Consider the following 186835-nt stretch of genomic DNA (forward strand, 5'->3'; position numbering starts at 1 on the left):
CCATTCCGAACAGGGCAGTTAAGCCCGCCAGCGCCGATGGTACTGCGTCACAGCGGGAGAGTAGGTCGCCGCCCCCCTTACGCCCCGCGGGATTACCCGCGGGGCTTTTTTATTTTGGTACCCGCCCAGGGTAATCCTTAGCGTCCGAATCCCATCAGTCCCGCATGTTGGCGCGCGTGTCCATACGCGTGCGATAGGTGTATAAAAAAAATTGTGAGCGCGGGCAAAGGAATTTTTACTACATTTACTGAAAGCTACCGGGCAGAGGGGCGTATGCCGCACGCGTTTAAAAACGAGCGGGAGCGAGGGTAATAAAGCGTAAGAAGTAATTATCACGGACTGCAAGTCCGCGCCAGCAATGGGTCCGCGCCAGCAATGGCGAGTGAAATGTTAATGTTACCGCACGGATTGCAAATCCGCGCGAGCGGGGGTATGGTGTAAACAAAGCATTCATTCAAGAATTAAAGGAGAGTATTGTTAAAGCAGAAATTCAAGAACTAATTAATAAAGCAATTAAAGAATATGAACAAGGAAAAACCGAGTAAAGACTTAAAAAGTTGGCAGGAGAATCTTATTGGTTTTTTCGCCTTTTCAGGAATATTATTATTTCTTTGTTTTTTTTATGATAGTATTGTAAATGAAGTATCTGAATCAAGCACAAAAGTTAAATTTTTTAGATCTTTATTAAAATATTTAGATACTAAATTCGGGAAAGAATATGTTTTTGGATTTGTAATAATTATAATGATTATAGCGGGTACTGCTGCTCTGAGAGGTTTTTTGAATAATAGAAAAAAGGAACGCTAGCGCGGATTTGCCTTGTTCGCGCGTCTTCTTTGGATGCGTGCGCCCGGTTTTCCCGCTCCTTTCGCTCGCGTGGCTTTGTAACCGACCGAAGCGAGTTCGGCAAAGCCAACCCGTGCGGTTATTTCAATAAAGCATAGTTGAAATAAACAATAAAGAGTAAGAAGTATTTGTCACGGACTACAAGTCCGCGCCAGCAATGAGGCTGGACAAAAAATTTGTGTACGTGACTGAACAAGGGTATTTTTTACTACATTTACTGAAGGCTACCGGGCGGAGCGGCGTATGCCGCACGCGTTTAAAGACGCGTGCGAACGAATGTAGTGAAAAGTATGCCGTACGCGTTTAAAGACGCGTGCGAACGAATGTAGCGAAAAGTATGCCGTACTCGTTCAGAGGCCGGTGAATGGGGGTTATGGTAAATCCCTTGCCTTAATCAATATTTTTCTAAAGAACGATCTCGATCCTGTTTTCCTTGCTGTTCAACAAACCAAAAAATAAGTTTCTTTCAACTCTTATTCCGCCTTTTCGGTATGGGTTTACCTCATAGGTAAAGGGCGGTTCTACATGGTTTACTTTAAGTGAGCGGGGACTAAATGTTGATTTGGTAATGTGGTAGGTAACACTAAATGGTATGTTACTAAAGCTAAAGTTTACCCTTAAGCCATCAAATTCTTTTGGTAGAACTGGGTCAATAACAACGAACTCATTGCTGAATCGGAATCCGAGTAACCTGCCCAAGATAATACCTATAAAAATTCCAGGTCCACTGGAGTAAACTCGCCATCCACCATGTAATTTAATGTTTCCTTTAATAACTTCGGAGTATAGCTTATCGGCTTCGTACCTGTTTTTAAATAGTACATCAGAGCTGCTGTAATAGCAGTTTGATTGTCGAATATCGCCCTGTTTTACTATGTTTGTGTAACTAATTGGTATTGCTTGCAGTATGGCATAAATAAGTTCTTCGGCTTTGCCAGTTACGGCAAGAGTTTCCGCATATCTAATATGTTCGTGAGTGTACATTAAGCCAATTTCCCTTCCAAAAAATGTACTGCTTTCGGCACGTTGGAAAATTTTTTGTAAACCTCCGCTATACTTAAGGGGCTTATCCATAAGTCGGGCACCATCGGGGCCTAAAAGGTGATTTGTTATTATTTTTTGGTGATTGAAAGCCTGATTTGAATCAAAAATCCCGCTTAGAATACCTCTGTTCATTGGGAGGATGCTATAACTAACTCCTGTTTCACTATCGGAGGGGTGAAGAAGGAGAGTAAAAGTGTTATCGTTTTCTAAATGTCCGTACCCGGCTACAACACCATTGGAAACTAAATATTTATTAAAGTCTGTTTTAATTTTAGTACTTATTTCACCTAATGCTTCGGCCTTATCGGTTAAACCCAATAGCCTATAGACTGTTTCGAACAGCTTAAAGGCCTGGTAATTCATTTCAACCGTCCAGCTCGATACCAAACGTTGTGCTAGTTGGCTGTTAACCGGTTGAAGCGAATCGTTCCAATCGCCACCCCCAAATGGCACTAGTGCAGTGCCAGGAATGAACGATTTAACAATCCTATCAATTAACCGTTCAACATGTTCAATTAGAGGAGTAACCTCCATGCTGTCACCATTATTTTCGGTGTAGTAGGGTAATGGCGAGTTCAGAATATCAACATCTCCGCTATTTATGATGTAATTGGAGAGGGCTATAATACACCAGTAGGCAATATCGCCATGGGCCTCGTGGGCCCTGATGGTTTTATACCTATCAAACATCCACCATTGTGGCCACCACCCATCGGGGTTCTGGTTGGAAAAGATTGTTTGAAGAATTTTTTTTACCTCATAGTACTTACCTAAACTTAACAACATTTCAACAGGACCCTGGGAAACATCGCGTGTACCCCATGCTGCACCTCCAAATTGTTCTAACCCATAGGGAGTGAGGTAATGGATTAGAGCGTTTGACTCAAACCAGGGTATAATCTCGTTAATGATTTCAATTTCATCGGAATTTCCTGAAAGGGTTATTTCTAATCCCGATTTTTCTCTAAATGCCAGAGCATCTTCTAAATCTGCCTGAAACTGTTGGTCGGGGTTGATAATGGTTGACTGGTCAAAAAAGTTTTGAAGCTCACAAATAAAACTTATGCTTAACTGATTAGTTGAATCGGATTTGATAACGACAAACGAATTGGCATAGCTGCTTTCAATATCAATACAATTGCCGTTATCAAATTTTATATTAGCGCAATCCGATTTGTTTATAACCATACGGTATTGGGCTTTAGGGTAATTTTTGGAAAGAAGACTTTCTGGACTAGGGATAAAGGTTAAACCGTTCGGAAAGCCTGACGATTTTACTTGCCAACCGTTCAGCTCATCGAGGTTATTGGTAATGATAATGTTTACTGGATGGCCAGATATTACCTTAAAATCAAAATTTACAATAGGTGTATTAGGTGAAGCCCATGTTGTTACTTGAAAAATATTACTATCGAGCTTATAAATCCATTGAGCATAAATCAATCCCATTTCGTAGGCCGATGGTACACCTAGCTGGTAATACCTATTGTTGATTTCTACAAAAATTCTTTGACCTGTTTCGGGTAAAAGGTTGAATTGACTTGTATTTATCGAAAGTAGTGTATTGAAATTAGTGTTTCCTTGTTTTAGATGAGAATTAAAAACGCCAAACGACCATGTTGTAAGGGAAACAATATTATCATCATGATTTAGATTGATATTGGACTGGAGAATGTGCCCGTGAGGACGATAGGCCAGAATATCTTTTTCTCCAAGTACAACATGCTTGCCCTTGCCATAAAAAAATGAAAGCAATTTGCCGTTATTAAAGTCAGGGAATCGTTTCTCAGGACTAAAAAAATGGTTAATTTCATTTTCACTCAAATCCTGGGATGGGAAAAATTCAGAGCGAATAAAAAGATTATGCTTTCCCTTTTCCCAATTGCTTGTGGTAGGGTATTTGCTTTTGAATTGTTCAAAAAGGTTAGGTAGAATGGCTAAATCGTTTGATGAGGTTGCTGAGGGATGATCGGGCAAAAACCTAAAGACGAAGCTGATTTGATGGTTATTACCACTGCTGAAATCGAATGGTTTTGATTGGATAGCAATAACTGACGATTCAGCAGCACATTCGCCGGGCAATGTATCGAGTTCTAAAGCAAGGGGGATTTTAGTTTTTCGGTATGAGTTGCCGTAAACATAAAGCCCATCGGTAGTGGCCGAGGCTGCACCATTTTTACATGCCGCCATTAACCAAGGGTTCCCGGTAGGTTCTTTCATGTTTTGCCGGCAGCAAACCACAGCACCATACTGAGGATCATCCAGGATTAGCCTTTCAGTGTATTGACTCACGTAGTATTCATTAACTGGGCCAACAGATAGCTGCTTTAAGCCAACATCCTGAATTATTATTATGTCATAATTGGAAGGTGAAGAATTCCCATTAGTTAATTCAATTGACCATAGCCAGCAACTTTCAGTGTTATGAAGCTGAAGGCTGATTAAGTATTCAATACCGTTCCACTTCCCTTTTGCAAAGTAACAGTTATCCTCAAAAGTAAAAACAGAATTACTGCCTGTCCCGAAAAGCATTATGTGTTTCTTGGGGGTATTTCTTTCTCTAAGAAATATACTTGTCCCAAACATTGAGAATGGGTTGGTATCGCGTAAACCTATACGAATACCATTAGATGAAATACGCTTTATTCGGCCATTGCTGTGAAATTCAAATTCTAAATCTGAATTGTTTTTCAGCTTCATTTGTCAAGCATTTTTAGTGTTAACACAATTTCCTTGTTGCTGTGTAAGTAGTTCAATACTATCCGATTGTTATGCCAAATGAGCATAATGGGTTTTTCGGAGATTTCGGCCGACTTAATTTTGGAGATGTTTATCCCTTCAAGAACCATTTCACCAATCAATCCTGGGTCGCCCGTAAGGTGTATAGTAATGATATTATTGTTTGAGTTAATCCCAATAACATCGGAGGTAGTATGAAGTATATTAATGCCTTTACCAATTTCTTTACTAATTGGTGAAATAAAGGCGTAAAGCGGTGGAATCTCAATTTCTCCATCGATTAGTGGGAGTTGAACCCTTTCGTTTGTCTTGGGATGCTTATAGGTAATCTTTCCGCTCTGATTTTCGTTGTAGTAGTTTCCAACAAATAAAAGCGATTCAGAGGTATCATTAAACTTCTGACGTACGGTAATAAAATTGTTAGTGCTCGATGCGTTTGCCAATTGAGCTTTTGAACGCTCTAGTATGGTTGTGTAGGCTTGCAAATGGCCTTCGGTATCAAATCCTAGCCAGGTACCCAGGTGAACTACTTTACCCTTTCCAACATTCTTTTCAAATCCGCAGATACTTCCCCTCAGGGTAAAGGCTATAGGAGTAGCACCATCAATACCCTCTGTTGTATAGGCAATCAGTGGGTTTGAGCATTTAATATCGGTCAAATTATAAAGTTTGATCAAGGGGGAATCAATTATTTCCGGTTGTGATGATTTTATTTTAAAAGTATCCCTGAGTACTGTGCAAGGCTTTTGGTTCATCTCCCTATCGGGTAAGTAGGGGAAAATAACCAAATTACCACCATTAGTCACAAAACTTGCAATGGTTTGCTGATCGGGAGCATTCATCTCATCGGTACTAAAGAGCCAAACCTGCTTATAGGCCAACAAATCGTTCACCGATGAACTGGCTAGGTCAACCATATCGTAGTCAACATTGAGAACCTGGAGGGCTTTGAGCAACCCATCGAAATATGCCGACCGACGGATCCGAGCTGGAACAAATTTTAGTTCTGAAGCTCCGACTTCAGGACGCTCTAGCTCAGTGGCGTAGTATGGTGAGTAGAAAAGGACACATACCTCGGCTTTTCTTTTAGTAGTTAGAATGAGTTCTTCATGGGTTTCAATAAACCTACTCATTTTCTGAACAACAGGGAATGCACTCGATGGTTTAGCTTGGTTATCTAAGGGTGTAAACCAGTAGAAAGTATCACCGGAATATCCCTTTGCGGGTGGGTTTTTACCCTGTGAAAACATGTAGTAATTCCATCCTTTTAGGCCATTGGCAATGCTTGCCTTGTAAAAGAGTTCCATTTCACGCGGATTGGTAACTACATGGTATTCTCTTGATCCACTCTGAAACTCAGCGGCAAACAGAGGTTTTTCGCCCTGCATTGCGCTAACAATGTCGTTGATGATTCTATCGTCGTGGAGGTTCCTATACGAGACAAATTCAGGAATGTGGTCAACTCCAAATATCAACTCACTTTTATCCTCATATAAATCCTCGTACATGGTAATATTGAGGGGGAACTCGTACCCATGACCGTAAATCCATCCGGGAAGGTTATGGTATAAGGGTATTGAAATATTGTGCTTACGAATCCAACTGGATAGTAATCGTAAGTAGTTAGCGTAATACTTTCTCCAGAAACAGTGCCATTCGTAATCGCGGCTACGATCGCCTTTGGATTTATAAGGGGTATTCCCGTCGGGGGGTAACTCAATTTCCTGAAACGAGGTGTAATTACTTTCCCAAAGGGTGTTCAACTCATCAATCGTTGAATACCTTGTTTTGATGAAACTGATAAATTGCTCTTTTACCTGTTCATTGTAATCGGCTTGGTGGGCAAGCCATGAGAATACTCCAATTTCGTTGCAAACCTGCATCATTATTATAGGTCCCCCATTTTGTACCTGTTTTTGGCTAATAATGGGCATAACGTGGTTATACCATTGTTCTACTTTGGAAAGAAATACGGGGTTAAACAGGCTAACGCCATCGCTCAGAACGGCCTCGCCTTTGCTGTTATGCATTTTAATGGTGTCGCCATACTTTTCCAGAAACCAATCGGGCAAACCAGCGCCTCGGTATTCAGCAAGTATAAAAGGACCAGGCTTAACAATACAGGTAAAACCATGTTTTTGGCACAGCTCTATCCATCCTATAAGATCGCGTTCGGGTTGAGTTGTTCCACTAAAGTCAAACTCACCTTCGTTAACCTCGTGCCAAACCCAAGGAACATAGCTGCTAATGGTTTTAAGTCCTGCCTCTTTGGCTTTTTTCAGATGTTCTTCCCATAGCTCGCGTTTAATTCTGAAATAATGAATTTCACCGGAGTTCAGAAATACTTTTTTGCCATTCAAACTAAAATATCCGCCTTCAATTCCAAACTTGTTCATAGTATTTCTATTTTTTAGTGGTTCTGTAGTTTGTTTCGGGTTGTTAATGTTTGCTTTATTTCTTGAAGCCGCTTTTCGGTAAGGTTATATCTAAATATGAATATCAACGAAAGTATACTCATAATAACTGGCAATCCAATTTCAACTACCCTCATCATAAGTAAAGTGAACGGGCTCTGACGTTTTAGGGAAGGAATTTTTTGGGTTATTTCGTCCAACTTACGGATGTTGACGGAATCGATATCATAAATGTTATACTCTTGGAGCACGCAATTTATTTGTGCAATGTCCTTTAGTAACTCTTTATAGTGGTTTCCGTCGCCTTTACCGGCTATTATTGATTCAAAATGGTTCATCAGATCGTAAACATTGTTTTGAGCTTTAATTAAATTAAAGTTCATTTTTTGTTTATTTAATTTTTGTGCAATGATTGATAGGTTGACAGAGTCGGGACTCGATGCATTTAAAACAGAATCCCAATACTTTAGGCTGTCGATAGTAATGCTAAGGTTCTGTCGTAAAGTTACTTTTGCATGAATTTTTAGGCTGTCGGTTTGGGGATTTTCGTGCTGATTTACTCTTTCCAAAAAAGCATCGTATTTAATTGCATTACCAAGTATTTCAGTGTTAATATCTTTTATTTTTTTTATGTAATCGGTGTAGCTCAAAACGTTTTTATCGGTTAGATTTACTTTGATTTCCTTTATGCTACCTTCAAGGTAGTCAACTTTTGTTACCTGGTTCTGGTCGAACTGTGTGAACTCAATAAGGATTCCGGCAACAAAGCTGGCCACGGCAAATCCCATTTTAATAAACCACCAGAAAACCGAGTAAAAGCTTCCTTCCTTTCTATGCCCAGTATTTAAGTCATCCTCATCGCAAATATCACCTACCATTGAGGAGCCAAGGGTGAAGAAGAATAGCATTCCTGCCGAGAGCAGAATAGTAGGAATAATTATCAGGTAAGGATATTCAGGGTTATAGCATACTATTTTTGAAAGCTGTGCGGTGGCCATTAATGCAATGGATAGGATTAATGTATTGCGTTTGCCAAGCTTAGGGCTTATCCAGTTCAACGGAAAAACTGCTAAAAGCCCTGTAATAGCCCATATGGTTCCATTAATGCCAAGCAGATATGCTCCAGCTACCTTATCACCTGAAAAAACGTAAAAAATAGGAATGTATGAGCCCAACAGCGTTACAAAGTTGAAACCGGTTGCAAGGGTAAAAATGGCAAGAGTAAGCCTAATAAAATTCCTGTTTTTTGTGGTATGCTTCATGTCGGTCCAGAAAGGTTTTTTCTCCTGCTTCTGCACTCTAACAAAGCTGGGTTCTCGTAGTTTTGCAGTCCACCAAAAGGAGAGGGGTATAAGCAAAGCTGCAATCATTAATGAAACATAGCGCATTCCATCGGCTTCGTTCCCTCCGGGGCCTTTAAATGTTTCCAGGTTGGCGAGCACAAAGAGCCATGGGGTGCTCATGGCAAAAAGATTTCCCACAAAGCTTTTTGCGCTAAACAGCCGTGTACGCTCATGGGGGTCAACGGTCATTTCCATCCCCAATGCTCCATGAGGGATTTCAAATATTGCGCACGAGGTGTAGAAAAGCAGAAGTGTTACAAGTATGTAGGATAGCTGAAACCACTGATAGCCCGATTCAGAGGGGAACCAAATTCGTATGGTTTCGCCTTTGGGTATCCACCACATGGCCACAAAGAATACTGCTACCAGTATACCTCCTGCCAGTAAAAAGGGTCGTCGGCGGCCCCAGCGAGTGCGAGTATTATCCGAGAGATGCCCAATAATTGGATCGGCTATTGCATCCCAAAGTCGGGGTATAATTAGTATTGTTCCCAACCAAAAAGCGCTTAAGCCTAAACTTATGTTCCCCATGAGTCCAACAAGGATGCCAGCAATATTAAAAAGGGCAATGGGTATTATGCCGCCAGCCCCATAAGCTAATAGCTGTGAAATCTTTATCCTACTATCACTTTTTGTCTGTAAATTATTGTTTTCCATTGTATTGGGATATTAGTAGTAAATTTTTATTTCGCAGGGGATTTCATTAACTCGTATCTCATTTACGTTGTAGGTATTAAGCATAGTACCATTCACTTCTACCCCTTTGGGAAACTTAGAACCATTAAAGTTTCTGATACATATTCCATTGGCTGGAACTCTAATATTTCCGCCAATTTTTATTGTGTAGTGGTCGTTTCCTTTTTTAATAGAGTAAGATAGGTTCCCGTAGTATGTTGGAAGGTTTTGAACCGAAATTCCTTGAGGGCTGTCAATCCAATCCTGTTTAAGAGCTGAGCCAATACATAAGGTGTTGTGGTCAATATCTTCGTAAACAAAAATATTTCTGAAGGCATTAATGAAGTCGCTACCTACCCAGGTGTGAGGCATATCGCCAATGTAAGCCGGGGTTCTATAATCATTCCAAACCACTTCAGCCCAGTGATACCACCCTTGAGGGCGTTGCTGGCTTAGGAAGTAATCAATTAACTCATGGGCTCTTTCGGGCTGATTGAGCATTATGAACGAGCCAATAATTCTGTTCTCATAGGGTGTAAAGTTGACCCAGTTTATTTGGCCCGTTTTTCTCTGGCTAAAGTATGTATAGTACCTTTCAAAGGTATTGTAAATTTCAGGTTTAGGAAGATTTTCGAACTCATTGCATGGAGTAAGTGCAATTGTTGTGGATGTGGCATCAAAATCTCCCAGCTCGGCACATCCTGGTATATAGTTAATATTGTGGTTCTTAATGGTGAGGTTTATCGATTCATATAGATTTTTCCTGAAAGTATCAGTTACTTGCTTAATGCGCGAATATTCCTCATGATTTCCCAAAGCGATTTGAATATCGCAGGCATCCTTAAGCCCTTTAAGGATGAAGAAATTATCCCAGTATGAGTGCATTGGTTTTGCTGAGTATCCCTCGTGGCTAATTGATTCGGGAACTAAACCATAAAAGGCTCTCACACTATCGTTTCCATACCTGAAATAATCAGTGGAGCGTTCGGCTATCAACGATTCGATGTAACCTATTGTTCTGAGGATATAAGGATTCATCTTTCGCAGAAAAGCTGTATCGTGTGTAAAACTGAAGTATTCATGTATTAAGTAGATAAATTGACCGTGACTGTCATGCTCTGCAACAGGATCGGGGCCTCTAAAGTCCACAACACAGGGAACCTTGCCGTTATCATAAAGATTTTGAGCATACCACTCAATAAACTCCTTAACTTCATCAGTAATGCCCGATTTCAGTAATGCCGATGAAGTAAGAGAACCATCGCGCATCCAACTTCTCTCGTACGAACGGGAACCGGGTTGTATGCCATGAATATCGCGGTTAATTAAAATATACATTAGGTTGGCACGGTAGGTTTTTAATAAATGTTCGGCAGTGCTGGGTAAATTGAACTTTACGTATTCGGTTTTGTCGCGCCAGTAGTCCGACACTTTTGCAATTGTATCGACGATATTTTTCGTATTTAATTCTGAGTCATTGATATTTTTTGAATGATATGGCGCAATAGCAAATAGAGTATGGGATTGACCGGCTTTTAGCTTTATGGTGTATTTAACAAATCCACCATTTAAACCTAAATTATCTGTTTCTGCTATAGTTACTTCTTGGAGGTTACTCCGTATCACCTCGGTGGGATTAGCGCTATAGAATGAAGCGGCAAAGAACGACTCAAACTTTTGGGTAAAGTATAGAGAGGTATTATCAACTTCAACCCTATCTTTTGATGCGTTTGTTGATATTTTTTTTATTGTTCCAACACCACCGGCAAGGTTTAAGAACTGGTAGTAGGGGTTAACCTGAAATGGTCGTATAAGTAAGTAAAAATGAATTGTTTGGTTTTTGTTGGTATTGTTTTTTAAGGTGTAACCAATCAGTAGTTTTGATGAACTATTTGCATTTCCGTAGGAGGTAATGCCTACCTGTAAGTCAATATCATCGGTATGCCAATTAACCGTAGGTGTGTAATCATAGGTTTTACCATCAACAAAATAGGTAAGCGATTGAGAGGCTTTTACATTCGACCAATCATAAATTTTATTGCCAACCTTTACAACGGGCTCAATGGAAAAACTTGCTTTTTCAACTTCAACCATGCCATCTTCGTTAATCAGTGCCTCCTTTGAATCGCCACTTACACCTGAAATTGTCCAGTAGGAAGCCTGTTCAAGAAAGTACCGTGGGTAATATCCCTTTGGCGAATTCTTTGCTATGTACCTAAAAAAGTTGTTAAGTGTGTTCGATTCCTCAACCTTTATGATTTCAATATCCTTAATTCCTAAACCCTTGGAATTATTACTTTGGCTTAGTTTTAGTTTTAGGAATCGGGTTTCAAACTCAGGCAGGCGGATGTAGCTTGTGCTGTTAATATTTGAGTTGACATTAAATGGTTTTTCCCAATTTATGGAATCATATGATATCAGTACATCAAATTTTTGGGCTTGTTTGCCTTGCATCCAATTAATTTTTAACCCGCCAATTTCGCGCGGTGCTTTCAAATCAATCAGTATCTCTTGATTATTTTTGTTTTTGGCAACCCAAACGCTTTGGGGCTGCTGGTCAAGTACTTCGGCAATTGGTTTTGATTTTGTACCTGAAATTTCATAGGCAGTTGGAGCAGGGTACTCATTGGAAATTGGGGGTAGGGCTTTAAAGGTTAGACTGTCGATCCATATTTTTCCACTTCCTCCAACGAACGATGCCACGGTAAACTCTATTCTATCAATTCTTCTAAAACGTGTATCGGTGGTTGGCCCCCAAGCAAAACTGATATGACGAGGTTTTACTCTAACCTTTTGCCAGTTTGTAGGGAAATTGTAATTGCGGTTGTTCACCCACCAAACATTGTTACCAGTACTGTCAATAAACTTAATTTCAAAATTATTTGAGGGCGATTCGGCTTTTATGTAAAAGGTTATCTCATAGTTATCTGGCAAATTAATGGGAAAAAGCTTTTGAATACCACAGTAACCTGTACCCTTAGCGAAGTTATATGTTATGCAAATGGATTTGCCGGAAAGACCGTTGTCGGTTTGAACGGTAATATTTACCCCATCCGACTTAATATAGTTCCAGCCTTCAGTTGATTCGAACTGATCGAGAGTTACTGTTTGAGCCTTTACTCCGATGTGAAATGTTAAAACTGATAGCAAAGCAGCAGTAATTGTTGCCTTTAAGTGATGGTTCATACCAAGAGTGTTTTAGTAAGAAAAAAGTTGACGATTCTTAATTTCAGAAAACAATCAATTTAAATTCTGAAAACCAAGTTTCTTTAACCCTGACTGAATTATTGGATCGGGCATTATATAGTCCCAAACCATGCCTGTTCTGAAGTTTTCAATCATAATGAGCATTGGGCCTTGATCAATTCCAATAAAGTCGTTATCAACCCATTTAGCAGTTGGGTTAAATGAGTCGTAAAATCCATATTTACCCCATATTTTATCGCCATAGCGCTGCAACATTGCTTTAGTTGTTGGGAGCACAATTTCAGGAGCAAAAGGTAGCGATGATAGATGCCCATAGGGGGCTATAGTGCCATCATCAAAATAGTTAAGCTCCCTTCCGCTGGCCCCCCTGCCTGCGTATCCGAGAAAAACTTTATTGTCAAAATTATACTTATCGGTTGGCCCATCGCATGCAGTTATTCCCCAGCAAAGTGAATCGTAACCAACCCACCCATGGGGATTATCGATGCAATACTCTCGCTGAGCGTAAGTGGCAATACGGGAGTTAATGAAGTAATCGATTCCTTTTTTGCTCATGTATGAGTCTTGTAAACCACGAAAATCGATAAAAGCATGTGAAAACTGATGGCCAAAAAGTGGCGGGAATGCAACATGAGAAAAATCCTTGTAAGGAGTGTACCAGTTGTAGGATTCAATCCATGAATTGTATGCCTTTTCAATATTTTTCATTCCTGATCCTGCCGCCAGTACATATAGGAATAGCGCTTCGTTATACCCTTTCCAGCCCATATTGTGTAAACCCGATTCCGGATACCATGCCATTGAAATGGTGTAAGCGTATTGCCCTTGAGGTGGCATTTGCATGAAATCCCAGTCAACCCTTTTTATTAAAAAGTCAGCAATTTGGCGAATCTGACGTTCCACGCTATTATTTGCATTATAGTAGTTGCGGGCAAAAATTATCCCCATGAGCAGTAGGCCTGTATCTACCGATGATAACTCACACTTCCATTCCCTTTTTCCAGTTTCCATGTTTAGGAAATGGTAGTAAAAGCCTTTATAGCCCGAAGAAAGAGGGTCAGGACTTTGCTCAGAATTTTTAAAGAATTTAAGGATATTCAGGGTTATTTGGGCTGCCTCATCGCGACTAATCCATTTACGCTCAGCACCTATTGCAAAGCAAGGAATAGCAAAACCTGTTGCGGCAATGCTAATTGGCGACCATTTGGCTGCTCTGTCCTTTACAGCACCCCAATGAGGGTGATGCTCATTCATAAAGTACTGAAAAGTCTTATACTGAATTGAATCGAGCATTTTTTCTTCCTCGGCCGTTAAGGAGTAATTGATTTTGCCCTTTGATGGAAAGCTGATATTATTAGTTTTTGAGCATGAGAGCATTAGGAAGGTAAGCACCATTGATACCTTCCAAAACATTCCAATTTTACCATTGATAGCCATAGCCATGCGTTTTTTAGGTTACCTGCTAGTATTGAAACCAAGACGGGAAAGTCCTTGCTTAACCTCGGGTGCCGACATGAAAAGGTTCCAGCATAAACCGCTACGATAGTTCTCAATCATTACTACTATTGGCCCTTGGTCTATTGCCAAATAGCTTGTACCCCACCAATTTGCAGTTACATTAAATGCATCGTAAAAGCCGTACTCACCCCAAACTTTGTTTCCAAGTTTATAGTAGAGGAAGCGTGCCACTTTTTTCGATTCCTCAGGGGTATAAGGCATGGACGAAAGAGCAGCAGTTGGGCTAATAACTCCAATATCGCGGGTGGGCTCATGCACACCATAGCCTGTATTGTCGTCCGATGCAGTTAGCCCCCAGCAATCAGCGCTATATAAGGGGTATCGTCCAGGATTAACAACACAATGTTGACGGTTAATAAGGGTGTGGTTTACGTTTTGCTGCCAGTAGTTTGCATAGTTATCACTTAAATTTCTGGGGTCAAGGCCCATAAATGAGTAATGGGCAAAGAAAAGGGGCCCCCCGTAGTCAAAACCAACCGGTAGGAATATTCCATAAAAAGTCTTCCCGTTGGTAATAGCTCCATTCCTTGCCCAACCGGAATGGTAAACCGAAGGGTTAATGGGGTAGGTAGTTGAAGAAGCGGCTAATACATAAACGATTAATGCCTCATTGTAGCCTCTAATTTGCATATTTATTGCCCAGCCAACGGTAGGCGACCAGTGCCAGTATAGAACATCCTCGCCACCCTTAGTGTACCATGTCCATTCTACTCCATTAATCAACTCATTTATTTGGTTTATTAAGTTGTTTTCAGAACTCTCATTAGGGTTAAGGTACTGCCGGAGTGTGATAAGCCCCTGAACCAGAAACGCGGTTTCAACCAAATCGCCTCCATTATCGTTTGTGCTAAAAGGATAAACTTTGCCTGTTACACCGTTATACCAATGCCCCCATGCGCCATGAAACCTATCGGCATCTTTAAGGAAATTTACAATGGTTGAGAAACGGCTTATGCCTTCGGCTCTGGTTATGAAACCTCGTTCAATGCCAACAATGATTGCCATTATGCCAAAACCACTACCTCCAATTGTAACTATATCGCCCGATGTATTCCTTTCCCTTGCCAAACCTGAGGTTGGGTGGGCAAAATCCCAAAAGTACTTAAAGGTACGTTGCTGAATTAGCGTTAATAGGCTATCGTCCGAAATTTGCTGAAACTTATCGGTTGAATCGAGCTTAGTGAAAAACTTGGCTGTATACCCATTTATGATATTGCCACCCAAGTTTTTGCCTTGCGATACTGTGAACCGATAAAGGGTGAGCGATTTCAGATCTTGGTTTGGTGTTACACTTAAAACTCTTGAGTCGCCTGAAAATTTATGGGTGTAATTATTGTATGTATCTCCAGAGAAGTAAATATTGTAGGTATCAATCTTAAGGCTATCAACTGGTTTATCAAAGTAAACTTTTATGTTTGGTTTAAAACCAATATGGTTGATTTGACCATTGTCATAAACTTTAATCCCGTCAATGGTAATTGAGTCGACCATTATATTTCCAATGGGTTTTACCGTCTCCTCTTCTTTGCAAAAGGTTACGGTAAGTAAAATTCCAGTTAGTGCGATTATCGAAAAAACGTACTTCATAGGGTTTAATAAAAAATAGGGTGGGGTGTTTCCCCCACCCTAAAAATTCGGTTATTCAGTAATTTGTGATACTTCGGCATCGTACAGAGCCTTAACTTCTGTAGCTGATAGTGCTTTATCGTAAACACGGAGTTCATCCAGGTTGCCCATGAACCAACCCATCCATTCATCAGTGGCTTGAGAATCGGTTTTTGGTCTCCATGCACCAATGTTAAGCACGTCGGCGTTAACAAAGTTCAGATCGCCAAGGGGTTCCTGCTGATCGTTGGCGTAGCGATTTTCAACTGCTTCAGGGAATTCAACTTTTACGCCATCCTTGTAAATCATAAACTTGGAGGTAGTTGCGTCGTACTGGAACACAAGGTGCATCCATTTATTTACCTGGAAAATTGATTTCTTTGCTTCAATCCATTGACCTTCCCAAGGAACACCTACTTTTTTAAAGTGTAGCTTAAAGAATAGTGAATCGGCACCAGGATCAGTAAGCCTCTCAATCATGATTGTGAGGTTTCCCCAGAATAAATCATCGGATTTTCCGATTTCGATAACTTTAGGTACAGGCGTACCATCTACTTTAGGGGATTTAATCCACATGGCAACAGTGTAAGACTTTAGGGTTTTAAGTTTGCTGTTGTCAGGTAGATTGTAGCGTAGATATGCGCCACTGGCACCCTGGTAAGCCTTACCCCTACGACCTACAACGTAAGTAACATTAGGCTGTTGCGATGGGGTAATATTACCAATGGTTTCAAGGGCATTGTCGTCAAATGGCATGTAAGCAACCAGGTTAGCTGTTGCAATGGTACTTGGATCAACCTTCCCATTGTCATTGTCATCATCATCTTTACTGCATGCGGTGAATAGTAATCCACCCATTACTACAGCGCCAAAAAGAAGCGCACCAAAAATTCTGAATTTGTTCTTCATAGGACTTAAATTTAAGTTAGACATAGGTTTAAATTGATTAATTTGATTAATATCCGTTATTCTGAGTTAAATTTGGATTCAGTTGCATTTGGGCAGCCGGTATTGGGTAATGCTCATGCTTTCCCACCACAAATCCCTTCGATGCAAGTGCGGTTGCTGCCTGATTTGTCCGCACCAGATCAAAATACCTGTCCTCCTCCATGGCCAGTTCGGCACGGCGTTCGTCCCAAATGTCCTGTAGAGTAGCTCCGCTGATACTGGGTAAACCAGCTCTGTTTCGAACCATGTTAACAGCATTATCGGCACTTAAGCCACAGGTTAAGGGAACAGTAGCGCCTTGCACCAATGCCTCGGCATACATCAAAAGGATATCGGAATACCTGATCACCCTGATGTTATGGTCAAAACCATACCCATTGTACACCCATCTATTTTGCGATGAGGGTGTATATACCTTTCCGTTGTAAACAGGGTTGGTGCAACTCATTTTAATGCTGTCGCCTTCCGGTGTTTTAGTTCCCCTGTAAAGCAGTGTAGTTGCGGGTCTTATTATTTCACCACGCGCAGAATAAAAATCGATTAGGTTTTGACTTGGTGTACAGAAACCCCAGCCTTGCATATTGGCAGGTGAGTTTCCGCGCGGCCCCTGTACATACCCATACTCAAGATAAGCAGCATCGCCCGATGACTTTCCAAGTGTAGAACTTTGAATTTCAAAAAGCGATTCCTTTGAATTCTCTCCATCCATGCTAAATACTTCGCGGAAGTTATCGAGAAGTCTGAACCTGCCCGATGCAATAATTTTATCGGTTAGGGACGCTACTGAGTCCCATTCCGATTGGTATAGGTGTACCTTAGCCTTTATTGCCATTGCAGTGTATTTGGATATTCGGCCACCCCATTCCTTGGTGTAACCATCGGGTAGAACAGCAATGGCCTCTTCCAGGTCTTTCTCAATGAAAGCGTATAATTCATTTGTACTAGCCTGACTAAGTGAGGCTAACTGTTCAGAGGAAAGAACTGTGTCTACAATAGGTACTCGCCCAAATAAACGGGTCAGGTTAAAGTATGCGTACGCTCTAATGGCTTTAGCCTCGCCTTGGCATTGAATGGCATAATCGCGATCTGGTTTATTCTGTAAGTTTTGAACGAATAGGGGCATTTGATGAATGGCGTAGTTGGCACCGCTAACTATATCGTAGTAACCAGTCCACAAGGAATTTATAAGACCATTGGTAGGCTGAAAGGTCAGGTTGTCAATATCGCGCATTTCAGGGTTATCTTCAGGTGTACTACCCTTATCGGCATTATCCGAGGCAATTTCAAACGCCCCAATGTAGGGGAAAACATGTGCTCCCCAGTTTCTCAACTTGGCGTAGGCAGCGCTTACTGAAAGAAAAATATTTTCGGACTTGGTGTAATCAATTCCGGTTGTGGGTAAGGTTCCCTCCTGCCGAAAGTCGAGAAAATCTTCACAGTTCCAAAGTAACAGAACCGATGCAAGTGTTATTATGATGTATCTTAATGTTTTCATGGCGCTTAGATTTTGAGTTAAAATATCAGCTTAATGCCCAGTGTATAAATGGCTTGCATGGGGTAAACATTGAAGTCGATACCACTACTGATAGGCGATCCTCCAACTTCAGGGGTAAAACCTTTGTATGTAAAGAATGTGTATGGGCGTTGGGCTGTGAAGAATACCCGAAATTTGGGTACGTAAGGAATTTTATCGGTTGTGTAGCCTATTTGCACATTCTGAATCCGAATGTAAAAGCCATTTTCAACAAAGAAATCGTTAGCTTGCTGAATAAATGAAGAGTTATAGGCTTCAGCCGATGGGTAATCGGTCGATTTATTTGAGGTAGTCCATCGGTTATTGTAAAAATCTTCATCGTAGTTTCCATCGGAAAATACATCCCTGTTCATCCTTTTGGCATTCAAAATTTTGTTGCCATACTGTCCGGTAATGGAAAGGCTTACATCAAATTTTTTGTAGTTTAAACCAAAATCAAACCCCGTAATTAGCCAAGGTATTGCACTACCCCGGTAAACTTTATCATTTTCATCCACAATCTTATCGCCGTTTTGATCCTTATACTTGAAATATCCTTTATCCTTAATGGCCTGACTTACTGGGTCGCGTAAAGCTTCAAGTTCACTCTTGTATACACCGTCAATCTCATACCCGTAGAATGAGCCTATGGGGTGCCCTACAGCAGTTCGGGTTGTGTAGTTCCCCCTTACATAACCACTGGGGATGTACTCCCTACCATTAAGTTCAAGAACCTCGTTATGATTGAATGTAGCGTTGAACGAAATGTTATAGTTAAGATCCTTTGATATCTCGTTTTTGTAGTTCAGCGAAAACTCAACACCCGTATTCAACACTTTTCCATTATTACCTAAAAGTTCAGCAATACCACCTCCTGTGGCAATGGGAGCATAAAACACTACATTGTTGGTAACGCGTCGGTAATAATCGAGTTCACCCGATAATTTTTGATTTTTAAGGGTAAAGTCAATCCCCATATCCAGTTCTGTAACAGTTTCCCATTTCAAGTAATTCTGCAAAACAGTTTGAGCACCCATGCCATCCACCAAATTATCGCCAAACACTCCTGAACTTCCAACGCCAGTTTGACCAAGAATCATCGAGGAGTTGGCGGGTATATTATCATTGCCAAGCATCCCCCAGCTTAAGCGTAGCTTCAGGTTGGCAAACTTTTCATTAATTCTACTAAAGTTTTCCTGGGTGATATTCCATGCAATACCCAATGAGGGAAAATAACCCCATTTTTGTTGATATTTTGAACTTGCATCGGCACGGAACGTAAGGGTTACAAGATATTTATCATTGTGGTTCAGAGTACTCCGCGTAAAAAACGAAAGTCCGTTGTACCTTGCTGCAGCGTCGTAAGCATTACGGTCGCGGAATGAGCCATTAATAAGGTATTTCGATTGATCATCATATCCGGGAACGCTATTGGCATAGCCCGAAAGGGTTTCCCATTTCTCCATTCTGACTGAATGCCCTAGGAGTATGGAGTATGATGTTTTTCCAGCACTATTCTTATAGGTTAACAGGTTATCAATAATTTGTTTGGAGGCGCCTCCAAATGTTTTTGTCAAGCTTGATTTGGTTACTCCCTGCGAGCCACCAACATAGAACTGAGGAGTATAGCTGCGTTGGTTCCAGTTATCTTGATCCTGATTGTAGGCTGCACGGTAGGTTAGTTTATCTTTAATAATATCGAGTTCAGCATATATACTGAAAACCTCTTTATGTCCTTTTTCAAAGTTATCGACATAGTAAGCAGCCGCAACAGGATTCCCGTACTGGTTACCAAATCCATATTTTTGCGGAGCACCAAACTTTACAGGGTAGGCATCGCTGTTTGCTGGGTCATAAACTGAGTAAACAGGTGGGTTAACATATGCCCCAAAAAAAGCTCCAGTATTTGGGTTGAACCTGGAGTAATTGGATATAATGGTATTAATGCCAATTTTTAAGTTTTTATTTACTTGCTGGTCAAGTCTTCCCCTGATGTTATAGCGCTGGTAATTGTTCTGGGCATCCATAATACCGTTCTGGTATATATAGTTTCCCCCAATTGAGTATGAAGTCTTATCGGTTGATCCAGAAATGTCCAGGTTATGATTATTCATACCAGCTGGGCGAACAAGTTCCTGATACCAATCGGTGCTGGTAGGGTAATCGGCAGGATTTTTGGGAACATAACCCGGGATATTCTCATTTGCCTCGTTAAGGAGAGTAATATATTGATCCTTTGAGGCCATTTTAAGGATGTTTACTGGAACTTGGAATCCAACGTAGCTATCGTAGCTTACAGTAGGTATACCCGTTTTGCCTTTCCTGGTGGTAACAATAATTACACCGTTTGCGGCTCTAACACCGTAAATAGCAGCGGCCGAGGCATCTTTGAGCACTGTAAGATCTTCCACATCGCTCGAGCTTAAAAAGTCGATGTTGTCAACAAAAACTCCATCTACCACGTAAAGGGGTTTTGCATAATCGCCAATTGAGCCAACTCCCCTTATTTTTACTGTAGCTCCGCTACCTGGTTCACCGCTGTTAATAATTTGAACACCGGAAACTTTGCCTTGCAAGGCATTCATTGGGTTCGATGCAACCTGTTTTGATAGCTCGTTACCTTTAACTGTCACAATTGGGGCAGTAAGGTCCTTGGCTTTCTGGGTTCCATAGCCAACCACAACAACTTCCTGAAGTTGAGTTGACTTCAATTTTAGAGTAACATCTATTACCTTCTGATTTGTAATTTCTACCTCTGTATCCTCAAATCCTACAAATGAGAACACTAAGATCTTATCGCCGGGGAGCACCTCAATTTGGTAGTTTCCTTCCAAATCGGTATTGGTACCCCGGGTTGTGCCTTTAACAGTAACGTTTGCACCGGGAAGTTTTTCGCCTGTATCGCCCGCCTTTACAGTTCCTTTAATTAATTGCTGTGCAAATGATGAACTGAAAAGTAGAACAAGCAAGAAAGTTCCCGCTATGCGTATTAAAGTTTTTGGTTTGGTTTGAGTTAGGCTGTGCATAGCTTTTTGTTTTTTGAACAATTCGTTTAAAACGTTTGCGCAATCAAAATTATATTGTGGGTTAGCTAAAGTCCACTATTTAACATCATCATTAATTACGGGGGTCGAAAATCAACCCAGGATTCCGTTGCTCAATACTACATCACTTCAAATCAAAGGATTTTTAAATAATTGGTAAACAAATAAATACAACAGAATGTTTTGTAAAATTTTTAAAGTATGATTTGAAGAAATTAACCTAATAATTTCACTCAAGTGCCATGATTTAACAAATTAAACAGGACTAATAAAACGGAAAGCCTGAAGCATAAATAGAGGAATGAGTCGGAATAGATGAAATATAATGGGGTAAGAGGAAGTTAGAGGAAAGGGAAACAGATAAATCTAATATATTGTTAGAACAATTGAAAAATTGAAATGAAACAAAGCGGAGCCCTACTAAAACTTAAGTATGAAGTCGTTAAGATTTTCGTTAGTGTCGAGCCCTAATCGTTTTCTTAATCGGTACCTTCGTTCCTCTACCCCACGGATACTAATGTTAAGCAGGGGTGCAATTTCTTTTGACGATAGATTCATGCGAAGGTATGCGCAAAGCCGCAAGTCGCTTGGTGTAAGCGATGGGTAATTCTCTTTTAATCGTCTAAAGAAGTTTTGATGGGCCTGATCGAATAGTTTTTCAAAGATTTCCCAGTCGTGATCGCTTTCAATGTCTTGGGTAATTAACCTGCTTATTTTGCTGTAGTACTTATTTGGGATTCGGTACCCCAGTTCGTTCTTTAGGCCTTCAAGTTCTTGGGCAATATCCTGTAAGAGTTGGTTTTTGCGGACAATTGCCATTGTGCTCAACGCCAATTGCGAGTTTTTATTTTCGATATCGGCTTGCAACTTTTCGTTCTGAAGTTTTATGATAATCTTTTCTTTTTCTTCCTTTTCCTTGTTAATTTTCTCAAGTTCAAGTTTACGTTTCTCTTCGTAATGCTTTTTCACTTTCTTTTTATACCTTGCTCTTGTGTACGCTGTAATTGCAAAACCAAGAAGAATGTAAAAACCAATTGCCTTCCATGATGCGTAAAGGGGAGGTAAAACCTTTATCGTAACGGTGGCGTTTGGGGTAATATGACCCTTTGAATCTAGTGTTCTAACCTTGAACCTGTACGTACCGGGCGAAAGTCGTTTGTAGTCAATTGATGTATTTGGGGTCCACTCGCTCCATTCCCGGTCAACACCATCAAGCATATACTGGTAGAAGTGTTTAACACCAATAATATCCTTTGAAGTAAATGAGAATGAAACGTTATTTTTTCGCCATGGGATTGTGAGTTCGTTATTTCTATTTAAGCGGGGGTGGTTTTTTACATTTTGTTCGCCGTTCCAAATTACAACCTCTGTAATAATTGGAGGGTGAATGTCGATAGGAATTCTATCGAACATTTTTAAGTTAAGAATGGAGAAACCATTATCTAAGCAAATAATTTGAAGGCTATCATTAAGGCTAACAATATTTTCGTATCCATCAACCATTTCAATATTGTAGGCTTGGGGCAATATTCTATACTTAAGTTTAGCTTCACCGTAGCGTATTTCAAATAAACCCCATTCATCATCTTTTATAAACCAGTAATGGTTTGCTGGGAGCGAAATTATTGCTTTACATTTTTCAAAACCCTGCAGCTGGTAATTGATTTCGTTAAAGGGTATGAACTGCTCGGAAATATCGTCCCATCTTAAAATATTTTTTTGGGTTGGTACTACTATTCTGTTTTCAATTTTATATATTCTGTTTGTGTTGATATTCAGATTGTTTTTTATTCCTATGGTATCAATTTTCACAATTTCTGAAAGATCGTTACTGATTTGAGCACGATAAATTCCTGTAACTGTGTGGCCTAGCCACAAGTAGTTTTGAAAATCGATCTGCAAAAAGCGTGTAGGCGATGAGTATGTGGGTATTATTTTATTTACCCTGAGCGAACCATTCTCGTATGAGTAAGTAACTAAATTTCTGTAGGTGCTTTGAATGAATAAACTAGGTTCTATGCCAAATCGTTCAAGATTATAACCGCCTGAAATGTAGCATACTTTGTTCAGATTGCCATTGGAATATGAGTAGGTACCATTATTTAAACCAAAGTAAAGCTTGTTACCAATTTGCTTGGTAAACCAACATTGACCTTGAGTTCCGTCAATCACACCCTGGTTCTCAAATCCGCCCCTTGGGTTGAAAGAGTAGGTATATACTCCTTGGTTTGTTGCAAGGAATAGTTTATTCTGTGAAAGGGCTCCAGAGTAGCACGCAAAGCTTTCCTTTTCATTAACATATGTGCTAATTGGTGAGTTAAAGGCCACGTAGCTTATACCCTTGTCTTTTCCTAACCAAAGATTTCCAATTGAGTCGAATTGCATGGAGAGGATTGTATTGTTATGAATTAGCTTCGAGTCGATGTGATGTAATAGTTTCCCCTTGTTATCAAAAATAAAAACACCTTCAAGTATTGTACCTATGGCAAGTTTACTTCCTTCGCTTAGGGCAATGTTTGGATTTGATTTTATAAGTTGAATATCAATGGAGGTTTTCCATGGAGTGAAAGCGTTTCCATCAAACCTAAAAATTCCCATTGTTGAAGTGAGAAAAAGCGTATCGCTATTAAGCACCACAACCGATTTAACCTCAGTGTTTTTGAAAATTTCACTCCCTTTAATCTGTTTGAGGCCTAGTGTATCAACACGGTAAATTGGTCCGTTAATGGCTTGAGTGAAAATATTTTCACCGGCTTGCATTAGCAGAAGAACTGAGAAATCCAGGGGTATTTTACCAATTCTATCCTTTGACAGGTAAAAAATTGTTCCAAAGCTTTGAAAGAAAATAATATCCTTGATAGCTACAATACGCCAGAACTCCTCATTGTGTATACTAGATCTAAAAGGCTTAGCAAGCGAAAAGTAATTGCCAACACTATTGTTCAATATTTCATAGTAGCCAAAATCCTCAAAGCTTCCCGTGTAAATTCTATTTTTAGCTGTCAAAACAGAGCGTATTGTTGTATTGTTTGGATGAGGTTTAATCTTCCAACTAGCACCATCAAAGCAAAGCAGTCCATTATTGTTACCAAACAGAATATGATTTTGCATGCCAAGGCAGATAGACCAGTTCTGATTTCCTGCCCGATATTCCTTTTTCTCAAAGTTATTTATAAGAAGCGAACTTTGACAGTAAGTATAACTACTTAATGTCAGCAAAATATTTACTATCAGGAAACTAAGCTGACGGTTCAAGGCTTTTACTATTAGGTTGTGGTAATCCTTGAACAAATATATCAAATTTCGTCAAATATTCAACCACTATTCCGCTATTACCCCAGAGCCAATCAGCTCATCGTCAATGTACCATGCTGCAAATTGACCTGCTGTTATTCCTCGTTGAGGGGTATCAAAAATCAGGTAGTAGGCGTTATCGGTGTGGTATAGGGTTGCTTTCTGCAGAGGTTGGCGGTATCGTATTCGAGCCAGAACCTGCAACGATTGCCCTGTGGGCAATGCTAAATCGGGGCGCACCCAATGAACCTCGTTGGGGCTCATGGAAAGTCCTGAGCGGTATAGCCCCGGGTGGCTTTGCCCCATACCAACGTAAACAATGTTATTCTCAATATCAGTAACTATAACAAATAGGGGTTCGGCCTTACCTCCAACATTCAAGCCTTTCCTCTGACCAATAGTAAAAAAGTGAGCGCCCTGATGCTCGCCAACTACCTTACCATCGGAAAGCTTATAGGTGTATGGTTTTGAGAGCGATGCTAAATCGGTACTATTAATACTCGGCAACTGGGTGTAAAACTCGGCAGGTATTTCAACTATTTTCCCCTTTTTAGCTTTAAGCTTTTGTTGCAGGAACACTGGCAAATCAACCTTCCCTACAAAGCATATTCCCTGCGAATCCTTCCGCTCTGCCGTTGCAAGGCCAAGTTCAGCTGCAATTTTCCTAACCTCGGGCTTATGCAAATGACCAATCGGAAAGAGCGCTTTACTCAGCTGTTGCTGGTTTAGCTGGCACAGAAAGTAGCTTTGATCCTTATTGGGATCAACTCCGGCAAGTAAGCGGTAAAGAGTAGTGTTATCTTTTGTGATAGTTTCTTTTCTGCAGTAATGCCCGGTTGCCACATACTTTGCACCAAGTTTTAAGGCTGCTTCCATAAAAGCATCAAACTTTATTTCTCTGTTGCAAAGTACATCGGGGTTTGGTGTGCGACCCTTGGAATACTCGCTGAACATGTAATCTACTACTCGCTGGCGGTACTGGTCGCTGAGGTCAACAAACTCAAAAGGGATATTAAGTTTACGGGCAACCATCTCAGCAAATTGTTTATCATCGTCAAAAGGGCAATCGCCCTTAAGTACACCCGTGGTATCGTGCCAGTTTTTCATGAACATCCCAATAACCTCATAGCCTTGCTGCTTTAATAGGTAAGCAGCAACGCTTGAATCTACACCACCCGAAAGGCCTACTACAACTCTTTCCATTTCCTTAGTTTAGTGCTGCAAATTTAACAATTACTATTTTTTAGTCAGATTTTTATGTAAGTAATAGGAATAAATTCTTCAATTTCATAAATTTAATGGATTAAATTTTAAGCCTATCATTTAATGCGTTTTACAATAGTTTTATCTCTACTCAGCCTGTCGGTTGTGTCGTTTGCACAGCGATACAATATTGAAATCATTGGTCTAAAAACTGGTTTACTGCATTCCTTGGTTACTGGTATTGATCAGGATACCCAGGGGAAAGTATGGTTGTCTACCGGAGGAGGGCTTTGTAACTACAATGGATTTGAGTTTAAATACCTGACTACAAGGGACGGGCTCAACTATACCCGCTTAACCGATGTTACTGTTGATGCCGAAGGCAATATCTGGGCAAGCTCATCGTTGGGATTAAACATGGTTAGGGGTAATAGAATTTTAACAATTCCCAAAGATACAATTGGCGAAGTAGCCTCACTTGGCAAATCAAGTAATGGGGTTTGGGTTTTAAGCAATAGGGGTGTGTTCAGGGTTGCTTTTAGCAAGGAAAAATTTGATATTATTCAGTACTCACTACCGGTCAACTTAAACGTTGCCTTAAGTCCTATCTTTCAGGACAGGCCTTTAACCGATTTTGTTTTTCAATCCACTTTAAGCAATGTATATGTAGGGCATAAGGGAACTCTTTACAAGTTAAGTAACGATTCCTTCAGCCCTTTAACGTTTGAACCCTCGGTTTATGTTAATGCATGTAGTGAAAATGCAAATGGCGATGTTTTTGTAGCTACCAGTGATGGGCTATATAGGCTAGTTGATGATAAACCTGTAAAAGTAAATCACCCGTATGCCAGCAGGATCGATATATTAAAGTTTGTTTGTATTGGCAGTAAGATATGGTGTAACGGAAAGCTTAAAGGGTCTGACGAGGTTTCAATCCATGCTTTTGACCTTGAAGATGAAAGTTTTAACCGAAAGTTAGGTGTTAAGAATGGCCTGCCCGATATCCCCTCAAAGCTATATGTTGACCATGAACATAACATTTGGATTTTAACTAATAATGGCATAGCAATCCTAAAAGGTGAAGCATTTACCTGCCTTACTACCAACGATGGTTTAATTGGCAATAAAATATGGGGGATTTGCAGGGTAAGTGATGGTACTTTATGGGCAGGAACCATCGGTGAGGGTTTATCAGTTATTAGCCCAACCAGGATTTACCAGTATTCCACTAAAAATGGACTTCCTGATAACTATGTTGGTAAGATATTCGAATCGTCCAGCAGGAAAATTTATGTTGGCACAAGCAATGCCGGGTTAAACCTTGCAACTTATGTAAATTCCACTTTAGGCTATTCCTTTAATAGGCTTCCATTGCTTCCAAATGATAGGGTTAGAATTGATGATATAGCCGAGGACCGGCAAAAAAGGATTTGGGTTGCCACATCTAAGGGCTTGTTTTATGCAAATGATGGAATTCATTTCAACCATTTCCCCCTTTTTGATGGCGATACAGGAGGCGTTTTTGTCCAAAAGTTACAGATAGATACTTTAAGAAAGCGAATGTGGGTAGGAACTCGGTTCAACGGTATTTTCTTTATTGAAAACGACAAACCCTTTAAGTTTACTGGTATCGATAAAAACGCTGAAATATCAACAATAACACAAGATTTTAAAGGTGACATATGGTTTGGAACCCGGAATAGCGGGGTTTTTCATTATGATGGTTCAAACATAAAGCAGATTAAGGAGACCGATGGTGTTTCATCAAATCTGATTTATGTACTCTATGCCGAAAGCGATTACCTTTGGATTGGAACCAACCTGGGATTGGATAGGCTTAGCCTCGCTGAGTATAGCAAGGGCAAAATAGATTTGAGGCATTATGGCTCTAGCGAGGGTTTACCCGATTTAGAAATCAACCTAAATGGCGTGTTAGCCGATGGAGATGATGGCTTTTGGATAGCCACAAACGGCGGACTTGCCCATTACCAGAAGAGCCTCGATAAAATTAATAACATTCCCCCAAAGGTGAGCATTACCAATCTACTCCTACGCTCGCAACCCACCCCTTGGGCCGATTATGCCTCTGACATTGATGAGCTCACCGGACTCCCTTCCCAGCTAAAACTTAGTTACTGGCAAAACCATTTAACCTTTGAATTTGCGGGTGTTAGCTTTAAAAACCCACAGGGCGTAAAGTATGCCTGGTTTTTGGAAGGATTGGATAACAGTTGGATTGAGAGCAAGAACCGGCAGGCGGTTTATAGTAACCTACAGCCCGGAAAAACTTATCGTTTACACCTGAAAGCAGCCAATAGCGATGGCATTTGGTCGGGCGAGGTTGTATCGATGCCAATATATATTGCTCCCCCGTTCTGGGCAACATGGTGGTTTAGGCTTTTATCAATCATTGCCATTGGGTTGTTAATTTACTGGTATGTGAATCGTAGGATACAATATTTAAAGGAAAGGCAAGAGGAACTTGAAGCTATGGTTGAACAGCGCACCGTGGAACTCAGGAAACAACTCGATATTGTTGATGATAAGAACAGGCAGATAATGGATAGTATTATGTATGCAAAGTTTTTGCAAACATCAATGTTGCCTAGTGTAGATGATTTTAAGAAATATTTTAACGATGCCTTTATCTTTTACCGTCCTAAGGACTTTGTTAGTGGCGATTTTTACTGGTTTTGCCACCATAAAAACTTATCGGTTTTTGCTGTGGCCGATTGTACAGGGCATGGTGTTCCCGGTGCCATTGTTAGTGTTATTTGCGAGAATGCTCTTAGGAATGCAGTAAGGGAATGTGATTATCAAAATCCTGCACAAATTCTCACCATTACCAACGCTCACGTTGTTGAGTTCTTTACCCAATCTCAAAAAAGCATTCACGATGGTATGGAGATAGCCCTGGCTATTTTCAACCACCAAACTTTTGAGTTAGATTTTTGCGGAGCTAAGCTACCCCTATACTACATAAGCGGAGGGGAAGTGGTAAAGTTAAAACCTGATATCTACCGTATAGGGTGGGATACTGAAAGGGTAGTTTACAATAATCAACGGGTAAAACTTTCAAAGAACGATCTGATTTTTGCATTCACCGATGGTTTTTGCGATCAGTTTGGGGCTGAAACGGGACAAAAATTCTCTTCGGCACGTCTTAAGAGTTTACTGGTTGAGAACAACCAGCAACCGCATACATACATTGAGCAGTTGCTATCCATTACCTTTGATCAATGGCGAGGTTTTAGTGAGCAAACTGACGATGTTTTAGTTATGGGAATCAAGGTTTAATAATGCCTTTTTGAACCATTCAAAAAGATATATTGTTTAATGTAGATAAGTTAATATACATATTGAGATGATCGAAAGGATTATAAGATTTAGTATTAACAGCAAGCTAATTATAATCTTACTAACACTAACCATAGCACTATTTGGTGTTTATGCTTTAACCCAAATCCCTGTTGGTGCGGTTCCAGATATTACCAATAACCAGGTTCAGGTTATAACCACCAGTCGAAACCTATCGACCCAGGACGTTGAACAGTTCATTACATACCCTGTTGAGCTCGAGATGTCAAATCTTCCTGGAGTGAAAGAGATACGATCGGTATCAAAATTTGGCTTATCAGTTGTAACCATTGTGTTCGAGGAGAATCTGGGAACTTACCTGCCCCGGCAGTTAATAGCTGAAAAGCTTAAAGCGGCAGCAGCCAATATTCCCGAAGGTTTTGGTGAACCTGACATGGGGCCTATCTCAACCGGGTTGGGGGAGATATACCAGTATGTGCTCGACGTAAAGCCCGGATATGAGACCAGGTATACCACCACCGACCTAAGAACCATTCAGGATTGGTTTGTAAAACGTCAACTATCCGGCATTCCTGGAGTTGTTGAGGTGAATACCTGGGGTGGATACCTCAAACAGTATGAGGTGGCTGTCGATCCGCAAAAGCTAGCCCAGTATGGAGTGTCTATCATTGATGTTCTTAACGCTTTGGAACAAAACAACGGCGTAGCCGGTGGTGCTTACATTGAGCGCGATAATCAAAGTTTCTTTGTACGCGGCGAGGGGTTGCTGAAGTCACTTGCTGATATTGAGCAAATACCTATTTCCACAATTAATGGTATTTCAGTTCGTATTGCCGATGTGGCTAAGGTGCAGGAGGGGCATGCCAACAGGTTTGGTGCCATTACTGCCAATGGTCAGGGCGAAAAGGTTATGGGGCAAATAATGATGCTTAAAAACGCTAACTCTAATAAAGTGATTGAAGCGGTTAAGCAGCGTGTTGCCGAGGTACAAAAGCATTTACCCGAGGGGGTTTATATTAACCCCATTGTGGAACGCAGCGAGTTAATCTCAAAAACTACTAACACTATACTTGAGAACCTGATATTTGGCTGCTTGATAGTTTTCCTGGTGGTTTTACTGATACTCGGGAATTTAAGGGCCGCACTGGTGATTTCATCGCTTATTCCACTGGCATTGCTATTCACCATATCAGCAATGTATATCTTTGGTATCGATGCCAACCTGATGAGCCTTGGCGCGCTTGACTTTGGAATTATTATAGATGGGGCTGTAATTATTGTTGAATTCATTGTAATGAAACTCACGCTGAGGTCCAATGAAATTACTGGTATTGAAAACACGGAGCGTAAGAAAATTTTTGATACCATCTCGTTCCAGGGCGCATCAAAAATGATGAACTCAGCAATATTTGGGCAAATCATCATACTTATAGTATTTATCCCAATCCTTTCGCTTGCAGGAGTTGAAGGAAAGATGTTCAGGCCAATGGCCTTGTCGTTTAGCTTTGCGTTGCTAGGAGCAATGTTTTTTGGGTTCACATGGTTACCCGTGGCTGCATCGCTTTTTCTACGTCCGCAGAAAAGTAATTGGGCTGTAACCCGATGGGTTATGTGGTTACTGCATTCCTCCTATAAACCTGTAATTGAGTGGGCATATAATCATAAACGATGGGTATTGGGTTTAGCCTTTGCCATGTTACTTTTTTCCGGTTGGGTTTTCACCCGCCTAGGTGCAGAGTTTGTTCCAACACTTGATGAGGGCGATTTTGTTATTCAGCCTGTGCTAAAAACGGGAACCTCATTAACCCGAACCACAGAGCTAACCACCATGATGGAAAAGATTCTGATTGAGAAATTTCCTGAGGTCGATAAGATTGTGAGTAGAATTGGTGCAGCCGAGGTGCCTACTGACCCCATGTCGATGGAAGAAATTGATATGATAATCAAACTTAAACCCAAAAAGTATTGGGTTAGCGCTAAAAGCAAGGAGGAACTTGCTAACCGGTTTAAGGAGGCACTCTCGGTAATCCCAAATGTAGAGTATGAGTTTACCCAGCCCATTGAGATGCGCTTTAATGAGTTAATAACAGGGGTTAGAGCTGACTTGGCTATAAAAATTTTTGGCGAGGATTTGGGAGTGCTCAATGCCAAAGCTATTGAGGTTACAAAACTTATTGATGGTGTACCCGGGGCTGCCGATATCATAATGGATAAAACTGCAGGGTTACCCCAAATTAGCATCAGGTATAATCGCGATAAGCTTTCGGTTTATGGTATATCAGTTGCAGAGCTTAACAGAGTGGTCTCGGCAGCATTTGCAGGGGCAACAGCTGGTAATATTTTTGAGGGCGAAAAGCGTTTTGATTTGGTAGTCCGATTATCCGATAGCTATAGACATGATATTGACAATGTAAAAAATCTTTTGGTATCGGTTCCTGGTGGGGGATTAGTGCCTTTGGGTGAACTGGCTCAAGTTGAATATTCCAAGGGCCCCGCAAAAATTTCTCGCGATAATACTCATCGCAGGGTTGTAGTAAGTGTTAATGTTCGTAATCGCGACCTGGAATCGGTTGTTAAGGACATACAGAAAATTCTCGACAGTAAGCTTAGGTTGCCTGCTGGTTATTATGTTGAGTATGGCGGTCAGTTTGAGAATCTTCGAAATGCTCGCAAGCGATTGTTAGTGGCTGTTCCGGTAGCCTTGGCTTTAATTTTTATTTTCCTTCACTTTGCTTTTCATTCGCTTAAGGATGCTATCTTGGTATATACCGCGGTGCCCCTTTCTGTAATAGGCGGAATATTGATGCTATGGTTTAGGGGAATGCCCTTTAGCATATCGGCAGCGGTTGGTTTTATCGCTCTCTTTGGGGTTGCAGTTCTTAACGGAATAGTGCTAATTGAACATCTTAAGGAGTTAAAAGATGAGGGAGTAGAAAATTTGAGGGAACGCATAATGAGAGCAACCCGCGATAGGTTAAGACCCGTTTTGCTTACCGCTTCGGCTGCTGCTATGGGCTTTTTGCCCATGGCTATATCTACATCGGCTGGTGCCGAGGTGCAACGCCCCCTTGCATCGGTTGTAATAGGTGGGCTTATTACTTCTACTTTACTTACCATGATAGTGCTTCCGTTGCTTTACGCAGTATTTGAACGTTTTAATGGAGTAAAGTTTTGGACTCTTTTTCGCAAGTAACTATGTAAGGTTTAAAAGTTAAATGTTTTTTAAGTTGAGGTATGATGAAGATTAATATTTTATTATTTATAACTTTTGGAGTATTGCTACTGTCATGCTCTGGAAAAAATAATAAAAGCGATGAAAATCAGCCAACCGATAGCTTGGTTGTAATTTCTGTTGAGCAGTTTAAAGCAATGAATATGGCAATTGGTAATCCTACAATGGTAAAATTTGCCAGCGAAATTGCCGTTCAAGGGGTTATTGAACCAAGCCCTAATGCCAAAGCCTACGTTACCTCACCCATTGGTGGATTGATTAAGTCTGTGAAAGTAGTCCCATCGTCAGTAGTAAAGAAGGGTCAAGCACTTTTTGCAATAGACGGACCTGAGATTTTAAATACTCAAACCTTGTTTGTTGAAACCTACAATCAGCATAGAATAGCAAAGGCTAACTTTGAAAGGATATCACAGCTATCAAAGGAGGGAATAGCCTCGCAAAAAGAACTTTTGCAAGCCGAAAGCGAATACCGAATTCTTGATGCCAAGCTACACTACCACCGGATTTTGCTTGGTAAGTTAGGGCTAAATCCCGATGAAATAATTAAAGGAGAATTTTCAAACGAGGCATACCTGGTTTCTCCTATTGAGGGCACAGTTGCTAGGGTAGAAACATCAGTTGGTAAGCCCGTAACAACCTGTGAGCCTTTGGCTGAAGTAATTAATACCCAAAGCTTACTATTAAAGTTTTTTATTTTTCTGAACCAAGTGAACTCAATAAAACCCGGACAAAAAGTTGAAATTAGTTTGCCTGGAGGTGGAAAGGCTTATGGAAGCGTTATTTCTGTTGGGCTCGATGCCAACACTGAAAATAAAGCTGTTGAGTGTTTTGCATCCATAAGTTTACCTGCAAATTTAGTTTTGATAAGTGGCACAAGGGTTTCAGCTAAGGTTTTCACCAATTTTATTGAAGGCTGGGCACTGCCAAGAACAGCATTGCATGAAATTGAGACTGGGCATATGGTTTACACCCTGAATGGGAGCGATTCACTAAGCTACTTTTTTAAAAAAGTTCCTATACAGGTTGGGTTAATTCAGGACTCCATTGTTCAAGTATTTGATTCAACCCTTTCAAATGTGCTTGTAAAAGGCGGTTATGAGCTTACTGTTGAGGAATAGTAATTGAACAAATCGATTTTTGGTAGGTTTTAAGATAAATATATCTATTTAATGAAAAAGGGCAATACAAAACATTCCCTTATTCTTCTGACACTTTTTCTGCTACCTATTGTTTCAAAGATAGGCGATTCACTATTTCATCATCATAACCATGAAAATGAGCACCATAATTCATCAATAAATATTACTCATTACCACGATAAATGTTTAGTTTTTCAGTATGAGTTAATAGCTTTTGACCCTCAAGTTGTTTTACCTAAGGTTGAGATTTATTTAAATATTAGTTCAGAAATATCGGATTTAATAGCTCCCAATGTTGGTATTGATAGTTTTGAATTAATAAAAATACGTGCGCCACCATTTAATATCTTCTAGTAATCTTTCATTTTAACATATTGGGGTTATAATTTAAGCAAGTAATCAATGATTACCTGTATTGGATGTATTATGATATAACATTGATTGTTATGTTGTAATCGCATATGAAGTATTTATATAATCTAATTGATATACCGGTATCATGCCAGTTTAAAAGTTGTTTAGTTTAAAGAAGTAAATAAATAAACTAGTAAAACTATTTTGACATGAGATTAATAAAGTTACTTATTATATTATTATTTGTCCTTGGAAATAATGTTTTGGCGCAAAATATTGTAAGAGGAATAGTATACAATGAGAACAAGGTTCCCCTTGAGGGAGCAAATGTTTTTATTCCGATGTTAGTAAAAGGTACCTCAACAAATTCAAGCGGAGAATTTGAACTTACGGGTTTACCAAACGGGAAGTTTGATATTCAGATTTCGTATATTGGATATGCTAATCAAATTGTACCGGTTATTTTAGGGGGGGCACAATTCGAATTAGATATTGTTCTTACTCCTGCAAGTATTGAGACCGAAGGGGTGGTTGTATCCTCTGGATATAGTACAACACAGCACCAGAATGCAGTTAAGATTGAAGTTCTGAGGTTAAATGAGCATCACTTGATGAAATCGCCGAATTTTATGGAGATGCTTACTACGGTGCCTGGAATTGACATGATAAGTAAAGGGAATGGTGTTACTAAACCAGTTATCAGGGGTTTATCCATGAACGATGTGTTGGTGCTCAACAATGGTGTTCGATTCGAAAATTATCAGTATTCAAACCATCACCCATTAGGAATCGATGAGTTTGGTATTGAGACGGTTGAGGTCATAAAAGGACCAGCCTCACTACTTTTTGGTTCCGATGCCATAGGCGGGGTACTTAACTTTATTAAAGAGAGACCAGCTGCTGTTGGAAAGCTGGAGGGAGACTATAACTTGCAACTATTCTCAAATTCTTTGGGTATGGTCAATAATTTAGGATTCAAAGTTTCTGCTGATCAGTTTCATGGAGGAATACGGGTAGGTCAAAAAACTCATTCCGATTACCTGCAGGGTGGGGGAGAGTTTGTTCCAAACTCCAGATTTTATGAGCATTCGGTTAAACTCAATGGGGGTTTTAATGGCAAAATGTTGTCAACAAACATTTATTATGACTTCAACATGCAAAAGCTAGGACTGGTGGAAGAGGAAGCCATTGATTTAATTGCCAGTCGGGGACGAAAACCCTCAGTTTATTACCAGCAGTTTGGTACCCATCTGGTTTCCCAGCAGTCCAAAATCTTTTTGGGTAAAACAAAGGTCGATTTTAATACTTCGTTGCAATCAACCGAACTTGCCCATATAGGTAACCCAAATGAGTACGAATTACAAATGCGTCTAACGACTTTAATTTACGAGGCTAAGGTATTGTTTCCTTCAAAGCCAGGCAACGATTACATTTTAGGTGCACAGGGTGTGAACCAATGGAATAGAAACATCAATAACCGCGAAACCATACTTCTTCCCAATGCATTTAGTTCAGGATACTCAATCTTTGGATTAGCACAACGTTCATTTACTAGGTTTCGATTTCAAGCCGGATTGAGGTTTGATGCAAAGCAAATTAAATCCAATGAGGTTGGTATTCCAAGTGAACCTGAGTATAGAGCAAGTGTAGATAGAAAGTATAATAATATTACTGGTTCTGTTGGCGCAACCTATAGATTAAATGAATACTTTTTAATACGAGCAAATGGCGCTGCTGCTTACCGAAATCCAAACCTAGCAGAACTTACATCAAACGGTCCCCATGAGGGTCGCTACGAAGTTGGCAACATTTCTCTTAAACCTGAGAAATCTGTTGAGTACGATGTCAGTGCTCATTATCACAATGATAACTTTTTAGTTGATGTTGCTGGTTTTGTTAATACAATAGGAAATTACATTTACATTGCTCCCACTGGTGCATTGAACGGAGGCTTACCAGAGTATCGGTATTCGCAGGATGATGCTTACTTGTATGGAGGTGAATTAGGTCTTCATTTTCACCCCAAATCGGTTCAGTGGCTCCATTTTAAAACTAATTATTCTATGGTGATTGGCAAGAAACGTAATGGAGAATACCTCCCTTTTATTCCAGCTAATAAGCTAACTTTTGAGACTGGTTTTATGGGAAAGAAGTTTGGTTTAGGAAGTAAACCATACTTGCTGATAGCAATGAACTATGCGTTTGCCCAAAATAATATAGATCCAGATGAAACAGTTACGCCAGATTATATACTAGTTAACTTATCAATGGGGAGTAGTTTTAGGTTGGGCAATCAACCTCTTGAAGTAAACTTAACAGTTCAAAATTTACTCGACAAAAAGTATGTTGATCACTTGTCAACATTAAAGGAGGTTGATCTTTATAATCCTGGTCGAAATATTTCATTATCATTGCGAATTCCATTTCGGGCCTCAATTCGTTAAATAATAAAGGCTGCCTAATATTTAGGCAGCCTATTACTTTCTCCCCAAATTTTTTATTTCCCTAGTTCACGGACAAATGCCCCTGAATAGCCTAATCCAGTAATCTTGGCTAGGTCCGAAGAGGCTTCTTCGGGTGTGGAATACTTTCCAACACAGTAACGATACACTCCATCGTGTCCACGGTAAACCATTACATCGGAAAGTTCAGTAAACTGCTTTATGCTTTTAGGCTTCTGTAATGCTAGGAATTGAATGGTATATCCCGGATGTTCCCGATTTATTCTTACCCAAACGTTGCTATAGCCGTGAGCACGAACCTTCTGCTGTAGTTCTTCAATCTCTTTGATATTATCAGTATTTCCTACACTATACCTATAGTAACCATCGGGCGAAATGGTTACGCTAATGCTGTCGAGCTTAAAGTAATTATAGTCCACAGGATATAATGAGGCCATTAGCTGTACAGAGTATGTTGGCTTAGCAAGAGATCGTGTTGCTGAGGTTTTATTGAAGTCCATTCTGGGTGTTGGTGCTGCTGTTGGGGGAGGGGTTGGGGGCAAAGCCTTTGCAGGCTTTGGTTCAGGCTTTGGTTTTTCAACTTCAGGTTTTGGCTCCTTTTTTGGGGTTTGCTTAACAACCGGTTCTTTTTTGGGTTCGGGTTCAACAGCCTTAGGTTTATCGGTAGCTCTAGCCTCAGGTTTTACTTCAGGTTTGGGTTCAGGTTTTACCTCAGGTTTAACTTCGGGCTTAGGTTCTTCCTTGGGGGGTTCAAGCTGGGCAACGGGCTGCTGAACTACTCTCGGGTTTAACATTAGGCTTGCCTGGTATTCCGATTTATCGGGCTTGGCTGGAATGCTAAGTGGGGTTTTAGTTTCCTCAAAGCCTTCGCCCTGTGCAGTTACAGTATAATCGCCGGGTTTTACCTTTAGGCTAAGCTGTGTTTTACCTTTTACTGACTGTTTTTCTACTACCTCACCAGTAGAATTATTTGTAACGTTAACGTTGTAGTATTTATCCAGAGGAGCATTGTCGGCAAGCATGAGGTTAAGCTTAACATCAACCATGGGAATTATTTCAACCTCGGCAATGTCAAGTTTCCCAAAACCATCGGGACTGAATTTTGCAATATAACCCGATGATAAGGTGGTTGGAAAGTAAAAGATTTCGTCGTCGGTAGTATTTAAAGGATACCCTGCATTCTTAACATTAGGACTTCCTTGTAGGTTGGTAAAAAACACATCGAATCCGCCCATGGTATTGTGCCCCTGTGAGCTGAAAAAAAGATACTTTTCATCGGGTGAGAGGAATGGGGTTGCCTCATCGAAAGGGGTGTTAACGTTGGGGCCAAGGTTTATGGGGTCGCTCCATCTGCCGTTATTGATTGTAGAAACCCATATGTCGTATCCACCCTGACCGCCCTTGCGGTCGCTAGTAAAGTAAACGGTATTCCCATCGCGGGTAACGCAAACATGGGTTTCGTTGAACTTTGAGTTAATGGGTTTGGCCGCCTTTACGGGCGATGACCATTTTCGTTTCTGTAAAAAGCTTACAACAATTTCCGAGTTTCTAGGGTCATTCTCTATGAGGTAAAGTTCAGTTCCCTCATACGATAGGTATGATGTGGTCAGGTTTTTACTACCCAGGTTGCGGGTTATGTCAACCGGTTTAGCCCATAAGCCATCCTCTCCTTTTTTGGCAACAAATATTTTGTTACCTGATGAGGTGCGTGTAGTGTAAGCAAGTGTGCTTCCATCGCCCGATACCACAGCATTAAAGTTGTCGTTTTCATTATTAAAATCAGGACCTAACCGGTTGTATTTAATGCCTATTGGGCTTTTTTGAAATTTCTTTGCATTTTCACAGCTTGCTATTGCATGCTCGGCCATGAGTTTAGCTTGTTCATCTTTAGGTTTAATGTAACCCTGATACTCTCTGAACGATTTTAGCGCATTGTCAAAATCATTTTGATACATGTAGGAAAGTCCAAGATGATAGAGAGCTTCAGGGGGTGCGTTGGGCTCCTTTAGCGATTTAGCATCATATTTATCCGAAATTTTCATTACAGCCTCTTCAAGGTAGCTAATGGCTTCCGATTTTCTGTCGGGGGTTTTGAGCAAGCAGTACCCTATTTTAAATTTAAGGTTGGCACTCTCAGGAAATTTTTTTAGGGCTTTTACATAGGTATCGGCTGCCTTAGAAAAGTTTCCCTCAGCCATGTAGAATTCAGCGTCGGTTTCCAATGTGAAAATTGTATTCCAATCCTGGCTGTAACTTACAGCTGAAAAGTAAGTAGCAATAAGCATGTTCAAAAGGAAAAACCTAAAGCTGCGCATAGTTTTAAGGATTAACAATGATTTTAACGTAAATATTGTAAAAATGTTGGTAAAAGTCAACAGTTGAACTAATTATTTACTTGTTATGATAAAATACTGATATTCCAAAAATGGTAAAAGCAGCCTAAACCTTCTATAGGAACTGGAGTTTAACCTCCTTTAAGAACTTATCCTGAAGTATATTGGCAATTCGCTTTACCACAGTCCTTCGTATTTCCAGTTCAACAGGTAAGTTGGGATCTTGATGTGCAACGTTTATACAGGTGCCAATCACAAATTCAATGCTATCGCTTTCCAAAATAAGTTTAACAAGTTCATCGGCAGGGCCTTTGCCAAGGTTTGTGTTCTCGTTATACGATTCAAGAATGGTGTTAACCTTGCTAAGGGTTAAAATACCTTCGGTAACAAGATCGGCTCCCTCCATTTGGCTAATTGGAGGTAAATCAGGATCGGTAAATTCTAAGCTATCCTCAACACTTCGTTTTAGCTCCCTGGCAATGATATCAACGGTGGTAGCTCCGCAAATTGCCTTTTTCCCCTCAAAGGTGTCAAATATCTTGGCAAGCTTGGTGTCGTTCTCCTTTTCGTACGGTGGGCCAGTGCAAATCAGGAGTTTTCTGGGGTTACGGAAGTATATTGTTACACACGAGGTATCATCCTTTGGATGATATCCATCGTTTAGGCTGGCCATATTTACCACCTTGGTGCTTAGCTTCCGGGCCGAAATATCGGGTTCGTTTTTAACCATTCGTTTCACAAATTCGCGCGCCTCATCGCCCCAGCCGAAAGGGTAATCGGCTGAGCCCAGCCCGGATTGAGCAACTCCATCGGTCCAAAGGATTATTCGGTCTTCCTTTTGCGGAACAAACGAGCAGAACTTTAGCTCCTTACCCGCATTTTTTTCGCTGTTAAGGATTATGCATTGCCACTCGGGTTCAAGTTCCTCGGTTCCGCGCATGATCAGGCATTGAGGGTTGTCGTACTCCAGTATGCGAGTTTCGCCGTTGTGGTCAATATCAACAATGGAAAATGTAGAGTAACTCATTTTACGGACTGAGCAAACCGGAAGGGTATTCATAATAATTTCAGCGATGGTGTTAACTTCCTTATGCTCTATGGTGAAGTTAAGTGCCATGGTTGAAGTGAGGGTGGCCAGTACATTTGCCTTAACACCATGCCCCATGCCATCGGATAGCACAATTATGGTGCGCTCCTCATCCTGTAACCTGCGCGAGTAGAAAACGTCGCCACAAATACGCTCCTCGTCGTGATTCTTTTGCTGGCAGTTTACCTCTATGAAAAATTTACTCGACATGGTTTTAGGTTACTATGCTTTATCGTCGTTATTCTTTCCCTCGCGGTAGGTTTTAATGATTGAGTTGAGCATCTTTTCGGTTTCCGACGCCCCTTCGCCCAGCAGGAATCCGATGTTTTGTACCATGGCTAGGTTTTTATCAATAACTTCGGTAATTCGTTTAATAACCTCCTCCTTCTGAACCTCGGGGGCATACATATCGCGGATAACTGCCCCAACAATGCTGTTGGGTTTAATGGTGAATACTGAAAGGTTAAGCAGCTTATCCTTGTACATCACATCGCGATTCAGGATATCAGTGTTATTTTGGAGCACGCTGGTAAAAAGGTTATGGATGTTGTATGGGAGCAGGGTTTTAAGGTCGGCACCAACAAGTCCAGGGATTATCTCATTAATCTCCAAAGCATCGTCGCCCAACAGATCAATAAAACTCTGATTGCTCTGGAGTATTTTCATTTTCTTGTCGATAAGCACTACTGCCGAAGGCAGTTTTTTAAGCATGGCGGTAATGGTTTCAGTAGCTTCCCGGGCTGCCTCTTGCTCGGTTCTAGCTTTCTTTTCTGACTCCCTAAGGGCTTCCTGAGTTTTAGCGAGTTTTTCATTAGTGGCCTGAAGGGTTTTTATGTATTCCTGTCGCTTTTTAAGGGTAAAGTTTAAGCACATATCAGTATGGGCAAGCCCCGATGCTACAGCCGAGGCAAAATCGTAGCACGAGGAGTATCCGCATGCCTCGCACCCCGAATCGCGCCCAACAAACTCTTTATCAATAACCTTTAAAACCTCTTCAAGTTTATGCTCGTTGGGTGTAGGAAGGCGTTGGTCATCAATTGTGAAACCCCTTGAGAAATTCCCAAGACTATTTTTAGCGATATTTTTTTCCCATTTTTCGCGATCAAAGGTTTTTAATCGCTTGTTAGCGTAGTTAACCACCATTGTTCGCCTGATGAACTTTTTCCCACCTCGTGAGGTTCCAGGCCCCATCAAGCAACCTTCACAGTAGAAAAGATTGAAATGTCTATTTATCAGATCGATGCTGGTTTCAAACTGCTCAAGGGCTTGTAAGGTGTTATTTGGACCATTGGTGCTGATTACTGTACCGGTGAGTAGATCCTCGCTAATATCTACAGCTTGCAGTATACCCCGCCCAATTGGGAACAATGAACCCTTATATCCAATTGGCTCGTCAAATTCGGAGTATTCCAAATTGCTCTCCTTGATGTTAAACTCCTCAAAAAGTTCCCTTAGCTCAACAAATGTGAGATTCTCATCAATTCTTCTTTCGTCGTCGTAATGCCTAATTTCTTCTTTGCTTTGGATACATGGGCCAATAAGAACTACTCTAACGTTAGAGCCATACTCTTTCCTGACCGCCATGGCTGTAGCCACAACTGGGGAGATTATGGGGGCAAGGTTTTGAGCAATCTCGGGGTGGTATTTCTCAACCATCGACACCACCACCGGACACATGCTGGTAATAAAGTACTTGCCTTTAAAATCTTCGAAAAGCTTTTTGTATTCCCGCGCAACCAGGTCAACCCCAAAGGTTACCTCGCAAACGTAGGTAAAACCTAGCTGCTTAATCATCTGTACAAACTTACGATAGTCGGTGATATCAGCAAATTCACCCGAAATACTTGGGGAACAAATAGCCGCAACGGGTTCGTCACCTTTTAGCAGTTCCAAAACCTCTTTTTTTGAGGATCTATAGCTTACGGCATTAACCGGACAAATATTTAAACAGCTCCCACATCCTACACATCGGCTATCAATTATTCGAGCGTAGTTTTGGCCTGCCTTCACCTCAATGGCTTTTACAGGACAAACCCTAACGCATGCGTAGCAGTTAATGCAGGTTTGCTCGTCTATTCTAAACAGTTGTGACATAAGTCTCCTTAAAGTAGCTCATTTGTAAGAATATCAATAATTCCATTTTCATCAACCCCGGTATAAATTTTACCGTTAATAGAGATGTTAGGACCTTCGGCGCAATTACCAAAACAATGTCCCCCGTGGAAGTTTACCTTGTCTTTCAAATCGTGATCGTCCAAAAATTTCATTATTGCCTTAAGTGTGGCCTTATTACCCCTTGCAAAGCAGGAACTACCTAAACATATAATTAATTCGGCTCGTTTACTCATCTTAATGTTATTGGTATAACACTATTACAAAAAGCTAAGATAGGGTTTGGTTTACAAATTATGCCTGAAATTTAATCATTTTTTAAATCAAATCACTTATCTGTAATCGTTTTAAATAGATAAAATATTGGTATTAGGCGAACAATTTTTGTAATGTTTTATTAAATTGTTCCGTGATTAACAAGATTTTATTTGTTGTAATGTATTGATTACTAAAAAGATATATCTCTGTTAGTTGTTTAACAGATGGATTAGAATAGTGGGTTAACTATGGTTCTAATTACTACCTTACTTTAAAGCTATGTCAAACGCCGAGAAAATTGAGGAGATTCTAGAACGCTACAGCTACTTAGGTTCCGATAGCCTTATCCCAATTCTACAGGATATTCAAAACGAGTTGGGAAGTCTGAACGAGGAAGCAATTGTTCTGGTAGGGCGAAAGTTAAACATGCCTACTTCCAAAATTTATGGCTTAGCCACATTCTATAACCAGTTTAAGTTTGAAGCTAAGGGGAAAAATCATATCTGCCTTTGTAATGGCACCTCGTGTAGGCTAAAGGGTGCCAAATGGAATATGGTTTACCTTGAGGATAATTTGAAGTTGAAAAATGGCCAAACAACCCGGAATGGGCAGTTTAGCCTTGAGGTGGTAACCTGCATGGGTGCATGTGACCATGGCCCAGTGATTTCCGTTAACGATGAGTATTACCGTGAGGTTGACCCCGAAAAGCTTAAAAATATTTTGAACGATTTAACCCAAGAGTAAACATGGCTCGGTGCGATTCAAAAGCAGAAATATCTTTTATAAAAGATGCTGTTATTCCAAACCTTCACGATGGGATATGGCCTACCGAGGTAAGCGCTAAGCTCAGCGCATTAAGGCATGAACGGGTTAGGCAGCCAATAATATATGTTGGCGTAACTACATCTTCCATTGTTGCAGGAGCGCTAAAAACCAGGTCAGCCATTGAGCAGTACCTAGACGATTACTCTGTTGATGCCGATGTAATATGTGTTGGTAGCCATGGTTTATGCTCCCTTGAGCCCGTTGTTGAAGTTCAGATGCCCGGCAGGACTAGAGTGGCTTTTGCCAATGTAACTCCTGAAAGGGTTAACTCCATACTCGATGGAGCTCTTAATGGTTTTATTCAGCCTGAGAATGTCATTTTCCAATACTTTTCCGAGATTCATGAGCCTTGGCATGGAATTCCTTTTAGAAACGAACTCCCATTTTTTAAAAAGCAAAACCGTGTGTTGCTTAAAAATGCAGGTATCATTTGCCCCGATAGTATTGCCGAGTATATTGCCCATGGCGGATATAGCGCTTTGGCTAAGTCTATCAGGAAATACACCTACGACGATATTTGCCGCATAGTTGAGGAGAGCGGATTACGCGGAAGGGGCGGTGGAGCCTTCCCCACAGGCACCAAGTGGCGCAAAGCGTTACAGGTTGCAACCAGCGATCGATACCTGATTTGCAATGCCGACGAGAGCGACCCTGGGGGATTCATGGACCGACTGCTGATTGAAAGCGATCCGCATAGGATTGTTGAAGGAATTATACTGAGCTCGTATGCCGTGTCGGCAAGTAAAGCAATTATTTACATACGCGATAGGTATAAGATTACCATTCAAAGAATACAGAATGCTATTGAGCAGGCCTATGAGGTGGGTCTACTTGGATATGATATTTTAGGGAGTGGCTATTCACTCGATATTGAGGTGCGTAAAGGCCCCGGGGCTTATGTATGCGGTGAAGAAACTGCCTTGATTAAAAGCCTTGAGGGTAAACGTGGAATGCCCAGCATAAAACCACCTTACCCTGCTGAATTTGGATTAAATGGCAAGCCCACTGTTATCAATAATGTTGAGACTTTAGCCAATATCCCCGAAATTATCAGTAATGGGCCTCAGTGGTTTGCCGCTTTAGGAACTGAGGGGTCAAAGGGAACAAAAATTTTCTCCATTAATGGTCAGGCGTCTCAAACCTGTATGGTTGAGTTAACCTTTGGTGAACCCCTTGCGGCTTTGCTTGACCTTGCAGGAGGGGTAAAGGATGGAAGGACTTTCAAGGCATTGCACCTGGGCGGCCCTTCTGGGGTGAGTGTTACAGCCGATGAACTTGATGCCCCTATTGACTTTGATGAACTTCCGAAACGAGGGATAAGTTTAGGGTCGGGTGGTGTTCAGGTTCTTGACAATACCGTGTGCATGGTTGACCTGGTGAAATACTTCATGCACTTTATCCGTAACGAGAGCTGCGGTAAATGTATTCCTTGCCGTGAGGGATCAAACCGGATGTACCAAATACTCGATAACATATCGAAACGACCAGTTAGTAACGAAGGGCATAATACCCTTGAACGGTTTAAAGGTGTTATTCAGCTCGAAACCCTGGCTGAGGTTATGCGCGACACATCGCTATGCGGATTGGGGCAAACGGCACCCAAACCAATCCTTAAAGCTCTAAAATCGTTCCGCGATGAGTTTGAGGAGCATATATTTGACCGGAAGTGCAGGGCAAGTGTTTGTCGCGATTTAAGGACATTTTACATTGATATTGAGCGTTGTACGGGTTGCACTGCCTGTGCCAAGAAGTGCCCAACACAGGCCATATATGGGACACCTCGTTCACCCTACTTTATTGTGGAGGAGCGTTGTATAGGATGCGGCATATGCCAGGATACATGCAAGTTTGGAGCTGTTTTCTTCAAGTAAAGTTTTTGCTGCTATGAACATTACCATCGAAGTAAATAATAGAACAATACAGGCCCATAAAGGCGATACCATTCTTGAGGCCTTAAACCGTAACGGTATCAGGGTCCCCACTCTTTGCAACATGACCGATTTAACCCCATCAGGGGCATGTAGGCTTTGCGTCGTTGAGGTTGAGGGTCGCGATAACCTTGTTACCTCATGCTCGCATGTGGTGGAGAATGGTATGCGAATTATGACCCATTCACCCCGAGTGGTGCGCGCCCGTAAAACCCTGGTTGAGTTGCTCCTTGCTAACCATCCTGACGACTGCTTATACTGTGAACGGAACGGCTTTTGCGAGCTACAGGACTTAGCAGCAGAGTTACACATTCGTGAGCGTAAGGTTTTACGAAAGTCGTTCACTCAAAAGCTTGATCTTTCCAGCCCAAGTATTGTTCGCGATCCGGCTAAGTGTATTCTTTGTGGAAGATGTATAAGGGTTTGCGATGAGGTTCAATCGGTATCAACCTTTGAGTTTGTCAACAGGGGATGCAACATGTATGTGGGTACCACTTTGTCGCGCGATTTAAACTTCTCAAACTGTATTGGTTGCGGACAGTGTGTATTGGTTTGCCCTACTGGCGCTTTACATGAGCGTCAAAATGTTGCCGAAGTAATGGATGCCCTGAGCAATCCTGATTTAATCCCTGTTGTGCAGATTGCCCCTTCAATTTCGGTTTCGGTAGCTACTGAGTTTGGGCTTAAACCCAGCAAGGATGTTAATGGTTTGCTCTACAATGCATTGCGAAAAATTGGGTTCAGGTATGTTTTCGATACTGCTTTTGCTGCCGATGTCGCTGCAATTGAAATGGCTGCTGAGCTCATTGATCGAAAGGGAAAAGGCAGCAATCTCCCCATGTTCTCATCATGCTGCCCGGCATGGGTTAAGTTTGTTGAGCAGTGGTATCCGGATTATATTCCTGCACTGAGTGCCGTTAAATCGCCTCAGCAGGTAATGGGATCGTTAATCAGGAACTACTTTGCTACCGAAAATGAATTAAATCCATCAAAAATTTTCTCCGTTTCCGTAATGCCTTGTTTGGCCAAAAAGTTTGAAGCTCAAAGGGAGGAGATGACTACCCGTGGCCTATCCGATGTGGATACGGTATTATCAACACGTGAGTTGGTTAGGCTGATTAAGCTTTACGGTATCGATATTCAGGGGATTGAATCGCAACATCCCGATAAACCTTTTAATATTCGTAGTTCGTCCGGAAAGTTATTTGGAATATCAGGAGGTTCAGCCGAGGCGCTTGCCCGGGTGGTTTACCATAAATTAACTTCAAAGGAACTTAATGATAGTAAGATAACCGAGGTTAAAATAGTTTCGGGGGTAAAGGCATTCTCTTTCAATGCCGATGAACAAACATTCACCTTTGCAGTTGTTAATGGGCTAAAAAACATACATTCAATTCTCCCGGTTTTAATGGGAGGCGATGTTAAACTGGACTACATCGAGGTAATGGCTTGCCCCGGTGGTTGTGTAAATGGCGGTGGCCAACCCTATGTTGACGAGGAAAAGTATGTTAAGTTGAGGGCCAAAGCAATTATTGAAATTGATGAGGCGGAAGGAATTAAGTGCGCAACGCGTAACCCTGCCGTACAATCCATATACGATGAGTTTTTAGGGGAAACCGGTAGTGAAAAAGCCAAAAAATTTCTATACACCCGATATTCAAAGCGGGAAGTTTTACTTTAAATGGAACAATTCGGCCATAGCATGGAGATGAATCGGGATAAAAGGAAATTGGTATACACCATTAAGGAGCTTTGCAGGGTGTGTTATACCTGTGTTAGGGAGTGTCCGGCTAAGGCAATTAAAATTGTAAATGGCCAAGCCGATGTAATATCGGAAAGGTGCATTGGTTGCGGCAACTGCGTTAAGGTATGCAGCCAGGATGCAAAAGTGTTTTTACTAACCCGCACCGAGGTAAAAAGCATGCTGCAGAGCGGCGAGAGGGTTGCTGCTCTTGTAGCTCCAAGTTTTCCCGCTGAATTTACTGAGATTGATGATTACCGCTACTTTGTTGGAATGCTTAGGGCCTTGGGGTTTAGTCATGTTTTTGAGGTTGCTTTTGGTGCCGATTTGGTAGCTAGCCGTTACAAATCGTTGCTGGAGGATAGGTCAGGAAAGGGGTATATCTCAAGCGATTGTCCGGCTATTGTTACTTACATCCGTTACTACCATCCCGATTTAGTAGAAAATTTAGCACCCGTGGTGTCGCCTATGGTAGCCATAAGCAGGGTGGTAAGGCAAATTGACAGTAACCTGAAACAGGTTTTTATTGGTCCTTGCATAGCCAAAAAGGATGAATCCATTGAGATTGACGAGGCTATAACCTTTCGGGAGTTGCGGGTTCTTTTTGAGCAGGCCAGTATAACGCCCGAAAGCGTTGAACCATCGGATTTTGATCCACCCCATGCTGGCCGCGGGGCCATATTCCCGGTTAGTAGGGGGTTAATGCAAACCGTTAACATATTTGATGACCTAATTGAAGGCAACATCACAGTAGCCGAAGGACGAATTGGCTTTCAGGAAGCCATAAAGGAATGGGAATCGGGTAACCTGAAGGGACAAAACCTTGAGCTACTTTGCTGTGAGGGTTGCATAATGGGGCCCGGCATGTCGCCCGGAGGCAAACGTTTTGAGCGCAAAACCTATATCAGCTCCTATGCCCGTAATAAGGTAACCCCTGATCAGCTAAAAGAGTGGGAACTTGCCATATCAAAATTTAAAGACCTTGACCTTACACGTAGCTTTAATGCCGATGATAAACGAATAGCTAAGCCTACCGATGATGAGATAAACAAAGTGTTGGCCAAGATGGGTAAGTTTACCCCTCGCGATCACCTGAACTGTGGCGCATGTGGTTACGATACTTGCACTGAGCACGCTATAGCCATTGTTGAAGGCCTTGCCGAGGTTGAAATGTGTTTACCTTACGCTATTGAGGAACTGCATGAATCAATCAACGATCTAGCCATTTCCAATGAGAAACTGGCAAAAATGCAGCAGGCTCTCAAGCATTCCGAAAAACTCGCCCATATGGGGCAGCTTTCGGCCGGTATTGCTCACGAGCTTAACAATCCTTTAGGTGTTGTTTTGATGTACAGCAATATCCTACTCGATGAGTGTAAACCGGACGATCCCCTTCGTAAGGACTTAGAGTTGATATCGTCGCAGGCGGAACGGTGCAAGAAAATTGTTAGCGGTTTGCTAAACTTTGCCCGCAAGAATCAGGTTAAGGTGGAAAAGGTTAATGTTAAAAAGTTGGCGGAGGATAGCATTGCAGGGGTTGTTATCCCAAAGAATGTTACCACCAATGTGGTTTGCCGAACCTCAAACCTGATGGCGAGTCTCGATTATGAGCAAATGATGCAGGTGCTTACAAACCTGAACAAAAATGCCTTTGAAGCCATGCCTAATGGTGGCGACCTTACAATTGTTATCGACGGCGATGACCATCAGTTTTCAATCAGCGTAATCGATACTGGTGAAGGGATACCCGAGGAGAATATGGATAAGCTTTTCACCCCATTTTTCACCACTAAGGGAATTGGCAAGGGAACAGGTTTAGGTCTTGCCACTACCTACGGAATTGTAAAGATGCACAAGGGCAAAATAGATGTTGAGTCCAACACCGACCCCCAAAAGGGACCTACCGGAACAACCTTTAGGATAACCCTGCCCCGTAATGCAGAAAACGAATTAGGAAACGATAATAGTTAACTAAACGCAATAGCCATGGCTAGCTCACGAAAAACCATTCTAATAGTTGACGATGATACCGACTACCTGTTTCAGCTTAAGTTTCATGTCGAAAAAATGGGTTTCGATGTGGTTACCGCTGAAAGTCAGCGTGAGGCTGAGAATATCCTAAAGAATATCAAACCCGATTTAGCCATACTTGACCTAATGATGGAGAACGAGGATAGCGGTTTTATTCTTAGCTACAAGCTAAAACGAATGTATCCCGATGTTCCCGTAATAATAGCCACTGCTGTATCGGCTGAGACAGGCATGTCGTTTGGCATTTCAAGCGAACAGGAACGCCAGTGGATTAAGGCTGATTTATACCTCGAAAAGGGAATTCGCCCCGACCAGTTGCATCGTGAAATTCTCAAATTGCTTAAGGTGTAAAAATGGAAGTTGTTGATATACTTGTTGTTGATGATGAACCTGGAATTCGTTCCGGTATAACACGTATTCTTAGGAACTTCACGGTTAGCTACCCATTCCTTGAGGATGATATAGGCTTTAATGTTATTGAAGCGGCCACAGGGGAGGAGGCTATCGATATTATCAAGCGTTCGAGTCCAGCCATTGTATTACTCGATAATAAACTACCAGGCATTCAGGGGGTTGAGGTTTTGCAGTTCATCAACCAGAATCACCCCGATATACTGGTAATGATGATTACATCGTATGCTTCGCTGGAGTTGGCTGTTAGGGCTACAAACATTGGGGCATACGATTTTGTTCCCAAGCCCTTTACTCCACAGGAGCTTAAGTCGTCCATTGAGAATATCACCAAGCATTATTTCCTGCGGCGTATGACCCGCAAGCTCCATCGTGAGGGCAAGCAGGTTCGTTTTCAGTTCCTTACCGTGCTCTCGCACGAGCTAAAAGCACCCCTTAATGCCGTTGAGGGCTACCTTAAAATGATGCAGGAGAAGCAGGCTGGCGAGAGTATCGACAGCTACATGGATTTTATCGACCGCTCGCTTGCACGAATCCAGTCCATGCGTAATCTAATAATGGATCTACTCGACCTCACGCACATTGAGTCAGGCAAACGGCAGCGAACCCTTCGTGAAATCGACTTAACCCTCGTGGCCCGTTCGGCCATTGAGACCATGACTCCCCTTGCCATTCAGCGCGACGTCAACCTTTGCCTGCAAACCACAGAACCGGTTATCATGCTTGCCGATTCCGACGACATGGAAATTTTGTTCAACAACCTTATTTCCAATGCCGTGAAATACAATAAACCCAGCGGGTGGGTTAAGTGTAGTATCTGCAAAACAGCATCAGAGGTTACGCTAGTTGTATCCGATTCAGGAATTGGCATCGAACCCGAGGATATACCTAAACTTTTTCAGGAGTTTACTCGCATCAAAAATCCGCAGAGCAAAAATGTCACCGGAAGCGGCTTAGGACTTTCAATTGTTAAGCGAGTAGTGGATTTGTATGGCGCTAGAATTGATGTACAAAGCGAGCCTGGTGCAGGATCAACCTTTACCATTACATTCCCTTTACCCGGTTCCGATACCCTTAACGATGGTATATAAATCCACTTTATTTTAAACAGCCGTTTGTTAACTGAAAAAAGTTAAATAGTTTTGTGTTGGAAAATGTAATAGTTGAGCTATGGATAAGGCAAACCTACCCGAAAAAACCATTGAGCGATTAAGCGAATATCGCAGAACCCTTCTGAATTGCTTAACACGAGGGAAAACTCATATCTACTCACATGAGCTCGCCGGTTTGCATAATATCACAGCGGTTCAGGTAAGGCGCGACCTGATGCTTATTGGCTACTCCAGCATGAAAAAGAAAGGGTACGATGCACAGGAACTTATCAAGGTTATTGGCGATATCATCGACCACAAAGTAGGATTAAATGTAGCTGTTGTTGGTATGGGTAACCTAGGACGCGCTATCACTACCTATTTCAATGGCAAGCGCCCTAAACTTAATATAGTTGCCGCTTTTGATGTAGATCCCAACAAGGTTAACAGGGTAATTTCTGGAGTAAATTGCTACCACATGAAGGAGTTGCCCGATGTTATTAAACGTAACGATATTTCCATTGCCATTATCTCATCGCCACCCGATACTGCCAATCAAGTTGCCGAGCAACTTGTTGCAGCTGGTATAAAGGGTATTCTTAACTTCACCACTATTCCTTTAGTTGTACCTGAGAATGTTTACCTTGAGGAGTACGATATGATTACCTCCATGGAGAAAGTGGCTTACTTTGTTAAACAGGGTTATTCCCGGTAAACGATAGTAATGAAAGTACATTATGGCTTTGATGGTATAGAGGAAATAACTAATCCGGTGGTCACCACCGGGTCATTTGATGGGGTTCACTTAGGCCATAAGGTAATTATTAACAGGATAAATGAGATTGCTCAAAGCATAGGCGGCGAGTCGGTTCTTATTACCTTTTACCCTCATCCGCGCAAAGTGCTTTACCCTGAAACTGCTGGCAAAAACCTAATGTTTATCCTGTCGCAGCGCGAAAAAATTGAGCTGCTTAGCAAAACCGGCCTCGATCATCTAATCATAGTAAAATTTACTCTCGAATTTTCAAAAATCTCATCGGTACAATTTATCAGGGATTACTTGATAAGTAAGCTAAACGCTCGATATATCGTAGTTGGTTTCAATCATCATTTTGGACACAACCGCGAAGGCGATTACGAGGAGCTCAAAAAATTGAGTTCGGAGTATAATTTTATGGTTGAGGAGATACCCGAGCAGGATATACAACAGGAAACAGTTAGTTCCACCACTATTCGTAAGGCTTTACTTGAAGGGAAAATACAACGGGCAAATGCTTACCTTGACCATTACTACATGATTATTGGTGCTTTGGGTAAGGGTTCGCACTTTTTTGGCGAGGTGGGCTTCCCAACCCTAACGGTTCAAATTGAGGAGGCAGGCAAGCTCATTCCACCGGAGGGCATTTATGCCGTTTCGCTGGAATGGAACAAATCATCGTATCGTGCCATGGTTATCATTTGGTCAAATGGCGATAATACCGATTTGAACCCAGTTTTGACAAGGAATGTTGAGCTTCATATCCTCAATTTTGATGGTATGCTTCACAGTAGCGATGCCTATATTTACTTTCATAAGCAGATAGCTGATAGAATTGATATCTCCGATAACAGGTTGTTATTCCAACAGCTTACACAGGCAGCCAAACAGGTTGATGAGTTAATTTATTAACAGTAATGATATTTATCATTGTTAACCAATTGTATTTTAACGTATCTTTGGGGCATAGTTAATCGTATAAGTATTTAGGTTTTTTGAAATGTAATTCCTGCATCTGCGGTTGGTAGATGTTTGCCACCAAGGATTCAGAAAATGAGTCTGATCCAAAGGAGATAGTCTGATGGAAAAGAGAATCGGAGCTGCACTAATTCTTGTTGAGAACCGCGAGAGCGCCTCAAGGCTGAACCAGATCCTTTCGGCCCATGCCGATATTATTATTGCCCGTCAGGGCATACCGCTCCAGCAGAGGGGTATTAGCGTAATATCGCTTGTGCTTGAAGGAACAACCGATGAAATTGGAGCCCTTACCGGGCCCATTGGTAAGCTCAGCGGTGTTCAGGTTAAAACCTTAATGCTCAAAGGGGTGTAGTTTTTTAAAAATCTCTTTTCCCTCTGGTATCAGGCTCAGGTAAGTTTGATAGTAAAACTATTTTAAACCGATATAGAGCCATGAAATTTAATCCGGAAAAGTACCGAATTCCCGATGAGCGCATGAAGCCTTTCATCGATGCCGATGAAATATGGGAATACATAAACAACGCAAAGCCCACCAAGGAACGGGTTCGTGAGATAATTGCCAAGTCGCTCGATAAGAATAGGCTAAACCTTGAAGAGGTTGCTACCCTGGTCAACACCACCGACCCTGAACTGGTTGAGGAGATACTACAGGGCGCTCGTACGCTCAAGGAGCGTATTTACGGGAACAGAATTGTGCTGTTTGCCCCGCTTTACATAGGGAATAAGTGTACAAACAACTGCCAGTACTGTGGTTTTAGGGCATCGAACAAGGATGCTATACGTATGACCCTTTCCGATGAAGAGATTGTACAGGAAGTTGAAGCGCTTGAGGATAACGGTCAAAAGCGATTGATACTTGTTTACGGTGAACATCCGGAGTACTCGGCCGAGTACATTGCCCATACCGTTAGGTTGGTTTATGGGATAAAGAAGAACAACGGTGAGATCCGAAGGGTTAACATCAATGCCGCTCCGCTTGACATCGAAGGATTTCGAAAGATAAAGGAGGCTGGTATAGGCACTTACCAGATCTTTCAGGAAACCTATCACCCTGAGGCCTATACCTGGTACCACCCTTCGGGCAAAAAGAAAGATTTTGAGTGGCGATTAACCTCGCTCGACCGCGCCCAGGAAGCTGGTCTGGACGATGTTGGAATTGGGGCACTCTTTGGCCTTTACGATTGGCGCTTTGAAGTTCTTGGCCTGGTTAGGCATACCAATCACCTTGAGGCATGCTATAATGTAGGGCCGCATACCATCTCGTTCCCCCGCATCAAGTCTGCATCCGGTTTAAATATCACCGATAAGTATTTTGTTTCTGATAGCGATTTCGTAAAGCTAGTTGCAATACTCCGCTTGGCTGTGCCCTACACCGGTATGATACTTACAGCGCGTGAACCGGCCGATATTCGTAGGCAGGTTATTCAGTTTGGTGTATCGCAAATTGATGGGGGAACTAAGCTTGAGCTGGGTTCGTACCATGCATCTAAGAATGAACATCAGGACCTTAATAAGGAGCAATTTGAGATTAACGATAACCGCTCGCTTGGTGAAATTATTGATGAGCTTATTGACCATAACTACATCCCTTCGTTTTGTACGGCTTGCTACCGCCTGGGAAGAACCGGTGAACATTTCATGGAGTTCTCAGTGCCTGGCTTTATAAAGCGTTACTGCACCCCAAACGCCCTGTTAACCCTTACTGAGTACCTGGTTGACTATGCCAACCCAGAGGTTCAGCAGAAAGGCTACAAGCTCATTGAGAAAACCCTTGGAGAGCTCGACGGGCATCAGAACACCCTGGAGATTCGTCGAAGAATTGAGCGTATCAAAGCTGGAGAGCGCGATTTATACTTTTAATTTGAGTATTAGCTGTTATTAAAGCCCTGCATAAAAATTAGCAGGGCTTTTACTTTTTACAGAATCTAGCTACCACCTCAGAGGCCTGATTATTGCCTATGTTAACTGCCTTTCTGAGGTCGGCACACCCTTTTACAGTTTCATTATTGATAAGGTAGAGTAATCCACGGTTATACCACGCGCCATGTAAAAGGGGGTTGATGCTGATAGCTTTGGAAAACCATTCAATGGCAAGGTCATTATTTTCAGTATGCATGAACATTACTCCTATGTTGTAAGGAACTATGCCCTCAAAGTCGTTGTCCAATGCTATAGTTTTTAGATCATTACCAGCAGTAATGAAGGGTTTGTTATCAATTGTTTTTTGGGATATATTACTATTCCCGCTTTGTAAGCTTTTATTCTTAACGTTTTCAACAAATTGGGTCATTTTTATTTTTGCCAACACCTCGGCAAGCCTATAAAGAGTGTTTGAACTATCAGCCTTTAAGGTTTCTGAAAATTCTTTCATTGCGGCCGTATAATAGTTGCCTTGCAAATGGGCTATCGCTTTACAAATTCCGGACAATGAATCGGTGGCGATGGTTTCCAATTGTGAATGCTGGTTAATGGTGTCGTACTCAAAGAATAGGCTGTAACCGCGGCAACTATGTGTGGCAAGAATCTGCCTGAGGTTCGAACTTTGCCAGTTCCTAGGCTTTGCATTTTCGATTTTATCTACTTTTAGAGTGATTATAGGGTAAACAATGGTTAGAATTCGGGTTCTGAGCTGTTCCATACTAATTGATGAGGTGATGTCGAGTTCCTCGTCAAGTGATAGCAATCGTTTTAGTTTTCCTGTGGAATCGAATACTGATGCTATATCATTGATTGCCCTATTACTGTATGCTTGTGCTAATCTATTGCCTTGAGCAATGTCAGATTCGGCACCTTTCAAATCGCCTTTTTTGGTTTTAATCTCAGCTCTAAGCCGGTAAGCATTGGCGAACTCTGGAAAAACAGCTATGGCTTTATTAATATTCTCCAGTGCCATTGGCAAATATCCGAGTTCATAACGTATTGAGGCCAGGTAGTAATGAACCAGCACATTGGTAGGAATAATTGATGAAAGTCTGGTTAGGTCATCAATTGCGCTTTCAGGATTGCCCACCTCATAGCTTATAATCGCTCTGTTAAAAAGGGCAAGGGTATTACGGTGTTCAAGCTGCAAAACCTTATTTAAGTCTGATAATGCCTGGCTATAATGTTTTTGGTAGTAGTAAACCAGTGCACGGGTAAAATATGCCTGTGTAAGTGTGCTATCAATCCCAATGGCTTGATTAAGATCTTGCAAGGCAAGTGGGTAGTTTGATTGCTGGGCATAAAGCGCACCCCTCCGTAAGTAAGGGTTTGCATTAAAGGGATTAAGGTTTATGGCTGCAGTATAATCGGTCAACGCTCCGGAACTATCCGAGAGCATTAACCTGGTGGTTCCCCTATTAACCCACGCATCCGGGATACGGTCATCAATTTTAAGCACCTGGTTGAAGGCATAAAGAGCATCGTGGTACTGCTCCTGCTGGAATAGAATAACTCCGTAGGTAAAAAGGTATTGTGCCGATGCTGGTCGCAGCTCGATGGCTTTTTGGATACACTCTATGGATTCAACGCTTTTCCCCAATTGCTGCAAAACCATTGCATTATACTGGTAGGCTTGGGAAAATAAAGGATTAATATTTAGGCACTTACTAAAATCGTTTCCTGCACCAACCAAATCGTTTTGGTAGTAACGGGCTACGCCTCGCAGAAACCATGCCTCGTGTATGGTTGAGTCAACATTTAGCAGGGTGTTCAGGATTGGTATGGCATCAGCATAGTTACCTCTTGAAATTAACTCCTCACCTTTGTAAAAAAAATACGCCTTGTTGAATTGGGCCTTTGAAGGGGTAAAACAAACAAGAAAAGTCACAATTAGCCAAAAGGGGAATAATAATCTTTGCATTTTATAGTATTAGTTAATCGTGTCTATTTCTGTTCCTTTTCATTAATGTCAATTTCACCTAAATTATACATATTCCAAAGAATTTTTCGTTGGTAGCTCACCATATATGCACTTGGTTTTGATGGATTTCGCTTAGCTGGTGCGGGTAGGGTAGTGGCAATCATTGCAGCCTCATGACGGGTAAGGCGCGATGCAGGTTTACCGTAGTATTTCCTTGCTGCGGCTTCCACTCCGTAAATACCCCTCCCCATCTCGGCTACGTTCAGGTAAACTTCCATAATCCTTTCCTTTGACCAGAAAGTTTCAATGAGCAGGGTAAAGTAGGCTTCTAATCCTTTTCGTACCCAGGAACGTTTGGGCCAAAGAAATACATTTTTTGCGGTTTGCTGTGAAATTGTACTGGCTCCGCGCAACTTTTTACCCCTTTGATTATACTTTCGGGCCTTTTTTATCGATTCCCAGTCAAATCCGTTGTGTTCCATGAACCTGTTGTCCTCGGCTGCAATTACAGCAAGCACCATCTGTGGCGATATCTCATCGATGCTTACCCAGCTATGTTCAAAATTGCTACTTCCTCCTTGGGTTTCCGGTAAATGCTTTTTTAGTATCATTAACCATGTGTAATGTGGGTTAACCCATTTGTACACTACAGTCAAACTAATACTAAGGGTAAAGAATAGTACTACCGAGTAGGTTATTACTCTTACTAACAATTTCTTAAAACTTAATTTTGCAATGTTTCCCGCTTCCGTCATCAATTGTTGACTTGTTGTTATACCAATCAATAATTTATTTTATCGATAATGTTTGCTAATATATTAAATTTGCATTGACAAAAAAGATTTGATTTGCATTGAATTGTATATTGAGGTGAAATTCAATAAATTAAATCAAGTAAAAAAAGTGATACCATGAAGAGATTATTTTGGGTTTTAACGAGTGTGATACTGCTAAGCAGCTGTTCCGACGATGGCATAAACTTTTTTACGCTCGAACAGGATATACAATTTGGTAAACAGCTCGATTCCGCAATTTTGGCAAACCCCAATGAATATCCTATTCTTGACAGGACTCAATACGCTGAGGCATATACACATATTGAGAGGGTAATGAATGCCATTTTAAGTTCGGATGATCTGAGGTATACAACTACATTTCCCTGGCAGGTAAGAATCATCCATGACGACAATGTGTTAAACGCTTTTGCGGCACCTGGTGGTTACCTGTATTTTTACACCGGATTAATTAAGTTTCTGGATAACGAAGCTCAGCTAGCCGGCGTTATGGCGCATGAAATAGCCCATGCCGATAGGCGTCACAGCACTCAAATGCTTACCCGTCAGTATGGTTTTAGCATGTTGCTCTCAATTATTATGGGCGATAATCCCTCGCAGCTTGAGCAGATACTATCGCAGTTAGCCCTTGGTGGAACAATGCTCAAATACAGTCGCGATAACGAGTATGAGGCCGATAAGTATGCTGTTACATACCTTTGCGATACCGATTATCACCCACGCGAACTTGCTGGCTTTTTTGAGAAGATGATGGGTTCTACACAAAAAATCCCTGAATTCCTTAGCACTCATCCATCGGATGAGAATCGGATTAAGAATATTGAAGAGGTATGGAAGAGCATGGGGAGTAAAGTGGGCAATATCTACGAAGACCGATATAAAAACTTTAAAAATGCTTTACCATAAGCGTTGTTGTACGATTTATAAAAGGCTGTCAATTTTTTTTGACAGCCTTTTTTGTACATTATTACTTAAGTTGAGGTTAGTCAATCGATTTTCTTATTGAAGTACTTGGCTTATAGTGATTTTTTAAGAAGTTCAACCCAACTTTTTACCCGTTTGGGTGTTTTTTCCGACTCATAATCTTCATCAATGGGAAGACCAATGAACTTGCCATCAATTACAGCTTCGGATTCAGTAAAGTTATAATCGTCTGTTGGCCATTGACCAACAACGTTAGCGCCCATTTCTAATAAATCTTTGGCAAGGATACCCATGGCATCTACAAAATTACGTGTATAAGTAACCGAATCGCCAGTTCCAAAAAAAGCGAATAGTTTACCTTCTATTCTTAGCTTTGAAAGATGAGGTCGGAATGATTCCCAGTCACATTTCGAAGAGTCTCCATTCCATGTTTCGCTACCCAGGGTTGAGCAGCCAAAAATTACAAAGTCGTAGTTATTAATTAGTTTTGGAGTAGCCTCCTTTATAGGGAAAACATCTACATTAGAATTAAATTCTTGAGCAATAAGTTTTGCCACCCTTTCAGTTGAACCACCTGTCGGCCCGTAAAAAATTCCTATCCTTTTTTTCATTTTTTAAAATTTTCTCGTTTTGTGTAAAAATAATAAAAATGGGATTAAAATGCAACTATTTTCCGCTTCCTTTAAGGCTTGCAATGGCAAGGAATATGCCTAAAGCAACGCTTAATAAGGCGGCAAAAAGAACTTGAAAATCGGCAGGTAAAAGGAATGTAATGGTATGAGCCGGTATCCAGAAGTAGGGTATTGTTTTGGCAAAAACAAAACTCCATTGAACCTTCCAGTTAATTGAAGCAAGAATCTCGCCAAAATTAATGGGCTTTACTAGGCACGAAAGGGTTCCTCCGTTGTTTGCTATGTGGGTGTCGGTAACCTTATGAAGTGTCATCATTACCGGAGCGTAAATAATGTTCATAAACAGGCTAATGCTGAAGGCTACTAGTATCTTGGCTAAAGTAAGTTCGCCTTTTAAGGCCTGGGGCGCATTTTCCATGCCCATATATGCAAGAAATTGTGGAACCCCCGATGCAAATAGCACAAAAGCTAATTTTATGGTTAAACCAAGCAAGCCCCAAACAACCGCTCTGGGCAACAATCCAAATCCGGGTTGATTATAATTCCCTGTTCTAATCCTTAACCCAATGGCTTCGCCAAAGGTGGCAAGGAGGGCAAACTTTATGAAACTTGTAACCATTCCATGGTTGGCGTTAAAATCAACATAAACGTTGTAAACCGTTTCCGATATAAAAAAGGGTAGAAGGAACAGAATAGTTCCTACCATTACGTACAAGTCAACTCGTTTCACTTTAATCAACATTTAACGGTTAAAATATCTAGCAAAACCAGCCTTAACCTGATCCCATATATACTCAAAGCGTGTTGCAATAAGTATTACAAGGATAATGGCAAGGCCAATCATCATTTTTTCGTTAGCTGTAAGGCTATTCCATTTCTCCTTAAGGCTCATGGCGCACTATTTTTCAATTCTGATTCGGGCATCTACCGCAACAACCTTATCTTTTGAACCTAGAAGCGGGTTTAGGTCCATCTCAAAGATTTCAGGAGCAACTGTTACGAGTGCCGATAAACGGCTAACAATTTCGGCAAAAATCTGTTCATTAACAGGTTCCTGTCCTCTTGCGCCCTTGATTATTCCATAGCTTTTAAGCCCTTTTATCATGTTTAATGCCTCGTTTGTATCAATAGGTGCAAGGGCAGCTTTTACATCCTTTAGAACCTCAATAAAAATACCTCCAAGTCCGCATAGTACCATGTGACCGAATTTATCCTCGCGTTTTGCCCCAACAAAAAGTTCAACCCCTTTAAGCATTGGCTGAATAAGGATGGCTGTAGTATCCTTAATCTTAATCATACGGTCAAACTCTTTGCGAACCGTTTCGGAATCTTTCACATTAAGTACAACACCCCCAACATCCGATTTGTGGACGGGGCCAACTACTTTCATTACTACCGGATAGCCTAATTTCTCTGCTGCTCTGGCAGCATCATCGGCAGTTGTAACAACCGCTTCGCCAGCACGGGGTATACCGGCAGCATCGAGCAGCTGTTGAACAGCATCGGGTGTCAGGTAACCGTTATTGCTTTTACTAATAATCTCACTTATGGCTTTTTCATTTACCTTTGGTAAAACGGGTGCTTCAGGTGATGGTTTTGGTGTATGGTAAATTTTTGCAAGGGCGTTGCCAAGCGATACCTCATCGGGGAAGAAAATTCGTCCTTTAGCAATAAAGTGTTCAATCTCATTCTTTACGTTCATAACCGAGGGGAGAACAGGGAATATGGGTTTGCGACAAACCTTCATCTTTTCATCAAGCAGGTCGTATACATCGTAAACGGGGAATAGGCCGGGACTTCCAAAAATAACTATCATGGCATCGATATTATGGAAGTCGTTTTCGCAGGCATCAATGATAAATCCAAGCTGCTCGGCTGTTCCTGTTGCCAAAAAGTCAATGGGGTTAGCCACCGATGAGCCCGGAAATAGCTTGGCAAGCAGTTCCTTTGCCTTTGGCCCCTCAATTGGAGGCACTTCAAGTCCGTTGTTCGATAAAGAGTCAGTGAGCATAACAGCAGGGCCACCTGCATGGGTGATTACTGCAATGTTTTTCCCTTGAAGCTCGGGATGCATAAAAATTGATGCCACGGTAGCCAGCTCATCGCGCCCATAGCAGCGAACAATTCCCGCTTTGCGGAACAGCGCTTCAACAGCTACATCGCTACTGGCAAGCGCTCCTGTGTGGCTCGATGCTGCTCGGCTTCCTGCCGATGAACTGCCAGCCTTAATTGCCGCAATCCTGCATCCTTTCCTTATGAGCGACTGGGCATGTTTTAAGAGTTTTTGAGGTTTGTTGATACTTTCAACGTAGAGCAGCTTTACCCTTGAGCTGCTTTGCGGGTCGAATGTATTATCGAGGTATTCAAGTACTTCCTCAACGCCAATTTGGGCGCTATTGCCCACTGAGTATACGCTGTTAAATGTTAAGCCACGCGGAATGCTCGATTCCATGATAAACACCGCAGTGGCTCCTGAACCCGAAATGAAATCAACTCCTTTGGGGTCGAACTTGGGAATTGGGGTGGTAAAAACGCCGGCATAGTTAGTGTTCATTACACCAATGCAGTTTGGGCCAATTAGGCACCCACCGGTACGGTTTATGGTGTCAACTATTTGTTGTTCAAGCTTAGCGCCCTCCTCACTCTCTTCATGAAAACCGGCCGAGAGAATAATGAAAGCTCTGGTTCCTTTTTGTGTGGCCAGAACCTCAACGGTTTGAGGGCAGAACTTAGCTGCAATGGCTAGTATCGCCAAATCCACCTGTGGTAATTCAGCAACATCGCGAACCGATTTCACTCCCTGAACCTCATCGGCTTTTGGGTTTACTACGTAAAGACTCCCTTTAAAATGGTTGTCGATAAGATTTTTTAAAACCTTTCCGCCGGGTTTCTGAATATCGTCAGAACCGCCAACCACCACTATACTTTTGGGATTGATTAACTCGTTGGTAATCATTTTAATGCGTTTTGAGTTTTACAGTTTACAATTTACACAAACGTAAATGAATTATGTAAAAGTAACAAGCCTGTTTAATGTGTTAGAGAGCTACTTTTTTTGACAAAAAAAAGGCCGACAGGATGCTGTCAGCCTTTTCAACTATTATTATTTCATCTTAGTAACTTTTGATATCTACTCCACCGAAAAGCACTAATCCTTTAAGAACAAGCTCTGGGGCATTTTCTGGTAGAGCCTGAGGTATTTTTCGTTTATCGGAAACGCCTCCAAAAATTGAGGTTACCTCAATTTTTACTTTCCATTCGGAAGGAATAATGAGTTTTGAGCCACCAAAAATGCATAGCAAATCAACAACATTTAAACCTGATTCCAGCTTTGCGGTGCTAAGGTCAATGGTTGAGCCTCCAAAAATGTTGGTAATTTTTCCCCCTCTGAATTGCTGCGAAGTAAATTTTTGGTCCGAACCACCAAAAATGGAAACATCATCAATCAAGTCGTCCTTAACTTCACCTGTTTTGTATGGGTGCCACCTGCGTCGCCTGCTACCAAATATTAATGAAAGGCCTATAAAAAGAATAACTGCAGGCCAAAAAAGTTTACTAATTGAAACGGGCAACTCGTAAAACTTTGCAGCCAGGAAAAATGCCCCTATGGCAATTAAGACTGTTCCTGTAGTTCTATTCCCTTTACCGGGCAGAATAATTAATCCTATTACAATTAGTAACGTTTGCCAGGTGAAAATGTATTTGCCCCATTCAACAGGATACAAATCGAAGTTATCGATAAGGAGTAAACCTGCCAACACAATTAGCAAAAACCCAAGTACTAGTCTTGAGTAGTCGGTTTTCGGGCTGTTCTCAATTTTTTCCATTTGATTTGAATTTGGTTTTCAACAATCTAAAAATACGATTTATATGTATCATTTGCTGCATGGTCATAAAATTTATTTAGGGTATTGCTGTTTTTTTGTACATAAACCCATAAAATGGGTTGGCTAAAGAAAAAAGAGCAATCGGATAACGATTGCTCTTTTTTATCACTTTAAGCTTGATGCCTTAGTGACTAGCAGCACCTTCAGGAACAGCTAGCTTATCGCCGGTAGCATCAATCACGTTTTTCTTCCACCAGTCGGGGTATTGTGGATTTTTAACTGGGGCAGGGCAGTAATCGTACTGGTTGTATTTAAGCCCACCCTTTCCATCCTCCTGCTTAACATTTCCATCCATAAATTTCATTAAAAGGAACTGGAATAGTTTTTCCCAGCGAGCAACAACATAGTTTCCGGTATTAACGGTATAATCGGTAAGGAATCGTACAGCATCCTCCTTGTTGGTTTCCAATAGCTTAAGAGCGGTTTGGTCAACTACGGCTGTTTGTGAGATGAAACGGTTTTCCAACTCATCCTGTACCCTTTTGATATCCTGAATCATAAGGTCGTAGCGGAGGTAAGCAAAGTTCGATACCTTATTGAATACCCAGAATGCACAATCGTCGCAGTAGGTGAGCATATCGCCCTTGCCCTCGGCGTAAGCCTCTGGCACAGAGGTAACGCTGCAATATACAGGGAAGTAAACGGTTGAGGCAGCATCGTCAACACTGAACCAGAAAATACCGCCAACAGCATCGGGTAGCCAGCTGCGCATTTGTGCAACAAACGAGAATCCGGTTTGCTGGGTTGCAGTGGCGCGTTCGTTAAAGTACGATTTCCCTTCGTATTTCCAGGTTAGTGGACGCCAACGGTATGGGAGACCATGAGGACCTGCGCCTGGATCCTTACTCATGTCGAGTTCTGTTCCCTCAAGGTGATCGCGCATAAAGTTCATCATATCCCTAACCGAGAGTTTACGCTCAGGCTTGATATATAAAGGCATGCGGTTTTTAAGGTCGTGCCCCTTGGCGTAGTCAAAGTAGTTCCACATATCCTTGTTTACAGCCTTGAAAAACGACCAAACCCTAATCTCACAGAAACGAGCTGCACCAAAATCGAGTGGGGCATATACATCGGAAAAGCTAAATTCCTCATCTTTACCGGTAAAGTAACCTTTTTGACGAGCAAAGCCGATTACATCATGAGCGTAAACAACCTCAACATCGGGTTCAAAAATTTTATCTAAATTTTTTGAGCTGATTGAGGTTTTCATGTTCTCAAGGGGGAAGGTGGTGATACGAGCATGATTAGCATGACCCGATACGTACCCATCGGGAATACGAATGGCTACCCATACTGCTCCCCGATTTGCGTTGTAAGCCTTTTTAGTTTTCTTGTCCACCTTAATATCGGTTCCCTTTCCAATCATTTCAAAAATCCAAACCTCGTTCTTGTCGGCAACCGAGAACGATTCCCCGGAACTGTAGTAGCCATACTTTTCAACCAGTTCAGCCATCACTTTAATGGCCTCACGTGCGCTCTTTGAGCGCTGTAGGGCGATATACATTAATGAACCGTAGTCAATTAACCCAGTACTATCCTGTAGCTCCTCACGTCCGCCATAGGTGGTTTCACCAATTGCTACCTGATATTCGTTCATGTTGCCTACCACGCTATATGTCTGTAAGGCCTGGGGAATTTCGCCAAGGAATTTCCCTGTATCCCATTCGTAAATCTTCATTAGCGTACCAGCCGGATAAACAGCAGCTGGTTTGAAATAAAGTTCGCCAAACAGGTAATGTGAGTCGGCGGCGTAGGTTATCATGGTTGAGCCGTCAACCGATGCACCTTTGGTTACAAGGTAATTGGTGCAAGCATTGCCGGTATTGGCATTAATCAGTAATGCAATAGCAGCAAAAATCTGGATTGTGAGTTTTCTCATAATCGTTTTAGTTTAATTAAAGTTTACAAACCTAATATTTTTTTGATTATAAACCAGGTTGATGGTTTAATGGTTCAGGGTTTTAGCTGTATAGACACCCGGCTATGGAGTTGTTGTTTGCTCCTGTTACTGAGGCTATGGCGCCGGGTTCCTTTAGTAAGTAAAGCACCCCAAGGAATGCAAATATCAGGGCTTCCTTATAATCAATAGTTTTACTATCGGGAATTACAATTTTCAACTCGGTTTTCTGCTTGATTAGTTCCATTAAAAAAGCATTCTTGGCTCCTCCACCGGTTGCCAGCATGGTTGTTTTTTTCAAGCTGTTACAATCGTGGGCTATTCTACCTGAAATATGCTCGTATGCGGTTCTTAACTGACTGGTAAGCGGATATGCATTATACCTGTTGAGTATAGGCATTATATAGCTCTCGAACCACTCCCTACCCAACGATTTTGGCGGTGGCTGAATGTAGTATTCAATATTTTCAAGTTCCTGGAGCATTCCCGGAATAACCTGACCGGTTCTTCCAAGGTCACCATTAAAATCGTATTCATTACCTGTTAACCCTGCTAGGTGGTTAAGCATCATGTTGCAAACACAAATATCGTAAGCCACCCGGTTGCTAAAATTATCATCGTAGCTAATATTTGCTATGCCTCCCAAATTAAGGCAGATGTCAAACTCTTGAAAAAGCATTTTGTCTCCAATTGGAACTAGCGGTGCACCTTGCCCCCCCCGTGAAACATCGCCCGAACGAAAATCGGAAATGCAAGGAATTCCTGAATACGCAGCGATTGCTGCACCTTTGCCAATTTGTAGGGTGTATCCTTGAGTCGGATTATGAAAAACGGTGTGTCCATGCGATGCAATGTAATCGGCCTCAATTCCATGTTCCGATACAAACCGTTTAACCTGTTCACCTAAATACTTCCCGTAGCTAAAGTCTAAAGCGGTAATCTCCTCAGCAGTGTAATTATGGGCTTCCTTTAGCTGATTTATGAGATGTGTTGGATACTTAATGGTTTCGGCAGCTAAAATGTAGTATTGCCACTTGCTATTTATGTTCTGAAAAAAGCAGTAACAAATATCGAGCCCATCGAGCGATGTGCCCGACATTAAGCCTATCATCCTATAACTTGAAGACTTGTTTGGGGAATGCATTACTTACGCGAATACACGCTTATTACTAGTTCCTTCACAGCTTGGTTGACCAGTTTATAAAGGGTTTCGTTTGGTGAGTTTATGTTTGGGTTTACAAAACCGTCAAAATACTTATCGTTCAGCGTTATTACTTTACTTTCAATAGCTTCACCTTTGGTGTTGGCTACTGGTATTATTCCTTTATCGTTATAGATGTTCATTTTAATGGTAATCTTTGGCTTTATCTCATTGGGAGCCAGTTGGATTACCTGTGGTGAGGTGTCGCTGGAGGTTTTGGTTACATATTTCGACATAAACTCAGGGCCAATTTCCACATCAATGCTGATATAAAACTTTGAGTTCCCTTTCCGAAGAGCTCTGTTTATTGTCACATTTGGAAATCCATAGTGGTCGTATGAAAATTTATCGCCGTAGGCATTCAGGGGCAATATAATCATACCAACATCGTTGGTAAGCTGTTGCTTAATAATATCCCAGATATCGGCAGTAAGGTGCCCAATAATTCTATCCTGCTGCGGTTTAACCGGTTCGCGGAAAAGGTGAGCATATTCGCTAAACTTTGCATGGTACCCGGGATCAATATTGACCTTGAAATAAATCAGCCCTACCTCTTTATTTCTGTATTTTTGGGCAAAAACCTGAGTGCTAAAGAAAAATAAAGTTATTGCCAGCAGAACTGAAGTGTATCTTTTCATGGCTTGAAATTTTTTCAAATGTAATAAAACTTATCAAAAAGTGAACCAAATTAGCTCAATTGTGCCTTTTGTGGTCTTTTCCTTTTCCATCGCCTATGCGTCCATAGCCAGTTTTCAGGGTTTTCTCTTATACTTTGTTCAAGCCTGTGCATGTAGGCAGCGGTTAGCTCACCGTCCTGCAGTTCGTTTGGCTTATCGCACAAAACGCTTAGTTCTACAGTATAGTAACCCCTCTTTACCCTTTTAATATCGATGTAAATAACAGGGTAGTTATACATTTTTGCATACTTTTCGGGACCATGAATGCAGGCGGTATCCTGGTTGAAAAAGTTTATCCAGTAGGCTTTTGATAGGTTAGAGGGGCTTTGGTCAGCAACCAGAATGTATATGCAAGGTTTGTGTTTATATTTCTGAAAGGTATCAAAGGTCTGATTGGTTGGAACCAATTCGGTTCCCCTAATCGATCGGTTCCACTTGATGAACCAATCGATTAGCTTGTTGCTTAGTGGTTTGTATATGGCAACCGGGTGATGTTTTAGCTGTATACCAGCCGATAGGGCTCCCCATTCCCAGTTGTTTAGGTGCCCTGCAACTCCAATAATACTCTGTTTCTGATTGTAGTAGTAATCGAGTAGTTCAGGGTTAAGAATTTTATGACGTTCTCTTATGGCTGAGTTGCGCATGGTGAACCCTTTAAGCGCCTCAACAGAAATATCGGCTAGGTTCTGGTACGATTGTTTCTCAATTACTGCTAATTCCGCATCGCTCTTTTCAGGGAATGCCAATCGTAAATTGCTTCGGGTAACCTTTACACGGTATTTTAAAACATTGTGCAGGAGTTTAGCCATAATATTACTATAGCCGTAGATTAAGCCCCATGGAATTATGGCTACAATAACTATTGAGATGAGAAATAGTATGAAGTAAAAAACGGTTATCAAAACTCAATCAGTTTACTATGTCAAAGTTAGCTATTACCAGAAAAACTTGATAGCATATTCCGAATCATTGTTTAACATATCGGTAGCAACAATTTTAAGGCTATGCCATTGACCTTTTTTAATCCTTTGGGGATTAAGATTATGCGAAAGTATACGGGTTTTTGGATCCCACTCAAATAACACCCAGTTACCATCAATATAGCCATTATACTTTTTGATCCTCGTATTGTCAGTTAGCTTAAAGTTTATGTTGTTTTGACTGGTGATTTTTGCATTAGGCATTAAATTCTGGGAGATAATTGACGGAGGAATTGTATCAACCAGAACGGTATATTTCCCAAAGCTATTACAGGTTGCCTTTAGGCTGCCATTAATAAGTTCGCTTCCAACGTATTCAAATCCTTTCCCGTTTATTTTTGCAATGTAGTGTTTACTCAAAATGTTTTCAGGTATTTTGCTGGCTTTGTATTCCAATGTGAACTTTTTGAAGAGCTTTGTTTTTGGATTATGAATAGTGACTGTTGGGTATGGCAGATTATCCGCTTGGTTCTCTTCCATTTGGAATAGTATATCGTGGAATAGGGCATTTTCGGGCAACTTAACCATGTAACTATCGGTTTTGTGTGTGTTTTCAGCATTCCATCTGAAAAGAGGAAGGGAAGGTACGCTTGTAGCGTTTACCTTATTTTCCACGCCTAATATCTTGAATATTAGTTTACTACTGTTTCCTGAATGATCCCAAACCGTAACATCAATAGTGTAAGAACTATCTTTAGCTATATCAATAATACCATGGTTGATAACATGATTGATGCCCGAAAACCTGTTGTTAGGATCGGTCCATAGCCGAATTGCTTTATAGCCATTCCATCCATTATCGGTTATACCATTAAAACCATTTGCATACCGGGTTTCCAGAAAAGAGAATCGGTCAACATGGAAGGTAAATGTTTTATTACCATTTATTCTCACTTCGGCTTTCTTGATACCGGCTCTCAGGCTGTTTGAATTTACAATATCGTAGTAATCGAGTGCTAGGCCAACTTTACCCGATGCTTTAATAGGCAATGGAACAGTAAAATCGCGCCCCTTTTTTACGGCTTCATAGGCTTTATAGGTTAAGCTGTCGAGCAGGTATCTTAAGCTGTCAATTTCAAAAACAAGCAAACGGTTAATGGTTGGTGGATTGCTATCGGTTTGCCTCCATTCATTAAAAAACTCAAACGGATCTAAAATATGCTGCGAGGTGGTTTCACGAATCTCGAAGTGCAGGTGTGGCCCCCCGGAACTACCACTGTTACCCGATAGTCCAATAATATCGCCCTTATTCACATTTAGTTCTCCTGGGTTAGGGAATAGCTCAATCTCGAACGACTGTTTTTGGTATTGGGCATTCTCAACATACTCTGCAATTTTACCCACAAACCTATCGAGGTGAGCATATACCGATGTTTTGCCATTGGGGTGGTCAACGTAAATTACTTTACCAAAACCAACAGGGCTTACCTTGATTCGTGAAACAAAACCTTTTTCAATGGCAAAAACACTATAACCTACCTGTCCCATGGTACGAAGATCGACCCCTGAGTGGAAATGATCCGATCGAACTTCACCAAATGTGCCCGAAAAGGCGGGTGGCATTTCGAGTGGTAACTTAAACGGTTGGGTTTGAGCAATTGTAACACTTGAAAGAAAAAGCAAACCTGCAAAGCGGAAAAGCCTCATTGTTATTATCTTTTTATGCCCAAATATATAAAAGCCTACCTTCATTAGTGCTTAAAATTGAAATGATCTGATAGAAATATTTTAGTTTTGAGCGTAAACATTTCATTATTAGATTTATGGAAAACCCCACTCTGCTGAGTTTAAAAATTGTTTAAAGATTTGTTTTTTGAAGTAGGTTTAATTAACTTTGTAAAACTTTATCTGGGATATGAACGATTCTTCGAGCCATATAATCGACAACATTAAACAAAAGGTTCAAACTCTTGTTTTTATGTATGAAAGAGAAAAACAGGAGAACGAACGTTTAAAGGCTCAGGTTGCTCAGCTTGAAGCTAAACTGAAAGTTAAAGAGCAAGCTTGCGCCGAGCTTGAAGAACGATTTTCCCGGTTAAAGATAGCCAAGGCGCTAAAGGCAAGCGACGCCGATGTGCACGAGGCAAAGATTAAGGTGAACCGGATTGTGCGGGAAATTGACAGGTGTATTGCTCTACTTAATAAATAGAACCTAGCGCTGCCTAATGGACGAAAAGTTATCAATTAACGTGAATGTGGCCGAACGGTTATATCCCCTCAAAATCGACAGAGACGATGAGGAAAAGATACGTAAGGCTGCTAAATTGATAAACGACAAGGTAATGCTGTACAAGCAAAGGTATAGCGACAAGGACGTACAGGATTATTTGGCTATGGCAGCACTACAGTTCGTTATAAAGCTGATAGAGTGCGAGGATAAAACTGATACCTCGGAGTTTATGAGCGAGTTGAAAGATCTGGACGAATGGCTGGGTTCTTTCATTGGTAAGCAAAACATGAGTTCTTTCAAATAGCATTGCCCGCATTATCGCCTTAACGTTTTTGCGAAACTCAACACTACAAAAATTGGAGAAGGACTTTCTCCGCACAAGACAGGCCTGTTTACCGCTTGTTCGGGATCTCCTCCGGGAGACGCTGGTAGTCTGAATCGGATGGCCTCTCCACCCATGTTTAGCTGGGGTTTCTACATAAAATTAAGGCATAATGCGGGTTTTTTATATATATAATTCTTAAAAATTCATTTAGTATGGTGTTAACAATAATAATTGCAGTTTCGGCTTTTTCCCTAGGGGGATTACTGTCGTACTTTACCTGGAATAAGCTTTTGGCCAGCAAGCGCAATAAGATTATTCAGGAGGCCGAAGCCGAGGCCGAAGTTATCCGTAAGGAGAAGATTTTGCAGGCAAAGGAAAAGTTCTTACAGCTTAAAACTGAACACGATAAGGTAATTTCGGAAAAAAACAACCGGATTGCTCAGGCTGAAACCAAAATCAAGCAGCGCGAGCTGCAGCTATCGCAAAAGTTTGAGGAGCTTCAGCGTAAGCAGAAGGAGGTTGATGTTATTCGCGAAAACCTTTCGAGCCAAATGGAACTGGTTGAAAAGCGTGGCGAGGAACTTGAGCGTATGCATAAGGATCAAATTGAGCGCCTTGAATCAATTTCGGGTCTTTCGGCCGAGGAGGCTAAGGCTCAGCTTATTGAGTCGCTTAAAGCCGAGGCTCGCACCCAGGCCATGTCGTACATCAACGAGATTGTTGATGAGGCCAAAATGACTGCCACCAAGGAGGCAAAGCGTATTGTGGTACAAAGCATACAGCGCGTTGCAACAGAAACAGCCATTGAGAACTCAGTTACTGTGTTCAATATCGATTCCGATGAAATCAAGGGTCGCATCATTGGCCGCGAAGGCCGTAACATTAGAGCTCTGGAGGCTGCTACCGGTGTGGAAATCATTGTGGACGATACACCTGAAGCAATCATCCTTTCAGCTTTCGACCCTGTTCGTCGTGAAATTGCCCGACTTGCCCTTCATCAGCTGGTAACCGATGGCCGTATCCACCCTGCGCGTATCGAGGAGGTAGTGCAAAAGGTTCAAAAACAGGTTGAGGAGGAAATTATTGAGGTGGGCAAACGCACCGCTATTGATTTGGGTATCCACGGCTTACATCCTGAGCTCATCCGCCTGGTTGGTAAAATGAAGTATCGCTCATCCTATGGGCAGAACCTGCTCCAGCACTCGCGTGAGGTTGCAAACCTTTGTGCAATTATGGCCTCAGAGCTTGGGCTTAACCCCAAGGTTGCCAAGCGTGCTGGCTTACTGCACGATATAGGCAAGGTGCCCGATGATGAACCCGAACTACCACACGCTATTCTTGGTATGAAACTCGCCGAGAAGTACAAGGAGAAACCCGAGGTTTGTAATGCTATTGGCTCGCACCATGATGAGGTGGAGATGACCACCCTCATTGCTCCTATTGTTCAGGTTTGCGACGCCATTTCAGGTGCACGTCCAGGTGCACGCCGCGAGGTTGTTGAATCGTATATTAAGCGACTTAAGGAGATGGAAGACCTTGCGCTTTCATATCCCGGAGTGCTTAAAACATATGCAATTCAGGCTGGTAGGGAGTTGCGTGTAATTGTTGGTAGCGAAAAGGTTTCGGACGAAGAAGCCAATAAGCTCTCGTTCGAGATTGCCAAAAAGATTCAGGACGAGATGACATATCCAGGTCAGGTTAAAATTACGGTGATTCGCGAAACCCGAGCCATCAGCTACGCAAAGTAGTGTTCAGTGTTTAGTGTATAGTGTATAGTGTATAGTGTATAGTGTATAGTGTATAGTGTTTAGTGTTTAGTGTTTAGTGTTTAGTGTGAACCTTAAACCTTGAACCTTGAACCTTAAACCTTAAACCTTAAACCTTAAACCTTGAACCTTGAACCTTAAACCATAAACCTTGAACCTTGAACCTTAAACCTTGAATCTATGAACATCCAGATGTGCGACCTAAGGGGGCAGTACTTAAAGATAAAAAGTGAGATTGATGCTGCCATTCAGGAGGTAATTGACAGTACTGCTTTTATCAAGGGGAAGGAGGTAGGTCTGTTTCAGGAAGAACTTGCTTCCTATCTGGGCGTTAAGCATGTAATTGGCTGTGCCAACGGAACCGATGCCCTTCAAATAGCACTTATGGCACTCGATTTAAAACCGGGCGATGAAGTTATCACGCCCGACTTTACTTTTATTGCCACGGTTGAGGTTGTAGCCCTTTTGGGGCTCACGCCAATACTTGTCGATGTTGATCCATCAACCTTTACTATCGATGCTAAAAGGTTAGAGGAAGCCATAACCCCAAAAACCAAAGCCATTATTCCTGTTCATCTTTTTGGCCAATGCGCCAACATGGATGAGATTATGCGTTTAGCTCAAAAGTATAACCTGTACGTTATTGAGGACACAGCACAGGCATTGGGTGCCGATTATTTCCATTCCGATGGCCGAGTTTCAAAAGCAGGAACCATAGGAGCCGTTGGCACAACATCGTTTTTCCCTTCAAAAAACTTAGGTTGCTATGGCGACGGAGGTGCTCTTTTTACCAATGATGATAGCTTGGCTAACGAGATACGTTCAATTGCCAACCATGGTATGAAGGTCAGGTATCATCACGATAGGATTGGGGTGAACTCCCGTCTCGATACCATTCAGGCTGCCATTTTAAGGGTTAAGCTGAAGTACCTCGATTTTTATAATAAGGCTCGTATTGAGGCTGCAAATGCCTACGATTCCGCGTTAAAACCTTGTAGCAAGATTATTACGCCGGCACGAGCTAAGTGGAGTAGCCATATCTTTCATCAGTACACATTAAAGCTTAACAATGTTGATCGCGAAAGGCTACAAAAAGATTTGGCTGCCAAAGGTATTCCCACCATGGTTTACTACCCAATACCGTTGCATAAGCAAAAAGCTTTTGAACCCTACAGGGAGTTTAATTATGGGCGTTCGTTTCAGGTTTCCGATTTTCTATCAAGTTCTGTAATCTCGCTTCCCATGCATACCGAGCTATCAGCCGATGTAATAAAATATATCACCGAAACTCTACTGGAGGCATTAAAAGATTAATTTTGATAAATTTTTATTGTCATGGAGAAAACCTACTTCGCCCACGAAACAGCAGTAATTGATGAAGGTTGCACAATAGGCAAGGGTACAAAAATATGGCACTTCAGCCATATAATGTCTGGCTGTGAGATAGGTGAAAGTTGCAATATTGGCCAAAACGTGGTTGTTTCCCCGGGAGTAAAATTAGGCCGAAATGTAAAGGTTCAGAACAATGTTTCCATTTATACGGGTGTAATTTGCGAGGATGATGTTTTTTTAGGCCCATCAATGGTGTTTACCAATGTAATAAACCCGCGTAGCGCCATTAACCGCAAGAGTGAGTATTTAACAACGCTGGTAAAGCGTAGCGCCACCATTGGAGCAAATGCAACCATAGTATGCGGCGTTACCCTTGGCGAGTTTTCCTTTGTTGGTGCCGGAGCAGTGGTGACTAAGGACGTAAAGCCTTACGCTCTGGTAGTTGGTAATCCAGCCCGACAAATAGGTTGGATGAGCGAGTATGGCCATCGTCTTGAGTTTAATAGCGATGGCGTTGCAGTTTGCCCTGAGAGTGGACAAAAGTATAAGCTTGAAAATAATCAGGTTTTTCGAATAGATTAGGCAATGAAGAATTTTGCACTTATTGGAGCAGCCGGATTTATTGCTCCTCGTCACCTTAAAGCAATTAAGGAAACCGGCAATAATTTGCTTGCAGCACTCGATAAGCACGACTGTGTAGGAATTATGGATAGCTACTTCCCTAAGGCTGACTTCTTTGTGGAATATGAACGATTCGATAGGCATATCGATAAGCTTAAGCGACAGGGCGTTAAGGTTGATTACGTTAGCATTTGCACTCCAAACTACCTGCACGATTCGCATATCCGTTTTGCTTTACGACAGGGTGCTAACGCTATTTGCGAGAAACCAATCGTGCTGAATCCTTGGAATATTGAAGCCCTTGCTGAAATTGAAAAAGAAACCGGCAAACGCATTAGCACTATTCTTCAGCTCAGGCTGCATCCCACTATTATTGAGTTGAAGAAACAGATTGACAGTGCTCCAAAGGATAAGGTTTTTGATATCGATTTAACCTACATTACAAGCCGTGGACGTTGGTACTTTATTTCATGGAAGGGCGATACTCAGAAATCGGGTGGGGTTGCCACCAATATTGGTGTGCACTTTTTCGATATGCTTTCATGGATTTTTGGAAGTGTTAAGTCGAGCGTGGTGCATGTTTCCCGCCCCGACAAGGCTGCTGGATACATGGAACTCGAAAAGGCTCGCGTACGCTGGTTTTTAAGTGTTGACTATAACGATATTCCTGATAATATAAAGCAAAAAGGGCAGCGAACCTACCGTTCCATTCGCATTGCCGATAAGGAACTGGAGTTCAGCGAGGGGTTTACCGATTTGCATACTGCAAGCTACCGCGAAATTCTCGCAGGTAATAGCTTTGGCTTAAACGATGCCCGTTCTTCAATTGAAACTGTTTACACCATCCGTAATATGGTACCAGTAGGTTTAACCGGCGATTATCACCCATTTTGTAAAACATTAAACCTTTAAAAAATGTATAGCGAACTTGTTTCCAAAAAGGAAAAACTTGCAGTTATTGGTTTGGGTTACGTGGGGTTACCAATAGCACTGGAATTTGCCCGCAAACTCTCAGTTATTGGGTTCGATATTAAGCCCGATAGGGTTGAACTAATGAAGAAAGGCATCGACCCCAGTCGTGAGCTTGAACCTGAAGCATTTAAAGGTTGCGATATTGAGTTCACCTCAAATATCGACGATTTACGAAAGGCCAAGTTCTATGTGGTTGCAGTTCCAACCCCAATTGATGAGCACAACCTACCCGATTTAAAACCCCTTCTTGCAGCAACCCGATCAGTTGGACAAGTGCTTAAAAAAGGCGATTACGTAGTTTACGAGTCAACCGTTTACCCGGGCTGTACCGAGGAGGATTGCGTACCCTTGCTTGAAGAGCTATCGGGTTTAAAGTACATTCAGGATTTTAAGGTTGGCTTTTCGCCTGAGCGTATTAACCCCGGTGACAAGGAGCATACTTTGACAACCATTAAAAAGATAACTTCTGGTTGCGATGCCGAGTCGGCCGAGGAGATTGCTAAAACCTATGAGCTTATTATAAAGGCAGGTATTCACCGTGCCAGTTCCATTAAGGTTGCTGAGGCCGCAAAGATTATTGAGAACACCCAACGCGATATCAATATTGCCTTTATGAATGAGCTTTCCATCATTTTTAACCGTATGGGTATTAACACCTACGAAGTACTTGAAGCGGCCGGTACAAAATGGAATTTTCTAAAGTTTTTCCCGGGATTGGTGGGTGGTCATTGTATTGGTGTTGACCCCTACTATCTGGTTTACAAGGCTAAAGAGCTTGGCTATCACCCTCAAATTATTACTGCTGGCCGTTTCATTAACGACTCCATGGGTGGTTACGTGGCAAAGCAGACCGTAAAGAAAATTATAGCTGCCGATAAAAACCCAAAAGAGTCGCGCGTGCTCGTTTTGGGTGTTACATTCAAGGAAAATGTAAGCGATATCCGTAACTCAAAGGTGGTTGATATTTACAACGAGCTAAAATCGTTCGGTATTCAGAATATCGATGTGGTTGACCCCTATGCCGACAGCCACGAGGTGAAGGAAGAATACGGTTTCGATATGGCTTCTGCCCCAAATGGTAAGTACGACGCCATAATTGTTGCCGTTAGCCATAACCAGTACATCAACCTTAACGAGGAATGGTTTAAAAACCTTGCAAACCCTGCATGTGTTTTTGTTGATGTTAAGGGCATTTACAGGGGGAAAATACATAATTTAACATACTGGAGCCTCTAAAACTTACTTTTGATTATCAAAAAATTAAGCCCCTAAATGGGGCTTTGTTTATATTTAGTGACTTTTTTTATGATCTTGTTTCCCTTATTTATATTATTTTCGTGGAATAATTCCTGGTAGGTCATCCCCCTTGGGTGTGACTGACTGGGCGAAGCTGTAAAGTCGTTAAACGTGAACCGTTAAAAGTTAAATGCTATAATCCTTTACATCTCTTCACATCATTTTTTTATTCATAAATCATAAATCTTGAATCTTAAATCTTAAATCTTAAATCTTAAATCTTAAATCTTAAATCTTAAATTGTTATCCTTGAACCTTAAACCTTGAACCTTAAACCTTAAACCTTAAGCTATGGTAAAAAACATCTGCTGCATTGGCGCTGGTTATGTGGGCGGTCCCACAATGGCTGTTATAGCCCTGAAGAACCCCAATATTAAAGTTAATGTTGTTGATATCAATGCTGAACGCATAGCAGCATGGAATACCGATGAGTTGCCAGTTTATGAGCCCGGTTTGCTGGAGGTGGTTAAGCAGGCACGCGGTCGTAACCTATTCTTCGATACCGACATCGAGAAAGGCATCCGTGAGGCCGATATGATATTCATTAGCGTTAATACTCCCACCAAAACCTTTGGGGTAGGTAAGGGCAGGGCAGCCGATTTACGATACGTTGAACTCTGCGCCCGCCAGATTGCCGAAGTTGCCACTACCGATAAGATTGTGGTTGAAAAGTCAACCCTTCCGGTTCGTACTGCTCAGGCCATAAAAACCATACTCTCCGAAACAGGGAATAAGGTTAAATTTCAGGTGCTTTCAAACCCTGAGTTTTTAGCAGAAGGGACAGCCATTAAGGATTTGCTTGAACCCGACAGGGTACTAATTGGCGGCGATCAAACCCCAGAGGGGCTTGCAGCCATTGAGGAGTTAACGCAGGTGTACGCCAGTTGGGTGCCCCGTGAACGCATAATACAGACCCGTTTGTGGTCGTCGGAGCTTTCAAAGCTTACAGCTAACGCTTTCCTTGCTCAACGTATCTCATCAATAAACAGCATTTCTGCTCTATGCGAAGCAACAGGGGCCGATGTGGATGAGGTGGCCTACGCCATTGGAACCGATTCCCGTATTGGTCCCAAGTTCCTCAAAGCCTCGGTTGGGTTTGGTGGTTCTTGCTTCCAGAAGGATATTCTAAACCTGGTTTACCTTTGCGAATACTTTGGTTTGCCTGAGGTGGCGCGTTACTGGGAACAGGTTATTTTACTTAACGATTACCAAAAACTCCGCTTTGCGCAGAATATCATTCACACCCTATTTAATACTGTTAGCGGCAAAAAGATTGCCATGCTTGGCTGGGCATTTAAGAAGGACACTAACGATACCCGCGAGAGCGCAGCTATTTATGTAGCTGATCATCTACTCAGCGACATGGCAAATATTTGGGTTTACGATCCCAAAGTGCCCGCAAAGAGCATGTATGCCGATTTGGATTACCTGGGAACCCGGTCACCGGAGGAGAACCGCAAGCACCTAACGGTAGTTAGCGACCCCTACGAAGCCTGCAAGAATGCCCATGCCATTGCCATTATCACCGAGTGGGACGAGTTCAAAACCTACGATTGGCAGCGCATATACGATAACATGATGAAACCCGCCTTTATCTTTGATGGCCGCAATATCCTCGATCATAAAAAGCTTATGGAAATAGGGTTTAAGGTAAAAGCGATAGGAAAGAGTTATTAGTTCAAGGTTCAAAGTTTAAGGTTTTGAACTCACAGAATTATAATGATTAATAATGATGATTGAACAATTTGAAGATTTGGATATATGGAAGGAAGCAAGAGAATTATGCATACACATTAAAGAGATATGTGAGAATAGTAAATTTTCAAAAGATTATACATTAAAAAATCAAATACTTTCATCAAGCGGATCAATAATGGACAACATAGCTGAAGGATTTGAACGAGGAGGAAATAAAGAATTTATTCAGTTCTTGTTTATTGCAAAAGGCTCTTGCGGTGAAACTCGTTCCCAGTTATATCGAGCTAAAGATTTTGGATATGTTTCTGTTGAAAAAAGTGAAGAATTGATAAAAACTACTTCAATTTTAAGTAAAAAGATATCTGCATTAATTAACTACCTAAAAAGATCTAGTTTAAAGGGAGCTAAATTTAAAAATAATAACCTAAAACCCAAACCTTGAACCTTAAACCTTAAACCTTAAACCTTAAACCTTAAACCTTAAACCTTGAACCTTAAACCTTAAACCTTAAACCTTAAACCTTGAACCTTAAACCTTAAACCTTGAACTTTAAACCTTTGAATCATGAAACTCCTCCTCACTGGTACAGCTGGTTTTATTGGTTTTCACCTTGCCAAACGCTTGCTTGAGCGTGGCGACGAAGTGATAGGCCTCGATTGTATTAACGATTACTACGATATTAACCTGAAATACTCAAGGTTAGAAATTACGGGCATCGACCGTAGTAAAATTGAGTATGGCAAATTTGTGCAAAGCACAAAATACCCAAATTACAGGTTTATCCAGCTAAAGCTTGAGGATAGGGAAGCCATACTTAACCTTTTTGCTCAGGAAAAGTTCGATAAGGTTTGCAACCTGGCTGCCCAGGCTGGCGTAAGATATAGCCTACAGAACCCTTTCACCTACATAGACAGTAATATTAACGGCTTTCTGAATATACTGGAGGGATGTCGCTATAATGGAGTAAAACATCTAGCCTATGCCAGTAGTTCAAGTGTTTATGGGCTGAATGAAACCATGCCCTTTTCCGTCCATCACAATGTTGACCACCCCATAAGCCTGTACGCTGCAAGTAAGAAAAGCAACGAGCTTATGGCGCATACCTATAGCTACCTTTATGGCATTCCAACAACTGGTTTACGGTTCTTTACCGTTTACGGCCCATGGGGCCGGCCCGATATGGCGCTATTCCTATTTACCAAAGCCATACTTGAGGACAAGCCCATTGATGTTTACAACAATGGCAACATGCAACGCGACTTTACCTATATCGACGATATAGTTGAGGGAATTGTACGTGTAATAGACAACCCACCCAGGGGTAATCCTGAATGGACTGGCGCCAATCCCGATCCCGGAACCTCAATAGCACCATACAGGGTGTATAACATTGGCAACAGCAGTCCGGTAAGGCTTATGGACTTCATTGAGGCCATTGAGGAGGCCTTAGGCCAGAAGGCTATCAAGAACTTCCTTCCCCTCCAGGCCGGTGATGTCCCAGCCACCTGGGCCGATGTTTCCGACCTAGAGAAAGACCTGGGCTATAAACCCAATACCGATATTCGGTTTGGGGTTAAGAGGTTTGTGGAGTGGTATTTAACTTTTATGTATTAAATTTTTTAAATATTCATAAGAGATGGAAGATGCATGTATTTGCTTATCAAAATTAAGATGTGAATTTCGAAAAAATTAAAATTGACTAAATTTAAATAACATGAAATTTAATATTAGACTTTTCAAACTAGATACAAATTCAATATTTAAAAGTTTTTTTAGTGTATTTATATTTAATTTAATATCTGCATTTTTGGGTTTTATGTTAAATATTATACTTGCAAGATATTTCGATGTAGAAACATATGGTAATATTTCTTATTTTATTGCGTCTTTTCTTGTCTTATATACTATATTTGAGTTCGGTTTTGGAAATACTTTAGTGATTTTAAAAAGTAAATACGAAAATAATTTAAAAAATTATGTAAATGATACAATTAATACACATTTCCTAATATTTTCATTAATATTATTGATTTTCACTGAATTGATAATTCAATTATTTGGGGAACAATTAAAATTACAAATTTATGAATCGAGAATACTAATAACATCTTCATTTATTTTTGCTTTATATAATTATTTAATTTCTATTTATCAAGCTGATGGAAAATGGATGAGGTATAACTATTTTAATTTGTTAAGTAATTTTTTAAAATTTTTTATTTTCATAATAGTAATTTTTTTATATTCAAATATCTTTGATATTAATTTTACTTTCAAATTATTTACTAGAACATATTTAGTTTACACTTTAATATTATTTTTGGTTACACTTTATTTTATATATCCGCATATTCATTTTAAAGGAATAAAATTACATTTCCCATTATATAAAACGTTGATACCCCTTGGAATTACTAACTTAATTGTAATTTTAGCTATGAGAGTTGACAATTTTATTATACTTCATAAGTTAGACAATTATCAACTAGGAATTTATTCTGCAGCAAATTCATTTGCATTATTTTTTCCAATAATTACAGGATCTCTAATGAAAGTTCTATTAAGAGAGTCTGCAAACCAAGGAATAAATTATTTAAAAAAAATAATTGATATCCAAAAAAAATATTTTATCCATTTAATAATATTTATTATTATTATAATTTTTACAAGCAAGTATTTAATTATATTTTTTTTTGGAAGTAAATATTTATATTCAATTCCAATTTTTCAAGTTTTAAGCATAGTTTATATTGGTGGTGTTTTTTTTACACCTCTAGAAAGTTATTTTTTTAGCAATCATCAAACATTAATAATGTTAATAAGAATATTACAATTATTAATAATTATAATTTTTGGCTTCTTATTAATTGACTTGTTTGGATTAATTGGAATGGCAATAGCAATTGTTCTAAGCAGAATAATCGCATGGTTTTACTTTACAATAAAGTCAAAAAAAGTAATATTCAAATTATCAATTAAATGAATTAATAATTGAATTCTTTAATTTGTTTTTGAAAGAATTGAAATAAATACTAAGTTTAGATATTAATATTTATAAACCAAATTAAATTATTTTAGAATGAAAATATTACCAATTTTAAATAGTTATTTTGTAAGATATAAATTACAAAATAATAATAAAGGTGTAGTAATTAAGCACGGATTTAATGCAGAGTTTATTGAAAATATAATTTTTAAAGGGACTTGTTATGTTGGACCAAATGCCTATTGGTCTGCTAAAGGAGGAATAGAAATAGGGAATAATGTAATTTTTGGACCTAGATCAATTATATGGACTTATAACCATAATTATATGTCTAGTGAATTTATACCATACGGTGGAGAAGATATTTTAGGTAAAGTAATTATTGAAGACAATGTATGGATAGGTATAAATTCAATAATACTTCCAAATGTTACTGTTGGAGAGGGTGCAATTATTGGTGCAAATACTGTTGTAACAAAAAACGTTCCTAAATTAGCAATTGTAGGTGGAAACCCTTTTCGAATTATAAAATATAGAGATAAAGATTTATACTATAAATTAAAATCAGAGAAAAAATTTTACCTTAATTATAAATATAATATTTAAATATAATAATATTATTTGAATATTATTGGATTTATGAAACGGAAAAATGAAATTTTACTTTAATATATTTAGGTTATAGTATTCTGTTTTACCATTTTACATAAGTTATTTATGAAATAGATATTATTAAACTATCATTTCTTTTATCATTAATAATCTACCTCCATGAATTGTTAACACCCACTTCCCAATTAACAAAAATTACAGTTGCATTACTCAATATTTAAAACCCTCAAACATCTTAAAAAGTACAACAATTATAAATGAACATTGATACTATTGGTTAACGCAAATATGATATTTGCATTCAATATTTCCATATAAAATAACGATTTTTTGACAACCGAATGATATATATTAACATATATAAAAAATACTTATAGAAAAGTTTATTTACTTTTTTTTATTCTAAAAATTTACAAGAACAAAAATAATTTCAAATAAAATTAAATGGTTTTGCTAATTTTTATCATATTAATTACAACATTAAAATAAAAATAGGTTATGGAATTAATTTTATTAGGATATTATGGTTATAATAACTTCGGTGATGATTTGATGTTAAGTTGTTTAGTTAATGAATTAAAAGAAATATCAAATATTAATATACATGTTTTTGTTAGATTTAAAAAAAATTTTTTCTTGAATGAGAAAAATAACTGTAATGTAAATGTGCATTATTTTTATGAAAATTCAATGTTTAGAAATGTTATTAATTTTATAAAAATTTCATTTAAAAGTAAATTTGTTATTTGGGGAGGAGGTACTTGTTTTTCTGACCAAGATGGTGTTGATATTAGATATTTTTTGCTTTCAAAATTTCTTTTATGTAAAATAGGGTATATTGGTATTGGTGTTGGAAAAGTTACTGGTTTCAGAAAATTTAAAATGTTATTTATTCTTTCACTATCTTCATTAATAACAGTTAGAGATTCATTATCATATAACACATTATATAAATTTAAGTTTCTTCGAAAAAAACTTATAAAAACAGCTGATATATCTTTCTTATATGATTATAATAAACTCAACCCTAAAAATGAATATATTTTAATAAGTCTTCACAATTTATTGAGATACACTACCATTGAAAGAATATATTTAAGAAGATTAAGTTTAATTGATTTTATTTCAAATAACTACAATAATGAAATTATATATATATTACCTTTAGCAGATGTAGACTATGAAGAAAACCTTACTTTCTATAATCATTTGCTTTCAAAGTTTAAAAATGTTTTTTTTCTTAATTTAAAAAATTATGAAGATAAAATTAAATATATTCAAAATGCAAAAATATATTATACAGAAAGACTCCATGGATATATTGTCTCTAAGTTATATAACAATATTTTAACTATACCTTTAAATTATAGTAATAAATTTCAGCATTTTAGAAATGAGACTGGAATTAATTATGAAGGAATTGAATTAAATAATATTCAAAACTTAAGAAATTATGTTTTAAACAATAAAAATATTATTAATAATAATAAGATTAAGGAATTAAAAAATTTAGCTAAACAAAATATAATAGCACTAAAAAATGTCTTTAATAAATAAACAATATAAATACATAATTATTGTAATGATACAATTTTTATGTATGTTTTTTCAATTCAGCACTATTGGAATATTGCTTTTTCTATTAATTTGTTTATATGGCTTTTATGACATAATTGTTAAAAGGAATTTAAGTAATATTTTTTTATTTTTAATTTTAATTAGTTCATATCATTCAAATTTTCCAAATATATATACAGTCAATTTTTTTAATATTTCAATTATATATTTTATGTTTATATTTTTTGCATTAACTACAATAAAAAATATTTTTTCAAGTAAATTTAATATTAATTATATACTACTAATATTACCCTTGTTATTATTATTACCATATCATCTAATTTATGGATTTATAAATAAATTTTCTAATTATGCTTATATTACTGAATCTGTTTCTTTCCTTATATTCTATTTTTTTATCTTATATGCTCTCACTAATAATAAGGAAAAGAATAATGAAATTCTTGATTTAGTTAAGACATACATAATAATTTATTATCCATTATTTGTAATCTTTTCAGGATTATTATTTCCCAGTAATTCTAATTTATTGTTTTATGACGAATTTTCAAAATTTCATGCATTAGCATTTACTCCAATTATTATTTTCTCTAACTATAAATTAAATCATAAAGTTTTACTATTATTATTAAATATTTTATCTTTTTTTATAATTGCAATTACAGGGTATCTAAGTACATTAAATTTGATTTTAATTACAATAAGTTATTTTATAATTTTATTAAAACTAAATTTTAGAATTATAATATTTTCATTAGTTTTTTTTATTTTATTGTTTTTTTCTAGTTATAAACTACTTATTAAATATGGTAATGAAACTACAATTTGGAAAGTTAAACAAGTAGGACTTACAATTACTAATTTTAATTTTCATAATATTAATCAAATTCCCCGTTCTCCAAAAGTAAGAATTTTAGAAATTATGAATTCTTACAATGAATTATCTGATAGTCCATTATTAATTGTTATAGGAAAAGGTTTTGGTTCATATTTTACTGATACGAAATATTCTTTTAAAAACTATGGTGTAGATTTAAGTAAAGGAGATGTTTATTCATTAGATCAAGTAAAACAATCAAAGTATTATATAGGTCATGGTTTTATATCGTATTCTCTTATTAAGTGGGGCTTTTCAGGAATTTTAATTATATCTTTAATATCATTTTTAATATTTTTCATAAAAACTAAAGATTTTTTTTGGTTATCAATTTCTGTTCCACTATATGTATTAACTACTTTTGGTTATGGATTAAAAAATTTCATTATGATTGGTTTTTTTATTGGAATATCATTAATATTAATAATTAAAAAATTATAAACTATTTTTATGAAAATACTTGTTATAGATTTAATTACTCAAAAAGGACATATAAAATTTGTTCGAAATTATTTATCATTACTTAATTATTTAGGTGAGGTAAGATTTATTTCTTCTAAGGATTATATTAGTAAGATTGGATATAATAATTGTTATGTTATTTCTAATTGGTTTTTTAATTATAATAACAAATATGAATATGTAATCAAACAAGTATTATTAATTATATTATTATCTTTTAAAATTAATAAAAACTTTAAAAATTATAAAATTATCGTAACTGGTTTTGAAAATATTTCTTTTTTTATTGCATGGCGATTTATTTCTAATAAAACTTATGTTGTAATACATAATAATCTTACACGAGGTATTTTGAGTATATACTCTTTTAAAAGAATTAAAAGTAATATAACTTTTATTGCACTTGAAAATTATATAAAAGAATTTATTGAGTCAAAATATAAAAAGAAAACTTATTTTATACCACACCCTATAGATATTATCAATATAAAAGAAAATCGAAATCTCTCAGATAATATTATTTTTTGTCCAAGTGGAAGTTCAAACTTTGAAGAAATTGATAAATTTAAAAATACACTAAACAATAATTCTAAACTAATTTTAATTGCGAAATCAAATACTGAAATTATAAATAAAAATATTATTTTTAAGAAATATTTTGATGATTATGATACTATATTTGATAAATCAAAATTCATTTTTATACCATTTAAATATGACTATAGAGTAAGTGGCGTTTTCTATGAGTCTATGAATTATAATAAAATTATTCTTACAACAAAAAATTCTGGACTCTTCATACATCAAATGAAAAAGTTATACCCAAATTCTATTTTTTTTATCGAAAGTTTTGAAGATATTGAAGAAATAAATATTTCTAATGAATTAAAAGAAAAGGAATATAAAAAATTTATATCTTTGCATAATAATTTACAAATTTTTACTGAGTTCAAAAAAATGTTTTTAGAACAAAATGACAAAATTTAAGCTTATTTACATTGATCCTATGTCATATAATAATTTAGGATTATATGATTTAAATTTGTTGCTTAACATTCAAGACCAATCTGAAATATATTTTATATGCTCAAATAAATTTGAATATAAAAACAAAATTTCTAAAGTACATATTATTGATCATTACAATTATCATAATAAACCTATTATAATTAAAGTTTTATCATATATTATTTCGTATTTTAAAACTCTAATAAAAGTTTTTTTAGTTCGACCTGATATTGTACATATTCAGTGGATTAAAATACCAAGTTTAGAAATTTTTGGATATAAATTAATTAAATTATTAAATAAAAAAATATTTTTAATTTACACTGCTCATAATATTATTCCACATGACATAAAAAAAGTAAATATAAACTTATATAAAAAAATGTATTCAATTTTTGACTCTATAATTGTTCATTCGGAAACTACAAAATTAACTTTAAAAAATGAATTTTACATTTCTACAAATAAAATTAGTGTAATCAATCATGGTATTTTTGATCTTAGTCAAACAATTACTGATATTTCAAAATTTAATTTTATATTTAATTCTTATAATATTAAATACAAATCTAATAATGAAATAATTTTTTCAATATTAGGTTCATTAAGTTATTATAAAGGTGTTGATTTAATTGTTGAAGCATGGAAAACCTCTAAATTACTATTCTTAAATAAGAATGTTAAATTAATAATAGCTGGAAAACCAACTTATAAATTTGAAATATTAGATAATACAAATATATATTATGATTTAAATTTTTTATCTAATGAAGAATACTACGCATACTTAAAAATTACTGATATTCTTCTTTTACCATATAGGCAAATTTCTCAAAGCGGAGTACTTGCAGCAGCATTGTTTGAAAATGTACCTGTTATTGTTAGCAATTCAGGAGGCTTAAGAGATCCTTTTAAACTTGGTAATATAGGTTGGATAATTAATGATTTAAATGTTTCATCAGTAAGAGAAACTTTAGAAGAAGTTTTTTTAAATATAAATAAAGTCACTTTTGATTGGTCTAGAATAAATAAAGAATATTCTTGGGAAAAAATAGCTAAAGAAACTCTTAATGTATATAAAAACTTGAAGAATTTGCAAATATAAATTTTAAATTATGAACCAACTTTCAAAATACGTTAGTTTAATTGTTCCTTGCAGAAATGAAGTTAATTATATTCCATTTATTATAAAAAATATATTAGAACAAAATTATCCTAAAGAATTAATTGAGGTTTTTATAATAGATGGTTTAAGTGATGATGGAACTGTTGAATATATTCAAAAATTTGTTCATAAATACAATTTTATTAAATTTTTAAATAATCCATATAAAGTAGTCCCTTATGCTTTAAATATTGGTATTAAAAATGCAAAAGGTGATATTATTATTCGTTTAGATGCGCATGCTGAATACCCTAAAAATTATATTTCTACTTTAGTTAATTATTTAGAAAAACTTAATGCTGATAATGTTGGTGGTGTTTGGGAAACTGTCCCTTCTGTAAATACTCATAAAGCTAAATCTATTGCTATTGCGCTATCTAGTCCCTTTGGTGTAGGTGATGCAACATATAGATTAGCTTCTTCTGATGTTGAATACATTGAAGTTGATACTGTTCCTTTTGGTTGTTACCGCAGGGATGTCTTTGATAGAATTGGACTATTCGATGAGCAATTAACCCGTAATCAGGATAATGAGTTTAATGAGCGGTTAAGGAAAGCTGGCGGTAAAATTTATCTGATACCATCACTAAAAATTAAGTACTACGCACGCGAAAACTATAGTAAGCTATATAAAATGTTTTTTCAGTATGGTTACTTCGGTCCTCTGGTTGACCTTAAACTAAAAAAGCCAACCCGGTTACGGCGCTACATCCCCACAGCATTCGTTCTATCGCTAATAATGCCTTTATTACTTTCACTATTATTTTATCCCTTTTTATATTTATGGGTATTCACTGTTTCCCTTTATCTTATTGCTTCTGTAACATTTGGGACTTACGAATGCAGAAAGAGAGATTCTGTTCAACTTGTTCCTTATGTTATGTGGGCTTACTTTGTTTCTCACGTTAGTTATGGTTTAGGTTACCTTAAAGGTGTATTTGATTTTATGATACTAAAAAAACATTTAAAGAGTAAACTTGACGTAGAATTGAGTAGATAGTTATAAATACTGAAAATGAGCTATAGTAACGAAAAAGATTTAAAAAAGATCATAATAAAAAAAAGAATTTTTGATTTTATTATTTCAATAATTGGTTTTATTATACTATTCCCTTTATTTATAATTTTGTACCTGATAATATTTATTTTTTCAGGATATCCTGTGATTTTTAAGCAAATCAGGTTTGGTCAGTATGGTAAAAAATTTACTATATTTAAATTCCGAACAATGGTAGTAAGTAACGAGAAAAATTTTATTTCTACATCAAATGATAGACGAATTACAAAAGTTGGTGGAATACTTAGGAAACTCAAATTAGATGAAATACCAGAAGTATTAAATATAGTAAAAGGCGAAATGAGTTTAGTTGGTCCTAGGCCTGATATGCCTGAATATATAGAAAAAATTAATGAAAATGACAGAATAATTCTTAACTTAAAACCTGGGCTTACTGGTCCAGCAAGTTTAAAGTATATAAATGAGGAGGAAATATTAGCAAATGTTCCTGATCCCAAATGGTATAACGATAACATAATTTTTCCTGACAAGGTAAGAATAAACAAGTTGTATATAGAACAATGGTCGTTTTTTCTTGACATAAAGATTATACTTCATACTATAATTCGTAAACCTTATAAAGAAAGTAATTATTTCAAATGAACACAAGAATCTGGCTTTCCTCTCCACATATGAGTGGAGGTGAGATTAAATACGTTAACGATGCCTTTGAAACCAATTGGGTTGCTCCGCTTGGCCCTAATGTCAATGCTTTTGAAAAAGAGTTATCGCATTATCTTAGTGTAAAGTACTGTGCTGCATTGGTTTCAGGAACAGCTGCCATACATTTAGCCTTAATAAATCTTGGAGTTGGTCCGGGCGATGAGGTTATTTGCCAATCGTTTACCTTTTCGGCTACTGCAAACCCTATTGTTTATCAGGGTGCCACACCAGTATTTGTTGATAGCGAGGATGAAACCTGGAATATTAATCCTGAACTTCTGGAAAAAGCAATTAGAGATAGGATAAACAAAGGGAAAAGGCCAAAGGCAATAGTAGTTGTTCATCTGTATGGTATGCCTGCAAAGATGGATGAAATTCTATCAATTGCCTCTAAGTACGATATTCCCGTTATTGAAGATGCAGCCGAAGCATTGGGAAGTAGGTATAAGGATAAATGTTGCGGTACATTTGGAGCAATGGGAATCCTTTCGTTTAATGGGAATAAAATAATTACAACTTCTGGCGGGGGTGCCTTGATTTCTAACAACCACGATTTTATTCATAAAGCCCGTTTCCTTGCCACTCAAGCGCGCGATAATGCACCGCATTACCAGCATTCACAAATAGGGTACAATTACAGAATGAGTAATGTTGTTGCTGGCATAGGTCGTGGACAGCTAGAGGTTCTTGATTTAAGGGTTAAACAACGAAGAGAAAATAATAAATTTTATAGAGATTTATTGGGCGAAGTAAAAGGAATAGCATTTCATACCGAATCATCCGATTCCTACTCAAACTACTGGTTAACCTCAATAATAATTGACCCCAAAATAACAGGGGTAACAAGGGAGGATCTGCGAAAAGGCCTAGAGGAAGATAACATTGAATCGCGTCCGTTATGGAAGCCAATGCATCTTCAGCCTGTTTTTTCAGGAGCCCCGGCATATACTAATGGTTTTTCAGAGTACGCATTTGAAAATGGGTTATGCTTGCCGTCTGGTTCAAACATGACCGATGAAGATAGGGATAGGATTGCTAACCAATTAAAAAAGATTTTAAAGTTTTAATCAAATTTGAAATATAAATCTTAAAGAACATAGAAGGTTTAATTCATTTAATTATAAATTTAACCTGCCCTTTCAGGGCGAGGATTTGAAAGATTCTCTTTACATTGGGCGTTGCCCAATGTTAGAGTGATTTAGGCTTTCAGCCCGAGATATCGTTACCGTAATTAACAAAAGCAACGTAATGTTCCGCCCCGCAGGGGCAAGTCAGTCTAACCCAACGCATCGCGTTGGGAAATAGGCAATACCAAAATAATAATGCGCCCTGTAAGGGCAGTTAAATCTAACCCCACGCAACGCGTTGGGTAATGAACACCAAAAAAATATTGACACGCCCCGAAGGGGCAGGTTAGTTTAACCCAACGCAACGCGTTGGGAAATACGCAATACCAAAATAATAATGCGCCCTGTAAGGGCAAGTCAATCAAACCAAACGCACGGTAAGGGATATAGAATAACAGAAAAATAAATCGCCCCGTAAGGGCAGGTTGAGTTAACCCAATGCACCGCGTTGGGTAATGAACAATACCAAAATAATAATGCGCCCTGAAAGGACAAGTCAATCAAACCAAACGCATCGCGTAGGGTATTGAATAACTCAAAAAGGATCACCCCGAAGGGGTAACTCAGTCTAACCCAACGCATCGCGTTGGGTAATAAAGAATAAAAGAAATTAACGCGCCCTGTAAGGGCAGGTAAAAAAGTAACTAAATAGTTGATACAATGTCTCAATCCCTCACTAAAATCTATGTTCACATCGTTTTTCATATAAAATCAACAACGGTTCCAATAAGTTCAAATGATAAACCCCATCTATATTCCTATATCCGAACGGTACTCGCCGATCGAGAATCTATTCCTATTGAAATTAATGGAACATCTGACCATATTCACATACTATGTTTGCTTTCTAAAAATATTGCCATATCAAAGCTTGTTGAAGATATTAAACGTCATAGCAGTCGATGGATTAAAACATTAGATGATAAATATTCGAGGTTTGCTTGGCAAAGAGGGTATGCTGCCTTTTCAGTAAGCCAATCGGTACTTGAAAAAACAATAAATTACATAAAAAATTAGGAGGAACATCACAGGAAACGAAGTTATAAGGAAGAGGTAATGCTTTTCCTGAAAGAGTATGGAATGGAATATAACGAGGATTATTTCTTTTCCGATTAACCTGCCCTTACAGGGCGAGGATTTAAGTGTTTCTCTTTCCATTGGGCGTAGCCCAATGTTAGATTGAGTTGGGCTTTCAGCCCGAAAATTTGTAATTGCAGTTAACAACCAATGAAATATTACGCCCCGTAGGGGCAAGTCTACCTAACCCAATGCAATGCGTTGGGTGGTTAATGGAACCGAAATAATAATGCGCCCTGTAAGGGCAAGTCAATCTAACCCAACGCACAGCGTTGGGAATTAAAAATATCTATATACAACATCTCGCCCTGTAAGGGCAGGTAAATATAACCCAACGCAACGCATATGGAATAGAATAACAGAAAAAATAAAACGCCCCGTAGGGGCAAGTCTACCTAACCCCACGCAACGCGTTGGGTAATGAACACCAAAAAAATATTGACACGCCCCGAAAGGGCAGGTTAGTTTAACCCAACGCAACGCGTTGGGAAATACGCAATACCAAAATAATAATGCGCCCTGTAAGGGCAAGTCAATCAAACCAAACGCACGGTATTGGATATAGAATAACAGAAAAATAAATCGCCCCGTAAGGGCAGGTCTTTTTAACCCAGTGCACCACGTTGGGTTTCGTATAGCGGAACAAAGTAATCGCCCCGCAGGGGCAAGTCAATCTAACCCAACGCACAGCGTTGGGAAGTAAATAACCAAATACAACTTCTCGCCCTGTATGGGCAGGTAAAAAACAAAACAATGTTAAGGAAAATCATCACACACACTTTCACTATAACACTCCTATTATTCCTTATTAGGCTTGCTTTACCCCAATACCTAAAATATCTTCTATTCCCCACTGTTGCCATTTTAGGTATTCTTACCCTTACTGAGTTCATAGTTACTAAACGTTGGCAGCAAATCACCTTAAAGAGTTTCAGAGTATTTATACCATTAATTCTTTCAGTACTTGCCTATTTTATAGCATTTGCTTTAACACCAAATCGCCCCGAAACACTGTTTAAGGACACCTTTAATCTATTGGTTTTATCTGCATTTATTGTTTCTGCAATACTATTTAACTTTAAAACCGAAGAATTACACTATTCCCTGAAGCGTTTTAATATTCTAGCGGTAATCCTCAGTTCCCATTTTGCCCTTGCCGGTATTTTAAAGCTTTACTTTATGCTTAAGGGGAATAAATGGGAATTTTTATCGGTTGAGGGTTTGGGATTCCCCCAGGGCACGTCGCTAAGCGTTGACGATAATTTTTTTACACTAGTTTGTGTTGTTGGGATTCTTATTGCTACCTTTTACCTTTTCAAGGAATTAAAGCGTTGGCAAAGTGTTCTGCTTCAGCTTGCCCTTTGGGTTTTAATAGTAAACATAATGCTGGCAACCTCGCGTCGTGGTTTAATTATTGCATCGATTTATATAATAGTTTTCATATTAACGTGGTTAACCTCGTGGTTTATTAGGAGGAAACCTTTAAAAAATTTTAGAGAGAATTCAATAATTTTCTTGCTAAGTTTTAGTTTATCCACATCATTTCTTGGTTATGCATTATTTGGAGTTAGCACGCTTAAGCGAAATGAGTGGCTGGCAAATTCCTCTTTCGATAATTATCAAACCATTGCGTATGTGAATTGGCTTACTATGTCGGGTAGGTCAATATTTCGGGGAGATATTACTTATGATGATGCTCAAAGGGAAAACTGGAACACCAGTTTCGACTCTCGATATCCCTATACTGGATGGGCAAATAGTAACTATCAATTAGTTGATAACCTCAACGATTTAGGTTTAGCAGCTGTGCCAGCTGATGCTAAGGGCGCCAGGGTAGGGGATTGGGTTCAACCTAGAATTTGGAATGGTAATGCATATTACATTTCAAAACTTTTTGAGGGTAGGGTTGAGCCCGGCAAACGTTACCTGGCATCGGTTTACTGTTACGTTTCGCCCGATTTTGATGGCTCGTGGGTTCGGATGAGCAACAGTGGTAACTTGAAAGGGATAAACCACTGGTACTACAATCTGAGTAGGAAAGGGACCTGGCAAAAACTTCAAACTTCATTTTATGCCGATAGCGGCGATTATAAATCGTATTTATATCTCTGTAAGGAGAATGATTCCACGTTGAATAGCTTGAATGGTTATGTAATTTTTGCCTACCCGTCGGTAGAGCAAACTGAGTTTGACTCTAAAGAACCTATAACATGGGCTAACAGGCCATTTGAATTGGTAAAGGAATTGCCTGGCAAAGGCAGTAACCAACTTCCTGAGGGTACCAAAGCATTCATGCCTGTAAAACCCGACATAAGTTTCAGGGAAAAGGATAGCTTATGGGTTTATGGTGCGGATTTGTTTAGGTATAGGTTTCAAGATTCACTGAGAAACATACCTTCGTTATATGTTTATGCTTCACCCGATTTCAATGGCGATGAGGTTTACTTAAGTACTGGAGGTAAAATTTATGGTTTTACAAAGAACAATTACAATTTGGCTAAAAAGGGTCGTTGGCAAAGGTTATACCTCTCTTTCAATATGTTTGAGGGTGATAGTTGGGTTTACTTTGGATTCAAGAAGAAGGTTAATTCACCAGCAGACTCAATCAAAGGTTATGTTCTTTTTGCCTACCCCGAAGAGCGATTTTTAAAGTTTAACTCCAATGAACCTTTGACTTGGACAGGCTCAAACTTCAAACGCGTATATCCTTTAACCGGTAAAAATGTTGAGATTGTACCAAGGAATAGTGTAGGATTAAGGGTTGACAAGGAAACGCAGCATAGGGAAAGTAAAGATTTGGTTTACAATGTAAATCCTATTGGGAAAGTAAAATTTAAAAACAACCTTTATAGAGTTAAAACATCAATTTATGTTTATGTTTCTAATGATTTTAATGGGGAAAAAGTAAGAGTAGAAGGGGGGGCTAAGAAATTGGGTGGATATAGGGCTTCCTACTATGATTTAGAACGCAAAGAGACATGGCAAAAACTAACCATAAATAACTGGGGTGAAGCGGGTGGGGAGTACTATTCAACAACCTTTTTAGTATTACCCAAGGCAAATGATTTCAAAAAATTAAAAGGATATGTGATTTATGCACATCCTGAGTTTAATACATTCGAACATGACCCAAAGAATCCTGAAACCTATACTTCATCAACATATAGTAAAGAGTTCCCATTGATTGGTAATAATGCTGATATTGTTCCCGAAGGGGTAATTGGGGCAAGATACGATAGGGCTACCGAGGGAAAACAGTGGAGGGACTTACATCATTCCACCACATTATTTTGGGGTGTAGAGGCTGAACCTGGCGATTCGGTATTCGCATCGGTTTACTGCTACGTATCACCAGAATTTAATGGTCAGGAAGCCAGGTTAGAGATAAGGGGGAAGGTATCAGGGCCTACAAACCAAAAGTATAACTTGAATGCTAAAGGCGAGTGGGTATTCCTGCAAGCAAAGGGTATTGTAACCGAAAAGGGCTGGGTATATGGAGCCTACTTTTTTAGCCAGAAAGGGGTAACCGATTTTAATACACTTACCGGGCATATCACCTTTGCCTATCCCCAACTTATTGTCAAATCCAATAAAACATCGTTTATTCAAAGTGAGTACAAGATAAATAGGGCAGGAATTTTGTTTGGCGATGCTTTGGTTAGTATGACTGATAGTACTTCCCATAACTTTGAGTTATCAATGCAAAACAACCGTTTTGCAGGGCCCCGGATTGATCGTTGGCGGTATGCATTTTACCTTTACTTTAACGAATACACGATTACTCAAAAGCTTTTTGGAGCTGGTTTTAACTATACCAAAAAGTTCGCACGAAAATTCCACCCTGATGAAATCAATAGAGATTTTGATTACCCTCATAACCCCTTCCTATCGGTTTTGCTTTACTCAGGTTTACTGGGGTTAATAGTTTATCTATGGTTTTTTACTAAAACTTTATACTTGTACTATATCTATCGAAAGGAATACTGGTTATTTGGGTTGGTTTTCTTGGTAGTATTTTTCTATTCATTTTTTAGTTCAAATTCACCATTTGAGCCCGCTTTCTTTGGTGTTATGGCTTTTCTTCCTTATCTAATTCATTATACTAAAAAATATAGGGAGGAGGTCAAATAGGTTCTTTGCTCATGAATTGTAATGGAACACAGATGACGCAGATGATTTTGTTGTTTGTTGTTCGTTGATAGTTGTTCGTGAATTGGAATGGCATGCTGATTATGCAGATTAGACTGATTTACACAGAGAAACACTGAGTAATCCCTGTGAAACTCTGTGCAAATCTGTGATACTTTTTAGTTGTTAGTTTTGGCAGTTGATGGTTGATAGTATTAAACTTTAAACCTTAAATCCCGCTAGCGCGGGACAGGCTCTTAAACCTTAAACCTTAAACCTTGAACCTTAAACTTTAAACTTTAAACCTCTAATTCTTATGCCCAAAAAAGCTCTAATAACAGGAATAACCGGCCAGGATGGTTCCTACCTTGCAGAACTTTTACTCGAAAAAGGGTATGAGGTTCACGGCATTATACGCCGGGCATCAACATTTAATACCCACAGGATCGATCATCTGTACAAGGACAGGCATAATAAGGATGTTCGTATGTTCCTGCACTATGGCGATATGACCGATTCCAGCAACCTAAATCGTTTGCTCGAGAAGATTGAACCCGATGAGATTTATAATTTGGCTGCCCAAAGCCATGTAAAAGTTTCGTTTGAAGTTCCGGAATACACCGCTGAGGTTGACGCCATTGGAACCCTTCGTTTCCTCGACGCTATTAAGGATACAGGGTTAAAAACTAGATTCTATCAAGCTTCAACCAGCGAACTTTATGGTTTAGTACAGCAGGTGCCTCAAACCGAAAAAACACCCTTTTACCCTCGCAGCCCTTATGGTGTTGCAAAGCTTTACGCTTACTGGATAACCGTAAACTATCGCGAAGCGTACAATATTTTTGCCTGCAACGGAATTCTCTTTAACCATGAATCGCCACGGCGTGGAGAAACCTTTGTTACCCGAAAAATTACTATGGCAGCGGCAAGAATTAAGGCAGGATTGCAGGAAAAACTTTTTCTAGGCAATCTGGATGCACGCCGCGACTGGGGGTACGCCCCTGAGTATGTGGAAGGAATGTGGCGAATGCTTCAGCATTCAAATCCTGAGGATTTTGTACTTGCAACCGGTAAAACGTATACTGTTCGGGAGTTTGCCACGCTTGCTTTTAATGAGTTAGGAATTGAACTTGAATGGAGCGGCAAAGGTGCTGATGAAAAAGGCATTGACAAAGCTACCGGCAAAGTTCTAGTTGAGATTGATCCTAACTATTTCCGTCCAACCGAGGTTGACCTATTGGTTGGCGATGCAACAAAAGCTAGGACTTTGCTGGGCTGGGAACCCCGGGTAGGAATTGAAGAGCTAGTTCGTATTATGGTTAGAGCTGATTGGGAAAGGGTTCAAACAATCTTATAATCTCCAGAATTTTCAGTAGAAAAAGTAATTTGAAAGTGGAAAGGAGTTCGAAAATTTATGTGGCGGGTCATACCGGTTTGGTTGGCACCGCCATTGTTCGTAAATTAAAGGAAAAGGGCTATTCAAATATTGTTACACGAACCCACGCCGAGTTGGAACTACTTGATTATAACGCGGTAATTAATTTTTTTAATTCCGAAAAACCCGATTATGTATTTCTTGCTGCTGCTCGGGTAGGTGGAATAATGGCTAATAATACCTATAGGGCGCAATTTATCTTTGAGAATCTCCAAATCCAGAATAATATTATCCATGCCTCGTATTTGAATGGAGTGAAGAAACTCCTATTTCTAGGGAGTTCCTGTATTTACCCACGCGAGGCCCCTCAGCCTATCAAGGAGGAATATCTCTTAACATCACCACTGGAATATACCAATGAGCCCTATGCTATTGCCAAAATTGCTGGTATAAAAATGTGTGAATCGTATAACTTACAGTATGGCACCAACTTTATTTCGGTTATGCCAACAAACCTGTACGGGCCAAACGATAACTACGATTTAGCAAAAAGCCATGTGTTACCGGCTATTATCCGTAAAATGCATTTAGCTAAATGCCTTGAGCAAAATAATTGGAAAGCTATTCGTAACGATTTATCAGTGCTGCCCATTGATAGAGTGGGGGGTAATGCAAAAGAAGATGAGATACTAGAAGTGCTGGCCAAATATGGGATACAAAAATCAAGCGGTTGCGAGGGAAAGGTAATCGTAACGCTTTGGGGATCGGGCAAGCCCATGAGGGAGTTTCTTCACTCTAGCGATATGGCCGATGCCTGTGTTTTTATTATGGAAAAAGTAAATTTCTCCGATTTATCCCGCGGAATGAGTGAAGTACGAAATACTCATGTAAACATTGGAACTGGTAAAGATATATCGATAGCCGAACTTGCCCAGCTAGTTAGGGGAATAGTAGGTTTTAATGGAGAAATTGTGTGGGATTCAACTAAGCCAGATGGAACTTACAGAAAATTACTGGATGTAAATAAATTACATAATCTTGGTTGGACCCATAAAATTGATCTAAATCAAGGCATAAGAATGGTTTATCAGGGTTATATTAATGCTAGGCTATAGTTGGGTGACATCTAGGTTAATAATTTTTTCGAGAAATCAAATAACAGGTTGGTTATTTTTTTTGACTCAATTTCTTGGAGTTGATTTTTCTTTATCCCAAACAATTAATATTGAGCAATCTCGGCTGCTTTATAGCATTTCGCCTGTTTATGATTTTAAAAGAGGAATTGTTAGTATAACATTCGACGATGGCTACTCCTCACAGTTTGGTTTGGGGCTTCGTGCTCTTAACCGATTTAATTTCCCTGCAACACTTTATTTAGTTTCTGATTTTATTGATAGCGCTAAAGCGATTGAATTGAAAAGAAACTTGCCATTTGAACATGAAATTGGTTCACATTCAAAACATCATTATCACCTAAAATCAATCGAAAATAATTGTTTGATAGAGGAAATATATGGGTCTAGCTATCAGCTGGAAAAACTTTTAGAACGTAGAGTTTTAACCTTTGCATACCCTTGGGGTGAGTTTAATCAAAATATTAAAAGCACAGTTGCCAAATTTTATATAGCCTCACGTTCTGCAAATCTTGGATATTATTGGCTCGATAGGATTGATTATTATGGGTTAAAGGTACAAGCCTTTAATCAAGGTGTGGAAAGTCGTACTGCTGATAAGTGGGTAGATTTTGCTATAAAAAATAGGTGTTGGTTAGTTGAAATGATTCATGGGCTTGAAGGCAATGGCTATTTGCCTCTCGATTCTGCTGACTTTGTTTCACACCTGGAGTACATAAATGAAAAAAAAGACGATTTATGGGTTGCAACAGTGTCGGACGTAATTAAGTATGTGAGTGAAGCCAGCAAAACCAAAGTTTCATGTATTAACTGTTCTGATTCCCTCTATTATTTAACAATCGTAGATGAACTTAACGATTCGATTTATAACCAGGAAATCTCGATAGAGTTTCGTATTCCCGACGATTGGCAGCAGGTCAATGTACTTGGAGCAGAATTATTTAAAATTAAATACTCTGGGGGTAATAGCTTTGCTCTTATTAACGTATTACCCTCTGAGAATCCAATTACTATTGAACCTAAATCATTTAAGGAGTTAGTAAGCCATAATAACATAAGGTGGGTATATCAAGGGCAAAATCCTTTCGTGGATAAGATTAGAGTGGCCATTTACCTTCCCAAAGTTGATGATATCAGCGTCAACCTTATTGCATTTAACGGTGCTGTTTTAGTTCAAGGCTATCAGAGTAATGTAGCTGGCGATGTGGAAATATTTCTGCCTACATCTTCGTTACCCGAGGGTTAATATATCCTCCATATTGATAGCCGAAACTCAGGAAAACTTACAACTAAAATGGTTAAAAGTCATTTGTTTAGAAATGAACCGTAAGATATTGATTATTGGAAAAAATAGTTTTATTGGTAAAGGCTACATAGAGTATAGCCGTTATTCTAGTATTGAAGAGGTGGATATTAAATCACTAGGTATTGAAGGGATAAATTTTGAGGGGGTTGATACTGTGCTTCATTTAGCGGCAATTGTGCATCAAAGTGGTAGAATTAGCAAGCAAGAGTATATACGTATTAATTCGGATTTACCTGTTGAGGTTGCAATTAGGGCTCGCAAGGCAGGGGTTAAACAGTTTGTTTTCATTAGTACAACCAAGGTTTATGGCGATGAACAATTAATGAATATGGTATGTAGTGAACAAACAGAATGTAAGCCCAACGATTCATATGGATTAAGTAAGTTAATGGCCGAAGAGCGATTAATAGCTTTAGATACTCCTAGTTTTACCGTTAGCGTTATTCGTACACCTTTGGTTTATGGTAAAGGAGTAAAAGCAAATATGTTAAGTTTAATGAAACTGGTTAGGTACATACCATTTCTTCCTTTCAAGGGTGTAGATGCGAGCAGAAGTATCACATTTATTGGAAACTTAGCCGCATATATTGATAGAGTTATTGAAATACGGGCTAAGGGTATATTTCTAGCCCAGGATGAAAGGCCTGTCTCGGTGGAGGAGTTGGTTAACCTTATAGCAATTGGTTTAAAACGTAAGGTTGTGATTTTTCCGCCAGGGAAATTTCTGATTTCTTTAATTAAAAAGTTTCTCCCTGCAATTTATTCGCGGTTATATGGGAGTTCAGAAGTTGATAATTCATTAACTATTAATGCATTAGGGCTAAATATTCCTTATTCCACAAGGGAAGGAATTGAAGTTATGACTAATTATTACAGATGTTTTGATGGAAAATAAGGCAATTGCATTTACTGCTTTGATAGCTATTTCAGGAATAGCGTCACTTTTGTTAACTGCATTTATTAAAAAATGGGCAGTAAGGTATAACGTGGTTAGCGAACCTTCAAACAGGGGGCTTCACTCCACTGTTACCCCTCGGGGAGGAGGTCTTGCCTTTGTAATAGTATGGTATCTAGGGATTTTTTCCCTACATCTTCTTGGTGCTCTGGATAGAAATTTATTCTTTGCTTTGGTTTCGGGTGTAATTCTTGGGCTTGTAAGTTTTCTCGACGATATTTTTGCAATCAAACCAATCTTAAGGTTACTGGTCCATTTTATAGTAGCAATAGCAGCATTTTACCTTTTAGGTGGCCTCAGAAAACCAATTTCATTGGGGATTGACATGCTAAGTAGTCCTTACATTACTTATCCTTTGGCCGTAATTGGAATGGTGTGGTTTATCAATCTCTACAATTTCATGGATGGTGCCGATGGCTTTGCATCGCTCGAGGCAATTATTGTGAGTGTTGTACTATTTATTTTTACTAATAGTTACGAGTTACTTTTATTAGTATCGGTTGTATTGGGGTTTCTATACTGGAACTGGCCAAAGGCTAAAATCTTTATGGGCGATGTGGGTAGTACCCAGTTGGGGTTTATTCTTGTTGTTCTGGGAATACACTATCACAATTCCTTAGATTTCTCAATTTTTAACTGGTTAATGATAACGGCACCATTCTGGTTCGATGCAACTCTTACCCTTTACCGCCGTTGGCGTAATAAAGAAAAGTTGAGTCAGCCACACCGTAAGCATGCCTACCAGCGATTTGTTAGGGCCGGATACTCACATCTAACCCTCGATATAGTTCTTGTGGGTATTAATTTAGTTATTTTTTTACTTATTCTTCTTTATCGGGAATGGGATTTTCTTAAGCTTCCGGTATATATCACATCTTTGTTTTTTCTTTACTTTTTAACAAGAAAGGTTGACAGATTAACCCCTTTTAAGGAATAGGAATTGCTAAACAGGTTTATAAATTACTTCAAACGAACTGAGGTGGTTCAACACGCCTCAGTTTTAGTTGTCGGGACAATTATTGCCCAGGCAATTCCAATTCTATTGCAACCATTTCTGCGTAGGTTCTTTACTCCCGAATCGTTTGGGTTATACTCGGTATATAACAGTATTATAGGGATTTTGATGGTTGTTGCTTGTTTTAGGTTCGAGCAGGCAATTGTCCTGCCCAAGCGCGATAGCGATGCTTCGGCCATAGCAATAGCCTCATTATCGTTTAGTTTGATTTTTAGTGCAATATTGTTTCTTGCTATTTTGCTTTTAAGGTCTAAACTGCTTACTCTGATTAACCTGCCAGAGGAAAAGGGCTATATAATTTTTCTGGTTCCAGTAGGCACATTTCTGTTAAGTGCATTTCAGGTATTTAATTATTGGTTAATAAGGAAAAAGGGTTTTGTTCCAATAGCAGCAAATAAGTTTGCACGACGGGTTGTTGAAGGTGTTACTCAATCAGCATTTGCATTGGTAGGATATTCTAAAGGTTTAATTTATGGTGATATTGCAGGGCAAGTAGCTAACTTCACAGTGTCGCTTTGGCAATCGGGTAAAAAAGGTTTCTCAGTTGAAAATATAAATTTTGTTAGGTTAAAGCATCTACTTCTAAAGTATAGTGATTTTCCAAAGTATAATTTAATTCCAAGCCTTTTGAGTGCGGCTAGTTTCTTATTACCAGTTATTTTTATTAATAAGTATTTCACCGCTGAACAGGCAGGCTATTTCGATCTGACAAAGCTAATTCTTTCAGTACCTCTAGCATTAATTGCCGGATCATTTTCAAGTGTTGTTTTAAACAGAGCTTCGGAGGGTTTTAAAGCTAATGAGTTATTCTCTTATGAACTGAAACCCTTACTTTTCATGGCATTAGCAATTGTTTTTTTTGAGATTGTTGTGATAAGCATTTGGGGCGAAACGCTTTTTATTTTTGTATTCGGTAAGGATTGGGCTCAATCGGGGCAAATTGCCAAGATGTTGGTATGGCCTTTTGCATTAAACTTTATTACATCATCGTTTACATCGATATTTATTGCACTAAATAGAATTGTTTGGCAAAGCATTTGGCAAGTGTTCTATTTCATACTTATACTTTCTTTAACATTTTTTTCACATCTCAACTTTGAAAGTTTTATTGCGCTTTACACATTATTTGAAGTGCTGGCTAATATATCGATGTTAATTTTGCTGGTGGTTGTTATAAAAAAATACGAAAAAAAACTTACTTGAAAAAAGTACTTTTCATAGAACCTGTTATTGCACATTACAGGAGAGATACTTTTAATTTGATTTTTTCAAATAAGGATTTTTCCTGTGCTATTTTAGCAGGTAACGAGTTTGAAGGGGTTAATCCCGTAAGTATTGAACATTCAATAATGTGTAACTATTTTTCTTTTACCCTATTTGGGCATCGGTTTTATTACCTTAAAAAAGCTCTAAGAGAGGTAAAATTTTATAGACCTGATGCTATTGTTTGTTCTGGGGTTGACTTTCATCACCTCCATACTATTCTAATTTTTTTATGGGCAAAGATAAATGGAGTAAAATTTATATGGTGGTCGCATGCCACTGAGGGCAAGCAGGGAAGGTTTGGCTTATTGCTTCGTAAATTTTTTTATAAGTACTCCTCAGGAATAATGGCTTATAGTTCAGCTGGTTTAGTAAGAATGCAAAAATTAGGTATCCCTACCAGCAAAGTTACTGTGGTGGGTAATTCAATGAATAATGAAGATTATGGATTAAATATTAATCAAATACACAGCGATACTTTTACCTTACTTTTTTCTGGCAGAATTACACCTGAAAAGAAGTTGGATGTACTAGTTAGAGCGTTGTCTATTATTTCAAATAAAATTCAAGGTCTTAGATGTATTATAGTTGGAGGTGGCGATATTGAATCTTTAGTGAGTTTATCCAAGGAACTTGGTATTGAGAAACATATTGAGTTTGTTGGTCCGGTATATGGTATCAATCTAAAACAATACTTTGCCCAATCAAGATTATTTGTCTACCCGGGTGGGATAGGACTGTCAATGGCACATGCATTATCATACGGTTTACCAGTAATCACCACAGACGCCATGAACGAGCATGGTCCTGAAGTTGAGTTGCTTAAACCTGGAATAAATGGAGCTTTCTTCCATGATGGAGATCCCCAAAACCTTGCCGAGGTTATTACTGAGTGGTATAATATTTTGAATCCCAATTCTAGTGTTATTAGTAAGGCTTGTAGGGATACTCTTACAGAGTTTGGTTATTATCCTGAAATGGTAAGCAGCAAGGTAATTTCATTCCTCACTAATAAAATTAGGTAGCAATGAATAAATTGGTATATAGATACCGATCAATTTTCAGAAGATATCTTCTTAATATCCTTTCTTCTGGGGCAAAGCCTCATGCCGGGATTCATATTCTGAACGGACATTTTTTAAGTGTTAATAACAGTGCTTCGCCTGAGATTTTTCAGAAGCTTTTGAAGAACCTAAATGAAAATGGCGTAAAGTTTATCAATTTTGAGGAAGCAGTTAATAGAATAATAAAAAGTGAATTCCCTAAAAACGAATGCCTTGTGGCATTTACCTGGGACGATGGGTTTGAGGAGTGCTTCAGCAAAATAAAACCTGTACTGGACACTTGGAACCTGAAAGCTGCATTCTTTATTAATCCAAACTTTATTGATGGTGATAGTAATTACAGGGAGAACTTTAAAAAGAATATTGTTTTAACCGATAAGAACCCCATGACCTGGCAAATGATTAAACAGATGTCAGTAGAGGGGCATACCATTGGTGCACATACACTCGATCACTTATCGCTTAAAACAGAGGACAAAGATTTCCTCAAGCATCAGATTGAGGGAAGTAAGAAAATAATTGAGGAGCAACTGAATGTTGAGATAAAACATTTTGCCTTCCCTTTTGGGCAGCTAAAGCATATTAGTAATGTTGGAGTTGAAATAGCCTGCAAAACGTTTCCGTATGTGTATAGCCAGGACAACTATCGCAATTACTTTTCATTCGGAGGAAGGGTTATTAATCGCCGTCATTTTGAATGCGATTGGCCACTTAACCACGTGCTTTACTTTTTAAAATCAAAATCGCTTTGAAAAGGTATGATGTTTTAATTGTTGGCGATTTCCCTCCTGCTACCCATACCGGTATTAGTATGGTTAATGCACTCGTACGTGATATTCTAATTGAACAAGGTAGAGCTGTTCATATTATTGACGAGTCGGCATGGGTTTACAAAGGGATAAAACGGGCCATACATTATCTTTTAGGTTCACACTTCTCCCTGCTCAAATTCTTACTGAGTTCCAGAACCAAGTATGTTTACCTTAACATTCCATTGTCAGTTGCTGGCCAGCTTAGGCTTTTGATTTCCTGTATTATTGTAAAAGTCTTTTCGCCTAGTTCAAACCTTATTGGCCACATCCATAGAGGTGATATTAGTGTTTTGGCTCAAAAGTCAATAAACAGGTGTGTTTTTAAATTAATTCTTGCATTCTTTAGCACAGTGGTTGTTCTTAGTAAAAAATTTGAAGTTGATCTTAAATCTATTTCCCCACGAACAAACTCTTTGGTGATTCCTAATACATCGCTACTTGAAGGCCTAACCCGTAAACCTGATGTTGCAACCCGAAATGACTTTGTATGTGTATCGAATATTATAGAAACTAAAGGATTGGCTGATTTAGTTGAGGCATTTTCTGATTATCGCCTGAAGGATTATAGGCTTAAAATAGTTGGAAATATCTATGACAAATTATTTTATGACAACCTAATAAGAAACAAAAGTTCAAATGTTGAGTTTATAACAGATTCGGATAGGGAAAAAGTAAATGCACTTATTTTAAGTTCACAATGTTTAATACTTCCGTCATGGAATGAGGGACAACCCCTTGTGATTCTTGAGGCCATGTCGGTAGGGCTACCAATAATTGCAACAAATGTTGGTGATATTGAAAATATGCTAGGAACCGATTACCAATTTCTTTATGAGCCACACAATGTTAATATGCTTATTATTAAAGTACTGGAATTTATAAGTTTTGAGGCCAAGGATGAAATATCTTTAAAAATTCGTGAAAATTACCTGAAAAATTATTCCAGAGCTATATTTACTAACAATATTCATAAACTTTTCAAATGAGGGAAAAAGAAATACTTCTGATTTCTCAAGTTTTCTATCCTGACCAGGTGGCAGTTTCAAACCTGTTTACTAAACTTTTTGAACGTATAGCTGATTCAAATATCTTCACAATAAATGTTTGGTGTGCTCAACCTTCTTATTCCACAACTGAGCGGCAACCAAAAACTCGAGTTCATAACGGAATAAGAATCCAGTATTTACCATCAACTAACTTTAAAAAGGATAGACTATTTGGTAGATTTTTAAATGTTACTACCTATTCCCTAAGCGTTCTGTTTAAGTTGATATTTAAACGTTCAACAGGTTTGATAGTTGTACATACTACTCCTCCATTACTTGCAATACTGGTGGTTGGTATTGCAAAGCTTAAGAGGGAGAAAGTAGTATATATTTTAATGGATATTTTTCCTGATGGTTTAATCCGATTAGGCAAAGTTTCTCCTAAGAATCCGTTTATCAGGCTCTGGAAAAATTTACATCGTAAAGCATTGATTGGCAGCCATAGGGTAATAGCTATAGGTCGCGATATGGCCAATTGGGTTAGGGATGAGGCGCCAAATCTACCCAACGAAAGGTTAAAGGTTATTCCTTTGTGGCAGGATGAGAGACTTATATCTCCAGTGGATTTTTTAAACAATCCCTTTGTGCTTAAGCACAACCTTTCAGATTATTTTGTGGTGCAGTTCTCAGGCAACATGGGACTATGGAACGATTTGGATACTGTAGGTCGGGCAGTGGCAAAAGGGGTCGATGGGGTCAAATTCGTTTTTATTGGCGATGGAATAAGGAAAAAGGAGTTGGTAAACGCCATGGGCGAGAAAGTGAACGAATGTTTATTCCTCCCATTCCTGGAGAACGATGATTATGCCTATTCTGTAACTGCGTGCCATTGTGGGTTGGTTACTTTACGATCGGAGGCTGTGGGAATGGGAGTTCCAAGTAAAATATTTGGCATTATGGCAGCAGGAATGCCAGTACTGGCGGTTGCCCCAATGAGCTCAGAGTTGGCTTTAATTGTTAAAGAATCGGATTGTGGGCTAGTTGTGGAACCAGGCGACCACCTTGGTCTGTTACAAAGTATACTTTTCCTTAAAGAAAACGAAGAGATCAGGGTGAAAATGGGGCTTAACGCCCGATTGGCATTCGAAAAAAAATATACTATCAGTAAAGGGGTTGAAAATTACATTAATTTGTTTAACGAGTTACTTTCATGAAAAGCAAATTAGAGTCAATATTATATACTTTATATCCTTACATACTTGTATTACTTTCTTTTTCAATCCCTATAAGCTATAGGATTTCAATTTATGCACTTGGTTTTCTTACTTTAATAGGCATAATATTGATTATTTATAATCATAATTTTTATTATATTACAAGGAATAAAGTTTCTATTGGATTGATAGTATTTTGGTTAATACATCTTTTAAGTTTTTTCTACACAGAAAATTTAAAATATGGCTTATCCGACATATCTCAAAAAATATCGATTTTAGTTATTCCTTTAGTCCTTTTTTCAAGTTTGGTAGATGAAAAACTAATAATTAGAATAAAAAAAGCATTTGTTTTGAGTTTGTTAGCCTCGTCTATTTATTTTATTCTCAGGGCTTTAATTTCATCATTAGTAATAACACCTGTAGGTGTGTTTTTTAGGCCAAATCCGGTAGGCATTCCTTGGGAAAACTATTTCTTCTACGATTTGTTTGTCAGGCCTCACCACCCAACATACTACTCAATGTATTTAGTGTTAGGTATTACGTTTCTACTAGGAGATGTTAGAAAAAAAACTGTTTTTAAAAACAAATGGCTGATCTACCTCATTACTCTGTATTTTATCGGAGTTGTTTTCTTAACTTCATCAAAAGCTGGAATAATTACTACATTTCTTGTTCTATTTACTATTTTATTTTGGTTACTTCGATCAAAAGGTAAATTAATACTATCAGTTGCACTAACCATTTTTTTAGTTTTAGGAATTTTATTTGTAGTTAAAAACAATAGATTCATTGATACGATTAAACACTTACATGAGCTATCGTTTAATGAAAAATTAGTTGAAAACGATTTAGCCCAAAAAGATCTGGTAAGGTTGGAAATATGGAGGTCGGTACCAAGCGCATTTTCTGGTTTGGATTTGATTTATGGTGTTGGAGTTGGTGATACTAAGACTTGTCTGAAAAATGCATACAAATCCAAAAATGCAATATATGCATTTAATGAAGAACTAAATACTCATAACCAATACCTTCAAACACTTGTTGGAATAGGTATTATCGGATTACTTATTTTGGTTTCTATAATAGGTTACTGTTTTTATCTGGCCTTTAAGAAAAGAGATCTTATTCTTTTTTCCTTTATACTAATTATTTCTATTAACTTCATATTTGAAGCCGTTTTGGAAAGGGTATTTGGTGTTTTGTTTTTTACTTTTTTTCTAATACTGCTTACTAATAAAAGCAGTAAAGTGTAGTTTAAAGAATTATATTATTAATAAAAAAAGCCGGTTTAGTTAAAACCGGATTTTTTTTACACATTTATTCTTTTATTAGTTTAAATATGGTTAATCGGTATTGCCAAAGTAATGATGATATGAACCCTAAAATGGCAAAGAATAAACCAATCCTCACAGCATACCTTGAGTAGGGGTTTTCGGCCTTGGATAGCGGGGTAAAATCCTGAACTACTGTAATTGGCTCGCTGTTGATATTAAGGTCTTTTTCTAGTTTAAGTTTTTCCCTTTCTAGGGCTAACTTCTGATCATGGTATAATTTTCTGTCCTTTTCATTAAGTACAACCATTTGATTTGATGAAGCCCTCTGCATTTGTGGTAGTTCAAAATACTCAACTTTTTGCAGGCTATCCAATTTCCGAATTTCATTTTCAATGGTTTCAATAAGTATTTTATTCTGCCTAATACGTTCGGTGTTGTTATCCACAACAAATTTATTCTTGTAAATGTAATTTTTAATACCATCGCGTATCTGTGCAAATACGCCTTCATCGTATACCTCTAGGCGGATTACAAAGTAGTTATCGAGCCTTTTCACTAGGGTATCTTTGGGGTTATATAGCCTTTTATAATCGGTATAATCAGGAATACCGTCTTTATTAATATCGATGGTGTAAAATGCTTCAACCGATTTAATTTGTTGGGCACGAGAAATATCGATGTTAAGGTAGCTAGCTGCAATTGAGTAATTCCTTTGCTTAAACAAATCGTTAAGCAAATTTATGGAGCTAACAACATAGGTGTTGTTGATAGAGTTCGATATGGCTGTCATTTCCGAAGAGTAGTAGCGGCGAGTGTTTGAATAAAGCACATATGCAACAATTAGCCCTATAACTATAAAGGCAAGAATCCAAACTGTTTTACTAAGAATTAGCTTCAGAAAGTCTAATACTAACCGATAAACCCAAAGTATTCCCTTTTTGATACCCTGTCCCATTCGGTTGAAAAGTTCAAGCAGGTCAATTTCATCGGTTGTTTGCTGTCGTGTAATTTGATCGTTGTTCATATTGTGATAATATTCGTTAGTGTTCGTTATATTTTCTACTTACAAAAATATTACTTTTGGGCAAATTTTTTAAGCAATGTCGAAAATTTTAGTTACTGGTGGTGCTGGATATATTGGCTCCCACACTGTGGTTGAACTTATTAATGCCGGTTTTGAGGTAGTTGTAGTTGATAACTTTTCAAACTCTTCACCTAAGGCAATTGATGGAATTGAAAGGATAACAGGAATACGTCCTAGACTTGTTGAGGCCGACTGTTCGGACTTAGCTTCCATACGAAACCTCTTTTCTGCCGAAGGCAATATCGAAGGGATTATCCATTTTGCAGCGCTGAAAGCTGTGGGTGAGAGCGTGGAGAAACCCCTCGATTACTACAGGAATAACCTGCTTTCAACCATCAATATGATGCAGATGTTAAAGGAATTTGGGGGCAAATATATGGTGTTTTCAAGTTCCTGTACAGTTTACGGGCAGCCCGATGTTTTACCGGTAACCGAGCATACCCCACGTAAACCAGCTATGTCGCCTTATGGAAATACCAAAAGGGTGGGCGAGGATATCATTCAGGATACAGTAAACTCAACCAGTGGAGTTTTTGCCATTGCGTTAAGGTATTTCAACCCAATTGGTGCACATCCTTCAGCTGAGATTGGCGAGTTGCCTTTGGGGAAACCCGATAACCTTGTTCCATTCATTACTCAAACTGCTGCCGGAATTCGAGAGAAACTTCAAATTTTTGGAGGTGATTACAATACACCCGATGGCACCGCTATACGCGACTATTTTCATGTAGTGGATTTGGCCAAGGCTCATGTACTGGCCTTGCAGAGGATGATTGACGGAAGAAGTACCAGCCCTTACGAGGTGTTTAATGTTGGTGCGGGTAGGGGTATTACTGTGCTTGAAATAGTTAAAGCTTTTGAGAATGTGACCGGTGTTAAGCTGAACTATGAGATTGTGGGGCGCAGGGCTGGTGATATTGAAAAGGTTTGGGCCGATACCACTTTGGCACAAAAAGAGCTTGGGTGGAAAACCGAAAGCACTCTTGAGTATGCCTTGCTTACTGCCTGGAACTGGGAAAAGAAGGTGAGGGGGATGTGAGGATAAAGGATAAAGGATTAGTTGATAGTTGATGGTTGATAGTTGATTGTTGATAGTGAAAAAAAAGCATTTCACTAAACACTAAAAACCAAACACTACTCTCCATCTTCCCTGCAAACTGCACACTGTACACTGTAAACATTCAAAAGATCCTTCGCTACGCTCAGGATGACAAATGAAGTTGTTCGTGTATAGTTGTTCGTGAAACTATTGTCATGCTGAGCTAGCCGAAGCATCGCTTTACCTTAAACCCTATTTATTCTTATTGTTTTTTTTGGAAATCGCTCTTTGCAGTGCTTTTCTGTTGCGATGCAACGCTTCAGTTTTACTCTTTGGAAAAATTATTGCGTGCATCGCAAAATAATTTGAACACCTCAATACCCTGGGTTAAAACCCAGGGCTAATGTGATTTGCTCTTTCAGGGCGATTTGTGTGCGTCTAAAGACGTGTGCTAGCTAGTGAGTTCTTAAATCTTAAACCGAGATCCCTCGACTACGCTCGGGATGACAATGGAGTTGTAAATGTTACGCCCCTACGGGGCGGGAAAGGTTGTTTGTTGTTCGTGGAATTGACCTCACCCCCGCCCCTCTCCTGACAGGAGAGGGGAAAAGCAATCAGGAAACCTTATTGCAGTGCTAAAGTCTCCCCTCTCAGGGGAGATTTAGAGGGGTCATCTAGGTTGAATGTGGGAAACAACCTCACCCCAGCCCTTATCCCTGAGAGGGAATGGAGCGGAAGAAGCAAGCAGAGGCATAAAAGCCTGACCCTGCAATGGGTCAGGGGTGGAACGTGGCGGTGGGCTTAGTAAGCGATACCACATGAGTCACGCCGTAGGCGTGGCGAATTGTATCGCGTGGCAGTTCCAACCGCGGGGCACCCATCGGGTCGGGCTTTTCAGCCTTGATTTTCTTTGGTTCTTTCTTGTATCAAGACAAGAAAGAACGTGTAAACCGCTCTTTGTAATGCTTTTCTGTTGCGATGCAACGCTTTCCCCTTGCTCTTTGGAAAATGTAATGCGTGCATCGCAAAATAATTTGAACACCTCAATACCCTGGGTTAAAACCCAGGGCTAATGTGATTTGCCTTTTCAGGGCGATTTGTGTGCGTCTAAAGACGTGTGCTAGCTAGTGAGTTCTTAAATCTTAAATCGAGATCCCTCGACTACGCTCGGGATGACAATGGAGTTGTAAATGTTACGCCCCTACGGGGCGGGAAGCGTTGTTAGTTGTTCGTGTATAGTTGTTCGTGAAGCTATTGTCATGTTGAGCAAAGCGAAACGTCTCATGGGGGCGATTTGAGATCCTTCGCTCCCCGCTAGGGCGGGACAGGCCGCTCAGGATGACAGGCATGAATGTTTTTGTTAATTAAACGACATTGATTCAACATTTAAGATTCTCAAGCCAACTATCAACCATTTACCAAATCACATCGTTTGCACGCGTCTCCTTACACGAGTGTTATTCCAATTCACGAACACCTCTAGGATTATTATTTGCTTGTTGTTAAACATTTCCGTACGTCTATTAATGCTTTTTATAATATTTACCTTTGCAGGCGTTGTGTTTTAAATGCTCAACGTAATTAATGTTTAACTATTTAATCAATCAAACTATGCGTAAAAAAATGTTTTTCAGTAACATGGTAAAGCGATTTACCAAATGGTCGCACAAGGGTTACGGAGTATTTGAAAGTTTTAAAACGGTAGTAACCATCGGGGTATTGCCCTTTTCGTATTGTTTACTTGCCATGCCAATGGCAACGTTTGCACAGCCCGATAGTGTTGCGATAACAAAAAATGTCGATATTGAGGAGGTTGTAGTAAATGCCAGCAAGAAAGCGAGCACCTATTCGGAGCTTACTAGGGTAGTAAGGGTTGTTAACCGCGATGAGTTGGGGCAACTTAAGGCCACCGCGCTTGGCGAGTTGCTTGAGCAGGTGGCGGCAATTGATATCAGGCAGCGTGGAACAAATGGTGTTCAGGCCGACATTAATTTCAGGGGCGGTTCGTTCGATCAGGTTATGGTTCTGCTAAACGGAATCAACATTACCGATCCACAAACTGGACATCATAACCTGAACATCCCCATAAACATTGATGCGGTTGATAGGATAGAAATTCTACAAGGCCCCGGAGCACGTGAGTATGGTGCTGGAGCATTTGCCGGAGCTATTAACATAATCACAAAACCCGATGGCAGCGGTAGAGGTGAACTTTCGTTCTTTGCAGGGGAGTATGGCTTAACCAAGGTTTCGGCTTCGCAAAATATAGGCAGCAAAAATCTTCGTTCGTTTATAGCAACCTCATATGACAGGAGCGACGGGTATATTGAAAATACCGATTTCAAAAACCTGAACGTCTACCTTCATACATCCTATTCATTCAACAAATCAGAACTAAATTTCTTTGCGGGATACCAGGATAAAGGATTTGGCGCTAATAGCTTTTATACCCCAAAGTATCCCAATCAGTATGAGGCAACCAGGGCTATTTTAGGCTCGCTTGGTTTTGATAGAACCTGGAACAATTTTACGGTCAAAGCAGCAGGTTATTACCGTAAACATACCGATAGGTTTGAACTTTTCCGAACCAATCCAGCCTCGTGGTATACCGGCCACAACTACCATGCAACCGATGTTTATGGTGGAAAGCTATCGGTAGGCCGGTTTTATCAATGGGGGAAAACTGAAGCAGGATTTGAGCTGAGACGTGAAGAAATATTGAGCAACAAGTTTGGAAGCCCACTGACCGATTCCGTTATGGTTTGGGGAGAGAAGGTTTACTACAAAAAGGGCGATTCCCGCAATCATTTTTTGGCATACGCCACCCAGGGTTTCTTTTTTGAGCAGTTCTCATTCTCGCTTGGTGGGCAGTATAATCATTCAAATAAGTTTGGCGATATTTGGACTTGGGGTGCCGATTTATCGTACAATCTGTTTAAAAATATTAGACCATTTGCTTCGGTGAATCGTTCGTTTAGGCTCCCAACTTTTACCGATTTGTATTACCAAGGACCTACCAATATTGGCAACCCAAACCTGAAGGCTGAATATGCCACCACATATGAATCGGGTTTAAAATTGAATCAGAATATCCTAAGGGTTGAAATTGCTTTATTTTACAGGCAGGGTACCGACATTATCGACTGGGTAAAGCCAGCAAACGAAACGGTTTGGACAACAGTGAACTATACAAAGCTTAACTCGTGGGGTTCAAATATCAACCTGAGTGTGAATACTAAAAACCTTAATATTTTCACCGATAAGATTACACTATCGTATGCATATACCGAAAGTGAAAAGGATAAAAGCGAACTCGATTCATACTATGTGCTCGATTACCTAAGGCATTGTGTAACATTGAATACACGGCATGCCTTTAAAAACTTATACCTGAATTTGACCCTAAGGTATCAGGACAGAAATGGAGAGTATTTAAAATTTATCGATTCAAATACGTCAATCCCTACTTCATATCCCGATGTTTTCCTAATGGATGTAAGGGCTGGATATGTTTTCAAAAAGGTAAATATCTATTTTGATGTTAATAATATCTTTGGTAATCAATATGTTGACATTGCCAATGTGATACAGCCAGGTCGATGGATTGGGCTTGGAGTTAGTTACAGATTTGATTTATAACATGTAAAAGAGTTTGCATTTTTACTCGTAAATAGATTTATTTGCAGATTCAAACCAAAAACAGCTTCTAAAATGAAGAAAATTGTATTGATTGCTTCATCGCTACTTATTGTCAGCAGTTTAGCTTTGACATCTTGCGGTTCCAAGGCGAGCGATGCCACTAACCAAGAAAAAACTGAATGCTGTGGTGGTCACAGCAAGGAAGAGGGAAAGAGTTGCTGCGACTCAACAAAGGTTAATGCACCAGCCGATAGCACCAAGAATGATGGTTGCTGCAGTGGTAAGGAGCATAAAGAGCCCTGCGATAAACCCTGTGAGCACAAGCACTAATCGTATATAGGTTAAAAGCGAAAAGGCCGTTGATTATGATCAACGGCCTTTCTTTTTTGTTGGTTAGGCTAAAACAGACATAATGAGTGAACAAAACCTGTAATCACTTTACCGCTTTCATAGTCCAGTTCCGATCCAAAAAGGCTGTGAGGGATTGAGAAAATAATAATGGTAACCACTGCTGCAAGTAAAACCATTGCAGGCCTGTTGTTTTTGCGATTAGTAATAAATGCAATTAGCCATGCTGCAAAAGCAATAAGGGTTTTATTATCGGTAAGGTCATAGCCAAAAGGGAAACCTGTCCAGTATGCCCCAAATGCATATTTCTGAACAATAGGGCCAAGGATTAAACCACCTAGAAATAGTAAAGCAAGGCTTACGGTGATATTCCGTTTGTACGACGGGATGTTGAATGTAGCCTGTAAACCTGTTAGGTTCGAGAATAACATGGCTAAGAACATGAATAGTATATGTGGGATTAAGACCCAAGCAGGCACCGGGTCTTTATATCTTATGGTAATAGGATTTTCTTTGAACAAAAACTGGGTGTTAGCACCCTCAACTATTTCAATATAGTATTGGAGTTTTGCAGCAGCAGGCATTTTAGGAAGGTATGCTTCCTGCCGGTTTTCATCAACCGCAAGAAATGGAATCGGTGAAAAATCCTCGTTAACCTTGAATCGCTTGTAATGGAGAGTAGCAATGGCATTTATTGGGAGGTGAAGGGTAATTTTAGTGTCCTTATCGCTTTCCCCGCTACGTATCAGTTTGGATTTATACTCTACACTATCAATTAAATAGCTAACTCGTTTAGGATGGGTAGGCCCCGTGAGGCGTTGATAAACAGCGGCTGCCAGGGTTATTGTGAGCGCCAGGGAAAAAATTAAATATTTTTTCATGGTTAATTGATATTTTTATGGTTAAAGTTCAACAGTTAATTCCATTTCTACTTTATCCCTTACAACCTTAACAGTTGCTTTAGTGCCCGGTTCAAGGGTTGAAAGGGCTTCGGTGTAATCGTAAATATTCTTAATACTTTTCTGATTTATGGCAATAATCAAGTCGCCTACTTTAATGCCAGCAATTTCGGCAGGCTTACCCTCGGTAACGCCAATAACCTTGAGTCCATCATCCGATGCACCACTCACATCGGGCATTATTCCCAGCTTAACTTTAATTTTTGGTGAACGCGATGATGAAATGGAGCGGGTGCTTGATTTTGTAAAGGTGAGGGGTTTTTGCATGGTTGCCAGTTCTCGGGCCAAGCGGTATGTGTAATCGGAAACATTCTGCATACCATCAATGTTGAGTAGTGCTACATCATCGTTTGGGGTATGGTAATCTTTATGTAATCCGGTGTGAATAAAGAAAACAGGTATGTTTTTTGAGTAGAATGAGGCATGGTCTGAGGGGCCAAAGCCATCGGGAACCAGTTTTAGGTTGAAAAGGCTATCGGAATTCAGGGCGTTCAGAATGGAATCGGCCTCAAGGGAGGTTTTTGACCCGTGAACCTCAAGTTCACGGTTGCGTAATCGTCCCACCATATCGAGGTTAATCATAGCCTTTATGTTTTCAACTGGAATGAGAGCAGAGTCAACAAACCGCTGCGAGCCAATAAGTCCTTTTTCTTCGGCTCCAAAAGCCACAAACACAATGCTACGCTTAATTTTTTTCTGTTCCGATGCTAACTTTTGAGCAATTTCAAGCATGGCCACAACACCTGAAGCGTTATCGTCGGCTCCATTATGAACGGCAAGCTGGCCGGGGTTTCTGCTACCCCCCATTTCACCCATTCCTAAATGGTCGTAATGTGCACCAATTACAATGTATTCATTAGCGAGCTTGGGGTCGGTGCCACGGAGCATGGCAACCACATTCTGGGTTTCAATGGAGTTATAAAGTTTTGCTACCTTTCCACATACAGTTATTCCTAAGGGTAGCGAGAGAATCCTATTCTCAGCAATTCTCTGAGCAATAGCGGAGGGCTGGCCAATAGGCGCAATAAGTTTTGCTGAAGCATCGGGCGAAAGAATGAAAATAGGGAGGTTCGGAAGGGAACGGAAATCAACATCAACATACTTTGATAATGTGTCGTTACTTACAATAATAATCCCAGCAGCGCCTTGATTTTTAGCAATTTCTATTGGTTTAGTATTCAAGTAAACGTATTTTGAGTCACCTAATGGATAATAAATTACAGCCCATTTCCTTCGAACCTTGACATTTTCATAGCATGCTACACTATCGCCTTTGCCAACAAATATTGCTTCGGCGCAGAGTGAGTCCGACCCGTTTACAGTAGGTGCTGAAAAATCGCGACTGAACTCAAGCCTCTCATCATTTATCATTAAGCTGGTTTTCTTTTCGAATTCAGGGTTAAAATTCTTAAAGGAAAAGAATTGATACCCTTTTTTGCCTAAAAGGGTTAGGCCGTATTCACGAAACTCGTCGCGGATATACTTAGCTGCAATTTTGTCCTGAACAGTACCTGGTTGCCGCCCCTTTAAACTATCGGAAGCCAGAAAGCTTACGTGGTATAAAAGTTCGTTACTAGTGATATAAGCACTTCGTTTAATCTGGGCGAATAGGGTAGAAGAAACGAATAGCAAGACAACAAGTAAAATCCTTTGCATGATGGTAAAAATTTGTATTGTTAACAATAGAATTCAAATATAGCTTAAATCATCAACTAATTTTTTTATTATTGCTGTCAATTTTGGTACCAATTTTTTAAGCAATGGGAAAAATCAGAATATCAGAGCGGAAGCTAATTCTTTTTACTGTTGGTTTGCTTATAGTGGCAGGAATAGTTCGATTGGGATTTTACAAAGTGGGAGTATGGCTATTCTACTTGGCATTTGTACCAATTATTTTGCATAGATTGAGGTTTTATATTAGGAATGTTAAAAATTTACATAAGGTTGACAGGTATAGGCGGTTCACCTTGGGGTTTATCATTGCTACTATTATCCTAAACCTTTTAGGATTTCAGGATGTTGAGTTTGTGTTGCTTTTTGTTCTGGCCATTGATTACTTGATTGTTATACAAAATCCAAGAGTCCCAGGTGAAAGGGAATAGCGTGGCATACAAGCTTAGCCCATTGTGGCAAAGGGCAATTATAGGTGGGAGTATTTGGGGTGCTCTGGAAATCACATTGGGTTCTGTACTTCACAACCTGATCGTTCCTATGGCTGCAGGAACATTGCTTGCATCGCTTGGTGTATTAACCGTTTCTGCTATTTCGGCACCATCAATTCAGAGAGGATTCTTCTGGCGAGCAGCACTGATTTGTGCCTTACTTAAGTCAGTATCGCCTAGCGCGGTAATTCTACCTCCAATGGTGGGAATTGCACTTGAAGGGGTTCTTATGGAGTTAGGATTACTAATATTGGGCACAAATGTACTTGGACTTTTACTGGGTGGAGGTTTGGCTCTGCTCTCAATTCCGCTTTTTAAAGCTATTAGACTATACATGATTTACGGACAAGGCATTGTTGAATTTTTTAATAGCTTGTTAATCCAATTAACTGGAAGCAATAATGTGATTGTAACCAATCATTTGATTTATACCTTACTGATTATTTATTTGTCCCTTGGTATCATATCGGCATTGATTGGATATAGCCTAGGGAAAAATAATTTGCCCATTGCCATTAATCCAATTGAAATTACAGTTTTTACAAGAGTTGGCAATAATCTAAATTTCAGAACTTATTTACTGTTGATAATCCATATAATTGCCCTTGTGTCATATCTTGCTTTTGCCTCAGCAATGCCTACTTGGTTTGCCATTTTGGGCGGTGGGTTATATTCAACTCTTGTTTTAGCCTTTTATGAAAGGCCCCGAAAAATGCTATTAAAGCCAATTTTTATATTGCCCGTTCTGGCATTTGCTTTTATAATTCCATTAATCACAACCAAGTTAGTCCTGGTTCCAATGTATGGCTCATATATTTTTGTTAGAGCAATCTTTGTTGTTGTAACATTAGCTGCAATTGGAACAGAGTTAGCCAAACCTGCCGTTAGTCAGCTTTTTAGTAGAGGATTTCTAAGTCCGGTTTACCATGCATCAAGCATGGCATTTAATGCCTTACCCATATACCTGGAAGCTTTTGAAAAATCGAAATTTACAGCTTCATCAATGCTTAAAAGTATTCAGGGCGTAATCAATAACTCGAGTTGGTGCGGTAATAGACCAATATTTATCGTTACAGGTGGTTTAGGTGAGGGAAAATCAACCTATTTAGAAAATCTGCTGGAAACTTTAGGGAAGGAAAAAGGCTTGAGTTTTAAGGGATTTATTGCCAGGGGTATAGGTGCGCCACCGCTACGCGAGGGATATAATCTTAGGATAATACCCGAGGGAACCGACTTGATGTTGTGCCGTAGGATTGGAGCTTGTGGTTTGCCTAATAAGTCGTTTGAGTTTAACGATGGGGTTATAGTGAGGTTAACCACTGATTTGGCTGCTATTAATGCCGATGATATATTGGTTATTGATGAGGTTGGCCGAATGGAGCTTTATGGTGAGGTGTGGGCAGGGCTAATAGAGCATCATCTTACAAAAACTAAGAATGTTTTGATACTAACAGTGAGGCGGGAAAACCTAATGCATGTTGTGGAAAGGTGGAACCTAACCGATGCCTACGTATTTGATATTAATAAGGTTGGTGTAACCGATGCTGCAAAGAGCATTAAAAATTTAGTTCTCAGTTACCACGCGGCCAGTTCCCGAAAGTAATGAACGTGAATCAATAATTGAGGGACCGTGGATGGCAGGATAAACAATTACTACATTTTTATCGGAGATTATTTGGATAATGAATGTCAGAGTGTTTTGGATATCGCTATTGTAAGCAATAGTTCCTTTGCGCGCCGATATTATAATTCCTAGAGCGTTATTATCAATACCTTTCATGTGGTTAAAGCATTCTCTAAGGTGATGGGGAGCTTTTTAGTCCGATTGTTTACATGCCCAGCAAACTCAATTTGGTATTCAATGTTTGCCGGATTTGCTCCCGGAATCAATACTTTTTCAGTATCGTATGGTTTAAAACTTACAGTCGGAAAGGCTATGGCATGGTTCCCTGCAGCCCTTTCGGTTACCATTGCACTCACAACACACGAGGCAAAAATCACTACTATAGTGGCGATCAACACATTAATATCCACAATGCCAATCTTGTAACCAGCCAGAATAATTGCTATGCTAGCAGCAGCGTGAGCAGTGCTCAAACCAAAAATTAGTTGCCGATCGAGTGTTTTTAGCTTAAATATTTTTTGAGTGAGGTATGCCGCCAGCCATTTTGAGATTATGGCGAATGATATGAGAATTGCAGATAGTTCAAGCGATTCGTATCCGCTTACAAAAGCTTTCAGGTCAATTAGCATTCCAACGTAAAAAAGAAAGATAGGAATAAATAGGGCGTTTCCAATAAACTCGGTAATTCCAAATACTGTAATGGGCTCACTAATTGGGAGATGAAACCCAAAATTTTCCATTTGAAGTAGGATTAAGTTTTGCGTAAAATACTAAAGGTTAACTTAAAAAAAGCCACCCGGAGGGTGGCTTTTAAATCAATCACTCAAATTATTTGTTTTTTTCGCTGAACTCACGCCCTAACCGGAGTGCCTTAAGGTTTAACTGAACCACATCGTCGCCTTTTCTACCAAAAAGCTGGCGTATTCCTTCTTCGATTTTTTCGAAAGGAATATCGAGGAATAGCGAGGCAGCGCCAAGCATTACTATGTTTGAAGCTTTTGTTGAGCCTGCTTCCTTAGCAATGGCATCGGCATCAATAGCAATGTGGTTCTTTACAGCTTTTATTTTAGATAGTATATCGTCGATGTTGGGGTAATCGGGAATGTTGTTAAAGGGGGTAACATTGGTTACCAACCATCCTGTTTGGGCCAAAAAGGGTAAATACCTGAGGCCCTCCATGGGCTCAACAGAAATAATCATATCGGCTTTGCCAGCCGGAATGAGGTCGGAGGCAATTGGCTTATCGGATATTCGAAGGTGCGATTGCACGTCGCCGCCACGTTGGCTCATACCGTGCACCTCGGATTGTTTGATGTAGAGATTGCTGTTTACGGCGGCAAGTCCAATGGCTGCTGCAATGGAAAGTATTCCCTGTCCGCCTACGCCTGCAAGTATTATGTCGTTTTTCATGATTGAAGTCGTTTTATGTTACTCATTAGTCTCTTTCTTCTCAGCCTTTTTGCGTCGGGCAAAGGTCTGGATACATTCACGCTGAGGAATAATAACCGAAACGCCATTGTAAGCCAGCTCTTCCTTAATGATTTTCACGTTCTCTTCGTGATTTTTCTTTAAGGGGGTTACAACCCTTATGTGGTCAGGGTGAACGCCAATTCCTTTACATATTTCAACAATTCGTCCGGTAGCCGAAGAGTGCTGGCCTCCGGTCATTCCGGTTGTTGAGTTGTCAGAAATAATAACTGTGATGGGCGAGTTCTCTACAACAGCGTCCAAAAGGCCAGTCATTCCGCTATGTGTAAATGTTGAATCGCCAATAACAGCAACCGCTGGAACAAGACCTGCATCGGCAGCACCTTTAGCCATGGTAATGGAGGCTCCCATATCAACACAGGAGTTGATAGCATTATATGGAGGCAGCGCACCAAGGGTGTAGCAACCAATATCGGAGAAAACCCTTCCCGTTCCGTATTCCTTTAGTGCCTCATTCAAATCCTCGTAAACATCCCTATGCCCACAACCCTGACAGAGTGATGGGGGACGGTTTTTTACAACCTCGGGCACAGGCTCCCCCTCAGTAACCGTTAGCCCAAGGGCTTTGGCAACAATGTTGGGGTTAAGTTCGCCATCGCGGGGTAATGTTCCATCAAGTCGTCCGTGAATGGTTTTGCCAATGTTTAGGAAACCTTTTATCATTTCCTCAACAAGGGGGTATCCTTCCTCAAGTATCAAAAGCTTACTGCAGCTATTATAGAGTTCAGTAACCTGTTTGCGAGGTATTGGGTATTGGCAAATTTTAAGAACCGGATGTGGACATTTATGGTCAGGGAAATTCTCGATAAGGTAATTGTAAGCTATGCCAGTTGTTATTATACCTAAACTTTTATCGGTTCCCTCAATCATCTGGTTATAGGCCGATTTTTCAGACTCAAGTTCCATTGCAGTTTGGGAAACCAGCAGTTTTTTGTAGTTCTTGCGAGCAATGGAGGGAAGCAAAACAAACTGGCGTGGATCCGATGGCAGTCGGAGTTCATTTTGGGGTCTCGACTCGCGACGCTGAACCCCGGCTCTTGAGTGAGCCATGCGTGTAGTAATACGCATTAATACAGGAACGTTAAGCCTCTCGGATAGTTCAAATCCGAAATATGCCATATCGTAAGCCTCCTGTTGGTTCGATGGTTCCAGAATGGGAATCATTGAGAACTTACCGTAAAAGCGTGAATCCTGCTCATTCTGTGAGGAGTGCATCGATGGGTCATCGGCTGAAACCACAATTAGTCCACCGTTAACCCCGGTAATGGAGGCATTAATAAAAGCATCGGCGGCTACGTTAAGCCCAACATGCTTAAAACAAACCATGGCCCTTTTACCGGCATACGACATACCGATGGCGGCCTCCATGGCAGTTTTCTCGTTAGCTGACCATTGCCTGTGAATATTCAATTCGGCTGCTTGCTTTGAGGCTTGCACGTATTCCATTATTTCGGTTGATGGGGTGCCAGGATAAGCGTATATCCCTGAAAGCCCTCCATCAATTGCGCCTTGCGCTATCGCTTCGTCGCCTAACAGTAGTAACTTGTTGTTATTCATATAGTTAATGTGTTTCTTGTTATTTTGCTTGGTTTGAAAATAGAGTATTAAATCCTTAAGTGATAAATAATAAGTTTATAGACCGCCAAAACGCTTTAAAAAGCCAACATTCAATGCTACATTATGCAGGTAGTAAATAAAACTTACATCCATTAAACTTACAATTTGTAATTGATGCTGGTTAATCAATTTAATGTTGTTAGCAAAAATACAAAAAACAATAATTGCAATAAAGTAAAATGCTGAAAAATATAAAATATTGTAATTGAGTGGTTATTCAATAATTGTTGCAATAATTTTTCGACTCCCGCCGTGTTTTCGGAACTCACAAAGGTATATTCCTTGCCACGTTCCCAGGTTTAATCTTCCGTTAGTTATGGGTATAGATATCGATGTTCCTACAACTGTGGTTTTAATGTGTGCTGGCATATCGTCATCGCCTTCCAGGTCGTGCTTAAAGTATGGCTCCATGGGGTAGTGCCTGTTAAAGAAAGCATTCAGGTCAGTTCTAACGCTGGGGTCTGCATTCTCATTGATGCTCAGCGCCGCTGATGTATGCTTAATGAATAGGTGAAGTAAACCTACCTGTGGTAGTTCAGGTAGTTGGTTTACTATTTCTGCAGTTACCAGATGAAAACCTTGGGGGTAAGGTCTAAGCACTATTTCTATCTGTTTTATCATACTACATCAACCTTTTAATGTGTTGGTGAATGAAATCGAAAGCCCAGTTCTCAATGTCATCTCTTAGGGTATCGTAGGCTTTACGGGTAAGCGAATCGTCACTCTCAGTAGCTTTAGGGCTGTCGAAATGAAATACATATAGGTTTTTATATTGCAGATTACTGCTTGCAGTTTTTGCTACCTTGTTATCTAAAACCAGAACAATGTCGAATTCCTTATCGGTAAGTGAGTTAAGGCTTTTGGGTTGATGCTTGGTTATATCAATTACTGCATCCATCATGCTTTGAGCTGCGTTAAGGTCAAGTTGTGTAGGTTCAATTCCTGCGCTGGTTACATTTGCAGCACCACGAGCATAGTATTTAAACCAACCTTCGGCCATGGCCGAACGGCAGGCGTTGTTTTGCGAAACTATAAGTATTTCCTTCATCCTTTTTCAGTTATGATTTTCCGAGCATAACAAAAAACACAATAAAGGTAAAGATTTTGAGTTTATGGTTTACGATGTTTGGTTCGATTACTACCTTTGGGGTTAAATTTCCAATGGCTAAATGAGCGTAAAACCGCCATATTACATCTTTCTATGTGTTTTGGTGATATTTATCACCGGTTTTGCGTCGCTACATGCTCAGGAGCGAAGGGTGAAGATATCTGGCATTGTTAAGGATACGCTTAATATGCCTATACCCTCGGCAAGCGTTATTATTGTAGGAAGTTCTTTAGGTGTTTCAACCGACGATGAGGGGCGCTTCTCAATCACAGTAACCGATATTGATACAATTTCTATTAGGTTTTCGTGCCTGGGATACCAAACACAGGAAATGAATGTTAAAGCTGAAAGGGGTAAGTTCCTTGAGGTAATTTTAAAACCATCGGAAGAGCATATTGAAGGGGTTTACGTTCGTTCGCAGCAACGGAAGGTGGGAAACATTGAGCGCATTAGAATTGATGGATTAAAAACGTCCCCGAATGTGTCGGGCGGGTTGGAGTCACTGGTAAAGCTTTTGCCCGGGGTTTCATCGTCCAATGAGCTGAGCTCACAGTATAGTGTAAGAGGAGGGAATTTTGATGAAAATTTGGTTTACGTTAACGATGTTGAGGTTTACAGGCCTTTCCTGATTCGCTCAGCTCAGCAGGAGGGTTTAAGTTTCATAAACCCCGATATGGTTGGGGCGGTTGAGTTCTCATCGGGTGGGTTTACGGCTGAATTTGGCGATAAGATGTCGTCGGTGCTTAATGTGCGTTACCGTGAGCCTAAAGCAAATGCGTTAAGGGTCAGTGCCGGTTTGCTGGGTGCCTCGGCAACCCTGGAAGGAGTTGCCATTGGCAACTCGCTTACCTACATGTCAGGGATGCGCTATAAGACATCGCGTTATATACTCAACTCGCTGGAAACCAAAGGCGATTACACCCCTTCGTTCTTCGATTGGCAAGGCATAGCAAACTATAAAATCTCCGAGAGGATTACCATTGGGCTGTTGGGCAATGTGGCCATAAACCGTTTCGACTTTCAGCCAAGGGTGCGTGAAACCCGTTTTGGTGTTTTTAACAACACCCTTCAGCTTAAAATTTACTACGATGGTCAAGAGAAAGACAGGTATTTATCGTCAATGGCTGCCTTAATTACTGCAATTAGGGTAACCTCCAATTTTAATGTCAAGGTAATTGGGTCATCATATTACTCAAACGAACGGGAAACATACGATTTGCTTGGGCAGTATTTCCTGAATGAGCTCGATAACTCCATGGGATCAAAAACCTATGGCGATAGCCTGATAAATGTTGGGATTGGAGGATTTCTGGATCATGCCCGTAACCATATCAACCTTAAAGTTCAAAGCTTAAACCTGCTTGGCGATATGTGGTTCGGTAAAAGCCTAACTAAATTGGGGGTGCAGTTGCAGCGCGAAGCTTTAAGTGATGAGCTCCTGGAGTGGGGATTGGTTGATTCATCGGGATACGCTATACCCTACACAGGCTCACAGGTTGGGCTTGATAGATTTTTTGGGGCAGCATCAACCATTGAGTCGTACCGCGCATTAGGGTTTGCTCAGGCCGATTTACACTTTAACGTTGGAAATTGGCAGTATAGAACTAATGTGGGATTCAGGGTAAGCCACTGGAGCTTTAACAAGGAAATTCTTTTTAGCCCCCGCTTAGCACTCAGCTTTAATCATTCAAACTATAGGAGTTTACAGTATCACCTTTCGTTTGGGTATTACTTTCAACCTCCCTTTTATAGGGAGATTCGTTTGGCTAGCGGTGAGCTAAATAGGAACATCAAAGCGCAACAATCCATTCATGCACTTGCAGGAGCCGAGTATTACTTTACAGCTTGGAGCCGACCATTCCGAATGAGCATAGAGTTCTATAATAAGTGGCTAAACCGTTTAATACCATACTCAGTTGATAACGTTCGTTTGCGTTACTCCGGCGAAAACATGGCAAGGGGATACGCACGAGGAGCCGACCTAAAGATAAATGGTGAGCTGGTTTCCGGAGCCGAATCGTGGCTCAGCCTTTCGATTCTCAAAACAAAGGAGGATAATCTTTACGACTCATATATCGATGAAGGTGGGAATACGGTTTACCCCGGATACTATTTCCGCCCTACCGATCAAACCTTTTCCGTTAGTTTATTTTTGCAGGATTACCTGCCTGGCGATAAAAGCTTTAGGGTTAACCTTACCGGGGTATACGGCAGTGGCTTGCCAATGTTGGATAGCTCCGTTCCTGATCAGAAAAGCTTTAGGATGCCATCGTACAAGAGGATTGATGTTGGATTCACAAAATCCTTTATTGACAATGGGAAACGACTGGTGGGTAATTTAAAAATTGCTAACCTCTCAGTAGGGGTCGATATTTTTAATCTTTTCAACTTTAACAATACGGTTTCCTATTTGTGGGTGCAAACTGTAGCCAACCAGGAGGGTAACTCGTATCGGTTTGCCGTGCCCAACTATCTAACTTCGCGCAGAGTTAATGTTAGGTTTCAAATGAATTTTTAGCATTACCTCTAGAATAAACGGGGGTAATCCTGATCGAATTTGTTTAAAATTTTTGAGATGATTGCCTCACGCAGGAACTTTGATTTGTTCCTTACCTTATACCGCTTGCAGTAGTGGTTAATGGCTTCTAACTCGCTGGTGTTAAACAGTATCTCTTTTCTATGAACCCGTTTTAGTTTTTCGGTATTGAACCCTCTACGTCGGCTATTCATCGGTTAAATGACTTTTTTTGCAAATAAACCAACTTTTTTCCTCGGTTTTCATTATTGGTTCAAACAGTTATCAAAAAGTTTTTAACAACTGCTATATGTAAACCTCTTTAATACTTTAGCTTGTAGCAAATTAGTTCCTTTTTGCCATTTAACTCACATTGTTCTATTTTGATTATTTCCGAAAACGTTTTAAATTTAGGATTTATTAACATAACCTTAGTCATTATAACCATACGTTATGCTGCAGAACCATAACAATAACCTTGGTTTAGGCTATCCTTTTAACATTAGGCATTTTCTGTCGAACCTAAACCGATACTATAAGGCAGGATTTTGGTTTTGGGATTCAAACACCAATAGAATTCATTTGGGGAAAAAGTTTGTTAATGCTTTGGGCTTTAAGGAATCCGATAATGATAACATTCCCCTTGATGATTTTTTCAAATTAGTTCATAAAGATGATAAAAAGGCCCTGGAAAAATCGTTCCAGAGGTTAAGACATAGTTCTGCCTTACACCAGGAGTTGGATTTTAGATTAAAGATTCGTGAGGAGTGGCAGCATAAGAGGATTTTTGCATTTACCGTTAAGGATAACCCCAATGCAAACAGTTACTACATTATTGGTCAGTTCAGAAATGTTGACCCGGGCAAGAGTGATATAAATACCCATGATGTGTCCATTACATTCGAACGTTTTGCCAACCTACTACAAAAGCATCAGCTTGCTTTGCTTGAGATTGATTTGAATGGCACCGTTGTGAACTGGAACAAAAGTACCACAAGGCTTTTTCAGTTCGATTCAGAGAACACACAATCAGTTTCGCTTAAGGAAGGCTTTGCCGATGATACCTGGAAAAAATTTCAGGAGTGGTTGCTGAGTGGTTCAGGGAAGCCTTTTACCTCAGTCTATAGAAATATCAGTGGAAACGAGTTTAATCTAAGCTGGTCAAAACTTGCCGATAATCCTCAAGATAAAAAAAGATTTATAGTAGCAGCACGCGATATTAGTCAGCTTGTTGAGTTTCAAAACCAAATTAAAAGACATGATTTTCAGAATGAGATAATATCATTGTTCTTCTCTCAGATTAAAGGGCAAACAACACCCGATGAGATTTTCCTACTGCTTGGACAAACCATTGAAAAGGCTTTCCCTAAATCAATATCCATCGTTTTTTCCTACAGTGCCGACGATAGCTTTGTTACGCTGGAATCAATTTTTGGGGTAAAGACCAAAGCGTGGGATACTTTTATTGATGAGCTGGGTTGGAACCCGGTTGGCCGTAGGCTTTTTATTGAAAAGGATAAACTTGCCACCTTAATTTCGGCCAACGTACAGGAGAACATTATTCCCTTCAATGAGCTGCTTGATGGCATAGTATCGGCAACAACCTTTAAAATATTTGAGCGAACCTTCAAGATAGGCAAGAGCTACATTTCCTGGATTGTTAAGGACGACAAACTGTTTGGTGGAATAATATTATTTCAAACACCCGATTCTGAACCGATTGATACACAATTCTTGAATAGAATGTCGGTGGTAGCCTCAACGGTTATCGATATGAGTAAAGCGAATATGGATTCCTGCCAAATGGTTGATGGGTTAAAAAAACAGCTTGCCGAGAAGTATGAGCTATTAACATACATCAATCACAGCATAAGAACCCCGCTTAACTCTATAATTGGGTTTAGCAGTATGCTCGATTTTACTGAGCTAGACAAGTCGCTGCAAACCGAATACCTTAGAATTATTCAAAACCAAAGCAAATCGCTGTTGGACCTCACCAATGAATTACAGGATTTTGTCAGAATTAGTACTGGGGCGCTCACAGTTATTAAAACCAAGCAAAATGTAAATGACTTTTTTCATGAACTAAAAGCAAATATCGATTTTCGATTGGGGTTGCTGGAACTATACAACATAAAGGTTAACTATACGATTCCTGAAAATACCGATTTTCTTGAACTCTACATTGATTCCGGGCGTTTAAATCAGGCACTAAGCATCTATTTCATTCAATTCATAAAATTCATTCAAACCGGAAGCCTAAATATTGGATATTCAATTGAGGATGATAAGATTAAGATTTTTATTCATGAAGGGGATTCATCAATTGATTCAAAAATACGAACATTATTTACTGATGACTTAAAAGCCTTACTAAACGGAACCTATAGCCATTCTTCCCATTTCAACATATTGTTGGCCAACAGGCTATTAACCTTACTTGAGGGTGAAGTGGATATAATCAACGACGGCAAGTTAAAGTTTGAGGTGAAATTTGGTTTAATTGCTAACGAGACCCAGCTCCAAGCCGATGAACTAAACGAAGAACAAGCCATAAAGAGAGTTGAATTCAAGAATAGTGTAGTTCTAATTGTTGAAGATGAAGAGGTTAACTATTTAATCCTAAACGAACTTCTGACGGCATGGGGGGTGTCAACCATTTGGGCTAAAAATGGTAGAGAAGCAGTGGATTTAGTAAGCTCGCTTAACCAAGGCATTAACCTCATCCTTATGGATATTAGGATGCCAGTTATGGATGGTTATGCAGCAACTATGGAAATAAAACAAGTTAATTCTGCTATTCCTGTTGTGGCCCAAACAGCCTTTTCGGCGCCACAGGAGCGTTTAAAAGCTCAGGCAGCTGGATGTAATGGTTACATCACAAAACCCATCGACCCCAACATTTTACACCATGTTCTTGAAATGTATTTAGCCTGAATCATTGCAATAAGCTATTTTTGTAACCCATTCCGAGTTTAACATTAAAAAGATATGACTTTAACCATTCAGGAGAGATTAAGTCTACTCCGAAAGCAAATGAAAAAGGCTGATGTAGATGCCTACATTGTCCACCATAGCGATCCACATCTTAGTGAGTATATTCCAGACTACTGGAAGGAACGCGAATGGCTGTCGGGGTTTACAGGTTCTGCTGGTACCTTAGTGGTTACCCTAAAAAACGCTGCCCTGTGGACTGACTCAAGGTATTTTATCCAAGCCGAAATGCAGCTAAGTGGCACTGGCATAGAGCTGTGTAAAATTGGTATGCCCGAAACGCCTGACATTCAATCGTGGTTGGCGCTTAACCTTAAGCAATACTCAACAGTTGCTTGCAATGGACTGCTCATCTCACTCTCCAATCAAAGAGTCCTTAACGAGAACTTAAAAGCAAAAAAGTTCAAAGTAAGGTTCGATATCGATTTAGTGAGTAAAATTTGGGACGATAGGCCTACCATACCTCAGCAAAAAGTTTTTGTTCATACTGCTGAATTCGCCAAGGTTTCCGTACAGGAGAAACTGGGAAGAATAAGGAAAGAGCTACTGGTACGAAACGCTACAGCTTACCTGATGTGCGCACTCGATGAGATATGCTGGACTTTTAATATTAGGGGTGCCGATATTTCGTACAATCCTGTTTTTCTTGCATACGCAATTGTTGACGATGATAAAGCAACGCTATATGTTGATGAAAACAAGCTAACCGATGAGGTTATACAATTCCTTGCCAATGAGCAGGTATCAGTAAAGCCTTACAGTAAAATATTCGACAAGTTAGCAAAGCTTAAAAAGAAGGATGTACTGGTATTAGACCCTGCCAAGGTTAACTTCTCAATTTACTCTGCAATACCAGGTAACACTAAAGTTATTGAAACAACTGGTTTGGCAACCCAAATTAAGGCCCGAAAACAACCTGTTGAGGTTGAGGGTATTAACGATGCAATGGTGCAGGATGGAATTGCCATGGTTGAGTTCCTGTACTGGTTGGAGCAGAATGTTAAATCGGGTAAGGTCACTGAGATTACTGTTGCCGAAAAGTTACTGGAATTTAGGAGCAAACGCAGGAATTTTATCAGTGAGAGTTTTGGAAGTATTGTAGGATACGCCGATCATGGGGCTATAGTGCATTACAGTGCAACTCCTCAAACTAGCTACACCATCAAACCTGAAGGTTTCCTATTGGTTGATTCCGGTGGACAATACCTCAATGGCACTACCGATATTACCCGCACCATTCACCTTGGTAACCCAACCCCTCAGGAGAAGCGTGATTTCACGCTTGTTTTGCAGGGTATGGTAGGGCTTTCTATGGCAAAGTTCCCTAAGGGTACTAGGGGTTCACAGCTCGATACTTATGCCCGAATGGCATTATGGAGTCAGGGGCTAAACTATGGGCACGGAACAGGGCATGGTGTTGGATACTTCTTGAATGTGCATGAGGGGCCGCAACAGATTAGACCGGAAAATCATCTTCCCATTGAGCCCGGTATGGTTATGTCCAATGAACCCGGTTTATACCGACCCAATGCCTATGGCATTAGAATTGAAAACCTGATTGTTTGCGTTGAGGATGAAACAAACGACTTTGGTTCATTCCTACGTTTCGATACCCTTACCCTTTGTCCAATTGATACCAAAGCCATTGACCTTGATATGCTAACCGTTCAGGAGCGAGAGTGGTTAAACCATTACCATCAGTTGGTTTACTTTAAGCTGTCGCCACACCTGGCAGCTGAGCATGAAAAATGGCTAAAAGAAATTACAAAACCCTTATAGGAAAATAAAGAAGGCTGTCATTTACTGACAGCCTTTTAACTATTCACCAATAATCTTAACCAGAACCCTTTTTCGGCGTTTGCCATCGAATTCACCGTAGAAAATTTGTTCCCAGGGACCAAAATCGAGTTTGCCATTGGTAACAGCAACAACCACTTCGCGTCCCATAATGGTTCGTTTTAGGTGTGCATCGGCATTATCTTCAAACCCGTTGTGTTTGTACTGTGAGTAAGGTTTTTCGGGTGCAAGCTTTTCGAGCCATACTTCAAAATCGTGGTGCAAGCCACTTTCATCGTCGTTGATGAATACGCTCGATGTAATGTGCATGGCGTTTACCAGGCATAGTCCTTCCTTAATTCCGCTCTCGGCTAGGCAAACTTCAACATCGCGTGTAATATTGATATACTCACGCCGATTCCGTGTCTCGAACCATAGTTCTTTGCGATACGATTTCATTGCTATTTGAGGTTAAGCTCTGCTACAATAGTTTCAATCTTTTTGTCGAGTTTTGCCAGTGCCATGTCAATATCATCGTTTGCAGCCATAGTGCCTTTAACACCTATGTAGAATTTTATTTTGGGTTCAGTCCCCGATGGGCGAACCGATACTTTGGTACCATCGGCAGTGATGAACTGCATTACATCGGATTTTGGCTGGTTTGTATGCTTTTCCTTTCCGGTATGAACATCTACAAAAACTTGATTTTGGTAGTCGATAATGGAAGTTACCTTTGAACCGCCAATGTTTTGTGGGGGTTTACTACGAAAAGCATCCATCATGGCTTTAATCTCTGTTAAGCCATCTATTCCCTTACGGGTAAGCGAGATCAAATGCTCTTTGTACAGTCCATATTCCCTGTAAATATCGCTCAAAATATCGTACAGGGTTTTGTTCTGGCTTTTAGCCCAAGCCGCAATCTCGGCAAACATGGCGCAGCTGATTACCGCATCTTTATCGCGGACAAAATCGCCATACAGGTAACCGTAACTCTCCTCGCCACCGGCGATGAATTTCTTTACCCCTTCAAATTCGCGAATTTTTTCGGCAATATATTTGAATCCGGTGAGCACCTCGTAGCAATCAACCCCAAATCCATGAGCGATGGAACTAATTAGGTCAGTGGTTACAATTGTTTTAACCACGAACTCATTACCGGTAATGCGGTTATGTTCATGCCACTTTTTGAGAATATAGTAGATAAGAATTGATGCGGCTTGATTACCGTTAAGCAGGGTAAACTCGCCGTTTGGCTTTCTAATCCCAATTCCAACACGGTCGGCATCGGGGTCGGTGGCCATGGCAATCTCAGCATTTGTTTTAATTGCTTTGTCAATTGCCATTTGCATAGTAGCACGTTCCTCGGGGTTTGGCGATGCTACTGTTGGAAAATTACCATCAACCACGCATTGCTCATCAACGGTGATAATATTTTTAAAGCCAAATTTGCGAAGTGCCATGGGTACAAGGTTTACACCTGTTCCGTGAATTGGGGTGTAAACAATAGGCATATCGCGATACTTTTCGATGATATCCGAAAGTGAAAGCGTTGAAAGCGTATTCAGGTAAATTTCATCTAACTCCCTACCAATTTTGACAATTAGGTTATCGTTCCCTTTAAAGTTAACCTGCTCAATGCTTGAAATAGACTTAACTTCACTGATTATTCCCTTGTCGTGGGGTGGAACAATTTGACCACCATCTTCCCAGTAAACCTTATAGCCGTTGTATTCCTTTGGATTGTGCGATGCAGTTACAACAATTCCACACTGGCACTTGAACGTTCTAATTGCGAAGCTAAGTTCTGGTGTTGGTCTAAGGGCGTCGAACAGGTAAACCTTTATGCCATTGGCACTTAGAACCTGTGCTGCCACATTGGCGAATAGGGTGCTGTTGTTCCGGGAGTCGTGTGCAATGGCGGCCCGTATTTCAGGTAGATGTTTAAAGTTGTTTTTCAGGTAGTTACATAAACCCTGGGTGGCCATGCCAACAGTATATATGTTCATTCTATTTGTGCCAACACCCATAATTCCACGTAAACCGCCTGTACCAAACTCCAAATCGCAGTAAAACGATTCGGTTAGCTCCTTGGGGTCTTGCTCAATCATCTGGGCAACCCTTGCCCTGGTTTCCTCATCAAAAGGTGGATTAAGCCATTGCTTGGCTTTTTCCATTATTTCCTTTTCAACCATATTGTAGTATTTTTTAGTGTTTTACCTTAAGTATTCCTGTAAGCATTTTACTAAGCTTTGCCTCCAGTGTGGGATTTCCATTTCCAGCAAGTTAGTAATTTTTTGCTTATTCAACACGCTATACTGAGGTCGAATTGCTTTAGTGGGGTAGTCACTGGTTGTAATGGGGGTTATTTTTGTAGTAAGCCCAGCCTGTTTGATGATTTCGTAAGCAAAATCGTACCAGCTGCAAACTCCCTGGTTGGAAAAATGGAAGATTTCCGGTGTGAATAACCTCTCGGGTGACTCAGCGATTCGTAGAATTGCATATGCAAGATCGTTGGCAAGGGTAGGGGTCCCTGTTTGGTCAAAAACCACTCTAAGCTCAGGGCGTTCCTTTCCGTACTTTAGCATGGTTTTCATGAAGTTGTTACCGTAAGCCGAGTATAACCACGATGTTCTGATTACCATTGTATTGCCAAGTGCCATAGACCTTAGTTCCCCCTCAAGCTTACTTTTTCCGTAAACCGATTGTGGGTTTACCTTATCGGTTTCAACGTAGGGGACATTGGACTTACCATCAAAAACATAGTCGGTTGAAATATGTATCAGCTTAACACCCATTAATTTGCATTGTTCGGCGAGGTTTGCGGGTGCATCGGCATTCAGGGCAAATGCCTTGTCTTCTTCATCCTCGGCCTTATCTACTGCCGTATAGGCTGCACAGTTCACAACAACATTAGGTGCATACTTTTTAAGTGCCAGTTGAACCGATTCCTTGCTACATATATCGGTTTCTTCTATATCGGTATAAAAAATAGCTAAATCTGGAAAAATACTTGATTCCTTTTTAATGACAGTTCCTAGCTGACCGTTTGCTCCGGTTACAAGAATTTTCATGGTAGTTAGTAGGTTGAACCAAAAACAAAGTTTAGCTCGGCATCCTTCATTGCCGGGTGAACATTATCCTTAGCCGATACAATGGCCTGCTCCATAGGAATTTTCCAATCAATCCCAATCTCAGGATCGTTGTACCGAATACCCCTGTCAGCTTCAGGGTTATAGTATTGATCGCACTTGTAGCTAACTATAGCAAAATCGCTTAGAACGGCAAAGCCGTGTGCAAAACCCTTTGGAATCAACAGTTGATATTTATTATCATCGGAGAGTTCAACACCAACATATTGCCCAAATGTGGGGGAATTCTTTCTGATATCAACCGCCACATCAAATATTCTACCGGCAACAACCCTAACCAGTTTGGTTTGTGAGTAAGGCGAAAGCTGATAATGCAGACCCCGGATTACATTTTTTCTTGAGTACGATTCGTTATCCTGAACAAAATTGATTTCAATTCCCATTTTTTTGAAGGCATCTACATTGTGACTTTCGAAAAAATAACCCCTGTGGTCAGTAAAAACCTTAGGTTTAATAATCAGCACATCGGGAATTTGGGTTGGCTCAATAGTCATACTGAAATATTTTAAAGGTAAACTTTTTCGTTTGCAATTCTGTAAAGGTATTGCCCGTACTGGTTGTTTGCCAGGGCTTCGGCAAGTTTTAGCAGTTGTTCCTTTGAGATAAATCCATTTCGGTAAGCAATTTCTTCGAGGCAAGCAACCTTAAGACCCTGTCTGTCCTCAATGGTTTGAATGAAGTTTGATGCCTGAAGCAAGCTTTCATGGGTTCCGGTATCGAGCCAGGCCATACCTCGTCCCATTATTTTAAGGTTTAGCCTACCCTCATTTAGGTAGAGTCTGTTCAGATCGGTAATTTCTAGTTCACCCCTTTTGGAAGGTTTAAGCGATTTTGCCTTTTCTACCACATCGTTGCTGTAGAAGTAAAGCCCCGTAACGGCAAAGTTCGATTTGGGGTTTTCGGGCTTTTCCTCTATGCTTAATACTTTCCCTGTTTCATCAAACTCAGCAACACCATACCGATGCGGATCTTTAACGTAGTAGCCAAAAACTATAGCGCCATCGTTCAGCTTGGCGCTTTCCTTAAGCAGCTCGCTAAGATTTCCGCCGTAAAAAATATTATCGCCCAATACAAGGCAAACGCTATCGGTACCAATAAAGTTTTCACCAATTATAAAGGCTTGAGCCAAACCATCGGGTGATGGTTGAATGGCATACTGAATATTTAAACCCAATTGCGAACCATCGCCAAAAAGATCTTGATACAGGTGTATATCTTTTGGTGTTGAGATAATGAGTATATCCTTAATCTGTGCCAGCATTAGCACCGATAAGGGGTAGTAAATCATTGGTTTATCGTAAATGGGAATGATTTGCTTTGAAATGCTTTTGGTTATTGGGTATAACCGTGTTCCGGCTCCTCCTGCTAAAATTATTCCTTTCATGGTGTTTTTTTTAACTAATCAGTTTTTAAAAAATTACACAAAAATAGGCTTTGGCATCAGCTTCACAAAATTATAATTACAGCTGTTGTTTAAAATATTCAATGGTTTTTGTTAATCCATCATCAATATTCACCTTTGGTGTCCATTTTGGAAGGATTTTTCGGGCAACTTCCATATCGGGCTTTCGCTGCTTTGGGTCGTCAACAGTGGCAGTTTTGTATACTATTTCCGATTTGCTCTCTGTTAGCGCAACAATCTTTTTAGCTAGGTCAATTATTGTATATTCCTCAGGGTTACCTATGTTTATTGGTCCGGTAACATTATCAGGGGTATTCATCAACATAATGAGAGCGTCAACTAAATCGTCAATATACATAAAGCTACGGGTTTGAGAGCCATCGCCGTAAATGGTTATGTTTTGGTTGGTTAGGGCCTGAACGGTAAAATTTGATATAACTCTGCCGTCGGATAAACTCATCCTTGGGCCGTAAGTGTTGAAAATACGAGCAATCTTGATTTTAACGCCATTTTGCATATGGTAATTTACAAACAGGGTTTCGGCGCAGCGTTTGCCCTCATCGTAACAGGCCCTTGGCCCAATGGGGTTTACATTGCCCCAGTAATGCTCAGGTTGGGGATGAATCTCAGGATCGCCGTAAACCTCGCTGGTTGATGCCTGTAATATTTTAGCTTTTACTCTTTTTGCCAGCCCCAGCATGTTAATTGCACCCATTACCGATGTCTTAATGGTTTTAATGGGGTTTTGCTGGTAGTATATTGGCGAGGCAGGGCAGGCCAGGTTGTAAATTTCGTCAACCTCGGCATAGTAGGGAACGGTAACATCGTGCCTAACCAACTCAAAGTATGGGTTAGCCAGCAAATGCACAATATTTTGCTTGTTCCCGCTGAAGTAGTTGTCGAGGCAAATTACTTCGTTACCCTCGGAAAGCAACCGCTCACAAAGGTGGGAACCAATAAAGCCTGCTCCCCCTGTAACCAATACTCGTTTTCGCATGTTCAAAAGCATTTACTTTACCAAAAGTAGGTAATTTCGGCCATATTTGATACAAATGATCCAAACTTGTTGATATACATTTAAAAATAATTGGGTAAATTTGATTTTATTTTAGAAAGTTATGTATTTTTGCAAGTTGAATTTTATCTACAAATAATGTCTAACAAATTAACAATCTGAAAGTTAATGACAATGAATGACGAAATGGCCAAAGAGGCTTTAAAGGATCAAAGTGCTGGAATACCCGATTTTGACTGGACATCTTACGCAGATGATCATGCCTACGATCAAAACCAGCGCAAAGAACTTGAAAAAGTTTACGATCAAACCCTTTCAACCGTAGCCGAGAATGAGGTGGTTGAAGGTACTGTAGTTGCAATTACAAAACGTGAAGTTTTTGTAAACATCGGCTACAAATCCGAAGGTGTAATAAGCATCAACGAATTCCGTTACAACCCCGATTTGAAGGTTGGCGACAAGGTTGAAGTTTATGTTGAAAGCTCCGAGGATAAAAAAGGTCAGCTTGTGCTTTCGCACAAAAAAGCTCGTGTAATGCGTTCATGGGAACGTGTTAATGAGGCCTTTGACAAAAATGAAATTATTAAGGGTTACATCAAGTGCCGTACTAAGGGCGGTATGATTGTGGATGTATTTGGTATTGAGGCATTCCTTCCCGGTTCACAAATTGATGTTAAACCTATCCGCGACTACGACGTATTTGTAGGAAAGGTAATGGAGTTCAAGGTTGTAAAAATCAACCACGAGTACAAGAACGTTGTTGTATCGCATAAAGCGCTTATTGAGGAAGAACTCGAACAGCAAAAGAAAGATATTATTGCTAAGCTCGAAAAGGGTCAGGTTCTTGAGGGTACCGTTAAAAATATTACCAGCTATGGTGTATTCATCGACCTTGGCGGCGTAGACGGACTTATTCACATCACTGACCTTTCCTGGGGCCGTGTTAACCACCCCGAAGAGGTTGTGCAGCTTGACCAGAAGCTTAACGTGGTAATTCTCGATTTTGACGACGATAAGAAACGTATTGCACTTGGTCTCAAGCAGCTCACTGCTCATCCTTGGGATTCGCTCGATCCAAACCTTAAGGTTGGCGACAAGGTTAAAGGTAAGGTTGTTGTTATTGCCGACTATGGTGCATTCGTTGAGATTGCCCCTGGCGTTGAGGGCTTAATTCACGTTTCTGAAATGTCGTGGAGTCAGCACCTACGCAGTGCTCAGGAGTTCCTGAAAGTAGGCGATGAGGTTGAAGCTGTTATCCTAACTCTCGATCGTGAAGAGCGCAAGATGTCGCTTGGTATCAAACAGCTCAAACCGGATCCCTGGACAAGCATTGAAGAGAAGTACCCTGTTAACTCCAAGCACAAGGCAAAAGTTCGCAATTTCACTACTTTTGGAGTGTTTGTTGAGTTAGAGGAAGGTGTTGATGGCTTAATCCACATTTCTGACCTTAGCTGGACCAAAAAGATCAAGCATCCTGCTGAATTCACCAATATTGGCGATGAAATTGAGGTGGTTGTTCTTGAAATCGACAAGGAAAACCGTCGCTTAAGTCTTGGTCACAAGCAGCTTGAGGAAAACCCATGGGATGTTTTTGAGACCATTTTCACCGTTGACTCCGTTCATGAAGGTACAATAGTTGAAATTTTCGACAAAGGCGCTGTAATTGCCTTACCTTACGGTGTTGAAGGTTTCGCTACTCCTAAACATTTGGTAAAGGAAGATGGTTCAACTGCTAAGGTTGACGAGAAATTAGCCTTTAAGGTTTTGGAATTCAACAAGAGCGCTAAACGTATAATCGTTTCGCATAGCCGTACTTTTGAGGATGAGAAGAAGGTTGAAGAGAAAGCAGAAAAAAAATCTAAGGCCTCTTCCGCACAAAAAGTTGTAAAAAAGTTGAATTCTAACATAGAAAAGACTACCTTAGGGGATATTTCTGAGCTGCAAGCTCTGAAGTCGGAACTCGAGGCAAATCAGAAAAAATCTGATTCCAAGAGCGAAGAGTAATAATTGAGTTGCGAAAGTTTAACCATTTAATCCTGAAAGAAATGGAATTCAAAATTCAGAAATTCGAGAAGTTCACCCAGATTGAGGTGCTTGAAGAAAAACTTGATACCAATATTGCACCCAGTTTAAAATCTGAGTTGGTTTTAATCTCAGGCAATGGTGAGCGTAACATTGTACTCGATCTGAGCAGTTGCCGATACTGCGATTCTTCAGGGTTAAGTGCTATTCTGGTTGCAAACAGGCTCTGTAAAAATGCCGGTGGAACTTTTGTGCTTACCGGACTTACCGATGCCGTTGAACGTTTAATTACCATTTCGCAACTCGATACAGTGCTTAATATTGCCTATTCAAAGGATGAGGCAGTGCAAATAATTGAGAAAGCCGAAAACGAAGCTAAAAAGTGACGTTTTCAGTTACCATACTGGGTAGCAGTTCTGCATTACCTACATCTAAACGTTTCCCATCCGCTCATGTGCTCAATGTACATGAGCGGTTGTTTTTAATTGATTGCGGCGAGGGAACCCAAATACAGCTTCGCAGGTTTAAGCTCCCAATGAACCGCATCAACCATATTTTTCTTACCCATTCACATGGCGACCATGTACTGGGCATTTTCGGGTTAATATCAACCTTCAATCTTTTAGGGCGCAAGTCCGATTTACATGTTTACGGCGTAGCCGATTTTGAGGATATATTCTATAAAAATATCGACTACTTTACTGACCAATTGTCATTTAAGGTCATTTACCACGTTGTTGATCCCTTTAAAGTTGAAACAATTTATTCCGATAAGCATGTAGTTGTAACAACCTTGCCCTTGCGGCATAGGGTTCCAACGGTGGGGTATTTGCTCCGCGAGGCCCCACGACCACTGAATATACGTAAGGAGCTAATTGCAAAGTACAACCTTTCCCTCGCAGAGATTGTTAAAATAAAAAATGGTTCGGACTATACTTTAAACAATGGAACTGTTATTCCAAATGCTGAGTTGACCTATATTTCATCGCTACCCCGGTCCTATGCCTACTGCTCCGATACGCTTTACAGCGAAAGGCTTGTTGGACTAGTGAAAAACGTTGACCTACTTTACCACGAAGCCACCTTTTTACACTCGGATTTACGATTAGCCCGGTTAACCGGTCATAGTACCGCACAGCAGGCAGCAACAGTTGCCTTAAAGGCAGGCGTAGGGAAATTGCTAATTGGGCACTTCTCATCGCGGTACAAGAATGAAAAGGATTTGCAAAGGGAAGCACAGGAAATATTCCCAGCAACAGAAGTTGTAAACGACGGCCTCACCTTTTCGGTTGAACCAAAATCAACCTATTAATCAATTATTTAAGCTATTTAATCATAAATATTAAAACCGATAAGCAAATCGGCCAATAATTTGTTCTATTTTCTTACCTTTGCAATTCAAAGTGTTTGTATTACCATGCATCAAAAAATTTTGATACTCGATTTTGGCTCCCAGTATACCCAGCTAATTGCACGTAGAATTAGAGAGTTCAATGTTTACTGTGAGATTCACCCATTTAACCGAATCCCAAAGCTCGACAATACCGTTAAGGGGGTTATACTATCCGGAAGCCCTTTTTCCGTGAGGGATAAGAATGCTCCAATGCCCGATTTGACTGGTATTAGGGGAAGATACCCTTTGCTTGGAATTTGCTACGGAGCACAGCTGCTATCCCATACCAATGGGGGTGAGGTTTTACCATCGGCCATTAGGGAGTACGGCCGGGCTACTCTGGAGGTTGTTGATAGTAACTGCCCGCTTTTCACAAGCCTATCGCCAAAATCGCAGGTTTGGATGTCGCATGGCGATACCATAGCAAAAATTCCTGATAACTTTAAAGTTGTTGCCAGCACTGCCGATGTAAAAGTAGGCGCATTTAGCGTGTTGGGCGAGCAAACCTACGGTATTCAGTTTCACCCGGAGGTGTATCACAGCGTTGAGGGATCAAAGCTACTCAAAAATTTTGTAGTTGATATTTGTGGCTGCAACCAGGATTGGACACCCGCATCGTTTATCGATGAAACAGTATCGAATCTCAGAAACCAGTTAGGTAATGATAAGGTTGTTCTGGGCCTTTCTGGTGGGGTGGACTCATCGGTTGCCGCTATGCTGCTGCATAAAGCTGTAGGCCCAAATTTGACCTGTATATTTGTTGATAATGGATTACTTCGTAAAAACGAGTTTTCGCAGGTATTGGAGTCCTACAAAACTTTGGGGCTCAATGTGATTGGCGTTGACGCCAGCCAACGATTCTATAGTGAGCTAAAGGGCGTTTCCGACCCGGAGCACAAACGGAAAATTATTGGGCGAATCTTCATTGAGGTTTTTGACGAGGAAGCGCATAAGATTAAGGATGTAAAATGGCTTGGTCAGGGAACCATCTACCCCGATGTAATTGAATCGGTATCGGTTAATGGCCCATCAGCCACCATAAAATCGCATCATAACGTGGGCGGGCTACCCGAAAAAATGAACCTAAAGGTAATTGAGCCTCTACGCTTACTTTTTAAGGATGAGGTTCGTAGGGTTGGCAAGGAGTTGGGTTTACCCGGCGGTATCCTTAATCGCCATCCTTTTCCAGGGCCTGGCCTGGGGATTAGAATACTTGGCGAAGTTACACCAGAAAAAGTACGCCTCTTGCAGGAGGCCGATAGCATTTACATACAAGGATTACGCGAAGCAGGTCTGTACGATAAGATTTGGCAGGCCGGAGCCATTCTACTTCCCGTCCAGTCAGTGGGTGTAATGGGCGATGAACGCACATATGAATTTGTAGTAGCCTTACGCGCTGTTACCTCTACTGATGGAATGACCGCAGATTGGTTCCATTTCCCTTACGAATTCCTGGCTCGTATCTCAAACGAGATTATTAATAGGGTAAAAGGCATTAATAGAGTGGTTTACGATATCAGCTCAAAACCCCCCGCCACAATAGAGTGGGAGTAAAATTTTATTACTGTGTATGAAAAAATTATTATCAATTTTTCTTTTAGTTTTTGCCCTGTTTATCTCGGCAGGTGCTCAAAACAATTCTAGCTTTAGCGCATATAAATTTGTTCGCTTTATTCAGTACCTATCAGGGAACTACGTTGATACCATCAACGTAAATCAGCTGGTTGACGATGCCATTATTGAAATTCTGGGACAGCTCGATCCCCATTCAATATATATCTCAAAGGAAGATGTTCAGGCCATGAACGAACCCCTTGAGGGAAACTTTGAGGGAATTGGTGTTGAGTTTAACATCCTTAACGATACCTTAATAGTAGTTAATCCCATTTCCGGAGGGCCATCGGAACGTGTTGGCATAATGGCAGGAGATAGGATAGTTGAAATTGACGGGAAGCCAATTACCAATATTGGGCTAAAAATCCCCGATGTCCATAAACTACTGCGTGGGCCCAAAGGTACCAGGGTTGATGTGAAAATTTTACGTAAGGGTGTTTCCCAGCTACTAGATTTTACCATAATCCGCGATAAAATACCCATTTACAGTATTGATGCTTCATACATGGCTCGTCCGGGTATTGGGTATATCAAAATAAACCGATTTGCTGCCACAACCGAGCAGGAGTTTGTTGAGGCTCTAGAGAAACTTGAGAAGGAGAAAATGGCCGACTTAATAATCGATTTAAGGAATAATGGAGGAGGCTTCCTTAACTCGGCATACGAGCTGGCAAGCTACCTTCTTGAACCCGGTAAGCTAGTGGTTTATACCCAGGGCCGAAATAGCCCCCGAACCGACTACTTCTCCCATTTCCGTGGCCGTAAGCCATTTAAGGGCCGGCTTGTGATAATAACCGACGAGGGTTCAGCCTCGGCAAGCGAGATTCTTGCTGGTGCAATTCAGGACTGGGATCGTGGTATAGTTGTTGGTCGCAGAACTTTTGGCAAAGGGCTTGTCCAAAATCAGCTCCCCTTGCCCGATGGTTCCATGATTAGGTTAACCGTGGCCAAATACTTTACACCTACCGGCCGAGCCATCCAGAAACCATACAAAATGGGCGATATGAAGGATTACTATTCCGATTTGGATAAACGGTATAGTAGAGGTGAGTTTTTCAATCAGGATAGTGTCCATTTCCCCGATTCGCTTAAGTACACCACCCTGGTTAAGAAGAAGGTAGTTTATGGTGGCGGCGGCATAATGCCCGATGTTTTTGTTCCACTCGATACTACTTACTACTCTGAATACTACGGTAAACTTGTTCGAACAGGTTTAATTAACCAGTTTGCTATAACCTGGGTTGATGCTAACCGTGAATTGCTTAAGAAGAAATACCCGAAGTTTGAAGTCTACAACAAAAACTTTGAGGTTACCGATAACATATTGGATGAACTCTATTCCTATGCCGAATCCCGGCAAATAGCTCGCGATAGCACTGGTATTCAAACTTCCAAGGCTGAACTAAAACTCCAGCTAAAAGGTTTGTTTGCCCAATCGCTTTTTGGTTCAGGTTTTTACTATCAGGTTACCAATGAACACAACGAATCGTTCATTAAAAGCCTTGAGGTGATTAACAATTGGACTCGATATAAGCATTTAGTACAATAATTTTTCAGTTTTTTTAAATTCAAGTGTTTTAATACTTTTTACAGGTCGTTTTTTGACCAATTAATTATGTTATGGAGATAAATAATGAATTCAGGCAGTTGGGTTTATCGGAAAAAGCCCTTCTAGCAATTAAGAAAAAGGGTTTTGAGCAACCATCGCCTATCCAGAAAATAACCATTCCGGTATTGCTGAGCGAAAGCTGCGATATAATAGCCCAAGCTCAAACAGGTACTGGTAAAACAGCAGCCTTTGGCTTACCAATAATCGATTTACTCGATGGTCAACCTAAGGGAATTAAGGCATTAGTCCTTGTGCCAACCCGCGAGCTCGCACTTCAGGTTTGCGACGAGATGCTATCGCTGGCCGATAAGCGAATTATTATTACCGCTGTTTACGGGGGGCAATCAATCTCGGAGCAACAGCGCCGTATAAAAAAAGGTGTAGATGTGGTGGTTGGTACACCCGGTCGCATTCTCGACCTAATCAGCCGTGGCGATCTCGACTTTAGTCAGCTCCAGATATTTGTTCTCGATGAGGCCGATGAAATGCTTAACATGGGTTTCATTGAGGATATTGAGGAGATTATGCGTCACACTCCCAAGGAGAAAAGGGTGCTGCTTTTCTCGGCCACAATGCCCGATCGTATTGTGAAGCTGGCTAAAAACTACATGAAGGAGCCCAAGAGGCTTGAGGTTGACAAAGCAAAACCCACCACTGGCTTAACGGATCAGATTTACTTTGAGGTGCGCGAAAGCGATAAGTTTGATGCCCTTACCCGAATTATTGATATTGAGCCTGAATTTTACGGACTGGTGTTCTGCCGTACCCGCAACGATGTGGATGTAGTTACCGGAAAGCTAATTGAACGGGGTTATGCTGCTGAGGGATTACATGGTGAAATTTCGCAGGCACAGCGTGAAAAAACCTTGAGCCGTTTCCGTAAAAAGCATATAAATATTCTTATTGCTACCGATGTGGCTGCACGGGGTATCGACATTGTTGATTTAACCCATGTGATTAACTACAGCCTTCCACAGGATCCAGAGTCGTACATTCACCGCATAGGACGTACCGGACGTGCCGGAAAGCAGGGAACAGCCATTACATTTGTTTCGCCCGAGGAATATCGTAAACTGAACTATTTCCAGAAAGCCACAAAGGTTAATATTCGTAAAGAGTTGCTTCCAACGGCTGAGGATATTGTTGCTGTTAAGCGCGAAAAGATTAAAGAGGAGTTAGTTGAGATTATAAACCAGGGCAACTATATGGATTACCTTGGAATGGCTGATGATCTTATTGAGACCAACAGTCCAGAGGTAGCCCTGGCAGCCCTGCTAAAGCTTGCCTTCAAAAGCCAGCTCGATGTATCGAGTTACACTGAAATTAGAACCTTCCGTGTCGATACCAAGGGAACAACACGCTTGTTCATTGGACTTGGCAAAAAGGATGGTATGACTCCCAAGAAGATTTCAGAGTTTATTCGTAAAGAGGTGAAAATACCCGATAGGAATATCGACGATATACTGGTTCGCGATGACTTTTCGTTCATCACAGTACCATTTACTGATGCCGAGAAAATTCTCTCAGCATTCTCAAACAGAACCCAGGATGGTAAACCTTTGGTAACAAAAGCAAAACCCAAGAAGTAGATAGCTTAGTAATCATGAGCGAGAAATTTCAAATGGTAGCCAAAACCCTTCAGGGTTTGGAAGAAGTATTGGCCGAAGAGCTAAAGGAAATCGGAGCTGAAAACATTGAGGTTGGTTGCCGTTCGGTTTCCTATTACGGAACCAAGGAGACTCTCTATAAATCAAATTTTTGGCTAAGAACCGCTCTGCGAGTTCTAAAACCCATTTATGTTTTCAACGCCCGTACAATCGATGAGTTCTATGGGAATGCCCGCAAGTTCGATTGGACTTCCGTAATGGAGCTTTCCCACAAATTTGCCGTGGAGAGCGTTGTGAACTCGGAGTTATTCCCACATTCACGGTACATTGCTTTAAAACTGAAAGATGCAATTGCCGACCAGTTCCGCGATAGGTTTGGCAAGCGTCCTTTTGTCGACCCCAAAAAACCTCACATCACCTTTCATATCCATGTGAATAACGATGTTTGTACCGTATCGCTCGATTCATCGGGCGAGTCCTTACACAGGCGAGGGTATAGGGTAGCACAGGATGTAGCTCCAATTAACGAGGTGCTTGCAGCGGGGCTTATCAAACTATCGGGGTGGAATGGCGATTCCGTGTTTATTGACCCCATGTGTGGTTCAGGCACCATTCTGATTGAAGCAGCACTAATTGCCTATGGTATTGCTCCGGGTATTTTCCGCCAACACTTTGGTTTTGAGAACTGGCTCGATTTTGATGAGCAACTACTGCAATCCATTTACAACGATGATAGCAGGGAACGCGATTTTGAGTACCTGATACTAGGCCGCGATATATCAAAGCAGGCTATTGCCTCAGCCATGGAAAATATCAAGGAGTCGGGGTTGCATAAAAAGATTGATTTGGGGGTGGCCTCAATTTTCGATTACAACCCTCCCAGGGTTGATAAGGGCATTGTAATAACCAACCCGCCTTACGGCGAAAGGCTAAAGAAGGAGCAGATTGAAAATTTCTATAAGCAGCTCTCCGATGTTTTTAAGAATAAGTATACAGGGTACGATGTTTGGATTATAAGCTCAAACCAGGAAGCGCTCAGAAGTTTTGGACTTCGTCCCTCAAAAAAAATCAACTTACTCAATGGAGCTTTGGAGTGTAAGTACCAACGATTTTCAATGTATAAGGGAAGTTTAAAATCAAAGCAGAGCTAAGCCGTATTTAAATACGGCTTTTTTTGTTAAAAAATCGTGCGTACTTTCTTGCATTTATCAATTAAAATTTTATTATATTTGTTTAAATATAAATTACATAGGTGTTGCTTGAATCAAGTACAAACCATTCGATGAGCGATTTTATTTCAAAATGCTATGCCAAAATGCATAGTGGCGATGTAATTGTAGCCTATAAGGGTGAGATTAATGCAAACATCATTGCCGATACACTTGGATTGGTAGAAGCAAAGCTATCGCACGAGATGGTTGAAAACTTGGTTCGGAAAAAACTTTACAATGTGATGGTGGAGTGCCTCCAAAATCTCTTTCATCATGTTGATAAAGTAACGCTCTCAGAGAATGAGCCCAAAATGGGTGCTTTTATCCTTTCCAAAACCAATGATGGGTATAGAATTGCTACTGGTAACCTTGTACGTAACGATAAAAGTAATATCCTTAAAGAAAAAATTGACAAGATTAATTCTCTTTCAAAGGATGAGTTGAAAGAATTTTATAAATTTGTTCTGAATAATCAGACGTTTTCTGAAAAAGGTGGTGGGGGATTAGGCCTTATTGATATTGCTAGGAAAACGGGTAACAAGCTGAATTACGAGTTTACTCCATATAACGATGAGTACTCTTTTTTTAATTTGAGTGTATTAGTAAGTGAATAATTAAAACTACAATATTATGGAATTACTGAACATTGAGGGAACGCCAAAAACTCCGACCGTTATACTTAACCCCAGTACCGGAGTAATTGAAATAAAGGGTCGATCAATCCCTGAGAATTCAATTGAATTCTATCGTCCTGTTGTGGAATGGCTCGATGAATACATAAAAAATCCCCAGCCAAATACGGTTGTTAACGTTCAGTTGGAGTATTTTAACACTTCCTCATCAAAGTGTATTCTTGATGTTTTTAAAAAGCTTGAGGTTCTTAAGAAAAACCAGAAAGATGTAATTATTAACTGGTACTACGAGGAGGATGATGAGGATATGCTTGAAGCTGGGGAGGATTACGAGTCAATCATCAAAGTTCCCTTTAAGATGATTCAGATAGTGGATTAATCAGTAATTAGTATAAAAAAATAAGGGGCAAATTATGTTGCCCCTTTTTTTATATCAAGTTCATCAACTTTCCGTTTCACCGCCCAAACTTTCCAGCCACTCAAGTAAGCGTTTGAGGAGTCGGTAGTAGAGTACTAAGTACATCAGAATGCTCGATAGCCAAATCACAATTACATTAACCCAAATAGTACCGAAATAGTTACCAAAGAAGGGCTTTACCGGGGCGTAAAAGTGAGCACGTAGAAATTTTGATTCGGGGAACTGGTATATGGGGTCTATTTTCTGGATTAGTTGATTCTTATACTCAATGATTCGCTCAACCTCGCCCGAGTTTCGTACAAACTCACTCAAACTCTCGTTGTGATAACGCCTTTTTAGCTCTATGAATAGCTGTTGTCCGTTGGGTTGGCTATTCTGGAACGTTGTAATATAGTTATCCTTTCCCGCACTTGCTTTGTTATACAGCTTAACGTAGTGCTTTCGGAGCTGCTCAAGAAAATCGTTAAGCTCTTTAAGAATATCAGCATTAACCTCCTCCGGGGTTAGCATGGTGTACTTGCTAAAAATAAGATGTGAGGCCCTGGGTGCAGTCATCTCCTTTATTAGTTCATTCCTAATAAGCTCCAGAGCATTTTTGAATTCGGCTTTCTTTTCCTTATCGTCAAGGTTTCGGATACAGAAATCAACCTTATTCTGAATTGATTTTAGCCAATAGTTACGCTTGTAGTCCGATAAGCTCATTGCTTCATCGAAACGGTAAAGCGGTTTCATGTATCTGTTTTCCTTGAACTGGTATACTGCCAAGGCTTCATAGGCCCATCGGGATACTATTAGTTCCCCGTAAATTGGTATTTTACTTGGCGAGGAGATGGTTGGGTTTAGTTTCTCATACTTAACAATGATGCCGCTAAGTATTATTTGTGGTATTACAAGGAAAGGTATAAGAATATATATGGTAACAACCGTTTTAAAGCTATCCGATATTACTAACCCCATCATGTTTGCTGAGAACCATGTGCTGAAAAGAACTAGCCAGTACTCAAAGTACATCCCTTTAATTTCCATTATACTGTTGCCAATAGCTACAAACATCAGGGCTTGAAAGGCTGATATGCCTAGAAGTATGGTAACTTTTGACATAAGGTAGCTCGACCAGCTCAGGTTCAGGAACGCTTCACGTTTCAGAATCTTTCTATCTTTTATTATCTCCTCAGCGCTTACGGTTAACCCCACAAAAATCCCTACAATAACTGACATGAATAGGTAAACCGGTAAGTTGCTGTTTTCTAGGAGCGTATAGCCAAGTTTATTTGATACGTCAACGTTGTAGTACTTTATGATATAGGCTAAGAGTAAAGCAAGCAGAGGCGTTTCAAAGATATTAATTATCATATACTGGCTATTGGCCAGTTTGCTTAAAATGTCGCGTTTCACAAAAATTCGAAGCTGCTTAACCCAGCTAGGAATTTTAAAGTGAATTTGAGGGAGTGACTTTGGTTGTGTGTCAGGGGTAGGGTTTTCGGGGGCAAATCGTTTAAAGTACTCGTTCCACTCATAAGGGCTTATCTTTCTTGCTCTGGTTGGGTTTCCGTACTCATCAAGCACATTTGATTCTACTATGTTGAATATTTGTTCCGGGTTTACGTTACCGCAAACGGGGCACTCGCTCTCGTTCCAGTTGGCCTGCTGTACTCGTGATTTGAAGTAGATAATGGATTCAATGGGATCGCCGTTGTAAATAAGGTATCCACCTGTATCCAGTATAAGTAACCTGTCGAACATCTTAAAAATTTCCGACGAGGGTTGGTGGATAACTACAAAAACCAGCTTGCCTTTAAGCGTTAGTTCCTTTAGGAGGTCAAGAATATTCTCGGAATCCCTTGAACTTAATCCTGAGGTAGGTTCATCGAGGAAAAGGATTGCCGGTTCCCTGATGAGTTCCAGCGCAATATTAAGTCGCTTGCGTTGCCCACCGCTAATCTTTTTGTTTAGGGGTGAACCCACCCGCATATCCTTGATCTCATATAGCCCAAGGTTTTGTAGGGTTTGGTTTACAGCAGCCTCGAGCTGCTCATGGGTGTAGTTATCAAAGCAAAGGCGGGCGTTAAAGTATAGGTTCTGGTAAACGGTTAGTTCCTCAATCAGTAAATCGTCCTGCGATACAAATCCTATCTGTCCTTCAACCAGTTCCTTTTGGTTGTGTATGTCAATGCCATTAATTAGGATACTTCCTTTTGTTGGCTTCTCGCTCCCGTTCAAAACGTTGAGTAGGGTGGTTTTACCGGCACCCGATGCGCCCATTATCCCAACCAAGTGGCCACTCTCCTGAACAAACGACATGGGGTGCAACCCAATCTTGCCGCTTTTGAATCGGTATTCGATATCAATGGCTTCAAAAACGATTTTCTCTTTAATCTTATCCTGCACAAAGCGGCCAACAATGTCGCTAAAGTATATTGGCTTTATCTTGGAATTTCGGATTGATGAACCGTTATTTAAAACAAAAATTTTATCCTTTACCAGCATGTGCCCATTTAGGTAAAGTTCGTGTAAGCCATTGTAGCGTAGGAAAAAGATATTTGCCGACTCAACAAAAAGAATTTTTATGGGTTCATGAAGGCCTTCGGCGTAAAGGTGCCTCAAATCGTCATAGGGTGGCTCTTTAGAGTCGTTTATAAGCAAGATATTCTGGTGCGGGATTACTGAATCGAAACCAGAGAGCACAAAATTCTTAAGGTTTTGAAACTCGTTCTCAGGAACGTAAAAGGTTTCGGCCACAGTGCTTATGAAAGCCATTTCCTGTTCAGTAACCTCGCCTTCGTCAGGTTTTACAAATTCAAGTAGCCTGATTAGTACAACAATTTTTTGTTGTTGCTGTAGTTCCTCATTTATTTGGGAGCATATCTTAAGAACCCTAACCGAGCTGGATGATGTTCTTTTTTTTGACTTGCTTTTCTCGCTTTGTTTTTCCTGGTAAAGGTTATAGTAGTAGTCAAAAACCTTTAGGTACTCTTTAACCAGGTCGATATTAAGCTGATTCCTCAAGAACTCTTCCACAACCTTTCGCCGGTCGGCATAATCGTTATTCTCTTTCTCGTCCAGGGGAACCGGGCGGGCAATAATTGCAAAAAGTTGCATGAGAGCTTTTAGAATCGACTCGCTCATGGTTTACAGTGATTTACTGCTTGAAGCCTATTAGTAGCATTACGTAGCCCGGAATGAATTGGGGATTTTTAACATCTACCTGAATTATGCAGGTTACTGTTGATGTAAACCGAAAATCCCAGAAAGGGGAGTAGTTGAAGCTTTCATTGGTAAACAGTAGGTTCTTTTCGGTATCGTAAACGGTAAAAACCAGTTTTCCCTTTTTGGCATTGGTGCAGGCCGATATCCTATAGGTATTATCGGCATAAAAGGTTGTTCTAAACTCAATCCGCTGGTCGGGTTTAAGGGCTGCAAAGTATTCCTGCCCATCGCTTATATAGTTCGATGGGAAATTGATAGAGCATGTTTTTTTTAGCTGCTCAATCTGTGAGAATGAGTTTAGGCTGAAAAGTGTTAGGGTTAATATGATTACTATGCGCTGCATATTGGAATATTTATTCGGTTAGCGAAGAGCGTATTTGCTCAATCTTTTTGCTGATAATTTTAAGGTGATATTCTGACATTACCACCCGCGATTGACTCCTAATGGTTATAACCCTATTTGCCTCGTCAACAATTGGTTCGCGGTATGTGTAGGAGTAGATTATCCCATCAAACTCATAGGCAAGGTCAATAAGGCTATCGAGCAAATTGGCAAATTCGGTTGATTTATAGTAGAACGGCGTTAACAGTTCAACCAGGTTATCGAGTGGGTGTTTTTGTTCTCCAATGCGGTTAATAATCTCTCTATCGTTGTGTTCCTGGGCAATTTGTGTCATAATGAACAGGCTTTCCACCCAACAACCAGCTACAACCAATGCACTTATATCGTAACGCTCGTTCTTTTTCAGGTACAAATCGGAACTTGCGTAGGTATCCGATATTATTTTTATCAGTGAGTCTTTATTTTCGATATTGTTCTCAATCCTTTCAAATATCTTTTCGTCGAACGATTCAGTGATTCTTAGCTGCTCACTTAGCTTTTTTATTACACCTAAGTATTGGAGCGACTCCTGAGTTTTATCGTATATGTTTAGGTAGCTTAAATCAGTACCATAAATACCGAGGTTTACCGCTTGCTTAAATGAGGTAGTGTAGCGCTGATAATTTTTTGTACTATTAATGCACATTTCATTGAATGGGATATTGTTCTTTTGAATCAGGTTTACCACCTGCCAGGGCGAAGGAATTGGAAAAATGGCATTTTCAACCTTAACCAGTGTCGATAGCGTATCGGCAGAGGGTTGGGTTGTTTCGTTATCCTGTTTGGATGAGGGTTTACAGGATGCTAAAAAAGCGCTTATAAGTACTAGGGCTAATTTTGATTTGGGTAATCGTAAACTCATTGTCAATGTTTCAATCATAAAAGAAAAATAGCTTTTTAACGAAATGTTTACTAAGCAAAAATACCACAAATGTTGAAATATGTAGGTTTCTGCTTTACTTTTTAAACCATACAAACTTTTTAGTATCAATTTAAACAATAAAGTTAACTATTTTAGCTTAAATTTCAATAGTGCAATCCCTAAAAATTTTAGATATGAAAAGATTTTTTTCAACCTTTTTGATTATTACACTGGTATTTACAGCTTCTGGGCAAAAGGAACTTACCCTAGAGCAGGCAGTGTTAGGTCAATGGACAGAGTTTCGCCCTAAAACCCTACCCGGTTTTAGCTGGTTGCCTGGAACCGATGAGTATTCCTTTGTTAGCAACGACAGCTTAATCATTGTCAATATTACTGATTCAAAGAAAAACAGAGCTGTAACTTTATCGGAAGTAAACGAGGCTCTAAAGGCCAATAGCCTCCAGCCTCTAAAAAGGGTGCCATCGGCTTGGGTCGATAGCAAGCAGCTCCGCTTCATAGCAGGTAACTACTTTGTTTTGTATAACTCTGTAACCAAAAGCATTGAGTCAAAGTTTCTTGTGGCCGATAATTCTGAAAACCAAGAGTTTAGCCCTGACGGCAGGTGGATGTCGTATACCATTGGTAACAACCTTTTCCTTGCAAACGCCCTGGGTGAGGTTATTACTGTAACAAACGATACTACTGATGGAATTGTTAACGGGCAGAGTGTCCACCGAAATGAGTTTGGAATTAACAAGGGTACGTTTTGGTCGCCTTCTGGACGATACCTGGCATATTACCACATGGATGAGAGTATGGTTACCAAATATCCATTGGTTGATATCTCAAAGCGTGTTGGCGAGTTGGTGAACATTCGGTATCCTATGGCTGGCATGCAAAGCCATGTGGTAACCGTTAGGGTTTATGATACTCAAAACGGTTCAACGGTTGAACTAAAAACCGGTGAACCCCGTGAGCAGTATTTGACCAATATTGCATGGACTCCGGATGAGCGTTCCATACTGATTGCTGTTCTGAATAGGGAACAAAACCACATGTGCATGAATCGTTACAACGTAAGCACTGGCGATTTTGAGTTAACCCTGTTTGAGGAGAGCAGTAGTAAGTATGTTGAACCACTTGAACCGCCTTTGTTCATTGACAACAACTCATTTTTGTGGCTTAGCCGTCGCGATGGATGGAATCATATCTACCAGTATTTGACTGATGGAAAGTTTGTTAAACAGCTCACCAAAGGGGAATGGGAGGTTACAAGTATAAATGCCACCGATTTTAAGAATGGCTTGATTTACTTTACGTCAACCAAGGAGAGCCCATTGGATAGGCACTTATACTCTGTTTCAACTAAAAATGGCTCTATTACAAGGTTGACAACGGGCTCAGGGACTCACCGCTGCATGATTAGTCCAAGCTATAAGTATTTTGTTGATTTTTATAGCTCAATAACAGTTCCCAATCGGGTTGTATTGAACACCATTAAGGGTAAATTGGTAAAACAGTTAATTGATGCGCCAAACCCATACACTGGCTATAATGTTTCGTTGCCAAACCTAATCACTCTTACCGCAACAGATGGAACCACTTTATATGGAAGAATGATAAAACCAGTAAATTTCGATTCTACAAAAAAGTACCCGGTTGTAATATACGTTTATGGGGGGCCACATTCGCAGTTGGTAACCAATAGCTGGATGGGAGGCGCAAGGCTTTGGGAGTGCTACATGGCTAACAAGGGCTATATTCTTTTCACACTCGATAATCGTGGCACTTCGAACCGTGGCGCTCAATTTGAACAAGTTATTCATAGGCAATTGGGTACGGTTGAACTTGGCGATCAACTTGTAGGAGTTAATTACTTAAAATCACTTCCTTATGTTGATTCAACCCGGTTAGGGGTTCATGGGTGGAGTTTTGGCGGTTTTATGACAATAACCATGATGCTTAGAGCATCCGACCACTTTAAGGTTGGTGTTGCTGGTGGTCCGGTTACTGACTGGAAATTCTATGAGGTGATGTATGGTGAGCGTTACATGGATACTCCCGATGAGAATCTAGATGGATACAGGAAAGCCGACCTAAAGAACTATGTTACAAACCTGAAAGGCAAGCTTCTAATTATCCATGACGATATGGATAAAACGGTAGTTCCGCAACATAGCCTCACCTTAATCCATGAGTTCATTAAAAATGGCGTACAGGTTGATTTCTTTATGTATCCCCAACACGACCATAATGTAATGGGTAAGGATAGGGTACATTTGATTGATAAAATTATACGATACTTCGACGATAATTTATAGTACTGAGGATTCTATAAAAGGCAGGGAATCCCCTGCCTTTTTGTATTTTTACACAAATATTTTCCAATGAAACTCGATATTTCCTACAGGGAAATCTGGAGGGTGGCATATCCCATAATTTTAGGAAGCGTTGCCCAAAATATTCTGAACATAACCGATACGGCTTTTCTGGGACGAGTTGGCGAGATTGCATTGGGTGGAGGTGTTCTTGGGGGGCTACTTTACCATGTTTTGCTTATGCTGGGCTGGGGAATGGCTATGGGTGGCCAAATTATTGTGGCAAGGCGTGTAGGCGAGGGTGCAAATGAGGCTGTTGGCCGTGTAGTTGAGCATTTACTTTTTACTCTCGGCGCCTTTGCTATTCTTATAATGCTATTTGCACATACTCTTCATCCAGCTTTTTTTAGTATTGCTGTTAGGTCAAATCTTGTATGCGATTCTGCAAGTTCTTTTTTTGGGTATAGGCTATTTGGGCTACCCTTTGCTTTTCTCACATACTCATTGAACGCATTCCTAATTGGAATTACACGTACAAAGGTGATTACACTTACATCGTTCATTACAGTATTTGTAAACATTGTTCTCGATTACGGATTGATATTCGGTAACTTTGGACTACCCCCAATGGGTGTTAGAGGAGCAGCCCTGGCATCGGTTATTGCCGAAATTGCAGGGGCCATATTTTTACTTGTTTACATAAGCAGAATGAATGTACGTAAGTATAAGCTATTCAACTTTTCGTCGTTTTCAAAAAAGTTATTGAAGTCAATACTTGATATTTCCTGGCCCTTGATGCTTCAATTTTCACTATCAATTTTTGTATGGTTTGTTTTCTTCCTTATAATTGAAAAAATGGGTGAAACCCCGCTTGCTGTCTCCAACATAGTTCGAAGCATTTACATTATCATTATGATACCAATTTGGGGATTTGCATCGGCTACCAATTCATTTGTAAGTCAACATATTGGAAAAGGTAAGTCGGATCAGGTGGTGAAGCTGGTTGTAAAAGTAATGGTCATTACTTTAGCCTCAGTTCTTGTCCTTTCCGCTCTGATTCTTTTGCTGGACAATAGCATTATTAAGATTTACACTAACGATGAGCACTTAATCAATGCCACCCTACCTGTTATTAGGGTAATCGCAATAGCTGCTTTAACAATGGCTTCTGCCTTTATCAGCTTCAATGGTGTTTCAGGTACTGGTAGCACTAAGGTATCGTTTGCCATTGAGGTGTTTTCACTGACATTTTACTTAGGCTGGGCTTACCTTATTGCAATAACATTAGGTAAATCCTTAAGCTTAGTTTGGACTTCAGAGGTACTATATGGTATTATGGTTACAGTAATCTCAATTATTTACTTAAGAACTGGCCGATGGAAAAACCGGGTGGTTTAGCATTACCACCCGGGAATAAAGTTGATACCCCAGTTTGCCGCCTTGAATCCGCCTAGCTGGTAGGGTATTGCATAGTAAGGTTCCAGAATAAGCATTCCGAACAGATTTATCCTAAGGCTAATCCCTGAACTTACAAAGGGTGTTCGGTCGTTTATGGAGGTGGGTTTCCATTTTAAGCTTGGCGGGTACTCCTTTGTCCATGCTATACCAGCATCGGTAAAGAATGCTAGTTCAGTAAACAATGTACCCGACTTGATTAAGGTCAAACGCTCAGGGCCTGTAAAAGGAACTCGTATTTCAAAATTAGCAACCGCTATATGGTTTCCGGTTAGCTGGTCAATGGTTACATTGCCCGATTGGCCATAGTTAATAAATGAATTGCTATCGTATCCCCTAACATACCAAGGGTAGCCAATGTATAGCGGGTATAGTATGTTATCGTTTATTGATGTGCCAAATCGACCGTAGTATAGGGCGCGGAAAGCAAAGCTAAGCGGTTTACGGAATATATATTTACGCATGTCGGCTAAGGCACCCCAGTAGTTATATTCCCCAAGGGTTCTTGAAGCCTGGAACCGCATCCTGTGCCCACGCATGGGCGAGGCTATACCAAAGTCGGAGTTATCGTACACATATGCTAAACTCGATTGTTGTAACCAAAAGCCCGGTGGTACTTCCCCTTTCTTGCGTTCGGAACCGTAATAGTAGCCATCAATGTAATAGTTTGAGTAGATATCGGCTCTGTAATAGTAGCGGGCTATTGACCCACTTAGCTCAAACCGCTGTGTGGATGATAAGGGAAAATATGAAAGTAGTCCCGTGGCGGTTTCGAACATTCGTATCTGAATGAGCTGAAAATCTTCAACTATTACAGGCTCGCCATTTATTTGCCTGTGGAGAGTATCGTACCCGTATTGTCCGAAAGAGTAAGGGATATGGGAGGCTGTTACACCCCAAGTGATGTACTTTTTTTGCTGGAGGAATGCTACTTGCCCGCCAAAATCATATATTTCGCCGTTAAGCGATAATCCGGTATACACCATGTTCTTGCCAGTGATATCGCTAAAAAGCATTTCTACCCCGCCAGCCATACCTGTTCCGTATGGCGAGGTACTTATACCCATGCCGATATTGGAAATATAATCGAGTTTAAACTTGGGCTTAAACGGTACGGTTTTAAATGAATCGACCAAAACCACAGGTAGGTTTTTATCCGAAAGATTTTTATCAACCAAACCTTCAGTTGCCCTATTTACTGGAGGAAGGATAGATGCGTTAAAATCAACTTGATATGGATTTATTCTAACCGGTTTAAAATCGGAGCTATCGGCAGTATATATGGAGTACTTGCTTTTGAAGAAATGGGAGTAAACCACCTCATCGTTCTCACGGGCTACGCTCATGGCCGGTGCAAGCGGTGTCATTCCCGAGATACCGGTTAAAATTCTTGTCATCCTGTAAACTTCGCCGCTTTCAATGTTAAACCTGAAAAGGTTACGGTATCCATCGCAGTTTGAAAGGAAGTAAATTTCCTTGTTGTTGGCTGAAAACATTGGGTTTACATTATCGGCACCGGGGAGAATATCGAAAACATTAATGGTTTTAGTCTCAACATCTAATGTGGCAAGGTTATACCCTGTTTTTCCGTTAGCTGATGTTTGTGAGGGTTTATCGGTTGAAAAAACAATGGTTTTGCCATCGCTCGACCATGCAGGATGTATATTGCACCAGGGGTCGTTGGTGAGGCGGTCAACCTTTTTAATCCTTAAATCGTACTGGTATAAATCGTTAACCCCATTTACAAGTCCTGATACCACAATGCTACTACCATCGGGCGACCAGGCGGGATAGTTGAACGATGGAACACCGGGTATGGTGAACTCCTGAATGAGTTTACCATCAAAAACATCAACAATAATCAATTTGCTTTTACCCTTGCTAAATCCTACAAAGGCAAACATTCGGCTATCGGGCGACCATGTCCCGGCCGACTCAATAAAGTTGAGAGCATCTATCTCATTATCGTGCACTATACTCGATAACCTTCTTATAATTTTACCGCTTATGGCATGTGCCAGGTAAAGGTCAATAGAAAAGAGGTCCTTTTCGGAGTAAAAAGCCACATATCGCCCATCGGGGCTTACCGATGGCGAAATGTTTATTTCGCCTGCATTTCGTTCAAAAAGGATTCGGGTTCCGTTAGGATCTTCAACCGTATCGGGCATGGTACGCTTAAAATAGTCATAGTATACCGATTTCCAGAGAGTTGAGAACGATTGCTCGTTCAACCCAAGGTAACGCATGAGTGCAAAGTTGTAGCCCCGCTTTGCGGTTTCCTTGAATATTGGGTTTATAAGGCTATCGCCAAATGTTCGCCCAATAAACGACCAGAATGCGTGTCCCCAGCGGTAAGGGAAGTACTTGTTGGGGTAGTAGGTCATATCCTCAAGGGTGGGAAACCTATCGTTAATTACAGCATCGCGCATCCACATTGCAGTTTGGTAGTCGTATGTGCCCAGCGATAGGTACTCGGCCATGCCCTCTACCATCCAGAGTGGAAGGTTCCGAACTGAGTTGAGCGAAGTGGAATCGCCATTAATCAAAGAGTTATACTGAAAAGCATGCACAAGCTCGTGCCCAAGGACGTGATCGGTTTGCTGCCACGTTTCCGTTAATGGGAAGATTACACGGTTTTTCAGGGCCTCTGTTACACCACCAGTTCCCACTCCAACGCTCCCCGATATAGCCGTGGTTTGCTGGAAATCGGCATGATCGTTATAGAGCAGTATTGGGTTTTTTGTTATAATGGAATCCCTGAAAACCTGGTAGTGCCTATCGTACCACTTTTCGGCTGAAAGCGATATGATATTAAGTAGACTATCGTTTTTCAGGTAATGGTAAACCTCAAAATTTGGGGTTTGGTAAACGGAAAACTTAAAATTCTTGTAAATGGGTTTATTTCTGCCAAAGTATTGGCCATAAGCAATTTGACTAATGAAAGTAAGTGCCAAAAGGATTGAAATAGAATAACTTCTATTCATTTTATTTAAACTTTTTAGTTTTAAACAGTGAGCCTGCAAGGTAAGTTTTTTACCACAAAAATTGCACCTAAATCACATAAATTTAACCAAATCTCACTTGAAATGTTTCAATTTTTAACCTAAATTTATGGAAACCAAAAACCCTGTTAGCTATGGAAAACAACCACACAATTTTGGGTATTAAAATTACCGATAGAATTAAGGAGGCCGGCGAGGTTCAACGGGTTTTAACCCGTTACGGGTGCTCAATTAAAACCCGTTTGGGTTTACACGAGGTTTCTGACGACTACTGCAGTTCCTCGGGATTAATACTACTTGAGCTTACTGGCCCCGCCGATGACCAAGCAAAATTACACGACGAACTGGTTAAAATACCCGGAGTTATTACTCGAAGAATGGATTTTTAGTGGTTTGACCTAATCCATATTGAGTTCGGCCACAGGAACAATCGGCCGAACTTTTTTATTGCTTTGTTGCATGAGTGAGGTAAAACATAAAGAATTATTGTTTGACGTTAATATTTGCAAAACTCAAAACAACCCTGCCGGCTGAGGAGTTTTACTGTCTAAAAAATTATATCTTTGCCAATTAACACAAATCAGAAAAGGATGTTTGAGGGAAACGGTGAGCTGAAAAGACCAACAATACTTGTAACCAACGATGATGGATTCAGGGCTGCCGGTATTGAAGCACTTGTTGAAATGGTAAAACCCTTTGGGAATGTTGTGGTTGTTGCTCCTGAGGAAGGGCATTCCGGCATGTCGCATGCTATAACCATTAAAACTCCCTTGAGGTTAAAAAAACGTAAACGTACCGATGATGTTGAATTCTACTCCGTTAACGGTACCCCTGTGGATTGCGTGAAACTTGCCATGAACCAGATTTTTACAAGTAAGTTGCCCGACTTGGTAGTATCGGGTATTAACCATGGCTCAAACTCGTCCATTAGCATAATATACAGTGGCACCATGGCTGCAGCCATTGAGGGATGCTTGTACGGTGTACCTTCCATTGGCTTTTCTATTCTTGATTACGACGAAAACCCCGACTTTACTGCTGCTATTGAGTATGGAAGGTTTATAGTTAAAAACGTACTTGAAAATGGGTTAACTCCAGGCTCGTGTCTCAATGTGAATGTTCCTGTTTTGCCGTTAAAATCAGTAAAAGGGGTAAAGGTTACACGCCAGAATAAAGGCACTTGGCGCGAGGAATTTGAAAAGCGAACCGATCCCAGAGGTGTTGATTACTACTGGTTAACCGGATACTTCCTGAACGAGGAACCCAATGCAACCGATACTGATGAGTACTGGCTTAACCAGGGGTATATCACAGTTGTACCGGTTCAGGTAGATTTGACCGATTACAAAGAACTCGATCGTATAAAATCGTGGCGGTTTGACCAAATTGCAATTTCGCATGCAGAAAAGAATAAGTAATCAGTGGCATGGATACCTGCTTGGAGTTTTGCTGCCCGTTATCACACTGGTAGTTATGTATTTATCGCTTGCCAGCGATTTTAGGTTTGTCGATTTTATTAGATATTTAAACGTACGAGGCGATTTGTCCAGAGCATTATCGCTTGCCGTTTTACCCAATCTTGGCCTGTTTTTTGTATTTATTTGGACCGATAGGCTCAAGGCCGCTCAGGGTGTACTGGGTAGCACCATAATTCTTGCTTTAATAATTGTTTTCATGCGTTTTATGTAGATTAAAATGAAATACTTTATAGTTGCAGGCGAAGCATCGGGCGATTTACACGCATCAAATCTGATGAAGGGTATTAAAAATAATGATCCTGATGCCGATTTCTGTTTCTTTGGTGGCGATTTAATGGCTGAGCAGGGAGGTACCCTTTTAAAGCATTACCGCGATATGGCCTTTATGGGTTTTTTGGAGGTTTTACTTAACCTACGAACCATAAAGGCTAACATGGAACTCTGTAAACAAAGTATTATTCGCTTTAGGCCAGATGTAGTAATACTTGTAGATTATCCCGGTTTTAACTTACGTATTGCCAGGTTTGCAAAGCTATCCGGATTTAAGGTGTTTTACTACATAGCGCCAAAGGTTTGGGCTTGGAAGGAATCGCGTGTTGAAAAACTGAAAAGCTTTGTCGATAAGCTTTTTGTGATTTTCCCATTCGAGATTGATTATTTCAGGGGTAAAGGCATTGACCCGGTTTACGAGGGCAACCCTTCAATTGATGCCATTGCTAACAAACTTACTGATCCAATACCTTTAAGTGATTTTTGTGAAAAAAATGGATTACCTCAAAAACCAATAATAGCACTTGTTGCAGGTAGCCGAAAGCAGGAAATACGCTACAATTTGCCTGTGATGTTGAATGTAACCAAAAGGTTTCCCGAGTATCAATTTGTAATAGCCGGAGCCCCATCGTTGGATTATAGCGTTTACCAACCTTATATTAGTGATACTGGTGTAAGTGTGGTGTTTGGTCAGACCTACCAGTTGCTCTCCTGCTCAACACTTGCCTTTGTAACTTCTGGGACAGCAACGCTTGAGGCGGCGCTACTGAACGTTCCGCAGGTGGTTTGTTATAGGGGGAACTTCTTCTCCATGCTAATTGCCTGGATGGTTATTAAGTTGAAGTATATCTCACTGGTGAACCTGAACATGGGGTTTGAGGTTGTTAGGGAGTTGAAACAGTACGATTTGACACCAGATAGTCTTTACAACGAGGCCAAAAAACTTTTACCCGGCAATCCGGAACGAGATCGCCAGCTGGAACTTTATGGCCAGCTTAAGGAGAAACTTGGTAAGATGGGTGCATCGGAACGAGTGGGTAAAAGGATTGTGGATTTGATAAAATCATCTTAAATACTTGCTTATGAGAGTAGTTCTGTTTTCGTTTCTGCTTTTTCTGCCATTCCTATCGAACTCGCAAAAGTTAAGCATAAGCGTTTTTAACGATACTAATTTAAATACAATACTTGTTACACCCACTAAGGGTGAGTACAGCATGGTACTTGGCGATAGTACCATTACAATTAAGCCATTACAAATACTGTATATTAGCCGTCAAGGCGATTCTGTTCTGGTGCGCGACGAGAACCAAAGTTATGGTTCATACAAGCGGGTCACGCTTATAGGCCAAACCGGCGAAGATGTTTTTCGCCTTAAGCCAATAATTCCTGCAAAACCGGCTCGTTTATACGACGATAATATTACCTTTTACGTTGAGTTTAATCGTATTATGGCGGTCAACATAATTAATCGCGAAAAGTATATTGCAGCTGTTGTTCTTGCTGAAACCGGTCCGAATAAGGAATCCGAATTGTATAAGGCGCAAGCCTTACTTGCCCGAACTTTTACTGTTACCCATATCCATAAACACCAGTCGGAGGGTTTTAACCTTTGCGATCAGGAGCACTGTCAGGCATACAAGGGAAGGCCTGAGTTTTTTCAAGAAATTTACGATGCAGTTCTTGATGTAAAGGGTTTGATTGTTGTTGATTCTTCATTAAAGCCAATTAGCGCTGCATTTCACGCAAACTGTGGTGGACAAACAGCAAACTCCGAGGATGTTTGGATTCAGGCTTTGCCCTACCTCAGGAGCGTAAATGATAGGTATTGTACATCGGCACCTAACGCTCGCTGGGAAAGAACAATACCTCTTACCGAATGGAAAAAATTTCTTGCTCAGCAAGGGGTTGACACCGCTAAGGTAACACGCGATAACCTTAACTTTTACCCCAAGGAGAGGCCTAAATACTATACTGTTTTAGGTGTAAATATCGCTACAACTGCCGTTCGGAAGTATTTTAAGTTGCGTTCTGCCTGGTTTACGGTTTCAGCAGGAAAATCAGAGGTTCGGCTTTCGGGTAAAGGATACGGTCATGGTGTGGGAATGTGCCAGGATGGCGCATTAGCTATGGCCCAGCGCGGTTTCACATACGATAAGATAATCCAGTTTTACTTTAAGGATGTCCAAATTATTGATATTTCCAAGGTTAACCTTGATTCCTTAACACCCGACACCCTTGAGGTTAAGCCTTTTGATGTGTTACAGTAATTTTATCCTAAAACACAAGCATCTATGAAGGCAATTTTTATTAGAGAGCTTCAGAACTTTTTTTCATCGTTAACCGGATACGTTATTGCAATTATTTTTCTTGTTTTAACTGGTTTGTTTCTTTGGGTGCTGCCCGGTTACACAAACATACTCGATTCAGGGTATGCAACATTAGAGTCGTTGTTCTACATTGCTCCATGGCTTTTCCTTTTTCTTGTACCTGCGGCAACTATGCGTATGTTTGCCGATGAAAAGAAATCGGGTACCATTGAGCTAATTCTTACTCGACCCATTTCCGATACCGCAATGGTACTGGGGAAGTTCTTTGCGTCGTTGGTGCTTGTTGCCATAGTTATTGTACCCACATTCATTTTTGTTTATAGCGTTTCAAATTTGGGGAATCCTTCCGGAAATCTGGATTGGGCTGCAACCTGGGGCTCATACATCGGACTATTTTTCTTAGCATCAGCCTATGCTGCACTTGGGCTTTTTGCCTCGAGTTTAACCGATAATATGATTGTTGCATTCCTTTCGGCTGTTGCATTATGCTTCGTTTTTTACGATGGATTAGCCTGGGTAGCCGAGCTTCAATCCATGGAGTGGGCGCGGTCGGCATTGCTGACTCTTAGCATAAGTGAGCATTACAGCTCGGTTAGCCGGGGTGTTATTGATTCGCGCGATGTGGTTTACTTTTTATCCATATCATCATTTTTTCTGGCTCTCACCCGTTTAAAACTTCAATCGCGCAGGTGGTAAAACCCAAAAATGGAGTGTTATGAGTGTTAGTGGAAAAATAAAAATTAAAAATATCAAGACATTCGCTGCTTTACTGCTCATAGTACTTGTGGTGAATGTGCTTTCGTCGTTTTTTTACTTTCGAATCGACCTTACCGAAGATAAAAGGTATACCATACAGTCCGTTAGCCGAGAGGCATTACAGGGATTGGATGATATTGTGGTTATCAGAGTGTATCTAGATGGGGAACTGCCGGTTGCCTTTGTTAGAATGAAAAAAGCCCTTGCAGAAACCCTAAGCGAATTTCAAGAGATTGCCGGGAAAAAAATCCGGTATGAATTTGTCAACCCATACTCTGCTTCGGGGGCAAAAAAGCAGGAGCAATTGTTTCGCCAGTTGGCCGACAAGGGACTTGTTCCAACCAACGTTCATGTAAAGGATAATGAGGGCGCAATGATCCAGCGCATCATTTTCCCGGGGTGTATAATTACATACAGGGGAAAGGAGTTGGCGGTGAATCTTTTAAGGAATAACCCAAATCTTACAGGCGATGAGAATATCAACCTATCCATACAAAACTTTGAGTATGCTTTGGTTGATGCAATTGACCGTGTAACAACCGAAAACAGGCAGAGCATTGCTTTTGTTCAGGGACATGGCGAACTCGATGAGTTTGAAACTGGTGATATTGAGCGTGAACTGAATCAGTACTACGAGGTTAGCAGAGTGATAATAAATGGCGACCCCGACGCCTTAAAACCCTACAAGACTATTATTATTGCCGGGCCTAGCAAGCCATTGCCAGAGGCCGATAAGCTAATCATTGACCAGTTCATTATGCAGGGTGGACGAGTACTATGGTTCGTTGACCCCGTTAACGTTAGTATCGATAGTTTATCATCTGGCGCTTCAACCCTGGCTTTTATGAATCAGCATAATCTTGATGATATGCTTTTCCGCTATGGCGTTCGCCTTAATCCCTTGCTGATTCAAGACATTCAATGTGCTGTTATTCCGGTAAATACTGCCCTTGTTGGACAGGAGCCCCGTTTTGTTCCCGCACCCTGGCTTTACTATCCATTGCTCTTACCCCCAGCCGATAACCCTATTACTAAGGGCTTAAACCTTATTCAGGCCAAATTTATTAGCCCAATTGATACCGTTGGTATGAATGACGAGGTTAAAAAGCGGATACTTTTATCTACATCCAAGGAAACTAAGCTTGTGAAGATTCCCGCCTTAATCAATCTAAACCAGGTAAGCAAGGGTATAACCCGTTACGAGTTTCAGCATTCAATGCTCCCTGTTGCCGTTGAATTGCAGGGGATTTTCAAATCCAACTTTCGAAATCGCCCAATAAATGCAATCCTACCAAATGGTACTATAAAATTCGCTGACAAGAGTAGTTTTACCAAAATGATTGTAGTTGCCGATGCCGATATCATTCGAAACGATGTCCAGCGTCGCCCAAATGGTGCCTATGTTATTCCGTTGGGTTACGACAGGTTTACACAGCAAACATACGGAAATAAGGAGTTGGTGGTTAACATGGTAAAATACTTGTGCGATGATAATGGGCTGCTCGATTTACGTTCGAGAGATATTAAACTTCGACTTCTCGACAGGAAACGGGCTATTAGTGAGCGGTTATACTGGCAGTTGGTTAACATGGTTTTACCATCGCTTATGATTGTAGTTGCTGGAATTATATGGAATTTTGTAAGACGAAAGAAATATACTTTTACAGATGTCAAGTAAAAAGATTCTTTTTCTTTCACTAATAATAGCCTTTGGGATAGGACTATTCTACTTTTCCAGTTGGTATAGCGAATACCGTCAAACGGACTTTTCCTATGATAGCTCTCATATTTCTGCTATTGAGCTGGTTATGAAATCCGATACCCTTAGGTTGACAAAATCAAATGGCAATTGGTTTATAAATGATTTTTTTATTGCTGACTCAGCTGTTGTTAGTAATTTTATCGATATTTTGCAGAGTATATCAGCGGTTGCACCCGCCACGCTAAAAACCGATGACAATTTAACCCAGCTGTTTCAAGAGAAGGGTATAGGCGTTTTTATTTATAAAGGTAAACATTTAGGCAAGGAATACAGGATTGCATCTATTGCTGAATTCAACTATAAACCTGTTGCCCTGAACAGTGGTTCGGTTGTCCCTTACTACGTTGAATCGCCAAATGCTGTTGATAATTTAGTTGAATACTTTTCGGTTAACCCTGATAAATGGCTTTCTGGCAAACTGTTTACCGAGCCAGTTGAGGCGATTGAAGAAATAAAGGTTGTTTTCCCTGACAATGAAAAGGGATACACCCTTGAACTGGGAGGAAACCAAATAGCATTATCTAACTCAGCTGGAATTAGACTGCCAAACATCAACCTTGCCAACATTAGCAATCTTTACTACTCGCTCGATAATTTTAAGTTGCATTACCCTACTAAGGCCGAAATAAATTCTGCAATACCTGAGAATTTAATTTCCAGCATGCAGCTCAAAATGCTAAACGGCAAAACGTACGATTACACAATTTACCGGATAACCGGTAAAGGATATACAAATATTCTGGGACAAGAACTCGGATACAACCCAAATCGTCTACTGGTAAAGCTATCGGAAAACCGTTTTTTGGTTGGCTCCTATCTGCACTTCCATTACGTTCTATGCCCCATCGATGTGTTTGTAAATAATTATGAAAAATAGTGTGTGTTATTAGAGTAAAATTTTGTATTATTGAAATCCTTTTGAGATTTGAATTGCATTGATTTTCAATTTTTAAACTAAAATATACAATTAACTATTTGACAGCTAAAGGATAATCAATTTAGGTAAAAGGAACTAACTAAATTACTGAGATATGAAATTTGTTGTATCAAGCACCATGCTACTGAGCCACTTATCGGTGGTAAGCAGGGTAATCAGCAGCAAGAACACCCTACCAATTCTCGACAACTTCTTATTCAAGTTGGAAGGTAATGAGCTGGAAATCACAGCATCTGACCTTGAATCGACACTTACAACAAAAATTACCCTCGATAACGTTATGGGTGATGGTTCAATTGCAATTCCCTTTAAAATTCTTATCGATACCCTAAAGGAATTCTCGGAGCAACCCCTTACTTTCGAAATTGACCCAGGTTCCCTTGCAGTTGTTATTCACTCGGAGAATGGACAGTTCAACATTGTTGGCCAACCCGCCGATGATTTTCCAAAGCCCGCTGAGCTTAGCCCAGAGAGTAAAGTTAGTGTTAAGGTAGCTGCCGACGTTATGCTTAATGGTATTACCAAAACCATTTTTGCCACCGCCGACGACGAGATGCGCCCCGTGATGAACGGTATTTTTGTTGAGTTAACCGCTGAAGGGATGACCTTTGTTGCTTCCGACTCGCACAAGCTGGTTCGCTACCGCCGTAAGGATGTACAGGTTGAAGAGTTTTCATCGTTCATTCTACCCAAAAAACCTGCTAACCTGCTAAAGTCAATTCTTGTAAAGGAAACCGGCTCAGTAAATGTTGAGTTCGATAGTAAGAATGCTCGCTTTACCATGAGCGGTTACACCCTGGTTTGCCGTTTGGTTGAAGGGGAATACCCCAACTATAGCGCCGTAATTCCTGTTGATAACCCAAACCGTATGATTATTGACAGGGTTGATTTTTATAACTCGGTTCGTCGCGTTTCAATCTATTCAAACGCAGCCAGCAACCTTATTAAGCTAGGCTTAACATCTAACCAGTGCGAGGTTTCAGCTCAAGACCTTGATTTCTCAGTTTCGGCTTTCGAGCGCTTAAACTGCGATTACCAAGGCGATGAAATGGAGATAGGCTTTAAATCAGCCTTTTTGGTGGAGATTCTGGCAAACCTTTCCTCAACCGAGGTGGTACTTTCCATGTCCGATCCCTCCCGTGCAGGGCTCATTTTCCCTCACCAAAACGAAAACCCCGACGAAGATGTCCTTATGCTTCTAATGCCAATGATGATTGGTGCTTAGGAATAAACTCAATAACTTCCCCGGCCTTGGCTTGGGGAAGTTTTTTTATTAATAAAGGTAATATTAATGGGATTAAATATTAAGAACCCGCTGGTAGTATTCGACCTGGAAACCACCGGAATTGATGTTGTTAAGGATAGAATAGTTGAAATTGCTGTGCTAAAGGTATTCCCTAACGGAAACCGGGAATCAAAGGTTAGGCGCGTAAATCCTGAAATGCCTATACCACCTGAGGCTACCGCTGTCCATGGAATAACCGACGACGATGTAAAAGATGCGCCAACCTTTAAGGAGATAGCAAAATCGTTGGCAAACTATATTGAGGGTTGCGATTTTGCTGGTTTCAACTCCAACAAGTTCGATTTACCTCTTTTGGCCGAAGAGTTCCTCCGTGCTGGGGTTGATATCGATTTGAAAAAACGCAAGTTTATCGATGTTCAAACCATTTTCCATAAAATGGAAAAGAGAACCCTGGCTGCAGCATACAAGTTTTACCTCGATAAGAACTTGGTGAATGCCCACAGCGCCGAAGCAGATACCCTTGCCACCTTCGAAATCCTATGCGCTCAGGTTGAACGGTATCCTGAGCTAAAAAACGATGTCGATTTTCTTTCGGAGTTCAGCTCTTTTAATCGCAATGTCGATTTTGCTGGCCGTATCATTCTCGATGACAAAGGCGTTGAGGTATTTAACTTTGGAAAGCACAAAGGTAAGCCTGTTGCAGAAGTATTAAAGGCTGAACCCAGCTACTACTCATGGATGATGAATGGCGAATTCCCCTTGTACACCAAAAAGGTACTCACTAACATCTACTTAAAAATGAAACAAAAATAATTTGCCCCACAGTATTAACTTATATTAACAAATGCTATATTTACGCCAGTATTCTATAAATGGATTAGTATGGCATTGATTGAAACATTCCGTCGCCAAGGCGACTTTCTTTTTAGGTATCGCAGCTATTTACCAGTGCTTTTAATTTTAGCAGGAATAGGTTACTATGTTTACCTCCTGGTAACCAAGCAGTATTCATATAATGCATTTTACTTCTTTGCTTGCTTTGTGGTGAGCTTTATTGGACTGGTTATACGCGCTATTACCATTGGCTACACCCCAAAGAATACTTCAGGAAGGAATACCAAGGAGCAGGTTGCCGATACGGTTAATACTTCAGGAATGTACTCGTTAGTACGCCATCCGCTTTACCTTGGCAATTTTTTCATGTGGTTTGGCCTTGCCCTTCTTACTAAGAGCTACTGGTTTGTCATATCTTTCCTTTTAGTTTACTGGCTCTACTACGAACGAATAATGTACGCCGAGGAATTTTTCCTACGCAACAAGTTTGGTTCGGATTACCTCAATTGGGCCGATAACGTTCCCACTTTTATTCCGCGCAGGTTCAGGTGGCGCTCACCAAACAATTACTTTTCCATCCGTAATGTAATTAAGCGCGAGAGCATAGGGCTTTTCAAGTTAGTGCTACTATTTTTTGTTTTTCAGTACATACACGATGTGGTTTCAAATGGGGGTAAACTCCTTGAGCTAAGTTCGTGGGGTAGGGTGTGGTTCATTGCCTTTATTATTGTCGGCATAATTTACCTGACTTTACGAACTATCAGAAAGAAAACCCGTTTGCTCGATGTGGATGGTCGTTAAGGTACAATAATCCTTAACCCCTTATTCACTACTGTAATCTTAATTTTTCTATCCATTATAATGGGTTCACCATCAAAGTGAACCACATCTTCGCGTTTTCGCTTTATTACAACCTTTTGGGCCTTGCCGGTTTGTAGAACCGTGCTTTTATTAATGGTTCGGGTGAATAGCATTGCACCAATGGCTGGTGCTTGAAGCAGATTTATGGGCGACATAATGGCTATATCGAGTAGCCCATCCTGTATATCGGCATTTGGTGCTATATACGCATTATTGCCATATTGCGATGCGTTGGCACACGTAATAAGAAAGGCTTTCACTTTCATTTTTTGTGTGCCATCAATTTTAACCTTGTACTTCTTGGGTTTGTAACTAATAAAGTCAGTTAACGCCACCTTAACATAGTTAAAAAAACCTCGGCCTTTCTCTTTGGCAAAGCGGTAACCAATATGAGCATCAAAACCCACGCCACAGGTACAAAAGAATGGTAACCCGTTTACGAGCCCGTAATCTATTGATTCAACCCTAAGCTTATTTATCACCTGTATTGCTTTGGCTGCATCAAGCGGGATTCTTAGGTGCCTTGCAAGACCATTGCCCGAACCTAAAGGTATAATACCCATTACACAATCCGTGTTTATAATGGCACTGCCTACCTCGTTAACCGTTCCGTCGCCACCAACTGCAACAAAATACTTGAACCCCTCGGCAATTTTTTCACTTATAATCTGTAAAGCATCGCCCTTTTTACGGGTGAAGAGGATTTCGGGCTCAAATGTCTCGTTGTCAATTGTATTATTGATAATGTGCAGTATACTTTCCTTACCGCGTGTTCCAGAAATGGGATTTACAATAAAAAGTATTCTTTTGCGGGTGGACTTTGTAATGGGATCAGCCATGGAACTTACTTTTGAACATGCAAAAGTAAAACCTTTTTTAATAGCATCAAACTAACTACCTTTGTTTGGCTTTGCTCATTCATTGACATAAAAAATTACTCATAATGAAAATCATTTGCATTGGTAGAAACTATAGGGATCATGCTAAGGAAATGCATGCCGATGTGCCTGAGGTTCCGGTATTCTTTATTAAGCCCGATAATTGTTTGCTTCGCAATAATCAACCTTTTTTTTATCCTGATTTTACAAGCGATTTGCAGTATGAACTAGAAGTTGTGCTTCGAATTAATAGGTTAGGGCGGAGTATCAAGCAAAAGTTTGCACACCGTTACTACGATGCCATAACCCTTGGTATCGATTTCACTGCTCGTGACTTACAGCGCGAGTGTAAAGCAAAAGGATTACCCTGGGAAATATCCAAAGCGTTCGACTATTCTGCTCCCATAGGAACTTTTATCCCCAAAGATGAACTGGGCGATTTAAATGGCTTAAACTTTCGGCTTGAGCTAAACGGAAAGGTAGTACAGCAAGGGAATACTGCAAACATGATTTTTGGCTACGATGAGCTTATTTCGTACGTTTCACGATTCATAACCTTCAGAACTGGCGATCTTCTTTTTACCGGCACCCCAAGCGGTGTAGGGCCTGTTAACGTTGGCGATAGGCTACAAGCCTATTTGAACGACAGGCTGATGCTCGACTTTTTTATTAAGTAATGGTTTTACAGCAAAATTATTGTAGTATTTCCATTAACCTTAAATGGGTATAGCTGAGGTAACCTCAAGTTCTAACTGTAACCTTTTGAAAAAGGTTAACGGGTAACTAGCGGTTAGTGTGCTTAATGCGTAGTCAATGGTTTGTTCAATGCTGTTCGATTGAATCACCAGCTGTTCATGCAAGGTATTTACTACAGCGTATGCGCTATCCTGGTAGGTAATGCCTTGCGATATTTCACCTTCAAGTTTTGTGAAAAAGTCCATGATCTCTCGGTAGCGTTGCCTTTGCCTGTCGGAATAACGGTGTAGCGATGAGTATGCATTTGTAAAACTTGTAAACCTATTACGTAGGTTTGCCAGAACTTTGCGTGGAAGCTGGTCGATGCTAATGCCACGCTTCAGGTAAATTTCAGTGTACCGAAAAACGCCAACAAATCCAAGTGCGTCAAGATCATCGGCGGTGGATACGAGTAAAGCCAAGTCGAGCATGTCATCGGGCTTTGTAACCGGGTGTTGCTTTACCGATTTGTCATCGTGCAGCTCTACAGCTTTTAAAATCAGTGTTTTTTGCGATTCCGTTAGGTCTGGGAAGTGGCTGAGATATTGCTTGCATAGCTCGGCACCCTCAGCCCCATGTTGCTCGTCGAGGGTTTTGGTTAGGCCAGCATCGTGAAAAAAACAGGCAATTATTGCATTTTCAATTAGCTGTTCGGTGATTGTCAGTCCAGCCTTATGCAGTTCAATCAGTAAACCCCGGCAATGCAGCCACACCCTAATATGGTGTTGCAGATTGTGCGAGGGTAACGACACGTTATTGAATATACTCTCAAGGTGGCGGTAAAGGTTCGACAAGTGTTTTGTCTCAATCCTATGAATTTTAGAGAGTAACTCTTCCATGGTTTTTATGTAGTTTATGCAAAGTAAATAAAAAAGCAGGAAAAATTTTCCTGCTTTTACGTGATTTCGATAGAATTGTTTTAAGCCATCTCCTTTGATTTGGCAATAATTTCATAGGCGATATCGAGTATTGTGGTATCGTCGAGGGTTACTATTCCACCATCAGGCCCCGGTTCAAGGTGAAATCCCACAGCACCTCCATCCTTGTAGTTGGTTCCACCAAAATAATTGCGGACAGTTTCAACATTAACGTTCAACCTGTCCGCAATTACCTGCATGCTACCATCAGGAAGGCTATCTTTAACCCTCCTGAGCTCATTAAATGTGATTATTTTAGTCATAATTACAGGGTTTTATAATGATTTTTACACCTTAAATATAAAAAAATAAGTTCAAAATGTAAAATGATTTAACCAAATTTTAACGTTAAAAAAACACATTATTTTCTAGTTTTTTATACGAAATTTCCTTTTGGATGTTTTAATATTAAAGTGGTGGAAAATATTACTATTCTGGTAAATGAATCGAGGTTAAGGCAAAGACAATGAATGCTTTATAAATAAATTATTAAACTCTTGATTAATTTTAAGCCACATATGCTATTGTGGCTTTAAACTTTTCCAGGAACCTTAATATCTTTGTGGAAAATATTGGCTTTTCATGATTAAACTGGTGGTAACCGATTTGGATGGCACACTCCTGCGTTCCGATCATAAGTTTAACGACGAAGATATGGTTTCCCTATGCCGGTTAGGAGAAATGGGGATAATACGTGCCATTGCTACTGGTCGTTCACCATTTTCAGCATCAACTGTTTTGCCCGACGATTTTCCCATCGATTACCTTTTGTTCTCTTCTGGAGCAGGAATTATGCGCTGGTCCGATAAGTCGATTATTCATGCCAACCAGCTTTCACAGGAAGTTGTTCAGTATGTAATTGCCCTGCTTGTGGAAATGCATGCCGATTTTATGGTTCATGAACCAATTCCATTAAATCATTGTTTCCACTACCACAGTTCTGGTAAACTCAACTCTGATTTTGAACGAAGAATTAGCCTCTATAAGGATTACTCTCAACCCTTAATAACTGGTGTGCCATTTCCAGGACCTGCTTCGCAGGTGTTAGCCGTTTTACCCAATGATATTGAAAGGTTCAATGCCATTTCCAAAAAGCTTAACGGGGTTCAGGTTATAAGAGCAACCTCCCCGCTCGATGGCAAGTCAATTTGGCTTGAAATTTTTCCCGAAGGGGTTTCAAAATCCGGAGGTATTCAATGGTTGTGTAGCTATATTGGCGGAATTCATCCCCATAATTTGTTGGCCTTAGGCAACGATTACAACGATATTGATATGCTTAACCTTGCCGGTGAAGCTTTTGTGGTTTCAAACGCACCCAGTGAGCTAAAGGACAAATTTCAGGTTGTGCCGGTAAACGATGAGGCGGGTTTTTCACATGCTGTTAAAAGGGTGCTAAAAAAAGGTTAAACAAGGTTTTAAAGTATCTCCTTTACCTCTTTCTTTAAAAATTCAATGGCCAGCGAGGTGGGGTTAATCTCAAGTTCAGCGTAGGTTTCAAGAATTTTTTTGCTCAAATCGAAGCTGCTATCGTTTGGTGCAACTTTTTCGCTGCAAATATTTATTAGCTTAACAATGTTTTCCTTAGCATTTTTAACCATCTCCCATGCCTCATTGCTAACATATAGCTGTTGGGAAAGGTTGTGCTCCCATTCCGCTCTTATGTTCCCAAGTAACGTACTTTGTAGGTCGCTTGCAAGCATCCCCTTTTTATTAACTCTTACAATAATTGATTCAGGCGAAATCCGCTCCATTAAGAGTATTAAGCGCTCGTATGCCTGAAGTCGGAGCGGGAGTGAAACTTTTATGGTGTTAAACATTAATTCCGCCTTTTGCCTTCGGGTTTCATTCTTGATAAGAGTTCGCAAGGCAAGGTATCCTGCCAGGAATACCATAAGTGCGGGTATTGTAATTTTCAGAATTTCGGCAAACATATTTTTAATGTTTTTGGACAGTTTAGGTGTATATGAATGACAAATTACTTTATTTTTGAAACTCTAAAGTTAGTAAAACAATTTGGAATTCTCTAAAGCGTTATACCATGGAAAAGGTATCAGCCAGAATAGCAGCTCTTGAGGAGTCGCAAACCATTGCAATGTCGAAAAAGTCGCGCGAACTTGCTGCACAGGGTATCGATGTAATAAGCCTTAGCGTAGGCGAACCCGATTTCTTTACCCCCGACTTTGTAAAGGAAGCTGCCAAGAAAGCCATCGACCAGAACTTTTCGTTTTATACACCAGTTGCGGGTTACAAGGATTTAATGGAAGCAATTTGTGGAAAGCTTAAACGCGAAAACAACCTCGAGTATCAGCCCGACCAGGTTGTGGTTTCGGGTGGAGCTAAGCATAGCCTTTCAAACGTGTTGATGTGTATTGTTGATAAGGACGATGAGGTTATTGTTCCTGCCCCATACTGGGTTAGCTATGTTGAGCTGGTTAAGCTTGCTGAGGGGAAAAGCGTGGTGATTGAAACCTCGCTTGAGAGCGATTTTAAGATTACCCCCAAACAGCTTGAGGCTGCTATTACACCTAAAACCAGAGCCCTACTTTTGTGTTCGCCTTCAAACCCTACGGGTAGTGTATACACCTACGATGAGTTAAAGGCAATTGCTCAAATTATTGAGAAGCACCCAAATATCATTGTAATTTCCGATGAGATTTATGAACATATCAATTTTATTGGCAAACATGAGAGTATTGCTCAGTTTGATTCTATTCGGGATAGAGTAGTTATTATCAATGGCGTTTCAAAGGGGTATGCCATGACCGGTTGGCGCATAGGATTTTCGGCATCGGCCAAATGGATTGCCAAAGCATGTGAGAAACTTCAGGGTCAGCAAACATCGGGTGTTTGCAGTATTGCCCAACGTGCAGCCATTGCTGCATTTAACTCCGATGGCGAATACACCCGCCAAATGCGTGAGGCTTTTCGGCGTCGTCGCGATTTGATGTATGAAGGTTTCTCATCAATCCCTGGCTTCAGGTTGAATAAGCCACAGGGTGCGTTCTACATTTTCCCTGAAATATCGGAACTGCTTGGCAAGCAGTATAACGGTGAAACCATAAAAACCTCCGATGACCTTGCCATGTTCCTTCTGAATCATGCCCATGTTGCCGTTGTTCCGGGTTCGGCTTTTGGTTCACCAAAATGCATAAGGCTTTCGTATGCTACATCGGACGATAAGCTTAAGGAATCCATTGAGCGTATTAGGAAAGCAGTTGCTTTACTCAAGTAAAGCTATTTCCTTTTAACATTATATAGCATCGAACTACATGGTTATTTCGATGCTTTTTTTTATTTTAGTTTAGTATTACTTTTTTGAAGATGAAGAATTTTGTAAAGTTTGGGTTGTCTATTGCCTTGGTTGGATTAGCGATTGGAGTTTTGCTCCTTTTAAGGCTCTATTTTACGTTTCGTGCTACCAATGTAGCAGTCTCAAAGGAGACATTAATATATATTCCCACAGGTTCAAGCTATAACGATGTTCTAAATATTCTTGATAATAATAAGGTATTAAAAAGTATCGACAGGTTCAAAAGGGTGGCACAATACTACGATTACGAAAACTCTGTTAAACCCGGATGCTATGCTTTTAAGCCCGGTATGAGTAATTCCTCCATGGTAAAAATGCTTAAGTATGGACATCAAAAACCAGTAAAGGTTACCTTTACTGGAATGCGAACCTGGCAACAGCTAGCACAACGCATTTCTTCACAGATTGAAGCCGATTCGGTTTCGCTTATTAATCTGTTTACTTCCGATTCAGTAGCGTTTAATCGGGGTTTCACTCCTAGCACTTTTATGGCAATGTTTATTCCTAATACATACGAATTCTACTGGAATACCCATGCATTAGGATTTATCAATAGGATGTACAAGGAGTATAACCGTTTTTGGAACGAGAGCCGGATTCATAAAGCCGATGGAATTGGATTATCGCCGGTTGAGGTAGCAATTTTGGCATCAATTGTTGAGGAAGAAACCAATGTTAAATCGGAGATGCCAATAATTGCTGGGGTTTATTTAAACCGATTACGGAAGGGAATACCCCTTCAGGCTGACCCAACGGTTAAGTTTGCCATTGGCGATTTTACAATCCGAAGGGTTTTAACTCGCCATTTAGCCGTTGACTCTCCCTTTAATACCTATAAACACAGGGGATTACCTCCTGGCCCTATTCGGATACCTTCAGTTATTGCTATTGATGCTGTGCTAAACGCGCAAAAACATAGCTATCTTTACTTCTGCGCTTCGCCCGATTTTTCTGGACGTCATCTTTTTGCCAAAACATTGGCAGAACATAATAGAAACGCAGCGAAATACCGAAAGGCGCTTAACATGGAACGAATTTATCGTTAATAATTATTTGATATGAAAACGTTACCATTCTTAGTGGCAGTTTTGTTATCGTTGGTATCAAACGGACAAAACGATAGCATTACCAAACTACCCGAACCCAGCCGGGTTAAGGGTAAAAACATCATGGAATCCTTTGCTAACCGTGCCTCGGTTAGGGAATTTGATACTCAGGAATTAGACCTTCAGGAAATTGCCGATTTGTTGTGGGCTGCAAACGGTATTAACCGTCCTGCCGAGGGCAAACGAACCGCCCCAACAGCCATGAATACTCAGGATATTGATGTTTACCTTGTAAATAGTAAGGGAGCATTTTTGTACGATGCCAAGGCTCATGCACTAGTTCTAATCAATAGTGGTGATTACCGTTCAGCAGTTGCCGGTTCGCAGCAAAACTTTGCCAAAGCACCTATTTTTCTTGTAATTGTCTCCGATGTTGCCCGCTTTCAGCGAGGCGATGAGAGCCAAAAAATGACTTGGGCTGCCATGGATGCAGCAATTGTCTCACAGAACATTAACCTGTTCTGTGCCGGTGTTGGCCTAAAAACTCGCCCAAGGGTTTGGATGGAAACCGAAAAACTTAAGGAGATACTTAAGCTCAGGGAAACTCAACGACCAATGATGAACAATCCAGTAAGTCGCTAATGGGTAAAGGTGTTTTCTGATATAGCTTTTAAGAAAAAAATGCATCGAAAAAAATTCGATGCATTTTTATTCCTCTATAGGAATGTATTGGCTTTTAAATGCTTATGCTATTCAAATCCCTGATAATGTATACATCGTAATCGCCAAGGTATTGAAAACCGAACTGTTTGTATAGGTTAATGGCTGCAATATTATTGCGATGAACCTCGAGTTTCACCTGATAGCCTTTGGCTTTGACAAACCTTAGCGATTCGCGGGTAAGCATTTTTCCTATCCCCCGCCTTTGGAAGTTAGGATGGACGCCAAAATGGTGTAAGTGAATTCTACGGCCATCAAAGGTCATCCAGCTTGTACCAATTACCATTCCATCCGAATTTACAGCCACAAGCAGCTTACCTCCAAGGTCAATGCTTTGCTGAATTATTTCCAGGTTGTCGCCACGAGCAGGATTGCCAAGGTTGGTGAGCAGCCAAAGCTCACTTAACCCTTCATAATCGCTAGGCTGAAAGTCTCGAATGGTAATACTATCCATAATTCTATACTTTAACAACGTAAAGTTGCCCCGACTCGTCCTTTGATACCTTAACCTTGCTCCCCTTTTCGATGTAGCCAAATTCGGCAATGGCATCAAACCAACTATTTCCTATTTGGATTTTACCCGATGGGCGAAGGATAGTAATGGCAACACCCTCGGCACCAACCATATTCTTAATTTTTGTATCAATGCCAACAAATCCTTCTTCTTTATTCAGGTTACTTTGTAAGGCCAGATTAGGAAATAGGGGAGATGTTAGTAATTTACGGCTTAGCGCTATGCCTCCAATCAACCCAATAAATACAGCCAAAACAACTATACCAAAGGGTTTAAGAATGGTCATCAGGTTAAAGTTAACCGGATCGCGGAAAATCTCATTATCAATCATGGCCAAGGTTAATCCTGCTACCATAAGCACTATTCCCGAGATGCCGGTAACACCAAATCCGGGTATGGCAAAAATCTCAACCATTAGTAGAATAATCCCAACTACAAAGATGATAATCTCCCAGTGTTCAACTAGCCCTTCGAGGTAAAGTGGCGCAAAGTAAAGGATGGCTGCTATAACTGCCGCAGCGAGTGGAAAGCCAACGCCCGGAGTTTGAAGTTCAAAGTAAATACCGCCAATAATAATCATTATAAGTATGCCCGATACAAACGGATTGGTTAGAAAACCAATCATGCGATCGAGTAGCGATGGACGAAACTCAGCAATAGTATACGATTTGATTCCTGCTTGCTCCATAACCTCGTTTACATTTTCGGCTTTACCTTCGCAGTAGCCATGCTTTATGGCCTCCTCGGCTGTGAATGTAAGAACCTTTCCGGAATCGATAATTCCTTCAATGTATATTGAGGGATCTACCATGGCCTCAGCTATTCTGGGATCGCGTCGCCATTTTAGTATCGTATCGTTCCCTGAAATGAGTGTATCGTAACCTTTGGCCTCAGCGGTTGCTCGCATGGTGCTACGCATGAACGATTGAAATTTATCAGGGACAACATTGCCCGATTGGTCTACTACCGTAGCTGCACCAATGCTTCCGCCTTTTCGCATGTAAATACTATCGCAGGCAATTGAAATCAAAGCACCTGCCGATGCGGCCTGGTTATCAATAAAAACCCATACAGGAATTTTACTGTTCAGGATTTTGGTTCTAATTGAGTCGGCTACATCAACCATTCCGCCATAGGTGTTCATGTGTATGAGTATGATATCAGCTTTGAGGCTTTGGGCTTCCTCAAAGCCAACCTTCACCGACCTCCATGCCGCAGGCATGATATTCTCTTTTATATTTATCTTGTAAATCAATTTGCTTGCCGGTAGGCTATCTTGTGCTTGGGCTGGTATATGCATGCCAGCCAATAGCATCAATATAAAAAGTCTTAGTATTCTTAAGGTTTTCATGGTATGGTTTTATATTGGTAAAATTATAAAAAATTGATGTTAGTTTAGTTTGGCCGATAGGGTTTGAAAAAGTTTTATTGCCTTAAATTTCTCGTCATCAAGGGTGTACGATATGTTTTGTTTCAAGTAGGTTATAGCAGCTTCACGACTTATTGAGAGGGGGCTAAATTCGTCGACCGCTTTTTCAATTGAGTTTACACCAAGTTTAAGTCCCTTGTTAAGTTCCTCAATAAGTTCCTTAGGTAAACGTTTTGTTGTTGCCCATACAGCAAAAACAAAGGGTAAACCATATGCATTGAACCACTCATTCGATAAATCCACTACATATGCAAAGTGATTTTCAGCATCAAAAACTCTATCACCAATTAAAACGATAGCCTCGTATTCTTTGAGTAATTTGTAATTATCTGAAGGTTTTAAGGGAATAAAGTCTGGTGTAATATTCCACACATTCTGACATAAAATTTTGACAAGGATTACCGAAGTGCGCGACTGGTAATCGAGGTATATTCTTTTAATATCGTTTATATTACTATTACTCATAAGTGCCACTGAACGTACTTTTCCAATAGAGCCAATGCAATAATTGCTTACAATATCAAACGAACTAAAATCGCTCAATGCACCAACAGGCAGTAAACTCAAATCAACCTGGTTGCTGGAAAGTTTTCGGGCGCATTCTGCCGGGTAATCGTATAAAAGTTCAATTTTGTTGAATACCGGTGAATGCTTTAATCCATAAGCAAAAGGCGCTGTATTTAAATACGATATGGCCGATACCTTATACTTTTTCATGGCAAAATATTAGTTTGCTAAGGTAGCAATTTTGAAAAGTTATTGTTCATTGCTAAAAAACCTGCTTACATAAACCTTTAACATTGAGTTATGTTTAGTAAATTTGGGCAAATTTTGAAAAACATGTTGAATCATAGTTTGCATTCCATTTCTCCAATCGATGGCCGTTATGCAAAAAAAACAGAATCGCTGTCGGGTTACTTTTCCGAGTTTGCCCTAATTAAGTATAGGGTTTGGGTTGAACTTGAATATTTTATTGCCCTTTGTGAAATTCCTTTGCCTCAACTCCAGGGGTTTGATAAATCAAAATTCACCATACTCCGCGAAATCTACAAAAGCTTTGGTGAATCCGATGCGCTTAGGGTTAAGGAAATAGAAAAGGTTACCAACCACGATGTAAAGGCAGTAGAATACTTTCTGCGAGAGAGGTTCGATGCCTATGGTTTAGAGTCGTATAAGGAATTTATACACTTTGGTTTAACATCGCAGGATGTAAATAACACTGCATTCCCTGCAATGCTCCGCGATTCCCTTAAGGCTGAATATCTCCCATTGCTTGAAAAGTTATTGGCAAAGCTTAAAGAGCTGAGTACCCAGTGGGCCGATATTCCCATGCTAGCCCATACTCACGGTCAACCAGCATCGCCAACTCGATTGGGCAAAGAGTTTCGGGTTTTTGTGGAACGCATTGAGGTTCAGCTAGAGCAGCTCGAGCACATACCGTACTCGGCAAAATTTGGGGGAGCAACTGGAAATTTCAATGCACATATTGCAGCCTATCCAAGTATTGACTGGGTAGGATTTGCAAATCAATTTGTGAACTACAAGTTGGGATTGCACCGGAGCCAAACTACAACCCAAATAGAACATTACGATAACCTTGCCGCCATGTTCGATTGCTTGCGGCGTATCAACAGCATTCTTATTGATTTTAGCCGCGATGTTTGGATGTACATCTCCATGGAATACTTCAAGCAAAAAATTAAGGAAGGCGAGGTGGGCTCATCGGCCATGCCCCATAAGGTAAATCCGATAGACTTTGAGAATGCCGAAGGCAATTTAGGATTGGCGAATGCTTTATTTGACCATATGGCCAATAAGCTTCCAATCTCACGCCTTCAGCGCGATTTAACCGATTCAACCGTTATCAGGAACATTGGTGTTCCCATTGCACATTCCTTTATCGCATTAAAATCAATACTTAATGGACTTGACAAGCTAATTGTCAATATTGATGCTATTAATGCTGACTTACAGAGTAACTGGATGGTAATTGCTGAGGGAATTCAAACAATTCTTCGCCGCGAAGGTTACCCAAACCCTTACGATGCTTTAAAACTGCTTACCCGAACAAACCAGCAGGTTACATCTGAGACCTTTACAAGCTTTGTTAATAGCCTGAACGTAAAAGATTCGGTTAAAAGGGAGCTATTAGAGCTGACTCCTTTCACTTACCTTGGTATTAAATAGTTTTAATTATCGACAATAAAATCTATTCAAACTAATCTCACTAAATAAATAGGTTACTTTTGCAATCATTATAAACACTTGCTATGAAGAAATTTATCCGAATACTCAAATACCTTTATCCATTCAAATGGTATGTTGTGATTAATGTTTTTAGCAATGTGCTAGCAGCAGTCTTTTCATTGTTCTCATTGGCTATGCTAATACCCTTTTTACAGCTTCTTTTTGGAACAGTTCCTCTTGTTGAGGTAAAACCAGAGTTTGTGATTTCCGCAAAGGGCCTTGCTCAATACCTTAACTACTACTTAAGTGAAATAATTAAAACCCACGACAGAGCATCGGCGTTACTATTTGTTATTGTATTGGTTTTAGTAGCCTCGTTCCTTAAGAACCTCTTTACTTACCTTTCATTATACTATTTGGCTCCCATCAGAACTGGTGTATTACAAAACATGCGAAACCTACTTTACCGCAAGGTTGTCGATTTACCTCTTGGATACTTCACCGAGGAAAAGAAGGGAGATATTATCAGCAAGATGACAAACGATGTAAACGAAATAGAGATTTCAATCATTCGTTCATTGGAGATGTTCTTCCGCGATCCAATCATAATAATCATACACCTGATCGGTCTTATCTACATTAGCCCACAGCTAACCCTTTTTGTTCTACTCATTTTACCTCTTACCGGAGGTGTAATTGGAAGGGTGGGTAAGAACCTTCGGAAAACTTCATTTAAAGGACAAACCAAGATGGGCATTATCCTTACCATGATTGAGGAAACCATAGGCGGATTAAGAGTGATAAAAGCTTTTAATGCCGAAAACAAAGTGATATCGCGTTTCGAAAGCATGAATAGCTTTTACTCCTTGCTGATGAAAAAGATGTGGCGTAGGCGCGATTTGGCTTCACCTCTCAGCGAATTCCTTGGTACCGTTGTGGTTGTTCTTGTTCTGTGGTATGGAGGTAATCTAATATTTGCGGGCAAGGGCAATTTAGGCCCTGAGGCATTAATTGCTTACATTGGAATATTTTACATGATTATTAACCCTGCCAAGTCGTTTTCAAATGCATACTATAACGTACTTAAGGGTCTTGCTTCAGCTGATAGGGTCGATACCATTCTAAATGCCGAAAATCCGATCAAGGTTAGTGCTGGTGCTAAAACCATTGAATCGTTTAATCATGATATTGAATTCCGCAATGTAAGCTTTAAGTACCAGGACGATTGGGTTCTTAAAAACATTAACCTTACTATAAAAAAAGGTATGACTGTTGCCCTTGTAGGGCAATCGGGTTCGGGTAAGAGTACCATGGTCGACCTTATACCCCGTTTTTGGGATGTTACTGAGGGTGAAATTCTAATTGATGGTGTAAATATCAAGGATTACGACATAGCCAGTTTGAGGAATCTGATGGGTAATGTTAATCAGGATCCAATTCTGTTCAACGATACCTTTTATAATAATATAGCGTTCGGAGTTGATGGAGCCAAAATGGAAGATGTGGTAAATGCGGCTAAAATTGCAAATGCTCACGATTTTATTATTGCCACCCCCAATGGATACCATACCAATGTAGGCGATAGGGGAAGTAAACTTTCCGGTGGACAGCGCCAAAGGGTTAGCATAGCCAGAGCAATTCTGAAAAATCCACCTATCATGATACTCGATGAGGCAACCAGTGCTCTTGACACCGAGTCGGAAAGGTTGGTTCAGGATGCCATTGATAACCTCATGAAACACCGTACCTCCATTGTTATTGCACACAGGCTTTCTACTATCCGCAAGGCCGACTTAATTTGTGTCCTTCATGAAGGCGAAATTGTTGAGCGCGGAAAACACGACGAACTGCTTGAACTTAACGGTTACTATGCTAGGCTTCACAGTATGCAGTTACTGTAAAGTTACTGGACATTAGCTATTTTGCCGTTCTATTCAGGAACGGCTTTTTTATGTTGATTTTTTTTGAGCGGAATGAATTGAACAATTTGGCAGAGCCGTTCTCGGTTCGAACCCTTCGGCCCGGTATGAATAAAAAAAGTAGGAACACAACATTCCTACTTTGTGGCGGAGAGAGGGGGATTACTCGCAATGCTCGTGAACTCGAACGGCAGAGCCGTTCTCGGTTCGAACCCTTCAACCCGGTATGAATAAAAAAAAGTAGGAACACAACATTCCTACTTTGTGGCGGAGAGAGAGGGATAACTCGCATTGCTCGTGAGCTCGAACGGCAGAGCCGTTCTCGGTTCGAACCCTTCAACCCGGTATGAATAAAAAAAGTAGGAACACAACATTCCTACTTTGTGGCGGAGAGAGAGGGATTCGAACCCTCGGACCCGGTTACCCGGGTCAACGGTTTTCGAGACCGCCCCGTTCGACCGCTCCGGCATCTCTCCGTTATTCCGTTTTGGCTTGCAAAAATAATTACTTTATATCTATATCCAAACATATAGAACAAGTTTTTGCAATTGTTGTTACTTTTGTAATAAATATAAATATATAAATAGATGAATATGAATTTAAAGACCAAAGTGGATCACTTTTACCAATGGTTCAAGGCAAAGAAAAGGATTACCTATCCTGTTCTTGCAGTTGCAATTGGAATAGTAGCGGGTTACCTTTACTATTATTATATAGGGTGTAACAGTGGTAGTTGCCCAATAACCTCATCGCCATGGAGTAGTATGGGGATAGGTGGGCTAATGGGGTGGTTGTTGGTGTCAAAATAAAAAACGAAGGGATTTACCCTTCGTTTTTTTGGCGGAGAAAGAGGGATTCGAACCCCCGGTCCGCGTAAACGGACAACGGTTTTCAAGACCGCCGCATTCGACCACTCTGCCATTTCTCCGCTGCAAAAATAGTTGCTTTTTCCTTTTTGACAAATAGCTTGTTGAAAAAATGTTGAAAAAAGTATACTTTTACTTGCATTGTATCAAAAAAACACTGTAAATTAGCATCATATAAAGAGAATGGTTTATAAAAATCAACAAAAATGGCTATCGGGGCAAAAAAATATTTCAAAAAACTTGCATTTATTCATAAATGTAATAATTTTGTCTTTGATAGTCAACTAACTATTATTAACCCTAAATTCTATTTGTTATGAACAAAGCACAATTAATCGATGCAATTGCTGCTGAAGCCAAGATTACCAAGGCCGATGCTAAGAAAGCTCTTGACGCTTTCATCAAGACTACCGGTAACGCTCTTAAGAAAGGTGACCGCGTTGCTCTAGTAGGTTTTGGCTCTTTCTCAGTTGCTAAGAGAAATGCTAGAACTGGCCGCAACCCTCAAACCGGAAAGCCCATCAACATTAAGGCTAAAAAGGTTGTTAAGTTCAAAGCTGGTAGCGAACTTAGTGGAAAAGTTAACTAATTATTTGCTTTTTTTTCAAAAAGGAGAGCCTGCATTGGTTCTCCTTTTTTATTTTTGTTCAATGAAGCTGAATATTGACCCCACCGATAAAGAGCTACGCAAAAGGCTGATTGATTACCTGTCGCAATTTATTTACGATAGAAGGTATCAGCTATTCAGGAGCATCATTTGTAATAGAACACGCTACGTCACTGTTGTTCTTGAAGATATCTACCAGGCTCAGAATGCAAGCGCTACCCTTAGAACTTGCGATTGTTTAGGCGTTCAGGACATACACATAATTGAAAATCGCAACAAATTCTCAGTTGATAGCGAGGTTGATATGGGGGCTTCCAAATGGCTTACTCTACGCCGGTACAACAAGCTTGAGAATAACACCCTTGAGGCGATTAACGCCCTAAGAGAAAAGGGATATAGAATTGTTGCTACTACTCCGCACGATAATGATTGTACTATTAGGGAACTCGATTTATCAAAGGGAAAGGTTGCTTTGCTTTTTGGTACTGAGCTTACCGGTTTATCGGAATTAGCCCTCAAAAACGCCGATGAGTATGTTAGAATACCTATGTTTGGCTTCACTGAGAGTTACAATATTTCGGTTTCAGTTGCCTTAACCCTTTATGAGCTAACAAACAGGATTCGGAGTTCTGAAATTAATTATAGGTTATCGCCCGATGAACAGGATAAGCTGATGCTTCAGTGGCTGAGGGCTTCAATCCGTAACTCAAGTTTGATAGAAAAACGTTTTTTTAATGAACTAAAAATGCATTAGCCTGAATTTTTTCTATCAATTTTTTGTAAATTCGTAAAAAAATCACAGCAAAACAATTGGTTATGAACTGTATACTTGTAGATGACGATGAGATGTCGAGAAGGTTAATTGAGGACTATGCTTCAAGGGTTGACTTTATCAGTCTGGTTCGCTCTTTCTCCAATCCTATTGAGGCGCTAAGTTTCCTTCAAAACCAAAACGACGATGTTCATTTGGTTTTTCTTGATATCGAAATGCCCGAGATGTCGGGAATCGATTTTCTCGAGACCAGTTCAGCTAAACCCCAAGTTGTTATTATATCGTCAAAGGAAAAGTATGCCCTAAAGGCATTTGACTACAGTGTAACCGATTACCTTTTAAAACCCATTACTTTCCCTCGATTTTTTAAAGCAGTATCCCGATCCTATGAGCGTTACAACCAGTTACGTTCGCCATTCGACGATGATAGGGAAATTTTTATCAAGAAAAATAACTCGCTGGTACGGGTTAGGTATGGCGATATCCTTTGGATTGAGGCAATGGAAAACTACGTGATTATTGTGACCAGCCATGAACGGTTTACCATTCATTTAACCATGAAATCTATTGAAAATCAACTACCCAGCGTGAGGTTTAAGCGTGTTCATCGCTCCTTTATAGTTAATGTTGGTAAAATTGAATCCATTGAGGATAACGTGATATCGATACGGAGCAACGAAGGTCGTAAAACCATTCCCATTGGAAAATCGTATCGCGAGTCATTGATAAACGAGCTAAAACTAATTGCAAATAAGTAGGACGAAATGAATGTGTTGAGGCAGCTCTTTCTGGAGCATTTAGCCCAAACATCGGAATCGCCCCTAATGCTTGAGATAAATAAAGCTGACGGGGTTTTTCTATTTGGGCCAGATGGTAAAAAGTATTTCGATTTAATTTCCGGCATCTCAGTAAGTAACCTTGGTCATGGGAACCCCATGGTGGTTAAAGCTGTTCAGAATCAAGCGGCTGATTTCATGCACCTTATGGTTTACGGGGAGTACATCCAAAAACCTCAGGTTGAGCTCACCGCTCAACTTACCAGGTTACTGCCTGAGAATTTAAATTCGGTTTACCTTGTTAACTCTGGTAGCGAGGCCGTTGAGGGTGCGCTTAAGCTAGCAAAACGATTTACCGGTAGGAGTGAGATTGTAGCATTCAAAAATGCATACCATGGAAGCACACATGGCGCTTTAAGCGTAATGGGTTGCGAGGAGCAGAAGCGAAACTACCGCCCCCTACTCCCCGATGTACGTATATTAAACTTTAATAGTATAGCCGATTTAGATCAAATTACAACCCGAACAGCCTGCGTGATCATTGAGCCCATACAGGGCGAAGGAGGTATTCGATTACCTAACGTTGATTACCTTCGTAAGTTGAAACAACGATGCAGTGAAACGGGTGCATTACTAATATTTGATGAGATACAGACTGGAATGGGGCGTACTGGAAGCATGTTTGCTTTCCAAAGATTTGAGGTTATCCCTGACATTCTGTTACTGGCAAAAGCCTTTGGCGGTGGAATGCCATTGGGGGCCTTTATTTCATCAAAAGAAATTATGAGGGTATTAACCCACAACCCAATTCTAGGACATATAACTACTTTTGGAGGGCATCCGGTTTCGTGCGCTGCAGCCATTGCATCGCTCAACTTTTTGATCCATGAGAAAGTTGTTGAACAGGTTGAACATAAAGGCTCAATCATTGCCGAGGCTTTGGCAAAGCATCCAAAGGTTAGGGAGGTGCGTCGAGCCGGACTTATGATGGCTGTTGAGCTGGGAACGTTTGACACGGTTCAGGCGCTGATTAAGTATGGCCTCGACCACGGATTCATTTTGGACTGGTTTTTGTTCTGTAATACAGCAGTCCGCATTGCTCCACCTCTTATAATTACTGAGGATGAATGCCGAACCGTTGCAAATCTGATAGTTGAGGGTTTAAATGCTATTCAATAAAGTTTCTGTTATGCGCAGTGTAGTATTTTTGGGATTGTTTTTTTTGCCGCTTTCACTTTTTTCTCAGGCAGCATTCGATTTTGTTAAAACTGAGGATTCACTAAAGTTAGTTTTTAACAGTATTTCAGCAGAAACCTCCTACTCCCGTCGCGATTCGTTGAATACAATATTTTTAGGTATGCTCAGGAGTACCTTGGAGGTTCAAAGCTCGTTTACCTATCCTTTTGATTCAATCCGAATAGGGAAATTAAAATCGCCCGATGGCAGATTTCGGATTTTTACCTGGAATATCCCACAGCCGGGTGGTTACCAAAAGTATTTTGGCTTGTTGCAGGTTAAAAAGGCCGATGGAAATGTGGCGTTGATTGAACTTAAGGATGGTCGAAAAAATATTACCGATGTAAAAAACGAAAAGCTACCTGCTGATCGATGGATAGCCGCGCTTTACTATCAATTGGCTCAGTTCCCAACGGCAAACGGAAATGCTTATGTTCTGTTGGGATACGATTTCAATAATCTTTTTACATCAAAAAAGATTATAGATGTTCTAACTTTCGATAGCCAAGGTACTCCAATTTTTGGCTCACCGGTTTTCAATGTTGATGGTAAGTATAGGCTATCGCGGATTGTATTTGAATTCAATGCCCGAGTAAACATGGTGTTACGATACAACGATGATAGCAAAACCATTGTTTTCGATCATCTTTCACCTTCAAGCCCTGAATTTGCAGGCGACTTTCAGTATTACGGCCCCGATGGCTCATTCGATGGTTTTAAGCTTGAGGGTACTGAATGGGTGTATGTAAGAGATTTGGATTTAAGAAATCCACGTCGATCAAAACCTAAGCCGGTAAACGCTCCGGTCGACATTAAAGAGCCGGGATTCCTTTACAAGCCTAACTCATCACCCAAAAAATGATTATGGTTTACTTTTTTGCAAATTATCTTGAGTATAATAACTACAAACAATCAAACTAACCGTTAAATAAATGAAAAGGCTAATGACTTTAATTTGTTTTGCAACTGCCGGATTTGCAATTTCCAGTTGCGACTCAGGAAAAAAGAACGATGATTTCAAGTGGCAAGTCGATCAGTTTGCCGACATACGTATAATGCGTTACCAAATTCCTGAGTTTGAAAAACTCACACCCCAACAGCGCGTGTTGGTTTACTATTTAAGCGAGGCTGCCAAGTGTGGGCGCGATATTATCTGGGATCAGAATTATAAGCACAATCTTGCCGTGCGCTCAATACTGGAGGCATTATATAAAGGGTATCCTGGCGAACGGAATGGTGAGCAGTGGAACCAGTTTATGGTTTATTTGAAACGCGTTTGGTTCTCAAACGGAATCCATCACCATTACTCGAACGATAAAATTATGCCTGGTTTTAGCGCTGAGTACTTTACACAGCTCGTAAACCAAACCCCTGATTCACTCTTTCCTTCGGAGTTGGGAGGTAAGGTTCAAATCATCGAAAAGTATTTGCCAATCATTTTTGACCCTAACGTTGCTCCCAAAAGGGTTAACCAGGAAGCTGGTGTTGATATGGTGGCTCAGTCGGCTTGTAATTACTATGAGGGTGTAACTCAAGCCGAAGCCGAAAAGTTTTATGCCAGCATGGCAAATCCTGCCGATTCAACCCCTATATCTTACGGGCTAAATTCAAAGTTGGTAAAGGAAAACGGAAAGATTGTTGAAAAGGTTTGGTATATCGATGGCATGTATGGTAAAGCCATTGAACGTATTGTTTACTGGCTGGAGAAAGCCGCCACGGTTGCTGAAAACGACCACCAGCACCAGGTGATAGAAAAACTGATAGATTACTACAAAACCGGCGACCTTAAAAAGTTTGATGAGTACAATGTACTTTGGGTAAACGATTTACAATCCAGAGTTGATTTTGTGAATGGATTTATCGAGAACTACGGCGATCCCTTGGGCTACAAGGCAAGCTGGGAGTCGGTTGTAAACTTCAGAAACGATGAGGCAACCCGCCGCACTCAAACAATAAGTCAAAATGCTCAGTGGTTTGAGGATCACTCGCCAATTGATGATCAATTCAAGAAGAAAGAGGTAAAGGGAGTAACGGCTAAGGTAATTACCGTTGCTCAGCTGGGAGGCGATTGTTACCCTTCAACCCCTATAGGCATTAATTTGCCCAATGCCGATTGGATCCGTAAAGTTCATGGTTCAAAATCGGTTACCATGGATAATATTACATACGCCTACGATCAGGCGGCTCTTGGAAATGGTTTCCTGGAGGAGTTTGCCTGGTCGGCACAGGAGGTTGAGCTAAACAAAAAGTATGGATACCTGGCAAGCAGCCTACATACCGATTTGCATGAGTGCCTTGGCCACGGATCAGGCCAGCTAGCCGATGGAGTTAAAGGCGATGAACTTAAAAATTACGGTTCGCCGTTGGAAGAGGCCCGTGCCGATCTGTTTGCTCTTTATTACATAATGGACCCCAAAATGGTTGAGCTTGGCCTAATTCCCAATCTGGATGTGGCTAAGGTTCAGTATTCTAATTATATACGAAATGGTCTTATGACTCAGCTTACCCGTGTTGAGCTGGGTAAGAACATAGAACAGGCCCATATGCGTAATCGTCAGTTAATTTCAAAGTGGTGCTATGAGCAGGGAAAAGCCGATAATGTAATTGAGCGCAAAGAGCGCGATGGCAAGGTTTACTTTGTGGTTAACGATTTTGAGAAGCTCCGTCAACTTTTCGGGCAGCTTCTAAAAGAAATCCAGCGAATTAAATCAACTGGCGATTTTGAGGCCGGTAAAGATTTGGTTGAGAACTACGCCGTTAAGGTTGATTTCGATTTACATAAGCAGGTTCTGGATCGGTTTGCAAAGCTAAACATTGCACCATATGGAGGTTTTATTAACCCCCGGATTGTCCCGGTTATTCAGGGCGACAGTGTGGTAGATGCCTTGGTGGAATACCCCGATAGCTATGTTGAGCAGATGTTAGAATATTCAAAGAACTACTCATATCTACCCCTATATAACTAACATATTTTAATTTTTAAAGCCGGGTATTCCCGGCTTTTTTTATCAAATTTAAGTTTGGAATTTCCTTAGATAAGTCAATAGAAACAAGTTATTTATTTTTTATGGATGTTTCAATTGGCTAACCTCCTCTAAAAATGTTTCTGTATTCACATTTTTATTATCATAGGAATTGGTTAAAACCCTGCAATTTCATTGCAGGTACTTTAGTTTCTATAAATTTCATAGATT

147 protein-coding genes, 2 tRNA genes and 1 rRNA gene are annotated in these 186835 nt (G+C 40.1%); 94 read left to right on the top strand and 56 right to left on the bottom strand.

The genetic code is table 11. The annotated features are described in order from the left end of the window. Together rrf and AB6811_RS07125 are read left to right on the top strand one after the other, a co-directional pair. Window positions 1-77: ribosomal RNA gene (gene rrf, locus AB6811_RS13790) — 5S ribosomal RNA — on the top strand; the annotation flags it as partial. Window positions 78-522: 445 nt separating this feature from the next. After that, window positions 523-807: a hypothetical protein gene (locus tag AB6811_RS07125; RefSeq protein WP_369489757.1), complete on the top strand. Its 285-nt coding sequence runs from the start codon at window positions 523-525 to the stop codon at window positions 805-807. A 444-nt stretch (window positions 808-1251) separates the two neighbouring features. Here AB6811_RS07125 and AB6811_RS07130 read toward each other — a convergent pair whose 3' ends face one another. The 11 genes from AB6811_RS07130 to mnmA all read right to left on the bottom strand — a co-directional run bounded on the left by AB6811_RS07130 (window position 1252) and on the right by mnmA (window position 25393). Continuing rightward, on the bottom strand, window positions 1252-4590 hold the full coding sequence (locus tag AB6811_RS07130) for a GH36-type glycosyl hydrolase domain-containing protein (protein ID WP_369489758.1): 3339 nt from the start codon (window positions 4588-4590) through the stop codon (window positions 1252-1254). Next, window positions 4587-7025, bottom strand: a complete 2439-nt coding sequence (locus AB6811_RS07135) for a beta-galactosidase (RefSeq protein WP_369489759.1) — start codon at window positions 7023-7025, stop codon at window positions 4587-4589. Before AB6811_RS07135 ends, AB6811_RS07130 begins: the two co-directional genes overlap by 4 nt. Window positions 7026-7039: 14 nt before the next feature. Beyond that, a complete protein-coding gene (locus AB6811_RS07140; RefSeq protein WP_369489760.1) occupies window positions 7040-9043 on the bottom strand; it encodes an MFS transporter in 2004 nt (667 codons plus the stop codon). 12 nt (window positions 9044-9055) lie between these two features. Beyond that, window positions 9056-12247 carry a discoidin domain-containing protein gene (locus AB6811_RS07145; RefSeq protein WP_369489761.1) on the bottom strand — a complete coding sequence of 1064 codons (3192 nt, stop codon included), beginning with the start codon at window positions 12245-12247 and terminating at the stop codon, window positions 9056-9058. A 54-nt stretch (window positions 12248-12301) separates the two neighbouring features. After that, entirely contained in the window at window positions 12302-13705 is a 1404-nt protein-coding gene (locus AB6811_RS07150; protein ID WP_369489762.1) for a glucoamylase family protein, read from the bottom strand. Between the two features lie 18 nt (window positions 13706-13723). Then, on the bottom strand, window positions 13724-15373 hold the full coding sequence (locus AB6811_RS07155) for a glucoamylase family protein (RefSeq protein ID WP_369489763.1): 1650 nt from the start codon (window positions 15371-15373) through the stop codon (window positions 13724-13726). 51 nt (window positions 15374-15424) lie between these two features. Further along, complete coding sequence (locus AB6811_RS07160; RefSeq protein WP_369489764.1) at window positions 15425-16300, bottom strand: LamG-like jellyroll fold domain-containing protein; 876 nt, start codon at window positions 16298-16300, stop codon at window positions 15425-15427. Between the two features lie 46 nt (window positions 16301-16346). Then, complete coding sequence (locus AB6811_RS07165) at window positions 16347-17834, bottom strand: RagB/SusD family nutrient uptake outer membrane protein (protein ID WP_369489765.1); 1488 nt, start codon at window positions 17832-17834, stop codon at window positions 16347-16349. A gap of 17 nt (window positions 17835-17851) precedes the next feature. Beyond that, window positions 17852-20878: a SusC/RagA family TonB-linked outer membrane protein gene (locus AB6811_RS07170; RefSeq protein ID WP_369489766.1), complete on the bottom strand. Its 3027-nt coding sequence runs from the start codon at window positions 20876-20878 to the stop codon at window positions 17852-17854. 438 nt (window positions 20879-21316) lie between these two features. Beyond that, the gene (locus AB6811_RS07175) at window positions 21317-24187 is read right to left on the bottom strand and encodes a triple tyrosine motif-containing protein (RefSeq protein WP_369489767.1); all 2871 of its coding nucleotides are present in this window, start codon (window positions 24185-24187) and stop codon (window positions 21317-21319) included. Window positions 24188-24217: 30 nt separating this feature from the next. Further along, window positions 24218-25393 (bottom strand): tRNA 2-thiouridine(34) synthase MnmA, encoded by a 1176-nt coding sequence (gene mnmA, locus AB6811_RS07180; protein ID WP_369489768.1) that lies wholly within the window; start codon window positions 25391-25393, stop codon window positions 24218-24220. Between the two features lie 123 nt (window positions 25394-25516). On the opposite strand from mnmA, the gene AB6811_RS07185 reads away from it, so the two are divergent. The 5 genes from AB6811_RS07185 (at window position 25517) to AB6811_RS07205 (ending at window position 35880) form a co-directional block, all read left to right on the top strand. Beyond that, the gene (locus AB6811_RS07185) at window positions 25517-28690 is read left to right on the top strand and encodes a two-component regulator propeller domain-containing protein (RefSeq protein ID WP_369489769.1); all 3174 of its coding nucleotides are present in this window, start codon (window positions 25517-25519) and stop codon (window positions 28688-28690) included. Between the two features lie 67 nt (window positions 28691-28757). Next, window positions 28758-31904 carry an efflux RND transporter permease subunit gene (locus AB6811_RS07190; RefSeq protein ID WP_369489770.1) on the top strand — a complete coding sequence of 1049 codons (3147 nt, stop codon included), beginning with the start codon at window positions 28758-28760 and terminating at the stop codon, window positions 31902-31904. A 44-nt stretch (window positions 31905-31948) separates the two neighbouring features. Beyond that, a complete protein-coding gene (locus tag AB6811_RS07195) occupies window positions 31949-33061 on the top strand; it encodes an efflux RND transporter periplasmic adaptor subunit (RefSeq protein ID WP_369489771.1) in 1113 nt (370 codons plus the stop codon). 51 nt (window positions 33062-33112) lie between these two features. Next, on the top strand, window positions 33113-33436 hold the full coding sequence (locus AB6811_RS07200) for a hypothetical protein (protein WP_369489772.1): 324 nt from the start codon (window positions 33113-33115) through the stop codon (window positions 33434-33436). A gap of 209 nt (window positions 33437-33645) precedes the next feature. Then, window positions 33646-35880 carry a TonB-dependent receptor gene (locus AB6811_RS07205; RefSeq protein WP_369489773.1) on the top strand — a complete coding sequence of 745 codons (2235 nt, stop codon included), beginning with the start codon at window positions 33646-33648 and terminating at the stop codon, window positions 35878-35880. Between the two features lie 53 nt (window positions 35881-35933). Here the strand turns inward: AB6811_RS07205 and AB6811_RS07210 are convergent, their stop codons facing one another. From AB6811_RS07210 to AB6811_RS07225, 4 genes are all read right to left on the bottom strand, one after another. After that, window positions 35934-38213 (bottom strand): tetratricopeptide repeat protein, encoded by a 2280-nt coding sequence (locus AB6811_RS07210; protein ID WP_369489774.1) that lies wholly within the window; start codon window positions 38211-38213, stop codon window positions 35934-35936. A gap of 133 nt (window positions 38214-38346) precedes the next feature. Next, complete coding sequence (locus tag AB6811_RS07215) at window positions 38347-39528, bottom strand: SpoIIE family protein phosphatase (protein WP_369489775.1); 1182 nt, start codon at window positions 39526-39528, stop codon at window positions 38347-38349. Window positions 39529-39540: 12 nt separating this feature from the next. After that, a complete protein-coding gene (locus AB6811_RS07220; RefSeq protein ID WP_369489776.1) occupies window positions 39541-41412 on the bottom strand; it encodes a [Fe-Fe] hydrogenase large subunit C-terminal domain-containing protein in 1872 nt (623 codons plus the stop codon). 8 nt (window positions 41413-41420) lie between these two features. Further along, on the bottom strand, window positions 41421-41666 hold the full coding sequence (locus AB6811_RS07225; RefSeq protein WP_369489777.1) for a (2Fe-2S) ferredoxin domain-containing protein: 246 nt from the start codon (window positions 41664-41666) through the stop codon (window positions 41421-41423). 301 nt (window positions 41667-41967) lie between these two features. Here AB6811_RS07225 and AB6811_RS07230 point away from each other — a divergent pair, with 301 nt between their 5' ends. The 10 genes from AB6811_RS07230 (at window position 41968) to hydG (ending at window position 53310) form a co-directional block, all read left to right on the top strand. Then, window positions 41968-42432, top strand: a complete 465-nt coding sequence (locus tag AB6811_RS07230) for an NADH-quinone oxidoreductase subunit NuoE family protein (RefSeq protein WP_369489778.1) — start codon at window positions 41968-41970, stop codon at window positions 42430-42432. A gap of 2 nt (window positions 42433-42434) precedes the next feature. Then, the gene (locus tag AB6811_RS07235; protein WP_369489779.1) at window positions 42435-44384 is read left to right on the top strand and encodes an NADH-ubiquinone oxidoreductase-F iron-sulfur binding region domain-containing protein; all 1950 of its coding nucleotides are present in this window, start codon (window positions 42435-42437) and stop codon (window positions 44382-44384) included. A 13-nt stretch (window positions 44385-44397) separates the two neighbouring features. Continuing rightward, window positions 44398-46122, top strand: coding sequence for a [FeFe] hydrogenase, group A (locus AB6811_RS07240; RefSeq protein WP_369489780.1), 1725 nt, complete (start codon window positions 44398-44400; stop codon window positions 46120-46122). Window positions 46123-46143: 21 nt separating this feature from the next. Next, a complete protein-coding gene (locus tag AB6811_RS07245) occupies window positions 46144-48153 on the top strand; it encodes a [Fe-Fe] hydrogenase large subunit C-terminal domain-containing protein (protein ID WP_369489781.1) in 2010 nt (669 codons plus the stop codon). Window positions 48154-48168: 15 nt separating this feature from the next. Then, entirely contained in the window at window positions 48169-48564 is a 396-nt protein-coding gene (locus AB6811_RS07250; protein ID WP_369489782.1) for a response regulator, read from the top strand. Between the two features lie 2 nt (window positions 48565-48566). Beyond that, entirely contained in the window at window positions 48567-49715 is a 1149-nt protein-coding gene (locus AB6811_RS07255) for a sensor histidine kinase (protein WP_369489783.1), read from the top strand. A 79-nt stretch (window positions 49716-49794) separates the two neighbouring features. Continuing rightward, window positions 49795-50430 (top strand): redox-sensing transcriptional repressor Rex, encoded by a 636-nt coding sequence (locus tag AB6811_RS07260; protein ID WP_369489784.1) that lies wholly within the window; start codon window positions 49795-49797, stop codon window positions 50428-50430. 9 nt (window positions 50431-50439) lie between these two features. Then, window positions 50440-51384 carry a bifunctional riboflavin kinase/FMN adenylyltransferase gene (ribF, locus tag AB6811_RS07265; RefSeq protein WP_369489785.1) on the top strand — a complete coding sequence of 315 codons (945 nt, stop codon included), beginning with the start codon at window positions 50440-50442 and terminating at the stop codon, window positions 51382-51384. Window positions 51385-51553: 169 nt separating this feature from the next. Next, entirely contained in the window at window positions 51554-51802 is a 249-nt protein-coding gene (locus tag AB6811_RS07270; RefSeq protein ID WP_369489786.1) for a TM1266 family iron-only hydrogenase system putative regulator, read from the top strand. Between the two features lie 80 nt (window positions 51803-51882). After that, window positions 51883-53310 carry a [FeFe] hydrogenase H-cluster radical SAM maturase HydG gene (hydG, locus tag AB6811_RS07275; protein ID WP_369489787.1) on the top strand — a complete coding sequence of 476 codons (1428 nt, stop codon included), beginning with the start codon at window positions 51883-51885 and terminating at the stop codon, window positions 53308-53310. 49 nt (window positions 53311-53359) lie between these two features. Here hydG and AB6811_RS07280 read toward each other — a convergent pair whose 3' ends face one another. Both AB6811_RS07280 and mtgA read right to left on the bottom strand, forming a co-directional pair. Next, a complete protein-coding gene (locus AB6811_RS07280; RefSeq protein WP_369489788.1) occupies window positions 53360-55291 on the bottom strand; it encodes a tetratricopeptide repeat protein in 1932 nt (643 codons plus the stop codon). A 23-nt stretch (window positions 55292-55314) separates the two neighbouring features. After that, window positions 55315-56004 carry a monofunctional biosynthetic peptidoglycan transglycosylase gene (gene mtgA, locus AB6811_RS07285; RefSeq protein WP_369489789.1) on the bottom strand — a complete coding sequence of 230 codons (690 nt, stop codon included), beginning with the start codon at window positions 56002-56004 and terminating at the stop codon, window positions 55315-55317. Window positions 56005-56202: 198 nt separating this feature from the next. Between mtgA and AB6811_RS07290 the strand changes: the two genes are divergently transcribed. Then, window positions 56203-56991, top strand: a complete 789-nt coding sequence (locus tag AB6811_RS07290) for a M48 family metallopeptidase (protein ID WP_369489791.1) — start codon at window positions 56203-56205, stop codon at window positions 56989-56991. A 110-nt stretch (window positions 56992-57101) separates the two neighbouring features. Here the strand turns inward: AB6811_RS07290 and AB6811_RS07295 are convergent, their stop codons facing one another. From AB6811_RS07295 to AB6811_RS07340, 10 genes are all read right to left on the bottom strand, one after another. Beyond that, on the bottom strand, window positions 57102-57620 hold the full coding sequence (locus tag AB6811_RS07295) for a flavodoxin (RefSeq protein ID WP_369489792.1): 519 nt from the start codon (window positions 57618-57620) through the stop codon (window positions 57102-57104). Between the two features lie 55 nt (window positions 57621-57675). Then, window positions 57676-58371 carry an Mpv17/PMP22 family protein gene (locus AB6811_RS07300; protein ID WP_439655714.1) on the bottom strand — a complete coding sequence of 232 codons (696 nt, stop codon included), beginning with the start codon at window positions 58369-58371 and terminating at the stop codon, window positions 57676-57678. Between the two features lie 12 nt (window positions 58372-58383). After that, the gene (locus AB6811_RS07305; protein WP_369489793.1) at window positions 58384-58533 is read right to left on the bottom strand and encodes a hypothetical protein; all 150 of its coding nucleotides are present in this window, start codon (window positions 58531-58533) and stop codon (window positions 58384-58386) included. A gap of 6 nt (window positions 58534-58539) precedes the next feature. Further along, window positions 58540-60597 carry an acetate--CoA ligase family protein gene (locus tag AB6811_RS07310; RefSeq protein ID WP_369489794.1) on the bottom strand — a complete coding sequence of 686 codons (2058 nt, stop codon included), beginning with the start codon at window positions 60595-60597 and terminating at the stop codon, window positions 58540-58542. A gap of 157 nt (window positions 60598-60754) precedes the next feature. Beyond that, complete coding sequence (locus tag AB6811_RS07315; protein WP_369489795.1) at window positions 60755-61468, bottom strand: LiaF transmembrane domain-containing protein; 714 nt, start codon at window positions 61466-61468, stop codon at window positions 60755-60757. A 184-nt stretch (window positions 61469-61652) separates the two neighbouring features. Further along, window positions 61653-63407, bottom strand: a complete 1755-nt coding sequence (locus tag AB6811_RS07320) for a dipeptidase (RefSeq protein WP_369489796.1) — start codon at window positions 63405-63407, stop codon at window positions 61653-61655. A gap of 82 nt (window positions 63408-63489) precedes the next feature. Continuing rightward, window positions 63490-64569, bottom strand: a complete 1080-nt coding sequence (locus AB6811_RS07325; RefSeq protein WP_369489797.1) for an anhydro-N-acetylmuramic acid kinase — start codon at window positions 64567-64569, stop codon at window positions 63490-63492. Then, the gene (locus AB6811_RS07330; RefSeq protein WP_369489798.1) at window positions 64569-65264 is read right to left on the bottom strand and encodes a hypothetical protein; all 696 of its coding nucleotides are present in this window, start codon (window positions 65262-65264) and stop codon (window positions 64569-64571) included. The genes AB6811_RS07325 and AB6811_RS07330 overlap by 1 nt, the downstream gene beginning before the upstream one ends. Window positions 65265-65314: 50 nt before the next feature. Next, the gene (locus tag AB6811_RS07335; protein WP_369489799.1) at window positions 65315-66205 is read right to left on the bottom strand and encodes a lysophospholipid acyltransferase family protein; all 891 of its coding nucleotides are present in this window, start codon (window positions 66203-66205) and stop codon (window positions 65315-65317) included. Between the two features lie 33 nt (window positions 66206-66238). Then, window positions 66239-67930 (bottom strand): M23 family metallopeptidase, encoded by a 1692-nt coding sequence (locus AB6811_RS07340; protein ID WP_369489800.1) that lies wholly within the window; start codon window positions 67928-67930, stop codon window positions 66239-66241. Between the two features lie 208 nt (window positions 67931-68138). Here AB6811_RS07340 and AB6811_RS07345 point away from each other — a divergent pair, with 208 nt between their 5' ends. The 32 genes from AB6811_RS07345 (at window position 68139) to AB6811_RS07500 (ending at window position 105586) form a co-directional block, all read left to right on the top strand. Beyond that, complete coding sequence (locus AB6811_RS07345) at window positions 68139-68432, top strand: coiled-coil domain-containing protein (protein ID WP_500812349.1); 294 nt, start codon at window positions 68139-68141, stop codon at window positions 68430-68432. Between the two features lie 16 nt (window positions 68433-68448). After that, entirely contained in the window at window positions 68449-68757 is a 309-nt protein-coding gene (locus AB6811_RS07350; RefSeq protein ID WP_369489802.1) for a cell division protein ZapA, read from the top strand. A 233-nt stretch (window positions 68758-68990) separates the two neighbouring features. Further along, the gene (gene rny / locus AB6811_RS07355; RefSeq protein WP_369489803.1) at window positions 68991-70526 is read left to right on the top strand and encodes a ribonuclease Y; all 1536 of its coding nucleotides are present in this window, start codon (window positions 68991-68993) and stop codon (window positions 70524-70526) included. 198 nt (window positions 70527-70724) lie between these two features. Then, window positions 70725-71858 (top strand): DegT/DnrJ/EryC1/StrS family aminotransferase, encoded by a 1134-nt coding sequence (locus AB6811_RS07360; protein WP_369489804.1) that lies wholly within the window; start codon window positions 70725-70727, stop codon window positions 71856-71858. A gap of 21 nt (window positions 71859-71879) precedes the next feature. Further along, window positions 71880-72458, top strand: coding sequence for an acyltransferase (locus AB6811_RS07365; protein WP_369489805.1), 579 nt, complete (start codon window positions 71880-71882; stop codon window positions 72456-72458). A 3-nt stretch (window positions 72459-72461) separates the two neighbouring features. Further along, window positions 72462-73409: a Gfo/Idh/MocA family oxidoreductase gene (locus tag AB6811_RS07370; protein WP_369489806.1), complete on the top strand. Its 948-nt coding sequence runs from the start codon at window positions 72462-72464 to the stop codon at window positions 73407-73409. 3 nt (window positions 73410-73412) lie between these two features. Continuing rightward, window positions 73413-74705, top strand: a complete 1293-nt coding sequence (locus AB6811_RS07375) for a nucleotide sugar dehydrogenase (protein ID WP_369489807.1) — start codon at window positions 73413-73415, stop codon at window positions 74703-74705. 351 nt (window positions 74706-75056) lie between these two features. Then, window positions 75057-76442 (top strand): UDP-glucose 6-dehydrogenase, encoded by a 1386-nt coding sequence (locus tag AB6811_RS07380; RefSeq protein WP_369489808.1) that lies wholly within the window; start codon window positions 75057-75059, stop codon window positions 76440-76442. A gap of 52 nt (window positions 76443-76494) precedes the next feature. Further along, a complete protein-coding gene (locus AB6811_RS07385) occupies window positions 76495-76905 on the top strand; it encodes a four helix bundle protein (RefSeq protein WP_369489809.1) in 411 nt (136 codons plus the stop codon). A 123-nt stretch (window positions 76906-77028) separates the two neighbouring features. Next, entirely contained in the window at window positions 77029-78078 is a 1050-nt protein-coding gene (locus AB6811_RS07390; protein WP_369489810.1) for an NAD-dependent epimerase, read from the top strand. Between the two features lie 100 nt (window positions 78079-78178). Further along, window positions 78179-79447, top strand: coding sequence for an oligosaccharide flippase family protein (locus AB6811_RS07395; protein WP_369489811.1), 1269 nt, complete (start codon window positions 78179-78181; stop codon window positions 79445-79447). A gap of 96 nt (window positions 79448-79543) precedes the next feature. After that, complete coding sequence (locus AB6811_RS07400) at window positions 79544-80056, top strand: acyltransferase (RefSeq protein ID WP_369489812.1); 513 nt, start codon at window positions 79544-79546, stop codon at window positions 80054-80056. Between the two features lie 504 nt (window positions 80057-80560). After that, window positions 80561-81619, top strand: a complete 1059-nt coding sequence (locus AB6811_RS07405; protein ID WP_369489813.1) for a polysaccharide pyruvyl transferase family protein — start codon at window positions 80561-80563, stop codon at window positions 81617-81619. Between the two features lie 232 nt (window positions 81620-81851). After that, window positions 81852-82961, top strand: a complete 1110-nt coding sequence (locus AB6811_RS07410) for a hypothetical protein (RefSeq protein ID WP_369489814.1) — start codon at window positions 81852-81854, stop codon at window positions 82959-82961. 9 nt (window positions 82962-82970) lie between these two features. Next, complete coding sequence (locus tag AB6811_RS07415) at window positions 82971-83969, top strand: hypothetical protein (RefSeq protein ID WP_369489815.1); 999 nt, start codon at window positions 82971-82973, stop codon at window positions 83967-83969. Continuing rightward, the gene (locus AB6811_RS07420; protein WP_369489816.1) at window positions 83956-85095 is read left to right on the top strand and encodes a glycosyltransferase family 4 protein; all 1140 of its coding nucleotides are present in this window, start codon (window positions 83956-83958) and stop codon (window positions 85093-85095) included. The genes AB6811_RS07415 and AB6811_RS07420 overlap by 14 nt, the downstream gene beginning before the upstream one ends. 10 nt (window positions 85096-85105) lie before the next feature. Further along, window positions 85106-86155 (top strand): glycosyltransferase family 2 protein, encoded by a 1050-nt coding sequence (locus AB6811_RS07425; RefSeq protein ID WP_369489817.1) that lies wholly within the window; start codon window positions 85106-85108, stop codon window positions 86153-86155. Between the two features lie 15 nt (window positions 86156-86170). Next, complete coding sequence (locus AB6811_RS07430) at window positions 86171-86815, top strand: sugar transferase (RefSeq protein WP_439655715.1); 645 nt, start codon at window positions 86171-86173, stop codon at window positions 86813-86815. Further along, window positions 86812-87942, top strand: a complete 1131-nt coding sequence (locus AB6811_RS07435) for a DegT/DnrJ/EryC1/StrS family aminotransferase (RefSeq protein WP_369489818.1) — start codon at window positions 86812-86814, stop codon at window positions 87940-87942. The genes AB6811_RS07430 and AB6811_RS07435 overlap by 4 nt, the downstream gene beginning before the upstream one ends. A 720-nt stretch (window positions 87943-88662) precedes the next feature. Continuing rightward, window positions 88663-89019, top strand: coding sequence for a transposase (locus AB6811_RS07440; protein WP_369489819.1), 357 nt, complete (start codon window positions 88663-88665; stop codon window positions 89017-89019). An 813-nt stretch (window positions 89020-89832) separates the two neighbouring features. Then, window positions 89833-93210, top strand: a complete 3378-nt coding sequence (locus AB6811_RS07445; RefSeq protein WP_369489820.1) for an O-antigen ligase family protein — start codon at window positions 89833-89835, stop codon at window positions 93208-93210. A gap of 313 nt (window positions 93211-93523) precedes the next feature. Further along, window positions 93524-94564, top strand: a complete 1041-nt coding sequence (gmd, locus tag AB6811_RS07450; RefSeq protein ID WP_369489821.1) for a GDP-mannose 4,6-dehydratase — start codon at window positions 93524-93526, stop codon at window positions 94562-94564. Between the two features lie 35 nt (window positions 94565-94599). Further along, window positions 94600-95697, top strand: coding sequence for a GDP-L-fucose synthase family protein (locus AB6811_RS07455; protein ID WP_369489822.1), 1098 nt, complete (start codon window positions 94600-94602; stop codon window positions 95695-95697). A gap of 61 nt (window positions 95698-95758) precedes the next feature. Continuing rightward, window positions 95759-96961, top strand: a complete 1203-nt coding sequence (locus AB6811_RS07460; protein WP_369489823.1) for a polysaccharide deacetylase family protein — start codon at window positions 95759-95761, stop codon at window positions 96959-96961. A gap of 73 nt (window positions 96962-97034) precedes the next feature. Beyond that, window positions 97035-97916 carry an NAD-dependent epimerase/dehydratase family protein gene (locus AB6811_RS07465; protein ID WP_369489824.1) on the top strand — a complete coding sequence of 294 codons (882 nt, stop codon included), beginning with the start codon at window positions 97035-97037 and terminating at the stop codon, window positions 97914-97916. Further along, window positions 97906-98913 carry an MraY family glycosyltransferase gene (locus AB6811_RS07470; RefSeq protein WP_369489825.1) on the top strand — a complete coding sequence of 336 codons (1008 nt, stop codon included), beginning with the start codon at window positions 97906-97908 and terminating at the stop codon, window positions 98911-98913. The genes AB6811_RS07465 and AB6811_RS07470 overlap by 11 nt, the downstream gene beginning before the upstream one ends. A gap of 3 nt (window positions 98914-98916) precedes the next feature. Continuing rightward, entirely contained in the window at window positions 98917-100194 is a 1278-nt protein-coding gene (locus AB6811_RS07475) for a lipopolysaccharide biosynthesis protein (protein WP_369489826.1), read from the top strand. Continuing rightward, a complete protein-coding gene (locus AB6811_RS07480; protein WP_369489827.1) occupies window positions 100191-101279 on the top strand; it encodes a glycosyltransferase family 4 protein in 1089 nt (362 codons plus the stop codon). Before AB6811_RS07475 ends, AB6811_RS07480 begins: the two co-directional genes overlap by 4 nt. 2 nt (window positions 101280-101281) lie before the next feature. Continuing rightward, window positions 101282-102070, top strand: a complete 789-nt coding sequence (locus tag AB6811_RS07485; protein WP_369489828.1) for a polysaccharide deacetylase family protein — start codon at window positions 101282-101284, stop codon at window positions 102068-102070. Then, complete coding sequence (locus AB6811_RS07490; protein ID WP_369489829.1) at window positions 102067-103116, top strand: glycosyltransferase; 1050 nt, start codon at window positions 102067-102069, stop codon at window positions 103114-103116. Before AB6811_RS07485 ends, AB6811_RS07490 begins: the two co-directional genes overlap by 4 nt. Further along, on the top strand, window positions 103113-104330 hold the full coding sequence (locus AB6811_RS07495) for a glycosyltransferase family 4 protein (RefSeq protein ID WP_369489830.1): 1218 nt from the start codon (window positions 103113-103115) through the stop codon (window positions 104328-104330). Before AB6811_RS07490 ends, AB6811_RS07495 begins: the two co-directional genes overlap by 4 nt. Next, a complete protein-coding gene (locus AB6811_RS07500; RefSeq protein WP_369489831.1) occupies window positions 104327-105586 on the top strand; it encodes an O-antigen ligase family protein in 1260 nt (419 codons plus the stop codon). Before AB6811_RS07495 ends, AB6811_RS07500 begins: the two co-directional genes overlap by 4 nt. A gap of 64 nt (window positions 105587-105650) precedes the next feature. Here the strand turns inward: AB6811_RS07500 and AB6811_RS07505 are convergent, their stop codons facing one another. Next, on the bottom strand, window positions 105651-106631 hold the full coding sequence (locus AB6811_RS07505; protein WP_369489832.1) for a hypothetical protein: 981 nt from the start codon (window positions 106629-106631) through the stop codon (window positions 105651-105653). 76 nt (window positions 106632-106707) lie between these two features. Between AB6811_RS07505 and galE the strand changes: the two genes are divergently transcribed. The 3 genes from galE (at window position 106708) to AB6811_RS07520 (ending at window position 111699) form a co-directional block, all read left to right on the top strand. Further along, window positions 106708-107730, top strand: a complete 1023-nt coding sequence (galE, locus tag AB6811_RS07510; protein WP_369489833.1) for a UDP-glucose 4-epimerase GalE — start codon at window positions 106708-106710, stop codon at window positions 107728-107730. A 1623-nt stretch (window positions 107731-109353) separates the two neighbouring features. After that, on the top strand, window positions 109354-111369 hold the full coding sequence (locus tag AB6811_RS07515; protein ID WP_369489834.1) for a TonB-dependent receptor: 2016 nt from the start codon (window positions 109354-109356) through the stop codon (window positions 111367-111369). 72 nt (window positions 111370-111441) lie between these two features. Continuing rightward, window positions 111442-111699: a hypothetical protein gene (locus AB6811_RS07520; RefSeq protein WP_369489835.1), complete on the top strand. Its 258-nt coding sequence runs from the start codon at window positions 111442-111444 to the stop codon at window positions 111697-111699. 68 nt (window positions 111700-111767) lie between these two features. Here the strand turns inward: AB6811_RS07520 and AB6811_RS07525 are convergent, their stop codons facing one another. Continuing rightward, window positions 111768-112598, bottom strand: a complete 831-nt coding sequence (locus AB6811_RS07525) for a hypothetical protein (RefSeq protein WP_369489836.1) — start codon at window positions 112596-112598, stop codon at window positions 111768-111770. A gap of 21 nt (window positions 112599-112619) precedes the next feature. After that, entirely contained in the window at window positions 112620-114332 is a 1713-nt protein-coding gene (locus AB6811_RS07530; RefSeq protein ID WP_369489837.1) for a M20/M25/M40 family metallo-hydrolase, read from the bottom strand. 104 nt (window positions 114333-114436) lie between these two features. On the opposite strand from AB6811_RS07530, the gene AB6811_RS07535 reads away from it, so the two are divergent. Continuing rightward, entirely contained in the window at window positions 114437-114778 is a 342-nt protein-coding gene (locus AB6811_RS07535) for a hypothetical protein (RefSeq protein ID WP_369489838.1), read from the top strand. Further along, window positions 114765-116441, top strand: coding sequence for a nucleoside-triphosphatase (locus tag AB6811_RS07540; protein WP_369489839.1), 1677 nt, complete (start codon window positions 114765-114767; stop codon window positions 116439-116441). The genes AB6811_RS07535 and AB6811_RS07540 overlap by 14 nt, the downstream gene beginning before the upstream one ends. Here the strand turns inward: AB6811_RS07540 and AB6811_RS07545 are convergent. From AB6811_RS07545 to AB6811_RS07570, 6 genes are all read right to left on the bottom strand, one after another. Beyond that, window positions 116403-116618, bottom strand: a complete 216-nt coding sequence (locus tag AB6811_RS07545; RefSeq protein ID WP_369489840.1) for a hypothetical protein — start codon at window positions 116616-116618, stop codon at window positions 116403-116405. The genes AB6811_RS07540 and AB6811_RS07545 overlap by 39 nt on opposite strands. Further along, a complete protein-coding gene (locus AB6811_RS07550; protein ID WP_369489841.1) occupies window positions 116615-117202 on the bottom strand; it encodes a cation:proton antiporter domain-containing protein in 588 nt (195 codons plus the stop codon). The genes AB6811_RS07545 and AB6811_RS07550 overlap by 4 nt, the downstream gene beginning before the upstream one ends. Window positions 117203-117290: 88 nt before the next feature. Continuing rightward, complete coding sequence (locus AB6811_RS07555; protein WP_369489842.1) at window positions 117291-117872, bottom strand: indolepyruvate oxidoreductase subunit beta; 582 nt, start codon at window positions 117870-117872, stop codon at window positions 117291-117293. 18 nt (window positions 117873-117890) lie between these two features. Next, a complete protein-coding gene (locus AB6811_RS07560; protein WP_369489843.1) occupies window positions 117891-119507 on the bottom strand; it encodes a thiamine pyrophosphate-dependent enzyme in 1617 nt (538 codons plus the stop codon). A 273-nt stretch (window positions 119508-119780) separates the two neighbouring features. After that, the gene (locus AB6811_RS07565) at window positions 119781-120188 is read right to left on the bottom strand and encodes a secondary thiamine-phosphate synthase enzyme YjbQ (RefSeq protein WP_369489844.1); all 408 of its coding nucleotides are present in this window, start codon (window positions 120186-120188) and stop codon (window positions 119781-119783) included. A gap of 1 nt (window position 120189) precedes the next feature. Continuing rightward, window positions 120190-120615 carry an arsenate reductase/protein-tyrosine-phosphatase family protein gene (locus AB6811_RS07570; RefSeq protein ID WP_369489845.1) on the bottom strand — a complete coding sequence of 142 codons (426 nt, stop codon included), beginning with the start codon at window positions 120613-120615 and terminating at the stop codon, window positions 120190-120192. A 121-nt stretch (window positions 120616-120736) separates the two neighbouring features. Between AB6811_RS07570 and AB6811_RS07575 the strand changes: the two genes are divergently transcribed. Next, complete coding sequence (locus AB6811_RS07575; protein WP_369489846.1) at window positions 120737-123193, top strand: TonB-dependent receptor; 2457 nt, start codon at window positions 120737-120739, stop codon at window positions 123191-123193. A gap of 8 nt (window positions 123194-123201) precedes the next feature. On the opposite strand, the gene AB6811_RS07580 is transcribed toward AB6811_RS07575, so the two are convergent. Continuing rightward, window positions 123202-123405: a hypothetical protein gene (locus tag AB6811_RS07580; protein WP_369489847.1), complete on the bottom strand. Its 204-nt coding sequence runs from the start codon at window positions 123403-123405 to the stop codon at window positions 123202-123204. A 238-nt stretch (window positions 123406-123643) separates the two neighbouring features. Here AB6811_RS07580 and AB6811_RS07585 point away from each other — a divergent pair, with 238 nt between their 5' ends. Together AB6811_RS07585 and AB6811_RS07590 are read left to right on the top strand one after the other, a co-directional pair. Further along, window positions 123644-126127 carry a response regulator gene (locus AB6811_RS07585; RefSeq protein ID WP_369489848.1) on the top strand — a complete coding sequence of 828 codons (2484 nt, stop codon included), beginning with the start codon at window positions 123644-123646 and terminating at the stop codon, window positions 126125-126127. Between the two features lie 54 nt (window positions 126128-126181). Further along, window positions 126182-127963: an aminopeptidase P family protein gene (locus AB6811_RS07590; protein ID WP_369489849.1), complete on the top strand. Its 1782-nt coding sequence runs from the start codon at window positions 126182-126184 to the stop codon at window positions 127961-127963. A 39-nt stretch (window positions 127964-128002) separates the two neighbouring features. Here the strand turns inward: AB6811_RS07590 and AB6811_RS07595 are convergent, their stop codons facing one another. The 6 genes from AB6811_RS07595 to AB6811_RS07620 form a co-directional block, all read right to left on the bottom strand. Then, window positions 128003-128419, bottom strand: a complete 417-nt coding sequence (locus AB6811_RS07595; protein ID WP_369489850.1) for a secondary thiamine-phosphate synthase enzyme YjbQ — start codon at window positions 128417-128419, stop codon at window positions 128003-128005. 2 nt (window positions 128420-128421) lie between these two features. Continuing rightward, entirely contained in the window at window positions 128422-130152 is a 1731-nt protein-coding gene (locus AB6811_RS07600) for a phospho-sugar mutase (protein WP_369489851.1), read from the bottom strand. Window positions 130153-130173: 21 nt separating this feature from the next. Beyond that, window positions 130174-131031 carry a dTDP-4-dehydrorhamnose reductase gene (gene rfbD, locus AB6811_RS07605; protein WP_369489852.1) on the bottom strand — a complete coding sequence of 286 codons (858 nt, stop codon included), beginning with the start codon at window positions 131029-131031 and terminating at the stop codon, window positions 130174-130176. 5 nt (window positions 131032-131036) lie between these two features. Then, on the bottom strand, window positions 131037-131603 hold the full coding sequence (rfbC, locus tag AB6811_RS07610) for a dTDP-4-dehydrorhamnose 3,5-epimerase (RefSeq protein ID WP_369489853.1): 567 nt from the start codon (window positions 131601-131603) through the stop codon (window positions 131037-131039). 11 nt (window positions 131604-131614) lie between these two features. Next, complete coding sequence (gene rfbA / locus AB6811_RS07615) at window positions 131615-132493, bottom strand: glucose-1-phosphate thymidylyltransferase RfbA (RefSeq protein WP_369489854.1); 879 nt, start codon at window positions 132491-132493, stop codon at window positions 131615-131617. A gap of 76 nt (window positions 132494-132569) precedes the next feature. Then, the gene (locus AB6811_RS07620; RefSeq protein ID WP_369489855.1) at window positions 132570-133508 is read right to left on the bottom strand and encodes a UDP-glucuronic acid decarboxylase family protein; all 939 of its coding nucleotides are present in this window, start codon (window positions 133506-133508) and stop codon (window positions 132570-132572) included. A 186-nt stretch (window positions 133509-133694) separates the two neighbouring features. Between AB6811_RS07620 and rpsA the strand changes: the two genes are divergently transcribed. From rpsA to AB6811_RS07665, 9 genes are all read left to right on the top strand, one after another. Next, the gene (gene rpsA, locus AB6811_RS07625) at window positions 133695-135530 is read left to right on the top strand and encodes a 30S ribosomal protein S1 (protein WP_369489856.1); all 1836 of its coding nucleotides are present in this window, start codon (window positions 133695-133697) and stop codon (window positions 135528-135530) included. A 41-nt stretch (window positions 135531-135571) separates the two neighbouring features. Continuing rightward, entirely contained in the window at window positions 135572-135934 is a 363-nt protein-coding gene (locus tag AB6811_RS07630) for an STAS domain-containing protein (protein WP_369489857.1), read from the top strand. Further along, complete coding sequence (locus tag AB6811_RS07635) at window positions 135931-136860, top strand: ribonuclease Z (protein WP_369489858.1); 930 nt, start codon at window positions 135931-135933, stop codon at window positions 136858-136860. Before AB6811_RS07630 ends, AB6811_RS07635 begins: the two co-directional genes overlap by 4 nt. 105 nt (window positions 136861-136965) lie before the next feature. Continuing rightward, window positions 136966-138495 (top strand): glutamine-hydrolyzing GMP synthase, encoded by a 1530-nt coding sequence (guaA, locus tag AB6811_RS07640; protein WP_369489859.1) that lies wholly within the window; start codon window positions 136966-136968, stop codon window positions 138493-138495. A 16-nt stretch (window positions 138496-138511) separates the two neighbouring features. Then, window positions 138512-140104: a S41 family peptidase gene (locus tag AB6811_RS07645; RefSeq protein ID WP_369489860.1), complete on the top strand. Its 1593-nt coding sequence runs from the start codon at window positions 138512-138514 to the stop codon at window positions 140102-140104. A 71-nt stretch (window positions 140105-140175) separates the two neighbouring features. Then, window positions 140176-141753, top strand: a complete 1578-nt coding sequence (locus AB6811_RS07650; protein ID WP_369489861.1) for a DEAD/DEAH box helicase — start codon at window positions 140176-140178, stop codon at window positions 141751-141753. 14 nt (window positions 141754-141767) lie between these two features. Further along, a complete protein-coding gene (locus tag AB6811_RS07655; RefSeq protein ID WP_369489862.1) occupies window positions 141768-142922 on the top strand; it encodes a THUMP domain-containing class I SAM-dependent RNA methyltransferase in 1155 nt (384 codons plus the stop codon). Between the two features lie 131 nt (window positions 142923-143053). After that, window positions 143054-143596: a SiaB family protein kinase gene (locus tag AB6811_RS07660; protein WP_369489863.1), complete on the top strand. Its 543-nt coding sequence runs from the start codon at window positions 143054-143056 to the stop codon at window positions 143594-143596. A 16-nt stretch (window positions 143597-143612) separates the two neighbouring features. After that, window positions 143613-143993 carry a DUF1987 domain-containing protein gene (locus AB6811_RS07665; protein WP_369489864.1) on the top strand — a complete coding sequence of 127 codons (381 nt, stop codon included), beginning with the start codon at window positions 143613-143615 and terminating at the stop codon, window positions 143991-143993. A 63-nt stretch (window positions 143994-144056) separates the two neighbouring features. Here AB6811_RS07665 and AB6811_RS07670 read toward each other — a convergent pair whose 3' ends face one another. Genes AB6811_RS07670 through AB6811_RS07680 form a run of 3 tightly spaced genes read right to left on the bottom strand, consistent with a single transcriptional unit; the run spans window position 144057 to window position 148501 of the window. Further along, the gene (locus AB6811_RS07670; protein WP_369489865.1) at window positions 144057-147158 is read right to left on the bottom strand and encodes an ATP-binding cassette domain-containing protein; all 3102 of its coding nucleotides are present in this window, start codon (window positions 147156-147158) and stop codon (window positions 144057-144059) included. Between the two features lie 13 nt (window positions 147159-147171). Then, on the bottom strand, window positions 147172-147582 hold the full coding sequence (locus AB6811_RS07675) for a hypothetical protein (protein ID WP_369489866.1): 411 nt from the start codon (window positions 147580-147582) through the stop codon (window positions 147172-147174). 10 nt (window positions 147583-147592) lie between these two features. Next, a complete protein-coding gene (locus AB6811_RS07680; RefSeq protein WP_369489867.1) occupies window positions 147593-148501 on the bottom strand; it encodes a hypothetical protein in 909 nt (302 codons plus the stop codon). A gap of 176 nt (window positions 148502-148677) precedes the next feature. On the opposite strand from AB6811_RS07680, the gene AB6811_RS07685 reads away from it, so the two are divergent. Both AB6811_RS07685 and AB6811_RS07690 read left to right on the top strand, forming a co-directional pair. Beyond that, a complete protein-coding gene (locus tag AB6811_RS07685; RefSeq protein ID WP_369489868.1) occupies window positions 148678-150804 on the top strand; it encodes a S9 family peptidase in 2127 nt (708 codons plus the stop codon). Window positions 150805-150870: 66 nt separating this feature from the next. Continuing rightward, complete coding sequence (locus tag AB6811_RS07690; protein ID WP_369489869.1) at window positions 150871-152199, top strand: MATE family efflux transporter; 1329 nt, start codon at window positions 150871-150873, stop codon at window positions 152197-152199. A gap of 2 nt (window positions 152200-152201) precedes the next feature. On the opposite strand, the gene AB6811_RS07695 is transcribed toward AB6811_RS07690, so the two are convergent. Continuing rightward, window positions 152202-155240 (bottom strand): DPP IV N-terminal domain-containing protein, encoded by a 3039-nt coding sequence (locus AB6811_RS07695; RefSeq protein WP_369489870.1) that lies wholly within the window; start codon window positions 155238-155240, stop codon window positions 152202-152204. Window positions 155241-155392: 152 nt separating this feature from the next. Here AB6811_RS07695 and AB6811_RS07700 point away from each other — a divergent pair, with 152 nt between their 5' ends. The 11 genes from AB6811_RS07700 to AB6811_RS07750 all read left to right on the top strand — a co-directional run bounded on the left by AB6811_RS07700 (window position 155393) and on the right by AB6811_RS07750 (window position 165669). After that, window positions 155393-155647 (top strand): CPF_0552 family protein, encoded by a 255-nt coding sequence (locus AB6811_RS07700; RefSeq protein WP_369489871.1) that lies wholly within the window; start codon window positions 155393-155395, stop codon window positions 155645-155647. Window positions 155648-155848: 201 nt separating this feature from the next. Further along, window positions 155849-156676: a 5'/3'-nucleotidase SurE gene (gene surE / locus AB6811_RS07705; protein ID WP_369489872.1), complete on the top strand. Its 828-nt coding sequence runs from the start codon at window positions 155849-155851 to the stop codon at window positions 156674-156676. Then, window positions 156657-156947: a hypothetical protein gene (locus tag AB6811_RS07710; RefSeq protein WP_369489873.1), complete on the top strand. Its 291-nt coding sequence runs from the start codon at window positions 156657-156659 to the stop codon at window positions 156945-156947. The genes surE and AB6811_RS07710 overlap by 20 nt, the downstream gene beginning before the upstream one ends. A gap of 6 nt (window positions 156948-156953) precedes the next feature. Next, window positions 156954-158078, top strand: a complete 1125-nt coding sequence (lpxB, locus tag AB6811_RS07715; RefSeq protein ID WP_369489874.1) for a lipid-A-disaccharide synthase — start codon at window positions 156954-156956, stop codon at window positions 158076-158078. 10 nt (window positions 158079-158088) lie between these two features. Further along, window positions 158089-159273 (top strand): SpoIID/LytB domain-containing protein, encoded by a 1185-nt coding sequence (locus AB6811_RS07720; RefSeq protein WP_369489875.1) that lies wholly within the window; start codon window positions 158089-158091, stop codon window positions 159271-159273. Between the two features lie 24 nt (window positions 159274-159297). Continuing rightward, complete coding sequence (gldF, locus tag AB6811_RS07725; protein WP_369489876.1) at window positions 159298-160029, top strand: gliding motility-associated ABC transporter permease subunit GldF; 732 nt, start codon at window positions 159298-159300, stop codon at window positions 160027-160029. Window positions 160030-160048: 19 nt separating this feature from the next. Further along, window positions 160049-161767, top strand: a complete 1719-nt coding sequence (gldG, locus tag AB6811_RS07730; RefSeq protein WP_369489877.1) for a gliding motility-associated ABC transporter substrate-binding protein GldG — start codon at window positions 160049-160051, stop codon at window positions 161765-161767. Further along, window positions 161757-162728, top strand: coding sequence for a hypothetical protein (locus AB6811_RS07735; protein WP_369489878.1), 972 nt, complete (start codon window positions 161757-161759; stop codon window positions 162726-162728). The genes gldG and AB6811_RS07735 overlap by 11 nt, the downstream gene beginning before the upstream one ends. Window positions 162729-162882: 154 nt before the next feature. Beyond that, a complete protein-coding gene (gene dnaN, locus AB6811_RS07740) occupies window positions 162883-164013 on the top strand; it encodes a DNA polymerase III subunit beta (RefSeq protein WP_369489879.1) in 1131 nt (376 codons plus the stop codon). 66 nt (window positions 164014-164079) lie between these two features. Beyond that, on the top strand, window positions 164080-164847 hold the full coding sequence (locus AB6811_RS07745) for an exonuclease domain-containing protein (RefSeq protein ID WP_369489880.1): 768 nt from the start codon (window positions 164080-164082) through the stop codon (window positions 164845-164847). A gap of 69 nt (window positions 164848-164916) precedes the next feature. After that, a complete protein-coding gene (locus AB6811_RS07750; RefSeq protein WP_369489881.1) occupies window positions 164917-165669 on the top strand; it encodes a methyltransferase family protein in 753 nt (250 codons plus the stop codon). On the opposite strand, the gene AB6811_RS07755 is transcribed toward AB6811_RS07750, so the two are convergent. Continuing rightward, entirely contained in the window at window positions 165666-166568 is a 903-nt protein-coding gene (locus AB6811_RS07755; RefSeq protein WP_369489882.1) for a diacylglycerol/lipid kinase family protein, read from the bottom strand. The two genes, AB6811_RS07750 and AB6811_RS07755, sit on opposite strands and share 4 nt — an antisense overlap. Before the next feature lie 104 nt (window positions 166569-166672). Here AB6811_RS07755 and AB6811_RS07760 point away from each other — a divergent pair, with 104 nt between their 5' ends. Next, complete coding sequence (locus tag AB6811_RS07760) at window positions 166673-167284, top strand: fumarylacetoacetate hydrolase family protein (RefSeq protein ID WP_369489883.1); 612 nt, start codon at window positions 166673-166675, stop codon at window positions 167282-167284. 39 nt (window positions 167285-167323) lie between these two features. Here AB6811_RS07760 and AB6811_RS07765 read toward each other — a convergent pair whose 3' ends face one another. Together AB6811_RS07765 and AB6811_RS07770 are read right to left on the bottom strand one after the other, a co-directional pair. Next, window positions 167324-168181 (bottom strand): HD domain-containing protein, encoded by an 858-nt coding sequence (locus AB6811_RS07765; protein ID WP_369489884.1) that lies wholly within the window; start codon window positions 168179-168181, stop codon window positions 167324-167326. A gap of 80 nt (window positions 168182-168261) precedes the next feature. Then, entirely contained in the window at window positions 168262-168522 is a 261-nt protein-coding gene (locus tag AB6811_RS07770; RefSeq protein WP_369489885.1) for a DNA-binding protein, read from the bottom strand. Window positions 168523-168841: 319 nt separating this feature from the next. Here AB6811_RS07770 and AB6811_RS07775 point away from each other — a divergent pair, with 319 nt between their 5' ends. Next, window positions 168842-169666 (top strand): HAD family hydrolase, encoded by an 825-nt coding sequence (locus AB6811_RS07775; protein WP_369489886.1) that lies wholly within the window; start codon window positions 168842-168844, stop codon window positions 169664-169666. An 8-nt stretch (window positions 169667-169674) separates the two neighbouring features. On the opposite strand, the gene AB6811_RS07780 is transcribed toward AB6811_RS07775, so the two are convergent. Further along, window positions 169675-170190: a DUF7935 family protein gene (locus tag AB6811_RS07780; RefSeq protein ID WP_369489887.1), complete on the bottom strand. Its 516-nt coding sequence runs from the start codon at window positions 170188-170190 to the stop codon at window positions 169675-169677. Window positions 170191-170297: 107 nt separating this feature from the next. Between AB6811_RS07780 and AB6811_RS07785 the strand changes: the two genes are divergently transcribed. From AB6811_RS07785 to AB6811_RS07795, 3 genes are all read left to right on the top strand, one after another. Next, a complete protein-coding gene (locus AB6811_RS07785; protein ID WP_369489888.1) occupies window positions 170298-171491 on the top strand; it encodes a pyridoxal phosphate-dependent aminotransferase in 1194 nt (397 codons plus the stop codon). An 89-nt stretch (window positions 171492-171580) separates the two neighbouring features. Continuing rightward, on the top strand, window positions 171581-172615 hold the full coding sequence (gene mltG / locus AB6811_RS07790) for an endolytic transglycosylase MltG (protein ID WP_369489889.1): 1035 nt from the start codon (window positions 171581-171583) through the stop codon (window positions 172613-172615). A gap of 12 nt (window positions 172616-172627) precedes the next feature. Beyond that, window positions 172628-173257 carry a SagB/ThcOx family dehydrogenase gene (locus tag AB6811_RS07795; protein WP_369489890.1) on the top strand — a complete coding sequence of 210 codons (630 nt, stop codon included), beginning with the start codon at window positions 172628-172630 and terminating at the stop codon, window positions 173255-173257. A gap of 94 nt (window positions 173258-173351) precedes the next feature. Here the strand turns inward: AB6811_RS07795 and AB6811_RS07800 are convergent, their stop codons facing one another. The 3 genes from AB6811_RS07800 to AB6811_RS07810 are packed head-to-tail and all read right to left on the bottom strand — an operon-like array spanning window position 173352 to window position 175995. Then, a complete protein-coding gene (locus tag AB6811_RS07800; RefSeq protein ID WP_369489891.1) occupies window positions 173352-173789 on the bottom strand; it encodes a GNAT family N-acetyltransferase in 438 nt (145 codons plus the stop codon). A 4-nt stretch (window positions 173790-173793) separates the two neighbouring features. Continuing rightward, window positions 173794-175200 carry an NfeD family protein gene (locus AB6811_RS07805; RefSeq protein WP_369489892.1) on the bottom strand — a complete coding sequence of 469 codons (1407 nt, stop codon included), beginning with the start codon at window positions 175198-175200 and terminating at the stop codon, window positions 173794-173796. Window positions 175201-175239: 39 nt separating this feature from the next. After that, entirely contained in the window at window positions 175240-175995 is a 756-nt protein-coding gene (locus tag AB6811_RS07810; protein ID WP_369489893.1) for a menaquinone biosynthetic enzyme MqnA/MqnD family protein, read from the bottom strand. A 123-nt stretch (window positions 175996-176118) separates the two neighbouring features. Here AB6811_RS07810 and purB point away from each other — a divergent pair, with 123 nt between their 5' ends. After that, window positions 176119-177465: an adenylosuccinate lyase gene (purB, locus tag AB6811_RS07815; RefSeq protein WP_369489894.1), complete on the top strand. Its 1347-nt coding sequence runs from the start codon at window positions 176119-176121 to the stop codon at window positions 177463-177465. An 83-nt stretch (window positions 177466-177548) separates the two neighbouring features. Then, a complete protein-coding gene (locus tag AB6811_RS07820) occupies window positions 177549-179366 on the top strand; it encodes an ABC transporter ATP-binding protein (RefSeq protein WP_369489895.1) in 1818 nt (605 codons plus the stop codon). Window positions 179367-179768: 402 nt separating this feature from the next. Here AB6811_RS07820 and AB6811_RS07825 read toward each other — a convergent pair. After that, a tRNA-Ser gene (locus tag AB6811_RS07825) sits at window positions 179769-179860 on the bottom strand. Window positions 179861-179971: 111 nt separating this feature from the next. Here AB6811_RS07825 and AB6811_RS07830 point away from each other — a divergent pair. Next, window positions 179972-180193 (top strand): DUF6132 family protein, encoded by a 222-nt coding sequence (locus tag AB6811_RS07830; protein WP_439655716.1) that lies wholly within the window; start codon window positions 179972-179974, stop codon window positions 180191-180193. Between the two features lie 29 nt (window positions 180194-180222). Here AB6811_RS07830 and AB6811_RS07835 read toward each other — a convergent pair. After that, window positions 180223-180312 (bottom strand) — tRNA-Ser (locus AB6811_RS07835). Window positions 180313-180566: 254 nt separating this feature from the next. Here AB6811_RS07835 and AB6811_RS07840 point away from each other — a divergent pair. The 6 genes from AB6811_RS07840 to AB6811_RS07865 all read left to right on the top strand — a co-directional run bounded on the left by AB6811_RS07840 (window position 180567) and on the right by AB6811_RS07865 (window position 186607). After that, window positions 180567-180839: an HU family DNA-binding protein gene (locus AB6811_RS07840; protein ID WP_369489896.1), complete on the top strand. Its 273-nt coding sequence runs from the start codon at window positions 180567-180569 to the stop codon at window positions 180837-180839. 61 nt (window positions 180840-180900) lie between these two features. Further along, window positions 180901-181611, top strand: a complete 711-nt coding sequence (locus tag AB6811_RS07845; RefSeq protein WP_369489897.1) for a TrmH family RNA methyltransferase — start codon at window positions 180901-180903, stop codon at window positions 181609-181611. A 62-nt stretch (window positions 181612-181673) separates the two neighbouring features. Further along, window positions 181674-182387: a LytR/AlgR family response regulator transcription factor gene (locus AB6811_RS07850; RefSeq protein ID WP_369489898.1), complete on the top strand. Its 714-nt coding sequence runs from the start codon at window positions 181674-181676 to the stop codon at window positions 182385-182387. Window positions 182388-182393: 6 nt separating this feature from the next. Beyond that, window positions 182394-183584, top strand: a complete 1191-nt coding sequence (locus AB6811_RS07855; RefSeq protein ID WP_369489899.1) for an aspartate aminotransferase family protein — start codon at window positions 182394-182396, stop codon at window positions 183582-183584. Between the two features lie 10 nt (window positions 183585-183594). Continuing rightward, entirely contained in the window at window positions 183595-184503 is a 909-nt protein-coding gene (locus AB6811_RS07860; RefSeq protein WP_369489900.1) for a hypothetical protein, read from the top strand. Window positions 184504-184573: 70 nt separating this feature from the next. Further along, window positions 184574-186607, top strand: coding sequence for a dipeptidyl-peptidase 3 family protein (locus AB6811_RS07865; RefSeq protein ID WP_439655717.1), 2034 nt, complete (start codon window positions 184574-184576; stop codon window positions 186605-186607). The last annotated feature ends 228 nt before the right edge of the window (window positions 186608-186835 follow it).

Source organism: Tenuifilum sp. 4138str, assembly GCF_041102575.1.
Lineage (GTDB): Bacteria > Bacteroidota > Bacteroidia > Bacteroidales > Tenuifilaceae > Tenuifilum > Tenuifilum osseticum.

Coding starts and splice junctions, on each gene's coding strand:
- AB6811_RS07125 (WP_369489757.1), top strand. CDS start 523: ATGAACAAGGAAAAACCGAGTAAAGACTTAAAAAGTTGGCAGGAGAAT.
- AB6811_RS07130 (WP_369489758.1), bottom strand. CDS start 4,590: ATGAAGCTGAAAAACAATTCAGATTTAGAATTTGAATTTCACAGCAAT.
- AB6811_RS07135 (WP_369489759.1), bottom strand. CDS start 7,025: ATGAACAAGTTTGGAATTGAAGGCGGATATTTTAGTTTGAATGGCAAA.
- AB6811_RS07140 (WP_369489760.1), bottom strand. CDS start 9,043: ATGGAAAACAATAATTTACAGACAAAAAGTGATAGTAGGATAAAGATT.
- AB6811_RS07145 (WP_369489761.1), bottom strand. CDS start 12,247: ATGAACCATCACTTAAAGGCAACAATTACTGCTGCTTTGCTATCAGTT.
- AB6811_RS07150 (WP_369489762.1), bottom strand. CDS start 13,705: ATGGCTATCAATGGTAAAATTGGAATGTTTTGGAAGGTATCAATGGTG.
- AB6811_RS07155 (WP_369489763.1), bottom strand. CDS start 15,373: ATGAAGTACGTTTTTTCGATAATCGCACTAACTGGAATTTTACTTACC.
- AB6811_RS07160 (WP_369489764.1), bottom strand. CDS start 16,300: ATGAAGAACAAATTCAGAATTTTTGGTGCGCTTCTTTTTGGCGCTGTA.
- AB6811_RS07165 (WP_369489765.1), bottom strand. CDS start 17,834: ATGAAAACATTAAGATACATCATAATAACACTTGCATCGGTTCTGTTA.
- AB6811_RS07170 (WP_369489766.1), bottom strand. CDS start 20,878: ATGCACAGCCTAACTCAAACCAAACCAAAAACTTTAATACGCATAGCG.
- mnmA (WP_369489768.1), bottom strand. CDS start 25,393: ATGGAAAGAGTTGTAGTAGGCCTTTCGGGTGGTGTAGATTCAAGCGTT.
- AB6811_RS07185 (WP_369489769.1), top strand. CDS start 25,517: ATGCGTTTTACAATAGTTTTATCTCTACTCAGCCTGTCGGTTGTGTCG.
- AB6811_RS07190 (WP_369489770.1), top strand. CDS start 28,758: ATGATCGAAAGGATTATAAGATTTAGTATTAACAGCAAGCTAATTATA.
- AB6811_RS07195 (WP_369489771.1), top strand. CDS start 31,949: ATGAAGATTAATATTTTATTATTTATAACTTTTGGAGTATTGCTACTG.
- AB6811_RS07200 (WP_369489772.1), top strand. CDS start 33,113: ATGAAAAAGGGCAATACAAAACATTCCCTTATTCTTCTGACACTTTTT.
- AB6811_RS07205 (WP_369489773.1), top strand. CDS start 33,646: ATGAGATTAATAAAGTTACTTATTATATTATTATTTGTCCTTGGAAAT.
- AB6811_RS07210 (WP_369489774.1), bottom strand. CDS start 38,213: ATGCGCAGCTTTAGGTTTTTCCTTTTGAACATGCTTATTGCTACTTAC.
- AB6811_RS07215 (WP_369489775.1), bottom strand. CDS start 39,528: ATGTCGAGTAAATTTTTCATAGAGGTAAACTGCCAGCAAAAGAATCAC.
- AB6811_RS07220 (WP_369489776.1), bottom strand. CDS start 41,412: ATGTCACAACTGTTTAGAATAGACGAGCAAACCTGCATTAACTGCTAC.
- AB6811_RS07225 (WP_369489777.1), bottom strand. CDS start 41,666: ATGAGTAAACGAGCCGAATTAATTATATGTTTAGGTAGTTCCTGCTTT.
- AB6811_RS07230 (WP_369489778.1), top strand. CDS start 41,968: ATGTCAAACGCCGAGAAAATTGAGGAGATTCTAGAACGCTACAGCTAC.
- AB6811_RS07235 (WP_369489779.1), top strand. CDS start 42,435: ATGGCTCGGTGCGATTCAAAAGCAGAAATATCTTTTATAAAAGATGCT.
- AB6811_RS07240 (WP_369489780.1), top strand. CDS start 44,398: ATGAACATTACCATCGAAGTAAATAATAGAACAATACAGGCCCATAAA.
- AB6811_RS07245 (WP_369489781.1), top strand. CDS start 46,144: ATGGAGATGAATCGGGATAAAAGGAAATTGGTATACACCATTAAGGAG.
- AB6811_RS07250 (WP_369489782.1), top strand. CDS start 48,169: ATGGCTAGCTCACGAAAAACCATTCTAATAGTTGACGATGATACCGAC.
- AB6811_RS07255 (WP_369489783.1), top strand. CDS start 48,567: ATGGAAGTTGTTGATATACTTGTTGTTGATGATGAACCTGGAATTCGT.
- AB6811_RS07260 (WP_369489784.1), top strand. CDS start 49,795: ATGGATAAGGCAAACCTACCCGAAAAAACCATTGAGCGATTAAGCGAA.
- ribF (WP_369489785.1), top strand. CDS start 50,440: ATGAAAGTACATTATGGCTTTGATGGTATAGAGGAAATAACTAATCCG.
- AB6811_RS07270 (WP_369489786.1), top strand. CDS start 51,554: ATGGAAAAGAGAATCGGAGCTGCACTAATTCTTGTTGAGAACCGCGAG.
- hydG (WP_369489787.1), top strand. CDS start 51,883: ATGAAATTTAATCCGGAAAAGTACCGAATTCCCGATGAGCGCATGAAG.
- AB6811_RS07280 (WP_369489788.1), bottom strand. CDS start 55,291: ATGCAAAGATTATTATTCCCCTTTTGGCTAATTGTGACTTTTCTTGTT.
- AB6811_RS07290 (WP_369489791.1), top strand. CDS start 56,203: ATGAAGAGATTATTTTGGGTTTTAACGAGTGTGATACTGCTAAGCAGC.
- AB6811_RS07295 (WP_369489792.1), bottom strand. CDS start 57,620: ATGAAAAAAAGGATAGGAATTTTTTACGGGCCGACAGGTGGTTCAACT.
- AB6811_RS07305 (WP_369489793.1), bottom strand. CDS start 58,533: ATGAGCCTTAAGGAGAAATGGAATAGCCTTACAGCTAACGAAAAAATG.
- AB6811_RS07310 (WP_369489794.1), bottom strand. CDS start 60,597: ATGATTACCAACGAGTTAATCAATCCCAAAAGTATAGTGGTGGTTGGC.
- AB6811_RS07315 (WP_369489795.1), bottom strand. CDS start 61,468: ATGGAAAAAATTGAGAACAGCCCGAAAACCGACTACTCAAGACTAGTA.
- AB6811_RS07320 (WP_369489796.1), bottom strand. CDS start 63,407: ATGAGAAAACTCACAATCCAGATTTTTGCTGCTATTGCATTACTGATT.
- AB6811_RS07325 (WP_369489797.1), bottom strand. CDS start 64,569: ATGCATTCCCCAAACAAGTCTTCAAGTTATAGGATGATAGGCTTAATG.
- AB6811_RS07330 (WP_369489798.1), bottom strand. CDS start 65,264: ATGAAAAGATACACTTCAGTTCTGCTGGCAATAACTTTATTTTTCTTT.
- AB6811_RS07340 (WP_369489800.1), bottom strand. CDS start 67,930: ATGAGGCTTTTCCGCTTTGCAGGTTTGCTTTTTCTTTCAAGTGTTACA.
- AB6811_RS07345 (WP_500812349.1), top strand. CDS start 68,139: ATGAACGATTCTTCGAGCCATATAATCGACAACATTAAACAAAAGGTT.
- AB6811_RS07350 (WP_369489802.1), top strand. CDS start 68,449: ATGGACGAAAAGTTATCAATTAACGTGAATGTGGCCGAACGGTTATAT.
- rny (WP_369489803.1), top strand. CDS start 68,991: ATGGTGTTAACAATAATAATTGCAGTTTCGGCTTTTTCCCTAGGGGGA.
- AB6811_RS07360 (WP_369489804.1), top strand. CDS start 70,725: ATGAACATCCAGATGTGCGACCTAAGGGGGCAGTACTTAAAGATAAAA.
- AB6811_RS07365 (WP_369489805.1), top strand. CDS start 71,880: ATGGAGAAAACCTACTTCGCCCACGAAACAGCAGTAATTGATGAAGGT.
- AB6811_RS07370 (WP_369489806.1), top strand. CDS start 72,462: ATGAAGAATTTTGCACTTATTGGAGCAGCCGGATTTATTGCTCCTCGT.
- AB6811_RS07375 (WP_369489807.1), top strand. CDS start 73,413: ATGTATAGCGAACTTGTTTCCAAAAAGGAAAAACTTGCAGTTATTGGT.
- AB6811_RS07380 (WP_369489808.1), top strand. CDS start 75,057: ATGGTAAAAAACATCTGCTGCATTGGCGCTGGTTATGTGGGCGGTCCC.
- AB6811_RS07385 (WP_369489809.1), top strand. CDS start 76,495: ATGATGATTGAACAATTTGAAGATTTGGATATATGGAAGGAAGCAAGA.
- AB6811_RS07390 (WP_369489810.1), top strand. CDS start 77,029: ATGAAACTCCTCCTCACTGGTACAGCTGGTTTTATTGGTTTTCACCTT.
- AB6811_RS07395 (WP_369489811.1), top strand. CDS start 78,179: ATGAAATTTAATATTAGACTTTTCAAACTAGATACAAATTCAATATTT.
- AB6811_RS07400 (WP_369489812.1), top strand. CDS start 79,544: ATGAAAATATTACCAATTTTAAATAGTTATTTTGTAAGATATAAATTA.
- AB6811_RS07405 (WP_369489813.1), top strand. CDS start 80,561: ATGGAATTAATTTTATTAGGATATTATGGTTATAATAACTTCGGTGAT.
- AB6811_RS07410 (WP_369489814.1), top strand. CDS start 81,852: ATGTTTATATTTTTTGCATTAACTACAATAAAAAATATTTTTTCAAGT.
- AB6811_RS07415 (WP_369489815.1), top strand. CDS start 82,971: ATGAAAATACTTGTTATAGATTTAATTACTCAAAAAGGACATATAAAA.
- AB6811_RS07420 (WP_369489816.1), top strand. CDS start 83,956: ATGACAAAATTTAAGCTTATTTACATTGATCCTATGTCATATAATAAT.
- AB6811_RS07425 (WP_369489817.1), top strand. CDS start 85,106: ATGAACCAACTTTCAAAATACGTTAGTTTAATTGTTCCTTGCAGAAAT.
- AB6811_RS07430 (WP_439655715.1), top strand. CDS start 86,171: ATGAGCTATAGTAACGAAAAAGATTTAAAAAAGATCATAATAAAAAAA.
- AB6811_RS07435 (WP_369489818.1), top strand. CDS start 86,812: ATGAACACAAGAATCTGGCTTTCCTCTCCACATATGAGTGGAGGTGAG.
- AB6811_RS07440 (WP_369489819.1), top strand. CDS start 88,663: ATGTCTCAATCCCTCACTAAAATCTATGTTCACATCGTTTTTCATATA.
- AB6811_RS07445 (WP_369489820.1), top strand. CDS start 89,833: ATGTTAAGGAAAATCATCACACACACTTTCACTATAACACTCCTATTA.
- gmd (WP_369489821.1), top strand. CDS start 93,524: ATGCCCAAAAAAGCTCTAATAACAGGAATAACCGGCCAGGATGGTTCC.
- AB6811_RS07465 (WP_369489824.1), top strand. CDS start 97,035: ATGAACCGTAAGATATTGATTATTGGAAAAAATAGTTTTATTGGTAAA.
- AB6811_RS07470 (WP_369489825.1), top strand. CDS start 97,906: ATGGAAAATAAGGCAATTGCATTTACTGCTTTGATAGCTATTTCAGGA.
- AB6811_RS07485 (WP_369489828.1), top strand. CDS start 101,282: ATGAATAAATTGGTATATAGATACCGATCAATTTTCAGAAGATATCTT.
- AB6811_RS07495 (WP_369489830.1), top strand. CDS start 103,113: ATGAGGGAAAAAGAAATACTTCTGATTTCTCAAGTTTTCTATCCTGAC.
- AB6811_RS07500 (WP_369489831.1), top strand. CDS start 104,327: ATGAAAAGCAAATTAGAGTCAATATTATATACTTTATATCCTTACATA.
- AB6811_RS07505 (WP_369489832.1), bottom strand. CDS start 106,631: ATGAACAACGATCAAATTACACGACAGCAAACAACCGATGAAATTGAC.
- galE (WP_369489833.1), top strand. CDS start 106,708: ATGTCGAAAATTTTAGTTACTGGTGGTGCTGGATATATTGGCTCCCAC.
- AB6811_RS07515 (WP_369489834.1), top strand. CDS start 109,354: ATGTTTTTCAGTAACATGGTAAAGCGATTTACCAAATGGTCGCACAAG.
- AB6811_RS07520 (WP_369489835.1), top strand. CDS start 111,442: ATGAAGAAAATTGTATTGATTGCTTCATCGCTACTTATTGTCAGCAGT.
- AB6811_RS07525 (WP_369489836.1), bottom strand. CDS start 112,598: ATGAAAAAATATTTAATTTTTTCCCTGGCGCTCACAATAACCCTGGCA.
- AB6811_RS07530 (WP_369489837.1), bottom strand. CDS start 114,332: ATGCAAAGGATTTTACTTGTTGTCTTGCTATTCGTTTCTTCTACCCTA.
- AB6811_RS07535 (WP_369489838.1), top strand. CDS start 114,437: ATGGGAAAAATCAGAATATCAGAGCGGAAGCTAATTCTTTTTACTGTT.
- AB6811_RS07545 (WP_369489840.1), bottom strand. CDS start 116,618: ATGAAAGGTATTGATAATAACGCTCTAGGAATTATAATATCGGCGCGC.
- AB6811_RS07550 (WP_369489841.1), bottom strand. CDS start 117,202: ATGGAAAATTTTGGGTTTCATCTCCCAATTAGTGAGCCCATTACAGTA.
- AB6811_RS07555 (WP_369489842.1), bottom strand. CDS start 117,872: ATGAAAAACGACATAATACTTGCAGGCGTAGGCGGACAGGGAATACTT.
- AB6811_RS07560 (WP_369489843.1), bottom strand. CDS start 119,507: ATGAATAACAACAAGTTACTACTGTTAGGCGACGAAGCGATAGCGCAA.
- AB6811_RS07565 (WP_369489844.1), bottom strand. CDS start 120,188: ATGATAAAACAGATAGAAATAGTGCTTAGACCTTACCCCCAAGGTTTT.
- AB6811_RS07570 (WP_369489845.1), bottom strand. CDS start 120,615: ATGAAGGAAATACTTATAGTTTCGCAAAACAACGCCTGCCGTTCGGCC.
- AB6811_RS07575 (WP_369489846.1), top strand. CDS start 120,737: ATGAGCGTAAAACCGCCATATTACATCTTTCTATGTGTTTTGGTGATA.
- AB6811_RS07580 (WP_369489847.1), bottom strand. CDS start 123,405: ATGAATAGCCGACGTAGAGGGTTCAATACCGAAAAACTAAAACGGGTT.
- AB6811_RS07585 (WP_369489848.1), top strand. CDS start 123,644: ATGCTGCAGAACCATAACAATAACCTTGGTTTAGGCTATCCTTTTAAC.
- AB6811_RS07590 (WP_369489849.1), top strand. CDS start 126,182: ATGACTTTAACCATTCAGGAGAGATTAAGTCTACTCCGAAAGCAAATG.
- AB6811_RS07595 (WP_369489850.1), bottom strand. CDS start 128,419: ATGAAATCGTATCGCAAAGAACTATGGTTCGAGACACGGAATCGGCGT.
- AB6811_RS07600 (WP_369489851.1), bottom strand. CDS start 130,152: ATGGTTGAAAAGGAAATAATGGAAAAAGCCAAGCAATGGCTTAATCCA.
- rfbD (WP_369489852.1), bottom strand. CDS start 131,031: ATGAAAATTCTTGTAACCGGAGCAAACGGTCAGCTAGGAACTGTCATT.
- rfbC (WP_369489853.1), bottom strand. CDS start 131,603: ATGACTATTGAGCCAACCCAAATTCCCGATGTGCTGATTATTAAACCT.
- rfbA (WP_369489854.1), bottom strand. CDS start 132,493: ATGAAAGGAATAATTTTAGCAGGAGGAGCCGGAACACGGTTATACCCA.
- AB6811_RS07620 (WP_369489855.1), bottom strand. CDS start 133,508: ATGCGAAAACGAGTATTGGTTACAGGGGGAGCAGGCTTTATTGGTTCC.
- rpsA (WP_369489856.1), top strand. CDS start 133,695: ATGACAATGAATGACGAAATGGCCAAAGAGGCTTTAAAGGATCAAAGT.
- AB6811_RS07630 (WP_369489857.1), top strand. CDS start 135,572: ATGGAATTCAAAATTCAGAAATTCGAGAAGTTCACCCAGATTGAGGTG.
- guaA (WP_369489859.1), top strand. CDS start 136,966: ATGCATCAAAAAATTTTGATACTCGATTTTGGCTCCCAGTATACCCAG.
- AB6811_RS07645 (WP_369489860.1), top strand. CDS start 138,512: ATGAAAAAATTATTATCAATTTTTCTTTTAGTTTTTGCCCTGTTTATC.
- AB6811_RS07650 (WP_369489861.1), top strand. CDS start 140,176: ATGGAGATAAATAATGAATTCAGGCAGTTGGGTTTATCGGAAAAAGCC.
- AB6811_RS07655 (WP_369489862.1), top strand. CDS start 141,768: ATGAGCGAGAAATTTCAAATGGTAGCCAAAACCCTTCAGGGTTTGGAA.
- AB6811_RS07660 (WP_369489863.1), top strand. CDS start 143,054: ATGAGCGATTTTATTTCAAAATGCTATGCCAAAATGCATAGTGGCGAT.
- AB6811_RS07665 (WP_369489864.1), top strand. CDS start 143,613: ATGGAATTACTGAACATTGAGGGAACGCCAAAAACTCCGACCGTTATA.
- AB6811_RS07670 (WP_369489865.1), bottom strand. CDS start 147,158: ATGAGCGAGTCGATTCTAAAAGCTCTCATGCAACTTTTTGCAATTATT.
- AB6811_RS07675 (WP_369489866.1), bottom strand. CDS start 147,582: ATGCAGCGCATAGTAATCATATTAACCCTAACACTTTTCAGCCTAAAC.
- AB6811_RS07680 (WP_369489867.1), bottom strand. CDS start 148,501: ATGATTGAAACATTGACAATGAGTTTACGATTACCCAAATCAAAATTA.
- AB6811_RS07685 (WP_369489868.1), top strand. CDS start 148,678: ATGAAAAGATTTTTTTCAACCTTTTTGATTATTACACTGGTATTTACA.
- AB6811_RS07690 (WP_369489869.1), top strand. CDS start 150,871: ATGAAACTCGATATTTCCTACAGGGAAATCTGGAGGGTGGCATATCCC.
- AB6811_RS07695 (WP_369489870.1), bottom strand. CDS start 155,240: ATGAATAGAAGTTATTCTATTTCAATCCTTTTGGCACTTACTTTCATT.
- AB6811_RS07700 (WP_369489871.1), top strand. CDS start 155,393: ATGGAAAACAACCACACAATTTTGGGTATTAAAATTACCGATAGAATT.
- surE (WP_369489872.1), top strand. CDS start 155,849: ATGTTTGAGGGAAACGGTGAGCTGAAAAGACCAACAATACTTGTAACC.
- AB6811_RS07710 (WP_369489873.1), top strand. CDS start 156,657: ATGCAGAAAAGAATAAGTAATCAGTGGCATGGATACCTGCTTGGAGTT.
- lpxB (WP_369489874.1), top strand. CDS start 156,954: ATGAAATACTTTATAGTTGCAGGCGAAGCATCGGGCGATTTACACGCA.
- AB6811_RS07720 (WP_369489875.1), top strand. CDS start 158,089: ATGAGAGTAGTTCTGTTTTCGTTTCTGCTTTTTCTGCCATTCCTATCG.
- gldF (WP_369489876.1), top strand. CDS start 159,298: ATGAAGGCAATTTTTATTAGAGAGCTTCAGAACTTTTTTTCATCGTTA.
- gldG (WP_369489877.1), top strand. CDS start 160,049: ATGAGTGTTAGTGGAAAAATAAAAATTAAAAATATCAAGACATTCGCT.
- AB6811_RS07735 (WP_369489878.1), top strand. CDS start 161,757: ATGTCAAGTAAAAAGATTCTTTTTCTTTCACTAATAATAGCCTTTGGG.
- dnaN (WP_369489879.1), top strand. CDS start 162,883: ATGAAATTTGTTGTATCAAGCACCATGCTACTGAGCCACTTATCGGTG.
- AB6811_RS07745 (WP_369489880.1), top strand. CDS start 164,080: ATGGGATTAAATATTAAGAACCCGCTGGTAGTATTCGACCTGGAAACC.
- AB6811_RS07750 (WP_369489881.1), top strand. CDS start 164,917: ATGGCATTGATTGAAACATTCCGTCGCCAAGGCGACTTTCTTTTTAGG.
- AB6811_RS07755 (WP_369489882.1), bottom strand. CDS start 166,568: ATGGCTGATCCCATTACAAAGTCCACCCGCAAAAGAATACTTTTTATT.
- AB6811_RS07760 (WP_369489883.1), top strand. CDS start 166,673: ATGAAAATCATTTGCATTGGTAGAAACTATAGGGATCATGCTAAGGAA.
- AB6811_RS07765 (WP_369489884.1), bottom strand. CDS start 168,181: ATGGAAGAGTTACTCTCTAAAATTCATAGGATTGAGACAAAACACTTG.
- AB6811_RS07770 (WP_369489885.1), bottom strand. CDS start 168,522: ATGACTAAAATAATCACATTTAATGAGCTCAGGAGGGTTAAAGATAGC.
- AB6811_RS07775 (WP_369489886.1), top strand. CDS start 168,842: ATGATTAAACTGGTGGTAACCGATTTGGATGGCACACTCCTGCGTTCC.
- AB6811_RS07780 (WP_369489887.1), bottom strand. CDS start 170,190: ATGTTTGCCGAAATTCTGAAAATTACAATACCCGCACTTATGGTATTC.
- AB6811_RS07785 (WP_369489888.1), top strand. CDS start 170,298: ATGGAAAAGGTATCAGCCAGAATAGCAGCTCTTGAGGAGTCGCAAACC.
- mltG (WP_369489889.1), top strand. CDS start 171,581: ATGAAGAATTTTGTAAAGTTTGGGTTGTCTATTGCCTTGGTTGGATTA.
- AB6811_RS07795 (WP_369489890.1), top strand. CDS start 172,628: ATGAAAACGTTACCATTCTTAGTGGCAGTTTTGTTATCGTTGGTATCA.
- AB6811_RS07800 (WP_369489891.1), bottom strand. CDS start 173,789: ATGGATAGTATTACCATTCGAGACTTTCAGCCTAGCGATTATGAAGGG.
- AB6811_RS07805 (WP_369489892.1), bottom strand. CDS start 175,200: ATGAAAACCTTAAGAATACTAAGACTTTTTATATTGATGCTATTGGCT.
- AB6811_RS07810 (WP_369489893.1), bottom strand. CDS start 175,995: ATGAAAAAGTATAAGGTATCGGCCATATCGTATTTAAATACAGCGCCT.
- purB (WP_369489894.1), top strand. CDS start 176,119: ATGTTGAATCATAGTTTGCATTCCATTTCTCCAATCGATGGCCGTTAT.
- AB6811_RS07820 (WP_369489895.1), top strand. CDS start 177,549: ATGAAGAAATTTATCCGAATACTCAAATACCTTTATCCATTCAAATGG.
- AB6811_RS07830 (WP_439655716.1), top strand. CDS start 179,972: ATGAATATGAATTTAAAGACCAAAGTGGATCACTTTTACCAATGGTTC.
- AB6811_RS07840 (WP_369489896.1), top strand. CDS start 180,567: ATGAACAAAGCACAATTAATCGATGCAATTGCTGCTGAAGCCAAGATT.
- AB6811_RS07845 (WP_369489897.1), top strand. CDS start 180,901: ATGAAGCTGAATATTGACCCCACCGATAAAGAGCTACGCAAAAGGCTG.
- AB6811_RS07850 (WP_369489898.1), top strand. CDS start 181,674: ATGAACTGTATACTTGTAGATGACGATGAGATGTCGAGAAGGTTAATT.
- AB6811_RS07855 (WP_369489899.1), top strand. CDS start 182,394: ATGAATGTGTTGAGGCAGCTCTTTCTGGAGCATTTAGCCCAAACATCG.
- AB6811_RS07860 (WP_369489900.1), top strand. CDS start 183,595: ATGCGCAGTGTAGTATTTTTGGGATTGTTTTTTTTGCCGCTTTCACTT.
- AB6811_RS07865 (WP_439655717.1), top strand. CDS start 184,574: ATGAAAAGGCTAATGACTTTAATTTGTTTTGCAACTGCCGGATTTGCA.